Here is a 230686-nt window from a genome sequence, read left to right as displayed (position 1 = left end):
GTGTCTTAATATTCTCGGAAACGACTTTAATCGAAAGTCCGCGATAAGGCTTTGTCGCTTCTGCTAGCCAAACTAATTCGTCGATTTGTTGTTGTTTTGAAAGGGTAGAATGAATGAACTCGTTATCAACCCAAGATTCAATTAATCTGAGTTTGGTGTCATCAGCTTTGCTAGGGTTACTGAGTAGCAGCGCCAAAACCATAGCTGAGTAAGAGAATCTTGTCATTACTGTCCTTCTATATTGATATCCCTTAAATTTAGACCATTTGTGACAATAAATATTAAAACGTTATAAACATTTTGACCTGAAATGGAAATTTCTTGTTAAAAACGTCGCTAGCAAAACGGAAGTAGATCGATTTACTAAATAGTCATCTATCGGCTATATATCATTAGAAACATTATGTTGTTAATTAGTAAATGATTCGAGTATTTATAAACATTTAGTGTCGATGTACATTGTGTAGCATACATTGAACACAAGAGAAATTAATTATGAATATCGAACTACTTAAAAAAATGCTGTCATCAGAATCCGCTTTTTCAGCATTGATCCTACGAGCTCCCCTCGGAGTTATTTTAGCCGCACATGGTTCACAAAAGTTATTTAGTTGGTTTGGAGGCTATGGCCTTGAAGGAACAGGTCAGTGGATGGCAAGCATTGGTTTTGAGCCGGGCTATTTAATGGCGTTATTGGCCGGCAGCGCTGAGTTTTTTGGTGGATTAGCACTGCTTTTGGGTTTGTTGACAAGACCTGCAGCTTTAGCTGTCGCATTTACAATGGCAATGGCAATGACGGTGCATATTGGAAACGGTTTATTTGTTTCTAACAATGGTTATGAGTTTGCTTTGATGCTTACTGTCGCATCCTTGTCATTAGTTTTCCAAGGTGGTGGTCGATATTCAGTTGATCAATTATTGCTGAATAAACTGGATAAATAGTAATTAGCTCAAGAATCGAATGAGTTAACGTAAGGGGTAGGTTATGTTGGTAAACGGTGTATGGACAAAAGATTGGCAACCAGTTCAGTCAAAAGACAAGCAAGGTCGTTTCGTAAGGCAAACTTCAAGCTTCAGAAACTGGATAACACCAGATGGTCAACCTGGTCCGACTGGAAATGGCGGATTTAAGGCTGAAAAAGGCCGTTATCATCTTTACGTTGCCTATATATGTCCTTGGGCCAGTAGGACTTTGATGGCACGCGCGCTAAAAGGTCTAAATGACTATATTACAATCTCTGTAGTTAGCCCCATAATGACGGATCAAGGTTGGAAGTTTGATAGGTTTCCAGATGCGACAACTGACTCGTTAAACGAGCACGAATATCTGCATCAGCTATACACCCAAGCGGATGCGTCTTATTCCGGACGAGCAACGGTACCGGTCCTTTGGGACAAAAAACAGGGTGTTGTTGTCAATAATGAATCTGCCGATATTATTCGTATGCTTAATAGTGCGTTTGACCATCTAACGGGTTCTACGTTGAATCTATACCCAGAACATTTGGCGGAAGCAATTGATACGTTGAATGTAGAAATATATAACGAACTGAATAATGGTGTTTATAAAGCGGGCTTTGCAAGTTCTCAGCTGGCTTATGAAGAAGCATATGAGAGTGTGTTCAGTACTTTAGATAAGCTAGAGATCCTGCTGTCTGACGATAGATCCTTTCTTTTGGGAGAGGAACTTACGGAAACGGATATTAGAACTTTTGTTACCTTAGTACGTTTTGATGCCGCTTATTATGGCCTGTTTAAGACTAACCGTAATCTTATTGCACAAATGCCAAACTTGTCTCGTTATGTGAAGCGAATTTTAGCTATTAAAGGTATATCAGACACGGTAAAAATCGATCATATAAAACAGGGGTACTATTCTCTCAAGGCATTGAATCCAAGTGGTATTGTGCCAGCAGGGCCTAAGGAAATAGCATGACAAACATAACCAAATCGCCTGTGTTGTTTGTGTCTCATGGCTCGCCAATGATGGCGGTAGAAAAAAGCACAACGTCTGAGTTTTTGCAAAAACTGGGTAAAGAACTGCCAATACCCACTGCTATTGTGGTTTTTTCCGCGCATTTAGATAGAGCAAGCGACATCATTATTACGAGTGGGACGAACCCGAAAACGGTACACGATTTTTATGGTTTCCCACCGCAGTTATATGCGGTTAACTATCCTGCTTCGGGTGATCCTACTCTCGCTAAGCAAATAGCCAACAAGTTTGTTAAAGCCGATTTAGTTCCAACACTCAGTGATGATCAGGGATGGGACCACGGTGTTTGGATACCACTTCGTCTGATGTTTCCCAAAGCGAATGTTCCCGTTGTACAAATATCGATAAACAGTGAACTAGGTGCGGAAAAGAATTTTCAATACGGTGAGATTATCTCGGACCTCCGTGATCAGGGTGTGTTGATTGTTGGATCTGGGGGTATTAGCCATAACCTCAGGGAGCTATTTAATCCTCAACCAACCCAAAACCGTACCGAGATGGTAAATGAATTTACCGGATGGGTGCATGACAAATTGCAGGCTCGAGATATAGAGTCATTACTGAATTATGAACATGAAGCGCCACATGCAAGGTTTAACCATCCTACTCAAGAGCATTTTTTACCATTGATTGCCGCGTTAGGTAGCAGTGACCTAATATATGTTGAGCGAGTTCATCAGGATATCGAAAATGATGTATTGGCAATGGATGCTTATTTGTTCAGTTGAACTTAATTGCGGTGATGGACTGCTAGGCTGGTGGTGTTTGTTGTAACTGCTAATATAATGGTGAAGAAAATATTTATGTTGAGGCACCATATGGCGGGAACCACCGGCAAGCAAGGCCAACCAATACCACCACTTTCACCCTGTATCCGTCATTGCTGTCTGGATGATAATGATATCTGTATTGGCTGCTATAGAAGCTTGACTGAGATTTTAAAGTGGTCTGGAGCCTCAGACGAAACTAAATTAAATATCTTAGAGTTGGTTAGCGATAGAAAAGCCGTTCGTAGGCAAATTAAGAAATAACCCAGCATTGCGCCATTAAGGTACAAATAAAAAACGTGTCTTTAAGAGCCGGGTCAACGTGTCATCAGAGAGAATCAATTAATATATTTATTTATAAAACTGTTAATTGATTGAGGTGACCATGGGTCTCATGTTCGAAAGAGAAGAAAACGAAGAAGAGATTATCATCGTACAAAAGCCATATTTTTACTATTTTTTCACAGCTGCATTAGCCACTGCTGTCATCTCAAATTTGTTTTTGGACATCCAAGGATTAAGAACCGTATCAATAGCGCTATGGTTAGGGTTAATGATCTACATGGCCGTCAATTTTAAAATGATCACCAAAACGAGATTAGAGGTCTCTGATGCGATAAAGCAGGGGACGATATTTGTAAAAGGTTCCAAGTTTAGTGTGTCGAACCCTTTTACTTATCGGATTATTAAAAATCTCAAGAATTAGTTTTTAGTGCTCCTTTAGCATTTCGTCAATGACGGAAAGTGCTTGCTCAAAATCATATCTCTCAAGCGCATTTTTGACCTTTTCAGTCTTTTCTGAGTGCGCATTATTTTTTTCAATTGCTTGGTCTAGCATAGTGATAGCCGCGCCGTCATAAGTTTGTACTTTTTCTTTTATCGCTAACAACTCTGCGTTTGATATGGTGTTGGTGTCGCTTTGTGGAGGGACAGCGGTAGTTTCGACATTGGAAATTAGGTTCTCATCTAAGTGTGGCAACAGTTGTGCTAATTGATCTGTGGCGGTCAAAATAGCCTCAGGGAGCTTAGGTGTGTTGACTGAACTTGCACAGAGCGTCTCGATGATCTGCATTGTTGCGCTAAGTTGTTGAGCCCCTATGCTAGCTGCCATGCTCTTTAGCGTATGCGCTGTTAGCTCACCTTCTGATAGTGCGCCTTTAAGGCAACTTTGTTGTATGCTTTCTAGTTGAGTAGGCGCGTTTTTAATGAATTTGGTAATCAATTTATTAAGCAAGGCAGTATCGCCGTTGGTAAAGATATTGGCTGAATGTAATGAGAATACACTTGGTGTTTCTTGTATTGATGGGGGTTGCATTGTGGGGTCTGATTCAGACTCAAAACGTTCAAACTCCAACCAATTGCTAAGGGTTTTCGCTAATATAGTTAACTCTACTGGCTTTTCAATAAAACCGTTCATTCCGGCAAGTGTTGCTCTTTCTTTTACGTCAGATAACACGTTCGCTGACATGGCAAGAATAGGAATTTCTATATCATTTTTTCTAATTTCATTGGTTGCTTGGTAGCCGTCCATAATAGGCATTTGTAAATCCATAAGTACCAATGGATATTCATTTTCACTTGCTAATGTAACCGCTTGTGAGCCATCGCTAGCGATATCAGCATGAAGATTTATCTTGTTTAACATCGCTATGGCTAATTCTTGGTTGAATTCGTTATCCTCGACTAATAAAAGGCGTTGCCCCTTGAATTGGATTGATTTGCTGTTTTCTTTGATCATTTCAGAATGCAAATCAATCTGTTCTTGGTTGGCAAAGGGAAGGGTTAAGCAAAAGGAAAACTGACTGCCTACGCCATGCTCACTTGAGACTTCCATAGTACTACCCATACCATTCAACAGTTTCTGACTGATATTTAAGCCGAGTCCCGTACCGCCATATTTACGTGTCGTGGAAGTGTCAGCTTGTGAAAATGCATCGAAAAGGTGTTCTATATTTTCTTGGGAGATGCCAATACCAGTATCTTGTACTGAAACGGTAATTTCAGCGGTATCTTGTTTGCTCTTTATAACCTTTGCAAATATTTTAACGCTACCTTGGTCAGTAAATTTAACGGCGTTGCTGACCAAGTTGAGAATTACCTGAAACAAGCGTAATGGATCGCCAAGTAATAATTGATTACAGCCTTCATCCTCAAAGGTAGTGAATTCAATACCTTTCTCTTGCGCTTTAATCTGCATAAGCTGATCAACATCCTTTAAAGGCTTGGACAGCTGAAATGGTATTGACTCAAACTCAAGGTGGCCCGATTCAATCTTAGATAGGTCTAAGATGTCGTTGATGATAGTGAGTAACGATTGTGCGGAATAGTGGACTTTTTCGACATAATTTTTTGCGATCTTATTGGTGATTTCTGGAATAGCGAGATAAGACATGCCAATGATAGCGTTCATAGGGGTGCGGATCTCGTGGCTCATGTTTGCAAGAAAGTCCGACTTAGCTTTATTGGCGCTGTCCGCTTCGATTTTGGCTTCTTCGAGTTGATGGTTTAATCGTTTCAGTTCTGAAATATCATAAGCCCAGAACAAGTTCGCTAATTTTCCATTTATATCAAGTTGATAGTAGCTGGTTAACGCTGTAAATATCTGACCATCTGTTTTTTTTAACACGAGTTCAGTACTTTCTATTTTACCATCTGAGGCCATACGTTGGGTCATTTCATGTCGCGCTGTGGGGTCGCTATAGATTGTGTTTACGTCGAAATCGGCGACCAGCTCATCATCTATTTGGAATAATCGTTTTGCGGTTTCGTTAATGTATATAACTTTACCGTCAATAATGACACTAGCGGCAATAGGGGATGTATTGAGGATGGTGTAAAGCTGATTCTGGGCTTGTTCGAGTTTCTTTTTGGCTTCATTTGCGATGTTGATTTGCTTTTTTAGTTGCCTATTCCAAGCAAAAATTAGGAGTAAAATAAAAACTGAGAAGCCAGCAATGGTATAAACAAGCTGATAGTTTATTCGCTCAATCGCCTTTGGCGCGCTCCATTTTGTTTCTATTTTTTTGTGTTCAGAAGCGCTAATGGAGAGAATTGCTTTGTTTAAAATGGTTAATAATATAGGTTTATTTTTTAAGACATGGAAACTCGGTGTGACGTAATAATCGATTCTGTTTACTATTTTCAGATCATTATAGCCAAGTGTATTTATTAAGTAATTGAGCACGTGTAAGGTGTCTATCATACCAACCAACTCACCCGCTTTAATTTTCTCTAGCCCTTCTTCAGTATTAGCGACCAATTTCCAATTAACGTTAGGAAACGCAGTCATGATGGACTGCGTATTTGCTGAACTAGTTAGCAGTCCAATCGCCATCCCATTGGCATTCTTAAGTTCTAAATCAGAATGGTTAAACGTTGAAGCAATCGCAAGGCGGCTTGAAAAAAGAGGTTCAGTATGACGATAATTTTCTGTAAGTGTTTGGTTTTCTACAGCGGCAGAGACTAAATCAACTAAACCATAATCGGCAAGAGCCATCGTACCACTCCAGTTTTTAACTCTAGTGATATCAATGTTGAGACCTGTTTTGGTTTTGATGAGTTGCAAGTAATCATTGATCATTCCGGAGTATTCCCCGTTGGCGTCTAAGCGTTCGTATGGCAGGGCATTAGGGTCAATACCGATATCTACTTGACGGTTATTGGTGAGCCACTCTCTTTCTTGTTTATTTAAGTTGAGTACTTCGCCACTTAGGCCATGACTTTGGTAGAGCTTAGAAATATAGTTATAGGTGTCGCTTTCAAGTTCATCCAGTGCACCTAAAGATGGGAAATATGCGTGATCACTTAGTAATTTATTAACATCAAAATAGACTTTGAGAAAACCTGCTTTTCGATCTCCGTTTGTTGTTCTGTAAAAGATCTGCTGTGTAACCGATGTGTGTTGCCGAGCATCTATTTTGTCTGCGGTCATGACCATTTGATTGTTTTCAACTTGCCAAGAACGTTCGGGAGGAAGCGAGGAGTTGCTATACAATTCTACGTAGTCAGCTTCTGACTGCAGGTCAAACAGATTCAATATACTGGTGAAATCACCTATCTCTTTGTCTACAACGTATAGACCTGCAACATACGCTAGTATTTTTGCTTTTTTGATATGCTCCCGTAAATCTTTATTAAGATTGATAGAAATAAGATCTTCAATTCGAGATGAATCGTTTGCAAGGTATTGAAAAGCAGCGTCAAATTGCTTTCGAATACCATCATCACCAAACTCAATGGGCACTGTAAACCAACTTGATTGGTCTGGATGGTATTGCAAGGTGCTTGGATCTACCGTACCGCTATGTATGACGAACCACTCTAGAACTCTTTTTTCAATCAGCAATACATCTATAGTTTGCGCTTTAAGCTGTTCAATGGCATTGCCAATGTCATGTTCGAACTCTAAAGAAGCGGGTTTCAATTGTTGTGTCATTTTTGTGACCGCATTACGCCCTATTGATTTATCATCATAAAGTACCGCTGAAACATGGAGGCTTTGTCCGTTGCTGTTTAGATTGAGTTGTCGAGCCGCTAAGGTAACGGGAATATAGTTTAGTTTCATGACTGATTGGGTAAATTCCCGTTTTGCCGCTTGCGCGTCATCTAAGTCAATAACAAAGTCTATAGAAGGGTCTTGTTTGATTGCGTTTTGTCTAGCTGCTGTGGGTAGGGTATCGACTTGACCTATTTGATATCCCATTTCCAAAAGTATGTGTTGGATTACTGAGTATTGCAATCCCATGGTCGTACTATCAGAGTAGGCATACGGTGCAAGCCCATAACTAAAGACGCCAGATAGGCTAGGTCGGTATGGAGATGGTGAAATCCATTTTTTGAGTAAACGGTTTTTGTCTGAGTAGTTAAGAGTGTCTACAAAATGGTTAATAATAGAAGTAAGTACAGCATTATTACTATTTATTAGTGCACCAGCGTTGAGTCTATTCCACTTTTGGACTGGTTGCACCGAGACCAACCCTTTTATACCGAGCTTTTGTCCTTGGTCCATCGCACTGATGGGTTCAGTAACAAGTGCATCAATATCCCCTTGGCTTAATGCTCGCAGCGCGTCGATCAAAGTATCATAGCCAACGACATTATATTGAGTTGCAAATTCGGGAGTAGCTAAGATGTCATTGCTGCCAGCAATAATAGCAATCTTTTTATTTTCTAGCTGACGTACTTTACTTATTACACCGTGAGGCCTTGATGAAATAATAGATAATTGAAATGGAACCATCGCTTTTGAAATGGAAAACTCTGGAACAGGCTTGAGAAAGGTACTTGAAAAGAGATAAAAGTCGGCTTTGCCAGCTTTGATTGCATTACGTACTTGTTGTTCATTGTCTACGACTAAGAAATCGATATCGATGTTATAGGCTTGCGCCAGTAAGGCGCTGTAATCTTTAACTAGACCTGATAATTCACCATTATTATCTAGATAAGAATAGGGTGCTCTATTAGACAAAGCGACAACAGTCAGAGACTGTTTTTTATCTAACCAATCTTTCTGTTGGTTAGAAAGCGAATCGAATGGTTCGTTCGCATTTGCTGATAAGGAAATTAATAACAGAGAAACTAATAGTCGGGCTAAATGGCACCACATATATTGAATCACTTTAGTCTTTGAATTGAGATTTAATGTCTAACATTTCATCTAGATTTTCGATAAATAGATCGACAATCTGTGGGTCAAAATGTTTACCTCTCTCTTCAGTTAACAAATTAACCGCTTTTTCAACTGGCCAAGCCTCTTTATATGGTCGTTCAGAAGTAAGCGCATCAAAAACATCCGCGACAGCCGCGATTCTTCCTGTAATTGGAATTTCTTGTTCTTTGATACCTTTAGGGTAACCACTTCCGTCCCATTTTTCATGGTGGTTTTGGGCGACATCTATCGCCATTAACATTAATTTAGAATCACTGTACTGGCCTAAAATACTGACACCTATCTCTACATGTGTTTGCATTGTGGACCATTCCTCGCGGTCAAGTTTACCAGGTTTAAGTAGAACACTGTCTGGAATACCAATTTTACCCACATCATGCATAGGCGCAGCATCGCGTAATGTGTCGGCATCTTCTTGGCTCATCCCTACCGCGAGTGCTAAAACGTGACAGTATCGACTCATGCGCATGACGTGCATACCTGTTTCGTTATCTTTATACTCTGCTGCTCTGCCCAGACTATGGATAGTTTCCAATTTGCTGTGGTTGATCTCTTTCGTCTGTTCCAATACTTTTTCGTATAAGGATCTCTTTTGATCATAAAGAGATAGCTGAGTTTTGATGCGTTGCTGCGCGATGGCGGGGGTTATCGGTTTTGTTAAATAGTCAGCAGCACCAAGTTCTAACCCTTTAATCTCATCTTCTGGTGATATTTTTGCCGTTACGAATATGATGGGAATTTGAGAGGTGGCGGGATTAGATTTAAGGATTTCACAGACTTGATACCCATCCATATCAGGCATCATAATATCGAGCAGAATAATGTCTGGTTGGGGTTGCATTTGAGCTAGCTTTATCGCGAGTGGGCCATTAATTGCAATACGTGTTTGATAGTGGCGATTCAACACACCAATCAGAACATCTAAATTTCCCGGTGTATCGTCCACCAAAAGTACGATAGGTTTATCTGACATAGTCTCTTTCCACGCCTAATTAAGGTGAATCAATAGAGTGTAACTATCGAATCACCTTGGTATATTAATAAAATTAATAACTTAAGAATATAACGTCAAGGAATAATCGCAAGGGCTCGTGATAAATAATTCCTATAGTAATGGACGGTAACCCAGTCTTACAGAGCCCCAATGCCTGCCTTTTACTAGGATAGGTACCGATAAGTCATGCATCACTTCTCCGGTATCTCTTTTATAGGTTTGTAGCAACATGGTTTTGGTGTGCCCACCACAGCGCAATCCAACTCTGTCGTTAAATAACCGTTTTGTGCGGTTTTTTAACATGTCGATTTCAGGATCACCCGTTAACGGTTCACAAAATTGATTATTGTGAGTGGGTACGTAGCCTTTGTTGTCATTGGCGATGGCATAAACTAATTCTTCATGCTCGGCAAGAATAGGTTCTTGAAGTGAAGGAAGTAGCTTGTCACAGTAGGTGTCATATCGGCTGTGATATTTATTGGGGTTTGTTCCGGGTATCAGTTTGTATTGGCGATCAAATAAGTCAGTTTCCGATATAGCTCTTGATTCAATATCCCTTTCAAATGCAGATGAAATTTGCTCTGCAAGTCTTTCGGCGAGTTTATAGACTGGCCAGTGCACACTTTGCTCGTAATGTTGCACCAACACAGCATTACTATGTTCTGCCATTTCCATTAGCTTTTGTGCCTCAGATTGAAGTTTTAATAGTTGTTCGTCACTTTGCGATAGTTCTTCCTGTACAAAGTTGATAGAGGTCGATATTTGTTGGATGCCTTCTTCATTAGACACGACACCGGAGGTTATATCAGAAACTTGGTTTTCAACATTTTGTGCAAGTGAAGCAATGGTAGAGAGCTGTCCTTCCACTTTTTGCAAACTCTGAGAACCACTACTTACCTTAGTCGACAGACTTTGAATGGAATTGGTGACATCTTGAGTTTCAGTCAGAACTTGATTAACGATTTTTGATACTTCATCGGTACTTTGTGACGTGCGCTCTGCAAGCCCTCTGACTTCATCTGCGACAACAGCGAATCCGCGGCCGTATTCACCAGCACGGGCGGCTTCTATAGCGGCATTAAGTGCGAGTAAATTAGTCTGTGATGCAATCTCTTCAATAACCTGAGCGACGTTTTTAATCTGTTTTACTTGGTCGTCTAATTGACTCACTTGGGCAACGGAGGAGGTTGTCTCAATAACGATTTCGCGCATTTCATCAAGTGTAGAGTTGAGTTCAATTAAACCAGAGCTGCTGTGTTGATGCATCTCTTGGGCTGCAAGTAGTGTTTGTTGAGCAGACGATGATGTTGTGCTCAGTGTTGATGCTATAGCACTGGAAGAATGGGTGACTTGCTCAATAGAGGCAACCTGTGAACTGACCTTATCTTTCAACAAATCGATTGCAAATGATACTTCAGCAGCGCCAACAGCCTTATAATTCATTTCAGTGGCGATAAGGGGCGCTATTAAATCTGTGTTTTTTTCTGCTTTAATTAATTCTGGGGCGGGCAGTTTAAATACTCTATTCATTGCCGTTGTAATGACGAGCCCCACTAGGATCAAAATGGCAGAGCCTATGCCATAAAAGTAAAAGCAAATAAAAGCGGTAATGAGCCACAATAGGGTTGATAACCATTTGTGTAACAGTTCGTTTGGCATAGTGTACTCTTAAAAAAATTAATGAATAATTGGCGGGTTCTTAATTACCACCCAGATAGTACAGTCTGGATGGTTTTATCCTGCCCTCAATTATGCTTTGGTCGAGGTGTGAGCTATGCCTATGTATTTTGGGTAAATAATGAGCTTCAGGTATCATTATTGTGGTTTGTTTACTATTTTCAGCATGGTGGGTTTTCACAATAACATCTAGAGTTTTATTGATTAGTTAAAGAGGATTTCAAGTGAGAAGGTTAGTTGTTGGTGTTATATGTCTACTGTTAGTCTCTTGCATTCAAACAACATCGAATGAAGAGCAACAACCGGAATATGGTGTGATAGTGGTTGGACCGCCATCCTATTTTGACAATGTAAAAACGTTTGCCTGGCATCCTGTTGCAGCTAAGGTCTTTCTTGACAGTAAAAATGATGGTCGAAGAGCTATCGACGTGTATAGAGAGTCAATTGAAAGTCGCATGGTAGGTAAGGGATATCAGCATGTTAATAGCACTACAGCGGATGTCATTGTAAGCTTTGGACTGGCTCAAGAATCGGAGTTGAGTGATGAAACGTTATATAAAGGAACCTTATTGTCTACAGGAGTTGAAACGTTTTATCACGATCATAAAAAAGCAGAAAAAGGCTCTGTTTATATCGTGTTTTTTAGACAAAATTTAACTATTCCGGATTGGAAAGTATTGGCTCAAGGGGCCATGTTACCGAAAATGACGTCAGAAGAGATGGAAGTTCGTGCTGATGAAGTCGTATCAATGATGCTACGAAAAGTACCTTCAAAGTAATCTTTTTATCTGTTTTATGTTTTTAGTCGTCAGTAAAAAACCATCTTTTTTGAAGATGGTTTTTTACATTTATGTCAAAGTTTTTTTATCAATTTGTGACTATTGAACATATTGGTTATGAGATTTTTTGAGCTTGTAAAAAGTGGCTTGAACATAATCGTCTGGATCGCCAGATATGTTCTGGTTATATACTCCTGCTTTAAAGTACATATACTTGCCTCCTACGTCATAGCCACTTTCACTCATATCTACAAATTGGGTCACATCAGGTTTTCCATCTCGCTTTATTGTAACGGTCAAGGTGTTTCCTACGACTTCGATTCGGTACGAGAACACTTCACCCAGAGCGATACCATCCTCAGATTCACCCGTCATACCACCGACGAGGTCAAAGTAATTATCTGTCCCTTTTAGCGTATTTTCGTGAGCAAAGTAAACTGTGCCAGTATCTCGGTTCGGTAGTTTACGGTAGTAAAGGCGGATAGGCTCATCGTCTTGGTCATGGATTTGGCCAATAATGAAGCGACCAACTTCTCCTAACTCACCAGTCGTGGTGGTATGGTCAATTTTCAATGTTGCTTCAAGAATGCCATCAACGCCGCCAGCTGCTTTCTGGTCTTCAATTGGAGCAGAACTGAAGACCCAGTTGTTTTTGTTTACACCTTTAGTCGGAATGGATTTATCACCGGCACGGAGCATTTCACGCAGCTCTGTACGTGCAAATTTCGTATTTTTGGAGGTTCGAACGCCCTTTATGTAAGTTTTAAATACCAAACCACCATCGTCTGCCGTGTAGAATATTTCTGGATGCTCATACCCATTGGCGAGATCCCATTCTTGTACGTCATCTGGTTTGCCATTTTTATCATGGTCAAATGGTTGAGACAGATACCATGTAGTTAAGTCGAAATTTTCGCCAGGTTTGTTGTTTGCAAGAGGCGCCAACGGTATTGTCGGTGTTCTCAGTGGGACATCCCAATCGCAGTTAGTAGCACAAGGTAGTGCGACTTTAACTCCAAAATCCCCAGAGCGCAGTTCTTTCATAAGTTGCTCTTGAGATTTCGCGCTGGTGCCACTTTTTTTGTTTTTCTCAATTGCAATTTGCTCTGCTTTGATAACTTCATCCGTTATGATGTGGTTGTCTGGGCAACGGTTAATATCACAGTTAAGTCCTGCGAATTCAGTCACGCTAGACCATGCGTTTTTAGTATTGCCTTGGCCGACATAACGGATGTAACGTGCTTTAACTGGCTCAAATGAGAAGCGTTCATATCCATTTACACCACCGGAACTGGTTTCACCTTCTAGAATTGTTTGCCAATTATTACCGTCAGTACTTACTTGGATATCAAAATTAGATTTACGCTGGTTGCCTTTATGGAATGCTAAACGAACGGCATCAAATTTTTGGACATTCCCGTAATCATACATTGCCCATTCACCTAGACCATTTGCAGACCAGCGCGTTTTGATGTCATTATCAAATAAACGATCAGGCGTATTTCCATCATGCGAACTAGAAGTTATCTTTACGGGAACTAAAATTTCCTTACGTGGAAGCTCTTGGTTAGAGCAGTAATCTACTTTACAGTTGACACCAAGAAATTCAGTCACACTATTCCAGTCGTTTTTACTATTGCCCATCCCGACGTATTTGATAAAGCGCGCCGTCACTTGTGGAAAATCAAAACGCTCAAGGTTTGAAGATTTACCAGTGCTTTCGACATCGCGTAAAACGGTGTTCCAACTAATTCCATCCTGGCTTGCTTCTATGCTAAATCTCGTCTGACGCTGGTCACCTTTATGGAAAGCGACCTTTACCGCATCAAATGAAATATCTTGACCATAATCAAACGTTAATGTTTGATTTTTGCCGTTGGCAGACCAACGCGTCTTGAAATCACCGTCAAGCACTTGTGTTGCAAGATTACCGTCGTGACTTGAAGCAATAACACTTGATGGGGGGCGTGTTTATCGTTTGGCTATCACTAGTTGATGTACAACCTGAAAGTGCGATCAGTATTGAAGTAGTTAAGAAGAGTTTTTGATTCATTTTATAATCCTGTTTTACTTTTCGGTGTTTGCATAAATCATGAGGTTGAAAACGATAACGAATACCATAAGTAAGAGAGTTATAGGTACTCATCGCTTAAGAATTATATAATCTTGTATTACAATTCAGATCAAGATTTTTTCGTAAATGAGAGCATGAGCTAATTATTTATAATTTAATTTTTACTTTCCCTATACGGTTCACAAGTATCTAATAATATTTTATTTAAATAAGATGTTAATGCTTGTTTACAGTTGTCAGGGTAGTGGTTATAGCTATAAGGTTTTTATCTATTGTTTATACTTACCTTGTTTTAATGATGATGCTAGTACTGTAAATAGATTCTATTTTAATATAAAGTAACTTAAAAACAATTGCTTATTAGTTTGGCTGGGTGTCGTTTTTGTTATTTAAATTAAAGTTATATTTATTTTGTGTTTTATTTATACAGCCTATCGTTCTATAAATTGCAATTTTAATTAAATCTAATTTCATGTCTGTTTTTATATTTTAACGATTTTAAATGTGCTTTTAATTCCAGATATTTTATTTAAAAACGATAAGTTGGAATGAATATCATTGTGTCGGTGATATTTTATTGCTGTTCGGGTTGATTGTACTAAAAATATAATACTACAAATTAATCGCGTGGACGTAAAGGAAACTCAAGATATGAAAAGCATGAAGCTAACAGCAGTTGTTCTTTTAACTGGGTTGTTGTTTGGTTGTAATACAGAGTTAAGAGACAAAACTGGAACTGAAACGGAAAAAGAAAGTAAATCTCCATTGCTTGGTGGATATTGGGAATTAGGGAACGGGCAAAGTGCTCTTAGAAGTACCAAGTCTGGCAATCTACCAAATGTTTATGTATTTGAAGGTACAAGCCAAAAGTACTACAACGATGATGAAAATTTTGGCAGTTACACTATTTATCCTTCTAGCATGACTGAAGATATTGACGGTAAAAAACTGAGCTTTAAGTACCACAGTAATGATTCAGATCCCTCTGATACCACTGATGTGACTGGGATTTACAGCGTATCTTCAGGCAACTTAGTCATTTCGGGCACTAACTTAGGAGAGCTTGCAGGAGTAGATCATTCAGATGATACCTTGATATCAGCGGCAATCTTAACAGCCAATAAAGAAGCGGGTGATAATAATGTCGTACACATTCTCGATACAAATAATCTTGGCACGAACGAAGACACGGGTGAATTACGTATTAAGCTCGTAGACTCGACCACGGTGTCTGAAATAACATCGGGTAAATTAACCGTCGACGTTATCTACCAAGAAGATGCTGACACCACACAAGAAGCGGATGGCACTAGTGACAATGCATATATTTCATTGTATGCCTCTGGAACGTCGACATCATATCTTCATGGTGAAGTCGCATTGGAAAAGGGGAGTATCAAGTACCGCGACGCAAGCAAAACGTTAACGGAAACTGGGGGCACTTTTAAATTAGGCGAGACGCTTAATGTTGAAATAACTTGGGAACCTAATTCATTTTCTTTCTCTGTCAACGGTGTTGAATATGTGACTGGTGGGGCTGTTACCGATGGGACAGCTGTTACTACGATTGCTTTAAGGCTCGGTTCTAACGGTGACACAACCAACTATGAACTTATGGCTGATAACTTGGTTGTCTATTCAAATGATTCAGGTAATGAAACAATTGTTCTTGAAGAAAGTTTTGATAGTTATGCGGCAGGTTTAGATCTTTCCACCGTTTATAACTCAAGTACTAATGAGGCAACGATTCTCACGGAAGCGGGTGGCGCAGAAGAGCCCACTGACCCAACTGATCCTTCTATACCTCAAGACGTGGCGGATGATTTTGAGTCTTATACCGTTGGTTCGTTAATCAGTGAGGCCAATAGTGACTGGATTACAGCGAACATAAAAGATAACTCAGACGGTTTGGGAACAACGACGGCAGAAGTGACAGACAGACAAGCAGCAGCCGGAACACAATCTCTGTATCTCGCGGATAACCACACTGGTTCAAAACCATTTGCCATGCGTGCGTTCTCTGCACCTGCTTCGTCAGGTTCGGTTTCTTTAAATGCTTACTTCCCATCAACGAATAGTAAATCTACGTACATCAATATCGGCAACGGTAAAAACAATGCGAACCGTTACTTCGAACTCAATCAATCGGGAACAAACCTTAAATACGAATCAGGTGATAGTGATATTACTCTAGTTTCTAACTTGGCGCTCGACACTTGGCACACGTTAACCTTAACGTGGACAGATGCGGGGTTAGTTACTGTCGCTATCAACGGGGACATTGTTGCCAAAGATATTGAACAATCTACTACTGGTTTAGACTCAACTATCGTGCCTTCTCAACTTACTTTGGTTACTGGAGATAACAGCGGCAATTCGAATATAGCGTATTTTGATAACCTAGATTCAGAGTTGTTCTAAAACCATGGTGTTTTAAATATAAACAAGGGGTTATTGATTAATCCTTAAATCCAACTTTCTAACTTCAGTCCAGACTTTTCTGATCCGATTTTTACTCTTAGTGCTTATGACGTACAAAGTGTAACGGTGTGTGGGTATTAGAACGCCGATATATAGATTGAGTTGGTAGCGAGTCTGGGATAATTCATAAAATACAGAGAGACTATACTATGAAATCAGTTCAAACGGTTACTGTGCTTATTGCCTCTATTTTGGCTATGGGTACTGCGTCAGCGGCAACTCTTGATTACCGAGCAGAGTACAAACATAAGGACGAGAAATATGCACATCGCATTAAAATTGGTGGTGGAAAAACAATAGCAGATAATGTAAAACTAAGTGTTGGGGTGGAACAGAAATTCCACAGCCATGATCAAACCAAGTTATGGGATCAGGTGGTGGCGGGTGACTCTGAGTTTTCTTGGGATGTACGTTATCAAGAAGACGACAACTGGTTTATTCAAACGGGTATGCCTATTACGTTTGCAGATGGTAGCGAGAAAACAACATACAAACCTCAATTGCGAGTGGGGTACAAATCCTCTTTTGGTCTTACTACGACTTTACGTTATCGCCATGAGTTTCAGGTCTATTCTGATAGTGCAGGTAACAAAACATTGACTGATGGGGAGTCGGTCAGTGCCGCTGGGAAAACGATTGAACAGGGTAAATGGACACTGACTGGTTCCTATAGCTTTTCCGACCAAACGTTAAAAAATATTAAGTTAGGCTATGAGTTTAACTACAATAAAAACTATGACGATGTTCGTTTATCAGATGGTAAGAATTCAGAATGGGATGCCGGTGTTAGCGTTGGCTACCAAATGGGTGCTTTTCGTCCATATTTCGAGCTATGGAGCGTGGACTATGGCTCGTCTGCAGAAGACGATCGTCAATTGAGAACTCGCTTGGGATTAAAATACAACTTCTAATAATGAAACTGTTTATAGGAAGCATAGAAGGCTCTTAATAGGAGCCTTCATTTTTACTGGTTAATTTCTAGTTTTCTTATTTGGTAAATGCGCGAACCACAGTCTCCAATAAAACGCACTTCGTCGGTCATTTCCGTACCGACAAACTGAGACTTTAAAGGAATACCGAAGGCGCTGATTTGATCGCCATATAGTTCATAGTTCTCTTTCGTTACCTCATGCATGTAGTGATTAGCCAGTAGACCATGGAGCACACCTCTATCTTTTATAGACACTGGTAATTGCTCGTTAACTAGGTCGCCAAACTGTCGAATATTGACATATTGTGGACGATTCAACACTTGATAATAATCGTTGGCATTGAGCATAGGTAAACGAATAGATTCTAAATTGCTATTACTCTGTTGTTGCTTTTGGTAGTAGCCTAATAGTGCTTCGCTGTTATCATCGTTGATGACCATCCAAAGCATTTGGTTGTTTTCAAATGGTGATTTCAATCGGTAAAACTCGCCATACTGAAGCAGTGATCGATGTTGTTTATAAAAGGCTATCTGTTGCTTCACTGCTTTGCTTTCAAAAGGGGTTAATTGAGTTATGTCTAATTGAAAACCTAAGTTGCCAAATGCCGCCACGTTGAAACGCGTTTCAATCGAGGTGTTGCGGAGTACTTGGTGAGATGGACGGCCGCTAACATGAGCGCTCATGGTTGACAAAGGGTATAATAATGATGTTCCATATTGAATGCTCATGCGCTCTAGAGCATCGGTGTTGTCGCTAGTCCACGTTTGAGGCATGTAAGCCAACATGCCTAAATCGAAACGATTACCGCCACTAGAGCAAGATTCGAATAGGATATTTGGAAATGCGTTAGTGAGTTTTTCTAATAGTAGATAAAGGCCTAAAACGTATCGATGTGAAAAGCTAGCTTGCTGACTTTTGTCTAAAAAAGCAGAGTAAATATCACTAAAGTTACGATTGTGGTCCCATTTGACGTAATCGGTATTCGTACGAGTAAATAGGTTGCTAAGCTGTTCGTATAGATAGTCAATGACCTCTGGATTGCTCATATCCAATAATAATTGTTCACGACCCAACGAAGGAGAGCGGTCACTATGTTGTATGGCCCAATCAGGGTGTTTTTTGTAAAGTTGGCTATCGATTGAGACCATCTCTGGTTCGACCCAAATACCAAATTTTAACCCTAAATCTTTTATTCTTTTACTTAACTTCTCAACGCCACCACGGAGTTTTTTGTTATCAAAGTAGTCGCCTAAGCTGGTGGTTTCATCATCTCTTTTTCCAAACCAGCCATCATCCAGTACAAACATTTCAATACCAAGCTCTTGTGCTTTTTTCGCGATAGAGAGTAGTTTTTTAGCGTCAAAATCGAAATAGGTTGCCTCCCAGTTATTTACCTGAATCGGGCGAGGAGCACCTTGCCATTGTGCTTGTACTAGGTGTCGGTTAACTAAAGTATGAAAATTACGGCTCATACTATTTAATCCCCCAGAACTAAACGTCATCACAACTTCGGGCAAGGAAAATGTTTCTTTTGGTGATAGAACCCAACGAAAATCAAAGCTATTGATCCCTAGCATGACCCGGGTATAGTCATAGGGTGACACTTCTACACTGCATTGGTGGTTACCGCTATAAACAAGGCCAAACCCGTAGCATTCGCCTTTAAATTCATCACAATCGGGCATGGCTAAACAGAGAAAAGGGTTGTGATTGGCACCGCTTACCCCTTTTTTAGAGTCGATCTGAAAGTTACCCTTATTTAAGGCGTGTCTTGTTAACTGAGCTTCCTTTGTCCACTTACCTTCTAAATGTATCAGCTCAAAATCCGAATGTGAAAAGTCAATACAGGCACTCAAGGCCTTTTCAATATTGACGATATCAGAGCTGGTGTTGATGACTTCTGCACTACGGCTAATAATATTTGCACTTTCAAAGATGCTGTAGTGGATATGAAGTTCTAGATTCTTAACTGGCTCGTGCAAGATGATGGTAAGAGAGGTTGGGCCATTTTTGTTGTCTGGCGAATGACAACTTGGTAGTCCATCGATCTTAATTTTTTTACTATTTAGTTTATAGCTCTTATAAATAAAGTCAGATGTACGGCTACCATCAGCGTATTCGAACTGGAACTGAGGGTCACGATAGTCCCCTTTTCCATAGCAAGCGGTTTCAAGTTTAAGAGTTTCTAACGTTAGATTCCCGTGTTCAGGTGCATAATTTGTTGTCGAACCTAATTTCACATTGAAGCGATGATCTAATGTTGAGAAATGTTCACGGTGTTTTAATTTATTGCCATAGTGCAGATTAATAAGGTGTCCAGTTTCGGCCACTTTAATGATGTAGCTAGAGTCGTTTGTTTGTAGATGAAATTCTAATGCATCTTGATTTACCAATATCATGAGGCATCCTGTACGGGTTTAGTTTTGGCAGTGTTTACTTCTTCACCGATAGTGTCCATGATCGACTTTTCATTGTAGTTTCGCATTAACCAAACTCCGATATAGGCGAGTATACCCGCCACTAAAGCCGTGATTTTTACACCAAATTCAGTTGGATCTGGCGAGACACCAGCTTCCTTCAAAGAGCCTATGATGATAAGAGATGGGAAGATAAGAGCGGTTAACGATGTTGCAGCCTTATAAGCGAACATATTCGCACCAAAGAAAAGCGCTTCACGTTTATGGCCAGTCTCTTTGGTATCGGCAAGTGCTAGGTCAGAAACAATAACGTTAGGAATAATGCCCAATATCGCCAAAGGAAATGAAAATAGAATTATAATCCCCCAACCAAAGATATCTGGGCTAGGTACTGTATCGCAAAAGAAGAAGGCGATGAGCAGTGTACCTTGTGCTAGTAACGCCGCTTGAAATAATGATTTTTTGGTATAGTGTTTCGATAGTTTTACAACAACCGGATAGAGCAATAAACTTAACCCAAATAAAGTCATCATCATCATTGATGCATTTTCTTCCGGTAAACCCATTAACATGGTGATGTAATAGATAGCGCCAACTTCAAGAAAAAATCGTGACATAAAAGATAGGCCGTTAGAGGCTGTAAAAATAGCAAAGTTTCGGTTTTGCATCGCACTCTTAAGTGCTTTTATAACACCTTGGTTTTCTGGATGTTCGTGGTCATCGTTTCGATGACAATCTCGTTTTTCGTTTATTGCTAATATAGGGATAAGCATCCCAACAATACCCAATAGTGAGAAAAGTGCGACAGAGAATTGCATCGCTTCGACAGGGGAATAACCAGCGCCCTCTAAGTTTGCTTTTACAACCCAAACCATTTGGCCTGCAGCGAATCCAAGTGCCCACGTTACCGAGCAAAATGTTGAGATCAAAATACGATCTCTATTTGTTTTACCTAGTTCTGGCATTAATGACATATACGGAACAACATACATAGTCAGGCTAATGGTAACGATAGCGCAGCAACCGATCAGCCAGAGTATATTGATACTACTTACACTTTGAACGGGAGGGTAAAATATAGCTGCTGACGCTATGGCCGTCGGGATAAAGCTAAGCATCATAAATACTCGTCTACGACCAAATCGGCTGGTTGAGCGATCGCTTAAGTTAGCAATGATAGGATCGGAAATAGCGTCTAGTATGCGATTAAAAGCGTAAATTAAGCCAACAATAGTTGCACCGAATAACACGGGTGATCGGCTTATAAATTCTGGAATTTCTGAAACACCTTCTACTACAGGTGGATAGTAGAAATAGGTGATAAGAATGGAATAAGAGAAGGTAGCAATACACCACCCAAAGTTGCCCATGGCAAACGCGGCCATTTTCCATTTAGATAAAGGTTGGGGAGTCACAGTATATTCTCACTTATACTATTGCTGATATATTTCAGCTATATAGATAGTCTATTTCATTATGGTAATCGCTAGAAGCATCGAGCAATCAAAGATAATAACCAGTGACAGCATCGTTAATGCCTATCACTGGTTAACGCATTGATTAGTCGATGAACTGAGTTAAATCACCGTTATATTCAACGAAGAAACCAAATCCAAACGCGTTATAATTATCGTCTTTACCAAGTTTTAGTACATAGCTCATACCTTCACCTTGATAACCGTTTTTAGCGTAAATAATATCGAGGTTTACTTCGGTATAGTCTTCATTTGGTGTCGCTATTAAATCTCCAACTCGGAGTGCATCTAGGTCTGTATTGTTGGCATTTGCAACGACTGCCTGCACTCTCCAGTTTGGAAGATTCAAGCTGTCTAAATCAGCACCACCCACGAAGAAATAGGTACGTTGTCCAGCAAGTTTAAAGGTGTTAAGAATAGCAACATCTCCCCAAACTGCGGTACCGCCACCGGCGTTCATGCCATCTTGTGTTTCAAAACCGTAAAAGCTCTCATCGCCGTTTTGTGTCATCCCAATTAAGAAATCTACGCTTCCATGTTGTAGGCCGACAGCGAACTCGTATACATCTGTACTGTGATCATCATTGTCGTCACCAAGCCCTTTTTCAAATCCATATTTCACCATGTACTTGATATAATGATCTTTATCATTTTCAGCGTCACCTAAGCCCATAAATGAGTAAGGAATACCAGAGTATATCTCGATGATGCCATTGCTTAGGTACTCTTTCGCATATGAATAGGATGCGCTGCTGGTGATAAAGTCATTTTCTGTGTGGAAGCCAACGTTGATGATCTCATCAAAACCATTGGTTGTATTACCATAGTCATCAGTATAAACGTCTTCAAGATCATCTTTGAATCTTACAGTATCTGTGTTCCATTCGTTACTGTAACCTGTGATGTAACGGACCCATGGTTCAATCATTCCGCGGGACCATTCATAATGGCCTTCAATATTTACACCTTCATAAACTTGGTGCATACCATAGTAGATTTCATCTGGTCGGTGCAAAAGATCATAGATAGATGGTGTAAATCGACCAAACATGACTTGGGTTTCTGTATCGGCTTCTCCAAGCTTCAAACGCAGATTAGCATTACCAAGTTTACCTACATAAGTTTCATCTGCCTCTTTGCCGTAAAAATAAGGATTATTACTCGAAAGGGGCACAGATGCAGAACCGGCTCCTGGGCCGAAAGCTGGGGTTAAATCAACATCAGCTGCACCATCTATTTTTCCCGATTGGTCAAATATCACGGCACCTTGATACTCTATTTCTACACCAATAGCATCTGCGAGCCATCCTGATTGCCAGTTTAACCATGCGGAGGTACCTTTATCTTTTATGCTCATGTCATATTTAATATCAGCAGTGGTATCAAAACCGGCAAGAGAGGCGGGTACTGGGACATTTTTGGCGTCTACTTCACCTTCAATATCGTAATAGTTTACTTTCCACTTTAAATCGAGAGTTGAATCGGCAAAGAAATCACTTGCTTGGGTTGCACCACTCATGGTGATAGCGATGGCGATTGCGATAGGGCACAGTCTGGTCATCTTATTAGTCCTAAATCATTTTATTATTTTATTTTGTCGCAGAAACACTGCGAATCCGTCGTACTGCTCTCTTATTGTTATCCTAACAGGAAAACAAAAGATAGAATGTGAATCACATTCATATTTAATATGATGCTGTTCTGCTGTAAGATCAAACATAAACCTGAATGCGATTCATGTTTTATGCGCTGAGTCACTTTTCAATCTATTAGCAAGTTAAGATTTCTAGTTTTTGATGGAGAAAAAAGTAGATTTATGAGAACGTATCGAATATGGAGTAAAGTACGTTGAATGAACGACTTTTTTGGACTTTGTCCCAATGCAACGAATCAGTAATTGTAGAAACTATGGCTAATAAGAAACCTAAAATATCTGAAGGCACGACAAATAGAAGAAACCCTACCCAAATACGCAGTAGGGAAAAGGTAGAGAAAATTCTGTTGGCGGTTAAATATCTGATAGAAAAAAATGGTGTCGCGAATCTTACGATTAGTAGTATAGCGAAAAGGGCAGGCGTATCTCCTAGCTCGATGTATCAATACTTTTCGGACAAAGAGACCATCATAATTGCGCTTGCAGAACACTACATGGTGCAGATAAACGATATTATTGAGAACAACCTGAAAGATCTAAATCGTCATGCTCAGATTATCGATGTCATTGGAAATAACTTCATGGACATTTATGACCTCCACGTGAGAGAAATAGCACTAAGAGAAATATGGTTTGGTTCGGTAGACCCGAGGATGAACCAGCTGGCTTTTCAGGATACACAAAAAAATGTTCAATTAATCATGGACAAAATCACCCCATTTATCCCAGAGGATAAATTAGAGCCGTGTAATGAGTTTGTTGAGTTGGTATCACATCAATTTGCTGCAACGTTGCGTTTAGCGATTGCAAGTGGTGAAGAGAAAGGGCGTCATTTTGTTGCCATGCATACTAAAATGGTATCAAACTGTTTATTAGAATATTTAGGTACGGAAAGGGTGTAAAGGTAGAAAAAAGGCGGATGGAAAGTCTAAACCAACGAAAACTCACGTTATCCCCTCGGAACCGTCGTCATTTCTACGAAAGCTACGTCATCTTCACGAAATTGGAGATATAAATCTACCCAAATTCCCGTTTTCACGGGAATGAAAGGCTAACCGAATCAGTATTACGCGAAGACCCTGGGTTATTTTTGCTCTGCAACCGCTAATTTGACTGTGTTGTATGCACCATCATAGATACCGGCTTGCTGAGCCTTTAAGATATTGTGGTTCATCTCGGTTAATAATTCCGGTTCATTTAACATCAACTTGAGCATACGATGTATCTCTGGCGTGGTGACACATTCACTTGTGCCATCGCCCACCTCTGCGGCTCTAATTGCTCCCCATGCTTCATGTCCACCGACGCGTTTAATCATGAGTTTTGGAACAGGATAAAAGGCGAGCTCACTCGGTTTTGTAATCAGTATATCGCTAGAGCGCATCAATAGGTTTGTGGCATAAACTGCTGCGAACAGGTTCTCTTGGCAGAAGATATGGACACCGCTAATGCTGCTGTTAGTGATGGCTGATTCTGCGAAAGTTGAAATTTTTTGCCAATCATTTTCATATAAAGTGATGTCTTTAATTGGTTGCAAATCTTTGCGCAGTTTTCCAAAAGCACTTTTATGGTCCCCTACATTGATATAGATAACCAGTTCACCAGCGTCTATCTGATCTTTGTATCCTAAAACGATATCTCGATAAAGTTCATATTGAGCACCAGCGCCACCTACTGTGAGCAAAAGTCGTTTTGGTTTGTTGTTGGCGATTCTGTCGAGTCGCTTTTGTGTATCGCCTTCAAGATCTTGCAACAACTCGTGATCGATATAATGACCCACGTTATACACGGACTTTTCTGGCATCGGAGTTAGTTCACCTTCTGCCATTCCTTTTAAGGTTTTATAACCAAAATAAGAAGATGGCGTTTGTACGGTATGTATTGAACCTTCAGAAAGATGTAGCCCCATAGGCCAGTTATCGGGTATTACGTTAATGACACGGTTCATCCCTGCGTGAACGGCGGCTTGTGCCGTCCAGGTATGGGTTCCGATAAAGGGAATATCAGTTGGGATAGTTTTGAAAATTGGTGTCATGAGCTCGGCAACTTTTTGGTCTATTGCGTTGTACTCAAGTTTAAGAAAGCCTTTACTATTTAGAGGATCCCAGTAAAACCGATTAAAAAGCGACGACTTTTGAGACAACCGAGAACCCAAAGAATAAAGCTTGTTTAGGTGGGTTATTACCTTAGTACCCGTCGTTTGTTCAAATGAACTCATGTCAAACCAGTAAGGAATATAGCCAAAGTGTTTAGCGGCTGAAGCGATAGCCATCGCAATTCTATAGTGGCCATAACCCATACGGATATTACCAATCAACAATGCTTTACCACTTTCAATAGGTCGAGGAGCGTTGCCTGCTTCTACCATCATTGTATCGAATGCGGGTGTTAATATTGGATCTGGTTGTAAGGTAAGCCCATATTCGTTACCGCTATCATCACCAAACTTGCGTAGGTATTTTTGTTTTTGTTTTTCTGCTTTGTTGATGACTTTAGCAGAAACCGGGTTTCCAAATATAGTGTGAGTACGTGGCATAGTCGGCCTTAAAATTTATGTTCTAATGATAAAATGTGAATCCTATTCATGTTTTACTATGTGTCGTTTACTTTGTCTAATATGAATCTGATTCATATTTATTTTGTGCGGGATTGATCACTGTTTAACGCTTTGTAAGTTGCAGATAGAAGCAATAAGGCTAATCTGAATAACAGATTAACTTGGCGGCGAAATGAAACAATGAAACAGAGAGTGTTAGCGAAAGACGGTAAGAATTTTGATTTGCATGTTTGGTTTCCTGATACTGCGTGCAACAAAGCAATAATATTGAGCCATGGTATGGCGGAACATATTGAAAGGTACGACAGTTTTGCTAAAGCTTGTAATAAGCAAGGGATCGCCGTATTTGGTGCAAATCATCGGGGTCACGGACCCAATGCAGAACGACTCGGGCATTTTGCTGATATAAATGGCTGGCAACTGGTATTAGATGATTTGGATTCAGTTATCGACTTCGTAAATGAAGAATATGAGGTAAAGCCGGTTTTGCTTGGTCACAGTATGGGGTCTTTTGCGGCACGGCATTATGCGGTTCAAAATGGCACTAAGTTGTCTGCGTTAGTGTTATGTGGGTCAAATCACCAAGGGGTGCTTATGTTCCGCTTAGGTTTGATCGCGGCCAAGTTGGTTAAGGTTTTCACTGGTGGCTCTACACCAAGTCCATTTTTAGAAAAGTTATCTTTTGGCAATTATAACAGCAAGATTAAACCACTTCGTACTGAGCAAGATTGGCTGTGTCGGGATGAATCCATCGTTGATGCGTATATCGCAGATCCTTACTGTGGTTTTACACCGACGCCCCAATTTTGGATCGATTTATTGCAAGGATTAACGGACATGAGTTCTGCCGAGGCCTTTGCGCGAATACCAGCAGATTTACCGATCATGATAATTAGTGGTGATAGCGATCCTGTTAACAATTATGGCAAAGGGATTACGGCGCTTGAAAACGCACTGAGAGAAGGGGGAGTTTAAGTGTGCGAACCAATATCTACATTGGAGCGCGCCATGAACTGCTAAATGAAATCAATAAAGATGAAGTGTACCAAGATATTTTCTACTGGTTGGATAAGAATTAGCAGCTTATCAATGTACGGTCGACGTTGTTGATTAACGTGCATGCATCAACGTCGGTTGGTACTTATGCCACTCTAAATTTACCTTTTTAGATGAGTTGATTTCTCATTATTAAATCTAAAATCAATATCTTATAAATTATTGTTGTAGCTTATTGTTGTAGCTTATTGTTGTAGCTTATTGGTAAGCGATATTGTGTCCAACCTAAACCTTTTACGTTTCCTACTTTTACCCATAAAACTAAAGTTTAGCATGTATTTCTAGTTATCTGCTTTCCGATGCCATGTTGGAATAAAGCCATGCGTAGTACCGTAGTTCCTAAACGAATAAAAAAGTGCTATTTAATTATATGCACGCTTCTATTTTGAGTGTTTACGAACTATCAGGGTTATTATGTATGAAAGTTTTTTATATAAATAAAACGATAATTTTTATCTTATTGTGTGGTTTCTTTAACAGTAAAAGTGTCGTTGCGGAATGTTTAACTTTTCACTCATCACTAAATGGTACGCTAACCCCTATCGTGAACGACTTTGCCATGCTAAATACTACCGTTGGAGGAATAAGGCTAAGTAACTGGTCTGCACCAGGTGTTTACGCATTAAGCATTGCTGGGCCGGACGCACCTTGTCCTAACCCCGGCAATATGTCTCTTTGGTCAGTTAGGCCTACTTCGTTGCCTGCAAGCATAGGCTCAATAGTGACGAGTGGCGGAGGTGGTGCGGGAGGTACTCGTACTTATTCTGTGTTCCCAACCGAGTACGACAATATTGGTTATATAGTGCACGCTTACGATATATATACAGGGTCTTTTACAGGCGACAATCAAGTTAAAACGTACCCTAGCGGATATTCGGGCAAAGGGATAAGAAATCAGATTAGGTTTGTATTTTTCGGGCAAATACTGCCAGGAGTATACACCTTAGCAAGGCGACAAGTTTCACGGGCGGCGGTTTCTGAGCAAAAAGATGTTTTTGAAGAGCACAGCGGCATACCAGTGTATTACAATGGTCACACGTTTACGGTAACAGGCAATACCTGCACCATTGATGCTAATGACAAGAACCAAACGGTAACCTTAGCGTCGGCAACAGAAGGTAATTTTAATGGTGTAGGCTCTAAGGTGGGCTCACAACCTTTTTCAATTAAGGTGCAATGCGGAGCCGGGATCACGCTCTCTGCAATCATGACCGATGTAAATTTGCCAACAAATAATACGGATATCCTAACTTTAGATGACAGTTCTACGGCGACAGGGGTAGGCTTGCAAATTTATGCTAATAATAATGCTAATCCAGTCACTTTCAGTATGGGTTTAGATGCGAAAAATGTTTGGTCTATCGGAGGCAGCACTACTGCGCAAGCCACTACGTATAATATTCCTTTTACTGCAAATTATATCCAGACAGAAGCCGACATCACACCAGGGTCTGTGAACGCTATGTCAATGATATCGCTTACTTATAAATGACATGTGTTTTGACACTGCATACTAAAACACTCTATAGCACTCAACATCGCGGGATTTTCGATAAACCCATTATTTGCTTTGGATAAATAGTTTTTTTATAAGCCTAAATTTCAGAAGTTTTCAATATTAAAGGTTAATTTAACGGCAATGCAATATATTCAAATAAAGAAGAACAGCACCTTTGTTATGTTGTGGTGTTTACCACTTAAAAGTCTGGCTATTTTCTTCGTATTATTCTCCGTTGTTAATACGGCGTCCGCGTCGTGTTTAATCGCTTTTCGAGATGGTGCGGTAACGCCTATTGTGCGTGATTTCGCCATGTTAGACACACAAATAGGTGGACAAAAGCTAAGTGATTGGAGTGCAAAAGAGGTGTTTCTTCTTCTTGGTTCTGGTACTGGCTCCTGCCCAGGGGGTTAACAAACTGGAGCACTCGACAGAAACCTGTAGAATATATGGATGTAATAGGGACCACGGGCGGGGGAGAGACGGTGCTCACGGCGCTTACCTTATCTATCCGACGGAGTACGAAAACATCGGTTATATTGTACATACTTATGATGGTTATTCGCACCCTTTAACCGGAGACCATAAAGTGCTTGATGGTTCTCGAGCAGGCTATGGTATAAGGCATCAGGTCAGGTTCGTCTTTATGGGACAAATGTACCCCGGTACCTATAGTTTAAGCCGGCGGCAAATAGCAAGAGCCGGTGTTTCTTCAAATCCGAATGCGTATGTCGAGTATGTTGGTTGGCCAGTCTACTATAATGCTTTTTCCTTTACGGTAACAGGTAATACCTGCATCATTGACGACAAAACCCAAACGGTGCACATGCGATCTGCAATGATAAACAGTTTTACAGGGGTAGGGACAACCGTGGGGGCGGAATCTTTTTCCGTGAATTTGTCTTGTGGTCCTGGTGTTACGGTTTCGGTGGCAATGACAGATGCTAACTCGCCATCAAATATTACTCAAACTCTAACCTTAAATGAAAGCTCTAGCGCGACAGGGGTCGGGGTGCAACTTTTTGCAAATAATAACGTCACTCCGGTTACTTATGGCCCAACTCCTACGACTGATAATATGTGGTTAGTCGGTGGAAGTAATACTGAGGCGGCAAAGGTATACAATATTCCGTTTGTTGCTAAATACATACAAACTAAAGACACTGTCACGGTTGGAACCGTGAATTCAATGGCGACGGTATCGCTCTATTATAAGTAAGTTTAGTGGACTGATAATAAATCAGTTTAGTCGTTGAAATGAAATTAGGATTAATAGTTTGTTTAGGCTTTTTAATTGGCCACTGATAAATGGGCCGTTGATGACTATTACCTTGATGACAAACTATTACCTTGATGACAAACACTTTGATAGCTATTACCTTGATGCTCATCTTCTTGATATCCGTCTTATTGATAACTGGTTTTCTATAACCTTCTGTTGCTAAACGACTTTTAAAATATTGGAAAATACGATAACTTGAAGGCATTGATTTGGTGATGTAGGAAGAGATATGTTTGAGCAGGTTGTAGGGATACTCTTTCCTGTTTTTGCGCTCGTTGCCGTTGGTTTTTCGGTTGGGCGATGGCTTAAGCCGGATTTTCGACCCATTAATCGCATCAATATGGACGCTTTTACGCCTGCTTTGGTGTTTTCTTCGCTTGTCGCTATGCCACTTGATGCGACTCAGGTTCCTCTACTAAGTGCATCATTTATTTCGGTTTTGCTGCCAGGTCTATTGATGTGGCCTATCTGCCGGATCGCAAAATTGAACTATAAAACATGGGCTCCACCGCATATGTTTCGCAATGGTGGGAACTTAGCAATCCCATTATTTGCTTATACCTTTGGTGACATCGCTACCGCTCCTGCGGTGTTGCTTTTTGTCGTGTCAGCGTGCTTACATATCAGCTTAGGATTAACTCTGCTTACAGGTGGTAACCCGTTTAAACAGGTAGTGCGTTTGCCCATATTTCTAGCGTCAATTACCGCTCTTATACTAAATTTGTCAGGCATCGGTGTTTGGGAGCCTATCTTCGATGCGACAACCTTACTAGGTCAAGCTGCCGTTCCAGTGATGTTGTTATCACTTGGGGCTCAAATGTGCCATATGCAGTTGAGCGGGTTGAAGGTGGGGGTGCTTTGTACAATACAGTCGCTTTTCACCGGTGCAGTTTCATTTTCGGTTATCTATTTTTTTATTCCATTGCCAACTATGCAGTTACAAATGATGGTGTTGTTTACCATGTTGCCACCGGCAGTGATGAATTTTTTGTTTGCTGACCGCTTTAATATCGAACCCACAAAAGTGGCATCGATGGTTTTGTTTAGTAATTTTTTCAGTATATTAACATTGCCAGTTTTGCTTACATTTGCATTGTCGCTTTAGTATCTATAGGTCTGAAACACTATTTTTCCAGTCACTCAGCGCTTGAATATGCTGTGGTGAAATCCCACAACAACCACCGATGATAGTCGCTCCTTGTTTGTGCCACTGTTTAGCAAACTGAAGATACGTTTGAGGTGAAAGCTCACGTACGGATGAAATGGTATCGTTAGCAAAATGCACTGTTGAAATAGGTGAAAAATTGTTGGCATAAACGCCAATTTCAATTTTTGCATTGTTGCGATCAATTATCTTTTTCGCGTCTTCAATTGCACCTTCCATCACTTCGGGAATTGAACAGTTAAAGAAGATGCCTTTGGCCTGAAACTGACACGCTTTTTCCACGGCTTCTTTAACCAGTTCACCGGAACGAAGTCGAGCTTCCCCTGGTTCTACATCTTCTAAAGAAAACGCATAATAAATGTCTTTTTCTGTCTCTTTAAGAGCGAGGTAGTTCGCTTCTAGCTCTGCAATACTTGATATGGTTTCTGCAAGCCATACATCGACAAACGGGTTCTGAGCTTCAACGAGTACATTATATATGCTTTTAGCTTGTTCAGGATTGAATAAGTCTGGACGGTAACTACCCAATGCAGGTGGTAGCGCTCCAGCAACGATGACATTGAGACTGCTGTCACAAGATTGGTTGGCGACTTCTCGGGCTATTTTTGCGGCATGGCGAGCCAACTTATGTCCTTCATTTTGAAAACGTTCTTCTCCTAAATGGAAAGGTACGCAGGCATAACTGTTAACGGTAATTATTTGTGCTCCTGCTGTAATAAAATTTTGATGGGCTTGGCGAACAAATTGAGGTGCTTCGATAAGGGCTTGAGCGCTCCAAAGTGGTTGAGAAAAAGGCGCTCCCATACGTTTAAGTTCGCGGCCCATTCCACCATCAAGGATGGTTAATTTTTTCATGTTTAGTTGATTTCGACTGTTGCTGGCAATTTTCCGACATTATAGACAATAAAAATGTTAGTGGTAAAAATTATCCCTAATTCAACTGAAAAGTATATTTTCAGTTTGATATATAGCCACTTTTTCTACTTAACATAAGCACTCTGTAAAATCACGATATATACTAATATATAGTCAGTTGAGAAATTCATAAAACATGTTAAAGCAGAGACATAGAACCAAATAATAGGTTTAACATCTGTTTAGGAGACCGATATGCATCGGTACTGCACAACTTCGTTTGCTGTCGTAATGATAATGTTTATCTCTAGTCATAGTAAATCTGCCTCAATGGCGAGTTTTCCTGTCGATTGGCAGGAGTGGCCTGTTGTCGCTCGCCACAAGGTTTATTCAGCAGATACCGTTCTGCCTGATGATGCTTCTCTTTTCGATCAAGAATCTGTCTATTCGTACACTTGGATTAATGGAGGACAAGGTTCTCCGTTAACGATACGTGTTCATCCTGATAAATTTGAACAATATAGAACACATGGACCATATACCGATGGAATTACGGTTATCGCTGTAGCGGAGTCAGGTAATCTTATATGGGTAACTGAGCATGTAGGAGGGTTCCCCATTTATGGTAGTTATGATTTTAACGGTGAGGATATTAGTGATACACACCTTTCGTTAGACCCCGACTATTGCCACGCATGCCATTATACCTATAAAGATATTTGTATTAACGGAACGTGTTTTACCCCTGAAACAAAAGAAAAGTAATATGAAGAGCACTGGTTTACCAGTATTGACTATTAATCAAACGCTAATTATTTCCCATTTTGTACTGGTCTTGATACTGATAATGGGAATGAGCCTAGCGAGATATAACTATGAGTGGAAGTTACACGTCAATCAGGCATCTTTACGAGCTGAAGATGCGTTGTTATACCACGTTAAAGATTTGTCTATTTTGGTTGCGGGGCGTAATTACTCCAATTTAATGCTTCCGGCTCAAGTCGACGCTTTTTATGCACATGAAAATCTTTTATTTCTAGATATTAAAGGGCTATCAGATTACCAATCTAAGCTAGTGCATGTACGATATTTTCGCGAAAAAAATTATTTGGCGTGAAGATTTGTCATTACAAGAGGTTGAAAATACAAAGGAACTGAATGCAAAGTTCCAACACCTACTTCAAAAAACAGCAGCCTCCGACACTGAGAAACGAGCAAAGCTAGATTACATCATTCAAAAGACGAAGACCGATTATCAAGAAGGCTTAAAAAGTTTAGCGGCTAGTAAGCAATTCAGTGAGTTCGGGTTACAAATTGAAACACCCGAAGTCCCGTTTTATTTTGATTCTGGATCGTACCAAATTCAAATATCAGTTCCGCTTAGAAATCAAAGCAGTGGTAGGTTAACCGGTGTTTTTGATGTGAGTGCATTAGCGGCATTACATAAACAGTTATTGAAAGATATAGTTTTAGAAGCAGCTTTAGCGGTTCTTGTTTCTTTTGTACTTATACTCATTGTGACCCAAAGGCTGGTATCTCCAATTAAACGGCTTTCAAAACACATGAGTGTTGACGTTGAGAGTATAAGAACGGATGAGATACGAGAAAGGTATAGACGCGATGAGATAGGGGACTTAGCGAGGTCTTTTATAGTGTTGATTAGCGAAATTAGATCTCAAGTGAGTGATTTAAGAGAAAAATCCAACACCGACTCTTTGTCTGGCTTAGGTTCTCGTCATAAATACTCTCGTCAGGCAGAGCCGTCACTCGAACATGCCGTACTTACTGGGAGTAACTTTGCGCTTTTGATTTGTGACATAGATAATTTTAAAGCCTTTAATGATAAATATGGACATGCTGCAGGGGATAGTGTCATTAAAGAAGTAGGACAATCGATGCTGAGAGTTCTAGATTATGGGGACAAGTGTTATCGTATCGGCGGAGAAGAGTTTGTCATACTGCTCGAAGATTATATTAATGACGACCACATAATTAAAGCGGATAAGATACGGCAAGCGATTGAAGATTTAGGCATAGAACATCCAGGGAATACGTTACACGGTATAGTGTCTATATCGGTAGGTATGTGCTTTATAGAGCCCGGTGATTTTAATGCTGAAAATATTGTCTTTACACAATTATACAGCGAAATGTTTAACATTGCCGATCAACAACTTTACTTAGCTAAAAGCCTAGGCAGGAATAAGTCATTGTCACTAAAATTTAACCCTGCGAAAAAATAAACTTTTAAATGTATGTTTAACCGTTTTGAATAACTACCACTAGATACTAGCTACCCAATGCAATGGTTTTTAATGCACTTGTTTTTGTGACTAAACCTATAAACGCGCCTTTATCATCTTCAACGACCCACGGAAACGGCTGATCTTGTTCTATGAACTCAAAAAGTTCGGAATGGTTGATTTTGATATTTACTCGAAACAGTAAGGAATCCATTATTTGATGGGTTTTCTTTTGCAGTAACCTTAAGTCTCCCGTCGTTTCTATATTTGTTCCTACACTAGGAGAAACGTGAAGGTTGTAATTAGCTTTATGTATCAAGCCTACACAGCGCTTTCCGTCGATAACCGCCACAAAATTGGATTTATTCGTTTCATAAATTGCCTTCACAACCGATAGGTCATCACTATTTGACACCGTGGGGGCAGGAACAACTAACTTAACGTTTGTCCTAATAGGCGACACTTCGTTAATATTGGCTATTAATTTTTTATAACCAATGGAAGGAATAGTGTGATCGACAGGCATTGGCTTTGAAAATAAGAAGCCCTGAATATAATCGACATTTAGTGTCTTCAGAAGTGTGACTTCAGATATGGTTTCAACACCTTCAGCAATAACGCCCACACCGAGCGTATGTGCTAAAGCAACAATTGTCTTCACTATATAAAAATTTGGTGAATTTTTACTGATGTCTCTTACAAATTCTCTATCAATTTTAAGAAGATCGAAATTACCATCTTTTAAATAAGAGAAGGAAGAATAACCCGTTCCAAAATCATCAATCGCAACTTTGATTCCCTTTTTTCTTAGGGCATATAAGATACCTTCTGCTAACTCTTCACTGTCAAAATACCCGCTTTCGGTTAGTTCAACAGTAATATAAGGCCAGTCACGGGCGTAAGGTCTAAGCATTTTAAAAATTTTACTGAATGTTTTTGTAATTGAGTCTTCAGAGTTCATCGAAAAATTTATGGTAATTTCGACTTGCCTATTGAAGTAACTCGAAAGCCGTTTTCTATCCGCTATAGCTTGTTGAGCAACGCATAAATCTAATTCTGAAATGAGCCCTAAATCTTCTGTAATCGTGATCATTTCTTGAGTGTTAAGAATATCCCCGTTTTTATCTTTAAATCGGCACAGTGCTTCGAATTTTGCGACTTGCCAATCACTCACACTTACGATGGGTTGATAATAAACCATAAATGTTTTGTTCTTTATCGACTCTCTAACGATTTCCTCTAATCCCGCTCTTCTACTTACTTTTTGATGTAAAGCATTGTTATAAAAGTTTATGTTGTTGCCTGACTCGTTATAGTTGTCATACATGGCTTGAAGTGCGTGAGATATCAGTTTAGTTGAAGTGTCCGCATCCGTGCCTAAAACAGAAACACCAATTGAACAGCTAGAAAGTGTAGCGAAAACACTGGAAACTAACTCCTCTCTTAAATAAGCAGCAAGCTCTTTAATGGCTTCGTAAAGAGATTTAAGTTGCACGTCTTCTTCGGTGAGTTTATACGGCAGTGCAATTGCGAAGGTGTTTCCTCCAAGATAACCCGCGATAAGCTTGCCCTTAAAAAAGGATAACGCGCTGGCGATTGATTTTTTTCTTCTATCTCACATCGAGCACTAAATGTTGGTGTGAAAGTAAGTAATTGTAATCCTATGCCTTCATTTAATTCGGCAATAGCATAAACCAATGACCTCTTAAACTCACCCTCACTAGGAAGCTGCGTCAATAACTCAATACCACCATGATCTTTATCTTCGATGCGATAAAGGCGTTTAGACAGATCTAAAGTAATACCTAAGTAAAAAACATGACCGCTAATATCCACTTTCTGAATAGTGAGTTCCTGTGGGATACATTTTCCATCTTTACGTCGGCTAAGAATATGTCCAGACCAATGTTTGTCGTTATTGACTTTGTTCCATAAAGAGGTGAAAAAGGTTGGGCTGTGTTTCCCCGCGTTAAATAGACTCGTTTTTTGACCGATCAATTCTTCTTGTAGGTAGCCTGAACTTTTCTCTACATAACTATTACAGGCGAGTATCCTAGTTTTTGAATCTGTAATAATAATGCCATGGTGGTTGCAATTAACAAGTTGATAAAATAGGGCGCTGATATCAGCTTCTGCGAGATTAAAAATTAATGGTTTAATATAACCAATAATTATCTTGTCTGAAGCCCATCTCGCTTTTACCAGACAGTAGAACGAATGCTTATTTTGAGTTTTCAGGCCTATATTGGCGAAGTGTACACCTTTGTCTTGAATGGTTTGTTTGAGTATATTAACAAACACTTCTTTACTGAGATCCCCCATCAGTAATACCAAGTCTTCAATTTTATTGATCGGGTCATTATGTTGTAGTGTTGAAGCGACTACCATTGGGTCTACAGAAAATACGTCATCCTCAATGTGCCAACTCCATGCAACGGAGCCATCTTGTTGGTGATCCGCATTACCTTTCAGTGCAAGAGATTGAAGCTCTTCTTTGAATACTGTAGACATTTATTCCAACTCCCATAGGCTTTTATGTAAGTATGGACGCAGGAAGGTGTAAAAGGTTAAATTTATTTAATTTTGGGTTCGTAATCATAAAAAATAGGTCACTATAGCTATTATGATGAGATGTGGGGATCTCTAACTATGAATGAGAGAAGTATCTAGATTCGATACTTTGCTTTTCTAATATGGCCAGCTAACGCTCACTTAAATAGTGATTCATACTTATACTGTCAATAATGCCAAGATACTCGCCAGCATCATTTATAACAGCCCAAGGGAAAGGATAGTTATTACGTATCTTCTCGTGAATCTCTCCGTCATTTATTGTCTCATGTACCACTTTCATTTTTGCATTCATCATGGCAGTGGCGGGTTTGGTTAGAGAGCGATAATCTTGCATGGTTTCTCTATCGGTTCCTAGAGAGGGGGTGGCGTGTAAGTTATATTGTTCACGCGTAATTATGCCAACACATTTTTTATCAACTACTACAGGTAAAGCAGAAAATGTGCTGTTTTCAAATAATTCTTTGATTTCTTTTAATGTATGATGAGGTGACAGCATTGGAGGGTAGCTAATAAGCTCGATATCCACGACATCAAGGTCAACTAAATCCTTTAGTTTGCTATTTATATTAATATCCGCCGATAAGTTGTCAATTGGCATCGGTTTTTCAAAATAGAACCCTTGCAAATAATCTACTTTAAGCTCTTTTAAAATATTTACCTCTTGAATGCTTTCAACCCCTTCAGCAACCACTTTCACTTCAAGAGTGTGTGCGAGGTGTGTAATCATTTTAACAATATAGTAGTTATTTGAGCCAACGGTAAGATTGGTAACGAAGTCTCGGTCTATCTTTAGTAGATCAAAATTACCGTCTTTAAGATATGAAAATGAAGAATAGCCAGTTCCAAAATCGTCAATTGCTACATTGAGTCCTTTTTTTCGAAGTTGAAAGAGTAAATTACTGTCTTTTTGTTCGCTATTAAAATAGGCACTCTCAGTTAACTCAACCGTAATATAGGGTAAATGATGTAGATATTTTTTAAATATTGCCATGAGGTCACTGAACAAGTCTTTCATTGGCTTATCAGAGTTTAAAGATACGTTGATCGTGATTTCTACATCATTACCAAACATCTTTGCAAGTTGATTTCTGCTGCTGATTGCTTTATCGGCGATAGCAAGGTCTAACTCTGAGATTAGTGAAAGATCTTCGGCTACTTTGATCATAGATTGAGTATCAAGCAGTTGGCCATCATAATCTCTGAATCGACATAGGGCTTCTAGTTTTTGAACCTTCCAGTTGCGGGTACATATAATTGGCTGGAAAAAACTTCCATTGTTTTCTCATCAACGGCACTTCGAATGATCTCTTCTTCTATTTCCCTCTTTTTGGCTTTTTGGTGCAATGTTCGATTATAAAAACAAATTTTTGTGTTGTTTGAAGAATGTTTTTCATACATCGCTTGGAGCGAATGGGAAAGCATTTTTTGTTCATTATTGGCATCAATGCCAAGAACGGATACCCCGATGCTGCACTCTGTGATTTTTTTGTATACGTCGCTATCTACTCGGTGTTTTATCGCATTAAATCGTTCTCGGATTGCTTCAAATATGGATAATGAATGGGGTTTTTCAGAGGAGCGCTCGTAAGTAATAGCGATTGTAAATACGGTTTTCTTTAAGAAACCGGCTGAAAAGTCATCCTCATAATAGGCTAGTGCACTGGCTAACTGTTTTTTGTGTTCAAATTCAAAGGATGGCTCAAAATTAGGGACAAATGAAATCACCATTAGCCCACGTTTTTCTTCAAGAAAATTGAGAATATCTTGAAGTTTTATGTAGAACTCATCTTCACCTGGTAGCTGGGTTAGCAGTTCAATGCCACCATGCTCTATACCCGCAACACGGTAGAGTTTGTCTGATAGGTCTTGGGTTGTACCTAAATAGTAAACATGGCCATCAGGTGCAGTAATTTTTTGTATTAGGAGTTCTTGAGGTATCGTTTTGCCAGTTTTTGTTTTACTTAGAATAAGTCCTGACCAAAACCCTCTAACATCGATTTTTTCCACATCCCCTCAAAAAATATTTTGCCATGTTTGTCTGCGTTAAAAATCGAGGTCTTTTTTCCTATAATCTCGTCAATGTGATAACCAGTGAATTTTTCAAATAAACTGTTACAACCTAATATCCGTGTTTCTGCATCCGTGACCACCATTCCATGATGGTCATTTTCAAAAAGTTGATAATAAAATGATGATAAATGTTCTTGTGTAGGAGGCAAAAATAACGGCATCAGCATACCTGCGACGAGGTTTTCCGATATTTTTTTCGCTGAGATTACGCTTAAGCTAACATTGTTATTATTGGCGACAATACATACTTTGATTGGAGGGGGTTCTCTCCGATAAGTACCTTTTTGAGCATTTCGACAATTCGTTTTTTATCTTCTGTAGAGAACAGCCCTACAAATTTTTCTATGGAGCTCATATCATTATCAGTACCGACACCAGTCATCAGTGACTTATGTAGCGTGTCTTGATCGATATTGAATTCATTGGAATTAGGGTACCAAGTAAAAGGGATCTCTCTTTTATGATGTGACTCGATGAAATCTTCTTTCACTGTATTAATATCAGACGCCATGAATTGCTCACATTAAGAAAATAAAAAGGTACTATCTACTTATATATTAGGAATTATCTAAATGTGCAAGCTTAAATTAAGTTATGTGCACAAAATTAAGGGTAACAGCATGGTTTAGTTTGAAAGCTGAGCTGGATAATAATATAACTTACTGATAAATATAATGATGTGGTTGTTTTGACATTAGTCCTTTAAATGGTTTTAAACATCAGGTAATGGCTTTTTATGCATAGAATGCTTTGTTGGTATAATTACGGTTACTAAATGATTATTTGGCAGAAAAGATGATATCTCCGTAGTAAGCCGTTGTGCTTTGATGGCTGTCGTCTGTATCAGTCATTATAGCGGTAACATCAATATATCGATACGCGTTTAGGTTTTTTTCTTCACTCCCTTTATCTCCAAACGCTTCAATCAAGCTTTGGTAAACATTCTGTTTTTCGGTATACCATTTTTTTCGCTCAGCTTCTTTACCGCGTATCGCAACCATCTTTGCGTTGTCTCCAGCATAAGCGTTGTTCCAATTTGTTCCCTTGGCTTGATTAGATGACCATACAAAATTTAAAGCTTTCGTGTTCCAAACAGCCCATCCACCATCGATAATTAGGTAAATTCTTGCTGCGTAATCGTCGCCTTCTTTGGTCTGCTCATTCATCTCGGTTAATCGGTTTTCTATACGCCAGGACCAATTGATAAATGGTGTTTTTAATAGATCTATCTTGCGCTCCAATGCAAGCCCTGATGCGCTGTCATTACTATAGGCTTTAAGTACGGAAAGGTTGTCGATATCGATAGTTTGATAGTCGGTATGTCCGTTAAATGATTTGGTTTCCCAGTTTGATAAATCATGCAGAGAGAATTCTGTTAGATTAAATTCTAAGACAGAAGCGTGCGTGAGCGAGACGTTGAAAATAAGACTTGTTAGAAGCAGTCGCCTTATGGAGGTGGCGTTTTCATTTAAAATACACATATTATATTACTCGGTTAATAGACTAAGTAGAGTAGGTGAATGCGAAGACGCTTGTTTAGAAAAAGTAACCTACTATTAGAGTAGTAAGTTAGACGACTTAAAGTACCAGTATAGGGGAACAAGAGTGTTGATAAACAAAATTAATCCTAAAAAGTTACTTAATAGCAAATGGACAGCGGTTAATCCGATAAAGAAAGAAAAGCATTTTTTAGTAACGGAACTTGAACTAGAAGGTAATGATGTCGTTCACTGTTTACTAGAAGCAGTGATGTCTAAACGTGCTCAAGCAATAGATTGGAACGACCTTAAAGACCAAAAGAAATGGCTTCTAGGCTGGAAATAGTAAGTTGTAGCGTTCCCATTTTATCTAGTCAGTTGTTTGTTAGAATTGGTATTAATTGATAGCGTAGGTTTGCAATACTCAGCACATGAAAAATAGGCTACCAAAAACGGCGAAACCCCAGATGTTGGTAGCATCTGGGGTTTCTAATTTTTAGATGTCTCGGATGGTAAGGGCCGATAATCTCTATGCAAAAAGTTGGATTTATCCTTTTCTAATCTGTGGTAGCAGAATTAGATACGGATGAAGTCCATGTGCTCAACTTTTGGCTTGAACGCGTGACGTTGAACGTCTTGCGGCTTAACCTTAACTTCTGCACCGTCGATCACTAGAGTGATGCCTTCGTAGAATTCTGGCTTATCCATTTGGTGGATAACATCAGAGTGTAGAAGTGCGATAGAAACTGGCGCTGCTTCACCACCGTAAACGATTGCTGGGAATTGGCCCGCGTGACGTAGGCGGCGGCTCGCACCCTTACCTAGTTCAGTACGTACTACTGCTTCGAATTTCATAGTATTTACTCTCAAATTAGTAAAAAATTAGTGTTGTTTATCAGCGTAGCGACCTAGCCGATAATGTGTTTCACAAACTCATAACCGTTGGTTAGTTGTTTGCGAGCGCGGATACTACCATTCTTGCCTTTTTCGAGCAATAGAGTTAGGTTGATTTCGCTATTTTTCTCGAATTTCATCCTCGAATATTTTATCTCTCATTTTCCAGAAACGACCTGACTTCCTAGCAATAACAAAAAGGGGTAATCGAAAGCGATGTTGATTGGCAACAACGCGAGTTGGAGAAGATTCATCAAAAGGACGATGTCGGTCAGCTAAATGAGGCCTAACGAAGCGTTTATAAAAATCGTCTTTTTGTCTTTTACTAGTTAAAGACCAAAATTCATGGACTTGCGCGTTGTTGTCGCCAATAAAGGTGACTTTCAATTGATTTTTACCCGAGCTATTTTTTAGAACAGTTAACTGCATATCTTTACACTCAAATACTAACGCGTCTTTGAGGTTTAGTGCTTCTCGTAGCTTTTTATCTGGGTCAACAAGGGTTGCATCGCATTCGTGGCATATGCGCGCGGCAATGTCGTTATCCGCGCCGCATTCATGACAGTATTTAGCTCTAAAACGATAACCGCAATGTTCACGAGTGCCATCTTCTTCTTCAAGGTAACCTTGGCAACGTCGGCCATAATGCTCAAGCAAATAGCCGTTGTTATCTACCTTACCCCAAAAATTGTTATTAAAGCCACATGCAGGGCAGGGTATTGTGACAATGTCACTTTCTGGGTCAGGTTGTGGATTGCCTACCTCCGGTTGATAAAGGTCGTAATTATTACCAGCGTAATCCAAAACAAGGCATTCGGATTTGCCTTCTGACAAGCGTAACCCTCGTCCAACGATTTGTTGGTATAAACTGACGGATTCCGTTGGACGAAGAATGGCAATTAGGTCCACATGTGGCGCGTCGAATCCGGTTGTTAGTACGGAAACATTCACTAGGAATTTAATCTCTTTATTTTTGAAACTTTGAATGATTCGGTCGCGTTCAGGGGTTGGTGTGTCACCGATGACGATATCTGAGCTTTCTTGTGGGAGAAGAGATAATATCTCTTGAGCATGCCTTACTGTTGCTGCAAAAATCATAATGCCTTGGCGATCGGCACTCATCTGGATAATTTGATCAACAATTTGTGGTGTTGCTCTTTTCGAGCTTTTTATCACCAAATCCAGATCAGACTCTTTATAGCGACCAAGATTCGTTGGCGTTAAGGCTGAGAAATCATAACTGAGCACCGGAGCATCAATCATCTTTGCTGGTGTTAGAAATTGTTCATCGAGTAAATATCGTATAGGTAGCTCAAAAATACAGTCTCTAAAGAACCTCGGCTCTTCACTGCGAACTTGTCCTCTAGTGTGGTATTGATAAATCCATCCCATTCCTAATCGATATGGGGTCGCTGTTAAGCCTAAAACCTTAATACCTGGGTTTAATTCTGTTAAATAACTAATGACTTTCTGATAGCTGCTCGTTTTGTTGTCAGGAACACGGTGACATTCATCTATGACCAGCAAAGAGAATTGGTTTGCGAATGCATCCAAATTCCGAACCACGGACTGAACGGAGGCGAAGACGACTTGCTGGTTGGTCTCTTTTCTGCCTAACCCGGCCGAAAATATAGCGCCTGTCTCGCCATAACCTTCATATTTCGCATGATTCTGCTCTACAAGCTCCTTGACGTGCGCAAGTACAAGTACACGCCCTTTAGCGATTCGCGCCAATTCTGCAATGACGAGACTTTTGCCCGCACCAGTCGGTAACACGATGACAGCGGGGGAAGAGTGCTTCCTAAAATAGTGAATGACGGCTTTGACAGAATCCGTTTGGTAAGGGCGAAGTTTATACATAGAGGAAAAGTGTGAAATAGTTCAACTTATTGGATAAAGATCCCTATAATACCCCACTAGCAAAAGAAGAGGTATTCATGCGGTTAGATAAATTTTTGTGTGATGCATTAGGTGCAACACGTAAAGAAGCAACAAAACTCATAAAAAGCGGTGACGTAATGGTTAATGGAACCACATTAAAAAGTGGTGCACATAAATTAACGGACGCCTGCGTTGTTGAATGGCAAAACCGAGAACTAACGCTTCACGGGCCTAAATATATCATGCTGTTCAAGCCAGATGGTTATGTTTGTTCACATGAGGATGGATTTAACCCGACAGCGTTTGTTTTACTCGATGAGGTAAAGATGGAAAGTCTACACTTTGCCGGACGGTTGGATGCTGATACAACGGGACTGGTGCTCATTACTGACGATGGGAAATGGTCTCATAGAATCACGTCACCTAAACATAAGTGTGAAAAAACGTACCGTGTATGGCTTGCCGATCCTATTCAAGACGATTATGTCACTAAATTTAAACAAGGGATTGAATTGAGAAATGAGCGCGACCTGACATTGCCAGCAAAATTAGAAGTCATAACTGAGAATGAAGTCTTATTGACCATAGTTGAAGGTAAATACCATCAAGTAAAAAGAATGTTTGCTGCGCTAGGAAATAAAGTTGAAGGCCTTCACAGAGAGCGTGTTGGTGCTATTGAACTGGATCCTGATTTAGAGTTAGGAGAATACCGCTATTTGACAGAAGAAGAAGTAGACTCGGTCTGGAAATAACAATTGTATGACAATTGTCATTAATCGCTAATCTATAGTACTATCTTTATTTAGTAAATATGTTAATTAATTTTATTCCGGACTCGAATGACAACTAGCAATACAACTCAGCTCAGCCTTTTAATGTTTATCATCCTAGGTGCGATCGGTGCGTTAACGCCTCTAGCCATTGATATGTATTTGCCCGCTATGCCAACGATAGCGAAAGAATTAGGCGTAGAGCCCGGCGCTGTCCAAATAACGTTAACCATGTATACCGCAGGGTTTGCTATTGGTCAGTTGTTACACGGCCCTCTTTCTGACAGCTACGGTCGAAAACCTATTTTGATTATAGGTGTACTCTTATTCGCTATTGGTTCTATTTTTAGTGCAACAACATCGGATATTGAATCTCTTACCTATGTACGAGCCGCACAAGGATTCGCAGGGGCATCTGCTGCGGTTGTTATCCAAGCTTTAGTACGAGACATGTTCGAAAAAGAAGACTTTGCTCGAACCATGTCTTTTATAACTTTAGTTATGATGGTGGCTCCACTTATTGCGCCTATGTTAGGTGGTCATTTAGCCGAATGGTTTGGTTGGCGTTCAATATTTTGGGTACTAACGCTGTTTTCTGGCTTGGTGATCGCTGCGATTATTTGGAAAATTCCAGAAACACTAGCCCCCGAAAATAGGCAGAAATTACGTTTTAAAACAACGATGCAAAACTACTTTCGCTTATTTACAAATCCGGTGGCTTTAGGCTTGATGTTTGCTGGTGCATTCTCTTTTTCGGGTATGTTTGCTTTTTTAACCGCCGGTTCTTTTGTATACATTGATATCTATGGTGTAGGTACTGCTCAATTTGGCTATTTGTTTGGCTTAAATGTGGTTGGCCTAATTATTATGACAACAGTTAATGGTCGAATCGTGAGAAAAGTGAGCTCTAATTGGATGCTTTCTTTTGCTATCAGTATTCAGTTAATTGCTGGCGTTGGGCTGTTTTTTGGGTGGTTAGCGGATATAGGATTGTGGGGTATCGTTCCCTTCGTTATGCTTTATATCAGTATGATGTCAACGGTAGGTAGTAATTCAATGGCCATACTACTATCTGCTTATCCTAGTATGGCTGGTACGGCATCTTCGCTTGCAGGAACTTTAAGGTTTGGTGTCGGGTCTATTATCGGTGTTATCGTTTCTATGCTACCAAGTGATAGTGCTCTACCCATGATATTGATAATGACACTTTGCGCCGTAATGTCTGCGGTTTTTTATTGGTTTTTAGGACGTAAAGCTTAATGGCTATCTATTCAATTGAAATACAAAACGTAGTGAACTTGGCTCTTGAAGAGTTAGAGCAACAACATAAAAAAGGGAAAGTAGCCAACACTCCAGTTAGCAATACTTATTTTTGGTGCGATGGGTCACTCTAAGTTTAAAAACTCAGCGGTTTGATCGCTGTGTACGTGATGATCTCGTACGCTGGCAAAAAATGGGGAGAAGCAAAGGAACTCAATCTGAATTGATGTTCACTTTTAGAAATATTTCAAAATTTTATGGCCAATTACTCCCGATAGATAAAGAGCCAAAAGCAATTTTAGATTCAGATATTGAAGCCTTTTTAGAGGTTCTTGAGAAAGCGAATTGGGGCGTAAGTACCGAGTTCGAACTAACTGAAAAAATCCAAGTGTTTACCGAAGGCGATAACTCTTTCTTGCTCTGTGCAAAGCAGTGTGATGATTGTTTTGAAGGCGGTTCAGAATTAGTAAAACCAATGAGTTTCTTTGTGCGAGGTCATCATGCAGAATTTGTACGACTTGCCAGTGACTTTGGTTTTATGCTGCACAAACGCACCGATTATAAATCGGTCGTTAAATATCATGGGGAATATCTAATTTATCCTAAAAACCAAGGTAATCAGGTTGCTGAGATTCCAATCGGTTTTTAAGCGCGGATGATGTTTTATAAAAGGTTGAACGCTAGATAGAGTTCAACCTTTTGTTTATTTGCTCTGTTTTAATCTTGTTAGGCTTTCTTCACTATCGCTTTTACCATCCCTTTAAAAATGAATAGGTGCGCTGGCATCATTGCAAACCAATAGAGTAGGCCTCTAAACCCTTGAGGGTGCCACCATGCTCTCACATCTAATTCTCGGTAGTCGCCGTGATCTTTGATGGTACATTCTAAACGTCCTAGCCCCGGTGCAGTCATTCCGAAAAGCAGCGATATAAACTGAGTTGGTTCGCAGCGGATTACTTTCCACGAGTCAATATGGTCACCAATTTTAAGTTCAGGCCCTGCAGGGCTGCGTCGTTTGGGTATTCCGCCACCAACAAAAAGATCTAACCATTCTCGTGTTCGCCACAAAATATTGGCAAAAAAGTAGCCTTCTTTGGGGCTGCCTATCTGTTTAACTACTTGCCACAACTCTTCAGCCGTTTTGTCCGTTTTAATTTTAGCGCCAGCATCCTTTGGATAATAACCATACCCTGCTTGCCACCTATTAAGAGCTGCAGGGTCAAACCCCCAAATATTGCTCCGAATAAACTCACCCTCGGCACCAATCGATTGAGCTACCGCATCTTGATAGGATATCAACGGTTGTGGGTACTTTTTACGGATCTCTTGTGAGTCTGCAACATAATCGTGCTCAAGCCCGGCAAGTAAGGCTTTACCGATGTTCGCTGGCACTGAAGTCACTAACCCTAACCAATAGGAAGCCATTTTAGGAGTGAGTAATGACGTAGACCAGAGCCTTAGAGGATGATGAATGGCTTTACATATAACACCAAATTGTTCTCGATAGCTAAGAATGTCGGGACCACCTACTTCATAGTAGTGACTCTGTGTCGGTGACTCTTGAAGCTGAGCCAGTAAATAATGATTGAGGTTTTTAAGCGCAATTGGGTTGGCTTTTGAGTCAACCCATTTAGGAGCAATAAGAATGGGTAGGTTGTAGGTGAAATCTTTCATGATCTCGAATGCTGCTGAACCAGGGCCTATAATCACACCGGCTCTCAACTCTGTTACAGGAACTTCGGCTTGTTTTAATATCTCTCCGGTTTTTTTACGTGCGAGTAGATGCTCTGAATTTCCAGTTTGTGGCTGAATGGCACTTAGGTAGACCACGTGTTTAACGTTGCTATTTAATAAAGCATCTTTAAAATTAATTGCTAAAGATATCTCATACTCTAAAAAGTCGTGTCCATGTGCCATTCCGTGTACGAGGAAATAGACAAGATCATGATTGCTTACCACGTTTTTAGTCGCTTCTTTATCGACCAGATCAAGGTAAACCGTCGTGAGGTTTGTATGAGGTTGAACTCTAGCCTGTAGATACTCTAACTGTCGAGCCGCTGCCGTGACGCAATGACCCTGTTCTAGAAGCAATGGAATGAGTTGTGAGCCGACATAGCCAGAAGCGCCAAGAACTAATATTTTTTCTTTTCCATAGCGATTTAGATCATTCCTTTTCGTGGTGATCCCAAACTAATGGGAGTAGAATGCCCGTGCGATTATTCAGGCCAATCTTTTGCTTAAACTTCTATAATAATCAATGTGCATTCTTTCGTTTTAATGAGGCTATATGACCAACACCTTACCATTAGTTTACAAGTATACAAAAGGCGATTTTTTACGTCGTCTGTTTGCTATTGCACTGCCGATTGCGCTACAGAACATTATGTTTTCTAGTAGAGGGTTGGTTGATGTTTTGATGCTTGGTCAACTTGGGGAGGCAGATATCGCAGCTGTTGGGGTTGCTAGTCGTGCAATGTTTGTAACAACGATTATGTTGGTCGGTGTAAACACAGGTGGTGCGTTACTCACGGCACAGTTTTGGGGGCTGGTAATAAAAATGGTGTTAAAGAGAGTACAGCTCTAACTTGGATTATCGCTAATGCTTTTGCTCTATTAACCGTCATTTTATTTATGATTTTCCCAGAACAGATCATGGGCCTAGCGACGGACTCTGCTCAAGTTATTGCTTTAGGAAGTGAATATATTGTCATTACATCATTAAGTATGTTCGCGGTTGCGTGCGTAAGCAGTATGGCGGTAGGACTTAGAGCAATGCATCGTCCAGGTGTTAGCACCTTCTTTAGCGGTATTGGTATCATTTCAAATGTGTTTCTAAATTGGGTTCTCATATTTGGCCATCTTGGATTGCCAGCTATGGGTATCAAAGGAGCAGCGATTGCGACAGTGCTAAGTGGTGCTATAGAAGTTATTTGCTTATATGCTTTTTTATATAAAACAAAAAATCTCCTTGCCTTCAAGCTACCGGATGTAAAAGTCGCTTTTACAATAGATAAAGTTTCTCGCTTTCTTCGTTTGTCGCTGCCAACAACATTGAATTTTTTACCTGGGCGGCAGGTATCTTTTCCTATCACGCGATTATGGGACAAACAGGCGTGCAAGGATTAGCGGCATTATCGGTAATGACACCTGTGGATTCAATTGGTATTAGTTTGCTTATCGGCACATCGAATGCAGCGGCAGTGCTCACCGGAAATCAAATAGGCGCGAAGAAATATGATGCAGTTTATTACCAGTCTATTGGTTTACTTTTCCTTTCTATATTGCTGGGGTTAACCACGGCGATTGTTCTCTATGCTATCCAAGTTCCAATATTAGATTCGTTTAGTGCATTGACGGTAGAAACTCGTGCGTTGGCAGATAAGTTTATTTTGATTCTTTGTTTTGGGATGGTGGTTAGGTCAATACCTCTAACGCTTGTTGTTGGGGTATTAAGAGCTGGCGGAGATGTTAAGTATTGCCTATACCAAGACGTAATATCTCAATGGTTTATTGGTATCCCGCTTGCTGCTTTTGCTGCAGTTTATCTCGGGTTAAAACCTGAATACGTTTATGCTCTGTTTCTTCTTGAAGAGTGCATTAAGTGCTTTAGCTCTGTCTATCGACTGAAAAGTAGAAAATGGATTCGAAATCTTATAGAAAGATAACACTGTTGACATTTGTCTAAATAATAACCACTTCTGTTGCTGTTTTTTAAGAATTGCAATTTAATTTGAAAGATTTCGGACCTATATCATCTTATTGTTACATTTTGCTTAAAATAATGTGATCACCTAGGTAAAATACTTCCGAAAAGTGAGTAATTAGTGTAACTTCATCTTCCCTAAATCCATTAATACGAGTGTATAGTTAATGCTAGAACTGTCCGACCTATGTAAAGGCTATGTTGATGGTGGAGAATTCCATCCTGTACTACAAGGGGCAGATCTAAAATTAAGACAAGGTGAACAACTCGCATTAATGGGAGAGAGTGGCTCAGGTAAAAGTACGTTGCTCAATCTTATCGCCGGTTTAGATACAACGGATTCAGGTAAAATTTGGTTTTCAAATTTTGCGATGCACGATAGCAACGAAGTACAAAAAACTGCGTATCGAAGACACAATATTGGTCATGTCTTTCAGCAATATAATCTCCTACCGACACTAAATATCGCTGACAATATCCGCTTTTGTAGGCAGCTAAAAGGGCTGCGCGAAGATAAAGGTTTGTGGCGTCAAATATTATCTGCTTTGGATTTAATGCCACTACTGGGACGATACCCAGAAGAAGTCTCTGGTGGGCAACAACAAAGAACAGCGATCGCACGGGCTTTGTATATGGAACCTAAATTGTTGTTGGCAGATGAACCCACAGGCAGTTTAGATGAACGAAATGCAGAGGCAGTAATGCGTTTGTTAACCTCACTAGCCAGGCAGTTAAATTGTACTTTACTGCTGGTTACACATAGTGAAAAGGTTGCGCAACATATGGGTGGGTGCGTTCGTCTTCAAGGAGGACAGTTGCATGTTGTTGCCCGTAGTTAAAGCACTACTAGGGCACTATCGGCGTCATCCTTTACAGTTGCTGCTTGTTTGGTTCGGGCTTACTTTAGGCGTATCTGTTTACGTAGGTGTGGCAGCCGTTAATCAACATGCACAACAGAGTTATATGCACAGTGAAACACTGTTTTCAAACCCTCTTCCATATGCCATTACTCCCAAATACAGTGCGAATAAAATTCCACAAGGTTTTTATATTCAACTTCGGCGTGAAGGTTTCAATCAATGTGTACCTTTTGACAATCTACGAATACAAACCCAAAAAGGCCGAGATCTTTCCATAGTTGGTGTAGACCCTGTTTCTATTTTAGGGCTCTCATCGCTTCATCACGAAAAAGATCTCTCAATATTACGCTTGATGCAGTCATCTAAGCCATTAATTATGGGGGCTGAATTAGCCTCTTATCTAGGGAAAAGTAGTGGCGATTTTATTGAATTAAATAATGGTACCAAGATAGGGCCGCTTCTACTTGACCATAATAAACTTCTAACGGGTACGCGAATTCTTGCTGATATTTCAAAAGTAAGAGAGATTAACAATACAGGTGGGTTTTCGTTGCTTGCATGTGAAGATATGCCAGAAGAAAAACTCGAAAAGCTTAAAAGTATTCTGCCTAATGGGATGGAATTGACTAGAAGTTCTAAAGCCGAGTTAGAGTCTCTTACAAAAGCATTTCATCTAAATTTATCTGCAATGGGGATGCTTGCGTTTGTTGTGGGGATATTTATTTTCTACCAAGCTATGTCGCTCTCTTTTATTCAAAGGCAACCACTTGTAGGTGTTATGCGACAAGCAGGTGTTTCGGGTTGGCATTTAGCTAAAGCACTCGCTATAGAACTGACATTATTCGTATTTGTAGGTTGGTTCTTTGGCAATCTATTTGGCCTGATGCTAGCTAATCAACTGATGCCTTCTGTATCAACTACTTTAGCCGATTTGTATACTGCCAATGTATCTCTAACCGTTGATTGGCACTGGCAATGGAGCAAAAACAGCCTACTAATGGCCGTTTTCGGTGCGTTACTTTCTTGTAGTTGGCCCTTGGTTCGATTAATTAAAACGCCACCAATTAGGCTTTCAGCTAAACTTTCATTAGTTAGATTTGCAGGTAAAGAGTTTGCGTGGCAGGCAATAATAGCCTGTGTTTTTGGGGTAATGGCAATTGGTTTTTTCAGCTTCCCGCTACACCAGAATACGGATTTGTCATTGTCGCGCTGTTGTTACTAAGTGTGGCGTTATTCATGCCATTCGTCATTTTTGAATTATTCACTGCGTTTTCGTTTTCATTGCGTTGGGTTAAAGCTCGCTGGTTTTTTTCAGATGCCGCTTCAAGTATGAGTTTTCGTGGCGTAGCCGTTATGGCATTTGTTCTTGCAATGTCGGCTAATATCACTGTAGAAACCTTAGTTGGGAGTTTCCGAGCAACAACAGAAAGTTGGTTGACACAGCGTTTAGCTGCCGATATGTATGTTTTTCCAACCAATAATTCTGCGGCACGCATGAGCAATTGGCTGACTAAGCAGCCTGAAGTTAAAGATGTATGGTGGCGTTGGGAAATTGATTTGCCCACGAAAACCGGTGTCATTGAGGTAGTGAGCACAGGCGATAGTCTTGATGAAAGGGATTCGGTACCAGTCAAAACAGCCATTTCAAACTATTGGTATCAACTTAATGTTTCTAAAGGGTTGATGGTAAGTGAAGCCATGGCCATTAAAAATAAATTACGCCCTGGCGATAAAATTCAGTTGGGAGGCACGAGTGAAGAAACTTGGCAAGTTGTGGGCATTTATTATGATTACGGAAACCCTTACAACCAAGTATTGATGTCTCATCGAAATTGGATTAGTCGTTATGGCGGTTTAGGTGACGTTGGGCTAGGTGTTATCCTCGAGGATGGAGCGAGTAGTGATACTTTGTTGGATCATTTGCAATCGACCTATGCGCTTACCAAAGATAGAGTATATGACAACAATAGTATCCACAAACAAGTAATGCGCATATTTGACCGCACCTTTATTATTGCCGATACACTTGGTAATTTGACATTATTTATAGCTATCTGTGGCATCTTCTTTGCGACCTTGGCTGGGGAGATATCGAAGCAGAGGAATACAGCCTTGCTAAGGTGTTTTGGCATATCTACTTTTGAGCTAATTGCACTAAGCGGTTTGCAGCTATTTGTGTTTGGACTAATTTCTGCCTTAGTGGCTATGCCACTTGGTTTAGCATTAGCAAAGGTAATGGTAGAAGTGGTATTGAAGGAATCTTTTGGGTGGACCATGCCTTTGTACGTCATTCCTTGGGAATATCTAAATACGTTTGCTTGGGCTATGTTAGCGCTCATCCTTGCAGGTATATTGCCAATTATAGGTATGGTTAGCCGGACACCGATGAAATCACTGAGAGACGCACTATAAATATGAAGAAGCTCGCTGACAAATTGAAATATAGCTATATCACGGCGTTAGGGGTAGCTCTATCTTTCATTACTGTTGCAACTTTGTATTATTTCTCGCTTGATCATTCAACTGAAAAACAGTCAATTGATTATGCGCTTGCTAATGATCAGAAAGCGGTGTTTGAGCCTGTTTTACCTGGAAACTCGCTATCATTACCTCAAGATTTTTCATTTCATAACGAATTCAAACAAGAAGGATGGCATTATTTCGCTAACCTCGTTGGTGGAGACGGAGAAATATACTCGCTCCAATGGGACTATAACCGTGTTGCTAGAAATGAAAGCCAAAAAACCGGTTGGAACAGCGCTCAAGTCTTTTTATCTAACGTAATTATCACCTCAAAAGATAAAGTATGGAAACAACAGCGTATTGCTAGAGGGGGTATAGGTCAGGCGGGGTTCCGTTCAAGGCCCTTTCGGCTATGGATAGATAACTGGAGTTGGAGATCGTTAAGTTTATCACCGCTTCCGGGAATACTGGATGTTGAAACAGATGAGTTTTCCCTTAAATTAAACTCGTCATCTTTTAACCCCTTTATCTTAAATGGTGAAAGTGGATATCAAGCACACCATGACTTAATTCCTATCGCAACGTATGGGTTTAATGCTCCGTTTGTACGTACATCTGGGCAGCTTATATTGGACGGTAAAGTAGTGGATGTTAGTGGGCAAGCCTCGCTTAGCAAGGAGTGGGGAAGCGATTTAGTTGCTGTTGAGGGCCAGCAAAACGTAACTATTAACCTTCACCTATCTGATGGACGAAACCTTCATCTTACTCAAAGTCGCATCCCTAATTATCCAGTTTATAACTATGGATTACTAGTAGGTAGAAATGGCTCAATGGTACGATTGTCTGACGACGACATAATCATGTCTGCAGTCGAATACGTAAAGATGGATAACGGGAAAGAAGTGCCGTTAAAGTGGAAGCTCAGCATTAAAAAGCTGAACTTAGAGTTTTCGGTTAGTCCGTTGCGTAAAGACCTTTGGCATTCATTTTATAACCCATATTGGCAAGGACCCGTGTCTGCAATAGGTACACAAGTGGGGCATGGAATGCTTAAGTTAACTGGTTTTTAAGCTAACACTCGATATTTTGCTATAAAAAACGTTCAAAACTTGCCCATTGCTCGGAAAAACCGAATTTATTCATCCAAACAATCGATTATTCCTTCTTTCGCGTTACGTATAGACTGTGTCTATTCTTATGTAATACTATTCACAAAGTAAATATCACTTAAAATCGATAACAGTGTCGTTAATCAATACGACGATAATAGTGAAGTTTAGTCAGAGGTAAATAAATGAGTGACGCAATCCGCGACTTTTTTAAAATGGAATCAGCTGGTGGAATACTGCTCGTTATAGCAGCAGCTGCAGCGATGATTGTCGCAAATACTGGTTTTGGCGACGCATATAATGGAATACTGCATTCCTACATCTTTGGTATGTCTGTTTCGCATTGGATCAATGATGGCTTGATGGCGATATTCTTTCTCCTTATTGGCCTAGAAGTAAAAAGAGAACTTCTTGAAGGCGCATTAAAATCAAAAGAAACGGCTATCTTTCCTGCAATAGCGGCAGTTGGTGGTATGTTGGCACCTGCACTAATTTATGTCCTATTTAACTACGGCGACCCACAAGCTATGCAAGGGTGGGCGATACCTGCTGCGACAGATATTGCGTTTGCACTTGGTATTATGGCGTTGCTTGGTAAACGAGTTCCGGTAGCCCTGAAGGTTTTCTTACTGGCACTGGCTATTATAGATGATCTAGGTGTTGTTGTTATTATCGCCTTATTCTACAGTGGTGATTTATCTACACTAGCCCTGACTATAGGCTTCATCATGACGGGTGTTTTGTTTATGATGAACTCTAAAAACGTAACAAAACTATCGTATTACATTATCGCTGGGCTAATCCTCTGGATAGCAGTATTAAAATCTGGCGTGCACGCAACCTTGGCAGGCGTAGTAATTGGCTTTTCTATACCTCTTAAAGGTAAAGAGGGCGAGCACTCCCCACTTAAGCATCTTGAACACGCATTGCACCCTTATGTAGCGTTTTTAATCTTGCCTATATTCGCTTTCGCGAATGCGGGTATATCGTTGGCTGGTGTATCATTGTCTGGATTAACGTCAATGCTACCGCTGGGTATTGCTTTCGGTCTTTTGGTTGGTAAACCTTTAGGGATATTTAGCTTTAGCTGGATAGCAGTTAAAACTGGTATAGCCAAGTTGCCAGATGGGGTCAATATGAAGCACATATTTGCCGTATCGGTTTTGTGTGGCATCGGTTTTACAATGTCTATTTTTATCTCTTCATTGGCGTTTGTTGGAGTGAGTGCAGATTTTGATACCTACGCTCGCCTAGGGATTTTATTAGGCTCGACAACAGCAGCAGTTATAGGCTATATCCTACTGAGTATTTCATTACCAAAGAAAGCCTAGAAATAACGATTAAAAAAACCTGAACCATTTTTGGTTCAGGTTTTTTTGCCCTGAATTTGCTACCGATATGGTTTTGACATAACGAATTCAATATAAACCTGGTAATTTGATTGGTTAACACTATGGGTATGTTGGCTTAGACACCAATGGTTAGTATATATACGGAAGTGATAAGAACAGTATCGAATGGACAAAAAAAGCCCAATCCAAATTGGTTGGGCGATACAAATATAGGAGTTAATAAGAAAAAGCAGTATGTGGAGTAAAGCAGTATGAATCCAAGTTTAAACCTTCTTAAACTTAACAATGCTCTGTTTACTACAATTAATATGACCAGCCTTCTTAAATTCAGTTCAATTTAATTTCAATTTATTTACAACAAAGTTTTCTGACAAATTATCATAAATGTGATGTTGCGTACTTGTTAATAGTCTGTGATGAATGTATATTTCAAACAGTTGTTTAATACGGTTGATTGAAATGACTCAGAAGAATAAAACAAAAGACAAAATATTAGACGTAGCAGAGAGTCTATTTGCAGAGCAGGGGTTTAACGATACTTCGTTGCGTGCGATTACCAGTAAGGCCAATGTAAATTTGGCTTCGGTTAACTACCACTTTGGCGATAAAAAAACACTGGTGAGAGCCGTTCTAGACAGATATTTGGAAGCTTTCATGCCTTCGGTTGGCGAAGAGTTACTCACTTTGAGTCAAAAGGATAATTATTCTATGGAAGAGGTGTTTTCTTGTTTAAAGAAACCACTGTTGCAACTTAATGATTTACGGCCGCATGGTGCATCTCGTTTTATGTCTTTGGTCGGCAGAGGCTATACCGATGTACAGGGGCACCTAAGATGGTTTATCACGACACGTTATAACGAAGTGTTAACACAATTTACTGATTTGATAGTTAAAGCTAATCCTAATTTGTCAGCGGAAACTTTGTTTTGGCGATTACATTTTACCTTAGGAACTTGTGTGTTCACTATGGCCTCAAGTCAAGCGTTGAGTGAGATAGCTATCAATGATTATGGTCAATCGGTTGATTCGTCGGTAGTGATAAATCAACTAATCCCTTATTTAGCAGCAGGTGTTGCTGCTGAGTAAAGATTGCTAAAAAAACGGATAGTTAAAAAAACAAGACTTAACCAATAACTAACTACTTATTTTTATAATAAAAGTACCTATAGAACAAAAGGATCGGACTATGTGCTCTCTACGTAGAAAATGGGTAAGCGACCCAGCATTTAAAATGTTTAAGAAAGTATTACCACCATTGTCGGACACTGAAAAAGAAGCGATGGAAGCCGGTAGTGTATGGTGGGATGGTGACCTATTTTCTGGCTCTCCTGATTGGCAGAAGCTTCATCATTATCCAAAGCCATCTTTAACAAAGGAAGAGCAGTCTTTTATAGACAATGAGGTTGAAACCTTGTTGGAGATGCTTGATGACCACCAGATTGTGAAGATAGATCGAGATCTTCCAAAAGAGGTCTGGGACTATATTCTTAAGGAACGTTTTTTCTCACTAATTATTTCTAAAGAGTACGGTGGTAGAGAATTTTCTTCTTATGCTAACTCGACGATAGTAACTAAGATTGCGACGCGTAATAACAGTGCTGGCGTAACTGTAATGGTTCCTAACTCTTTAGGTCCTGGTGAGTTGCTTTCTCATTATGGTACGCAAGAGCAAAAGGATTATTGGTTACCTAGGCTTGCAGATGGTCGCGAGATACCTTGTTTCGCTTTAACTGGTCCGGAAGCCGGTTCAGATGCAGGCAGTATTCCTGATATGGGTACGGTGTGTATGGGCATGCACGAAGGCAAAGAAGTGCTCGGTATGCGCATCAGTTGGAATAAACGTTATATTACTTTAGCGCCTGTAGCCACGGTATTAGGCTTAGCTTACAAACTTCAAGACCCTGAAGGGTTACTAGGCGGCGAAGTTGATTTAGGTATTACTTGTGCTCTGATTCCTGCGGATCACCCAGGCGTTGAAATTGGAGAGCGTCACGATCCACTTGGTCTTGCATTCATGAATGGGCCGACTCGTGGGGAAGATGTATTTATACCTATGGACTGGGTTATTGGTGGGCAGGAATACGTTGGTAAAGGTTGGCGTATGTTGGTCGAGTGTTTGTCTGCGGGCCGTGGTATTTCTTTGCCAGCAATGGGTACAGCGACTGGACATCTGACTTCCCGTACGACAGGTGCGTATGCTTATGTACGTAAGCAGTTTGGCTTATCTATCGGTAAGTTTGAAGGTGTAGCGGAAGCAATGGGGCGTATTGGCGGACTAACATATATGTTGGAAGCGACACGTACATTGACGACTACTTCTCTTGATCTTAAAGAAAAGCCAGGCATCGTTACTGCTATCGCTAAGTATCATATGACCGAGTTGGCTCGTAAGTTACTTGATGACTCGATGGATATTCACGCGGGACGCGGTATCCAACAGGGCCCTATGAACTATCTTGCTAATCAGTATATTGGTGCACCTGTTGCTATTACGGTTGAAGGGGCAAATATACTTACGCGTAATCTTATGATCTTTGGTCAAGGGGCAACACGTTGTCACCCATATGTACTAAAAGAGATGGAGGCGGCAGCAAACCCAGATCAAGAGCAAGGTGCAGAAGAGTTTGATGAGTTGTTATTTAAGCATATCGGACATGGTCTAAAAAATACCTTTGGTGCTTTTTCAGCAGGGCTCACTGGGTCTATGTTTATTAAAGCGCATATGAGTGGCCCTACAAAACGTTACTATAAAGATTTGACACGTATTAGCCGTGCATTAGCTCTAAGTGCGGATGTTGCGATGGCAACTCTGGGTGGTGACCTGAAGCGTAAAGAGATGATCTCAGCAAGATTAGGTGATGGTCTCAGTTTCCTTTATATGGCTTCAGCTGTACTGAAAAAGTACGAAGATGAAGGTCGACAACAAAGTGACTTGGTATACGTCGACTATTCTATTCAGCACTGTCTATATAATGCATCTAAGTCCTTACAAGAGGCGTATACAAACTTTCCTAATCGTATTGCGGGCCGTATGTTAAGTGTCCTAGTTTTCCCACTAGGTAATCACTTTAAAAAACCTGCAGATAAATTGTCGGTTAAGATTGCAGAGTCTCTGATGACTCCTGGTGCGCACCGCGACCGTCTAACTCACTTGTGTTATGTAGGTAAGCAAGAAGACGACGCAGTAGGTCTAATGGAGCGTGCATTTATCAAAATGTACGAGATTCGAGGGTTGGAAAGGAAGCTAATTAAGGGTGTTAAAGATGGCAAGGTTATGAGAAAAGGCCTATTACTTGAGCGCTTACAACAAGCACTTGATACAGGTGTGCTAACTCAGAAAGAAGTGGATCAAATTAACGACGCTGAAGCGTTAAGAATTAAAGCGGTTCAAGTTGACCACTTTAGCCATGACTTTACTGAAGTCAGAACTCATAAGCAGTCAGAACCTAAACTAAATAGCGTTGCTTAATACTGTTTAGCTTGCGCTGAGAGAGAAAAGTAAATCTGTATAAGGAAGGCATCTCAATAGAGGTGCCTTTTGTTGTTTTTAACAGAATCAAAGGGAATTGCAGGTATTTTAGACCTTAACTACTCCAACCACTTATAAATTAACAGTAATTTGTAAGAAAATTGATGCGATCTCTTGATTAACCTTTTATTCTAGCCAGAATATTAAGGGCAAAGTTAATATTATCGCCCAAGCCCTACATTAAAGGACGCTGAAAATGATCATCAAACCTAGAATTCGTGGTTTTATTTGTACTACTACACACCCTGTAGGTTGTGAAGCAAACATTAAAGAACAGATTGCTTACACTAAAGCTCAAGGCCCCATTACCAATGCGCCAAAACGTGTATTGGTAGTTGGCTCTTCTAGTGGCTACGGCATGTCTTCTCGAATTACCGCTGCATTTGGTGGCGCAGCTTCAACGATTGGTGTTTTCTTTGAAAAAGCAGGAACTGAAAAGAAAACGGGTACAGCCGGTTATTATAATTCTGCGGCTTTTGAAAAACTTGCCCATGAAGAAGGGTTGTACGCAAAAAGTTTAAATGGTGATGCGTTTTCTAATGAAGCAAAACAAAAAACCATCGATCTTATTAAAGAAGATCTCGGCCAAATTGATATGGTGGTGTATTCACTTGCTTCACCTGTGCGCAAAATGCCAGAAACAGGCGAACTTATCCGTTCGACCCTTAAACCTATTGGCAATACCTACAGTTCCACAGCTGTTGATACCAATAAAGATGTCATTATTGAAGCGAGTGTTGAGCCTGCTAACGAACAAGAAATTAACGACACCATTACCGTAATGGGTGGGCAAGATTGGGAACTTTGGATTAATGCCTTGTCTGATGCTGGTGTATTGGCCGACGGTTGTAAGACTGTTGCATATAGTTATATTGGGACAGAGCTAACCTGGCCTATCTATTGGGATGGTGCGCTTGGTAAAGCGAAAATGGATTTGGATAGAGCGGCTCAGGCACTCAACGAGAAACTGGCTAAGTCTAATGGTAGCGCGAATGTTGCTGTTCTTAAGTCTGTTGTAACTCAAGCAAGTTCAGCTATTCCTGTTATGCCCCTTTATATTGCGATGGTGTTTAAGAAAATGCGCGCAGAAGGTGTTCATGAAGGGTGTATTGAACAGATTCAACGCATGTTTAGCCAACGCTTGTATAAACAAGATGGTACTGCACCTCAGGTTGATGAAAGTAATCGACTGCGCCTAGATGATTGGGAGCTACGTGATGACATTCAAACTTATTGTAGTGAGCTTTGGCCTCAAATCACCACAGATAACCTGAAAGAACTGACAGATTACGTTGAATATAAAGAAGAGTTCTTGAAACTATTTGGTTTCGGTGTTGATGGCGTGGATTATGAAGCGGATGTTAACCCTGCTGTAGAGTTTGATGTCATCGATATCTGATCAAATATTAATTGAAAAGCAGCAATTAAAAAAGCGCTCATTTGAGCGCTTTTTTATACATTAAAGTATTTCTGAAACACTTTTGTTTAGTGTAGGTAGTTACTCAAGCATTCTGCACACAGAATTAACGCAAATGATATCAGCTTAATATAATCAGTAATGTACCAGCAAGTGTCATTAAAATATTGGCTATAGCATAGGTTCCGGCATAACCAAGAGCTGGGATGGTAGAGCGGGCGTATTCGTTAACAATGTCCATTGCGGGTGCGCAGGTCCTTGCGCCGATAATAGCACCGAATAGTAAGGCTCTATTCATCTTAAAGATATACGCACCAACGAGATACGCGAGCACAACGGGGACAACACTGACAATTAAACTGATCAATATAATTTGTAAACCCGTCTGATTCATAAAGGTAAGAAGATTACCACCAGCACTGAGACCTATTCCTGCCATAAAGAACATCAAGCCCAAATCTTTCACCATGTTCAGCGCGCCTTGAGGAACATAGCCGAAAGTAGGGTGGTTAGCTCTTAAGAACCCAAGAGTGATCCCAGCGAGCAAAAGTCCAACGGCATTACCTAAACCAAACGTCACTTGGCCGAATGTCATGGTAACCAAACCAAATAGGATACCCAAAATGAAAAAGCTACAAAAAGCTAATAAGTCGGCCATTTGACTATGTATTGAAATGAAACCAATGCGCTCTGCTAACCCTAAGACCCGACTTTTTTCGCCACTAACTTGAAGGATGTCACCTTTAGCGAGAACGATAGTAAGATCCATCGGCATCTCTATCTGAGCCCGAATTACTCTATTTAAAAAACAGCCATATTCTGAAAGGTTGAGTTCAGACAATTTTTTGCCAGAGATACTGTCGCTCTTAACTACAATCTCTTCTTCCACGATTCGGAGATCTAATAAATTGCGGTCAAATACTTCTTTTCCGTTTCTGAAACTCGGGTCTAATCGAGCGTGGCTGTCAGGATAGCCAACAAGCGCAATCTCATCACCTTCTTGTAAGATAGCATCGCCATCAGGATGGGCGAGTATGCCGTTTCTTCTAATTCTTTCAATGTAGCAACCTGTTTGGCGATATATACCTAGCTCACGAAGGTTTTTTCCGTCGATCCAGTTTATGAGTTCTTGCCCAACACGATAGGCTCTAATAATGGGTAGATAGACTTTTCTGTGAGCAGCATTGCCGATACCACGCTCTTGTGCGATCTGCTCTGCGCTGTCGTGTAAGTCTTGTTTTTGAAGTTTAGGTAGCAACTTGGCGAAAAGTATCATGCTAATTAAACCAACCAGATACGCAAGTGCATAGCCTACGGATAGATTTTGCAGCACTAAGCCCATATCCATATTGCGAGGTAACGTTGCTAAGCCAGAATTCAGAGCATCTTGAGCGCCAACTAAGACAGGCGTTGCCGTCAATGCTCCTGCCATTAAACCGGCTGAGAGACCGTAATCTAATCCGATAAAACGGCTCATAAAATAGGTAAGAGATATAGCAGAAATGAGCACAATTAAACTGAGAAGGAGATAGTGCTTACCATCTCTAAAAAAGATGCCAAAAAAGTTAGGTCCAGCTTCAATACCTACGCAATAGATAAATAGCATGAAACCAATGGTTAATGCTTCGTTTCCAATTGAAAATCCGAGGCTACCCATGACTAGCGCCGTCATCAATACGCCAATAGAGTTCCCTAACTGAAAACTACCAAACCGTATTTTTCCTATAGCTAAGCCGATAGCAAGAACGAGGAATACAAGTAATATTTGGTTTTGGCTGAGGATTAGAGCAACATCAATATTCACAGTTTTTACTCAAAACGTATGGTTTTAATTAGGGAAGTTATTATCGGATTGTATCTGAATAATTATAAAAGATAAGTGTAAATGATGCTTTTTTTGGTTATTAGAATAAATGGATGCCGTTTATAAAGAAAAGAAACAGATATTAGCAAAAAAGCCCTAAAAAGGGCTCTTATTTGTTGTACAGGAGGAGTAAATTACAATCCTAGGTTAGTTCTTGCATACGCTTCAAATTCAGTACAACCACCAATATGGTCTTGATCAACGAAAATTTGAGGGACAGTCTCTACTGGCTTACCCACGGTTTTTTCTAAATCTGCTTTACTAATACCTTCTGCGTGGATATCTACATAGCGATAATTAAAGTCATCACGACTTTCTTTCAATGATTCAGCAAGATCTTTTGCACGAACACAAAATGGGCAAGCAGGTCGACCAAAAATAACAACAAACATAATCTTTCTCCTAATTTTTTATAGGCTAACTATGCCTGATTAGATGAAGAAAATAAAGATGGAATCCCCTTTGAATCTGATAGGTATAATCTATCACTAAAGATTGATGAACTAATTCACATTTGTTTTTAGAAAGTGTTAATTGTTAAATCTTGCATTAAACAAGACAACACAATGTGAACAAATACATAGTTTTACAATTACAATTTAGAGAGTGCATTCGAATTGTACTAAATCAATAAACTCTTTCTCAAACTCTAGCAACCTAGGTTCAGAATTATTGATGGAGGTTTGCATGTTTCAGTTTATGACATCGGCTAAGGTTGTTTTTGGCGAGGGGGCACTTAATTCTTCGCTATCAATTTTCAATCAGTATGGATATAGCGTTCTTCTTGTTACGGGAAAAAGCATGGTTCGCGCAGCACCTATTGTCGGTTACCTGAAAAACCAAAATATGCGTTACCAACATGTATCGATAATTGGTGAACCCAATATAACGATGGTTGAAGAAACGGCGGCGGTAGGCCGGCGCTTTAAACCTGATATGGTTGTGGCTATAGGTGGCGGCAGTGTTATCGATATGGGAAAAGCGCTTTCTGCGATTATTCCAAATCAGGGCGATGTTTACGATTACGTTGAAGTGGTCGGGCGAAGTGTCCCTCTAAAAAGCAAACCAATTCCATTTATTGCCATTCCAACAACAGCGAGCACGGGATCAGAAGTAACGAATAAAGCAGTTTTGAGATCGGGTCAAGATAAGGTAAAAGTAAGCCTTCGTTCATCTGATATTTTACCTGATGTAGCGATCGTTGACCCAACGTTAACCTATGATACCAATCTTGCTATATCTAGCAGAGGTGCTTTAGAAACATTTACTCACCTAATGGAATCCTATGTATGCGGAGAGCCAAATCCATTAACCGATACTATTTGTGAGGAAGGGCTAAGGCGGCTGACAAAAGCGATTATCCCAGGCTGCAAAAGTAACGATTACAAAGCTCGCTCAGATCTCTCATTTGCAGCTATGTTAGGTGGGATGGCAATAAGTAATTCTAACTTGGGCGCCGCTCATGGTTTAGCTTCGTCTCTAGGCGGAAAGATTGAAGCGCCTCATAGTATCATCACCGCAAGACTGGCTCCTTTTGTCATGGATGAAAATATCAAATTGGCTGTTGAGACTGGACGTAGCGATATCCTTAATCGTTACCGAGAAATAGCAAAAATAGTCACTCAAAACACGAATGCCGATTACCCTGACAGCATTGCTTGGATTCAAATGATGTTGGAAAGACTTGAGTTGCCGAATTTAAGTGAATTTGGAATCTGTAAAACGTCGTTTAGTAAAGTGGCTAAAGACGCAATGCAGTCCTCTTCTATTAAAGGTAACCCTTTACCATTAAATGAAGAGCGATTGATTTTTATTCTGCAACAAGTATGTTCATGCGAAGACTTCGGTAATGTAAATAATGATGTTGTGGTAAGCAGTAGTGTAGAGATTGAAGAGGTTGATTTTCAGTCGAGAGAAGAAGTGTGAGTTTAGATTTAGAAACAAGACAAATAACAAATTCGGAGAGTCTATAAAAAAAGGCAAGCACTTAATGTTATAAACCCCACAACAGTGGGGTTTTTAACAAGGGTGAGTACTAAAACTGCGTTATCTTATCGTAACGAGAGTCTTTCAACGCATCTTTTACTCTGCGTAGGTTATCTCTGAAGCCAGAACCGCGTCGGAGTGTAAAACCGGTTGCTAACACGTCGATAACTGTCATCTGTACAACTCGACTTGCCATTGGCATATAGACATCTGTATCTTCAGGCACATCTAATGTAATAGATAGTGATGCTGCTTTATCAAGTGGTGAATCTTTCGATGTTATCGCTATGACAGTAGCACCATTTTCTCGGCCTAGCTTTGCTACTTCTACCATGCTTTTAGTTCGTCCAGTGTGAGAGATAAGCACGATAACGTCGTTGTCGGTGCAGTTGATACAACTCATGCGTTGCATAACAATATCTTCAAAAGAGGCAATAGGGATATTGAAACGAATAAATTTGTTTTGAGCGTCTTTAGCTACGGCTGAAGAGGCCCCAAGACCAAAGAATGAGATTCGTTTGGCTTGAGTCAGAAGATCAACAGCTCTGTTAATTTGAGTTGCGTCTAAGCTATTTTTAGCCACATCTAAACATGCCATTGTGGACTCAAATATCTTGTGAGTATAGGCATCTGGGCCGTCATCTTCTTCTACGTTTCTGTTAACGTAAGGTGTGCCATTTGCGAGGCTTTGAGCAAGATGAAGTTTAAAGTCTGGGAAACCTTTAGTATCTAATCTGCGACAAAAACGATTGACTGTAGGCTCACTTACATCGGCCATCTTAGCGAGCGTTGCAATGCTAGAATGAATTGCTGTTTGTGGTGACGCCATAATAACCTCAGCAACTTTACGTTCCGACTTGCTAAAGTTTTCTAGGCTTTTTTGAATTTTTTCCAGTGTATTCATAATATTATCTAATAGTTAATGCAGCTAAATAAGTGTGTGGCTCGATGCCAATTCAACGTTACAAATTTAAAATATAAAAATGTAAGTCCATCAATAGGCGAGGACTAAAAGCGGTCGTAGATGTAGTAAGTAAAGTCAATTACCACAAACAATGATTGCAACAAGTATAAACCTAACTGGCGGTGAGCTTGAAACAAAAGCGAGTGAAAAGAGGGACTAAATGGCTAATCTATGACAAAGTTCAAACAAAATTTCAGTTTTGGAACCGATGAGATTAGAAAAAGCGCAAAAATTGGTAAATATTTGCGCCTTCCTGATTCAATAGTTACAGGATGCCGAAAAAAATTACAGTTTTGAAAGCTATTTAAGAATTAAATGCGTCAATTTAGTAATTTCTTTCATCAAGGAGCCACTGTTATTAGAAATTTCTCTTTGTTCGTCTAAAACGGACTGGAGAATCTCTTTTGTGGTAAGCGGATTAGCTAACACGACTCGAAATACAATGGTATTCATTTTATCCCATTTGTGCGGGTTAAGTTGGGTCCGCGATACAAATGATTTACCTTCTTCTCGCTGTCGTTTTTGCACATATTTTGTTAAGCCATTTAATAGACGATGCAGTTTTTTCTTCTGATCATTGTCGGCAACCTGAAGCGCTTTAGCCGTTAGAGCTGGGACATATCGATAGGTCAGCAGGCAAAGTTCCGGTTCTGAAATTAGTTCGAAGTCAGTTTGCTCATTTATCAGTTCAGCAAAGTACTTTGCTTTATCTATACTTTGATCGATGAGAAGTTCATACCCTGGGCGGCTTATAATATGCATACTAGAATAGACAAGCATAGCCATCCCAGAACGAGAACCTTCTAATGTGTGGCTACCTAAGTCTTTAGAACCTTTTCTCAGTATATATTCTGCGTGATGTTCAATTGCAGCCATATCATTAGGATTTTTGAATAAAACCATCCCTGCACCCATTGGGATATAGAGTTGTTTATGTGCATCTATAGTTACTGAGTCAGCGAGTTCAATACCATCGAGAAGGCCTCGGTGATTATTTGACATTAGTGTTGCACCACCCCAAGCAGCATCAACGTGGAAGTGACATCCTTCTCGTTGGCTAATTTCGGCTATTTTACGAATAGGATCGATATTGCCCGTTTCGGTTGTGCCAGCAACGCCAATTATTGCAAATGGCTTAATGTTCTTGTGTTTTAATTGAGATATCTTTTCTTCGAGATCATGGATACAAAGCCGACTGTTCTTATCGGTTTTTACCGAAATAAGCGAATCTTGGCCTATTCCTAAGATGTTTGCTGTTTTCTTGAGAGAGTAGTGGCCTCTATCTGAAACCAAAATAGCCAAGCCTTCATAGCCATAATGTTTCATTGCACTATAAAGCCCTTCATTTTCAACACCGTTAAAAGAGTCAGTAGCTTTGAGGGCATTATTACGAGCAACCCAAAGTGCAGTGATATTGGCGATAGTCCCACCAGAACAAAAAGCACCTAGCGAGTGCTTAGCACTATGCATCCATTTGCTATAGAAAGCTTCGTCTTGTTGGTATATCAGTCGATGTAACATGCCTAAAACTTGTCTTTCAAGTGGAGTGAAAGCTTTCGATGTTTCTATCTTCACCAAGTTTTGGTTTAGAGCGATCATGATTTTTGATAGCGGCATTAAAAAGTATGGTAATGCCGAGGTCATATGACCGATAAAACTTGGTGCAGATGTGTGTACTGAATGTGAGACAAGTGTATCCAGTAAATGCTGAGTATGATCAGACACAAATACGGGTGATTCAGGAATCGCGGCTTCAGAGAAATCTTTTTCAATTTCTCGTAATGGTTTTTCTTCAGCTACAATATGCTCGCGCAAAAATTCATTCAAATTTTGCGAGAGTTTTGCTTCTATTCTGGAGAGTGCAGAGCCAGGGGCTTCTGGGATTGTGAAGATTCGAAGCAAGCTTTCAAAACTTACATCTGCTGTTTTGTTTTCCGTTACCATACAAAAGACGTATTTATTATTGTTGACTATTTTGAGTGGCTCAATCTAAACGAAAACGGGAGCAATGTCCCGTTTTAATTATGAGAACTCAATTGTTAAAGATGATGCATTAAGTTTTAATTGATTATATTACAGGCACTTAATGGCTTCGGCGTCAGTGATGGCTTGATTGTATTTGCTCAGTACAGCATCAATTTTATTTGGATGACTTAGCAAGTCTGCAAACGCTGAGCGTAGTTCATAATTCTTAGCATGAGGTTTTGACTGTCTGTCATTAAAGCTCTCCGCCGCCAATTTACCTAATTCGTCATCGTGACCAGCTAGGTTTTTAATATCAATTTGTTCTAGTTGTAACCATGCTTCTACCGGCTGTTCAGTTGCTACTTTGCTAGTATCTTCTTGAAGATAATAGTGAACCGCACCTCTATTTAATTCGAAGTGATTTTTACGACCATTGTAGAACCAAGCACCAACTTCTTCTAAATCCGGATATTGCTGTGTAGTCAGTTCAATAAGATCTTGATACCAGGTTAAAGATGCGTCGATGTATGCATCATATTTGCCTGAAAGGCATTGTGTATCGGCAGCGTGAGACATTGTTGAGGCGCTACATAATAGGGCTGCGATGAGAAAGCGTTTCATTTACGTTCCTTCGTCATGTTCTTAGGCGATTAAATTACCCGCAAAATTAGCGGGAATAAACGGGTTTAACTTAAGTAATAAAGTTTACACTAATGTAGCAACAAGTAACATCTCATTAACTGCTTAGAAGAGAGCTCGTAATCACATTTTTCGTTTAGCCACTTAGTGAAACGAAAAATAGCATAAAAACGGGTACTAGTAAGCTCAGAATAAAACCGCTGACAATAGCGATAGGCACGCAACGAACACCACCTGATGTTTGAATTACTGGCAGTGTAAAATCCATTGCTGTAGCCCCAGCATAGCCAATAGCCGTACAAGGCCTTCTCTGAATTAACATGGGGATCATAACTAATGCAACGAGTTCTCTTAATAATTCAATCATGAAAGATGCGCCACCATATACCGGGCCAAATGCATCGCCCATCAATATGCCTGACAGTGAATACCATCCAAAACCAGAGGCCATGGCTAATCCACGAGTGAGTGGGATTTCTAACCATAGAGCCGCGAGCAATCCTCCTATCCAAGAAGTAACGACTATAACCACTGCGATGATCATTCCGTGCTTATTGAGTAAAATCTGTTTGAGCGTTAGGCCGCTGTTTCTGAGTTGAACACCTATAAGAAATAATAGAAAGAACAATATCCATTCGCTGGCGCTTTCTACCCAACTTAGGTCGAGGCTTAGCAACAAACCGATAACCAAACCAGAACCTACGACCAAAATAAGCTTCACAGATTCCATAGCCATAGATGACAGTGGTAGCTTTTTTTGACTGTTCAGTTTTGAGCGGAAGTAGTTTGTCTACTAATGGCAGCGCTAATAAATTGCAGATAGCCATCAAAACAAAGAAGGTTGATGTGTACTTTAAAATCGTTTGTAAATTAGAACCAAGATTATCTAATGCCGCTAAACTAAGCCCCATCAGAAAGAGGATTACGTATACCAGCCTCGCGGTATAGACGTTGATTTGGTCTAGTATTTTTATATTGGATATAGAAAATAGGTACCCCACAACGAGTGGAGCAAAGATAAAAATCATCCCTGAAAACATGTTAGAACCTGTGTGAGTTGTGCCTATAGGCCTGTCGCATTCATAACATCCGCAATGCGAGTGTTAAATTCATTAGTAGAGAGGTTACTCAATTCATACATCGCTTGTGCTCCTGCAATGTTAATTTCTACATGATGATCATCAATAGCTTCATCGTGCTTTCTAAACATGAGTAAATGGTGAGCGATTCGAGCAATATCTAAATAGCTGATCTCTTTTTTTCCGTCTGACTTTCTTTGTTGGTTGCGACTTCAAGAAAGTCTTTATCAAACATCCAGTGTTTTAGGACTAACTCGCTAGTGATTGGACATCGAGACTCAAAGATATGCATGGCTAAGTTTTCATCTAAATAATTGCCGTTGTCTAAATAGTAGTGGTATTCACTCACTAGACAAAAAAGTCCAATGTCGGCGAGTAACCCCACTAGCAGAGCTTTATCTGGCTCTAGATAGTCGTAATCATCGGGTTGATAACTCTGGATTTCTTGAGTGACAAGCAGCATTGTTGCAGCAAGTTCTCTCGAGGTCGCAGCGCTGTTAATCAATATTTTTTGGCAATGTTTTGAAAGGTTAGAGCTGTGTTTTAATTGTTCTATTGATTGGGCAGTAACAATATCACGAACTCTGTAGATGCCGAGTCTGGAGACGGCAGTTTGTATATCTGTACAGATAATATTTCGTCTGTTGAAGATAACAGAATTTGCCACGCGTATCACAACCGCAGCCAAACTAGGATCATCGATCAACGATTCTGCGATATCGAATACGCCAGTTTCTTCTTGTGAACTTAATTGTTGAATCTTAAGCACCACCTCGGGAATAGGTGGTAGGGTAATTCTTCCGGTTTGAATCGATTGCTCAACCAATTGAGCAAACTCAGATTCTAATCCGTCTAAAAGGGCCGCCTTATTTTCAGGTAGCCAAAAAAAGATAAATGATTCATGAAGTTCGTCCTGTTTACTTGAGACTAATCTTACATGCGCTTGCACTTCTCTACCAGCCACATATTCAAATAATTGAATCATTATTAAGGACAGCGTTACCGATGTGGGCTTTTAAAAAGAGGAAATGCAGTAAAAGATAAATAGATCTTTAATTGCGTTCAAAAAACCTGACTTTGCGTGAACTTACTCGTAGAACAAGCTTAATCATACTTAGATGACTCTTGAGAATTAAACCAGCAAGAGTTGGACGTAGTATTATGAAGGCGGTACCTATTCTAATAAATACGTTTATACCATTTAAAAATTCACATCGTCTTTGAAGGCCTTGATGTTTGCATACGTAAAATTGTAAATGATGAGGTTAAACATGAATAATTCAGAGTTTTATAGTTACGCAAAAAAATTTGGTGATTATCAAAAACACTCGATGTTTGGAGGGATAGGGTTATTTCTCGAAGATGCGATGTTTGTTCTTATCACTGATGACTCATTATATTTAAGGGGAGGGAAGCTTTTAGATTCGGAACTTAGTTTTTGGGGTGCGAACGATACCGCCATGTTAAAAAACAAACTGTCGTGACAGTTAATTACTACAATATTTCGAAACTATTCAATCAAAACCATACACAGCTAGATAGCCTGATTAACCAGTCTATCCATATATCAATTGAGGATCGGCTATCTCGAAAATCTGCAGATAGTCGACGACTTCGAGATTTACCTAACATGAGATTGACTTTAGAAAGAATGGTAAAAAAATCCGGTATAGTAGATGTACATACGTTTATGGAATGCGGTGCTGTTGAGGTTTATCGGAAAGTTCAGTGCAAATACGGAGATAAGACGGATATTAGTCTGTTATGGAAATTTGCAGGTGCAGTAGAAGGTATCCACTGGAAACTGCTAACGGAAACAACAAAAAACGAGCTGAGGCGTTCATCTAATTTAGCATAATTATACGTTTAAGGCTTTTATTGATTAAAAACCTAGTTATGGCTAGGTTTTTTTCATTCTATTGATAACAAAGAGCACTTTTACTGGAACTAGAGCTAACATTAACTATATGATTAATGGAAGTATGCATAATGAAATAGAAAAATTATAGATTTGCCAATAACCATGGATTGGGAGAACAAGACTTAGTGTTCGATTATTTTTTACGTAGGATGATGTTGGTTATTCCGACCTTTATAGGAATTACTATCCTCATATTTGCTATTACTCGCTTAGTTCCTGGTGGGCCAGTTGAGCGAATTCTTTCTAGTATCCAATTCAATAGTAGTGAAACTGCAGTCAGTAATGACGTAGGCGCTAGCTCGGCACTTTCTGAAGATCAGATCGCACAACTCAACGCTTTTTATGGACTAGATAAACCAGTTGTAGAAGCGTATTGGGAATGGCTCACTAAGATAATGTCTCTCGACTTTGGTGAGTCAACGCGCTATTACGAGCCAGTAACAGACATGATTGCTGAACGATTACCCGTCTCGTTGTTTTATGGTGGAATGACATTTTTTATCGCTTATTTCATATCTATTCCATTGGGGTATTTTAAAGCCCTTAAGCACGGTTCCGTGTTCGACTCTCTCTCTTCGATTGCAATTTTTATCGGTTACGCCTTACCTGGTTATGTCGTCGGTGTGCTTTTGATTACCTGGTTTGCCTACCATTTGGAATGGTTTCCAATGGGTGGGTTTGTTGGTGACGATTTTGATGATTATGAGACGTTTTATGAACAAGCACGAGATGTTTTATGGCATGCAGTTTTACCACTCATCTGTTATCTGATTGGCGATTTCGCAACGCTGACGATGACAATGAAAAATAACCTGATGGAAAATTTGTCAGCGGATTATATTCGAACAGCGATAGCGAAGGGTTTGCCATTTAGGCAAGCCGTTCGTAAACACGCATTGAGAAATAGCCTAATACCAATAGCAAGTCACTTTGGAAATTCGTTGCTATTTTTCATGACAGGGTCTTTCTTGATTGAGGTTATTTTTGATATTAACGGAATAGGACTTCTTGGTTATGAATCTATTGTAGAGAGAGACTATCCCGTCGTTATGGGTATTGTAGCCATAAATGCGACGATGCTTTTGGTCGGTAATATTCTTTCAGATATGTGCGTCGCCCTTGTCGACCCACGAGTGAAGTTTGGGCAATGACATGAAAATTAAAATAGATCCTCTAACTCAAAGAAAGATAAAACGTTTTAAAGAGATCAAACGTGGGTACTGGTCATTTATTATTTTATCTACTCTTTTGTTGCTATCAATAATTGCGGAATTATTTGTCAACAGCAAAGCGCTGGTCGTGAGTTATCAAGGTGAATATTACTTTCCCGTATTGTCAGATGTGATACCCGGTACTGAATACGGTCTCGATTACCTTTCAGAGACGAACTACAGAGAATTAAAACAAAAATTTTCTGAAGAAGAGAGCGGTGATTTCGTCTTTTTACCAATAATACCTTGGAATCCATACGAACAAGATTTTAGTAGTGGCTATCCACCTACAGCACCAGATGCAAAAAACAAACACTACTTGGGCACAGACATTATTGGTCGTGATATTTTGGCTCGCCTAGTGTATGGCTTTCGAATTGCGATGGGGTTTGCTGTAATCACAATGGTCATTTCATACATAATAGGCACTGCGGTTGGTTGTGCGATGGGCTTTTGGGGTGGAAAATTTGACCTCATTTTTCAACGAGTGATCGAAGTTTGGTCTATGGTGCCATTCTTGTACGTTATTATGATATTGGTTTCGATTATTCAACCTACTTTTACTTTGTTTGTGTTTATCAATGTTCTGTTTGGTTGGATGGGCATGACTTGGTACATGAGGACGATGACTTATAAAGAGTCCGCAAGAGAATATGTGCTGGCCGCTAGAGCATTAGGTGCATCAACCGCTCGTATTCTTTTTAAGCATATTTTGCCGAATACAATGGTGATGATAGTTACGTTAGCACCGTTTACTATTGCAGGAAATATTACGGCCCTGACCGCGTTGGACTATTTAGGGCTCGGTTTAATGCCTCCAACCCCCTCATGGGGAGAATTGTTGCAGCAAGGTAAGTCCAATCTGGATTCTCCTTGGATTGTAATGTCTGTCGTCACTTCAATCGTTTTAGTCTTAGTTATGGTGACATTTATCGGCGAAGCAGTTCGCGCAGCTTTTGATCCAAAGAAATTTACACGATACAGCTAAATGTAACGTACACAAGGATGTATATATGAGAATAAATAAAACTCTAACGGCGGTGATTCTGTCGGGTTGTTCTTTTTTTGGTTGGGCAGATCAACCTTTGCCAGCCAACTTAACGTGGGAAACCAACGTAGATGAGCCACTTTTCGCTTCTGATAAGGCAGAGTTTGGCGGTACGTTTCGTACATCTATTTCCAGCTTTCCACAAACGTTTCGAACGGTTGGGCCTGATGCCAACGGTTCTTTTCGAGCTTGGTTGCTCGATGCGCATCCTGCGCTGGTTAGCAAGCATCCAAACACGGATGAATGGATTCCAGATCTTGCTACTGAATGGGCATTTAGCGAAGACCACAAAACGGTATTTTTTAGGTTAAACCCTAAAGCGAAGTGGTCTGATGGTGAGCCTGTAACAGCAGATGATTTTACTTATGTACTGACCCTAATGCGCTCAAAAGATATCGTTGCTCCTTGGTATAACACCTATTACACAACGGTTTTAAAAGATGTAGTTAAATATGATCAATATACTATTTCGGTTACTTTATCCGAAGCTAAAGACAAAAAAGATCTTTTAGAGAGCACCAATATGGCGCCAAGACCAAAACATTTCTACAAGCCAGATACGGATGAAAATAGTGATGGTGTAGATGATAATTTTGTCAAAAAATATAACTTTAAAGCAGAGCCAACTACATGGGCTTATGCAATAGATAAGGTCAAAAAAGGGCGTTCTATAACGTTCAAACATGTCGGCGAAGATTGGTGGGGATATAGTAACCCTTACTATAAAAATCGCTATAACGTTGAAAAAATCAGAGTTCAGGTTATTAGAGACGATGATATTGCGAGAAAACACTTTGAAAAAGGTGACTTAGATTCCTATCACTTGGTTCGTCCTACTCTATGGCATGAAAAATCTAACGGAAAAATTTATCAAAAAGGGTATGTGCAAAAGTTTTGGGGGTTCAATCAAGTACCTCAAGGGGCCGGAGGTATGTGGCTCAATACAGCAAAGCCTAATTTGGATGATATTAATGTTCGTAAAGGTATTGCACATGCTACCGATTTTGACGGTATGATTGAAAATGTACTTCGCGGTGATTATTCACGTCAGCCTAATGGAATGGGGGTTGGCCAAGAAAAATTCACCAATGAGTCGATAACAGCCCCTAAATTTGAGCCTGCACTTGCAGCTGAATATTTTGATAAAGCTGGTTTTAGCCAAATGGGTCCAGATGGTATTAGAGTAAATGATAAAGGCGAAAAACTGACGTTCGCTATTACGTATTCAGCGAGATTTCATACACCTAGACTTGCTTATTTAAAGGAGCAGGCGAAGCTAGCAGGCTTAGAATTTACGTTGAACCTTATAGACGGTTCCTCTGCGTTTAAATACGTTAGTGAGAAAAAACACGAAATTTCTTTCCACGGTATGGGGTCCGGATCTCAGCCGCATTATTGGGAATACTTGCATTCAGCGAACGCAAATAAGCCACAAACAAATAATTTTACCAACTACAGTACCCCTGAGTTAGATAAACTTATCATGGAGTTTCGTTCTGAATTTAGCCGAGAAAAACGCGAAGATCTTTCTCGAACTATTCAGAAAATAGTCGATGATGCGAGTATTATTATTCCGGGTTACATGGTGCCATATACACGTAGTGCACATTGGCGTTGGATGAAATTTCCTGAGCAGCCTATGACGAAAAAAACAGAGAGTCTGTTTAGTACAGGAGCGCCTTCAGATCTAGGAACTTATTGGATTGATCAGGATGCCAAGAAAGAGACATTATCCGAGATGAAGAAAGGCACAGCGTATGAGCCTGTTACCATTATTAACGACACCTACAAGTTTTAACAAACCAGAGCTGCGCTATAAGAGGTTAAATTGATGGCAGAAGCCGAGATAATTTTACAAGTACGAAATTTGGAAACGGAATTTATCACCGACGATGGCACCGTAAAGGTGCTTCATGGTGTGAATTTTGATGTTAGAAAAGGACGTACGCTTGGCCTCGTAGGTGAATCAGGTTGTGGTAAAAGTGTCACCTCGATGTCTATTTTAGGCCTGCTACCAAAACCTTACGGGAACGTTACGCGTGGGGAGATTTTGTATAGAGGTACGGATTTAATAAAACTTCCCCCAGAGCAAATGTATGCGATGCGAGGAAATAACATTTCGATTATTTTTCAAGACCCCATGACCGCTTTAAACCCAGTACAAACCATTAAAGCGCAATTAAATGAAGTTCTTCAGTTGCATAGAAAAGAATTAGACAAAAAACAGAGAATTAAGCTGTCTATCGATATGCTCAACAAAGTAAGAATTCCAGAACCTGAAAAGAGGTTAAATGAATACCCTCATAACCTGTCTGGAGGAATGAGACAGCGTGTGATGATAGCTATGGCACTGGCTTGTAAGCCAGATATTCTGATCTGTGATGAACCTACGACGGCGCTAGATGTCACGGTACAATCGTCAATATTAGAATTAATGTATGAACTCCAAGAAGAGACAGGAATGGCGATGATATTTATCACTCATGATCTTGGGGTAGTTGCCGAGATTTGCGATGATGTCGCAGTGATGTATGAAGGCAAAATAGTTGAACAAGCCGATGTTTTTGATCTGTTTGATTCGCCAAAACACCCATACACAAAGAAGTTACTTAGGTTAATGCCAAATCTTGATAATCCACCTAAACAGATGATCGACGTAGATTTTTTACCCAATAATTAAGAGTGGGATGTATGCAAGAAGTTATTCGGATAGAAAACCTAAAACAGTACTTTACTTCTGGTAGTGGTGTTTTTCGTAAAGGTTACACTGTAAAAGCCGTGGATGGAGTGTCGCTTCATGTTTCGAGAGGAGAGACCTTAGGGCTGGTTGGCGAATCTGGTTGTGGTAAAAGTACCTTAGGTCGTTCAATACTTAAACTATACAAACCGAGTGCGGGTAAGATATTTTTCGAAGGTGAAGAAATTACGAGCTACAGCACAAAACAGATGCGCCCCCTACGCAAGGATATGCAAATTATTTTCCAAGATCCGTTGGAATCATTAAATCAGAGGCATACGGTTGGAATGATTATTGAAGAACCATTTATCATCCACGGAATAGGCTCAAAAGAAGAGCGTCGGCAATGGGTTGAAGAGCTATTAGCAAAAGTCGGTTTATCCAAGGAATCTATTAACCGTTATCCTCATGAGTTCTCGGGAGGGCAGCGTCAAAGAATAGGGATTGCAAGAGCTATTGCGCTTAAACCTAAGTTGTTGATTTGTGATGAGTCAGTATCAGCGCTTGATGTATCCGTTCAAGCTCAGATATTGAATTTGTTACTTCAATTACAACAGGAAATGGACTTAGCCATGATTTTTATTTCGCACGACTTATCCGTAGTAAGGCATGTATCTGATCGCGTAGCGGTGATGTATTTCGGTAAGGTCGTTGAGTATGGGACAGTGTCGGAGATCTTTTCATCACCTAAAGATGAATATACTAAGACCTTACTTGCTGCAATTCCTGTCTCTCATCCTAGCAAGAGAAAACGCAAGCCACATAGAAGGATAGAAGAATAAAAAAACCGAGTTGCCCTATCAGCACCTCGGTTTTATGGTTAACGACTAAAGGGATTATTACATTTTGAAGCGAGTAGTTAACATTAACTGATCGCCGTAAAAGTCATTGATTTTACCTTCAACACCAATGCTAAATAGCTCGGTTGAATGGAAACGAGCGTAAACAGAACCAATGATGTCATTGTCATCATTGATATCGAGGTAACCTATTTTACCGCCAAGCTCTAATTGAGGACCGATCCACTGACGTAAGCCTAGGTTAATTTCCATTCCTAAATCGCTACTAGTTTTCTTTGTATCAACGGCGCGTACAAGCATCTCACCTGTTAAGTCTGCCCAGTTATTAACTGGCGCATGAAAACCAAAACCAGCAGCAAAGTTATAATCACTTTCAAATTCTGAATCAACTCGCACGACAGCGTGTGCATTAGGATGGATCGATGTGCTATAAGCTGCACCAAAAGTTACTGGATCAATGCCGATACGAGCTTCGACATAGTCGTAGTTAAAATTGCTCATTACAGCAGGGCTGTTTGGGTCTGTCGCTGCAAATGCAGAGCTAGAAGCAAGTGTAAGACCTGCTACGATAAGTATTTTACGCATAATTTAAGTAAACCTATGTCCATCAAGTTAATTCGAGATTAGCAAATTACTTTACTATTTTCATAACGATATAGTTTTAAGTCCGTCACGTCATCAAAAAAATGGCGATATCGCTATACTTGCTTGAAAAGCAATCAATTAATATGCCATTTTACATAGCATGATGATTAACCAGTCATAAAACTAATTAAAGTGTGATATCTATTCACCAAATTGACTGCGTTTGTCTGCTATTGCATTAAATATTTTCTCTGTATCGAGTATTCGCCCCCAAGGCATTAGATCTGGCTCGTTTTCGATCATGTATTGGGTTAATTGTTGCGTCAAAGTATCGACAAGTTCGCTTCCATGCCATGGTTTAGCAATGTAAAAATCTAAGCTTGCGCTATTTACCGCTTCTACCGTTGCTTCTAGATCGGCTTGCCCGGTAAGCAAGAGTTTTCTCGCTGCTTTGGTTTCCTTGGCTTCGTTTAATTCGATTAAAAAACTAATACCCGTCTGTTCTGGCATTATGTGGTCACACAGAATTAAAGCCAGTTTAATCTCTTCCTCAGCATGTTCTTGTATTACTTCTTTTGCTTCTGCTACGGACTCCGCCCCTTCAATAATAAAATCATCTTCAAACTGGGATAGGTCCTGTACTACGCTATCTAATACTTCGCGTTCATCATCTACACAGAGAATGAGATATTTATTCATCGTATTTCCTTATCAGTATTCACTACAGTATTTGCAGGTTGAAACGGTAACCATACAATCATTTTAGTGTATTCGTTCGGGCTAGATTCAACCTCTATCCAGCCGCCATGCTGAGCTAAAATCTGATGACAAACAGAAAGCCCAATGCCGAGACCAAAGTTGCCTTCTTTTTTAGTCGTATAATTTAATTCAAATATTTTATCTTGTTGCTCTTTAGGAATACCGTGACCATTATCTTCGAAGGTCAACTTGGCATACAACAAATCGTCTTTGATTTCTTGTTCAGAGGATATCTTAAGGCAACCATTGTCGGGAAAGGCATCAATAGCATTTGATACTAGGTTGGTCCAAACTTGTTGCATCGCATTGGTTAAACAGAGAATGTTAGGTAAGTCCTGATATTCTTTAATAACGGTATGTCGTTTTAATCTATTTTCGAAAATGACTAATGTGTCCTCAATACCTTCATGAATGTCAACCACATGCATGATTTCATTATCTTGTCTTGCATAGCCCTTTAAGCTTTTAACCATATCTGCTATACGTTTCGCGCATACCTGAATGGAACGAAGTGTCGAGCCGGTGACATAATACTTTTCTAACCCTGCAACGGTACCCGCTAAATCTTTGCTCTCTTTACCCAATTGTAATATTTCAGTTAAGTCTTGATGCAAGTTAAGCTGAACAACCTTTTTAGCCAGTTGCTTATCACCGATAGCGCCAAGAATACTTTTGGTTTGTTGTCTTACTTCTGATGTTGACATTGGGCGAGACTGCATGGAGTCGCGCAATATGTTGGCACCAAGCTCCTGATGGGACGTTGGTAGGGGAGAATGTATCAGTTCATCAATCTTAGATGTTAGGGTATCTGCACCGCGAAGTATTGCAGCTATTGGGTTGTTGAGCTCGTGTGCTACGCCTGCAACCAGTTGACCGAGCATCGCCATTTTTTCTCTTTCAATTAACTGTTGATGCGCCGTTTCTAATGACTCGTACGTTCGTTGCAATTCTAGTTTTGTACTGATACTTCTTTGTAATCGCCTGTTGAAATGTCGAAGCAAGATGTTGGTAAATAGAGGCAGTAACTCACTATTAGAATGTAATACTTCAGAAAACACATCTTTGTCTAATTTGATTACTTTTGTGGTCGTTAAAGTGATAGCCGTTGAAAACGATAACTCACCGGTAACAAAGGACATTCCTCCGACTAGGCTGCCTTTAGAATGTCGTACAACCTCTCTTTGTATTGCAAGGTCATCGGCTTTATACAGAGCTACTTCACCTTCGACGATGAACCATAGGAACTTATTTGGTTCTCCTTCTACGGTTAATAAATGGTCTGGAGAATAAGTTCGGCATGCACGAGAATCATCTTTTTCAGCGAATAACTTCAATAGTTCGCCAATAAACTGATCAGCAAGATAAGAGTCACTTAACCGATGGAAATCATGGATGAAACCAGAGCGGTATGAGTCGAGCTTATTCTCTATATGGGCACTTAAGATTCGGGACTGATCCAATACAGTGCTGTAATGAAGCCAGTTTTCTGAAGGGATTCCTAGTATAAAAGTTGTAAGTTCTTTTTGTGCTGTTTCTAGGATGGCATCTTTTTTAAGTGGTTTAGTGAGGCAATGATCTAAGCGTCCTTCATTTACGGCTAAAAGAATGGTTTCAATATCTTCACCATCGCTAACCAGAACCTTACGTGCATCTTGGGTATGTTCTAACCGGTCTAATTGGACGAGAAAATCGGCTGCATCAAAAGATTGACTTGAAGCAGCAATAGCCATTGCAACAAATTGACCTCTTTCTTGGATAAATTCTAATGTTTGTTGTGCTTCTGCAGGGCAGTCTACACAGCAGATATCGAAATGCGTAGAGAGCGAGGCTAATTCAGTTCTCAACATTTCTACAGATATAGGGTCATTATCTAAGTAGAGCAATACGTATGGAGTCACAGTCACCTCATTAACATTTTATTTTCTAATGTAACAACTTTCTACTGTTCGAGATGAGAGGTGAGTAAAATTCTTAGCGAGCAACAATTGAAAACCCTGATTTAACTCAAGGTTTTAACTTATTGTTAAGTAAGTTAGACTAAATGTTTTAAAAACCATTAAAAGTGAAAACATGCAACAGTTGAAGAAATATGGAGCAATAGGTGGCGCATTAGTCTTGGTCGCCTGTTGGCCTCTAGCGGTCGGCCAGATAGCTCAAAATGTATTGAAAGATGCAATTGGTTCACTAAATAGTAGTGAATTGTCAGCAGAGGTGGTCAATTATGATAGAGGTTATCTGTCCGCTGTCGCATCCACTAAGTACATAATCAAAGACCCGGCTCTCAAAGAGCAATTTTTGCTTGATGGCTTACCGACAGAATTCACACTTAAGCATAATATAAAACACGGTCTCATTCGTGTTGCCACGGATACCAATCTGATTGATTTCGACGAATTACCGGCAACGTTAACCACTATCACGCAGCTGAATGGTAATACTGAGTTTGCTTTAAATATTGAGAATGTTAATTATGACGTTCCTGACTCTTCCGGCACTTCTTTGTACTTAGCGGCTTCTCAAATATCAGGGAGTGCGACCGTATTAGGTGAGCTAGATCTTGAGTTTAAATTCCCGGCACTACAGGTGCATTTTGATACTGGCGAAAGTATTAATGTGTCATCGATCACCGGTTACGCTAAAGGAAAAAAAGTAAATGGTTTTTGGCATGGTGAACAGCAGGTAAATATTACGGATTCGGCCATGTTATCTCCTGATGGCAGCGTACATACCAGTGCGACAGATTTTAGTTATAAGTTTAGCTCTTCAACCAATGAAACTGGAGAGAGATTAGATACAAACCATATCGTTAAAGCGGGGAATGTTGTTACCAGTGATGGTGAGTTGAATAACCTAAATGTTGATTTTTCGATAGGTCATTTAGATAAAGTTGCATTTGAGGGATTGGTTGGATTGTATCAATCTAATCCTACTGTAGATGAAACGGTACTTGGTCAATCTCTACCACTAATTGATAAATTATTTAACCAAGGATTCCAAATTGCCTTAAATAATCTAGATTTAACGTTGGGAGCAGGTCAATTTACGTCTAAATGGTTATTGGAAGTCCCACAAGGAACTACCGGTGTGTCTCAAGATTTTAGCAAAGTGATTACAGTTTTAACCGGCAATCTAAATTCCTATGTATCGAATGGCTTAGTAGAAACTTATCCTTATCTTCAAGAAGGAATTGATGAAATGGTGATTATGGAAATCATGCAGCCTACCGACGATGGTTACACAATAGATGCAACAATTTCGGACGGTAACCTAGAGTTTGCAAGCGGACAAAAAATTCCGTTGGTTGCTATGTTTATGTCTATGATGATGTGATGAAACTGCTGAGATTTTAGAAAATCTTTGCTTTGATTTAAAAGAGGTCATTAGACCTCTTTTTTGTGCTTTTTCTGTTGTGTAAAACGTGGTATTACTGGTGCTAGTTCACAAAAATCAGATTATGCAGGAGCAAGAAACATCATGGGAACGATCTACAATTTCAGTGCAGGACCAGCGGCTTTGCCAAAAGCAGTAATGCGTAAAGCGCAATCCGAACTTGTTGACTGGAATGGACTTGGTACATCGGTAATGGAAATCAGTCACCGTAGTAAAGAATTTATCAAGGTAGCGGACGAAGCTGAGCAAGATCTAAGAGATTTGTTGAGTATTCCTGATAATTATAAGGTGTTATTTTGTCAGGGTGGGGCTCGAGCTCAGTTCTCTGCTGTACCAATGAACTTACTTGGAAAATCAAAAGTTGCCACTTACATAGACGGTGGTTATTGGGCAGAAAGTGCAATTAATGAAGCAATTAAATACTGTCAACCCGACGTTTTTGATGCAAAAACCACAGTGGATGGAAAGGTCGCTATCTTACCTGCTAGTGAGTGGATAATGGCAGACGAAGCCGCATATGTTCACTTTTGCCCAAATGAAACCATAGATGGCATAGAAATTAATGAGCTACCTATAACTGACAAGCCTATTGTGGCAGACATGTCGTCTACGATTTTGTCTCGTAATATTGATGTTTCTAAGTACGGTGTTATTTATGCTGGAGCTCAAAAAAACGTTGGGCCTGCAGGTATTTGTATTGCTATTGTCCGTGATGATTTACTTGATTTAGCAATGGATATTTTACCTAGCGTGCTTAACTATAAAGTGCTTGCCGCTAAAGATTCAATGTACAATACACCGCCGACCTATGCCTGGTATTTATCTGGATTAGTATTTAAATGGCTAAAAGAGATGGGGGGTGTAGACGCTATAGAAAAGATCAATCAAGAGAAAGCCGCATTGCTCTATAGCACAATTGATGATTCAGACTTTTACAGTAATTCTGTTCACTCTAATAACCGTTCACTGATGAATGTACCATTTCAACTAGCGAAACCAGAACTGGATGCTAAATTTTTGGAACTTGCTGATGCTGCTGGATTAAAGGCACTTAAAGGACATCGTGCAGTTGGTGGTATGCGAGCGTCAATTTACAATGCAATGCCACTTGAAGGTGTTCAAGCCTTAGTCGATTTTATGAAACAATTTGAAGCAAATTTCGCGTAATTAAACCGATACAAAAAAACCACTTCAAACTATGAAGTGGTTTTTTATTATAAAGCGTAATTATAACGTTTGGTGTAACCGATGATATCGCCCTTTTAAGTCAAGCAGTTCGTCGTGACTACCTTGCTCTGCAATAGAACCATCTTCTATTAAGCAGATTTGGTCCATAGAGTCTAAACCGACCAAGCGGTGGGTGATAAATATTACGGTCTTACCTACAAAGTGTTGACTAAATAGGTCCATTATCTGACGTTCTGTTTTCTTGTCTAAACCTTCAGTAGGCTCGTCTAGAAGTATGATTGGTGCATTATGCAAAATAGCTCTAGCAATACCAACACGGCGTTTTTCTCCGCCTGAAAGTTGACGTCCTCCATCGCCTAACCAAGTGTCGATTCCTTTATCTTCTAGTAATGTTTGTAGACCTACCTTAACTAGTACTGATTTCAGCTCATCATCAGTAGCATCAGGTTTTGCCATCGCTAGGTTATCTTTTAATGTGCCATTTAAGATATCAACGCGTTGGCTTACCACTGAGATAGTATTGCGTAAGTTTTCCTCGCTTATTTGGGTCAGTGCAGTAGAAGCGATAGAAATCGAACCTTTATTTGTATCCCAATAACGGCAAAGAAGTTGTATGAGCGTTGATTTACCTGATCCTGTTTGACCAAGAATAGCGACGCGAGAACCAGCTTCTACATGCAGGTTGAAATCCTTGATTACTGCTGAGTTAGTGTCATCGTAACTAAAACTTACCGAATCAAAGTGTATATTGTAATTTTCGGACTTCAGCGATCCGTGCTCAGGGAAGCAAACTTCGGGTTCTGCAAGAATTATCTCGTTTAATCGTCTAGCAGAAGTGAGAGTTTGGCCTAAATATTGAAACGCTCCCGCTATTGGCATAAGCATTTCGAAGCTAGCCATCGTAGCAAAAGCAAATAGGGCGACCATAGGGTCTGGTGGATTACCGCCAACGCCATCGGCAGCTAGCCATAGAATTAAAGTCAGTGTTAAGCCGTTAGCCAACATCAGTAATCCGTTTGCCATCCCCGTTAAATTGGCATTGACGTATTGATTGGCGAGCAATTTCTTTTGGGTATCAAGAATTGCGTTTCGATAGCGTTCTTCTGCGCCAAATAAAACTAATTCACTGTGTCCTTGAAGCCAGTCTAGCGATGTAACTCGTAGATCAGATTTATGAGTAGTTAGTTGTTGCCCGTTATGTTTACCTAGTTTGTAAAAGACAACAGGCCAGATAATGAGTAACGACAATAATATCGAACCTAAAATGAGACCTAAAGAAAAGTCAAACCAGGCTAGAAAAAGAGTAAGTGTAGCTATACCAAATGCACTAACAACAACCGGACTTAAGAGTCGAAGGTAGACATGATCCATTGCGTCGACATCGGCAACGAGCCTATTTAATAAATCGCCATCACGTAAATTTGCTACTCGGCCGGGAACAAGCGGAGCGAGTTTTTTGAAAAAGAAGACCCTCAATTCAGTGAGAAGCTTGAACGTGGCGTTGTGACTAACTACGCGTTCACCCCAGCGACCCGCCGTTCTACCCATAGCTAAACCGCGGACTCCACCACCCGGTAACATATAGTTAAAGGTTTCTCTTGCTACCGTAAGGCCTGCAACGGCGGAAGCGGAGATAAACCAACCAGACAAAGTAAGCAGACCGACTGAAGCGAATAGAGTAGTAAAAGCAAGTAGCATTCCAGCAGAAAGGCCGAACCAATGTTTCTTGTATAGCTGTAGGTAAGGCAATAACTCACGCATCGAGGTCTCCTTTTTCATTTTCTAGTGAACTGCTTCTCGCATCTAACATGCTAGCAAAGAGGCCTTGGTTCTGTTTTAGCTCCTGGTAGGAGCCCGATTCAGCAATCGTTCCGTTTTGCATCACAAAGATCTGTTCGACGTTTATAAGTTGTGAAAGTTGATGGGTGACAATAAGCGTTGTGCTTTGTTTTATCTGATTATCTAAGCCCTGCATAACGAGTTTTTCACTGCGAGCATCGAGACTGGCGGTTGGTTCGTCTAGGAGCCAAAAATTCCCTTTCTGTAGCATCGCACGAGCAAGGGCTAGTCGCTGAGCTTGACCAACAGACAGACCGCCAGAACGGTCGCTTACTTGATAGTCTAATCCGTGCTCTGAAACAAACTCAGCAGAAAATGACTCTTTAAGAACAGAATCTAGTCGTTCATTGGAAACATCGTGATTTCCTAAGGTTACGTTTTCTCGGATAGTACCGTGTAAGAGCAAAGGGTTTTGGCCAACCCAACTAATTTGTTCTCGCCATTGCAGAAGGTCAACATTTTTAATCTCAACATCATTGATCTTCAAGCTACCTTCATAAGGAAGGAAACCGAGAATCGCGTTGATCAGGCTTGTTTTGCCTGCGCCACTTGGGCCGATTAGCGCGGTCATTTGATTTGGCTTAATGGTAAATGAGATCGGACCGACTAATGTTGTTCCTTCAGGGCTTTTAACAATCAAATCATGCGCTTCAATTTTTATAGAGCTGGTATTTGGAATAGGCTCTAGCCCTGAGGATTGATGAGATACTTCGCTATCCAAAAAATTGACAATACTTTCAGCAGCACCGACAGCTTGAGCTTTGGCGTGGTAAAACGTACCAAGGTCTCGTAGTGGCTGATAGAACTCAGGCGCTAATATTAAGATAAACAACCCAGAAAAGAGCGTTATACCAGTACCGTAAAAACCGAAATTAAGTTCGCCAATATAACTAAAACCAAAATATACAGCGGTGATTGCGATTGAGATAGATGTAAAGAATTCTAAAACAGCCGATGACAAAAAAGCGACTTTTAATACATCCATGGTGCGGATTCTGAAGACTTCTGATGCTCCGTGCAGTGTTTCTTCTTCTGTTTTGGTTCTGTTGAACAAACGAATAGTGGTCATTGACTGCAAGCGATCATAAAAATGACCTGATAAACGCTGTAGCGCTTTGAAGTTTTTTCTGTTTGCTTCTGCTGCCTTCATACCAACCAACGCCATGAAAAAAGGTACGAGTGGGGCAGTTATAAGGAAAATTAGCCCTGCTGCCCAATTGGTAGGGAAGACGACGACAAGTATAACCAAAGGCGTTAAAACAGAAAGAGACATCTGAGGAAGATAACGAGAGAAAAAATCTTGCATGTCTTCTACTTGTTCTAGTAGAAGAGTTGCCCAAGCTCCGGCTGGTTTACCTTTTATGTAGGCTGGTCCAACCGCGCGTAATTTCTCTAAAATGAGCTGTCTGATATAAATTCTTATCTGTTCGCCAGCTCGAAAGCCAGCAATCTCTCTTCCCCAAGTACAAGCTGAGCGAGCAACAACGGTAAGTATTAAACCTACAAAGTACGGAATGAGGTTATGTTTATCTACGTTTTCGATAATAAGTTGGTGCAAAATCGACGCTAGTAAGGCTGCTTGAGCAAGTAAAACAATACTAGATATGACCCCTAGAGAGATACTTATTAGCAACCATCGCTTTGCGATCTTGCTCTGCAGCTTAAGCCACTTATTGAGATTGCGTTGTTTTGTTTTATCCATTTATGTACAGGGCTTCTTTATTAGGAGTGATAGATTAGTGAGTGAAACATCTATAAATTCGATCAACATTTACGATAAGGATGAGAGTATACAAAAAGAAAACCAGCGGGAATACCACTGGTTTATAAGGTTATGATAAAGAACGGTAATTATTACTGGTTATTTCTATGATTGACTATCGTTTAGAGAGTCTAAGTAACGTTCTGCATCAAGTGCTGCCATACAACCAGTACCAGCGGATGTAATTGCTTGTCGGTAGTTTTGGTCCATGACGTCACCTGCCGCAAAAACACCTTCAATACTTGTCTGGGTAGCATTGCCGTTAAGGCCAGAGTTGACCACAAGATAACCATTGTTCATTTCTAATTGCCCGTCAAATATACCTGTATTCGGGTGGTGGCCAATAGCAACAAAAAGCCCCATGACTTGAATTTCTTCTTTTGCATTCGATTGAGTGTCTTGCAAGCGAATAGCGTTAACGCCCATATCATCCCCCAACACTTCATCTATTGTACGATTGGTGTGAAGAACTATATTGCCGTTCTCTACTTTATCCATAAGGCGCTTCATCAGGATTTTTTCAGCACGGAAACCTTCACGACGGTGTATTAGGTGAACCTCTGATGCAATGTTGGCTAGATATAGAGCCTCTTCAACTGCAGTGTTACCACCACCAATAACGGCTACTTTTTGATTTTTGTAAAAAAACCATCACAGGTAGCACATGCTGATACACCTCGGCCCTTGAATGCTTCTTCAGACTCTAATCCAAGGTATTTAGCTGATGAGCCGGTAGATATGATCAATGAATCACAACTAAATTCACCATTGTCACCGATTAAACGAAATGGACGATTCTGTAAGTCGACAGTATGGATATGGTCAAATAGTATTTCGGTTTCAAATTTTTCAGCATGCTCTTTCATACGTTCCATAAGAGAAGGGCCAGTTAACCCTTCAGCATCACCGGGCCAGTTTTCAACTTCCGTTGTTTCCGTAAGTTGCCCACCTTGTTGTATACCAGTAATGAGCACAGGGTTAAGGTTAGCTCTAGCGGCATAAACAGCAGCGGTATAACCTGCTGGTCCGCTCCCTAATATCAATAACTTGCTGTGTTTAACTTCACTCATTGAACTGACTCCGAAAATAGTAATTAATTTTTCTTGTGATTGTAGGGAATATATTAGGGTGATGAAAGCGAATACAAGCAATAATTAGTTATATTTTATAAGATAAAAATGAAGCGAAATCAAAATCGATCTAGTCGTATGATCGATAGGTTACCAAAAAAAGTACGCAATAATGGTCAACACAGTAATGCAAACGATGTTTAAGACCAGCCCAATTCGCATCATATCTTTTTGATTGATATAACCAGAGGCAAATACTAAAGCGTTAGGTGGTGTCGCGACAGGTAGCATGAACGCACACGATGCAGATATTGCAATGATGACAGAAAGAATAATTGGTGATACGCCAAGCACATCGGCAATACTGACAAATATTGGGATTAACAGGGCGGCACTTGCGGTATTACTCGCGAATTCGGTAAGAAACACCACGAAACTAACGATGGCAATAAGTGTAATAAATAGCCCCACTTGGCTAAGAACTTCACTAAGCTCTTTGGCCAGAAAAACGCTTGTTCCCGTTGCTTTGAGTACATTGCTTAAGCAGATCCCGCCACCGAATAGCAGCAATACTCCCCAATCTACGGTTTTCTCAATGTCTTTCCATTCTACAACTCTTGTTATTCCTAGTAATAATATAGCTCCGAGAGCAACCAGAGTATCAAATTGACTGTATCCACCTAAATAGGCATTGATAGGTTTACTGAATATCCAGAAACACACCGTCAAGGCAAAAATCCCAAGAGTGAGCTTTCTGTTGGGTGTCCATTCCAATGTAGTGTGGTGGATTTTGAAAGTATGGTTTAGGTTTGGTTTAGTGAGTATATAAAGAACGAATACGGCGATGGGCAATAACGTTAAAGAGACGGGTAATCCGAGAGCGACCCACTGTGTAAAATTTAACCCAAGTTCAGATGCTGCGATGGCATTAGGTGGTGAACCAACTAACGTCGCTATACCTCCAATAGATGCGCAATAAGCTATGCCTAATAAAACGAATAAATAGGTACTCTTATTATTTTTTTCATCTACATTGCTCATTACACCTAAAACAAGAGGGAGCATCATTGCGATGGTGGCCGTGTTTGATATCCACATAGATAACCCTGCGCTGACGCTAAACAACATTAATACTGCCACCGACATTTTTCCTTTCGCGGCAATTAAAACTTGGTCTGCAATGACTTTATCAATTTCTTGTTTATGTAGTGCGGCCGCTAAGGCGAAACCACCTAAAAATATAAAAATAATAGAGCTAGAAAAGTAGCTAAGCGCTTTAGAAGTATCGAATATATTAAAAATTATCGCCAGCATAGGGACAAGAAGGGCAGTGATACTAACGTGTAACGCTTCGGTCAACCAAAGTATGGCAATAAAGATAAGAATACTTAATCCGTGCACCACCTCTTCATCAAATGGTAGCGTATAGAGTAAGAAGAAAAACAGACAGATATCAGATAAAATGATGATGGTATTCTTGTTAACGTAGCCTTTTAAGGCGCTCGAAGTAACGACCAACATGACGCGTCCCCATCCTCAATAGTTCATTATTCAGTATAGATTGCGAATTATTGATACCTGACGGGCTTTGTGCCTTTTTTTAATTTAATTAACAGATTAATGATCTGGCTTAATTTAGCGTTGGTTTTGTTCTTCAACAACGGGTTCGTTGTCGCTGGAACTGTGTATTATTGGTTCTTTAGGGCCAAGGAATTTTGGTTGAGTTCTGAATACGTAGAGATCTAGTATTGCTTTAACTCGAGCAAATACCTCTCTAAATCTAACTGACATTCCGGAATGTTGTTGTGGGCCAGGAACCGCCAAACAAACGGCTTCAATACCGTAGTACTTAGCGATAAATAGTGCTCGTTCACAGTGAAACTTTTGAGTGACGATAATAAATTCATCGGCATCAAAAATCTTTTTAGCTCGGACGATGGAGTCTAGCGTTCTAAATCCGGCGTAGTCGAGATGAATAACCTCTTCAGGTACTCCAGCCTTAAGCAAGTCGCGTTTCATCGTCCATGGCTCGTTGTAGGAACGATGGGCATTGTCGCCACTTAGTAAAAAAGATTCGACTTTACCGTTCTTGAATAAGGTAATTGCAGAATTTATTCTGTTGGAATAGTAGTCGTTTAATATTTTACCCAAGTATTTACTCGTACCTAATACCAACGCAACATCGTAATTAGGAAGGTTAGAAGCGTCAGTGAAAATGTCATTTTTAGTGGACCAGCTAAAGATACGATCAATCAATACAAGGCTTAAAACAAACGCCATGAAGAGAGCTATAATGCCAAGCAAAATAGCTCTAATTGATGCTTTTCCACGTAATGAGCTCGGTTTTACTGCTCTCTTCCTCGTGGATGCAGGAGAATATCCAAACAAATCCTATCTGTCCTATTAGTTTAGTTAGACGTGACGCTGTCTTTGTGCCCATATACCAATAGCAATAAAGCAAGAGATCACTGCCGCGAATAACAAGCCTGAGTCGAGCGTTTTTAGCCACTTAGTAAGAAAAGGTGAAGCTTTTACTATTAAAAGGCCATAACCAAATGCATTTAGTAGGATAAATGCAAATGTTCTTACAATAAAGTGCTGACGTACCATTAACTTGCGTAATAAACGGTTAATATCTCCACCCAAAATAACCAACATGCAAGCAATAAAAGCGATAGAAATCTCAGGTATATAAGGAATGATATATCTACCTAAAGGAGCGAAAACGTCAAACATGATGTTACTTTATCCGTACTAAAATTTTAATAATGCGATTCTATCAAATATCAATGTGTTGCGTTGAATTGATTTTTCTCATTACCTAAAGTAGGTATAGTAACCCTTCTCGAATTTAACTGCTTTGAACTAAACTATGCTTTCGCTCCCAATCGATAAAATTAAGTCTGAATTCACTCAATTGCTACATAGCAACCATATCGTGGTTGAAGCAGAAACCGGGTCGGGAAAATCAACCAAGCTTCCTTTCTGGGCTGCAGAACACGGCAGAGTATTGGTCATAGAGCCACGAAGAATTGCCTGTACCTCTCTCGCTGGCTATCTTGCAGAGCAAAGTCATACAAAGTTAGGTGAAAAAGTGGGCTATGCGATAAAGCTTAACGCCTGTTTTACCAAAGAGACTGATATTGTTTTTGTTACTCCTGGGGTTGCACTTCGCTGGTTCAGTGAGAGTGGGTTGACTGAGTTTGATATTATTTTAATTGATGAGTTTCACGAAAGGCGCTGGGATAGTGACCTGCTGGTATCATTGTTACTCAAATCTCAACGGCACCGATTAATCATTACTTCAGCGACAATAGAAGGTGAAAAACTAGCACGCTTTACCGGAGCTAAAAGACTGGTAGCGGAAGGCCGCCAATATCAAGTTAGACTCATATATCAAAGCCCAGATCCTCATTATTTACCAGACAATAAGAATATTGTGCAAAAAGTGGTTAGCTGTACAAAAACATATTATCAAGACACCACTGGTGACATTCTGATTTTCCTGCCGGGAAGAAACGAAATTTCGCAATGCGTCCAATCTCTTAGTCATTTAGATAATGTAGATGTAGTTATGTTGCATGCATCGGTTTCAGATGACGAAAGAAAGCGAGCTTTAACCCCGGAAATCGGAAGAAAATTGTTGTAGCGACAAATGTGGCGGAAACATCCTTGACGATACCGAATATCACCTTGGTTATAGATTCTGGATTGGAAAAAAGAACCAGTCAACGCAATGGACGCACTGTACTAAGCCTAAAAACCGTATCAAAAGCGAGTGCTAAACAAAGAGCGGGGAGGGCAGGACGTGTTATGGATGGGGAGTGTATTCGCCTTTATGGTGAACATGCGGTTATGGAACCAGTGACACCACCAGAATTACTTAGAGAAGAGTTAGCTGAAGCGATGTTAGCTTCAGCATGTTGCGGATATAGACTTAAGGACTTGAAATTTTTAAACGATTTACCTGATAAATCACTATTGCAAGCGGAACAGACTCTACTTCAAATGGCGGCTATCGATGAAAGCGGTACAGCAACCAAGCATGGAAAGTTACTTTATCCATTACCAATCGATACCTTGTACGCAGACTTACTTACTCGAATGCCAACTAAGAGTGCAAAGGAAGCAATGATCGACTTATCAGCTGCGCTTTCAGTCCCAGCAGCACTTTACCGTTTGCCTAGTGATGAAATCGGTTTACATAAAGTTTCTCAGTGGGAGCCAAACAGTTGTGACGCTGAATGTTTAATAAAGGTTGTAAGAGGGGACATTCATGAGGCGATACAGATAGATGTTGATGCTGTTAAAGAGGCCAGAGATTTAGCTCAGCAAATGCGACAAGTATTTGAACTTCCCGATCTAGAAGTGGCTTCTCGCTTTAAACGAGTCGAGTTTTTGGAAGCTATCGCGAAGTCACATCCAGAACTGATTTTTATTAGGCGACAAAAAAGACGGGAAGCACTCGGTAACGGAAAATTAGAGATGTTACCAGCAAGGAATAGTCGTTTTTCTAACGGTGATGAAGCCGCGATTATATTAGATCAGTATAGTTTACCGGGTAGAGGTGTTAAACAGACTATAAATTTGGGAACGGTGATGCTTCCTATACCTCTAGATCTTATTACGCGTTTTAATATTGGCGAGTGGAAACAAGGAAAAACGATAATAGAAGATGGAAGGATTTACAGCCAATTATCGCTATTCTATGCTGGCCGAGAAATTACAAATCGATTGGTCGAACCCGAAGGTGACTTACTAATTAAGCCGTTGTTAGACGCCGTACTCAATCAAAAAGTCTTACCTGGTTTTGCAAAAAAACGAAGGAAAGAGATAGACCATTGGTGCCTTTATACTGAATTGGGTTTAGACGAGAATCATGTAACGCCTCAAAGAATGACATTTGAATTGTGGTTTACAGAGTTATTGAACGATTTAGGTATCCAAAAAATAGAAGAACTAACCTTGTTCTCTGAAGATGATCTTCCGTTTACCGGCATCCCGTATTGGGAATATGAAAGTTTTGCTCAAATGTATCCGTTTAGTTTAAATCTAGGGGATCTACAATTAAAAGTAGAATACATGCCTCGAAAAAAGCGTATTTACTTAATTTATGAAAGTGGTTTGCGCAAGGGTGAGCCAAGGAGGTGGGAGCTACCAAATTGGGTTGGGTGGCGTATACAATATAAGAAAAACAGTCGAATAACCGATGTGAAATAAACACTAGTTATCCTTGGTGGTCTGCCTATTTGTTTGTTTTATATAAGTTTAATCGGCTAATTAGTGCGAGTTATTACAAGGCATAATACTATACGTCTCAATACTGTAGTCTTTATGTTAAAGTTTTGCTCTTTATATGCCTTTCATCGCGGATAACCGACTGGTACAGAACATTGTTCTATATCCTATTGCTAACGACCGCAAGGTGATGAATAGTAGTGTAAGTTGTTTTACCGCTATCGCTTGGGGGGCATAATGGAAAAGCAAGAAACGATATCCGTTGTTTTCGATTACACGTCATTTTTAGGGGCAAGTTGTAAAAAGAAATGGACCTTTATTGAAGCGTTTGGTTCATTTGCTCCAATTTTTAGCACAGTATGGAAAAGTAATATCGATGACGCTCGAAAACCTGATGACCGGTTATGGGATAAAGCAATCAATAACCTTTCAGCACAGAGTAGTGACGAATCAAATTTAATTAGTTTGGTAAACCTTGCAAAACGTGAAGGTATAGAAGAGCTAAGGTTAATGATGCCCTATGAGTTGGACGAAACACAAATAGAAACCATTGTTGAGCATACCAACGCACAAATTAGACATAGTGCTCAAGACGAGTTCTTAATTCGAATTTAACAAAAAGGGACACGAGAGTGTCCCTTTTTACGTTTGCATTTTTACATATCAATTAACATAGTGAATGAGCCTGCATAGTTAACTTAACTAGCTATGAGATCATATTCATCCCGCAGTACGTCGATGATCTCTTGTTTTGGATTGTTGCTCAAATGTACTTTATTGCCTGTTATTTTTTCTGCGATACCAACGTAAACTTCTGACACTTTCTTCATCGCTTCGACCGGTAGCTCATTATTTTGGGCTAGTGCGAAACGCTCTTCCATACGTTCTTTGTTAAGCAGTATATCGGGGTCGGGAAAATGGTTAAGTAAGAACTGCCTAAAACCTTCTTTTGAGTTTTCTACAATTTTACCTTTTTGGTATTCGGTTTTATCCCAGATTCTTGACGAGTCAGGAGTTCCGACTTCATCCATGTAGATGAGTTTTTCTACACCATGACTGTCGGTGACATAACCAAACTCGAATTTAGTATCAACAAAAATTTGGTCCACATTATCTAATGCGGAACTGATAACGTTAAAACCTTCTTTCAGTAATCGTTCATAGGCAGCTATATCTTCGGACTTACTGAAATTAAATGCGGCGAAATTATCTTCAATGTTTTTGCGCGAGATATTTACGTCGTCAGCTTCAGGTACATTTGGAATTCCTTTGAGGATACCTTTTGTCGAAGGAGTAATAAGCAGTTCTGGCAATGTTTTATCTTTTTCTAATCCTTCTGGAAGTTGAATACCGCAGAACTCAGTTTCACCTTTGTCATAGGCTCTCCACATAGAGCCAGTGATATATTTTCGACAAATGGCTTCAATCATGACTGGTTTTGCTTTTTGAACTATCCAAACAAATGGATGAGGAATATCCAATATATGACTTTCTGCTAAGCCATTTTCTTTAAATAGCTTAAACCAATGGTTAGATATAGCGTTAAGCGCTGCGCCTTTTCCGGGTACACCTTTTAATCCACCTTCGCCCTGCCAAATACAATCAAACGCTGAGATACGGTCACTGATAACCATTATTGCTAATGGTGCGTCAGGAGCAACGTTGTAATTTTTTTGTTTGATTAGTCGTTGGCTATCTTCTTCAGTTAGCCAATAAACAGAACGAACTTTCCCACTGTGAACGGGTTTATCTGTACGGATTGGAAGATCATCATTAACAGCGAGAACTTGATCAGAGAGGCTCATCGAGACATTCCTTGGTAGATGCTTAAAAATATGGGCGCATAATACCAGAACTAAAAAGGACTTCCACTGAAAAAGCAAACGTTTGCGCTTGTAGGGAGACTTTGTGCTCTATGGCATAGCCTTAATAGAACACATTTTGACATAACCTGAGTCTTTGTATCTTTGAAACGAATGACCAAGCTATTAATGGCATAAGTGATTTGGTTTTAAGTCGTGATCTAAGAAAAATACCGAACAACAGTTCAGTTTTGCAACCATAAAAATTCGAGCTCTGGCGTGCGAATCCAAATGTTGACTTGCCACTACAGCACTTGCGGTGCCAGCTTCAACAGCCTTAATAACAATTTCCTCTTCAGAATACTGATTGGATGGTTTTAAATGAATCACACTCGCACAATTTATATTGTGCTGACCTAACTCCGATTGAACGGGGCGAGGGCAGTGAGAAGTATATAAGATCCACTGTTTTTTATGAGACAACTTAGCCAGTTTAGGGTACAGCTTATTCGATACAAATGAATCTTTAACGATTTGTACCTTGTTTCGCAAAGGGGCTATATTGTTTGTTGTGTTATCGCTGTTTAGTTGAAGCATAATACTGTCTCTCTGTACATACTGTATGTATAGACAGTAGTTCTTATTTGTTCACTATGCAAGCGTTTTTTTGTTGTATTCATACATGTAATTGATGGAATTTGAACGAAAGATATAAATAATAAGGGCTAGAGGCGATTTTCAGATATAAAAAAAACCGCGTTGCGGTTTTTAAAAAAGAGGGCAGCCACTATATTTTAGCTGTGTAGGCTTTCTGCCATTTTATTTCTCAGTGCAATTTCATCTGTATTAAATAATCGGACATCTATTTTTGCTAGATCATTACAGCTTTCGCAAGAGTGGTTATATTTACCATCAATATAGTCATGCCGAATCAGTAAACGATGCCTATTGCACCAATCACAGTTTCCTTCAGTGTTAAACATTACATTCTCTCCAATAGCTTATATGCGTTTGTATCTAATCGAAAAAATCAACTAACCATTTAGTACAACGCTATTTTTGGGCGCTATTATGACATACGTAGAAAATAAATGTTAAATTATTGTTATCTTATTTCCTTTGGGTTTGCTTAAGATAGCTACTAATGACCTTTACTGCGCCATTCAAGCGTTTCATTTCCTCATCAGAACCATTAGCGTCTGGGTGATAAACTCGACATAACTTCTTGTATCTTAATTTGATTTCTTTTTCACTTGGTAAACGACTTGGGTTATAGCCAAGTACTGCACATGCAATAATAATACTTTGGTCTACATTGGCTTTTTGAAGTTGGTCTTGATTTTTTTAAGTTGAAAATGTGCGGCCGCTAAGTGTCTTTGTAACGTTCTTGTTTTTTTTGTTTGATGAGCAAGTTGGCGATTGAGGTCTTCTTTTTGACCAGTTTTTTTATGTGTGACTAGGCGCTTAACTGTAACGTAGAACAGTACGCACATTAGTAGAAAACTGGTGATGATGATATCACTACTGATTCTATTTTGTTTTTGATTAAAAAAATCGGTTTTACTATTGGCAGACTGTTGAATGTCTTCGTCAATTTGGTCATCTAGTACGGTTATGGATGAAACAAGGTTAGCTCTTCGGTTGTTAAACTGAGTTTCTAGCACTCGCTCGTAACCTAATTCAGCATTTTTGTTACCATTATTACTACCTATTAAGTACCAGTTTTCAGCAATGGGAAGGGATTTATATTGTCCACTATCACTAGATTCAAAAAATTCACCTAACAAAAATAACGCTTCGGTGTTTCCTTTGGTCGCAGCAGTTACGAGCCAAAAGTGGCTTGTTTGGTATTTTTTTCTTCTTTGTAGGCAAGTGCTAATTTAATTTGTGCCTTGGCGTTTCCAGACTCGGCTTCTGTTAGAAGCGTTTTGTCTATTTCAGCAGAGGTGTGAAGTGAAATCGTGGTTAGTAGGATACAACAAGCGAGCCATTCAATTCTTATGCGTTTCATGTTGCTATCCTACGTGTTGGTATAACCTTACCTACTTAAGCATTTTGGGTGCTTTAGCTCCGTCGACAGGTCGATTAACGGAAAGCTTACGACCTTTCTTCAATCCGACTTCATAGTCTTTAGTGATATTTTTCATCGCGTCTCTTAACTGTTGTTTAAAAGTTTCGCGGTCGATATTTTTAAATTCGCGGTCGATATAGTTGTTGATTTTATTATTAGAGTCGTCGTCTGGTGCTATCTCGGGCAGTTTTTCGAGCGCACCTTCTACCCAACCAGATACAAATGAGTTTACTCTGCGTGTTACTTCTGTCGTGCTTGTGCCCGAGCCAGAGAAACTATTTCTAAATTGACCGGTATGCTCGTTCATTTCTCGATAGATAATATCGAACGCAAATGCCGCAAAAATGGCGCGATCGGCTTCTCCAATAAATTCTACTCGTTTAAGCCCTTTATGGTTTAACAATACTGCTTCGACTCCAAATTTCGTATTGATACCACGAATAACGCGCAATATAGTTGAACTAATACTGGTTGGCAGCAGATGAGTAGACTGGGTCTTGCCCATCTTAATGAATTCAATATCGTCTTTATCCAGACCATATTTAATCATTAATCTGTGGGCCATCTTAATTGCTTGTGCCGCCTCATTAACATTAGCTGAGTTACCTAACTCAAGGCATTTCGCAATCTTTTTTAGCGCTTTCTGCTTATCCATGAACCTACTTAAAATCGAGTGTCTAGCTTAGAAAAGTCGGCTATTTTACCCACTTTTACGTTGGAGATAAAGGAGAGCTTTGCTTTTTGATCTTAATAAAAAACCGTCTTTCGACGGTTTTAAGCGGATAACTATTTTATATAGTACTTAAGCTATATACCTAGTTCATCTAATAGATCATCAGCAAACTGGTTTGATTCGACTTCTTTCACTTTTGCTTTTTTATTTTGCTCTTGTTCTAGAATCTGGTCGGGGGTCTCGTTTTCTTCTATTTTAAACTCTTCCATTTGAATGAACTCGGTTTTGTCCATCGCTAATTCTAAGTAAAAAATGTTATTACCTTCTGTTGAAAAAGTAACTCGTCTTGCTTGTGGTCTATCTAGGTTAGTATCGACAGAAATTAGAACTTGTTTATTTATAGCGAGCATTTTAGGTTGGTTCTGGGTAATGTTGGTTTTTAATTCATTACGGATTTTGTTGGTAAAGTCTCCAACCAATTGGTTCATTAATTCACCCAAAACATCACCTACTTCATCTGAAGTGTGGTGTATTGCAAGCTCTTCTTCTGGCATGCCCATGTTACGCATGTAGTTGGTATAGACTTCTAATGCCGCTTGCGAGGTGAAGTTAATAACAACCAACCCTGAAAAACCACCATCAAACAATACGAAACATCCAAAATCGGGGCGTAAGCAGGTTTTATTGATTTTTTGAACCATCGCAGAGTATTGAATACTAGTATCGGTAGCAGAGCTCAAGACACCGGATACAGATTGACAAAGCATAAGCAAGATATCTTCGGTAGTGACGACTTTATTTTTTTTCATTGTTTTCATTCTTATATCGTTTAAGCGTTAGTTGCTATTGATTATGGACAAAAATATCGGCTAGGTCATTAGGAATAATGTTTTGTTCAAATGTCAGATGAGGTAAAGTGACCTAAATCATAATTTTACCACTTCAGCATACCCCTGACTGTAGGATACAGTGAACTAAAGGGCAGGAAGCACGATGTCTAGCAATACAAATATGTCTAAAAATTTAAAAATGCCGAACAGATTAACGTTACCTCGATTAGAAAACCAAAACAGCGTTGATCCCGTTGTTTTAAAGTACTTGGAGCAATTAGTTAACCAGGGCTTTACTGGTGATATCGAATCTCAATATTCGAGTCGACTTGCTGTCGCCACTGATAATAGTGTTTATCAACAACTGCCACAGGCGGTGGTGCACCCTAAGACAACGGCTGATGTTATTCTTATCGGTAAGCTAAGTATCCATCCAGATTATGAACGTATTACATTTTCTCCTCGAGGCGGTGGTACGGGAACCAATGGTCAGTCGCTTACAAAGGGAATCGTTGTTGATCTCTCTAGACATATGAACAAAGTACTAGAGATCAACCAAAAAGAGGGTTGGGTAAGAGTTCAAACCGGTATAATTAAAGACCAATTAAATGATGCCGTTCGCCCATTTGGTTATTTTTTCTCCCCTGAGCTTTCTACAAGTAACAGAGCGACGCTTGGCGGCATGATAAATACGGATGCATCCGGTCAAGGTTCACTTAGGTATGGTAAAACCTCCGATCATGTCCTTTCATTGCAAGCTGTATTTGCAGACGGCTCTATATACGAAACCGACGATTCTCATGGTGTACCTGAAGTAGGTGAATACGCTTATGATGCATACCAGATTACCGAAAAAGTGTGTAGAGATAAGAGGGCACAAATCGTTGATAAGTTTCCTCCTTTAAATCGCTTTCTTACCGGTTATGATCTTAAAAACGCACTGAGCGAGCAAGGTGAGTTTGATTTAACTCGTGTGCTTTGTGGTTCAGAAGGATCTTTAGCTTTTATAACGGAAGCCAAATTGAATCTCACCCCTATTCCTAAAGCAAGGACGTTAGTCAACGTAAAGTACAACAGCTTTGACTCTGCGCTAAGAATGGCACCATTTTTAGTAAATGCAGATGCTTTATCTGTTGAAACCATTGACTCTAAAGTTCTCAATCTAGCCAAAGAAGATATTGTCTGGCACTCCGTACGTGACTTACTTCTTGATGTACCAGATAAAGAGATGCTTGGTATCAATATTGTCGAATTTGCAGGTAGTGATGATCAAGAGATAGCCGATCAGGTTAGAGCGTTAACGGCAAAACTAGACCAGATGCTCGCAAATGATGAACAAGGGCTCATTGGCTATCAAGTTTGTGACGATTTGACCAGTATTGGTCGGATATATGGGATGAGAAAAAAGCCGTAGGGTTACTTGGCGCGACAAAAGGTAGAGCCAAGCCCGTACCCTTTACCGAAGATACTTGTGTGCCTCCAGAGCATCTCGCTGATTTTATAGTGGAGTTCCGAGAGTTACTTGATAGCAAAGGACTCTACTATGGAATGTTTGGTCATGTCGATACGGGTGTCCTTCATGTGCGTCCGGCTCTTGATCTATGCGACCCCTTACAAGAGTCTTTAATGCAAGAATTATCTGATCGAGTTGTTGCGTTAGTTGCGAAATATGGCGGATTAATGTGGGGTGAACACGGTAAAGGGTATCGTTCAGAATACGGACCAGAATTCTTTGGTGAAGAACTGTTTGTTGAACTTCGTCGTGTAAAAGCTGCATTTGACCCAATGAACAAAATGAACCCAGGTAAAATTTGTACGCCATTAGATAGCACAGCTAGCTTAGTTAAGGTGAGTGACACGAAACGCGCTTTCTATGACCGCCAAATTAGTGTGACAGTTAGAGATAGCTTTAAGCAAGCCATGGACTGTAATGGTAATGGGCTTTGTTTTAACTATGATACCAGCTCCCCTATGTGTCCTTCGATGAAAGTGACTGCGGATAGAAGACATTCACCGAAAGGTCGAGCAGGACTGGTACGTGAGTGGCTTCGTCAGTTGACAGAGCAGGGTGTTGACATTTTAGACCTTGAAAATAATACGCTTAACACTAATCCAACCATTAAAGTCATGATTGATAGAGTAAGAAACACTCTGAATAAGCGACACGAATATGATTTTTCACATGAAGTCTACGATGCGATGAATGGTTGTTTGGCGTGTAAGGCTTGCGGTACTCAATGTCCTATTAAAGTTGATGTCCCGAGCTTCAGGTCGCGCTTTCTTAATGTTTATTATTCTCGTTACCAACGTCCTGCAAAAGATTACCTTGTCGCAAATATAGAGACCATGTTGCCGTTAATGGCAAAAGCACCATTTGTGGTGAACGCTGTTTTGGCGCAAAAATGGGTACAGAGTTTGACGGCTAAATCAGTCGGATATATTGATGCACCTTTATTATCGCAACCGACGTTAAAACAACGACTGACTAAAAATGACAAGGTTAATTTCGATATTCAAGCGCTTGCTCAGCTTTCAAAAGAAGACAGAGATAAGCATGTACTTATTGTGCAAGACCCATTTACCTCTTTTTATGATGCAGACGTTGTTGCTGATTTTGTTTCTCTTTTGGAGAAGTTGGGTAAACATCCGGTCTTATTGCCGTTCAAACCAAATGGAAAAGCACAACATATCAAAGGGTTTTTAAAGCAGTTTACAGAGACGGCCAAATCAGCGGCAGGTTTTTTGAATATGGTCTCAGACCTTAATATACCGATGGTTGGTGTCGATCCTGCCTTGGTACTTTGTTATCGAGATGAGTATGTTGACATTCTTGGTACGGAAAGAGGGGAGTTTCAAGTTCTTAATTCACATGAGTACCTATTAAATCAACTTGATAGTTTAAAAGTGGGAGAGCCTAGCAACGAAGCTCCTTGGCATCTTTTCGCTCACTGTACCGAGAAAACACGGATGCCAAATGCTGAAAAAGAGTGGCAAACAATTTTTAAGTTTTTTGGTGCGGTTTTAGAGAGTGTATCTGTAGGGTGTTGTGGCATGGCCGGGACATTTGGACATGAGCAGGATAAATATCAAATGTCGAAAGATATCTATGAATTAAGTTGGGGGCCACAGATGCAAAAACTACCAAAAGACCGATGTTTGGTCACGGGTTATTCTTGTCGGAGTCAAGTTAAACGATTAGAACATGAAAAGATGAAGCACCCTGTGCAAGCTCTTTTGTCAATGCTTTAGATGCACTATCCACTGGCGTAACTCTTAAATTAGGAGCCAATATATGAAAGCGTTAGAACTGAAAGTACCGCCTGTATTTGTATTTTTGCTTTGTATTTGCTTTATGTATTGGTTTCATTCATTAGATACGCGGTTTGTTGTGTCACTTCCTTTCTCTAAACTTGTCTTTGCTGCGTGCTTCGTTGCGTCAGGTTATTTTGGTCTTAGTGGTATTTTCGAGTTTAAAAAGGCAAAAACATCAGTACACCCCGTCGATATTCATAAAACTACGACGGTTGTTGATACGGGAGTCTATAGATATAGCCGTAATCCGATGTATTTCGGATTATTACTGTTGTTAGTGGGTTATGGCTATTATTTACAAGACTTGCTAAGTTTGGTGGTCTGCTTAGTTTTTGTCATGTATATGAATAAGTTTCAAATTGGATTGGAAGAGCGGCATCTAAAAGAGAAATTCGGTAAGGACTATACGGATTATAAAAATAGGGTAAGGCGTTGGATATAGCTAGATTACGTAGTAACAAAAAAGCCTCTGCAATTGCAGAGGCTTTTTTGTACAAATTTGGTGCTCGCTACTGGACTCGAACCAGTGACACCTTGCATGTCATGCAAGTACTCTAACCAACTGAGCTAAGCGAGCTTATTGTCTTAAGACGCCGAGAATATTAACCATTCGTTCCAATGAGTTCAAGAAGAATTTTTATATATATGAACTGAGTGTCGTTAATATGACCAGAATGGCGATAACTTGCTCGTTTTTTATATGGAGCTTCTTGATTTCCCTAATAAAAGACTAGCTTTAGTCTTATTAACAAACCAATGCATCCAAGTTTATCTTTGTTAATCTGAGATGACTTCCTTACATGGTTACTCTTTAGCTACACATTAAAACGAAAGAGTACGCCACAATGCGAATAAAGCGATCATTACCCTCCTCAGTTCTTGTATCTTGTATCTCAACCACGATGCTAACAGCTACATCCCTAGCAAATACGTATCCCACTAATTCGCTTGCTCATAGCTATTTGTCGTTTCCACTATTTCAAACAGAAGAATTGATGCTTAGTGAATATTGGGTAAGTGAAAAATTAGACGGTATTAGAGCGTTGTGGACAGGGAAAGTACTTTTGACGAGAAAGGGCACCAAAATAGAAGTGCCAGAATGGTTTACCAAAGGATTCCCCACGTTTAGTGTTGAAGGAGAACTTTGGGCGGGAAGAAAAAATTTCAATGTTGTTCAAAAAACGGTGTTAGATAAAGTTCCAGACAATAAAGCTTGGTCTGAAATTCGATTTATGTTGTTTGACTTACCTAATCACCCTGAAGGTTTTAAACAACGCTATTCGAAACTTACTCAAGTAGTCGATGAGGCTTTATCTGAGTATGTTGGTTTAGTAGAACAAAAAACCTTATCTTCATATGATGAATTATACGCATTAATAAAAAGCACAGAGGAGTCTGGAGCAGAGGGCTTAATGTTAAAAAGAGTCAGTGGCAATAACCATGTAATAAGCAAACCGATAAAAATCAAGAAACACAGTGATGGAGAAGGGAGGCTCATTGACTTTACTGAGGGTAAAGGCAAGTACCAAGGCATGGTAGGGGCACTTGTTTTGCAACTGGATGATGGGAAGATACTTTCTGTAGGATCTGGTCTTTCAGACCAAATGAGAGCGCGTCCGCCAGCATTAGGTGAAATGGTAACGTTTCGTTATAACGGTTATACCAGCACCGGTCTGCCGAAGTTCGCACGCTTTTTGAGAGTGAGAGTACCTGAATAGTGCATGTATTTTTAAAAACAAGGCGAAGAGAAACTCAACGCCTTGTGCGAATATCTTTTATAATACAAATTAGCGAGAGGCAAATTCTAATTGTATATCTGAACTTTGCCTATGCATCCAACGCATTCGAACACTGAGCATGATAGCAGCACTCGTTAAACCAACGATGAATCCAATCCAGTAACCGTAGACGCCCATCATACTTACAATGATGTTTGTTTCCGCTAATACATAACCAGTAGGAAGGCCTAACACCCAGTAAGCGATGAATGTACAGGTAAAGATAGCCTTCATATCTTTGTAGCCCCGAAGGATGCCACCGGCAATGACCTGTACGGAATCGGTAAGTTGATAAATTGCCGCAATAATAAGGAGCTGAGTTGAAATAACAGCCACACTCGGGTCGGAAGTGTATAAGCTGGTTATTTGTTCACGAAACAAAATAGTGAAAATACCGGTGAATACGGCGCAACTAAGACCTAATAATAGGGCGACGTGCGAAGTGACTTTTGCACCATCAATATTTTCTTGGCCTAACCTGTGACCAACCTGAATACTAGCTGCTACACCTATACTCAACGGAAGCATAAATACTAACGATGAAAAGTTAATTGCGACTTGGTGCGCGGCTACTACGGTCGCACCTAAAGGGGCAACCAGTAAAGCGACTATCGCAAACAGGGTAACTTCAAAAAAGAGCGCTAGAGCAACAGGGAGTCCTAGTTTAAATAGTCTAATTTGAGATGCCCATACCGGTTTGTGTGTATGAGCAAAAAGATGAACGTTCTTAAGTTTTGAAGAGACCAAAATATAGACTAACATTGAAATAAACATTAACCAGAATACGATGGCTGTTGCTACACCACAACCAACGCCACCTAATGCAGGCATTCCAAATTTACCGTAAACGAAAGCCCAGTTAAGTGGAATGTTGGCTCCTAAACCTATAAAGCCGATTATCATCGCAGGTTTAGTGACAGCCATACCATCAGTAAAGCTTCGCAACGTTTGGTAAAGTAAGAAAGCAGGGACAGACCAGATGATAGCGTGTATATAGCCAATTGTTTTTTCAGCCATTACAGGGTCAACATCCATCCATGACAAAATAACTTGCGCCTGTAATAACACGATTACGATTGGGATAGTGATAAATAAAGCCAGCCAGAACCCTTGATAAATTTCAAATGGTACTTTGTCGGTTTTACCAGCACCGTTTAGTTGAGCGACGACAGGGACAAGAGCCATTAAAAGTCCAGCACCAAACAATATAGTAGGAAACCATATACTTGAGGCGACCGCGACCGCGGCCATATCGGTAGCACTAACACCGCCTGCCATAATGGTGTCAACGAAGCCCATTCCCGTTTGAGCGACAGAGGCTAGCAAAACAGGTGTTGCTAGTGAAATTAATTTTTTGGCTTCTTTCTTATAACGGTGCAAGTACTTCTCCAAATGACGATTCGATATTAACTGACTGGCTAGCATGATAAAGAAATGTCATCATGTTAACCATGGTAAAATTACCTTTATGTCAATCTAACGAAGATTACATTTATGTCGCTAGGAATACTTTTAGCCAAAATGTTTAAATGCAACTGAATTTTATTGGAAATCCAAATGTTTACAGGAATAGTTTCAGGTACCGCTAAAGTTGTATCAATAGTTAAAAAGCCGTCTTTTCAAACTCACATAATAGAACTAGAAGACTCAATGCTTTTTGGTTTAAAAAGGGGCGCATCAGTTGCGCACAATGGTTGCTGTTTAACCGTTACAGAAATTCAAGGCAACTTAGTTTCATTCGATCTAATGCAAGCAACGTTACAGCATACTAACCTTGGAGTTCTGGACGAAGGCGATTTTGTTAACATAGAGAGAGCCGCAAAATTTGGAGATGAGATTGGTGGGCATAACATGTCTGGTCATATTTCCCTTACTGCAACGATTAGTTGTATTGAAACGAGTGAAAACAATCGCACGATTTGGTTTCGTTTAGAAAAAGATAAAATGAAATATGTGTTAGCAAAAGGCTATATTGGAATAGACGGGTGTTCACTTACCATTGGTGAAGTGAGAGAACACGAATTTTGTGTCCATTTAATACCAGAAACGATGCAAAGAACGTTATTTGGATGTAGAAAGAAGGGTGAAAGAGTCAACATCGAATTCGATCCACAAACTCAAGCGATTGTGGATACAGTAGAGCGAGTGCTAGCCAATCAATTTTCTTGAGTTATTGTGGACAAAACTTGTTCAGCCTCGTCCAAATAATGACCGCCAAATAAGTTGCAATGGTTAAGTATATGGTAAAGGTTGTAAATATTTTTTCTGTCCCGGTATCCCAAGTCTATAGGGGATATGCTGTTGTAACCTTTATAGAACTGAGGGGTTAAACTTCCAAACAGTTCAGTCATTGCGATGTCGCATTCTCTATCTCCCCAATAACAGGCGGGATCGTAACAAATGGGGCCAAAAGGCGAATTGGCTACGTTCCCAGACCATAAATCACCATGTAGCAAAGATGGTTTTGGGTTGTGGCTAATAAGCTGCTCATTTATTTGCGAAACTATATCGCTGATGTTACCGAAGCTGATCCCTTTTTCTGCTAACAATTGTAATTGCCAACCAATCCTTTGTTCAGAGAAAAAGCGAGACCATTTTTTGTTCCAAGAATTGGGTTGTAGGGTTGAACCGATAAAATTATCGGTGTCGAAGCCATATTCTTTCTGTTCGCCCCACAAATGAAGCATCGCCAATTTAACTCCAAATTCATAACTTGATTTCTCATCATCTAATGGTTTAGTCGGAAGATAATTCAGAATAATAAAAGAATTGTGCTTACTTTTACCGATATGGACAAGCTCAGGAACGTAGACAGTGTTGGTTTCTCGTAGTTTCTTGAGGTTGTCTGCTTCTACTTCGAATCTATTGACAAATTCGCGAGTATTGCATTTAACAAAATACCTTTGTTCACCATCACTTATCATGTAGCACTCACTGATATCACCTCCATCTAATTTAGATTTTTCGGCAATTTTGAAATCAAACAGCAGAGTGTCCGACAGTTGTTTTGCGATTGCTTGCCACATAGATGACCTCATAGAGATGATTACCAATATAAATAGTCTAGAACAAATTTAGAATAGCGGAAAAATCTTTTATGATTTAGAGGTTTACTTATTGACTCATCTCAAAAAAACACAACAAGCTTGCGCCATTTATGTTAGAGATAGTGTTTATTAATGTGTTGATTCGTTAACCTGTTCACGTGCATTAGTGACAGTAGTTTAAAGTTGGCAATTTTTAGTTATACTGAATAAGTGGTAACATCGAATTCAATGACTTATTATTAATTTAACAACGTTTTTAAATGAATTTTTCAACCGATATGATGGGGTTAAGAAGTGGTAGTAGACACAGATGGATATTTAGCACTGATAGAACACTTAACTTTTAATTTGGATGTATTTACGTCGAAAGATGGAGATACTGGTGAAGAGACAGTTGAAGATGTTGTTACTGATATGATTGCTTCAAATATTATGGCGATATTCGATCAAAACCCAGAACTTCACTCCAGTGTTAGGTTCAAGCTTCTGAAAGAGGCCGATTTAGTGATGGCTGATTTAGGTGAAGTATTGGCCGGGGCTTGGAGAAAAAAGCGACCAATGAACAGATAGCTTTTCTTGACGAATATATCGCTCTAATGAAAAACTTATTCGATAGTGCGATAGGAAAGTACGATTAATTCACTCGCCTAACCTGCCAAAAAACAGACGCCCAGTACGGATTATTCAATCGAGAAATAATTACTCCTTTCGATGTGGAGGCGTGCATGAAATGCTGGTCATCTAAATAAATACCGACGTGTCTATCTTTATGGGTTGTTTTAAAAAACACTAAATCACCGCTTTTTGCTTGTGATAACTTTATTTTAGTGCCTAACTTACTTTGTTCATATGTTGTTCTTGGTAGATATCTATTTTCTGTTTCTAAATAAATTCTTTGTACGAACGCTGAGCAATCAACGCCATTTTTACTGTCACCCCCATACTTATATGGTGTCCCTTGCCACGTATCGAATGGCTGCTTATATATAGAGTTACTTTCTTTTATAAAAATGGATTGAGCTGAATTAGCAAGTGTTGATGGGGCGTTACTTTGTTTGTGGCTAGAGCATGCGGAAAACAAAAAAGCGGATATTAATATAATTATTGCTCGTGGTTTATAGTACATAAGAACATCCTATAGGGTGATTACTTTTTAGCTAGTTTAGTATTATTAAATCTTACTCGCTTATTTGCCACTCAGCTTGCCGTTATTGTTAGCTTAATCTAAAAAAAGGCTCTAATACAATCATTAGGGCCTCTAAATTAGCTTAATATTAAAATTGAATAACGCCTATCGTTTCTTTCTAGAAAAAATAGTCCACTCTTCAAGAATTTCACTGTTATATCCGACCACTGTGGCAACAACACGACGATTTAAAGCATGTGCCAGTTCAGATTCGCCCGTATCGATTAGATCAGAGTCACCATGTCCAATTATTTTCACTCGATTATAGCTAACACCGGCATCAATCAGGCTTTGTTTTACTTCATTTGCTCTCTTTTTGGAAAGCTCAAGGTTATATTCCGGATTGCCAACTTTACTTGCATACCCTTGCAGCTCTATCGAGGTTTCAGGATATTGATTTAAAAACCCAGACATACTAGCTATCTCATTAACAAACGCAGGGCTAATAGTTGATGAATCATTTTGGAACAACACTTTTAGTTGTAACTCACTGGCTGCTTTGATTTTTGCCCCACAGCCGACATTATCGACTTGAGATAGAGGAACAGTGTCTAAGCATTTATCTCTAGCGTTAATCACGCCATCTTTGTCGTCGTCTTGTAAATCTGCAATTTGGTCAGCGACCGGTGCTTCAATATAGTCAAACTGGTCTTCCGCCTGGGCCGATAGTGTTAAACCAGCTGTGAGCAGAGATAACAGAATTGTAGAACTTTTCATTTATTCTCTCCTCAGTAATCCGCTTCTTGATTCCATTCGTCAGGTGTGTCGACCATCAATGAATCTAATAATATTCCGCAAGCATTAAGCACTCGATATTTAGCATACTGCTCTTCAAAGTGTGCATTCAGGTATTCTTTACGAGCCTCGAACAATTCGTTTTCTGTATTTAAAACATCTAATAACGTTCGTTGACCGATTCTATACTGCTTTTCATAGGCGATCGCGGTATCAGAAGCCGAATCGACGTGGTCGGCTAAAAACTCTTTCTGTTGCAAGGTTAAATCTAGCGCACTCCATGCCAAGTGGAGGCTCTCTTCAAGTTGACGATGAGAGTTATCGCGTAAATCTTTCGCTTTGTTAAGTTGATACGCCATTCTATCTTGATCCGCAGAATCAGAGCCACCGTTGTAGAGGTTATAACGCATACGTAGCATTGCCGATAATTCGTCTCTATTTCCTACTTCACCGGCAGCATCATCGTACCAAGTTTGGGCTGCTTCAATAGAAAATGTTGGGTAGTTAGTACCCTCAGCTTGCTTGTACTGGTATTTTGCCGCTTCTACATCTGAAGCTGCAACCTTAATAACAGGATGGTTTTCATCCGCTATTTTGTTGGCTTGCTCAAGAGATAGTGGTAGTGAATCTTGGTCTGCTCTAGGAAAAACTAAACCCTGGGGGGTTTGTCCTACTATGCGAGTAAATTGGGTGTGTGTATCAAAAATATTGTTTTGAGCAGCAAGCAAATTACTGTGTGCGTTAGCTAAACGTGCTTCTACTTGAGATAGATCGGCTGTAGACCCGATACCCGAATCAACGCGTCGTTTGATATCTTTGTATATACGTTTATGGGTTTTTAAGTTGTCTTCAGAAAGTTTTAGCACTTCTTTTGCTTTAACCGCATCTAAATAGACATCAGACACTTCTAACGCTTTATCTTGTGCGTCTGCAATTAATTGAAAACGCATTGACTCGGCTTCAGCTGCCGTTCTATCCATGTCATTAAGCGTTGAGGAACCATCCCAAAGTAATTGAGTAAGGCTTAAGGTCGCATCTTTTCTCGTTAGTTCAGTGGTATCACCCGTTGCAGGGTTAACCCTCTCGTAACCAACACCTGCGTCAAGATCTACCGTTGGAAGATAGTTACCTCCCGACGATCTGCGTTGCTCTACATAGCTCTTATAATCATTAAATGAACTTTTAATTTCTGGGTTTGAGGCGAGAGTTATTGCTATCGCTTGTTCCAACGATTGGCTATGGGCAGGTAAACTCATTGCGACACAGGCAGCGAGAGTCGCTAAACGAATCCTTTTCAAAATTTGTTCTCCTACATTTTAATAGCGTTATTATATCCACGAAAAGCCGTCTTAAATATGAGAATATCAAGATAAATGAGTAATTTAACGGCCAATATCTCATTAATACAAATTATTAAAAATATTTTAACAGTTAAATGTGGTTTTAGCGGTATTTTTTTGTAAATCGTTAGAATATTTTTGGTTTTTGGTAGAGCGTTGCGTCTCTTTAATTTGCTGATTTTAGTCGATAATGGCGTGATTAATCAAAATTTAGGAAGCTTTTCTATCTCACATTTAATAAATAGATAAAAAAGGTTGCGATGTGTTGCATTTTACCTGTCACTTTGTGGCCTTGGTTCCATTTTACTGCTAAATTTTAATGTTGCAAGATACCAATTTTAGAATTGTCTTATATTCAATCGTTGGCATATATATTGCCAGATTGCTTAGAAAGGAACAACGAATGAACGCACTTATTGGCGCTATCGCAGGTAGCAAATACTTTATTGTTATCGATAAAAACGGAAATCTTAAAACGATTACCGATATTCAAGACGCTAAACCGGGAGAGGTCCTATTGACTAAAGGGGATTCCCCGATGATGTCTGATGCGGTGATCCAAGCGGAACTAGTTGAAGAAGATGGCAACAGAGCGCCAATAGATGCTCAAAACGAAATAGATCAAATTTTCGCGCAGATTGCTGAAGGGCAAGATCCGACCCAGTTGGGCGAAGAGTTTGCAACTGCTGCCGGTTTATCGGAGGGTTCTTCTGCAACTCCGATGGCTGTTGTATCGAGAGATGCGTTAGCAGTAATGGCATCTACCGCTTTTGATACTACAGGTATTGAGTCACAGGGGCTTTCTAGAACACAGTCTCTTCAGTTACTTCAGCAATTTATCAATCAAGCTCCAACAGTCACATTATCGAATTTAGTAGAAAGCCTCGATGAAAATACTTCAACTACAGGAACAATTCGCGTAGCCGATATCGACATAACCGATGACCAACAAGGTACTAATGTATTATCTCTATCAGGTGCGGATGCAGATAATTTCGTTATTGTTGAGGTATCTGACGGTGTCTTTGAATTACATTTAAAAGCAGGTGTAACACTCGACTTTGAAACCCTTTCAAGTATGGACGTGACTGTTGAAGTTAGTGATGCAGGGCTTAGTGATAGCCCGCTTGACAACGACTCGATGACACTTGATGTCAATGACATTAATGAAGCGCCGACGGTTTCACTTTCAAACATTGTCACAAACATAGACGAAAACAGCTCGACAGAGACGAGTATAAAAATCGCCGATATCGAAATATCGGACGATGGTCTTGGTGAAAATGAACTCTCATTATCAGGTGTGGATGCAGACAACTTTATTATTGTTGAGGTATCCGACGGCGTCTTCGAATTACACCTAAAAGCGGGTGTTGAACTTGATTTTGAAACACTGTCAAGTATGGACGTAACGGTAGATATTAAAGACGAAACCATCAGTGATGAGGTTTTAGATTCCGTCGACACGACACTGGATGTGAATGATCTTAATGAAGCGCCGACGGTTTCACTTTCAAACATTGTCACAAACATAGACGAAAACAGCTCGACAGAGACGAGCATAAAAATCGCAGACATCGAAATATCGGACGATGGTCTTGGTGAAAATGAACTCTCATTATCAGGTGCGGATGCAGATAATTTCGTTATTGTTGAGGTATCCGACGGCGTCTTCGAATTGCACCTAAAAGCGGGTGTTGAACTTGATTTTGAAACACTGTCAAGTATGGACGTAACGGTAGATATTAAAGACGAAACCATCAGTGATGAGGTTTTAGATTCCGCCGACACGACACTGGATGTGAATGATCTTAATGAAGCGCCGACGGTTTCACTTTCAAACATTGTCATAAACATAGACGAAAACAGCTCGACAGAGACGAGCATAAAAATCGCCGACATCGAAATATCGGACGATGGTCTTGGTGAAAATGAACTCTCATTATCAGGTGCGGATGCAGATAATTTCGTTATTGTTGAGGTATCCGACGGTGTCTTTGAATTACATTTAAAAGCAGGTGTAACACTCGACTTTGAATCCCTTTCAAGTATGGACGTGACTGTTGAAATTAGTGATGCAGGGCTTAGTGATAGCCCGCTTGACAACGACTCGATGACACTTGATGTCAATGACATTAATGAAGCGCCGACGGTTTCACTTTCAAACATTGTCACAAACATAGACGAAAACAGCTCGACAGAGACGAGTATAAAAATCGCCGACATCGAAATATCGGACGATGGTCTTGGTGAAAATGAACTCTCATTGTCAGGTGTGGATGCAGACAACTTTATTATTGTTGAGGTATCCGACGGCGTCTTCGAATTGCACCTAAAAGCGGGTGTTGAACTTGATTTTGAAACACTGTCAAGTATGGACGTAACGGTAGATATTAAAGACGAAACCATCAGTGATGAGGTTTTAGATTCCGCCGACACGACACTGGATGTGAATGATCTTAATGAAGCGCCGACGGTTTCACTTTCAAACATTGTCACAAACATAGACGAAAACAGCTCGACAGAGACGAGCATAAAAATCGCAGACATCGAAATATCGGACGATGGTCTTGGTGAAAATGAACTCTCATTATCAGGTGCGGATGCAGACAACTTTATTATTGTTGAGGTATCCGACGGCGTCTTCGAATTGCACCTAAAATCGGGTGTTGAACTTGATTTTGAAACACTGTCAAGTATGGACGTAACGGTAGATATTAAAGACGAAACCATCAGTGATGAGGTTTTAGATTCCGCCGACACGACACTGGATGTGAATGATCTTAATGAAGCGCCGACGGTTTCACTTTCAAACATTGTCACAAACATAGACGAAAACAGCTCGACAGAGACGAGCATAAAAATCGCAGACATCGAAATATCGGACGATGGTCTTGGTGAAAATGAACTCTCATTATCAGGCGCGGATGCAGACAACTTTACTATTGTTGAGGTATCCGACGGCGTCTTCGAATTACACCTAAAAGCGGGTGTTGAACTTGATTTTGAAACACTGTCAAGTATGGACGTAACGGTAGATATTAAAGACGAAACCATCAGTGATGAGGTTTTAGATTCTGCAGACACGACATTAAATGTGAATGATCTTAATGAAGCGCCGACTGCATCCGATAATAAATTGGTTGTTGATGAAGATAACGCCTATCAATTTACTGCTGGAGACTTTGGTTTTAGAGATGTAGATGAAGGTGACACACTAAGTTTTATTAAGATCACGGAATTGCCAGAAGAAGGCATCCTTTACTACGATGGTGAGGAAATTACGTCACTACCTAGCGGTGGTTTAGATATTTCAGCTGAAAATATAAGCTTATTAACTTATCAAGGCGGCGAAAACGAAAGCGGTACTGATTACGCCAGTTTTGAGTTTCAAGTGAGTGATGGAGAGTTATTGAGTGACACTCATACTATCCAGTTTGATATTGATCCAGTAGCCGATGCGGTAATACTTTCTCTTGATTCAACACCAAGCATTAGCTCTACAATCGATTTTGAGAAAATCAACTTAAGTGGTAGTTCTTGGACAAGCTCGGGAGAAGCGAGTGCATACAACCCTGAAGGTTCTGCTTTAACGTGGGGAACAGATAATACAGACAGTTTATTCGAAGTAGGTAAAGCGAGCACTTACGGTGCTGGTTCGAATACTGATCAAATTATGGAACTCGAAGGTGATAAAGGTGACCGTACACTAACCGCCACTTTCAACGAATCCGCTGAATTACAGGCGGGAGATACATTCCAAATTGATTTTGATATAGCCGCTCGTCGTATCAACTCAGATACCGATTCTGACGCAACATTAAAACTTGTTTATACCATTGACGGAAAAGAGGTCGAGCAACTTCTTTATGTGTTTGACCCCTCTGAACCAAAAAATTGGGAGACCGGAAAGGTCACTTTTGCCATACCTGAAGGTGAAGGAAGTAACTACAAATTAGTATTTGAAAGCGGCGACGTTAATTCCAATGACACCTATGGGGCGTTACTTGATGATATTAGTGTGACTTCGTTAGTTAACACTGGATATGAAGGGTCTTCAATTAACCTTAACCCAATTAGTGCCTCTGTAACTGACCCGTCAGAACAACTACATGTTGAGCTTTCTGGTCTACCTGCGGGAAGTACTGTAACCGATGGTGACGGAAATACAGCCACTGCAAATAGTGAAGGCAACTACGATATATCAGCATTGAACCTTGATACTTTACGTGTTGAAGTACCAGGTGACAGTGCCGAAACCTATGAAATAACGGTTACTGCCTACTCAGAAGAATCAGATGGTCAATTTGGACCAGAATCTACAACTACCTTCAATTTGACTGTACTGGAAGCAAATAGTGCTCCTGAATTTATAGGCGATTCTCCTGAATATACAGACGAAGGTTACAATTTCGCCTATAACGAGAACAGCCTAGCTGGTGATGTAATTGGTACTGTAGAAGCTCAAGATCTCGATGGTGATTCGGTTGAATACACGATAACGGGTGGCAACACCTATGGTTGGTTTGCAATTAATGCGGCTGGTCAAATTACCTTAACTACGACAGGAGCTGAAGCTGCAGCGAACAACTATGAAGATGCAAGCCAACTGAATGTGCACGAATTAGTCATTATGGCAGAAGATGGTGCTGGTGGCGTTGCTCAGGTTGACGTTGTGTTAAGTGAATTGGATGTTGATGAGATTTACGGTAACGATGGCGACGATCAAGGCAGCGAAATAGCAGGCCCAAGCATCGCATTGACGGACGAGTCGGGCAACGAGCTGATAAGCGGCACTGAAAATGCGAACATCACCTTGACCTTAGGTGAAGGCACCACTAATGGCTTGTCTGGCGTAAGCGGGTTAGAAGTAACGGATTCAAGCACAGGTAAGATAGCGCTGACTTTGGTTGAAGTGAGTGACCAGTGGGTGGCGCGTGTGGACGGCACCGATTACACGGTAACGGACAACGGCAACAACAGTTACACCATCGAAGGTGTGGACGTGAGTGACCTCGCGGACGGTACCTTAACCGCGAACGCTAGCTTTACCGACCAAGATGGCAATGTCGCGCAAGACAGTGAACCATCGGACACGGTGTTCAGCGATACAGTCGAGAAAGACACCGAATACGGCAACGATGGCGACGATCAAGGCAGCGAAATAGCAGGCCCAAGCATCGCATTGACGGACGAGTCGGGCAACGAGCTGATAAGCGGCGCTGAAAATGCGAACATCACCTTGACCTTAGGTGAAGGCACCACTAATGGTTTGTCTGGCGTAAGCGGGTTAGAAGTAACGGATTCAAGTACAGGTAAGATAGCGCTGACTTTGGTTGAAGTGAGTGACCAGTGGGTGGCGCGTGTGGACGGCACCGATTACACGGTAACGGACAACGGCAACAACAGTTACACCATCGAAGGTGTGGACGTGAGTGACCTCGCGGACGGTACCTTAACCGCGAACGCTAGCTTTACCGACCAAGATGGCAATGTCGCGCAAGACAGTGAACCATCGGACACGGTGTTCAGCGATACAGTCGAGAAAGACACCGAATACGGTGATGATGGCGACGATCAAGGCAGCGAAATAGCAGGCCCAAGCATCGCATTGACGGACGAGTCGGGCAACGAGCTGATAAGCGGCACTGAAAATGCGAACATCACCTTGACCTTAGGTGAAGGCACCACGAATGGCTTGTCTGGCGTAAGCGGATTAGAAGTAACGGATTCAAGCACAGGTAAGATAGCGCTGACTTTGGTTGAAGTGAGCGACCAGTGGGTGGCGCGTGTGGACGGCACCGATTACACGGTAACGGACAACGGCAACAACAGTTACACCATCGAAGGTGTGGACGTGAGTGATCTCGCGGACGGTACCTTAACCGCGAACGCTAGCTTTACCGACCAAGATGGTAATGTCGCGCAAGACAGTGAACCATCGGACACGGTGTTCAGCGATACAGTCGAGAAAGACACCGAATACGGTAACGATGGCGACGATCAAGGCAGCGAAATAGCAGGCCCAAGCATCGCATTGACGGACGAGTCGGGCAACGAGCTGATAAGCGGCACTGAAAATGCGAACATCACCTTGACCTTAGGTGAAGGCACCACTAATGGTTTGTCTGGCGTAAGCGGGTTAGAAGTAACGGATTCAAGTACAGGTAAGATAGCGCTGACTTTGGTTGAAGTGAGTGACCAGTGGGTGGCGCGTGTGGACGGCATCGATTACACGGTAACGGACAACGGCAACAACAGTTACACCATCGAAGGTGTGGACGTGAGTGACCTCGCGGACGGTACGTTAACCGCGAACGCTAGCTTTACCGACCAAGATGGTAATGTCGCGCAAGACAGTGAACCATCGGACACGGTGTTCAGCGACACGGTAGAAAAAGACACTGTATCGTCACCCCCACCAGCCATAACAAACATCGCGGACGACTCCGTGGCTAGCGACTATAGCGTGGTAACCATTTCCGGAACAGGTGAGCCTGGGTCAACTATTCTGTTGTTTGACGAAACGGTGGACCGCGGTCAAGAAGCTGGAAAGGAACCAGTCAACGGCAGCACTGCTATTGTTGTAACTGCAGACGGTACTTGGAGTTGGACCTTTAACTCAAGTGATGTCAAGAACTTTGGAACTAACGATAACGATTTGATTCACGCTATTCAGGTAGATGAAGTTGGTAATAGCAGCGATTCTACTGAAAAAGTTCATTACTTCCACGGTAATTGGGTTAACACAGAAACCGAAGCTTCAGATGACTATGCGTTGTTAGGTGAGGGAGATGATACGATTCAAATTAACGATGACGATGCTAATGATCGCGTTGTTATTGATGGAGGTGCAGGGGACGATACAGCGGTATTTAACCTTAATTCTGATGAAGTAACCATAAGTCGAAACGCGCAAGGTGAAGTCGTTGTTACTGAAAATACCGTGAATGGCGTAGTGGGCGATACAAATATACTTCGAGAATTTGAAGAGCTTCAATTCAGAGATGGTGTAACTATTGATCTTGTTAACCCGACAGTAACAGATTTTGAAATTACACCAGAAGGTAACTTCACGTTTGATGATGGGCAGTCAACTACCGATGAATCCTATGTAAAAGACTTTGAAGATGATCTTGATGGCCTACCAGTAAATGTTGAAGTTGTATCTGGCCCTAGATATGGTCAGTTAGAGCAAGTGACGGATCAAGGCAGTAATCCTACCGAGCAAACAGAGTACAACTATGTACAAGATGATGCTGTAACTATCGCTGGTAAATTAAGTTTTTCTGCACAGAATTATGCAGATAGTGTAAGTGGTGACACTCCAGAACTTGTTATACCTAACTCCTTGGTTTCTATTAAAGCTGGTACGTTCTCTGGTCAAGCACCAACTAATGATACAGATTTGAATTATGACGCTGATATTACGTATGACGCGGGTACATCAAGCAAACCAGAACTTGGGTTTGGTGTAAACGGGAACGAGATCAATGTTACTGCTAAGGAATTCATTTCTGTAGATTACACTGCTGCGAATGCATCAATTAATTCCGCTCAATTGCACTTTGGCAGTATATGGAATCATTACGATAAAGATAACAATCAGAAAGACGCGCAGATTGAAGTTATCGCTATTGATACAGAAGGTAACGAACATCGTTATAGTTTTGATGATGATACAAACGATGCCGTTTATGACGGTACGGGTAACTTTAGCCCTACTATAAATGCACCAGAAGGTGTGTCTTTTGTAGAGTTTAGAGTGTTCGTTATACAAGGTAATGAACAAAACGCTGTTGTTGGTGCTGATTCAAATATTGTTTTGATTGGGATAGACGTTATTTCGGCTAATGTATCGGATTCATTTACGTATCGAGCAATAGATAATGATGGAAACGCAAGCGACTCAGTTGCTACTGTTACGGTAGGAGAGTCTCTTGTAAATAAAGACGATATTGCACCAAGCGTTGCAATTACATCGGATTCATCAATAGTTAAACAAGGCGATATTATTGCATTAACACTGACGTTCAGTGAAGCGGTTAGTGGCTTGGAGATAGAAGATATAAATGTTTCTAACAGCGGTGGTGCAGTGAGCAATCTCGTACAAGACGACGCTAATCCAAGCGTTTGGTATGCAGAGTTCAGCCCTGCTAATAATCTAGATGAAACAGTGGAAATATCTGTCGTCGGGCAAGATTATCAAGACCTATCGGGTAACAATGGTACAGATAGCAACACGCTGTCGCTTACTGTCGACACGTTAGCCCCGGATACTCCTACCGTTGATACATTGGACACTTATGATGTGACACCAACGATTACAGGAACATATGACGATTCAGATGCGCAAGGCGGATTAAAAGTCACAGTGAATGGCAAGACTTACGTTCTTGGAACTGACAATGAGTTAACGGTATCTGCAGGTGGTAAATGGTCGTTAGGCGTTAGCGACAACCTTGTTAGCGGAGTGTATGATGTTGAGGTTCAAACGACAGACAAAGTCGGTAATGTTACCTCTGACAGCACGGACAATGAAGTAACGATAAATGATAATATCGCACCAATTATTGACTTGAGTGGACTTGATTATCAACTCGACTTTAATGGTTCTAGTGCAGCGTATCATAACGTGTTTGGTTACTATACTCTCGATAGCGAGGGAAACCCAGTAAACCCACAATTGTTGATTGATGATTCTCGTGGTCCAAATGCTCCTAACGAAGGGGTATTATTGGAGCTACCAAATTCAGATGTTCATTATTTCTTAATTGCTAATGGGGCACTGTCTCTTACGTCTGCAGTAAATGCTAATCCAGGAGATAGCCTTAGCTTCAATGATTCTGGCGACTTGGTCTATGGCAATACGTCATTTGACAATGTCTTTTTATCTCATGACGAAGACAGCGGTTCTGCTAATTTCAGAGTGACAAACATTGATGAAAATGGCTCTATTTTAATTGAAATAGAGGATGGCGGTGGACTAGATTATGATGATTTAGTGGTCACACTACGTCCAAATTACGATAGCGTAAATTCAGGTTACCAAGTTATAAGCAATGAAGGTTCTCTTGTTGGAATCGTTGATAGTGATGTTTCCATTACCGATGATGGGAATATCCGCCGCGTGCAATTTGTCCTTACCAATGGTGAATTTGGAGATGCGCTCTCTATCGATCCTAATGATTTGCCCGAAGGTTTTGTGTTTGAAGAGTCAGGAGCGAACACATGGCTATTGACCAATGAAACGGGAGCATCGCCAGACGACTTCGAATTGGTTTTAAAAGACGTCATGTTTGGTACAATAAGCCCAATATCTTCAGAGCGAAATATTGAGATATCGGTATTTGATATGTCGGACAATGTCTCTAATACGGCGGTAAGTTCGGTTCAAGTTGCACCTGCTAGTAATTACTATAATTATATTGAAGGTACTGAAGCACACGATAACGGAAATGGTCAGGGTCAAGGAGATCCCTCACCACAGTTAGTTGGTGGCAATGGTAACGATTATATTGATGGTAAAGACGGCAATGATGATTTATACGGTGGGTTAGGGAGCGATATTCTTGTTGGCGGTTTAGGTCATGATAGCTTGTATGGTGGAGTAATTCCAAATGGTGAAAAAGGTCAAAAAGATGATGATATCGATGATGGTGTAGATATTTTTGTTTGGGATTCTAAAACAGCGGGTAGTGGAAATGATGAAAAAGATACTATACATGACTTTGAATTTGGGAAAGACAAAATTTATCTCGGTGATCTTATAGACATAAAAGACGATGGTACAATAGACAAACTATTAGACACCGTCAGTGTGTCATCTCATGGTCAAGGCGTAGACATTAACGTAATTCATGCAGGTGGAACACAGACCATTTTCATTGACAATGTGAGATCAGACTTTGATAGTTCTGAGAATCACCTAGACTTTTTAAATACATTGATCAAACCGGTTATCCACGACTAAACAATCAGAAAGGGGCTCTTAAGAGCCCTTTTTTATTGTCAGTCTTAAACTACCTTCTATTAAGATGGTTATCGTTCTTTAGAACTATGCCCGAGGAATGCCCATGTTAAAAATACGTTTGATTTGTGGCTAAATAAACGGAGAAAACTAATAATGTATACAGATGTGAATCTAGTTAGCATGTTTTTTATCGTTGCCAATGCCACATAGTATTGAGGCCTAAATATAGGTTTAAGGCATTAAAAGTTAATGTTGCCAAAGAGATATACCGAAGTGTCAACGTGTTTTCGAGTATGGATAAATGTAAGATAATAGAGCTAAACGTTTAGATAGATCATATACATATAGTCGTCCGCTTATTACCAAATTTGTCGGCATAATAGTACGTAGAATATGTGAAAGGATGGGTAGCAATTAAATTATTTTCTAAATCACGGTACTTAAGAAAGAATAAGTTATGGGAAAACCATTTTTGGCAACAAAGCTATTTTGTTGATTCGATAAGGTCGAATTAAGAATACTGCGCAGGTATGCAATTTGGGTTAGCCGCCTTTTAGGCGACTGTGCCAACTCCACCAAGTATAGCAGGCGGCTTTTTACTACTATTTACTACAAACCTCTATTTCCTACGTTTACTAAAAATCGTCCACTCTTCAATGATATCTTTATCATACCCAACGACACGAGCGACCACTCTTCTGTTTACGGCATGTGACACCGGTGAATCATTTCCATCCACGACTTTTGCTTCACCATAGCCTACAATCCTAACCCTTGACATGCTCACACCAGAGGAGACTAACTCTTTTTGAACTTCTAGTGCACGTGATTCAGAAAGTTTCAGATTATAGTCGGCGTCACCAACAACACTTGTATGCCCTTGCAGTTCTACGGATGTTTCGGGATATTTTTCTAAAAATTCCGCCATGGTACTAATCTCACCCAAAAAGGCAGGGCTAATTTGGGCTGAGTTATGTTCAAACAGAATTTTTAGTTCTAAGTTTTCTTCTTGGTCGAGGTACTCTTCACACCCATCGTTATCAATAAAGGCGTTTTCGGGGGTGTCAGGGCAGATATCTCTCGCATTAATAACGCCATCTCTGTCGTCATCTATCAAATCCGAAATTTGGTTTGCTACAGGCGTCGCTCTGTAAGCAAACTCATCTTCTGCAAGTACCGAAGAAGCAGAAAACAAAGCAATAATTATCGATACACTACAAATTTTTTTATCCATGGTTACCTCTTTGTCATTCTTGTGAAGGACGAATGGCCCTATTTAAATATCCATTGTCTAATCGCTACTTTCGTCATCCCCACGAAAGTGGAGGCCTAGTACCAACGAGATTCCCGTATCCACTGGAATGACGAGGCACCACATCAACAACATGTGACCACAGAAATAATCTATGTATCTGTGCATCACTCGGGTTTGGTACAAACCAAAAAAAACAGGTATTGCCGATAAGGATCTAACTGTGGGGTCTTAATGTAAGCTGTTCGTTAAATAATAGTTTAGAAGAGGAGTGTTGTTATGGCAAAGTTGTTGCGAGAACAGTCAGTAACGTGATTAACCTTTGGTTGAATGACTGATTGAGCGCAGGAGAAAAATCAAAAAGTCTGAAATGATGAGCAATGAGATGTCGTTAATAACGTTCGAAAGGGTGGAAGGCACTTGTACGAAGTGCCTATTTAATTAGAGGACTTTACAAGCGAAGCCTTTTAAGTAAAAACCTTCAGGATAGGCGCTGTCGATAACATGGTCGGCAGCTTGTTCAAAACGTTCAACAAATTTGACACTACGACCAGAATCTACTGCAGCATCAGCTATCACTTTTTGGAATAAGTCTGCGCTCATTAAACCAGAACAAGAATAGGTTAATAACGTACCACCCGGGTTTAGGATCTGCATTGCAAGCATGTTGATGTCTTTGTAACCCTTAGCACCTGAAGTTATGTTTTGACGGCTACTGATAAACTTAGGTGGGTCCATTATTACAACATCAAATTTGGTCCCTTGGTCTCGGTATTCGCGTAATAGTTTAAATACGTCAGCATTAAGGAATACAGCCCGTTTTTTAGAAATGTCGAACTCGTTTAATTCTGCATTTTTTTTGCTGTATCGAGTGCAGGTTGAGATACGTCCGCGTTAATTACACGTTTCGCGCCACCTTTTAAAGCGTAAAGACCAAAACCACCGGTATAGGAGAAACAGTTGAGCACGTCTTTGTTTTTAACATATTTCATTGACCGTTGACGACTATCGCGTTGGTCTAAATAAAATCCTGTTTTATGTCCGTTAGTAATATCAACGCTGATCTTTACGCCGTTTTCTTCTATAACTACCGACTCAGGCGGGACATCACCGTGGAGTACGCCCATTGTTTCTGATAAGCCTTCTTTTTTACGTACAGCCACATCTGAGCGTTCGTAAATACTACAGTCGGGAAAACAGGCTACTAAGGCATCGACTAGATGCTTTTTATTGTATTCAGCACCAGCGCTTAATAACTGACAAACAAGAAAGCTCTGATATTTGTCGATAGTGATTCCAGGTAGGCCATCTGACTCAGAAGCGACGAGGCGATAACCAGTTAGGCCATCTCGTTCGATGATGTCTTCTCTAAGTAATTGAGCCTGTTGTAGACGTTTGATGAAAAACTGAGTGTTAATTTCTTCTTTTTCAAAACTCCAAACACGGGCACGAATTTGTGATTGGGGAGAATAGGCTGCTTTGGCCAAAAATTCGCCATTATGAGCAAGAACATTTATCGTTTCACCGACTTCAGGTTCACCTTCTACTTTATGTACGCCACGGGAAAAAATCCAAGGGTGTTTACGTCGTAAAGATTTGTCTCGGCCTTTTTCAAGGTAGATTGCAGCAGTCATGGTGTTTCCCGAATATTTGTGAAGGAGCGGTATTGTGGTGAATTGTAATTAGAAAATCAACTAAGAAAGAGAGGAAAGCAGAGTAATTACATAGAGCATTATGCTCGATGTCTTAAACATGCAAAGATGCTTCAATTAAATGGGTGTATCTATCGCTATTGAGTGACATAATTTATGCAATTGATATGATATTCTAATAATAGTAACACCTCTTACTTACTCTGTACGGAGATATAGATATGGCTAAGATTTGTATGAAGTTTATTGTTTCTGGCGTTGTCCAAGGCGTTGGGTTTCGGTACTACACTTGCCATGAGGGAAACAAAAGAGGAATAACGGGCTACGCAAAGAACTTAAATAATGGTGATGTTGAAGTGATTGCCTGTGGCGATGAAGTTCTTGTTGAATCGCTGCATGAATGGCTTAAAAAAGGTCCTAGATCATCAGTAGTAAACAACTTGGTGTCCGAGCAAGTTGAATTTAAGGCCCACCAAGGTTTCAGAATAGAGTATTAAGCCAGACGGCAATGTTATGACTTTACAAGCATTTAGCCGGCTTTGGCAAACCAGCCAACTTTGTTGCTTGTTTTGCAGGGCCTTTACGGAAGAGTTTAAATAGGTATTTGCTATTTCCTTTCTCTGGCCCGTGTTCTTTTGCGATGGCTTTTACCAACATCCTAATAGCAGGGGATGTGTTAAATTCTTCATAAAAAGTGCGAACAAAAAATATCACTTCCATATGAGCATTTGTTATCTCAATGCCTTCGTCTTTGGCAAGAATGTCTATCATTCCCGGTTCCCATTCATCAAAGTTAAGCAGGTAGCCTTGTGAGTCAGTTTGGATTTGTTTGCCGTTATATTCGAACATCTGTTTTCCGATGGTATTTATTTCAAGTAAAGATACCGTTTTTTTAAGAAACAAAAAAGCCCAGATTAATCTGGGCTTTTAAAATATTGTCACGATTTGATTAATCGTTGTTCATAAAACCTAAAATGCTAAGTAGGCTAATGAATAGGTTATAGATGGAAACATATAACGTTACTGTTGCTGAGATGTAATTTACTTCACCGCCACGTACAATTTGTTGTGTTGTAAGTAAGATAGCCCCAGTAGAAAACAGGATAAACATACCGCTCATCGCTAGGTATAGAGCTGGCATCTGTAGGAAGATGTTCGCAACAAAACCAACTAGGATAACGACGAAACCAGCCATCATCATACCGTTTAGGAATGAAAGGTCACGTTTCGTTGTAAGTGCATAAGCTGAAGCACCCATAAATGCTAAAGCTGTACCACCAAGCGCTGTTACAACCACATCGCCCATACCAGCGCCGATGTACATGCTGAGAATTGGACCAATGGTATAACCTAAGAAACCCGTGAATAGGAATGTAAATACAAGTCCCATGCTGTTGTTACGGTTTTTTTCCGTAAGGTAGAGTAGGCCGTAGAAGCCAACTAGCATAATGATGATTCCAGGACGCGGTAGTTGAAGCGCCATAGATACAGCGGCGACAATAGCTGACCACACAAGTGTCATGGATAGTAAGAAATAGGTATTACGCAATACTTTGTTTGTTTGAATCACACTCTGTTGCGTTGAAGAACGCGATACCAATGGACTGTTCATAATCTTCCTCTAAAAGGTAACTGACTAATTACTTAGTCTATATTTTGGGACGAAAGTTGCAACTTTCAACCCTTGTTATAAGACAGTATATAAAAAACCGCCATAAATTATAAAGATAGTACCAACTGGAGATGTAACAAACTATTACAGTGTTAGCCCTATATATACAAGAGGCGGCTACTAGCCGCCTCTTAACTCATTGTCGCTTACTTTCTCTAGTGACTCAAGATCTGACTCAAGAAGTTTTGAGTACGATCAGATTGTGGATTCTCAAAGAAATCAATAGGATTGTTTTCCTCGATAATTTCACCAGCATCCATAAATATAACTCTATCAGCAACTTCCTTAGCAAAACCCATCTCGTGCGTTACACAAAGCATCGTCATACCTTCGTCTGCAAGCTCTACCATTACGTCAAGTACTTCACGTACCATTTCAGGGTCGAGTGCTGATGTCGGCTCATCAAACAACATGATTTGAGGGTTCATACATAATGAACGTGCGATAGCAACGCGCTGCTGTTGTCCTCCAGAAAGCTGACCTGGGTATTTGTCTGCTTGATCTGGAATCTTTACACGCTCGAGATATTTCATGGCTATCTCTTCTGCTTCATCTTTAGGCATTTTCTTTACCCAGATTGGCGCTAACGTGCAGTTTTCCAAAACCGTTAAGTGAGGGAACAAGTTGAAGTGCTGGAAACACATGCCAACTTCACGGCGAACCGCCTCAATGTTTTTAAGGTCTTCAGTCAGCTCGTTTCCAGCGACCACTATTTTACCTTTTTGATGTTCTTCTAGGCGGTTGATACAACGAATCATCGTAGATTTACCAGAGCCAGAAGGGCCACAGATAACGATCTTCTCACCTTTTTTAACTTTAAGATTGATGTCTTTAAGTACGTGGAAATCGCCATACCATTTGTTCATTTTCTTTAACTTGATTATATAATCTTCTTGCTGCGTCATAATACGTCCTTGAATCTTTAGCTATCGTTTGTGACCGGTATGTAGCTTGTTCTCTAGGTAGATCGAATATCTCGACATACCGAAACAGAACACCCAGAACACTAACGCGACAAATACATAACTTTCTTTTGAGAAACCCAACCATTCAGGGTCATTGTTGGCCGATTGACCAATACCCAGAACATCAAACATACCGATAATAAGTACCAGACTTGTGTCCTTAAATAGACCGATGAATGTGTTCACGATAGACGGAATAGTAATTTTTAAAGCTTGCGGAAGAATGATTAGTCCAATCTTCTTCCAGTAACCGAGTCCTAATGCATCAGCTGCTTCATATTGGCCTTTTGGTATTGCTTGTAAACCGCCACGAATAACCTCTGCCATATAAGCAGCACTGAACATAACCACGCCAATTAGAGCTCGAATGAGCTTGTCTGTTTCTGAACCTTCTGAAAGGAACAGTGGCAACATGACAGATGCCATAAACAGAACGGTGATCAAAGGAACGCCACGCCATATCTCTATATATACAGTACACATACTTCGTATAATCGGCATTTCGGAACGACGTCCCAGCGCTAAAGCGATACCGATAGGAAGTGATACAACGATACCAACCAGTGCGATGATCAAAGTAACAAGTAGACCACCCCATTTATGCGTATCAACAACCTCTAGCCCGAAAATACCACCGTATAATAAACCCGCAATAATAAATGGATAGATATTAACGAAAAATAGCCATAACCACGTGCGCTTAGGTGTTCTTTCATACATCAGCAAAGCAACAAAAATTGCTAACGTCGCATAAAACAGGCGAGGGCGCCACAGTTCTTCACTTGGGTAAAATCCATACATGAATTGTTCCCAACGTACACTGATAAAGACCCAACAAGCGCCTTCTCGGCTACACGCATCACGTGTAGTACCAATCCAATCTGCATTGATGAAAGCCCATTGAGCTATGCCCCAAATAAGATTAAATGCGATATAGGCAAGAATAAAGGTCAGAACCGTATTGATAGGACCATTGAATAGATTTTTACGTAGCCAGCCGACCAGACCAACGGTATTAGCAGGGGTGGCAGACTCTCTTGAAATTGATGTACTTTCATATTATCTCTCCACCAAGGCAACTTTGCGGTTATAAATGTTCATCAAGGCTGATGTTACGAGACTCAGCGTTAGATAAACCCCCATGGTCATCGCGATAATTTCAATCGCTTGTCCAGTCTGATTGAGCGTTGTACCAGCAAATACTGACACAAGGTCAGGGTAACCAATCGCCATTGCAAGCGATGAGTTTTTAGTTAGGTTCAAATATTGGCTAGTAAGAGGTGGAATAATGATTCTTAGTGCTTGAGGTATTACCACAAGTTTCAATGTACGGTTGCGAGGTAACCCTAGTGACATCGCGGCTTCTGTTTGGCCATGATTCACAGCATTGATACCTGAACGTACAATCTCGGCAATAAACGAAGCTGTATATATGCTTAGAGCAAAAAGTAGTGCACCAAGCTCAGGGATAATACTGATACCACCTTTGAAATTAAACCCTTTAAGTACTGGGTAATCTCCAGAGATAGGTGAGCCAGTCAAAAAGTAGACAATCATCGGCATAACGACACATAAGGCTAAGCCAATGCGTGTTATTGGTGTTTGTTGACCAGTTAGCTTTTGTCTGTTTTTACCCCAAATATTAATAATTATTGTAAATACAACACCAAAAATAAACGATGCAATGACAAAATTACTACCAGTTTCAAATACTGGCGCTGGGAATGATAGACCTCGAACATTTAAGAAAATGGCTTCGCCTAAACTCAAGCTTTGTCTCGGTGAAGGCAATGCTTGTAGTACTGCGAAATACCAAAAAAAGATCTGAAGTAATAGGGGAATATTTCGAAATGTCTCTATGTAAACGGCGGCTAAACGACTTACCAACCAGTTTGAAGATAATCTCGCGATACCAACAGTAAATCCAAGGATAGTGGCGAAAAAAATACCTAAAACAGACACTAAAGCGGTGTTTAACAGCCCGACGATAAAGGTTCTTCCATAAGAAAAGGTTTCATCGTATTCGACAAGAGTAAGACCAATCCCAAAGCCGGCTTCTTGACTTAAAAAATCAAAACCAGTCGCAATGCCACGGGCATCGAGATTAGTTAGTGCGTTGTTGACGATTGTGTAGAAAAAATAAACTAGCGCGATAATCGCGAATACCTGAAAAACGACAGAGCGAAAAGTGGGATTGTACAACAGGTTTGCGCTTTTGGGTTTCGATGTTTCTTCGGAATCCGGCGCTATTGTATTGGTAGGCTTCATACAGCTATAACCTCTAAATCCATATAACAAAGGGCGGCCTAAACCGCCCTAATCCAATAATTAATTCAAGTAAGTGAATTAACGGATTGGTGGAGCATACATAAAGCCGCCTGCATTCCATAGTGCGTTAACACCACGGGAAATTTGTAGCGGAGAGCCAGTACCAACAGTACGCTCGAAGCTTTCGCCGTAGTTACCAACTTGTTTGATAACTTGGTAGCCCCAATCGTCTGCAATACCAAGACCTTTACCTTTAGGTCCATCCACACCAAGGATACGCTTTACGTTTGGATCTGAAGACTTAAGCATTTCATCTGCATTGGTAGAAGTAATACCGTACTCTTCAGCATTTATCATTGCATTTAGAGTCCACTTAGCGATGTTAAGCCACTGGTCATCACCTTGACGTACAACAGGACCAAGAGGTTCTTTTGAAATGATTTCTGGTAAAACCGCTGCAGAGGCAGGATCTTTCAGGTTAAGGCGAAGAGCATAAAGACCAGATTGGTCAGTTGTTAGTACGTCACAACGGCCCGAGTCGAAACCAGACGAAGTTTGCGCTGCTGTATCAAATACAACTGGCTTATAAGACATGCCTTTATTACGGAAGTAGTCTGCTAGGTTAAGTTCTGTTGTTGTACCAGACTGAACACAAACTGAAGCGCCATCTAGTTCTTCAGCACTCGTAAGACCAAGTTCTTTTTTCACCATAAAACCTTGACCGTCGTAATAGTTTACGCCAGCAAAGTTAAGACCTAGTGCAGTATCACGGTGCAATGTCCAAGTTGTATTTCGACTTAGAACATCAATTTCACCAGATTGAAGTGCAGTAAAGCGTTCTTTCGCTGTTAAAGGTACATACTTAACTTTTGTTTTATCACCTAAAACTGCAGCTGCAATAGCTTGGCAATATTCAACGTCAATACCTTCCCACTCACCCTTTGAGTTAGGGTTAGAGAAACCAGGTAGACCTGTTGATACGCCACATGTAACAAAGCCTTGAGCTTTTACTTTTTCAAGAGTACTTTCTGCTGCGGATGCTGTGTTTGCCATCAAAGCAGTAGAAGCAGCTACGACTGAAGCAATAATTGTAAGTTTATTCGCCATTTGTATCCTTCCTGTATAATCCATTTTGAACCAGGTGACACCTGATGCAGTTTCTTTATATGTTGTGTATTGCGTATTGTCTTTTTGCAAAATGCGTATAGAACAATTTGTTTACATCTGTTTGTAAAGTTCGAAATTTTCTTAATTTATGTAGTAAAAAAGTGTAGCTTAGAAAACTTAATTAACTTTACGGTCTCTAGAATGACGAAATGTTGCGTGTTTGTAAATAGTGCAACGGTGCACAGTTTTGGTGATTTAGAGTGATTTGTAGTAAAAAAGACGTGCCACTGGCATTTAATTCTGCACATATAGCTAAAAACAAATGTAAAATCTGGTATGACATGCAAATTTAACAGTAAATAGTTATAATTGTGTGTTATTTGTTACTTGGAAGCACCACTTTGGTGGCTCATGCCACTTTAGTGGTATGTATTAAAATAGGAATCGCATGCAGTATTTTCCACTTTTTTTGGATTTAACCAATAAACCAGTGCTTGTCGTTGGGGGCGGTGAAGTTGCAAGCCGCAAAGTAGATGCATTGTTACGTGCTAATGCAAGCGTAACCGTGGTGTCGCCAGTTCTCAGCAATTATCTCAAGCAATGTGCTGAAAGTAACCAACTTAAATGGATAGAGTCTCATTATCGAGACGATTACATTAAAAATCCAGTACAAGTGTGGGCGACAACAAGTGATGCCAATTTGAACCATCAGGTGCATAACGATGCAAAAAAACGCAACATTTTAGTCAACGTGGTCGATGATAAACCCTATTGCGATTTTATTACGCCTTCAATGATTAATAGAGGGAAAGTGCAGATAGCGATTTCTAGTGGTGGTGCGTCACCTGTTCTGGTCAGAAATATTCGAGAGAAGATAGAAAGAGTACTTGCGCAAAACACAGGTCTATTGGCTGAATTTACAGGTGAAAAAAGAGATCATATAAAATCTATTTATCATTCTGTTGATGATAGACGTCGTTTCTGGGAGCGATTTTTTGCAAGGCCAAATGTAGAACTATCTGATAACAAAGAAAAATTAGAAGTAGAGTATCAATCGTGCTTGTCAGTTGATGCAAAGGTGACCGCGTCACGTATTTGGATGGAGTTTAACAACGATGTCGAAAATATTTCGATCAAAACACTCCGTATGATGCAACAAGCTGAGTGGGTTATTTATCCTCAGGATTGTCCTTTTGATTTTGTTGACCTTTGTCGCAGGGACGCAGAAAGAATCGTCTACAGAGACGTTGCGCACTTAACAGCAATATTAAACCTTGACGCTGATAGCATGCCGCCTAATATTTGCATATTTATACCAAAGGATGCTATTGAATCGGATCAAGAGTTGAAAGGGTTAGTTTTATCAGACAGGATATTAAGAATTGTTGGATAAGCAATGTCAGAACGGTTAATAAAAAATAAGGTCTTAGCAAGATTAATGACTAAGACCTTATTTATTGACTGCGAAAGAGGCTAATTAGTCTCTGAAATTATCAAATTGGAAAGGTTGACCCAATTCTGATTCTCTCATCAATGCCATTGTACTTTGTAAGTCATCTCGCTTTTTGCCAGTCACACGAACCTTGTCACCTTGAATTGAAGCTTGGACCTTCAGTTTTGCATCTTTAATCGCTTTAACGACCTTTTTGGCAACTAAGGTCTCAATGCCTTGCTTGAATTGAACGTCTTGATACCAATTTCTGCCTGAATGAACGGCAGTATTTGTTTCCATTGAGGCGGCGTCAACACCTCTTTTTGCAAGATTACTGCGTAAAATATCCATCATTTGACGAAGTTGGAAATCATCTTGAGCGGTTAGTTTTACTACGTCATCTTTAATCTCGAAACTTGCTTCTACGTTTCGAAAGTCAAAACGTGTAGAAAGCTCGCGATTAGCATTGTCTACAGAGTTACGAAGTTCTACCGTATCTACCTCAGAAATAATATCGAACGAAGGCATCAATTATTCTCCTAAATTTCTATCTTGAATTGCTAATGAAAGCATATCTAACATTTTTTCGGTATCTTCCCAACCTAAACATGGATCGGTGATAGATTTACCATAAGTTAAGTTACTGAGATCGGTCATCGGTTGATTGCCTTCTTCAATAAAACTTTCTGCCATAATACCGGCAATATAAGTACTACCAGCACGTATTTGCTGGCATATATCTTCCGCGACTTCGAGTTGTTTTCGATGCTGTTTTTGACAGTTAGCGTGGCTAAAATCGACGACGAGCCTTTCCGGTAAGCCAACTTCACCCAGTTTACTGCAAGCATCTTCAACAGAAGCGTGATCAAAGTTCGGCCCATTATCACCGCCTCTAAGAATGACATGCCCGAATGGGTTACCACTGGTGCGATAAACCGTCATGCGGCCATTCTTATCGGGTGAGTAAAAGTAGTGCTGCGCTTTGGCTGCTCGTATGGCATCGATTGCTATTCTAACATTTCCATTTGTACCGTTTTTAAAGCCAACAGGGCAGGAAAGTGCAGAAGCCATTTCTCTATGAATTTGAGATTCAGTGGTACGCGCGCCGATGGCTCCCCAAGTGATTAGGTCGGCAATATATTGGCCGGTGATCATGTCTAAAAACTCTGTTGCCGTAGCGAGGCCAAGCTTATTGATATCGAGTAGCAGTTTACGGGCCTTTTCTAAACCAGCTTCTAACGCATATGAGCCATCAAGATTAGGGTCTGTTATTAATCCCTTCCAGCCGACGATAGTACGTGGCTTTTCAAAATAGGTGCGCATAACAATAAATAGGTGGTCTTTATACTTTTCTTGGATACAGCTTAGGCGATTGGCATAGTCGATAGCAGCGTCGGTATCGTGTACTGAGCAAGGGCCAACAATTACCAAAAGGCGATTATCTTCCCCAGTTAAAATATTTTCTATTTGTCTACGAGATTGGGCAATTCTCTTTGCGACATCTTCAGTTAGAGGATGTGAATTTACAAGTTCAGCAGGTGTGGGCATAGGCCCAAGGGCTTGGGTTCTTAATTCATCTGTTTTAAGTAGCATTTTAGAGGCAGTTTTGTAATTGCGAAGCGCTAAAGATAACGGAAATGATGGAAGGAATAAACCGTCAATATGAGGCTTAAACTAAAAACGTCGTGAAAAAGTCATATTTATTCATTTTAATTAGAACTATCCTCACTTTTTTCTTGAGTTAAGCGTAGTTGGCTTGTATTTTCGTTAGCAAAGTAATTGAATATCTAACGGAGTAGTAATGAGTAACGCAACTCAAGGTGTGATTCTTCCAGAAATTGAAGTTGTAAATGCGCTTCCTTCTTATACCGATCAAGTTGAATCTGATCAGTTATATGTGTCATTAGCTGATCTCATCATGGAAAAGGTTTTTTATCATCCTTCAATTGATGAAGCATTGTTGTCCGAAACAGACAAGGCAACCTTACAAGCGATACTTAATGGCCAAACAGTGAAAGAACACTTTGTGTCTACACTATGTTCTGCAATCAAAGCATCGATTACACCTAGCCATAAAACAATCCGTATCTGTTTAAGCAACATAGATAGCTACGCGTTTGGTGCTTTGTTGGGTGGCCAATGTGAAGATAATGAAGTTAACCCTAAAATGGGGCTTCGTGGTGTGGGTCGTTATGCCTCCAACTTATACAGTTCGTCTTTTGCCTTAGAATGCGAAGTCGTGAAACAATTGCGTTCAGAAGGACTAAACATTGAGCTTGTTGTTCCGTTTGTAAGAGCATTAAGTGATGCTGCAACTATTATAGATAAGCTAGCAGAGCAGGGGCTTCCACGTGGTCTAAATGGATTCCGTTTACTCTATTCTTGTGATGTCCCTTCTTCTATTTTACTGGCAGAAAAGTTGCTTCATTATTTTGATGGTGTAGTAATAAACGTTGAGAACCTCGCTCAATTTACACTTGGCATTGACAATAATAATGAAGCGTTACAACAGAGCTTTGATATTCAAAGTGAAGCGGTCTCTTCATTGATTGTTCAAATGGTTAAGCTAGTCAACAAAGCTAAAAAGCCTTATTTAATACTCTGTCCTGCACTGGCGTCAGCGCCTATCTTGCAAGAAACGTTACTTGATCTCAAGAATATGAAAGTGGCAATAACCGGCTAATATCAAATACACTTATCATTTCGTTAACATTTATTTGACATTTCAAAGGGCGCCCGCTTAACTGGTCCAATCAGTTAATAAAAACGGCGCCTTTATGTTATCTCCTCTAGCGAAAGCAAATCTCTATCTCAATATATTCGCCTTCACCAAAGTTCCACTTATTTGGATATGCAGACCGAAAATACTAGAAATGGACAGTGAAAAAGTCATTGTTAAAATCCCCCTAAGACGAAAAACTAAGAATCACTTAAATAGCATGTATTTTGGTGTATTAGCTGTAGGTGCGGATGTGGCTGGTGGCTTCTTGGCAATGAGTAAAGCTCAGGAATGTGGACGAAAAATTTCGCTCGCTTTTAAAGAGGTTGATGGGCAGTTTTTGAAGCGACCTGAATCTGACGTTATATTTACCTGTGAAGATGGAAAACTAATAGACGACATGTTAGATGAGGCAATTAGTACGGGAGAACGTATCAACAAAGCGGTAAAAATTGTTGCCACTTGTCCGTCTAAAATGGGTAATGAGCCAATGGCGAATTTTAATCTTACATTATCCATAAAGGTTGTTGGCTAAGAAATTAATAACATCAGATAGTCAGATAGCGTATAATCCCCGGCTCATTAAGTACGGGAACAGATTCATGATTAAAGTTGGTCAAGTAAACGAGCTAGAAGTAGTAAAAATAGAAGATTTCGGTCTATTTCTTGATGCAGATGATTATGGCACAGTCATGCTGCCAAAACGTCAAGCACCAGAGGGGCTCCAAATTGGCCAACGTGTCGAAGTGTTTTTGTTCTTTGATTCAGAAAGGCAACTCACTGCGACAAGAGAAACGCCAATAGCACAAGTAGGAGAGTTTGGCCTAATGCCGGTTGTTGGTGTTAATAATACCGGTGCATTTGTCGACTGGGGCATAGAGAAAAAGATCTTTTGATCCCATTTAGTGAGCAACGTGCTCGATTTAATGAAGGTCAAAAAATCCTTGTTTATGTATATACTGACAAAGCCTCTGGCCGTATCGTCGGTACTACAAAATTTAATAAAATCTTAGATCAAACACCAGCGAACTATACGCGCAATCAGCAGGTAGAACTTATTATTGCTGAACGCAGTGATTTAGGTTTTAAGGCTATTATCAATGGTGCGCACTGGGGAATGATTTTTCCTTCTGAAGTGTTTGGTAAGCTGTTTATTGGTAAACGCGTTAAAGGCTTTATTAAGAACGTCAGAGATGACGGGAAAATTGATTTATCGCTGCAAAAAATCGGCGTCGCCAAGATGGACGACATGAGCGAAAAAATAGTCGATTTGTTAAAAAAGAAAGAGGGATTCCTGCCTCTAAACGATAAATCAACGCCTGATGCTATTTTCTCTGTTTTTCGTACGAGTAAAGGCACATTTAAGAAGAGCATCGGTGTCCTATACAAGAAGGGTATAATTGTTATCGAGAAAGAGGGAATTCGCTTAGTTGACGAGTAACGTGAATTAAGGATCTTAAGATAAAGGTTATTACAGACCCAAATAAAAAAGCCCAATACTGGGCTTTTTTATGTTGTGTTATTTAAAACAGGTTACCATCTCGAACTAACTCTCTTGGTAAACCATTTTTAATTCTATTTCCTACCCATTTACCTAGACCGATAACATCACCGTTATACTTAACAATGACTTCACCTGAACCACTTATGTTGTTAGGGCGGATATCTCTACCCATATACCATTCTCTCGCCTCTTCGATGGAGAGAGACACGGTTATGGACTCACTCCCTGTTGCTAAAGCCATAACGGCTTCATGCTGCCAGCGATACCCTTTTTTGTGTGCTTCTGCTAGTTTTATCCCCATGCGGTCAAAGCGTAATTTTCCTATCATTGGTTCCAATGCGATTGGGAAAAACCATACTTCTTTGTCACGAGTCCAAATTTGTCCACTAGTAGGCAGCGTAATTTGAAGCGTATTTTTTAATGAATCAGTGACGCTGTCACTTGTCTTTTTGTTCGCTTTAGTAAATGGAAACTTACCCAAGCGTTTTTTAACGACAGGGGCATCAACAGACCCTAGCTTGCGCAATCTCGCAACAAAAAAACCTTCGCTATCAAATATTTGTGGGTAAATATGTAAGAAGCCGTCTTCTGTGATGGCTTTATCTGCATTAGGAAACAAATCATTCAGTGGCTCAAATGCGATTTTCCCTGGGAAGGCTTCAAGTAGGTGGTGGCAGACTTGCTGATTTTCTTCTAGGTTAAGTGTGCAGGTAGAATAAACAAGAACGCCGCCGGGTTTAAGTGCATGAAAAGCACTTTCTATTAGATCTTTTTGAGTAACGGCAATTTCATTTACTGATGCCATACTCCAATTGTTCATCGCATCGGCATCTTTACGAATTGTGCCTTCACCGGAGCAGGGAGCATCTAACAAAATAGCATCAAATTGTTCGGGTAACCACCCACCAAAAACACGACCGTCAAAGTTTGTTAGAGCAACGTTTCTTACGCCACAACGTTGTATGTTTGAGTACAAACCTTTTATGCGGCTGGCTGAGAATTCATTTGCAACTAAAGCACCATCGTTGCACATAGAAGCCGCTATCTGCGTTGTTTTAGAACCGGGCGCAGCAGCAACATCTAACACTGTGGCTAAGGGGCTCTGTTGATCTTTTAGTAATGCGGTGACTGGCATCATTGAACTGGCTTCTTGTATATAAAAAAGCCCAGACATATGCTCAGAGGTATTGCCAAGTGGCATTTTGTCCGTTTCTTCCCTTTCTATCCAAAAACCCGTTTCACACCAAGGTACGGGTATAAGTTTCCATCCTTTACTCTCGGCACGTGACAAAAATGCATCGACAGAAATTTTTAGCGTATTTACGCGTATGCTTCTACGTAAAGGCCGTTTACACGCTGCAACAAAATCGTCCATATTAAGGTGCGAAGGCATGATAGATTCGATTTGAGTTAAAAACTCTTTGGGCAGTTTGACATTGGCGTGCACGGACAATACTCGGTTTAGAAAAAAGGGGGTCAATTCTAACCAAAGTTTTCTGTATATCAAAATAAAAAGCAACCGAAATAGCTGCTTTTTAAGTTGATCGATTGTTGCTAGGTTCACATTAGAGTGAACGTGTAATTAATCTGCTCTGAAAGAACCGTTATTTCTCAGGTTTAGGGATTGCAGTTCGCCACTCGCGCCACTCAGGTTGTGATTCTGAGTGCAGTATAAAAGAGTGTTCAGGTTTCGCAGCAGACAAAATAGTGCTGCTGTCTGGTGTTGCAAACGCGATGCCCCCTTTTAGCAAGCTATCAAATGTACCTGCTTTAATTTGAGCACCTGATAAGCCTATTGATATATCTACACCAGATACATTCCAAAAGACGCTATTCTCTCTAACTAAATAGGCATATTCAGGGTCTATTTCAATGGTAGAGACCACTCGATCTGCAAAAGTACCCAGTTCAATGCTAGTCACTTTACCAACGTCCATATCTCTATAGAGAATAGGGGTGCCAATACTTACCGAGTTGCGATGTTCACTTTGCAGGGTAAAAGTGATACCCGTTGTTTCTGCTGACGTAGAATGCAAAGTAAACTGAGTACTTTTGCTTCCTTTGCCTGGTAAGACGGCAATGTATGCACTAACAAGGCTATCGAGGTTCTCAACACCATTAATTCCGAACTCTGGTGAGACAAGCCAAAAATAACTCCCTTTTAATGCGATTTTTTCTGCATATTCTGGGTAAATTCGTGTTCGTATTTCGGTTTGTTTTTTATCGAAATCAGGGCTTAATAACTCAACTTCTCCAACGGTTACACCCTGAAATTTAATTTTGGAACCCTTACTTACAGTGACTTTATCGCTGGTTATTAATGAAACTGTTTTTCCAAACCGGCGAGCATGGGTAAAGTCGTCGTAAAGATGCCAGTATTTACCTAATTTGTTTTCAACACCAACTAAATTATCAAATGCGATACCGCCTTTTAGTAATGTTATCAACGGTGATGCTTTAATAGTAACCCCGCTTAAACTCGCATCAACCTCTACACCTGATCGGTTCCAAAACACGGTGCTTTTTGTTAATAAGTGTTTATAGCGGTTTTCAATTTCTATCGCTATCTTAACGCCACCATCGGTTAGGGAATAGTCGTTTACTTTGCCGACCTGTAAATTTCGATAAAGTAACGGGCTACCTTTTGATATAGAGGGGAGCTCATTAGCAAACAGAGTTAATTTTAATGTTCCAGATTGGTTATAACTGGCGAGTTCGGCTAAGGATTGATTGGCAAATAAGCGATAATCACTATTAACGGTATCGCTTCCTTCACTTACAAAACTAATTGAACCGGTTAGAAGTTGTTTCGCGGGAGGAACGGTAACATTTAGTCCTGATTCGGTTAGCTCGGCAGTTGCGCTTCCAGTAACGAAAAATCGATTTTTAGACCTGATTAAATCGCGATATTGACTATCGATTAATGCATTAAATATAACCTGATCGTTGACTAACTTAGTTTCAATAATAGATCCAACAGCAAAGCCTCTGTAAAGAATCGCTGTCCCAGGGTCAAGGCCAAAGGAGTTATCGGCAGTTAATGAAATAGCGATTGAGTGCTGTTTCTCTTTTAGTAAATCATCTTTGCGTACGGCGGTAAAATTACGCGTGCTTTCACCTTCTCCAGGAATGAGAGTTAAGTAATTGCCAGTGACTAAATTGGATAAGTTTTCCACGCCAGCTAACGAAACTTTGGCTTCCTCTAATAAAAAACGCGTCCCACCGTTTAATGTGTCGCTGAAAGCCGGTTGGATTGCAGCTGATGCTATAATGCTAGAACGTCCTTCACTGAGAGATAGATCAGTAATTTGGCCGATCTCTAATCCTTGGTACATGATAGGCGCACCACCGGCACCGATTTTGTTTTCGTCGGGCAGTGTTATCTTTATCGGAATACCACGGCCAGCGGTTTTTAAGTCTGGGTATAGCTTAAATTGTGACTTTTCATTTACTGGTTCACCACCGTCAGGTGAGTCTACAGCAATAGCACCTGTTAATAGGGCACTCAAACTTTCAAACTGTACATCAACACCGTGAAATCCGATCTGAGCACCGGCACCACTTACATTCCAAAATCGACTCTTATTGGTAACTAGATTGGCGAACTCATTTTTAATATAAGCTTTTATTAATACATTTTTGGCCTCGTCATCAAGTTTATAGCTATACACTTCACCAATTGGAATTTTTTTGTAGACAATTTGAGAACCAATAGAAATAGAACCTAAATCTTGTGAACGAAGTGTAATGTTAAGCCCTTGAGCTGCTTGGAAATCAGCTGGTCGTTCATTCAACGCGGTGTACTTTTTGGGAAATTCTTGATCGTCATCTTTATTGAGCTCTTCCCCAGGTTGGATGGCAATATAATTGCCTGATACTAATGCATCTAACCCTGAAATTCCGGAGATACTGGCAGTGGGTTTCACTAACCAAAATCGAGTGTTTTCACCCAAGAGTTTGGTTGCCTGAGGATAGATGTCAGCATCAACATAAATGTTGTCAAGTTTTGAAGAAAGTGAGATATCACGGACCATACCCACTTCAAGGCCTTGGTATTGAATAGTAGTACGGCCTGCAATTAATCCTTGAGCGTCAGAAAAATAGATTTGGATTCGTTGGCCAGCGTCATTGATAGCGTTTATTACTAACCAACTAGCTAACGCTAAAGTGACAATAGGTAAGATCCAAAGCGGTGATATACCAAAGTCTCTTTTAACATTCGGTTTGTACGTTGTTGGCGTGGAATCTGAATTACTCATTTATGGCTTAATCATCCTTGCTGGTGACGTTGGAATAGGGTTGAGTTTTGTTTTCGAGTTGATTGGACGCGACTTTGTTGTTCTTGTCCTTAGAAGTTGCTGGTTCATCCCAAATTAACCTAGGGTCAAAACTATCGGTTGCCAACATAGTTAATACGACGACAACACCAAACGCGACAGCGCCAAACCCAGGGGTGAAGTTAAGTATTTGTCCTCTATCAACTAATGTCATCATAATCGAAATGACGAAGAGATCCATGACAGACCACTTCCCAATCCATTTGACTACGAAATATATGAACATCCTCTGTTTTTTTAGCATTTTTTGTTTAAATTGTATGCTAAATAGTATGTAGCCCAAACCAACAATCTTGGCTACTGGAACGACAATACTGGCGACAAAAATAACGAGTGCAATGCCATGCATGTCTTTTACAATAAGGTAGGCTACGCCAGAAAAAATAGTATCTTCTATTCTCTGCCCATTGTTAAAGAGGATTGATATTGGAAGTATATTAGCGGGAAATACAAATGCGGCGGCGGCGATGAGTAGGGCCCATGTTTTTTGTATAGAATAGGGTTTTCTATGATCTAGTTTAGTGTGACAACGAAAACATTTTTTCGAAGAAGGTTGAGACAAATGGCAGTGTGTACAGTGAACCTGTTTATTAAGGAAGTTAAAAGCTGCTTCTTTGTGCCAAGCTTCCCAGTAGTGCCTAATACTCACCCTAGAGATTAACATTAAGCAAAATAACTGAAGTAATATAATGCCATATAATCCTATACCGACGTAAATATCAGAATAATCTTGTAGTTTAACGCACGAAATGGCTACGCTAACCAAAAAAACATCTAACATCATCCAATGCTTAAGAAATTGCATTAAAACCAATGAATTTTTAAACGGGGTGAACCACCTCTTTTTGAGCGCTATGTGTGTAAGTATGACACTTAAGCTAACTAATAATGGTGCAATGGAACTACAAAATAGTATAAGTAGACCTAAGCCAATAAACCCTTCTTGCATTAGCGTGAACGTCCCAGAAGGCAGTGTGGCGGGGATCATTACACCGATTAATCGGATACTTATAAAAGGAAAAAATGCGATGGGATAAATAATAAAAGGCAGGTAACAGCTATCGCTAGGTTGCCACCAAGGAGTTGTTTTCCGCCTTTATAAAGTTTCATATTGCATCTAGGGCAATAAGCGCTTTTTCCAACAGCCACATTTTCTAGGGCGACAGGTAATTCACAGCCTTTACATATGCGAATTTTTGATGAACGTTGTTCAGTCGTGCTAAGGCCTTCAGATTTCATCTTCTCGTTGTCTCTATTTCCCTAAAAGCGAGCTTCTGTATTACTGTCGATTACGACATTACCAATATGAACCATAACTAATTGTTATTTGTCAGCATAACTAACTCTCTGTATCGTAGCAGGATTATTGAGTATCTGGAATAACGCTATTAGCACTCAAGAGTAACATTACATAGTAATTTGCTACGATACGAGTAATCATAGTAGAAAGAACAGAACAGCATTTCGCAAAGTGGTAAATATATGGATCTAAAGAACTACCAAACGCTAACCAAACAGGCAATAGCTATAATTGAGTCAGAAAAAAACCTCGTTGCTAATCTCTCTAATATTAGTGCATTGCTGAATATGGAGCTAGCGGATCTGAATTGGGTAGGTTTTTATTTGATGGACAACACCGAATTAGTGTTGGGTCCATTCCAAGGAAAACCGGCTTGTGTACGCATTCCTGTGGGTAAAGGAGTGTGTGGTACCGCTGTAGCAACTAATAGCGTACAAAGAGTTCAAAATGTACATAATTTCGAAGGACACATTGCTTGCGATTCCGAAAGTATGTCCGAATTAGTTATCCCTTTTTCTATTTCAGGCAAAATTGCGGGTGTTCTTGATATCGATAGCCCTAAAATCTCGCGTTTTAGCGAAATTGATCAGCAAGGAATGACGAATTTGATGTCAGAAGTAGAAAAGGTGCTCAATTCACAGGCTATCGAGGCATAAAAAGTTAATTGCCTGTGGTTTTTCATAAGCATCTCTCTATAATAGCGCAAATATTTGTCAGATTTAGTTCGCGGGAAGGCCGCTCCAACCAGGAAACCTCATGGAAAACACTGAAAAGTTAAAAAACAGCAAAGAAGTTATCGCACACATTGCTGAATGTTTCCCTAAATGCTTTACTCTAGAAGGTGAAGCTAAACCACTTAAGATCGGTATCTTTCAAGACCTTGCTGAGCGTCTGTCTGAAGATCCTAAAGTGAGTAAAACTCAATTACGTGCAGCATTAAGACAGTACACTTCATCATGGCGTTACCTCCACGGTATTAAACCAGGAGCGACTCGTGTTGATTTAGATGGCAATGCATGTGGTGAGTTAGAAGAAGAACATGTAGAGCACGCGAAGAAAGCTTTAGCGGAGAGCAAAGCTAAAGTTCAAGCTCGTCGCAAAGAGCAAGCAATTAAAGCTCGCGAAGAAGGCAAAGCCAATCCAAAGGCTGCTAAACCTGCACAGCAACGTCGTGCTAAACCAGCTAAGCCTCAGCAGAAACAAAATAATAAGCCTGCAGTTCCAGAAACACGTGCACTGAACTCTGACGACATGGTCGTTGGCAAAGAAGTAAATGTGAATATGGGTAAAGGAAACATGGCTGCAACGATAGTTGAACTTAATAAGGACGATGTGCGTGTTCGCCTAACCAATGGACTTCAAATGGTTGTTAAAGCGGAGCACTTACGCGCATAAAGGAGAATATCCTACGCATGAATTGCCGTTTAAAACTGACTATAGTCGCCGCATGCATTAGCATTGCGGCTTCTGCACAAGCTTTAGAATCTAAAATATCTAAAGACCAACTTCCAACACTTGAACCAGAAGTTCAACATCAAACCGCGAGTAAGAGAGTTACATCTCGGTTTACTCGATCTCATTATAAGCATTTTAGTCTAGATGATGATTTTTCTAAGGCCATGTTTGAGCGCTACTTAGAAATGCTTGATTATAATAGAAACATATTTACGCAAGCGGATATTGACTCGTTTTCAGATTGGTCTATAGAGTTAGATGATCAGCTTAAAATTGGTAATAATCAGATTGCTTTTGATGTTTATAATCTTGCAATGGAAAGACGATTTGAGCGTTATGTCTATGCGTTGTCTGCTTTAGATAAAGAGATAAAATTTGATGTTGATGAGTCTATTGATTTAGACCGTTCTGAAGCTTCTTGGGCTAAAAGCTCCAAAGAACTCGATGAATTGTGGCGTAAACGTGTTAAATATGATGCGTTAAGTCTCAAGTTAACCGATAAAGAGTGGCCAGAGATTAAAGAGATGCTTGAAAAGCGTTACAACAACGCGATCAAGCGTATTACTCAAGCCAAAAGTGAAGACGCATTTCAAATTTATATGAATGCCTTTGCTAGACAAGTCGATCCTCACACCAGTTATCTTTCTCCACGTAATGCTGAACAGTTCCAATCAGAGATGAGCTTGTCTCTAGAAGGAATTGGTGCTGTATTGCAAATGACCGATGACTATACTGTGATTCGTTCACTTGTTGCTGGTGGTCCAGCGTCAAAAAGCAAAGAACTTACTGATGGTGACAGAATCATTGGTGTTGGCCAAGAAAACGCCGAGATAGTTGATGTTATTGGTTGGCGTTTAGACGACGTAGTTCAATTAATTAAAGGTCCGAAAGGTACTAAGGTTACATTGAATATTTTACCTGAAGGTAAAAGTGCAAAAAGTCACAACGTAACAATTGTGCGAGATAAAGTCCGCCTTGAAGACAGAGCCGTTAAATCAGAAATTATCGAAAGAGACGGTAAAAAAATAGGTGTTCTTGAAGTCCCTAGCTTTTATGTTGGGCTTTCAAAAGATACAGATAAACTAATCGCTGAACTTCTTGAAAAGTCTATCGATGGAATTATCGTTGACCTAAGGAATAACGGTGGTGGTGCTTTAACTGAAGCTACAGCGTTGTCTGGCCTATTTATCAAAAAAGGTCCTGTCGTTCAGGTACGTGATAGCTATGGTCGTGTTAACGTAAATAGTGATACAGATGATATCTCAAGTTACGATGGGCCGTTAACAGTACTAACTAACCGTTATAGTGCTTCTGCTTCTGAAATATTTGCCGCTGCCATGCAAGATTATGGACGAGCAATTATTTTAGGTGAGCAGACCTTTGGTAAAGGTACCGTACAGCAACATCGTTCATTGAATCACATCTATGATCTGTTCGATAAAGAGTTAGGCTATGTTCAATACACAATTCAAAAATTCTACCGGATAGATGGTGGTAGTACCCAGAATAAAGGTGTTGTACCTGATATCTCATATCCTACGGCGATTGACCCAGAAGAGACTGGCGAAAGCGTAGAGGATAATGCCTTGCCGTGGGACAGTATTGACAGAGCAGCTTATGATGTATTGAAAGTGCGTGATGAACAAATTAACAAACTAGAACTACTTCATACACAGCGTATAAGTACGGATAGAGAGTTTGGTTTTATCGCAGAAGATATTGAGCAATATAAGCAAGAAAAAGACGACAACTCATTGTCATTAAATGAAAAAACTAGACAAGCAAAAATTGAAGATAGAGAAGCTAAAAGGCTAGCTCGTATCAACCAACGTCAAAAAGCGTTAGGCGAAAAAGAATTTGCCTCGCTGGATGACGTTGATAAAGATTATGAAGCACCAGACGCCTATTTAGATGAATCCGTCGCCATTATGGTTGATATGATTAAGGCTAAGTCATCTAGTTGATAACATTGTAAATAAATAAAAAGGCGAGCTTGATGCTCGCCTTTTTATTTTTATAAATTACTGTGATTCACATCAAATATTTCGCTTTATGTAGAATCTGATTCTACGCTTAAAGAAAGTGAGGTGAATTTGTGATGAAAATAATCATATTAATTCTTACTTGTTGCAGTTTGTTTTTTTCGACGCTAGCGACCGCAACAAGTGCAGAAACAGACAGAAAAAATAATGACCTAACCCAGTTTGATTTTCCTTTAATGCTAGGGGACTGGTATCTAATTAATCCTGCCCCTGAAGAAGGCGATGCTGATTTTTTAGCTATAAGATTACATATCTCATCAAATTACCAATTTGCTATTGAGATCCAAAACAAAGATGAAAGTGTAAATTACTGGAAAGGTGACTATTCGCTTAGTAGCGACACTTTAGTTTTGGGTTTGAAAAGTGACACTCCACAAACGTATAGTTATCTAGCTAATCATAATCAGCTGATGCTTAATGGCATACAGTTTATGAAAGGCTATCCACCGGCTTTAGTAGGGCGATGGAGAAGTGAAGAAATTAAAGGAGATGATATTCTTGCTAGCAATGTCAGCAGTGTAAGTTTAACGCTTCAACCAGATTTTATGTTTTTATTTATGTCAGAGTCAGCGAGCGGCGCTCTTGCTGCTTATCAAGGTATCTACTATTTTGAAGGTGATAATTTAGTACTTATGTATGAAAAGGGTGAACACAACTCTCGTTATACAGTAACCAATAATACGCTCATACTCGAAGGAACCGATGTCGATATGTACGCAGTAATGAATAGAGTTGAGTAGATAAATCTAGAAACTGGTTAAATATTGACTGATTGATAAGGCACTTTGTTAGAAGTGCCTTATTTATGTCTGTGATACCTTGTTTTTTACTTGAAACACCCCTACATATAGAGATATACATTATCTGGCTGGATATTAAAAATCCGGTTTGTTTGATGATCGAATCTATTTTCTGGAACTACTCTTCACTAAGTAAGAGCAAAAGGAAGAACAATGTCTCAACAACCCCAAGAAGCACCAACCGCAAAGTATCGCAAAGATTACCAATCACCGTCACATTCTATTACTCATATCGATTTAGAATTTGACCTTTATGATAAAGAAACAATCATCACAGCGGTCTCTAAAATTAAGCAACTGAAGGGAAGTGATTCACTTACATTAGAAGGTGAACAGTTAAAGCTGTTAGGCGTTTATGTTGATGGTAAGCAGTGGTCAGATTATAAAGAAACAAATGGTAGTCTAATCATAAATGGGCTTCCAAAGGAATTTGAATTAACAGTTAAAACAGAAGTAAACCCAGAAGAAAACAGCAGCTTAGAGGGTTTATATAAGTCTGGTGGTGCATTCTGTACTCAGTGCGAAGCAGAAGGTTTTCGTAGGATCACCTATTATATGGACCGTCCAGATGTACTTGCAGTATTTACGTCAAAAGTTATTGCAGAAAAATCACTGTACCCATATTTGCTGAGTAACGGCAATAAAATTGGGTCTGGAGAATTAGAAAATGGGCGTCATTGGGTACAATGGCAAGACCCACATCCAAAACCAGCTTATTTATTTGCTCTTGTTGCTGGTGACTTTGACCTACTATCAGATAGTTATAAAACGGTTTCTGGTAGAGACGTTGCTTTAGAGATTTATGTTGATAAAGGAAATCTCGATAGAGCTAATCATGCGATGTTATCTTTACAGAACTCGATGAAATGGGATGAGCAACGGTTTGGCTTGGAGTACGATCTTGATAACTATATGATCGTGGCTGTAGATTTTTTCAATATGGGAGCCATGGAGAACAAGGGTCTCAATGTCTTTAATTCAAAATTTGTATTAGCAAATGAAAAGACAGCAACCGATACAGATTACCTCGGTATTGAAGCGGTAATAGGGCACGAATATTTCCATAACTGGACTGGCAACAGAGTAACTTGCCGTGATTGGTTCCAACTGAGTTTAAAGGAAGGATTAACCGTATTTAGAGATCAAGAGTTTTCATCTGATCTTGGTTCGCGTGCTGTCAATCGAATTAATAATGTCAGAATTATTCGCGGCCCACAGTTTGCGGAAGATGCTAGCCCAATGTCCCATCCGATTCGCCCGGACAAAGTTATAGAAATGAATAATTTCTATACGCTTACCGTATACGAAAAGGGCAGTGAGGTCATTCGTATGATGCATACGCTTTTAGGTGAGTTAAGCTTCCAAAAAGGTATGAAGTTATATTTTGAACGTCATGATGGTACTGCGGCTACTTGTGATGATTTTGTTGCAGCTATGCAAGATGCGTCTGGTGTAGACTTAACACAGTTTAAGCGTTGGTATAGTCAATCTGGAACGCCGACGATCAATGTTATAACTTCATATAACAGTGACCAGAAAACGTATAACCTCATAGTTGAACAGTCTACAAAACCAACTCAGGAGCAACAAGAAAAACTGCCTCTACATATACCATTAGATATTGAGTTATATGACGTCGATGGAAATGTTATTCCGTTACAATGTAACGGTAAGTCCGTCAGTAATGTATTAAATATTACCGATGAAAAACAAGAGTTTACATTCGACAGTGTTGACGAAAAACCAATTGTTTCATTGTTGCGCGAGTTTTCAGCGCCAGTAAAACTTGTCTATGACTATAGTGATCAAGAGCTTATGTTTTTGATGGTACATGCGACTAACGAGTTTGCTCGATGGGATGCAGGTCAAATGCTGTTGGCCAAACATATCAAGATAAATGTAGACAATGTACAAAAAGGCGAAGCCTTTGAACTATCCGAAAGTGTACTAGATGCATTCAGAGGCGTTTTACTTAGTAGAGAATTAGATCCTGCCTTTATCGCAGAGATGTTATCTTTGCCAAGCCAGAATGAAGTTGCAGGGTGGTTTAAACCTGTAGATGTCGATGCTATTTATTCGGTATTGAAATCAATTAAAGTTGCTATCGCAACTGGTTTGGAAGATGAACTATCAGCAGTATATGGGTCTTTATCTCAAGACAGTTACAGTATCGAGCATGACGCAATTGGTAAACGAGCGCTAAGAAATACAGCGTTAGGCTATCTTTGCTACTTAGCACAAGGTAACGAACTCGTTAAACTTCAGTACCAAAATGCGAATAACATGACTGATACTATGGCTGCACTGTCATCCGCTAACCAAGCTCAGCTTCAATGTCGTGAGGATCTTATGAATGATTTTAGCGAAAAATGGACTCATGATGGTTTAGTGATGGATAAATGGTTTGCTATGCAAGGTACAAATCCATCTGAAGATGCGCTTGGGGTCGTGAAGAAAACGATGAATCATGCAGCATTTACTATGAAGAATCCAAATAGGATCCGTAGTTTAGTTGGCTCATTCCTAACCGCAAATCCAGTTCATTTCCACGCAAAAGACGGTTCAGGTTACCTTTTCGTTGGCGAGATTTTGACAGAATTAAATCAAAGCAACCCTCAAGTTGCCTCTAGACTCATTGATCCTCTGTTAAAATATCGTAATTACGATGAATCTAGACAGATATTAATGCGTGCAGAGTTGGAAAAATTGTCTAAATTGGAAAACCTAGCAAAAGACTTGTTTGAAAAAGTGACTAAAGCACTTGATTCGTAGTTGAAAAAGAAAAGAAGATAGCCAACTGGTTATCTTCTTTTCTAAACTAATTAAACGTCAAAATGAATCAGTATACTTTCCGCCTTGATATTCCATACCATGTATTCCTGCAGCATTATTCTGGTGCAGCGAGTAGCGTACTTGTTTACACCGAACAAGGCTTAAAACTACAAGTACCAGCAATGCGTTTAAGGCCATTTTTAACTCAAATTGGTGTTAAAGGTCGCTTTCGTTTAACGACCAATGAACTCAATAAATTTGTTAAGTTAGAAGCTATTTAGATTTGTTAAAATTCAGTGAGTTAAATATAGCCTTTACTCACAAAATTAGATATTTACCTCTCTTTTTCCCATCAAATTATTAACTTAAATTCAATATATCTCTTACAATAACCAAGTACCCTAGAACTTTGTGTTCTTGTTCCCACTAAATAATAATTTGGAGCGCACTATGACCGCACGCGAGCCTGTTGTGCCGGTTCTACTTGAAAAAGTGTATCAACTTATTCAAGACAAACTTGAACTTGCTCAAAAACCTTTAGTTACTCAACTAGCGAAACACCTTTTTAACAATATTTCTCAGGATGACCTAGCAAATAGAAATGATGCCGATCTCTATGGAGCTGTTGTTAGTTTGTGGCACCATATTACCGAAACAAACTTTAAGAACATTTCTGTTAGGGTATTCAATCCTAGTTTGAGCCGCCACGGTTGGCAGTCAACTCATACGATAATTGAAATAGTCGTTCCAGATAGTCCGTTTCTCGTGGACTCTACTAAGATGGCGTTGTCAAGACTTGGACTCACTTGTCATTTCATGCTGAATGGACCCACACAGTTCAAGCGAAATAAAGAAAGTGAAATTTCAGCGCTCAATAGCGGTGAAGGGGATTACCAGTCGCTTTTCCATATTGAAGTGGATCGGCTGAATAACAAAGACGAAATGAGTACGCTGAAGACTGAACTAATAGAAGTCTTAACAGATACCGGATTGGTCGTTAATGACTGGCAGGTAATGTCAGATAAACTTCAAGACGTTATAAATAAAACTGAAAAAAATCTCAAAGCTATCCCGTTAGAGCAAAGTAGGTTAGATGAAAGCCTGCAATTTATGAAATGGCTTGGCAAGCATAATTTTACCTTTATGGGCTACAAAGAATATGACTTGGTAGAAAGTACCAATGGCATGCAACTTGAACCGACTAAAGAAAAGGGCTTGGGTTTATTTCGAGTATCAAGACGAATTAGAACGGTAGAACTTTCTAAGTTTGCAGAGTCTGCTCAAGCAGAAGCGACAAAACCTTATTTGTTGATATTGACCAAAGGACATGCACCTTCACGAATTCATCGACCTGCGTATACGGATTATGTAGGTATTAAAAAGTTCGACGCGAAAGGAAATGTAATTGGAGAACATAGATTTACAGGTTTATACACGTCAGCGGTATATAACCAAAGCGTGTTTAATATCCCTCTTATAGGGCAAAAGGTCGAACGAATTCTGGTTTCTAGTGGTTACAGAGTAGGTTCGTATTCTTACAAAGCACTGCATAATATACTAGAAAACTATCCAAGAGATGAGCTACTCCAAGCGAAAGAAGAAGAGTTGTTAAAAATTGGACTGGGTGTTGTTCAGATGCAAGACCGTGATCTTGTTAGGCTGTTTGTTCGTAAAGACCCGTTCGGTCGTTTTTTCAGTTGCATGGTTTATGTGTCTAAAGAGCGTTACAACACGGAAGTTAGAAAATTAACTCAACGGATCTTGCGTCAACATCTTAATTCAGATCAAGAAGTGGATTTCACAACCTATTTCTCAGAAAGTCCGTTAGCAAGAACCCATTACATTGTTCGTGTGGACAACAACAATTTCAATACTGATGTAAAAGCAATAGAGCATAATTTAATGGAAGCTTCTTCTACTTGGGTCGATAGGTTAGAGCACGCAATCGTAGCAAACTTGGGCGAAAACAAAGGTCTGTCATTTGCGAAGCAATACAAAAATGCGTTTCCAAGTTCCTATAAATCGGACGTTATGCCAGGAACCGCCGTATCAGACATTGAACGATTAGAAAATCTGAGTGATGACCATAAACTTGGTATGCTGTTTTATCGTCCTCAAGAAGAAGGGATCAACTCAAAAGTTGTCCATTTAAAACTGTACCATCGTGATGAACCCATTCACCTTTCTGATGTAATGCCAATGTTGGAAAATCTGGGACTTCGTGTTGTTGGTGAGTCGCCTTATGAAGTTAGAAAGGCGAACGGCACCGTGTATTGGATCCTTGATTTTTCCATGCTTCACAAAAGCGATGAAAACATTGATCTTCGCGAAGCTCAAGATCGTTTTCAACAAGCATTTGCGGCAATTTGGGCTGGTGAATTAGAAAGTGATGGCTTTAATAGATTATTGCTTGGCGCTGGGTTAACAGGACGAGAAATAACTATCCTACGAAGTTATGCTCGATATATGAGACAAGTAGGTTTCCCATTCAGTCAAAGTTATATAGAGAATACCTTATCTGATCATGCTGAACTTGCTAAAAGCTTAGTAAAACTATTCGAACGACGGTTTGATCCAAAATGTAAAGGAGCGAAAAAAGGACAATCGGATCTTATTCAGTACATTACCGAGCAGTTAGATCATGTTGAAAGTTTGGATGATGACAGGATCATACGACGTTATATGGAAATGATCTCAGCAACGTTGAGAACTAACTATTATCAACTGGACCAAAATAAAAAGCACAAACCATGGTTATCGTTAAAACTTAGGCCAAGTGAAATTTCAGAGATACCTAAACCGGTTCCTGAATTCGAAATATTCGTATATGCACCGGATATAGAAGGTGTTCATTTACGTGGGGGTAAAGTAGCTCGTGGTGGATTGCGTTGGTCAGATAGGCAAGAAGATTTCCGAACTGAGATTCTCGGGCTAGTAAAAGCGCAACAAGTCAAGAACACAGTCATTGTTCCTGTAGGAGCCAAAGGTGGTTTTGTTTGTAAAAAGCAGCCGACACTATCTTCACGGGATGAAATTTTTGAAGAGGGCAAACGCTGTTACAAAAAGTTCATTCGGGCATTATTAGATGTTTCTGACAATATTGTTGAAGGGCAGCTTGTTCACCCTGTGAACGTTGTTCGCCATGATGAAGATGATCCATACCTTGTTGTCGCGGCGGATAAGGGGACAGCAACATTTTCCGATTTAGCTAACTCAGTGTCTGAAGAATATAATTTCTGGCTTGGTGATGCTTTTGCATCTGGCGGATCTAATGGCTATGACCACAAAGCGATGGGTATTACAGCCAAAGGGGGATGGGAATCGGTTAAACGTCACTTTAGAGAAATGGGGATTAACTGCCAGACAACCGATTTTACCTGTATAGGTATAGGGGATATGGCTGGTGATGTATTTGGCAATGGGATGCTGCTTTCTAAACATATAAAACTGCAAGCCGCATTTAACCATATGCACATATTTATTGATCCTAACCCTGATTCTGCTAAAACTTGGAAAGAGAGGGATCGTTTATTTAAACTTCCAAGATCAAGCTGGGAAGATTATGATCAAAAACTGATCTCAAAAGGCGGTGGTCTATTTTCTAGGCGATCCAAATCGATCAAACTTACTCCCGAAATTCAAAAAATGATCGGAACACGTAAAGTAGCTGTCGCTCCTAACGAGCTTATAAAAATGCTGCTGCAAATGGAAGTTGATCTATTATGGAATGGCGGGATCGGTACGTATGTTAAAGCATCCATTGAAACTCACACAGATGTTGGCGATCGTGCTAACGACGTGTTAAGAATCGATGGACGAGATCTAAAAGCAAAAGTTGTTGGCGAAGGTGGTAACTTAGGTATGACCCAGCAGGGTCGTATAGAGTATGCCCTGACAGGTGGACGTGTTAATACCGATTTTGTCGATAACGTTGGTGGAGTTGATTGCTCTGATAATGAAGTCAATATTAAAATCTTCCTCAATGGTTTAGTCGCGCTCGGCGACATGACAACAAAACAGCGCAATGAAATTTTAGATAAAATGGAAGATGAAGTAGGCGAGATAGTATTAGATGACGCTTACTGTCAGTCTGAATCTATATCGGTAACGGAACAACAAGGCATTTCACTTGTTAAGGAACAAATACGCTTTATTCATACTCTTGAAAAAGCAGGTCATCTGGATAGGGTATTAGAATATATTCCCGATGATGAAACCCTGTTAGAACGAGAAAAGCAAGGAATGGCATTTACTCGCCCTGAATTATCGGTACTTGTCGCGTACGGTAAGATGATTTTAAAAGAAGAGTTAGTGAGTGATGAAATTGCCTCTGATGCCTATCACAAGCAATTATTGGTTAAATATTTCCCTGAAGAGTTACGCCGTAACTATATCGCCCATGCTGAAAATCATCCTCTTAAACGAGAAATCATAGCTACAGCCCTTGCGAATCAAATGGTTAATGAAATGGGGTGCAATTTTGTCACTCGTCTTCAAGAAGAGACAGGTGCGAATATAGTCAAAGTTGCCAATGCTTATTCTGCAGCTCGTGACATATTTGATTTTGAGAAAACTTTAAAAGATATTCGCAGACTTGATAATGTCACTACTGCAAAAGCTCAATATGAATTAATTTTCCATGTACGACGTACTTTACGACGTTTATCACGTTGGATGATCAGGAATAATTCTGGCAGCTTTAGCGTTAATGATCTGATTAAAACGTATAAGAGTGATGTAATCGCTGTAGCAAAAACACTCGATAATTGTTTGGTCTCAGATGAAGTCAAGGAACATGATGATTTAGCTCAAGCATGGATAGAACAGGGGGTGGAGAAAGGTCTAGCGCATCACGTATCTCGTCTTTCAAGCCTCAATTCTGCGCTTGATATCTCATCGGTAGCGAAAGAAAATGGCAGCACTGTCGAAGATGCAGCCAAGTTGTACTTTAACTTAGGTGATCGGATATCGTTACATTGGTTCTTGAAACAGATAAATACCCAAGGGGTGGATAACAACTGGCAGGCGTTAGCTAGAGCTGCGTTTCGAGAGGATCTGGATTGGCAACAGAGGCAGTTGACCGCTTTAGTTCTTAGTTGTAACTGTAGCAGTGATAAGTTTGAACCTATTTCGGCTCTAGAATCTTGGATAAAGACAAACCATTCATCCTTAGAACGTTGGGAAAATATACTTAATGAATTTAAGGTTGGAACCGTGCATGAATTTGCGAAATTCTCCGTTGCCTTACGAGAATTAATGTTATTAAATTTGAATTGTTCCAAAAATAAGTAAATAATACAGCCCCGTTTATACGGGGCTTTTTTTATCGGAGGCATACATGCTCTACCGTCTTGCTAGGACAGGCTTTTTTCAACTCGATGCCGAAAGGGCACACGATCTCGCTATTCAAAATTTTAAACGTTTTCAGGGTACACCTGCCGATCTATTTTACCGTCAGCATCTACCAGAAAGGCCGGTAGAATGTATGGGGCTTAAATTCAAGAACCCTGTGGGTCTTGCTGCAGGTTTAGACAAAAATGCGGAGTGTATTGACGCATTTGGTGCGATGGGTTTTGGTTTTATTGAAGTAGGTACGGTAACGCCAAAGGCTCAACCAGGAAATGATAAACCAAGACTGTTTCGCTTAACACAGGCTGAAGGGTTAATTAACCGCATGGGTTTTAATAATGCCGGTGTTGATAACTTAGTCGCCAACGTGCAGAAAGCGTCTTACGACGGTATCCTTGGTATTAATATAGGTAAAAATAAAGACACACCTTTAGAGAAAGGCAGTGATGATTATTTAATCTGTATGGAAAAAACCTACCAACATGCTGGTTATATTGCGGTTAATATTTCTTCTCCAAACACTCCAGGGCTGAGAACACTGCAATATGGAGAAGCACTTGATCAGCTTCTTTCCGATCTCAAGCTCAAGCAATCAGAATTAGAAAAGAAGCATGGTAAATATGTGCCAATTGCTCTAAAGATTGCACCAGATTTAAGTGATGAAGAAATTATTCAAATCTGTGACTCATTAGTTCGGCATAATATTGATGGGGTTATCGCTACCAATACAACATTAGACCGAAGCATTGTGAAAGGAATGAAGTATGCGGATGAAGCGGGCGGACTAAGTGGGCGTCCTGTTCAACAGCGCAGCACCGAAGTGGTTCGAAGTTTACACGCAGAACTTGGTGATAAATTACCAATCATCGGTGTTGGCGGTATTGACTCATTTGTTTCGGCAAAAGAAAAAATGATGGCTGGAGCCAAACTGGTTCAAGTCTATTCTGGATTTATTTATAAAGGGCCTGGTTTAGTACGAGATATCGTCAAAAACATTTAGGTTTTTACAAAGAAAGTCAAAATTTGAAATTTTAAATAAGAAAGAGGAATTTGATTTCCTCTTTTTTTTGCTCCGCACTTGTAAAATTATTTCGTTAGTTGGAATAGGTAACACTAGATTACCTACAAAACGGAATTTATAATAATCAAGAGACGGAACGATGCTAAAACCTCGCGATACATGGAATTGGTTTTATGATGAGCAACAAAATGCTCTGATGCTTGACCTCGGAAGTGACATGCTGTTTAAAGTTAATCTTCCCAAAAAACACCTCGTAGATTGTGCCTATACTGACACCGATTTTACGGTAGATGATGCGTCAGCTTTCATGGCTTTCAAAGAGAGCGTGACTAATCTAAACCTATCAGAACCACGACAAGCCGAACTAGTATTGAATTGCGTCGCTTCAAAGCGGTTCCATAAACCTGTACAACCTAAGAGTTGGTTCTTTGATGAACAAGCAAATGATTACCTTCCGAATGAAGGAGATATAGTTCATCTTAAGAATAGCCATGGGGAAGGGTACTTCATGGTTATTGATGTATGTGAAAATGCCAGTCTATGTGCTTATATAGAAAATGACGAATTTCCTTTAGACGGGCGTAAAGTGCTTAAATTTAGCGAATCTATTAAGGTTATGCACAACCGCATGGTGTGTGTAAACCACTTATTTGAAGTATTACCAGTCGCTTTGGTAGGCTAAAACCGCATTCGTTCCCTTGTTTTATTTTCCCCATCGACCCTTAGTGGTCGATTTTTTTACCTATCATTCGGCTACCCAGCGTATTTCTAGCAAAATAAAAGCAAACCATACCTAGTTCATATCAATTTCCCTAAATATCCTGCTCTCACCAATGAGACATCGATGCCAAAGATAAATTTTTTTTATTTTTGGTCATCTAAATTAACGAATAAACTGTCCTGTTTGTAATCAAAAGTTCCCGTTTTATCGGGGAATGTAATTAATTTACCAGCAAAAATATAAACTGGTATAGTCCAAAATGATGATGAATAAGTATTCACTACGAGCAAAAGCTAATAAAATGGTATTCCAAATAAGAAAAGTAAATGCTTACTTCATTTTTGTTGTAAAAATAGTTTATGCAGGAACAATGAAGATTATGTGCTGCTAAATTGACCACCTGAACGATGTAAAGGATATTTTTCGGTGTTTTGTGCTTAATTGAATTATTAATCAGGTATAATCAAGGCCATTTTTTTGCTGACTAAGATAGATATGAACCAATATTTAGCGATTACTTCAAATGGCTTAGAAAACTTGCTTGTTGAAGAGTTAAAAACGCTCGGAATAGCTGATTTAAAACCCGTACAAGCAGGGGTGAAATTTAAAGCCACCAACGAACAGATATACCGTTGCTGTTTATGGAGCCGTATTGCTTCAAGATTTGTACGCGTACTGTCGGAATTTAATTGCCAAGACGATATGGATCTCTATCTATCTGCTTCTGCAGTGAATTGGTCGTCACATTTTACAAGTTCGAAAAATCTCGTGGTTGATTTTAATGGCACGAACCGAGAAATTCGAAACAGCCAATATGGTGCAATGAAGGTTAAAGACGCCATAGTTGATAGTTTTACGAAAAAGAATTTAGAACGCCCATCAATTAGTAAAGAACAGCCGGATATTAGAATCCATGTCCGTTTGCATCGAGAAAAAGCTATTTTAGGTATAGATTTGGTGGGCTTAGGCCTTCACCAAAGGGGATATAGAACCGAGGCTGGAAAGGCCCCACTGAGAGAAACGTTAGCGGCAGCTATTGTAATGCGTAGTGGTTGGAAAAAAGGCATATCCCTGTTAGATCCTATGTGTGGTTCAGGTACATTATTAATTGAAGCGGCGCTGATGGCTGCAAATATGGCACCTGGTGTTTTACGTAGCAAATGGTCTTTCGAAGAACTCAATGACTTCGAACCTGAACTATGGGCCGAGATAAAGGCAGAAGCAAATGTCCAAGGACGAAAGGGTGTCAAAAATATTGACACTAAATTCTATGGTATAGATAACGATAAACGTATGTTAACTATTGCTAAACAGAATGCTAAGCGTGCTGGATTAGAAGGTGTTATAGAGTTCTCCTTAGGCGATGCTGCAACTCTAGCTCGCCCAGAAGGATACGAGTCAGGTGTTATACTTTCCAATCCACCTTATGGTGAAAGATTGGGAACTGAGCCGGGTTTAATCGCCCTTTATACTTCCTTTGGTGCACAGCTTAAGGAACACTTCGCAGGTAGTAAGGCTTCGATATTTTCAAGTTCTGATGAGTTACTAAGCTGTCTAAGGATGCGGGCAGACAAGCAGTACAAGCTACAGAATGGTGCGTTACCTTGTCACCAAAAAAACTATTCAATTAGTGAAAAACGAGCTGAAGGGAGCGTAAATACAAGTAATAACGTACAAATTGCTCCCGATTTTTCAAATAGATTAAAGAAAAACATCGCTAAGATAGGAAAGTGGGCAAAACGAGAGCATTTAGACTGCTACCGTATTTACGATGCCGATTTACCAGAATATAACGTCGCGATTGATGTTTATCTTGATAATCTCGTTATTCAAGAATATGCCGCGCCTAAAGATATCCCTGAAGAAAAATCTAAAAGACGCCTAACAGATGTGATACGTGCAGCGATACAAGTGACTGGCGTAGATGCAAACAAAGTGGTTCTTAAAACTAGAGAGAAGAAAAAAGGGACGTCTCAATATCAAAAGCTAGGCGAAGGCTCTAGGACATTTGAAGTAAATGAATACGGTGTTAAGTTGCTGGTCAATCTTCACGATTACTTAGATACGGGCTTATTCCTTGATCATAAATTAACTCGTCGTATGCTTGGTGAACTGGCAGCTGGCAAAGATTTCCTAAATCTTTTTGCTTATACAGGTTCAGCAACGGCTCACGCGGCGTGTGGTGGCGCTAAATCAACAACAACGGTTGATATGTCTAAAACCTATATTGAATGGGCTAAAGAAAACTTAAAGCTTAATTCGAAGGTAGGCCGCCAGCATAAATTTGAACAAGCTGATTGCTTACAATGGTTACAAAAAGCGCAAGACAGTTACGACCTTATTTTTATTGACCCACCTACCTTTTCTAATTCGAAAAGAATGGATCAGACATTCGATGTTCAACGAGACCATATCGAATTAATGAAAGATCTAAAACGCTTGCTACGTGCAGATGGCACGATTGTATTTTCTAACAACAAGCGTCATTTTAAAATGGATTTAGACGGTCTAAAAAGTCTCGGTTTAAACGCAACCAATATTTCGTCTAAGACATTACCAATGGATTATGTGAGAAATAAACAAATTCATAACTGCTGGCTAATAACGCATGCTGAAGCATCGTAATTTAAAACTTTACAGTACAGAAGGGTGCCATCTTTGTGAGCAAGCGTTGGATATGTTGCTCGCACTTAAGGTTTCACCTCAAGTCATTGATATTGCATACAATGATATGTTATTTGAGCGTTACGGGGTCACTATTCCAGTGTTAAATTATGCTGATAATGAGATTAATTGGCCCTTTGATAATGAAAAACTTAAATTTTGGTTAGAAGAAAATGGCATTACTTACCATACATAATGGTCAACTGGCTTTTGGCGATGTACCGCTACTCGATGGTTCAGATTTCGCTTTACAAGAAAATGAAAGGGTTTGTTTAGTAGGCAGAAATGGCGCCGGTAAATCGACGTTAATGAAGATACTTTCTGGTGAAGTCATAATGGATGACGGCAAGTATCAAATCACACAAGATGTTGTGGTTTCCCGTCTAGAGCAAGATCCCCCTAGAAATATAGAAGGAACCGTACTCGATTACGTTTCAAGTGGTTTAGCGGAAGTAGGCAAACTACTGACGATCTATCAAGATCAACTTGATCTTGTCGCTAGCGATCCGACAGAGAAGCACATTAATCGCTTAGCTAAGATTCAAGACGAACTAGAACATGTCGGTGCCTGGCGTTTTGAAGACCGTATAAAGAATGTATTGGCGGCATTAAAATTGGACGGACATACGAAATTAACGGATTTATCTGGTGGCTGGCAAAGAAAAGCCGCATTGGCAAAAGCACTAGTGTGTGACCCAGATGTTTTATTGCTAGATGAACCAACAAACCACCTGGACGTTACCACAATTGAATGGTTAGAAGGGTTTCTAAAGGACTTTAGAGGCTCAATTATTTTTATTTCTCACGATAGAACCTTTATTAAATCAATGGCGACTCGGATCGTTGATCTTGATCGAGGAAAGTTAAGCTCTTTTCCTGGCAACTACGATCAATTTCTAATTGATAAAGAAGAAGCTCTAAGAGTTGAAGAGATGCAAAATGCCGAGTTTGATAAAAAACTAGCTCAAGAAGAAGTTTGGATACGACAGGGTATAAAGGCCCGAAGAACTCGTAACGAAGGCCGTGTTCGGGCGCTTAAGAAGCTACGACAAGAACGAAGCGATAGATTAGAAGTACAAGGTAAAGCGAATATTCAGATAGATACTTCTAACCGTTCAGGAAAAATTGTGTTTGAAGCTGAGAATCTTAATTTCAGTTACGAAGGCAAGCCAATTGTATCGGATTTCAGCTTTAATATTATGCGTGGCGATCGAATAGCGTTAATAGGGCCAAATGGTTGTGGTAAAAGCACGGTCTTAAAACTGCTTCTCGATCAATTAGAACCACAATCAGGCTCATTACGATGCGGAACCAAACTCGAAGTTGCGTATTTTGATCAGTACCGAGAAACACTGGATCCGGAAAAAACCGTAATAGATAACCTTGCGGATGGCAAGCAAGAGGTCACTATCGGTGGTCGTGAAAGGCATGCTTTAAGTTACCTTCAGGATTTTTTGTTCTCACCTAAAAGGGCAAGAACGCCGGTAAAAGCGTTATCTGGTGGTGAAAAAAACCGTCTACTATTGGCCCGATTATTTACTAAATCAAATAATTTATTGGTGCTCGATGAGCCAACCAACGATTTAGATATAGAAACTTTGGAACTTTTAGAAGATTTGCTTGCCAATTATGAAGGTACGCTTTTACTTGTAAGCCATGATCGACAGTTTGTTGATAACACGGTAATGACGAGTTGGATTTTTGAAGGTAATGGCGTGATAGAAGAGTTCGTTGGCGGTTACCATGACGCACAACAGCAACGTACACAAGCCATACAGTCTCGTAAAATTGAGCCGGTTGTTACGAATAAAGTGGTTGAGCAAGCTCCCAAAAACACTCAGTCACGCAGTAAACGTAATAAATTATCGTATAAGCTACAACGTGAATTAGAAGAGCTACCAGCGAAACTAGAACAGTTTGAAGAAGCGATTGAATTGCTACAACAGACTGTAAATACTCCAGAATTTTTTGCTCAATCCGTTGAGCAGACACAACGCGTATTAGACGAACTAAGTGCTCAAGAAAAGCAGTTAGAAGTAGCGTTCGAAAGATGGGAAGAATTAGAAGCTATGCAACAGGAAATAGAGAATTAAATGAGTAGTAAGACATTTAAGCTATCCACTTTAGCGATATTAATATTGGGTGCAACGCAAGCCAACGCCGCTCTTTATAGAGTGGTTGAGGTATCCTCTAGTGGTTCTGAAAGTTACTCGGCTGCTATAGAGTCTGGTGAGGTATCAGGGACAGAACTTGGCTGTTTTGGCTCGACAAGTTGTGGTGTTGATGACTATAAATTAGCTGGGGACACTCGAGAAGGGTTCGCTGGTTTTTCCTATAAGCAGGAAGTCCCATTTGGAATTGACAATCGTTTTTATTATTTAGACCGAGATGACATAGATAGCTATTGTGACAATGAGCTAGGTTACTCAACATGTGAGAGTTGGTCTTACAACCGTTGGTTCGGTTACGAAAATATTGCGGGCCTTTACCGTGAACGTCAAGCATGGAATTTAGGAACATATACGTCAAATGCGTCTGGGTTTTTGCAATCTACAGTCGTAGAATCGCCATCAACCACTGCGCCTACAGGGACGTCGTTAATTTCTAATAGCAAGAACGTTGTTATTAACGCTATTGAGGGTACCGGAACAAATACTAAAGTTATCGGAAACACCAATAGTGGCTATTTCTCGAATGGCAGCAATGCGATTTTAAAATATCGTGACCGTGGTTTTTATGATACGACGTTGTTACTACCACAATCTACAACTGATGGCGCTCATAAGATAGTAGAAGAAATGGGCCGAACGATGGCGTTCGACTCATTTGAATTTGGTGGGGAGACATATGTAGTCGGTTCTGGCTCTGTTGCGCCATTTAACTATACTGATGACGATAAAAACTATTTAGGGGCCGTTAGCAATTGCGTCGGTTACAGCGAAGCCGCTTTGTATTCTGAATGTCAAAACTTCGCCTTCGCTATGAAGCCGTTCGTGTGGCAGGTGAGTAACTTAACTGACAGTAGTTCTGCTACTGGTTTTGCAGCCGCGCTATGGAATGGCATAGGTAACAGCACCGGTATCGATACTTATTCTACGGCAAACAAAGACGATTATTCAGCTCAAGGAACTGTTCGTTCTGCTACATTGAACTCTGACGGCAACCCAGTATTAGTCGGTTATAATACGACAGAATACAATAGTCGCTTGTTGATGCAAGCTGCGGTATTTTATCCGAAATCAGGTTTTTCGGCAGTGGAAGAAAACGCTTGGGAAACGACATTTATTACCAATGCTACCGTTCGCATCGATGATGACTACATCTACAGCAATTCTGTCGCGAAAGACATCAACGATAATCTATTAGTTGTTGGCGAAGCTAAACGTGACGGTAATAAACCAGAAGCCGGCGCAGCCAATAATCGATTGTTTATTGCTGATGCAAGTTCTGGCAGTCCTTCTGCAGAATATTTTAGTGGTGGAATCTTCTTTTCTGGCGCAGGTGGTGAAGCAAACGCTATAAACAACCTGAATGAGGTGGTGGGTCAGATAGATGCAGAAACGAACCGAGAAATTAACGGTAAAAAGCGTAGAAGACGGGCGTTTATTTATCCTTATGAAGGAACCAATTCAGACGTAGAAAGAATGGCCATATTTGCTGATCAGGCTTGGTGGTTAGATGACCTGACTAATGGTGGTGATTACAGTTCGGCTAACAACCATTTTAGGATTGTTAATGCAACGGATATAAACGACGCAGGTGTTATTTCTGCAACTGCATTGAAATGTAGTATAGGTGAGTACGACTCTACAGCACATAACGCTTATTGTGGCAGTGGTTCATCAGAAGAGAAAATCGTAGCCGTTAAACTGATACCTATTTCTGGTGCTACGAGTGCTCAGATTGAATCACGTTCTCTAGATTCAGAAACGGTTTCTAGGTCGGGTGGTGGTTTTGGTATTTTTGCTTTGACACTACTTGGTTTAATTAGTTTCAGAAGAAATAAATAATTATTGTCAGCTACCGACACGGGTTCAAATTTTTTGAGCCCGTGTTTTTTTATGCTTGAGAATCGGTTAAGAATGAACCAATATTAGTAGTGGAGTTGAAAAACTCTATGTAAACACTAATACATTAGGAACCATCTAAAGGTATAAGGATTGACAATATGAAGAGACAAAAGCGTGACCGCCTTGATAGAGCACAATCACAAGGTTATAAAGCAGGACTTAACGGAAGGTCAATGGAAGAGTGTCCATATCAACAAACAGATGCAAAATCGTTTTGGTTAGGCGGATGGCGTGATGCTAGAGATGATAAAAACTCTGGTTTATACAAATAACAACTAATTAATTTTATTATGGCCCCTTAACTGGGGTCATAATAAAATGCATAACGCACTATAACTAAATGCATTAAAGTAAAAAAGACAGCCCCAAAGGGCTGTAGCTTTGAATATTTGTACCTAAAAACTTGATGTATCTTTGAAGAGACCCACTTTAAGATCTTTCGCTACATAAATTTCTTTTCCATCAACGAGAACACGGGCATCGGCTAATCCCATCACTAATTTCCTATTAATGACACGTTTCATGTTGATTTGGTACGTAACTTTTTTAGCGGTAGGTAATATTTGTCCCGTAAATTTCACTTCACCTACACCAAGCGCGCGGCCTTTACCTTCACCACCAACCCAGCCAAGAAAGAAGCCAACTAATTGCCACATAGCATCAAGACCTAAACAACCTGGCATTACAGGGTCACCTGGAAAGTGACAATCGAAAAACCAAAGATCAGGAGTAATGTCTAATTCAGCTTCTACATAACCTTTACCAAATTCACCGCCGTCTTCTGTCATTAGATTGACACGGTCCATCATTAACATGTTCGGCGCAGGTAGTTGTGGGTACCCCTCACCAAACAATTCACCACGGCTCGAGGCTAAAAGGTCTTCGCGATTATATGAGCTACGTCTGTTCTGCATTTTTTATCTACTCCAAATTATGGTACGTGCATATTAGTGAACACGTGTAAGCTAATCAAGTCCGATCAGTTGCTTAACCATCGACTTTTTAATCTTTGTAACAATGATTCGTGGTTGTCTCGACGATTAAAATAGGCAATACGATCTGATATTCTATTCAAGATTGCGTCGTCATCTTCGCCACGAAATTGTTTCCCTGTAATTAATACTATCGCCTCATCAACATTCTCTATAGACCATATGTTAAATTGATCGTTACGTATGCTGGCAATGACGTCCTTATGTAAGGATAGATGTTTTAGGTTTGATTTGGGTAATATTACACCTTGATTACCAGTAAAACCCTGGTATTCACAGACGCGATAAAAACCTTCAATTTTTTCGTTAAGACCACCGACCGCTTGAACCCGACCGAACTGATCAACAGCACCAGTAACAGCGAGCTGTTGGTTAATTGGTGTATCTGATAGGGCACTTACTAAAGAGCAAAACTCGGCTAATGATGCACTGTCGCCATCCACTTCACAGTAGGATTGTTCAAATACAATAGAAGCAGAATAAGGTAGTGGTTCATCAAGATCTAGTGCTGTACTAACCAACGCTTGCATAATCATCATGCCCTTAGCGTGTAGATTGCCTCCTAGTTCAGCCTTACGTTCTACATCTGCGATATCACCGTCACCAAAATGGATGACACAAGATATCCGAGCAGGCTCACCATAGGAAATAGGGTGACCGGGTATATCAATAACCGTTAAACCATTAACTTGCCCAACTTGCTCACCACTTGTCTCGATAATTACTTGGCCTTCTAAGATATCGTCTAATGCACGTTTAGGTAGGTAAGATTCTCGATAGTATTTATCATCAATCGCTTTATCTAAGTCAGCCTCCGATATATCACGATTAACAGAGTAAATAGCAGCTTCACTTAGTAATGAGTTATGCCATTGAAGACACAATGGGATAGCATGTTGATCTTCGCATTCCCTTGTCCCTGCTGTTAACAAACGACGTATAGCTGACCCATCTAACATCGGTGTTCCAAACTTTCCTATAAGCCCTTTCAGATAAGATAAATAAGCTGGTAGTGATTCCTGAGAAAGTTTGAATTCCAATTCAACTTCGCTGAACATACAGAATCCAGACTGTATATCTGAGTCAAAATAGTCTAATTCACACATCTGTTCCCGATCACCAATGACTATCAGTTTTACATCAACCTGATGAGCAGGTGGCTCCATGGCAATATGCTTAGGATCAACACTTACCGGAGAAACATATTCTCCTAATAAAGCTGATTTCAAAACCATCCAAGCCGAAGGGTTAGCCATTATCAAATTTGCTGAAACAACAAGATATCCACCGTCAGCTTTTTTTAATAGTCCTTGTGAAAGCGAATCAACAAGACCATTTTTAGCTTTGTATTCGCCAAGTATTGCTCGCATCTCAAGTGTTTCTGCTTTAATAACAACACGTTCATCAGGGACTAAGTGTTCATCGCGTATAGCATCTAAAATGGCATTACGATAGATCGCATTATCCGGTGAATTTATCAGTAGAACTTTAGTCCAGTTTCGCAATTGTTCGAATCGAAGCATTGCGGCTCTTAACCTAGGCTGAAGGTCAAAAAAGGATAGGGGGACAAAGATGAAAATTCTTGGACAATATTTTCATACTCATCAAACTGTGGTGTGACGGAGCGCCAGTCTTCTTGATTCATTTCGACTTAATATGGTGAAAAGGGCGTTGATTATATATAAAAAGCGTTGCGCCTAATAGTTATAATCCTAGTTAACAGTTTTTAAGCTAAAAATACCTTAGAGGCTTGTCACTATAGGGGGTTATGGGTTACGCTGTAACCACTAAGGGATCTGGATAATACTCATGAAATACCAACAACTTGAAAATCTTGAATGCGGCTGGAAATGGCAATATTTGAGTAACAAATGGAAAGATGGTACGCAAATCACAAGGCATATTGACACAAGTGAAGTGGATAGGGCTGTCCAGATGCTAAGGGATATTGAGCATGAACCTATTCTAGTTCTGGATTGGATAGATCACCACATGTCTTTTGAATTAGAAAACAAACTTAAGCAAGCAATTCGAGCGAAAAGAAAGAGACATTTTAATGCTGAGCAGGTGCATACTAAGAAAAAGTCTATTGATCTAGACTATCGCGTATGGGAAAAGCTTTCTGGTAGAGCAAATGAACTCGGATGTACATTGTCAGATGCTATTGAATATTTGCTTAGCGAAGCGTCACGCACAGAGAAAGCGAGTAGAACGGTTAGCAGTTTAAAAGAAGATCTAAGCAAGTTGCTTGGTGACTAACTAAGGGGACGAGTATGTTGTATGTTGTTTTAATTGGTGCTTTGCTTATTTTTTGGTTAGTCGGTGTTGACAGGCCTAAATTGAAGCTCGAATTTAAAGATGGTGAACTTATAAAACACAAAGGCAATTTACCGCCAGCATTTGGTCATAGCTGCAAAGAAATAGCACACAAAAATCCGTTTAGTGGCACAGTAAAAGTTTATATGACACGAGCTGGCGCTAAATTGAAATTTTCAAAAGGCATTCCCAACAAAATTCAACAACGAATTAGGAACGTATTTCCTCATCAAGGGTTTAAGTCGCATGGTAAAAAGAAAGCCTAGTTAATCTTTGATTGGCAGGCCTAGCCATATGTGTAGAAAAGGCCCTCGGTGATAAGTAAGTATTGATTGCATTTCATATTTTTATTCCATTCTTCTCAATAGAATAGCTATTGACGACTTCGTTAATAGCGCCAATACTGTATTAATAATCCCAAGGATTAAAGGGAATCATTCAATGTTTTGTTTACCAAAATACGGTTTAGCACCTAATTATAGTTTTAAATGGCTGGCGCTTATCGCTCTATTTACCACTTCTAACTCTTTCGCTGAAAACAAAATTTTGGTTGCGGCTACATTAGAATATCCTCCCTATGAATATACCGAAAATGGAGTGGCTCGTGGTATAGCTATAGACATAATCAAAGAGGCCGCACTCAGAACGAAAACCTATGATATCGAGTTTGATTTTTTACCATGGAAGAGAGCTGTTTACACGGTAAAATCTGGACATAATGACGTTCTTTTCAATGCAGGAAAAAATGAAGAACGCCAACAATGGGGAAAATATGTCGAGAATATCCTCATTTTACAAGAATACGTACTGTTCAAAAAAGAAGTTCAAGCATTAACGTTAATTCGAACTTTGACAACGTGAAAAATCATTCAATAGCTGTTCGACTAGGCTATTTGTATGGCAGCGGTAATTTCAGAAATGCGATTGACCAAAATAAATTTTCTCGGGTGACTTTTTCAAAATCAACACAACAGAGTGTAGATATGCTCTTGAGCGATCGAATTGATTTATTTGTTGGAGATTATCTGCCGGTAATGCATTACATTAAAAAGAATGGGCTTGAAGATAGAATCGACATTGTTAAAAATTCAATTGATAAAACAAATGACCTAATAGTACTCACATGGCCAACATATATCTTGTTTAACAAAGAAAGTGTTACGGATCGATACGTTGACGATTTTAATAACGCTATGACTGAAATGAAACTTGATGGCTTTATCGACAACGTGTTTAAACGTTACAACTAGAGGTAGTACATGCAAGAAAGTGTGTACGAGCTTCAGAAAATCTAAGATGTCACATAGAACAACTTAAAACTTTTTAATACCATATTTTAATTACTATATAAGTGCGTATTACGTACATTATGTTAAATGAACTGTAGTCACTGAACTGTCTACTTGTCATTTTATTCTCCAAATCATATGAAAAACAACATTCGAAAGCGTTCGCTGCTTACACTATCTACCTAGTCATGTAATACTAATATTAGTTTACTGAATAGTTAATTAGGAAATACAGATATGCTAGAGAATTTTAAAAAGAATTTAAGAGGACACCTTACCGGAATAACAGTTGGGTTTTGGATTACCACTACATTGGTTGGAATGAATAATCCAATAAATTTCTATGGTACATGGATTTGTGTTGCCATTGCGATCAGTTTAACTTCTGCTTTGGTTATAACGCACAAGAAACCAAGTGTCGATTAATATAGGGAATACCAAAGGGGGCATGTTAACGGTCCCCTTCTTATGTACGTTAAGACTCGCAGGCTTATTCATCACGACAAGGGTAAAAGTGGCGTTACATCTTCGATAGTTTTATTTTCCTGTCCTTATTGACCACACAGAAATTACCGCGTTTTGTACGGCACTTGGAGCAACGTTCACATAAAACGGGTGACTTATCCCCTCTTCTCCAACGCTTAATTAAGTTGGGCTCTGACAGCAATGGTCTCGAAAGTGCAAAATATTCTATATTTGTATTGTTAGAAATAGCTTTAATAGCATCAATACAAGTCAATCCACCAACCGTTATTACAGGTACATTAACTTCCTGGCTAATCGCGTTGCCGTACTCATGAAAATAGCCTTCTTCTTGGATAGTATAGCCATCGAAAGACTGGCCGATCATAGCACTGGCTTTACCATGAATGTTGCCAGAAATGATTATTGCGTCTACTCCAACCTGTTCTAAAGCCATACAAATTTTACGAGTTTCATCAAAAGTTAAACCTCCTTCGAAAAACTCCGTTGCCGTAAGTTTTACAAAAATCGGAAATTCATCTCCTACTAATTTACGGCACTCTCGGTAGATTTCGAGTAAAAATCTCATACGGTTTTCTAAATTACCACCATATTCATCTTCGCGTCGATTGTAATATGGACTTAAAAATTGATTAATGAGATAGGTGTGGGCTGCGTGGATCTCTACACCATCAAAACCGGAATTTTTTGCTCTAAGCGTTGCCTTAGCAAAGGCATTAACGATGTAGTCTATCTCAGACTTAGTCATCGCTTTGCCTTGAGTTTGTGTTCCTATTTCTGGAACGTCACTAGGGGAAAAAATGGTTCTTTCACCAACATTATATGTGGTTTTAGTTCCGCCATAAGCAAGCTGCATAACAATCTTAGAGTCGTTGTCATGAACTAAGTCGGTTAGTTTTACGTACTCTTCGATAAAAGAATCGTTGTACATTCCCATCATACCAGCATTGGGTTTTTCTTCTTCAACGATATTTGCATAGCCAGTTACAATAAGCCCGACTTCACCTTTGGCTAGCTCTTCATAAATAGCATAGAGCTTGTCCGTCATATGGCCTTCTTCTGTGGCCATATTTTCCCAGGTAGCACTTCTCATGAAGCGATTTTTTAGTTCCAATGTACCTATGCGGCTTTGTGTAAACAAATTGCTCAAGTCTTATCCTCTATATTGTTAGTTTGGCTTATTGTAGGCGTGACAAATGAGCCGTGATAATACAGCCAATATTGATAGTAATTCTTAATCTAGATTAACTTTATAGTAGTGGGATGTTCCCAAAGCAGAGCTTAAATGCAGGAACCCTATTCTAATTTTAGAAATTGATTTTCACATGTTCTTTAGAAACAATGTGAAAATCAATAAGGTATGATTGTCGATATGTTAGAGATGTTAGAGATGTTAGAGATGTTAATTAAGCCAATTTGAATTCTGAAACTTTCACTTTTTGTTGATCTGATTGTTCTTTTAATTTTTGGCTTGCTTGTTGATTTTTTAATGCTTCATTACTGGTTGCTTCGCCTAGATCTACGATATTGTGCATGCTTGAGTTAACTAAAGCCGCTACTTGTAGTTTATCTTGCGCTGTATTTGCTATCTGCTGGCTACTGTCTTGTATCTGACCTAAGACTTCATCAATTTGCCTTAGTTGTTGCTCGTTTTTTTCAGTCTGAGTAAAGCAAGTCGAAGCCATCCCCTCGCCTTTAGTCAAAATAGTCACTGTTTCATCTGAGGCCGCTTGTAACATGTGAATGACTTCGCGGATTTTAATTGTTGAATCTTGTGTACTACTAGCTAATGCACCGACCTCGTCTGCCACTACAGCAAATCCTCGTCCCTGATCTCCGGCACGTGCCGCTTCTATAGCAGCATTAAGTGCCAGTAATTTAGTTTGCTCAGCTATTCCTTTTATTACATCTAGAATAGAGCCTATATCATCAGACTGTTGTTTTAATTGTATTCCCTTTGCAACAGAGTCTTTCATTGCATGTTGAAGTGATAACACAATATCGTGGGTGATTTTAACATCGGCACGCCCAGAGCTGACTAAAGCCGACATCCCTACTATTTCGTCTCTCGTGCGATTAGCAAGTACAGATACTTCCTGAATGCCGATTTCCATTTCTTCAACCGAATTAGCGACCGAATCAATTTGAGATTTTTGATCCTTTATTAAAGAACGAGTATTTTCGCTAGAAGACAAACCAACATCAGATCCTGTTGCCAACTGCATAGCATTGTTGACTACCTCACCTATGATTGAATTTAGCTGAACGGTTAATGCGTTGATTTGTTGGGCTAATTGCCCAAATTCATCATCAGATTTCACATCAATGTTTTTAGAGAAGTCTCCACCAACTAATCTCTTTAAATGTGTGAGTGTACGTTTTAATGGTCCATTGATGCTTCTTATAACACTCCATACTACAAGGACTGAAATGAAAATAGAAATCGTCAAGACTAATACCATTTGTAGTGACGCTTCTTGACTACTTTCTTGGGCGACTGCTTTTGCGCTAGCTATTTTCATTCCTACTAGTGAGCTGGCTTCGTCTAATAACAAAAGTACATCATCTGTTCGCTGATTTATTATCGATAATTGCTCATTTTGTTTCTCTAGTAGAGAGATACTGGTTGATAATGTGTCGAATAATCCTTTAGGTTCAAACGCGTTAACGATCAATTCGTAATACCCATCTAGTGGGAAGTCGCTTTCTGAAATGATTGACGTAATTTGCTCTCGTTTTGAGGTCATAGATTGATGATGAATTTCTACTTCTGCAAGATAACCAGCTTGTTGATCTTGTGATTTTGCAAAGAAAGCTTTTTCGAGTGACCGGCCTAGTAAATTGCCATCATTTTGTAAGCCTTCAGCTAACCAACCGATGTCAGGACTGACCGAATCGATAAACATTTTACTGTCATCAGAGAAAAACTCCCATTCATTTACGAAGTTATCTACTTTTTCTTTTTGTAAAAGGTCTGATTCTATCCATTGTTCCCGAATTTGAAATTGTTCATTAGCCGCTTGAATCAATAGCTCGGATGCAATACTTACTTTTGCCAACACCTGTTCAATATCGTGATAACCTTTAATATTTTCATTTAGTGATAATGTTGTTTGGTTATAGGTATCAAAAAGTTGCATTGTTTTTTGATGTAAATTGCTTCTATTTTCATTATCCAAAGAAGCACTATGTAAACTAACAAGCCGAGAAATATTAAGAACAAGACCAGACAATCTATTTGATTTCTCTGCCATAGGTGCGAGTTGATCGACGGTCTCGTTTAAGTGAGCTTCAAGCCCCTTTATATTACTTTGGCCAATTAAAGCCGTTGTAACAATCAACATAAAAAGAACAATGAAGCCAATTAGAATTCGTTTAATCACAGATAAATGCATAATTAGTTAGACTCGAAAATTAATGAACGCGGGGTATCAAAATTGTTAATAATTAGTATAGCGACAGGGTAAAGAGTAAAATGAGTTTTAATTGCAAATACACCCTTGAAACGTGATCAAGGCAACATTCATCATACAAATAAAGTTTTTATGATGTTACACCGAAGGAATGTTTTCGATAGTATTGAAAGGAGCGAATTTCTCTATCTTTTTATAGGGCGCCGGAAATAAGGACTTAACATAGAACAAAGTTTTTCTTTTGATATTTGCTATATTGATACAAATAACCAATCGCATTGTTAAAATAAATATGTTCACACTGGCATTCCGTTGTTTTTTTATTATGCTGTTTCTTTCTTGCTCCAGATTCGCTCAATGCGAATCGTTACGTATATTTACTGAAAATTACCCCCCATACAACTATGTAGAAAACCGTGAGCTTAAAGGTGTATCTGCCGATATTGTTCGAGAAGCGTTAGATCGAGCCCATATTGATTACACTATCGAAACTACCCCTTGGGCTAGAGCGATAGAATTTGTAAATAACACACCTAATGCGTTTATTTTTTCGATTCAAAGAGTCCCACGTAGGGAAAATCAATTTGTTTGGGTAGCTCCACTGGTTTCATCGTCACTATCTGCATTTATAAAAAGTAATCAGACAGAAATAATCATCAGGAATATTAAAGATTTCGAAAACTATATCGTTGGAACGACACTATCAAGTGCAGTCGAAGAGTTGTATATAGAAAACGGCGTATCGTTAAAAAACATGGCGCGTATTGGCGGAGAAGAAGCCTACATCCGAAACTTTAAAAAGCTTAAATTTGATCGAATAGATATCTGGCCTACTGACGATAACGTTGCATATTACACCGCCAATAAATTTGGTAGCGATAATAAAGAAAATGAATTAGTAAAAGTATTCTCTTTTAATGAAGGTCGGCGAATTCCTTACTACCTTGCAACTAATTCTTTAACAAATTCTGGTACAGTAAACAAAGTGGCTGCGGCTATTAAGTCATTTAAAGAAACCGATGAATACAGGCTGTTGCTAAAATCATGGTCCGATTCCTTGAATATCGTTCGTAGCCCTTAATTGTAAAGGCGACAAACGATATACGTTTAAACTAAGCACTAATTCACGAGATAACTCGCTTCAAGATAACATTCCTTAACGCGCTCTTTTTTTACATAAACACTCGTTACGCTGAGAAGCTTGGCGTTAATGCTTTCAATGTAGTGGTATATCGAATAATGCGGCTTGAAGCACTTTGTTAGAAGGTGCTCTAAAAAAACCAACGCTGATATAAGTCGAAAAACTTGACTAGGTAGCTGATATTTTAGGCTACTCATCGAATCAAAATACTCTGGATAACAAAAGGTTAACTCTTGAGCTGCCATTTTGTCCATACCTACCGAGTGAAGAATATTACTGACATCTTCCTGATATTTACTGTTATCAATACGTTTATACATACACTAACCCCCCAGTTAAAGTATAACGTTGGGGAAAATAATACTCTTTTACGTATAACAGGGTGTAAGTGTTCTGTCAGAACGGTATCAAAGTTGTAAACAAATATTTCTTTTTTCTATCGAAATTATCTACCGCAACATTTTTTGTATTTTTTATTACTTCCGCACGAACAAGGGTCATTTCGTTCTGGTGTTTTTTCAACACGTTGAGGCTTTGGTTTGTTTAGAACGGTGTCTAACTGTTTAATATCTTCATCTACATCGCCGTTAACTTTAATTACAGCAAATAGCCCATGCTGGTGAACGAGATCTTGTAGTTCATTTTTACGCTGCTCATTGTTTACGATTAGTGACAACGGTGAATTTTCTGTGCCGGGTTTTAGCGAAGCATTTGTGTTGTAACCATCTTTACCGTAGTTAGACATAATATCGGGTGTACCGCGATAGAAAAACTTAGACATAATGTACCTTACAGGTTAAAAAGCGGCATCTTAACAACTAAATCAAGGATAAGCGAAATAAGTTTACGTTATCCTGTCACTTAATAACGTTAACCAATGTAATGGCGCTTTTTCAGGCCATGCTATTAGCATAAAAGTATCAAAACGACGCTTTATTAGCGGAAGTTGATATAGCCCACTATTTTTTGATTTTGGTCGGATTTTGATAGTTTTATTCGAGCAGGTAAAGATTCGATTCTAAATAACCAGTCACCTTCATTTGCATACAGTTTCGCGTCAGAATTTAACAATTCTAAGGTTAATTCATCCTCATTAGGCATCATCGTAATTCGAAAGGCTTTAGCTTCCTCTTGCCAATATAGTGTGATTTCCATTGCCTCTATTTTCACGGTGCAGTCTTGTTCAAGATGACATAAAACGTCATTATTTGAGTGGGTTAGACTACGCCAAGTAAACGCACTGATGAGTATAGTCATCATGAATAAAATTTGAGCTAAACGCCCTTTTGTTAACTTTTCTGCCGCCATTTTTTATATTCTCATGTAACAAGCTTCAAACTTTTAGTAATAAATGATCTTGCAATGTGAAAATTGCAGGTTAAATCGTTGTCATTAAAATGTTAATTACATTATCATGTCGTGTGAAAAATCCATTCCAAACAGTGTTTTGATAGAACAGTAAGATAGATTGCGGGTTTTTTCATCACTTTTAGGAATGTATTACGACACAAAGTCGATAAAAAGCAAATAGTCACTTTAAAATTGGAAGAAATATAATGAGCCAAGTACAACAACTTGAGCACAACTATAACTATACAGTCGTACGTCAATTCACCCTAGTTACCATACTATGGGGAATCGTCGGTATGTCTGTCGGTGTGTTGATTGCTGCTCAGTTAGTTTGGCCACAGCTAAACTTTGATACGCCGTGGTTAACCTACAGTCGTTTACGCCCGCTACATACTAACGCTGTAATTTTTGCGTTTGGTACCAGCGCCTTGTTTGCAACTTCATATTATGTAGTTCAACGTACATGCCAAACACGTTTGTTTGGCGGAATTCTCGTACCCTTCACTTTCTGGGGATGGCAAACTGTTATATTACTCGCTGCCATCACACTCCCTCTTGGGTATACAACTAGTAAAGAATATGCGGAACTTGAATGGCCAATCGATATCCTGATTGCTGTCGTTTGGGTCGCTTACGCTATCGTGTTTTTTGGCACTTTGGTCAAACGAAAGACATCGCATATATACGTTGCTAACTGGTTTTTCGGTGCGTTTATTTTAACTGTCGCCGTTTTGCATATTGTTAATAGTTTAGCTATCCCAGTATCGATGGGTAAATCTTACTCATTATATTCTGGAGCGACAGATGCGATGATACAGTGGTGGTATGGTCATAACGCAGTAGGTTTTCTACTAACCGCTGGTTTCTTAGGAATGATGTATTACTTTGTACCTAAGCAAGCTGGACGTCCGGTTTATTCATATCGTTTATCTATTGTTCACTTCTGGGCTTTAGTGTCTTTGTACATTTGGGCTGGTCCACACCATTTACACTACACAGCATTACCTGACTGGACTCAATCTCTTGGAATGGTGATGTCGCTGGTTCTATTTGCTCCTTCTTGGGGTGGTATGATCAACGGTATTATGACGCTATCAGGTGCATGGCATAAATTGCGTTATGACCCTATTTTACGTTTCATGGTTGTCTCTCTTTCATTCTATGGCATGTCAACGTTTGAAGGCCCAATGATGGCCATTAAGACGGTTAACGCCCTATCCCACTACACAGATTGGACAGTCGGTCACGTACACTCTGGTGCGCTCGGTTGGGTAGCGATGGTGTCTATCGGTGCTGTCTATCACTTGATACCAAAACTATTTGGTCAAGAAAGAATGTATTCTGTTAGCTTAATCAACGTTCATTTCTGGTTAGCTACCATAGGTACTGTACTTTATATTGTTGCTATGTGGATTTCAGGCGTAATGCAAGGCTTAATGTGGCGTGCAGTCAACGCAGACGGTACGTTAACGTATAGTTTCGTTGAGTCAGTACAGGCATCTTATCCGTTCTATACAGTACGTTTCATTGGTGGCTTTATTTTCCTATCAGGTATGTTCTTGCTAGCTTATAACGCTTATAAAACCATTACTGCACCTGAAGATAGTTTAAAAGCTATCGAGCAACCGGCATAAGGAGATTGATTAATGAGTTCAAACTCAAATAATCGCCATGATCTAGTCGAACGGAACGTCGGTTTGCTAGCGATTTTAATTATAATAGCGATCAGCTTCGGTGCTTTAGTGGAAATTGTGCCACTGTTTTTTCAAAAGCAAGTTAACGAACCTGTGGATAATCTAAAGCCCTATACAGCACTGCAAATGGAAGGTCGTGACCTCTACATCCGAGAAGGTTGTAGCGTTTGCCATAGCCAAATGATTCGTCCATTCCGCTCAGAGACAGAACGCTACGGTCACTACTCTGTTGCTGGCGAAAGTGTTTGGGAACATCCTTTCTTGTGGGGCTCTAAGCGTACTGGACCAGATTTGGCTCGTGTAGGTGGACGTTATTCTGATGAATGGCACCGAGTGCATTTGTTGGATCCAAGAGCTTTGGTGCCAGAATCCAACATGCCAGGGTTTCCTTGGTTAGCTGAAAACGTGTTAGATGGCGAGTTAATTCAAGCTAAGCTAACCTTGTTCCGCGATCAATTTGGTGTGCCATATACTGATGACCAAATTGCAAACGCTAAATCTGAAGTCGTTGGTAAAACCGAGATGGATGCGCTTATTGCCTATCTTCAATCTCTCGGCCACGCGATGAAATAAGGAGGAATGCATATGAGTATAGCTACTTTCCATTCCATCTGGACCGTTGTGCTATTTGTTAGCTTTTTTGGGGTCGTTTGGTGGGCTTTCGGTAAAAATCGTAAAGCTCGCTTTGAAGAGGATGCAAACTTGGTGTTTGCTGATGAACAAACGACGACAACCAAAAATAATAAAGGAGTAAGCAAATAATGACGTCATTTTGGAGTGCGTGGATTATCATTCTCACAGTAGTCACGTTAGTTTTTTGCGCTGTGATTTTGGCTTGGGCCTTAAAGAACAACACTGGTGTCGAAGAAGGCGCCGAGATGGATCACGAGTATGACGGTATTAGAGAGCTAAACAACCCACTACCAAAATGGTGGAGCTTTCTATTTATTGGCACGTTCATTTTTACCATTATTTATTTGGCATTATTCCCAGGTTTGGGTAGCTTTAAAGGCCTTCTTGGTTGGACTAGTTCTAATCAAGAGGTGAAAAACATAGAAGAGTCTCGTGCGCATATTGCGCAAGCACATGCGAACCAAACACTAGATGAATATGCTAGAGCATTGGACGAAGCAAATACATTCTATGGTGAAGCTTTCAACAAACTTGCCTATAACTCAAATGGTGAATTACGTTCTATCCCTGAAATAGCGACAGATTCTGAAGCGCTTAAAGTTGGTCAACGTTTGTTCCTACAAAACTGTTCTCAATGTCATGGTTCAGATGCAAGGGGACAAATTGGATTCCCTAACCTAACGGATAAAGCTTGGCTGTATGGCGGTGAACCTGAAGCTATCCTAACGACTATCATGAATGGTCGAATTGGTGCTATGCCAGCTTGGGGAGATGCATTAGGTGAACAAGGCGTTAAAGAAGTCGTCACTTATACGTTGGGGCTTGCTGGTCGTAAAGTCAATGCACGTGAGGCCGCTGCTGGTAAACAACGCTTTGTTGTTTGTGCAGCTTGTCACGGGACTGACGGTAAGGGTAATCCTGCATTAGGTGCACCTGACTTAACTGATAATGACTGGTTATTTGGTGATTCTCGAGCAGAAGTAACTGCAACAGTAGCCAATGGCCGTCAAGGTGTTATGCCAGCTTGGAAAGACATACTAGGAGAAGAGAAAGTACAACTTGTCGCCTCTTATGTTTGGAGCTTAAGCAACACGGATAAATAATCCACTTCTAAGATATAGCCCCTGCTTTTGGGGCTATTCTTTTTTATAATAACCTCTTTCTGTCTTACAGACATTGCCCATTGAGATTCACATGATAAAACCTTGGTATAAACAATTCTGGCCGTGGTTTCTAATTACATTGCCTTTATGTGTAGTGATAGCCGGCATTACAACCCTAATCATTGCCTCCCAGAACTCAGTTTCTCTCGTTGCCGAAGACTATTACAAAAAAGGCAAAGGAATAAATATAGACCTTTCTAAAATTAAACAAGCTAGCTCTATTGGTCTATCTGCTAGCGTCTCATCCAACTCGGATATGGTTACTATAAAATTTGATAAAGGTGAACTTGAGGTCTATCCAGCGCTCACCGTAATATTCACTCATAGAACGCTTGCAGACAGAGATTTCCAAAAAGTTGCCAGCTCCGATGCCTATGGGTATTACCGAATCAACTTAGATCGTGAACTTAGCGGCCCATGGTTTATAGAAGTACAACCACATACACAAGAATGGTTATTACAAGGGAAAATATCCTTCCCTGCTGCTAGTCCAGTCCTTCTTGCTAACTAACAACTGAGAATCACTATGAAACACTCGTGTTATCACTGCGGTGAAGATGTACCAGCGAACACGGATTTTATTGTAGAAATACTAGATGAACCTCGAAAAATGTGTTGCCCTGGCTGCCAAGCAGTGGCTCAAACAATTATTGATAGTGGCTTAGTGAGTTATTATCAATATCGAACTGAAATGGCAGAAAAAGCGGATCTTGTACCAGAACAACTAAAAGCGCTTATAAACTATGACAATGAAGACGTTCAGTCTGAATTTGTACGAAAAAATGATAATGCATCCGAAGTGACGCTCTCTTTAGAGGGGGTCACTTGTGCTGCTTGTGCTTGGCTAATTGAAAAACAGATAAACGATAAAACCGGGGTTAATTCAATTCGAGTTAATACCACCACTAATAGAGCGATATTAAGCTGGGATAATACTGAAACAAAACTGAGTGACCTGCTCTCGTACATCCATAATCTCGGCTATAAAGCGGCTCCATTCGAAGCGGATGCACATGAAGCTAACTACCACCAATCGATGAAACAATATTTATATCGTTTAGGTGTAGCTGGTCTTGCCTCCATGCAAGTAATGATGCTTGCAGTCGCTCTATATTTTGAAGTCTTTAGTGATCTTGATTCTGAATTCAAGCAATATTTGCGTATCGTAAGTTTGCTATTTGCCACCCCAGTACTAGTTTATTCTGCGTTACCATTCTATTTAAACGCATGGCGTAGCATAAAGGGTCGCACATTAGGGATGGATGTCCCTGTTTCTATCGCTTTGATCTTTGCCTATGTGGCCAGTGTCGTTGCAACAGTGCAGGAAAAAGGTGAAGTATTCTTTGAATCTGTTTCAATGTTTACATTTTTCTTGTTACTTGGTCGCTTTTTAGAAATGAGAGCAAGAAGAAAAGCAGCGGCTGCAAGTGCCAACCTTCTTAAATTGATTCCCGCTATGGCAACCAAAATAGATGGAACTCAAGTGCCTGTGCGAGTTCTCCAACCTGGAGACAAAATTCGAGTCTTACCTGGTGAGCACATACCGGCAGATGGAATTATAATTAGTGGTCGTATTCATGTTGATGAATCTATGCTTACTGGCGAAGCCATTCCGGTTGTTAAATCTGTTGGCGACCTCGTTTACGCTGGTAGTATCAACACTGACGAGGTATTTGAGCTAAATGTGACGGCGACCAAAGCTGAATCGATGTTGGCCAGTATCGTACGTCTTCAAGATGAAGCGCAGATGTCAAAACCGAAAATAGCTCAAATAGCTGACGTTATTGCGAGATATTTTGTGGGGGCCATTTTAACCATCGCTTTCGCAACTTGGTTATATTGGCAGCAGCATCAACCAGAAGATGCATTTTGGATAATGCTCTCTGTTTTAGTAGCCACCTGCCCTTGTGCATTGTCACTCGCTACACCAACCGCTATCACATGCGCAACATCAAGGATGGGTGATTTAGGCTTATTGCTTCGTAAAGCGCATGTAATAGAAACTTTTTGTAAAATTAACCACTTGGTGATCGACAAAACAGGCACATTAACCAAGGGCGAAATTCGAATCGATGATGTTTCCCTCTATTCTGTTTACGATAAAGAAACTTGCTTATCAATCGCTGCTGCATTAGAAGAGCACGCCAATCATCCTATAGCAAAAGCTTTTAAACAGGTCAGTACAAATAACGCGATTATTACTGAGGTAAAAAACGTTATCGGCTTTGGTATCCAAGGAGTATGGCAAGAAAAGACATGCAAAATAGGTAACGCTAAGTTTGTACTTGGCAACGAGAATCTGTCGGTTCCCTCTTCCATTTTTCTTTCAGTAGACGATGTGCATGTCGCGACATTCAGTTACAGTGATCCCATAAGAGATGAGAGTAAAACTTTTATTGCTCAACTTCATACTCTTGGTGTTAAGACGACACTTTTAACCGGAGACTCATTGATAAACGCGAATAAAGTAGCAACAAAAATCAACATGGATACCGTTGTTGCGGATGCGACTCCAGAAGACAAACTCGCTTATTTACGAACCTTAGGAAAAGACGATATTACACTCATGGTAGGTGATGGAATAAATGACGCACCAACGTTATCTGGCGCTCATTTATCAATTGCAATGGGTGGCGGAACAGATGTCGCAAAGGCTTCAGCTGACGTTGTATTGCTTGGTGATAAATTGAGCAAAATTATAAGCGCTCGAAATCTTGCCTTGAACACTCGAAAAATAATTAGGCAAAACCTTGCCTGGTCATTAGGTTATAATCTATTAATACTCCCACTTGCTGTAACCGGGTATGTGGCCCCCTATATTGCGGTTGTAGGCATGTCTGCAAGTTCAATTATTGTCGTTACAAATTCACTAAGGTTGTTAAAAAAAGATGGGTAGTTTGTATATATTGATACCAATAGCCGTTGTCTTCGTGTGTATCGCCGTAGGTATTTTTTTATGGGCGGTAAAAAGTGAACAATTTGAAGATCTTGAACGCCAAGGTCAAAATGTCTTGTTTGATGATGACGAATTAGATAAGAAAAAAATGCTCACAAGTGATTGGATAGGAGCGTTGATAGTTGGAGTTTTAGGTTCTGCACACTGTATCGGTATGTGTGGCGGAATTGCTTCGGCTATGAGCATTAACACTGTGACTAAGTCCAACCGCGCACTGACCACTATCCTTTATAATATGGGGCGTTTAATCAGCTATGTCGTTGCTGGTGCCTTTGTCGGTGGCACCGTTTCCAACGCTGCAGCACTCGTATCGGACTACGCCATTTTAAATTGGTTAAGAGTGTTGTCGGCTATAGTCATGATTATTCTTGCTCTTTACATTGGTAAATGGTGGCATGGTTTAGTTTATGTAGAAAAACTCGGTCAGCATTTATGGCAGTATCTCGCTCCTATCAGTCGGAGCTTGCTGCCACTACCCACACCTTTTCACGCCTTACCATTAGGCCTGCTATGGGGGTGGCTACCCTGTGGATTAGTATACTCTGCGTTAACTTGGTCAGCAGTTTCCGGTAGCGCCCTAAATGGAGCAATGTTAATGCTAGCATTTGGCATCGGTACGTTACCATCTATGCTTCTTGTTGGCGTAGGAGCCTCTTACATAAACAGGCTGAAAAATTCCGTCTATTTTCGTCAAACTGGCGCTGTTTTACTTTTATCGTACGGCATCTATATTTTAACCGGAACGGTTAGTTTATTAGTTTAAGTTGATTAATTTACTGATTTATATGTTAATTATTTAACTATCCTTTCAGCGATAGCAATGCTAAAATATTGATGTATATCAAATAGTGACTTGGAAGTTATGATTTCAGAAAAACCAGCAACTAAAAGAATTCAGTCCGGTGGATGTGCCATTCACTGCCAAGATTGTAGTATTTCTCAACTCTGCATACCATTTACCTTAAATGAAGCAGAGCTCGATCAGCTGGATCAGATCATCGAGCGTAAAAAGCCTATCCAAAAAGGACAGGAGCTTTTTAAAGCCGGAGACGACCTAAAGTCTCTCTATGCGATTCGTTCTGGTACCATAAAAAGTTATACGATAACCGAACAAGGTGACGAACAAATTACGGCATTCCATTTAGCAGGCGATTTAGTCGGCTTTGATGCCATAAACGGTAATGCTCACCCTTCATTTGCCCAGGCACTTGAAACATCAATGGTTTGTGAGATCCCTTATGAGATCTTAGATGATTTATCAGGGAAGATGCCTAAACTTCGTCAACAAATCATGCGTTTGATGAGTAGCGAAATCAAGGGCGACCAAGATATGATTTTGCTTCTATCTAAAAAGAACGCGGAAGAACGTTTGGCTGCATTCTTATTTAACTTATCGACTCGATTCTCGCAACGAGGCTTCAGCCCAAGAGAGTTTCGCTTAACCATGACTCGTGGTGATATCGGTAATTATCTGGGATTAACGGTTGAAACTATTAGCCGCTTACTTGGACGTTTTCAGAAGTCTGATATTTTAAGTGTTAAAGGGAAATACATTACAATCCTAGACCACGATGAATTAAAAGTTTTAGCTGGTATCTCTACCGAAGAGTAGCTATAAAAATTGCAAGCAAATCAAATACAAGTGGCTCTCTAATGAGCCACTTCATGTTTCTACCGTACTTTCATTTCTTTTCTTAAATTATTCTTCTCAAATAGGCTACAGTTAAAGTATATTGAATAACTCTTTGGTTCCATTCTATAAAAGGGAATTGTTATGAGTATATATAACAAAATTTTAGTCGTCGCGAATGTAAACAACGAACCTCAACCAGCATTAGCGAGAGCAATGCAACTTGCGCGTAAGAGTGTCTCAAAAAGTAACATTACCTTTTTCTTGTCCATCTACGATTTCTCGTATGAGATGACATCTATGTTATCGATAGATGAACGGGATGCTATGCGCAAAGGCGTTATACAACAACGCTGTGCTTGGATGAATGAAGTAGCGAAACCCTATATCGATGATAGTGTTAACTTTGAAGTTAAGGTTGTATGGCATAACCGTCCTTATGAGGCCATAGTTAGTGAAGTGTTCGCAGGTGAACACGATATTCTTATCAAGGCGACAAGAAAACATGACATCCTAGAATCTGTCATTTTCACACCAACCGATTGGCATCTGCTTCGCAAGGCTCCCTGCCCTGTTTTACTTGTTAAAGAACACGAATGGCCTGAGAATGGGCATGTTGTTGCGTCAGTACACGTTGGCTCTGAAAATCCCGTTCATATAGAGTTAAACGACTGCATTGTTGAGCAAGTAAAAAATCTTTGTGGCCGTTTAGACGCGAAACCATATCTTGTTAATTCTTACCCTGTTACACCTGCCAATATCACTATTGAGCTTCCAGAGTTTGATCCAACTACGTATACAGATGCGGTAAGAGGTCATCACCTCAAAGCAATGAAAGCGCTAAGACAAAAACACAGTATTGATGAAGAGTTCACAAGAGTAGAACAAGGTTTACCTGAAGACGTTATACCATCAATTGTACAAGAATTAAGTGCAGGTCTAGTTATATTAGGAACGACTGGACGAACTGGCATTTCAGCTGTATTTATAGGTAACACAGCAGAACATGTGATTGATAAAATCAATTGCGATGTGTTAGCTTTGAAACCCAAAGGATTTATCAGCCCTCTCGATCCAAATCAAACAGCATAAAACTATTAATCACAGCCACTTATATTCTGTGTGGCTGTGAATTTTGCCTAAGACCTACTTCTTTATAACTAAACTGCAAGTCTTCTAGATTTGTTGGCTCTTTACTAAGTAAATTACCTATTGTTAGATGTTTGAAACGTCAATGAACATTGACTCATCAATATTAGAAGAAGATACCTGCGCTTCATCAAAAGCATATTCCTTTCTTTTCCCTTCTCTGTCTAAAGGAAGGTTCTCGAAATCAAATAGTGATTTGTCAGCCAATTGACTAGGGCTAACGTTCTGAATAGATTTGAATATCTTTTCAACGCGCCCTGGTGTTTTTCTATCCCAATCTATCAGCATTGCTTTGATACTCTGACGTTGCAGGTTTTCCTGTGAACCACATAAGTTACATGGAATAATAGGGAACTGTTTATGGTCAGCATATTGAATTAAATCTTTTTCTCTACAGTAGGTTAATGGGCGTATAACAACATTCCTACCATCATCAGAGCGTAGTTTTGGTGGCATCGCTTTTAGACGCGCGCCATGAAACATATTCAAAAACATGGTTTCAACGATATCGTCTAAATGGTGGCCAAGTGCAATCTTTGTCGCTCCAATTTTTTCTGCAAATGAATACAGAGTACCTCTGCGTAAACGAGAGCATAAACCACACGTGGTTTTACCTTCTTCAATCTTCTCTTGAACAACAGAATAGGTATCTTTGTCTACGATATAGTAAGGTATCTCGAGGTTTTTAAAGTACTCAGGCAAAATATGATCAGGGAATCCTGGTTGTTTTTGATCAAGGTTTACTGCAACGACATCAAATTTAATTGGAGCTGCTTTTTTGAGTTTCAGCAAGATATCTAACATTGCAAATGAATCTTTTCCCCCGCTAATGCAAGCCATCACAACATCGTTTTCTTCGATCATGTTGTAGTCGATAATGGCATTGCCAACATTACGTCTCAAACGTTTTTGGAGTTTGTTGAATTCTAACGTTTGTTTTCTGGTATCAATTTGATTCATTACAAATTTCTCATGCTATCGCTCTAAGCGACGGTTATTCTCTACTGAAATTATTTTTGATCACCACTAAAATAGTAAACACGTTTCCCTAATAAAAGAAAACGTTCTTATTTGGTGGCATGTCTTTCAAAAATATAGTTGGGCGCGGATTATACTGTGTTTTGAAGAGAGTGAAAACACGCAATTTATAAGAGCTATTAACAACCAAGCCTTACATAGAATAAGTTGCTATCAATAACTTCACATTTTATAAGATAACAGTTCGTTTCAAGCCCATGTGACGTGTTGTTATACTTAGTTGGCTGAAGGTAACCAAGGTAGAACTCTCGTTGTCGGCTCAGGTAGTTCTATATAATCACCAGGTTTCAAGTCTGACAATCTAATTCTAGCCTTACCGTCTACAATATCTACCGATAAACCATTTGAAAAATTCACCATGCCAGCACTTTGATCACTAAATTCTAGTGTTAAACCTTCAACATCTGGAGTAAACCAACTTGCAAACATCCCGCCTAGGTCAGCCAACATGCTTTGCATTTGAGGTAATAGTTTCTCAATATCTTTATAATAAACTTTGTTTGAAAGTGGTTCTTTAGTCATTACAACCATAGAAAAATCGCATCGCTTATCCATGGGGGTTTTGGCAAAGACTAAAGGGTTAGCTGATTTAAGATTACTGTCCAATGGCACTAATAGTTCTTTGCCATTAACGGGGGTCAGTTCTTCGTACTTTGATTGTTTTTCCATCCAAGCTTTTTCAATAGTACAGAGCTTTTTGGTATCTGCATTAGTAAAGAAAAACCCCACTTTCACATCTTCATGCCCTTCTTTCGCGTTATTCTTTAGCTGAGAGTATAACTTTGAATAGGTAAACATATATTCTTGTGCCGCGAGAGACGGTGCAAAACTAGCTACACCCATTGTACAAAGTAATGCCAAGATAGTTTTATTTTTCATATTATTATTTTTATCCAATTATTGGTTTTCAAGTCGACCGAGCGACAAAATTTGTTCAACAATCAATCTATCCAGAACTTATTGTTAGCGCGAATCATCGTCTGAAGGTCATTAATATAATCCTGACCTCGTTCTGAGTAACTAAGCAACCCCTGGGTCAATGCCATAGCAGTATCGACGCTCGTTAGGTCTTTTCCGTTTGTGGCTAAATCTGATCGGATGCTACGTAATGCGGCATATGCTCGATTGCGGTTAACATTCATAAAGTAGCCATGCACAGATTTGGTTACTGAATCGAACTTAGCCACTTCGTGAGTCGCTCCTTCCTGTCGCTTAAGAGGTACTAGACCACATCCCGCTTTGTAACACCACTGACCAAAATAATTATTGGCTTGAATTGCAAAGCGAGACGTCCCCCATGCCGATTCATTTGCCGCTTGGGTAAGAACAAGAGCTTTTGGCAAAACATTCACTTTTATTAGCATTTCATTTAGCCAATCTTGTGTCACGCCTTCGGTTGGTATGCTCGAGTAATATCGCTCCCCAAGTTTACGTATATATTCGACATCGTTGGACGAAAGGGACTCAGTTCGAAATGACTTTTCAATACTTATTAAGCGCTCTCGTTCTTTCAATATTAATTGGTTTTGTAACTGAATTTGAGGGCCTAAAAAATCAAAGAACGCCTGTTTTTTTTCATTAACATCAGAAATGGATGCAAAATCAGGCGTGCTAGTAGGTAGGACCACCGTTTCAAAATCAGGATCTAGTCCTAATTTTTGCTGTCGTGCTATTAAAACTGTTACTGCTACTAAAACAATAGTGAGTATAAACAGCCATCTAGATGAGTTACGCATCAAAAGTGTCGGAACCTTTCTTGTGACCAGAAGTCTCGTTGTCTGAATCCGGCTTATTTTGGCCGCCCTCATAGGGTTCATCATTGTTATCAATATTGCTGTTTTCGCCGATAGTCTCTTTATCTTGGTTACGATTGAGCTCTTGTTGGTCTTCATCGGTAGCAATGATTTTCAATGAAACACCAAACATATTGCGATAAATGATGCCTTTTGCGTGGAAGAAAAACGGCAAGGTAAAAATAAGGAAAAATCCATAAAATATCGCTGACAAAAACATTAACGTAGTTAGAAATAAATAAATGCCGCCGAGCGGAATAAGTTTCTTATTGACTGCACGAATTGACAGAAAGAGAGCCTGCATTGGAGGTATACGTTTTTCGCATATCAATAGTATCGCATTGCTAAATGCCACCGAAAAATACATTGAAAGCATTGGCAATAGCATGCCTGCTACACCTTGTATGATAAGGCTCATCAGTGTTGCGAGGATAACCGGAACCGTAAAAGCTAATCCTTTAAGGATATGATTTGGTTTGGTGAACAATCCCGCCGTATGGCTCATTGCCATCAGTGATACGCCTGCATAAATAGGCGCCGAGATGACTTCGTAACTAAAGTTTGCGATGAAAATCGCTTCTATTATGCTTTGATCAAATGTTTCAGGATTTTGAAACATTTGTAAAATAATAGATGGATCGCCAAGTTGTAATTTTAACGCGATATAGAAGATAGCAACCTGAACAATTAAAAGAGCAATAATTGCAGGAGAGAACGAAACAAAGTTCTTTACTGTGTACTTCCAAGCTTCTTGAAGCACTGCGCCCGCTTTTAGCTCATACTTACCTGTTAAAGCCGTTTCAATAGAACCGCCCAAGTTAAAGTTTTTCTCTATGTTTTTAGTCATTTTTCATTCCGAGCGCGGTATTAAACTAACGACGGCGCTCTTGGTTAATGCAAATATGCCGGTTAGTATACTGAAATAGTTTACATTCTTGAAACACTAACTTGTTTATGTTTATTAACGTGAAGATCGTACGCAAAAATAGACAGAAATGAACAAAATAATATTAGTAATTAAATTGTCATTTTTCGAGCTAAAAAGCCTTTGAAATTTTAAGATAGAAGACTATTATTCGCTCAACATTTATGCTGAACACTTCTAAACTATTTTTTCTATTAGAGGTATGACAGATAGAGTACCGTTTTTCAATGTTACGGAGCAAATTAGGCGTTGAATCAAATAATATCCCCCTCTACACCAGTTGTAAGCTTAACCGGAATTTCTAAAAGTTTTGACGGGAAGCAAATCATAAATAATCTTGATTTAAAGGTGAATCACGGTGAGTTTCTTACTATTTTGGGCCCTTCCGGCTGCGGTAAGACAACCGTTCTCAGACTTATCGCGGGTTTTGAACAAGTAGATGTTGGCACCATCTCCATTGAACGTGACATTGTAACCGAAATACCTTCAGAAAAGCGCCCGGTCAATACAGTTTTTCAAAGTTACGCGCTATTTCCGCACATGACGGTGTTTGAAAATGTTGCGTTTGGACTTCGAATGCAAAAAGTGTCGGCCTCAGAAATAGAACCACGGGTCTTAGAATCCTTAAGAATGGTTAGGCTAGAGGAATTTGCTTATAGAGAACCTCAGCAATTATCCGGAGGACAACAGCAGAGAGTCGCTATTGCACGCGCTGTTGTAAACAAACCTAAGGTGCTTTTACTAGATGAATCGCTATCAGCACTCGATTATAAACTGCGTAAGCAGATGCAAATCGAGTTAAAGCAACTACAACGCAAACTTGGAATCACCTTTATTTTTGTCACCCATGACCAAGAAGAAGCTCTTTCCATGTCAGACCGAATAATCGTAATGCGTGACGGGATGATCGAACAAGATGGGACTCCTAAAGAGATTTACGAAGAACCTAAAAACCTTTTTGTTGCCCGTTTTATTGGCGAAATAAACGTATTTAAGTCTAAAGCAGTAAAACGTATCGATAAAAAACGAGTTCTAGTAACTATAGATGGCATTGAATCCATTATTTATTACGAACAGGAGTTTTCGCCTAACGAAGAACTACAAATCCTGTTGCGCCCGGAAGATTTAAGACTAGAAGAAATTAAAGAAACAGAGTCTAAGGGGATTGTTGGTTATGTACGCGAAAGAACATATAAAGGCATGACATTAGATTCTGTAGTCGAACTAGTAAACGGCGAACGAGTTATGGTTAGCGAGTTTTTTAATGAAGATGACCCTGATGTTGATCACTCTCTTGGTCAAAAAGTGGCTGTTACATGGGTAGAAAGTTGGGAAGTGGTATTAAAAGATGAACAGCAAGATTAGCCTTCAAAAAGCGATTATTTCGTTAATCGTAATTTGGTTAACGCTATTTGTAATGTTACCTAACGTTATGATTATCGTTACCAGTTTTCTTACAAGAGATGAAGCGAATCTTATTGAGATGACTTTTACTCTCGATAATTATGCTCGTTTATTCGACCCGTTGTATTTGAAAGTATTGAGCCACTCTTTTTATATGGCCATTATTGCAACGGCTCTGTGTCTCGTTATCGGTTACCCATTTGCCTATATCGTTGCGAAAATGCCAATTAAAGCGCGCCCTTTAATGTTGTTTTTAGTTATCGTTCCATTTTGGACTAACTCTTTGATACGAACCTACGGCTTAAAAATTGTGCTTGGGACACAAGGAATACTAAACAAAAGTTTGCTCGCTCTAGAAATCATCGAAAAACCGATCCGGTTGATGTATACGGAGACAGCCGTGATGATAGGTCTAGTTTACGTCCTTTTACCATTTATAATCTTGCCTTTGTACTCAGCCATTGAGAAATTGGATGACACCTATGTTGAAGCGGCAAGAGATCTTGGTGCAAATAAGTTGCAGACCTTTCTCCGGGTAACGCTACCTCTTACCATGCCGGGTATTATTGGTGGCTGCTTGTTGGTTCTTTTACCCGCACTTGGGATGTTTTACGTTTCCGACCTACTAGGCGGAGCTAAAAATCTGTTGATCGGCAACGTTATAAAAAGCCAAGTACTGAATAGCCGAGATTGGCCGTTTGGTGCCGCTACTAGTATTGCGTTAACAGCGGCTATGGCAATAATGTTGTACGTTTACTATAGCGTTGGAAAAATGATCAACCGCAAAGGAACAATGTAAAGATGAAACGCATTATTAACTTCAGTTTTGTTAGCTTAGTGTACTTGTTCTTATACCTGCCTATTATTGTTCTTATTTTAAATTCATTTAATGCCAGTAAATTTGGTATGAAATGGGGTGGATGGACACTAAAATGGTATGAATCATTGTTGAACAATGACAGTTTAATGCAAGCAGCTTGGCACTCAATAAATATAGCTGTGTATTCCGCCACCGTCGCCACGATAATAGGAAGTTTAACTGCTGTTGCTTTGTTTCGTTACCGCTTTAAAGGCAAGCGCATGGTAAATGGTTTGCTTTTCATCGTAATGATGTCGCCAGACATTGTAATGGCTATCTCTTTATTAGCGTTGTTTTTAGTTATTGGTGCTCAACTTGGCTTTGTTACCTTGTTTATCGCGCATATAACGTTTTGCCTGCCGTTTGTCGTTGTCACGGTCTATAGCCGTTTAAAAGGTTTCGATGTTAAAATGTTGGAAGCTGCAAAAGATCTTGGTGCCGGTGAATGGGTCATCTTAAAACAGATACTACTGCCTTTAGCAATGCCTGCTGTCGTAGGTGGTTGGCTACTTAGTTTTACACTATCTTTAGATGACGTGATTATAAGTTCGTTTGTTACCGGCCCTGCTTACGAAATATTACCGCTTAAGATATATTCAATGGTCAAGGTTGGTATCTCTCCGGAGGTGAACGCTCTAGCCACATTGATGCTTGTGGTGTCACTCGTTATGGTGATACTTTCGCAAGCCATCGCTAGAGAAAAATTAAGTAGATCTAATTCGATTGCAAAGTTATAAACTTCGTTTAATATTCAGCGCGAACGATCTACTAGATAAACCACTATTCAAAGAGTATTGCTCTTTGAATAGTACAATCAACATAGTTGGAAAAATGATGAATAACTGGTCTAAAATTTTTTCGAGCGCCCTTTGCGCCGCTACACTATCTGTAAGTGCTTATGCCGCAGATAATGAACTCTATTTTTATAACTGGTCTGAATACATTCCCAATTCCGTCTTAGAAGACTTCACAAAAGAGACTGGAATAAAGGTTATTTACTCAACATACGAGTCAAATGAAACTATGTATGCCAAGTTAAAGACACAAGGTAAAGGCTATGACTTAGTTGTGCCCTCAACTTATTTCGTGTCTAAAATGCGTAAAGAAAATATGTTGACTGAGATAGACAAATCCAAGCTAGCTCACTTTAAAGATCTTGACGAAAATTATCTTAACAAGTCGTTTGACCCTGATAACTCTTATTCTATTCCTTACATTTGGGGTGCAACCGGTATTGGTATAAACACCGATATGATGGATGAAGATTCAATTAAAAGCTGGGATGACTTCTGGGATCCTAAATGGGAAGGCCAACTAATGATGATGGACGACTCTCGTGAGTTTTTCCATATTGCATTGGTACGGTTGGGTTATTCTACTAACACAACCAATCCCGATGAAATTAAAGCCGCGTATAACGAACTCAAAAAGTTAATGCCAAATGTACTTGTGTTTAATTCCGACTTCCCTGCTAACCCATATTTAGCCGGCGAAACAGCGGTAGGTATGCTTTGGAACGGCTCCGCTTATATGGCACGCGAGGAAGGTGCAAATATCGATATTATCTGGCCAGAAAAAGGAACGATTTTCTGGATGGATAGCTTGGCAATACCAGCAGGCGCTCAAAACGTAGACGCAGCACATAAGATGATCGACTTTCTACTTCGCCCGGAAAATGCCGCAAAAATAGCTTTAGAAATCGGTTACCCTACTCCGGTTAAATCGGCTTATGACTTATTACCTAAAGAGTTTGCACAAGACACTAATATCTTCCCACCTCAAAAAGTGATGGATTCTGGTTTTTGGCAGGATGAAGTGGGTGAAGCAAGCGTACTTTATGAAGAATACTTCCAAAAGCTTAAAGTTGAACAGTAATAAGGTTTTGTGAACCAAATTAAAGCGGCGAAAGCCGCTTTTCTAATAGTTAAAATATACTAAGCTCTTTTGGCTTCAATATGAGTAAGTAGCTCATCTACTAGTTTCGGTACTTCGACACTCGCATTCCCGTATCTTTTTTCCTCAAATTCGCTCTCGACAGCCGATGGCTCTAGATTAATCTCAATTGTGTGAGCACCATGCATACGTGCATCATGAACAAAACCAGCAGCAGGATAAACTACACCTGAGGTTCCTATCGAAATAAACAAATCAACTTCTTCTAAAGCCGAATAAATATCCCCCATACGAAGCGGCATTTCCCCAAACCAAACAATATGTGGTCTCATTTGTACTGGTATTTGACAACAGTGGCAGAGTTCACCGGTTTCTATATCACCTTTGTGTTCTACGACCTGACCAGACTCTGAGCATCGTGCTTTAAGAAGCTCACCATGCATATGAATGATATTTTTGGTTCCCCCTCGCTCATGTAGATTGTCAATATTCTGAGTGATAACCGTTACCTTACCATCGATTTCTGCCTCTAAACGCCCCAAAGCGATATGAGCCAAATTTGGCCTAATATCTTCACTTTGAAGTTTTTGACGTCGTTTATTATAAAAATCTTGGACCAAATCAGGATTTGCATGAAAGCCCTCAGGCGTTGCAACATCTTCAATCCTATGATTTTCCCAAAGACCATCCTGTGCACGGAATGTTTTGATACCAGATTCAGCGGAGATACCAGCACCTGTTAAAATAACGATATTTTTATATGGAAATGACATGAGCTTCCCTTCACTTTACTATTTACCTATAAGTAAAGTTTAGCACTTAGGAAATACCACTAATAGAGATAGGGTTTTAGACTATAGTCGAAAAAAACGGCGAAATCGCCGTTTTTTATGAGAAATGAGATCTCGTAGCCTAATCTTCGTTGATAGAGCTAATCTTGTGTATCGCCAAATCTGCGCCTTTAAACTCATCTTCTTCGGATAAGCGGATCCCAACAAACTGGTTAAGTATACCGTAAACCAGCCCTGCCCCGATTAATGCAACAACAATACCCATTACTGTTCCTAGGATTTGTACTGTAAGGCTAATGCCACCTAAGCCACCTAGAGCAGATTGGCCAAAGATACCGGCAGCAATACCACCCCAAGCGCCACAAACACCATGAAGAGGCCACACACCTAACACGTCATCAAATTTAGTTTTATTTTGCATAAACGTAAACAACCATACAAAAAGCCCACCCGCAATAGCTCCAGTGATCAAAGCGCCGATTGGGTGCATTAAATCCGATCCTGCACAAACCGCAACTAAACCAGCTAAAGGGCCATTATGAATGAATCCAGGGTCATTTTTACCTACAACAAGTGCAGCAAGAATACCGCCTACCATTGCCATTAATGAATTCATCGCAACAAGACCACTAATGCCGTTAAGAGATTGTGCAGACATGACATTGAATCCAAACCAGCCAACAGACAGAATCCAAGCACCTAGTGCTAGAAACGGTATGTTAGATGGGGCAAAGTTTGTGTGTTTCCCTGCACGGATGCGACCCTTTCGCATTCCCAAAAAGATAACCGCAACAAGTGCTATCCATCCACCTACACCATGTACGACTACCGAGCCTGCAAAATCATGAAAACCTGCGCCAAATGTCGATTCAAACCACGACTGAACACCATAATTACCGTTCCAGATGATGCCTTCGAAAAATGGGTAAACAAAGCCGACAGTAAAAAAGGTTGCTATTAGAATCGGATAAAATCGAGCACGTTCAGCAATACCACCAGAAACTATCGCTGGAATAGCGGCTGCAAAGGTTAATAGAAAGAAAAATTTAACTAATTCATATCCATTTCCCGCAGACAATGTTTCCGCACTCGAGAAAAAATTAGCATCATATGCAACCCAATAGCCTATAAAGAAATAAGCGACAGCAGATACACCAAAATCTGCAAGAATTTTCACCAATGCATTGACTTGGTTTTTCTTTCTTACGGTACCCACTTCCAAGAAGGCGAAACCAGCGTGCATCAAAAACACCATAATCGCACCTAATAGCAAAAAAAGCGTGTCTGAACTTTGCGTTAATATTTGTACTGCACCATGAACTTCGTTAGCAGAAATACTCATTATAAATACTACTCCGTGTATACCGCACTATAGTTGTGCGTCGTATCTAATTTCTAACCAAAAATGGTCACTTCATTATTCTGGTAAATGTCTAAGCAATTAATGTTCCATAAATAATGTAACTACCAAATTGCGATATAGAAATTTATCTTATTGATAAATAGAAATATTTAATAATTGGCGCCATTTCCCCGGGTCGTCCTCATGTACTGAGTGCACTATAATGGTGCTTATCGCACTTTTATTGCACTCAATCGAAACGAGCAAGATGCGCAAAAATGGGTATATTTAGGAAGTGAAGTTTTTGTGGGCTCTTTTTTGTTAAGGTTTTTGCAATTACTAAACATGAGCGTTGATAATTCGCTATTGGTATTTTCATGCTACGCAAAAGCGACATCAGCAATCTGGACAGGCAGTTTATTTATGTGGTTCTGATACCACATGTTTTTTGAGGAATATACTGAAGGTTGAACCAACACCTACTTGTGATTTTACCTTTATTTTTCCACCAATTTGGTTAATTAAATTTTGAGATAACGCCAATCCCAATCCAGTACCATCTGATTTGGTCGTGTAGAATGGTTCAAAGATTTGACCAATATCATCAGAGCTAATTCCGCAGCCTTTATCTTGAACATGTATAATAACGCCTTCAACCTTTGCGTCTATTATCCAGTCTTCAGTAAAGACACTTAAAAATCCCCTTCCTAGCATAGCCTGCGTAGCATTCATGAGTATATTAATAAGAATTTGTAATAGCTGATTTCGTTTACACTGGACTAACTGACTATCTGAGAAGTGCGTTACGTAGTTTATAGTCGTTTTATGGGTACCCGTTCTAACCAGTATTATAGCTTCTTTCACAACATCCGAAACTTTTTCATCAGAGAGTGCTTCTGCCTCATTTCCAGCGCGACTATATTGAAGAAGGCTAGAGGTAATATAGGTAATACGATTTATCTGATTAACGATGTTATCAAGTTCTTTACGAATAGAAGGATCGACATTGGCAAAATCCATTTGCAAAAGTTGTACATTGCCCAATATTACTGTGATGGGGTTATTTATCTCATGGGCTATACCCGCGGTTAGCTTTCCGAGTGCGGCAAGTTTCTCATTGTTAATCAGTTTGTCTCTAGTTTCATTTAGTAACTCTATGTGCCCTTCTAATTCTCTGGTTTTATGATTTAATCTTTCAGTTCTAGAAACCACCTTGTACTCAAGTTGATCAGCTGCATTTTGTAGTTCTTTTTTTCTTGCCTCTAATTGATCTAACATGCTGTCAAATTGGATACTCAATTCCGTTAATTCGTGTTCATGGTCAAGTTCAAGATCGCCGATACGTTCATTTTTTCCATTTTTTACCAACCTTACTGTACGTGAAATCCGTTGAATTGGATAAAACAGGTCATTTGCATTTTTATATACCAGCCCGCCTGACACTAACAATACGATTAAAATAGTTCCGAAGATTTCGATAAGGTTTATGACATAGGTTTCAACAAACGGCCAAATCTCATAGCCAGTATATAGAATACCCACTATTATATTTTTATGGTCGTATATCGGTTGATAACCCGATATATACCAGTCATCGAATACAAAGGCTTTATCTATAAAGTCTTCTCCTTTGGTTAAAACCGCCTCTTTAACCACATTGGAGACTCTCGTTCCAAGAGCACGTCCACCATTGGTTTGGGAGAGAACATTCGTACTCACCCTAAGGTCACCCAAAAAATAGTTACCGTGCCGTGTTCAGAAGACTTATCATGAATATAGGGATAAATCAGGTCTCTATATTCATCCACAACGGAATGGTTATTATTGAACAATATTCCGCCGTCAAGATAGCCCATTAGCCTCCCATTCTCATCTCGCACTGGATAAACAGCTCGACTGACTAATCCCTCAGTAAGGAAAGTCTTGTCTTGTTGAATCAATACCTGTGCTTTGCCCGACAACTCAGGGGAAAATTGATCAAGCTTTTCCGAGGTCAGTACATCAAAAAAAGCGGGAGTTTGTGTATAACTAATATATAAAAACTCATTGTCTATTTTTTCTAACGGCACCCAGTTTACGAAATCAAACTGCTGAAATGGCTCTTGTGATTGAATCCAGTAATTGATCTCTTCAGAAGTGCTATTTTTGTCAAAAAGTTGTTTCTTAAAAGGGTATGAATTGGCGTAGCTACGAATCAAATCGTGCTGTCTTTCTTGCATTATCGTTATGCTATTCTGAACAATATTGAGTTTTTCAGACACATCATTTAAAGCACTTTGCCAAGTGTAATTAACGGTCCAGTAGAAAGACACTGCGACTAACGAGATCAAAGTGGTGATGATAGGAAGTGAAATCAGAAAAAATAGCCGGTATCTAAGAGTGGTTCTAATCTTTTTCTTTAGATTGCTATACATGATATCACCTGTTTATGAACTCCATTCCTTGAACTTTCTATCTAATGTTTTTCTAGATATTTTTAATTTTTTAGACGCGGCGGTTTTATTCCCGTCACAAACATCGACAACCTTAATTATGTGCGCTTTTTCGACGGCTTTTATTTCCCAGTCATCTGGATAACCATTCGTATCATGCTCAGTCAACATAGGCAGCGAAATACTGCCCGTGTTACTGCTAATTTTCATCATCTGTTGACGAGGAATAACGTCCTTTGAAATCTCTTGCCAATGATAAGAGAGCGGCTTGCCAGTCAGTATCGAGCGTTCTATCAAGTTACGGAGTTCTCTTATGTTTCCTGGCCAATGATATCCGTTCAGGGAATCTATCTCATAAGCATGCCATTCTGGAGCCGTTACCCCCTGCTCTCTTGCTAAAGTCTTTGCAAAATATGGAATTAATTGAATGAGATCGCTAGTTCTTTCTCTTAATGGTGTTACATAGATACTTAGAACGTTGAGCCGAAAGTATAAATCTTGACGAAACTCACCGTTTTCCACTTGTTTTTTTAGATCTTTGTTGGTCGCTGAAATGATTCTAACATCAGTAGTGAAAACTCTATTTGCACCTAATGGTCTAACTACTTGCTCTTCTAAAACTCTCAATAGAGCTGATTGGATACTTGCAGGAAGCTCGCTTACTTCATCTAAAAACAGCGTTCCACCATTTGCTAATCGCAACAAACCCTCACGACATTCTCCTGCGCCCATAGGGTTACAATATCCAAATAGTTCATTCGCTAGATTTGTTGCATCCATCCCACCGCAATTCAATGGCGCAAATGCCCCGTTACGCTCGCTTCTTAAATGAAGCTCTCGTGCAACGAGTTCTTTTCCTGTGCCTGACTCTCCCTGAATTAAGACGGCAGCTTTAGAGGGCGCATATTGGTTTATCTGTTTATTTAATGTACGGCTTTGTTTTGAATTACCTATGAGCGTATCGGATTGATATCTCAAGGCATCCCGCTTGAGTGCGGTATTAATCCGTTTTTGAACTCGATTGTCTACACATCGCTTAACCGCTGTATAGATCTGATCTAAATTAAATGGTTTAAGTATAAAATCACTTGCACCAAGTTTTAATGCTTTGATAGCCGTTTGTAAATTTGCATAACCAGTAATAAAAATAACATCTGTGCTATCAGCACTATCTTCAAATACTTCATACCAATCAATTCCAGACCGGTCAGGTAAATTGATATCGAGCATGATCACATCGTATTGATTTTTCAGCCGCAGTTGTTCAGCCTGCGAAACGCTTAAAGCTGTATCTATTTGCTGAAACAATTTCCTTAGTGCCTTCTGAAGCAGCTCGCAAATACCCGGATCATCATCAACGACTAATATTGAAATTCCTTGATACTGAATATCAATAGGCGTGGTATGGTCTGTGGTATACTTAGAGGTTGTTGGCATATAGGACAGCTAATTAAAAGGTTTAGAAAGATAAGAACATAGATATGCATTGCATAGGCAGAATTATATATAATCAGCTTCACTCATGCTAGCAGCTATTCAATTAATTGAATAAAATATAATCGAGTTCTTTATTAGTGATTGTTTAACAACGATTTTTAATTACATATTATTTTAAGAAAACAAATGAACAACAATTCAATAAGTTGGGTAATATTAGCCGGTGGGAAAGCTTCTAGAATGGGCGGAAGCGACAAAGGACTTTTAATGCTCAATGGCAAGACCCTTATAGAAACCGTGCATTCTCGGCTGTTTGACCAAGTTGACCAGATTCGAATTAACGCCAATCGGAATCAAGATCGCTATGGCAATTTTGCAAAGGTACACGGTGACGAGATTGGTGGATTTCAAGGTCCATTAGCTGGTATTCACGCATCATTAATCAGTGCAAATACTGACTGGGTAGGATTTACTCCTTGTGACACTCCAAATATTCCAAGAGATCTTGTACAGCGTCTAAGCCAGAACTTAGACTCCAAGGTAGATGTATACGTTGCTCATGATGGAAAATACGCGCAACCGGTATTCAGTATTTGGAATGTGCGTTCACTTCCCAAATTAGAAGATTTTCTGCACGCGGGTGATCGTAAAATAAAGCTATTATTAGAACAGTGCAACACTCAATATGTCGACTTTTCCGATAAACCAGAAACTTTCATCAACCTTAATACACCAGAAGAACTCACTCAATTCGGTAATAAAATGCAGATACCTGATTTACCTCTGCTCGGATTCGCAGCATACAGTGGAACCGGCAAGACGACGCTACTGGAAGCCATGCTTCCAAAAATTAAAGATCGTGGAGTGCGAGTTGCCGTGCTTAAACATGCCCATCACGATTTTGATTTAGATACACCGGGCAAAGACAGCTACAGACTTCGTAAAGCAGGAGCCAACCAGATGCTTGTTGCGTCAGGTAAAAGGCATGTATTGTTTACTGAAACGCCCGATGAAGAAGAGAATTTTGAATATCTATTGAATATGTTCGATCATACTAAATTGGACCTTATTCTGGTTGAGGGTTGTAAGACCCTCTCTTTTCCTAAGATAGAACTTCATCGAAATGCCGTTGGCAAACCTTGGTTGTATGACCAAGACGACTCAATAATTGCAATTGCTGCTGACGTTAAAGTTGAAAGCGCTTTACCACAACTAGATATCAATGATATTGACGGAATTACTGAGTTCGTAATTTCTTATGTAAACCAGTTTAACAAGGGTTAAAAATGGCCAGAACCATTCTTTATTTATACAAAAAACAAGAAAAAACACTTACATTTTCTTATGAGAAACATAGAACTATTCAAGAAGCAGTTGCAGAAGCGGAAGGGATAGATATTTCGGATTTTCTAAAAATGGAACAGCAAATAGAAGCGGTTTCTTCTACTAAAGCGGTTAGAGATTATCGAGACAATTACTTTAAAAAGCTGGGGTTTGGAAAAATAACGTTGGCTAAAAAAGAGAATCGTGGTGTAGGCGAAAAGTAACAACGATGGGGCATTACACCGCCTCACACCCGCGAAAGTAGGTATCTAAAATCAGCAAGATTCTCATTTATATTGGAATCTTGCTGATATTTAGGCATTCAGAGGACAGGATTATAATTTGCCCGGAATGTTTCAATTCTACTGTTTGATGTTTAGGAACGCAGCTCCGCGAACACCGCCAGAGTCACCATGTTTCGCTTTCATGATTTTAGGACACTTAGCAACAGACATAAGATATTTAGGAATTCGCTTTGGTAACTCTTGGTACAGAAGATCGTAGTTAGACAAACCACCGCCAAGCACAACCACATCAGGATCAAGACCTGTAAACAGGTTTGCAAAACAGATAGCAACAAGCTCCATAAAACGCTCTACATGCTCGACTGCATTAGCATCGCCCTCTGCTTGCGCTTTTATAATATCAATCGCTTTCTTTTTCTCGCCATAATAATGAGCATAAAGAAGTTCAAAGCCTCGGCCTGAAAGATAGTTATCTAAACACCCTTTTTTGTCGCAACCACAATCCAATAATGGTGCGGTACCAGTATCACCCAAATGGAACCATGCATCGATTGGTAGACGCATATGCCCTACTTCACCGGCAACGTTATTGTGGCCAGAAAAAATCTTACCATCGAAAACAAAACCACCGCCAAAACCAGTTCCAAGGATCAAGCCAGCTACCGATTTTTCGTTTTGTAGTTCTTCATCCCACGCTTCTGACAGTGCAAAACAGTTAGCATCATTCTCTATGAGAACTTTACGTCCAATTGCCTTTTCTAAATCAAAACGTAATGGTTTACCTTTCGCTGCTTTGATATTGACCGTTAATACGGTTCCATCGTCAGCACTTTCCATTCCAGGAAGACCCAGCCCGACTGTTCCTTCCGTTTCAAACTGCAGATCGTATTTCTTTACCATACCCGAAATAGTGTCTACCAGTAGTTGGTAATCATCACTGGGCGTTGGTACGCGTTCTGTCGCTACACGTTCTAATTTATCGTTAAAAGCACCAAATTCTATTTTTGTGCCGCCAACGTCAAAGCCGTAGTACATGGTTCTCTCCTAATTGCAGATTCCAAATAGGGAATCAAAAAATAAATGATAAAACCTTAGCATTATCCACAACACTACTCCTACATACCGTGACCTGAGCCTAGTTTTGCTGGGCAAAAATACTTAGTTGGTCAGTGAGTAAGCACTTAAAATGACACTTTGGAAGATAAGTAATTTGCAAGTGCTGGTCTCGTCAAATCAGAACGCATTCTGGTTTTACTTAATAAGTAACTTTCCTTAAACAACTCAAACCATAAACGTAGACCGTCCGCGGCACGCTCTTCTTTAACTAGGTCTAAAACAAAACTGGCGACTTCCGCTGTAGATAAATGATTTTCATTTTCAGATTTTCGCATTACATACTGTGATATGGTCTCTGGTTTGATCGATATTACGGGTAAGAGCTCTAAATAAGAGGACTTCCGAAAGATTTTTTTGCCTCTCGCCAACTGCTATCAATAAAAATCAAGAGTAACTTCTTGTCACCGTTGTGTACGTTAAATTCTGTAATATTGTTTTTATTTAAAATAAGTCTATTGTCGGTTATGTATTCTTCAGGAAAAACCACAACTGGTTGGTATTTCGGCGAATTAAGTAAGGTTAGCAGTTCTTCTTCTGGTTCCGTCCTGTTCCACTGAAAAGTGTATGTATCCTTTATGACATCAGCAATTAGTCGTCCTGTGTTGCTCGGTTTTAGTACCTCATTTTTTGACATTAAGATTAAGGCTGACACACCACAACTGATATTCGGTTGATATGAGCATATACAATATTGACGTTCAATTTGGCAGTACTTACAGCGTACAACTTTTGAACCTCGTGCATTAAACGCTTTTGTTGATATTGAATGTCGGTGTTCAATGAGTTTATGAACAGAATGTATGCGCATGTTTAATTGTCGGTGATTTTTTAGTAGAAAGTTGCGCCGATTGTACTTAGAGTAACGGTAATTTCAAATACATTAGGAATAGCTCATGGAAGATCCTTCGATTATACGGCTAACTTTTTTTATTGGAGCATTTTTACTGTTTGCAGTATGGGAGTGGCGTAAACCTAGAAAGCAACTCACTCAAAAAAAATGGATACGTTGGGTTAATAATTTGGGTTTAATTTTTTCCAACAGTGCAATGATAGCAGTTGTTATGCCAATACTTGCCTTCCAAGCCGCCCAAATAGCCGATGCACGGTCACTAGGTTTTTTCAATGTTGTTGACTTACCCTTCTGGATTACGGTGTTAATTTCAGTGTTACTATTGGATATGGCTATCTATATTCAACACTTAGTTTTCCATCGAGTTCCCCTGCTGTGGAGGCTTCATAGGGTTCATCATGCTGACCAAGATATTGACTTAACAACCGGTTCTCGATTCCACCCTATCGAAATCATACTCTCTGTTTGGATTAAGATCGGTGTGGTCATGTTGCTCGGTGCACCTGCATTAGCAGTGGTTATTTTTGAAGTTGTATTGAACGTTAGTGCCATGTTCAACCATAGCAATGCAAGAATGCCGTTAACATTAGATAAGTACTTAAGAAAAGTCATCGTCACGCCTGATATGCACCGTGTGCATCACTCAATTGTTATTCGTGAAACCCACTCTAATTTTGGTTTTTTCCTTTCAATTTGGGATAGGTTATTTAAGACCTATATAAGCCAACCAACTGGTGGACATGATGGCTGTGTAATAGGTGTCCCGCAGTTTAGAGAGGGGAGAGAACAGATTCTTGATAAGATGTTGACACAACCATTTAGGAATTAACGCGAAAAGGCTCTTGCAAGAGCCCTTTTTTATAAAAAATTAGCCAAAATTTCTATTTTTAATCTTTAAATACGTGGTCTTGGAGCATCGCTGAGAGTACGTCAGTTGCGCTAGAATAAAGTTCACCCATCCCTTCTAAAAGTATATTTTGCGGAGAATTTAGTCCATCCACTTGGATCTCAAGGTTCACATCTTTACCGTCGCCCACAGTATCATGGTCAACAATGGTTGCAGTTACATGATCTTGAAGAAACGCTTCTAATGTTTCTCCCGTGTCTAAAAGGTCCAAGAGATTTATCGTGTCATTATCAGCGGTGCTGAAATCTAAAATAGTATCTACATTGTTATTTAGATTCGTTTCTGTCCAAACAAATTCATCTGCCCCTGCTCCTCCAGTAAATGTATCTTCACCTGTTCCACCGACAAGAATATCTGCACTACTTGTGCCAATTAATGTCGTATCGTCATTGGAAGCAACAATAAGTAGTGGATCGCTCTCGTTTGTATTTTCATCGCCAATGATTGAATCACCATCAACCACAATATTAACAGTCGTCACCGAACTTTCGACGGAAGTAGCATTCGGTTCTTCAGCGATGGCAACAATGGAAAGTACTGCAGAAGTTGTCAAACCATGAATTTCAGCAGAATCCAAATTAGCGGCATCAATAATCCATGATCCATCACTTAAGGTAGCCCCAGTCACTGTCGCGGTGTCTGGTAAATCAGATATTCGAATGATGACACTTTCTTGAGTATCTTGAGTATCAGCAGAGGCAGATACTAAGCTCGCATTTAACCCAATAAGGGGAATGCCTACTCCTGCGAGAGTACTTGAAACATTGGTCCTAATCTGTTGGGTCTGCAATGCTAATTCAAGTTGAGGAACACCAGAAACAACTGGTGCAATGGTGATACCTGCGGTATCCGTGTCTTCTAAGATAGTGGTGCCTACAGAATCATAATTCCCACCATCATTGGTCACCATGGTAAAGGTATCTGTCGTTTCTGTGTTGCTACTACTAACGGAATAAAAGATACCTTCATTTCCTTCTTTAGCACTTAGCAGTTGGTTCACTTCTGAAATTGGACCTTTAATAATGATCTGATTAGGATTAGAACTGTCTACCGTCGTATTTAATAACGAGTTCGGTATCTGTGCCGTCAGTTCACCATGTAAAGTACTGAGTGTTACTGTTATTGGGGTTGTGTCAGGGCGCGATGCGTAATCGCTATCATCCACGCTTAATCCAACTAACTTAGTGATACTACCCTCTGTAACAGAAAGACTATCAAACAACGTGTTTTCTGGTGCGTCATTAACGGCATTAACAGTCACATTAAATTGCGATTCAAACTTACTTGCTGCAGTTCCAGTGCCATTATTACCGTTATCATCGACGGATACCGTAATACTGGTATCACCATTAAAGTCACTATTTGGCGTAAAAATAACCCCTTCAGAACCGGAGGTCGCGCCAGTATAATTACCAGCCAGAAGATCGTTTATATCCGTGATGTTTCCTGACAAGGTCAGCTCACCAGACAGCGTGCTAACTACTATATTAGGGAATGCCGATTGCGCTTGGTCACTAATCGAAAGTACACCGTCAGTATTAGTAAGAATAACCGTGTATTCTCCGTTTTGATCATACGTATCATCGAGTTGGTCTACATCTCCAATAACTAAACTAGTAATGTTAACCGTTGTGTCCTCGTCAACTTCAACATTGGTTGGTAACGTTAGCGTTGGCGTATCGTTTATTGGTGTAACCGACACTTCGAATTGACTATCGAATGTGTGGTCGGCATCACCAGTGCCATTGTTGCCGTTATCATCCACTGACACTGCAATGTTCGTATTTCCGTTAAAATTACTATTTGGTGTAAAAATAATCCCTTCTGAGCCAGCGGTCGCGCCAGTGTAATTACCACTCAGTAGATCGTTTATATCAGCGATGTTTCCTGACAAAGTCAGTTCACCTGAAACGGTTGTAATAACAACATTAGGGAAAGCTGATTTTGCTTCATCACTGATTGACAAAACACCGTCAGAATTGCTGAGAGTCACCGTATAAGTGCCGTCTTGATGGCCGTCCACATCTGGGTCTGAATCATCAAACTGATCCGGATCGGCTATAACTATGCTAGTAATATTTATCGCTGTGTCTTCATCACCTACAACATCCGATGGTAAGGTGAGTGTAGGTGCATCATTTATTGGGGTAATATCTAGAGAAACCACACCTGTACTAACTTGCCCACGGCTACCGTTATCATCTGCATACACATTAACGGTAATCTCTGCACTATCACTAGACCAATAGTCATTGTTGTAATCTGTATTGGCGAGATCCAACGCGATAGAGGTCACTTCTTGGAGTGTTGTTGTGATAATCCAACTGCCTGTATAAACGCCATTAACAACCTCAGCGATTGCTGTGTAGTCATCGGTTGAGATACCAGGAAGGGTTACCTGTACCAATTCAGGCACGTTATCGATTTTAATATAAACGGTTTCCGGGCTATTTTCGTTGTAGTTGCTACCCGGGTCTATCGAGTTTTCATTGTCAATTACGCTGGCATCGATTTGTATAATAACTTGTCCGCCTTCTATTCCTGAGGGCGAACTATCAATACGAGTGTCAATATCATCACCGACCGCAGCAATATTCACTTCAAACGTGCCCGAGGTTTCTCTCGGTACTTCTGTGTCCTTTTCTTGAACGTAAACCGAGTAACCTAGATTTACCGTACCACTGAAATCTTCTGCTGGTACAATCACTACATTATCTAGCGTCGCTTCAATTCCCAAATCAGCTCTGATCTGAATACTCCATTCACCATCGCCATTATTCTTAACCGAGAAATTATTACCTAGTGATTTTATTTGAAAGTCATCAGGTACATCTGTAATTTTGAATGAAACGAACTCTTCTGATTGATCTACGTCGCCTAACGTGAACTTAAGATTGTCTAACCTAATGACATTATCTTCAGTGCCTTTAATATTGTTCGCCTTAACAGCAACGTCATCTACTACTGAGACAACATCAAATGAGATTGTTGCTGAGTACGAATTATCAACTGCAGTATCGTCCGGTAAAGGCGTAAACGCACCGTCATTCGCACTGACAAAACTGGTGCTATCAACAATCGTACCGGTTAAGGTCAGTTCAACAGAACCGGAAAAATCCGTTTTTGGAGTGAAAATGATATTTTCTAAAACTGTCTCTATCGTTATACCATTGCTTGCGATTATCGTTATCGCGCCGGTATTAGCATCAATTGTGACATTGTCACTATAGGCGCTATTGTCTACCGACAAAGAACCACTTCCTAATGGCGGTGTAAGAGTAATACTCTGAAACGATTCAATACCGCGAGATTGGTCGGTATCATTATCTTCCCAATTAAGATGGTTCAAATTAAGCTTAATCGCACTGTCTTCATATGCGGTATTGTCTGCAATCACCGTTGGTTTAGATTCTTGAGCGTTGGTGAAATCTGCATCGGTTACTGTTTGAACGATAGCGTATTCACCGCTTTCATCGCCATCAACAAAGTTTGTTTCATCCAGGCCATCCACTACAGGTGAGATTCTAACTGGGATATTAAGGGTTGATTGGGTTTCGTCACCTGAATCAAGATCGGTGACAACAATTGCTACGGGTAAGGTAAATTCTCCAGCATAATCTTCTGGCAGATTTAACATTAACCCAGTTAAAGCTTCATCGCTTAATAAACCCGTTGTTAGGTCTATGTCGCCTACGTTTATAACTGCTGTGTATAAACCGTTATCAAAATTATCTTCACCACCACTAGTACCAAAGCTAATACCAGTACCTGCAGGGGCGCTAGAAAAATCGAAAACGAGAGCGATTTCATCATTGATGCCGCTATTACCATCGCTTAATAGGCCCAAATCTGTAAATACAACCTTGCCCGACAGAAAATCTTTTAATTCGATTTGTGTATCTTCAGCACCCGTCACCACAGTTGATGGTTCTATACTCCCAGAAGCCGCCTTTGTCTCGAATCCTGTAGCAGGTTTAGTAAATTGCAGAGTTATCGTAGTGTCTTTTTGAACTGGACTACTATTCTCCGTTTCATAACTTGTCACATAGTCCACAACTTCTGTATGAATGATGACGTCAACAACAACTGGGTCTCCATTTGAGTCAAGTAAACCATCTGGTGCGTGAATAGAAAATAAATCTTCGTCGGTAATAGTCCATGTTCCATCCCCATTATTTATTGCACCAGTAACGTAAAGTTGGTCTATGAGGTATTCAAAATCAGCTAGTACAGCTGCATGGTCCGGGTGATTTGGATCGTTAAGTGCGTCTTTATCCAATCCAAAATCAAACTCTACAACGATCTGGTCGACTTTTTCATCGGAGTCGGCGTCTAAATCCTGTTTAACTCCAACTCCAACATCTGCACTAGTGTCTTCACTATTTCTAGAAAAACTAATACTGCCATCTGTAATCGTATAAACTGACTCGCCATTGACATCACTTGGCGTCAGACTTGTGTTCAGATCTAGCTCTGTATTTGCCTCAACCACAGGAGCAACCGAAACATTAACGGCACCGTTGTACGTTGCTTCTGAGACGATTGGTTCGCCGTTAACATCCAACGTATCAACGTCCGTCTCAGCAATTGTGACTTTGGTTTCCAAAGTGAAATCTTCTGTCGAATCTTCTGGTAGGTTTGCTGTGATTTTTAAGTTGGCTGCGGTTAACGCACCACCATCTTTGGCCTCTATAATAATGCTACTATCCGCTGTAAACGAATAATATGATTGGTTGCCTATACTGACTGTTTGCACAGGAGAACCATCTAGATAAGTGACTAAATAGTCGCCACTTACCAATATAGTCATATCTATATCGCTGCGATCAGTAATACTTTCTAGTTCTAATTTGGTGACATACTCATTATCTTCAACATCTAATTCGTCGTTATCGGCTAATTGTTGTTGATCACTGCGTGGATACCAACGAACGTTAATATCACTGTCTTCAGAAACTGAGACTTGATTTATAAATGAATTATCTCCAGTCAACGGATTTTCAAACCCTGAAATAACTGGTGTTACCTCAATAACGATATTTTTTTCTACTACCGTCTGATCACCATCATTTTCTGTCACGATGATTTTGGCGGTTAAATGAATATCATCAGTATTATTTTCAGCAGGAACAATCATAACATCGGCGTTATCGATATTTGCTTCGTATTTTGGCTTGCCATTTTCAGTGCCGATATAGGTTAAACTAATCTCATTACCGGTATTGATGTCGATAATTTTATAGTCTCCATTAGAACCGTCATCTGAAATCACCACGGAAATCGTTTCAGATCGACCAAGCAACCCTTCATGGTCTCCTAATTCACCACTGACAACAGAGAAATCAAGTTTTGCACCTTGATATTCGCCATCAGCGTCGCCAATGGACTGCCCCGTATATTCATCAATCGGTGTAGACGTTCTAATTTCACCCGTAGCTTGATCTATTATCCATTGGTTAGTTGATTCCGTACCGATGGCAGGAAGGTCCGCAACACCTTTTATATCAACGTGAATCGTTTTCTCAGCAATAGTGTTGTTGGTATCAGTGGCATCGGGGTCACTCTGTAGATTAGCTTCATCCACTATGGTGAGTTTTACGTTGAAATCAAAATCTACGTTGCTGTCTAAAGGAGGAGTAATAGTTGTGTATTCATCTTGGATAACATCGTAGCTAAAAATAAGATCGATCGGAGCCGCGGTAGGATCAATAACATTACCGTCTGAATCGACCTTTACCCCTTTTCCATTGTCATCCACAATTAGCGTTATTTGTGTTGAGTCTGTATCTTTATAACTAAAGTAACTTCCCTCTGGCAAATCTATTAATTCAATATAAGCTTGCTCTGAACTGTCGGTAAGATCGTCTAGTTCTACAACCGTAATATGATCTTTAAGTTGAAAAGCGTTGTCTTCGATAACGTTGACACGTTCGACTTCAAGGGTTGCATCGTCTGCTACTGGCTTTATATCAACTATTATCGTATTAGTCGATTCTGCGGTAGGGATTACCGCGTTACTTTCAGGCTCATTTGATATAGCTTTGACCGTTAGCTCTATTTGCCCACTAAAGTTATCCGCAGAATTAATATAGACGTTATCAATTTCATCTGAGGTAAATCGATATATTCCATCTGGGTCTGGACTGATCTCTGTACCATCAACGGTTTCTAGAACATGCAAGTTTGGAATAGTAGTAAATTCCAACTCATAATTGATCGTTTCTGGTGTGTTTCCAGTGACTTGATCTTGTGTAAATGCGCCAAAATCCAGTTTAACACTTGAACTATCTTCTACCCCGATTGGGTTTTCTTCAAAACTATCAAGCCACTCTGGGGTGTCGGCGATGCCTTGAACCACAACATTGATCTCACTAGAAACCGATTCGTAAATAGTAGACGTTGTTCCATCGGCATTGATTAATTGTCTCGAAATCGTGACCGTGACGTCAGCCTGAATACCACTAGCGTCCGTTGAAAAGTGTCTATCTGGAATAAAGAAAATATTTGTTATCGATAACTGGTCTACGTTATTGCTCGACGTAGTTAATTGGGTTCCACTGATCTCGTTGCCATCAATTTTAATATAATTTGAACCATCATAATAATAGAAAGCACCACCTTCAGGATCGACAATAGTTATAGATGAAACACTTTCATTTGCATCAATATCGCCTACATTCACTGTCAATAGAACACCAATAGGAGGGTTATCACTGCTCCCATAATTGTCGTTAGGTACTATTAATTGACCAGAATCTTCTTTACCGACAATATTGGTTTCTAATAGAGATGACACCTGATCCTTTATCACCAAAGTTAAATCACTTTGGTCTTGATCCCCATCGCTATCAGTTGCTGTAACAATCAATTTGGCGACAACATCACCCACAAGGTTTTCAACCGAGCTATTTGCAGAAAAACTAACCTTTCCATTAGACTTAACCGTTAACGTACCTATCTCTTGCCATTGACCGTCACTCTCTTTCATCGACACAATGATGGATTGAGTCGTACCTGAAACCGAGATGCTTTCTTGTCCATCAAGTTTTAACGTAGCCGCATCTGACGATGTAATGTCTGTTATCGAAGCACCATCCATTCCTTTATCAATAAACATCTGTATGTTGTCTATCGAATCACCCTCGTCAACCGTTAATGTTCTATCTCGTAAAGTGGGCACTTGGTCGACAATATCTATAAGTAAGCCTATCTGTTCACTCGTATCAGAATCAAAGTCAGTTGCAGAAACAGGAACCGTAAGCGTAATTTTGTCTGTGTTGTCACCAGGATGATCTATAGGAGCAACAATACTGAAGGTTACCTTGCCAAAATTAGGGTCTGTGTAATCTGAAATGACGGTAAGCTCAATGACATTTTGATAGTCCGGATTGTTTGCGTCATCGTTAAGGTCTATCACACCAACAAAACCATCAGCAATTTGTTGGAAGGTAATTTCTCTTCCACCTGACGTTAAGCCCGTTATCAAATCGCCGTTCTCTGCAACAAACGATACATTATCAATATCAATATCAAACGACTTAATATTATCCGAACTCGCTTCAAGTATTATTGTGGTACTGTCTGACCTCGAATTTGAACCAATTTCACTTACCGTTAATTTAGAAATTGAATTGATTTCAGGATCTTGTCCATCCAACAGTGTAAGACCAAACCTTGCAGAGTCACTATCTCCATCTGTGTCGGTTGCAGTCACTTTGAAGTTTAAAGCAATCTTATTGTTCGCTGGGTTATCCAGCGGCAGATACTGGTCTACTTTCAAGTCGCCAGTGATTTCATCTAATGTGGCTTCAAGGACTTTTGTCGTTGTTCCATCTAGATATAACGTAAAGGTTGACCCAACTGTCGAAGAGGTCAGAAGTTCCCCGCTGCTTGTTAAGCTTGAAATATCCGTCGTTAATTCAATCGCTACCATGTCGATCGCGTCAACGCCTTTGTCAAATGTGACAAGCTCATCTATCGTGACCTTTGCTGGTGTCGACTGTGACATGTTAGTGCTTTCGGTTAATGATGCATCTTGGTTAACGATGACTTCAGGATTTTCACCATCTTTTATTTTTATATTAATTGTCGCTGATTTGTCGGCATCGTCGGTTGAATCAGCGGTTACAGTGAATTTTAAATTACTGCCCTTACCGTCCTCTTGGTCGATAGCTTGGTATTGAGTAACTTCATACCCACCGGTTTCGTTATTAAATTTCAAAACGAGAACAGGATTAGAAGTATTGTTTGCTGTGACAAATGTAAAAGTATTTCCGTTGTCCGTTGTCGGCAACAATGTCAACGCATCACCGTTTGAAGTCCAGCCCGATACATCAGTACTAAGCACAATCGAAATTTCTGAGCCATCAACTCCCTGAATGATATTGGTGGTGCCTGAAGTAGTGCCATTTGTGCTATCGAAATTACCGGCACTGTCCAGTTGTTCCGTCAGTGTGACACGGCTGTTGGTCAGTTGAGTATCAACACCGTCTTTGATATTGACTACAATATTAGCGGTTTTATCGTTGTCGTCCGTAGAGTCGGCCGTCACTTTAAAGGTAAGTTTACTGCCACTACCAGAGACCTGATCTATCGGTAAACTTTGAGTAACGTCATAGCCACCGGTTACTGGGTTAAATACCAAATTCAATACAGGCGTTTGTCCATCTTGTGTTACCAGTGTGATGGTATTTCCATCGGCACTCGTGATCTCTTGCAGCGCTTTACCTTGAGATGTCCAATTAGATACGTCAGTAATCAGGTCAATCGAGATTTCTGAGCCATCAACCCCCTGTACGATATTTGTTGTGCCTGCGGTAGTGCCATTTGCGCTATCAAAATTACCGGCACTGTCCAGTTGTTCCGTCAGTGTGACACTGCTGTTGGTCAGTTGAGTATCAACACCGTCTTTGATATTGACCACTATATTAGCGGTTTTATCGTTGTCGTCCGTGGAGTCGGCCGTCACTTTAAAGGTAAGTTTGCTGCCACTACCAGAGACCTGATCTATCGGTAAACTCTGAGTAACATCATAACCACCGGTTACTGGGTTAAATACCAAGCTCAATACAGGCGTCTGTCCATCTTGTGTTACCAGTGTGATGGTATTTCCATCGGCACTCGTGATCTCTTGCAGCGCTTTACCTTGAGATGTCCAGTTAGATACGTCAGTAATCAGGTCAATCGAGATTTCTGAGCCATCAACTCCCTGAATGATATTGGTTGTGCCTGAAGTAGTGCCATTTGCGCTATCAAAATTACCGGCACTGTCCAGTTGTTCCGTCAGTGTGACACTGCTGTTGGTCAGTTGAGTATCAACACCGTCTTTGATATTGACCACTATATTAGCGGTTTTATCGTTGTCGTCCGTGGAGTCGGCCGTCACTTTAAAGGTAAGTTTGCTGCCACTACCAGAGACCTGATCTATCGGTAAACTCTGAGTAACATCATAACCACCGGTTACTGGGTTAAATACCAAGCTCAATACAGGCGTCTGTCCATCTTGTGTTACCAGTGTGATGGTATTTCCATCGGCACTCGTGATCTCTTGCAGCGCTTTACCTTGAGATGTCCAGTTAGATACGTCAGTAATCAGGTCAATCGAGATTTCTGAGCCATCAACCCCCTGTACGATATTTGTTGTGCCTGCGGTAGTGCCATTTGCGCTATCAAAATTACCGGCACTGTCCAGTTGTTCCGTCAGCGTGACACGGCTGTTGGTCAGTTGAGTATCAACACCGTCTTTGATATTGACTACAATATTAGCGGTTTTATCGTTGTCGTCCGTAGAGTCGGCCGTCACTTTAAAGGTAAGTTTGCTGCCACTACCAGAGACCTGATCTATCGGTAAACTCTGAGTAACATCATAACCACCGGTTACTGGGTTAAATACCAAGCTCAATACAGGCGTCTGTCCATCTTGTGTTACCAGTGTGATGGTATTTCCATCGGCACTCGTGATCTCTTGCAGCGCTTTACCTTGAGATGTCCAGTTAGATACGTCAGTAATCAGGTCAATCGAGATTTCTGAGCCATCAACCCCCTGTACGATATTTGTTGTGCCTGCGATAGTGCCATTTGCGCTATCAAAATTACCGGCACTGTCCAGTTGTTCCGTCAGTGTGACACTGCTGTTGGTCAGTTGAGTATCAACACCGTCTTTGATATTGACCACTATATTAGCGGTTTTATCGTTGTCGTCCGTGGAGTCAGCCGTCACTTTAAAGGTAAGTTTGCTGCCACTACCAGAGACCTGATCTATCGGTAAACTCTGAGTAACATCATAACCACCGGTTACTGGGTTAAATACCAAGCTCAATACAGGCGTCTGTCCATCTTGCGCCACCAGTGTGATGGTATTTCCATCGGCACTCGTGATCTCTTGCAGCGCTTTACCTTGAGATGTCCAGTTAGATACGTCAGTAATCAGGTCAATCGAAATTTCTGAGCCATCAACTCCCTGAATGATATTGGTTGTGCCTGAAGTAGTGCCATTTGCGCTATCGAAATTACCGGCACTGTCCAATTGTTCCGTCAGCGTGACACGGCTGTTGGTCAGTTGAGTATCTACACCGTCTTTGATATTGACCACTATATTAGCGGTTTTATCGTTGTCGTCCGTGGAGTCGGCCGTCACTTTAAAGGTAAGTTTGCTGCCACTACCAGAGACCTGATCTATCGGTAAACTTTGAGTAACGTCATAGCCACCGGTTACTGGGTTAAATACCAAGCTCAATACAGGCGTCTGTCCATCTTGCGTCACCAGTGTGATGGTATTTCCATCGGCACTCGTGATCTCTTGCAGCGCTTTACCTTGAGATGTCCAGTTAGATACGTCAGTAATCAGGTCAATCGAGATTTCTGAGCCATCAACTCCCTGAATGATATTGGTTGTGCCTGAAGTAGTACCATTTGCGCTATCGAAATTACCGGCACTGTCCAATTGTTCCGTCAGCGTGACACGGCTGTTGGTCAGTTGAGTATCAACACCGTCTTTTATATTGACCACTATATTAGCGGTTTTATCGTTGTCGTCCGTGGAGTCAGCCGTCACTTTAAAGGTAAGTTTGCTGCCACTACCAGAGACCTGATCTATCGGTAAACTCTGAGTAACATCATAACCACCGGTTACTGGGTTAAATACCAAGCTCAATACAGGCGTCTGTCCATCTTGCGTCACCAGTGTGATGGTATTTCCATCGGCACTCGTGATCTCTTGCAGCGCTTTACCTTGAGATGTCCAGTTAGATACGTCAGTAATCAGGTCAATCGAGATTTCTGAGCCATCAACTCCCTGAATGATATTGGTTGTGCCTGAAGTAGTACCATTTGCGCTATCGAAATTACCGGCACTGTCCAATTGTTCCGTCAGCGTGACACGGCTGTTGGTCAGTTGAGTATCAACACCGTCATTTAGCGCAACTGTAACATCACTAGACACTTGACTACCGTCTGTATCGGTTGCCATAGCCGTTAAAACAAACTGATTTATATTACTTTGCAAGTTTTGGTCAATTGGTAAAAATTGAGTTACTTGATATGAACCACTATTATCATCTGAAAGGCTAATAACTAATACATCAAGCTCGACACCATTCTCAGTTACAAAAACTCTAATCGTTCTATCTTCATCGATGAGTTCCCATGACGTGTCGTTGCCTTTTGACGTTAGCGCTTCAAACATTTGAGATGCAGCATCGCTAATGGCCCACTCAACACGTTCTATAGCGTCGGTGCCTTGACTGAATTCTAGGCTATCACTGCTAGATATTGCGTTTGTCTCACTGCCATCTAAGCCAATAATTTCTGTTAATGATATGGAACTTGAATCGTTACCAATAGTAATAGATTGACCATCTAGTATTGTGATATTTGCTTTTGCAAAAGTTTTATCTCCATCGGCATCAGTTGCTAGCAATGTCAGATCTAACTGGCTGCCACTGTTAGAAATATCATCTCCATCGTTTTGGCTTATATCCTGATCAATTGACAAAAACTGGCGTACTGTGTAATTCCCTTCGAGATCTTCAATTTTCAGTTCGAGTACATCAGCGCCATCGACTTCTCTTTGAACTAATATTGTTTTGCCGTCAGGAGATAACGTCCAACTTGTCTTACCATCGTTTGTTGTCATGTTGTCGAGAAAAAGAATTGTCTCTTGAGAGATATCCCAAACGACAGATTCAATACTATCTGTACCTGCCACAAAACCAGCGCTTCCAGATTCGCTGATCGCATTATTAACAGAGCCGTCTAGTGTGGTCAATTCTGTAAAAATGACTTGTGAATCAGGATTTAAAGCGACAGCGTCACTACCATCAACTATTTGATAATTAATAGTATTAGTAACCGTATCCCCATCAAAATCTACAGAAGTAATAGGCAGAGGTAGGCTTAATATATCGTCAAGATCATTCAGTTGCTCAAGCACCTGATATTGAGTAATGGTATAACTACCATCAAGGGATATCGTCGCGTCTAAAACTCGATTTTCTGGTTCACCAACAACAAACACTGAAAGTGTTCTACCATCATCAGACAAAACAGCTTCTAATGATTGATTGTTCGTCAATACGCTATCAAACAGCGCAGTGATCTCGTCATCAAAGCGGATATCCTGAAGGTAATCAGAACCGATATTAATAGCAGTACCTTCAAAGTTGACTGGATTTTCTGGGTTAAGCTCTTTTGTCTCAGTGTAAACAATATCCACGTTTTCTGCGGTTTGGGCCTGTCCATCTATAATAGTTGGCGTTAGCACTACAGGAGAAAGAAGGCCGTTACTATTGGTATCCTGTCCTTGAATAGCAAAGTCTATGGAAAGATTATTATCAGTAAACCGAACTAAACCCGCGTTACCAAGTGGGGTATTGTGATCGATAGGTTGTTCTAGTGTCGTCGTCAGTGATAATTCAACGTTTGCACCAACAGAATTACTCACCAAAGAGAAAGTGATAATGGTTACATCACCCTGAACACCAATAATACTATTGCTCGCTTCATCAAAACTGAATACAACAGGTTCTCCAGATGATGTTACTTCACTGTTTAGTTCAGCAAGCAGTGCTTCTAATGACACAGTCTCAAAGGTAAAAGAAGATGGATCAAGTGGCCTATTCCCAGCGTTGACTGTAGTGACGATCGTGGACGATTGTAGTGCACTCGCTGTGTTTAAAGTGCCTTCGGTAATAGAACTAGTGCCTTGCTCACCGCCCTCACCTGGACGCACGATTGGCGTGTCTTCGTCTTCTTCGATCTGCTCGGCTTGTTGGCCTTGTGTCTGAAAAAAGGTAGACGCGAGTGATTCGACATAAGTGTAATCAATTGTAACAAAGCCACCATTAGCGCTGGTTGCAGCTTGTCCACCTGCGGCTGCGGCTTCTAATTCGAGTGTTGGGTCAATACCATCTAATATAGCTGCTTGTATGTTGGCAATTTCATCGCCCTCTAGTATCGCAAGCTCGTTTGCTACCGCAGACGGGTCAACCGTGACATCACCTGAGATTGGTGCGATAGCGATATTTTGGCCATTATTTAATGCTTGTGGCGTTAAACAAGAAACACAGTTTTTATCAATGAGAACCTGTTGACCATTTATCTGAACAATAACTTCGGCATTCTTCGGTGTAATTAAAATATCTTGTGGTATCAACTGCATACCAGCTTCTGCTAATTTGGCTGCCTCTCCGGGTCTAACCAAAATAGCGCTTCCAGTAGAGGATTCAATAACGGCACTTACAGCTAAAATTTGTTCATTCATTCTTATACTTCCCAACACGTTTTTATGTGACAAACTTTATCGCTAACGAACTTGGTTGCAGACTAAGCAGATATACATACGCGTTTAATAAACAGCTAGATCACCAATAAATGCTAATAGCATGTTAAATCAGTGAGTAATATGTAACAGTATACCATTTCATAAGATATATTGAACAATAAAGTATTATTAATAAAGCGTAATAATGGTAGTCTTAGCGTCTATCGAATACAGAGAACCAAACAATGACAAAGCTAACATCAGACATAGAAGCAAACTTGCAGTTATTCGTAACTGAGACTAAACAGAATCAAGTAGTTTGGGGGCTAAGAAATAACGACGAAGATTGGCTAGCCTGTGATTCATCTGAGTTTGAAAATAGTGAAGTAATGCCGTTTTGGTCTAACAAAGAAGACGCGGCTATACATAATGTTGAAGAGTGGGCAGAATTCGAAATCTACGAAATACCACTGGATGTGTTTGTTGAAGATTGGCTAATTACGCTAGCAGAAGACGGAGTACTTGCTGGTGTTAACTGGAACGAATCATTGGAAGGTAAAGAGATGGAACCTTCAGATTTAGCCAAGCTATATCTGTAATTTATTATCTAATTGATGACTCGTTAGATTAAGCCCAGTTTAGATAGAAAAGCTCAGCGTTGTCGTTGGGCTTTTTTTGTTATAAAAAATGGAGAATATTCTGATTCCTTTATACACTAGATATAGGCTTAACCTATTCATTTAACGTGATTTATTTAACAAGGCTCGGTAATGAAAAAATTATTCTCAAACATATTTACTTTGCTGCTTACTATCACTCTATTTTCCCTGTCTATGAGCACACAGGCAAACGAATTGATAGACCGTCAACAAAGCTTGCAATCCGATTTAGCAAAGCTTGTCACCGCGCACAATAGCGACAAACCCTTTCTCGAAGATATTTTACGACGTAAAAACAACCATTTTCGCGATGACCTGCTGCTCAATATTAAAACAATGTCTGACAAAGAACAGATCAACGCCATTGTTATAGGTCAAATAGAATTACTTCGAGGACTATTGAAATATAGCGATGAAGACATTGCCTCTCTCGCTAAACAACTTAGAGCACATGAATACAAAGACAACGTTGATCTTCGACTCAAGGTTCAACGTCGAATCACCAAAATGGATACGTACTATCAACAACTTTTTGCCACACTAAATACAGCCGAACAATACAGTCTAGATATCGAACAATACACAACCGATTTCAAGTCCTCGCTAAGCAGGCGTGCTGAGTTTTTGTCTAACGCGATGCTATATTTAGACACTCAGAAAAGAGAAACTGAAGCTCGATTGGCTTATGTTAGTGACGAAGAAAAGGCATCGCTGACTCAACAGATCGTCAGGTACAATGAACAGATCGCCGTATCGGTTATTAGCCTAGAAGTTGCTACTTCCATCATGGGTAAAATAGGCATAGATGTCACCCAAACCAAACAATTATTATTGACAATTACCGGCGACATCAACGCGGATGTTTTAGATGTAAACGTAGCATTTGGTCTGTTTGAAAAGTGGCTAGCATCATTAAAGGATTGGGCGTTCGACAACACGCCATCTCTAATTGTTAAAGTATTGCTGTTTTTGTTCATATTGTATGTGACGCGAAGTATATCCCGTATCGTAAGTTCCACGGTTAAAAAAAGCGTAAAACATTCGAAAATGGATTTCAGTGTATTGATGCAAGACTTCTTTGTTTCTATTGCCTCTAAAACCGTTATTTTTATCGGTATCCTATTTGCTGCTTCGCAAATCGGCATTGAACTCGCGCCGCTATTAACTGGTTTCGGTGTTGCTGGTGTGATTATCGGTTTCGCGCTGCAAGATACTCTTTCCAATTTTGCTTCAGGGTTAATGATCCTTATATACCGCCCCTATGATGTAGGTGACATGGTTAAAGTTGCCGGTATCCAAGGAACAGTAAAAAACATGAGCTTAGTTTCAACTAGCGTGCAAACCATCGATAACCAACGATTAGTAATCCCTAACAATAAAATATGGGGTGATGTTATTAATAATATTACCGCGGAAACAATTCGGCGTGTCGATATGGTCTTTGGTATTGGTTATGCGGACGACATTGACGCGGCAAGAGAAGTATTTACTAATATTTTGCTCAACGACCCACGAGTACTAAAAACACCTGAAATAACGGTGAAGCTCCATACGCTTAACGAGTCATCAGTTGATTTTATCGTACGACCCTGGGTAAAAACAGAGGATTATTGGGACGTTTATTGGGATGTAACTGAGCAGGTCAAAAAACAACTCGACAACGCAAATATCAGTATTCCGTTCCCTCAACGTGACGTTCATATCTACAAACATGAAGCCGAATCTTAAGTTCTACCATCTCGGTCATCCTCGATGGCTGAGATGGCCGCTATACACCTTTTAAAACGAACAGATAACTGGGTTCAATCCTTTAATAGACTAGCGATGAATCAATTCGTTATTAGATAAAATCAAAAGCCTCTCTGTTTCCAAAACTGCCCTTCATCTTTTGCAAACACATCAAAGGTTTTATCTGCAATTGTTTTACTGTCTAACTCAATGGTCATCCGCCATGGGCCTAACTTATTTTCGATTGGAAGCCAGATTGTGTCACCAAGATAAAAGTGCCAATCATTGCTATTGATATGTTCTTCACCATCAAATGGTTCAAGTATCTCACCATCATCGCTAGTTATATTAGGGTGATAGATACAAAAACGGATTTTCTTACCTTTTGCTTTTTTAATATTGACAGTAAAACCAAACTCTATATCCAGTTCAGCAGGTACCTGTGTAGTAAATTCTAGTATTTTGGGTAACTGTTTGGATTTTGAATCCCATGTTGAATAAATCCCATAAGAAACAATATCAACAATAACGGAGCGTTTAGCCATATAAATGCGTTTTATTTAGTAAATTATCGACCTCTCACTATATCATTTTTCGTTTTCGAAAACCTTTGCTACTAGCCAATTATATTTTTGAAATCTCCCTTCCACTGCCTTCTTCGGTGACCAAAGCCGGCCAAATACTGATATCAAGTGCCATATTTGCTACATAAATCATTCATCAAACTTAAATTTTAGCGAAACATATTTGTCATGGTTTCATTTGAATATAGACACCAAACGAAATACCAAACGAACCACAATATGTTCGCTCGAAACTACTTTTAAATTTAGCTTCCAGGATTTTTAAAAACTACTTTTAATAAGAATGGTACTTAATTGAATAAAGGAATTCACGGACGCTTTTTCATACACAAGGGAAATAACAATGAAAAAACTATGGCTAGCCGGATTACTGTCTGCAACCGTATCTGGTAGTGCATTTGCTGCAACTGAAGTAACTTGGTGGCATGCAATGGGAGGTCAACTAGGCGACACCGTAAATAAAATCGCAACAGATTTTAATGCGTCACAAAGCGAATATAAATTAGTTCCAGTTTACAAAGGAACATATACAGAGGCGCTAACAGCTGGGATAGCGGCTTTTCGTGCAAACGAGTCTCCTAATATTCTTCAGGTATTTGATGCTGGTGCCGCAACGATAATGAATGCGCCTGGTGTAGCAAAACCAGTTCAGGATATTATGGTTGAGTCTGGCTATGATTTCGATTCTTCAAACTATCTATCTGGTGTGCGTAACTTTTACGCTGATAGTAATGGCAAAATGGTTGGTATGCCGTTCAACAGCTCAACGCCCGTTCTTTATTATAACGCTGATATGTTAGAACAAGCGGGTGTAGAGCCACCAAAAACATATGAAGAGATGGAATTGGTCGCACAAAAGCTCAAGGCCCAAGGCCATGCAGCATTTTCACAATCACATACGCCTTGGATATTCTTTGAGAACTTTAAGTCTCGCCACAATCAACAACTATCAGACAAAAACAATGGCTTTGACGCACCAGCTACCGAAATAATGTACAACACGCCAAACCTTCAAATGCACTTTACTAAAATGAAAGAGTGGTCCGATAAAGGTTACTACAAATATTACGGCAAAGATTGGGCTGCAAATCAGACCCCTTTTGAGCGTAAAGACGTAGCAATGTGGATAGGATCATCAGGGTCTTTTGGTGGGTTAAAAGAACGTATTGATTTTAAAATGGGAACGACATTTCTACCTTACTGGAAATCTATTAACGATAACCCCGGTGTTACCTTCATCGGTGGAGCGGCACTTTTCGCACTGTCAGGTCATGATAAAGCGCAGGACAAAGGGGTTGCCGCTTTCTTTAACTACCTAACCAGCTCAGAAGTACAGATGTATTGGCATAAAACCACTGGTTATGTGCCAGTAACAAATGCGGCGTATGAGCTCACTAAAAAGTCAGGTTATTACAACGAAAGTCCCGCAGCAGAAGTTGGAGTTAAACAACTTAGCTTACCCGGTGGAGAGTGGACTAAAGGTTATCGTTTAGGTTTCTACCCTCAAATCCGTGAAGTAATGTATCGCGAAACAGACAAAATGTTCTCTGGCGATTCACAAGTAGCAGAAAGCCTAGAGCAAATCGATGTTGAAGCTCAGCAACTTCTAAAACGTTTCGCTCGCACTGTTAAGTAGCACTTTATTTGCCCCAGTTACATTGGGGCATTTTTCAACTTTACATCACAGTTATAACAGCAGGTATTCTCTTGGAACGTCGACAAAATTTCCGACATTCTCCTCTGCCATATCTTTTTCTGGCACCGCAGATCGTCATTATCGCCATCTTTTTTATGTATCCAGCGGCCAAAGCTATTTATCTATCCTTTTTACTTGAAGATCCCTGGGGCATGTCATCCACCTTTGTTTGGTTCGAAAACTATCAGATGATATTCGAATCTGGCGAATACTTAAAATCCGTCGGATTTACGATATTTTTCTCGATCGTTGTTTCAATACTCTCACTCGCTCTTGCACTTCTTCTTGCCGTTAAAGCGGATAAGATCATCCACGGACAGAGTGTATATCGCGTCACCCTCACATGGGTATACGCTGTGGCACCAGCGGTAGCGGGCATTATGGGTTATTTTATATTTAACCCTCACATTGGACTTTTCGTTGGCTTTTTTAAGAGCATAGGCTACGACTTCCATTACCAAACTCATTCCACACAAGCAATTAGCGTATTAATAATTACTTCCGTATGGAAGCAAATATCCGTGAATTTTGTTTATTTTTTAGCGGGTTTGCAGTCTATTTCTTATGCCGTTCGAGAAGCTGCCATGCTCGATTGCGAAAGCGATATAAGACGATTTTGGACAATCACTTTCCCCTACTCGCTCCAACTGGCTTCTTCTTGTTAGTCATTAACATGACTTACGCTTTTTTCGATACTTTTGGTGTTATTGACACGATGACCGCTGGCGGACCCGGTGGTTCTACTACTTCGTTAGTTTACAAGGTTTACTCCGATGGTTTTGTCGGGGCAGATTTGGGTGGTAGCTCCGCTCAGTCCGTTGTTTTATTACTTCTGGTACTGTTTATTACTTATTTACAGTTTCGATTCGTTGAAAAACGTGTGCACTATTAAAGGACGCAACTATGAAAACTAATCACTGGTGCGACCATCTCGTTCTTATCCTTGGTGCACTCTTTATGCTTTTCCCGATCTGGTTGATCTTTGCCAGCTCTACTCATGACTCAGCGACAATATTGAAAGAAGGCTTACAATTATTGCCCGGCGAAAAGATGTTTGAGATTTATGAGAAAGCATGGACACAAAGCCAAGGTTTTTCGAATAACGTTACCGCAAAAACGATGATAATTAACTCAATGATTATGGGAGTAGGTTTTGCCGCTGGTAAAATCGTTATTTCCTTATGTGCAGCTTATGCCCTTGTCTATTTTAGACTGCCGTATGCATCGGCATGGTTTTGGTTAATTTTTATTACTTTATTACTTCCGCTAGAAGTACGGATTATTCCGTCTTACGAGGTGGTTTCAAGCCTTGGTATGCTTAATAGCTTTTCGGGGCTGATTATTCCTCTTATTGCATCGGCAACGGCTACATTCTTTTTCCGCCAATTTTTCAAAACAATACCCGATGAATTATTAGAGGCGGCGCAACTCGACAACGCTGGTCCTGTGCGTTTTCTTTTCGATATATTACTACCTCTATCTAAAACCATGATGGCGGCTATTTTTATCATTATGTTTGTGGTGGGTTGGAATCAATATCTCTGGCCGATCATGATGACGACAGACGAGAGCTACAACACCATGGTAATGGGTATCAAACAGATACTCAGCAACATAAATGAAACCCCAAAACCTCAATACAACTATGCTTTTGCCATGGTCATACTCGCTATGCTACCTCCGGTTCTTGTCGTTATTATTTTTCAGCGTTGGTTCGTAAAAGGTTTAGTGGAAAGCGAGAAATAGTGAAATTTTATGTTGCGATAGGCAACAACAAGGAATAAAAACATGTTAGAAATGCAACACCTCGTTAAAACATACGAAAATGGTCACCAAGCCGTTAAAGGTATTGATCTAAACATCGCAAAAGGCGAGTTCATCGTGTTGGTTGGCCCGTCAGGATGCGGTAAATCATCAATCCTACGTTCTATTGCTGGCCTAGAGAATATAACTGATGGAGAAATTCATCTAAATGGGCGACGTGTGGATACAGTTAAACCTGCAGAGCGAGACATTGCGATGGTGTTTCAAAATTACGCACTTTATCCTCATATGTCGGTGTATAACAACTTAGCTTACGGACTCAAAAACCGTGGTGTAAGCAAAGTAGAAATTGAAAATAAGATACAAAGCGTCGCAAAAACGTTAAAAATTGAAGATTATTTAGATAGAAAGCCAGCAAAGCTTTCTGGTGGTCAACGTCAAAGAGTCGCGATGGGTCGAGCAATAGTAAGAGACCCTCAATTATTTTTATTCGATGAGCCACTATCTAATTTAGATGCGGCCCTACGCGCTCACATGAGACTTCAAATTAAAAAATTACAACGCGAACTCGCTGTTACAAGTGTTTATGTTACTCACGATCAAGTAGAAGCCATGACATTGGCCGATAGGATTGTGGTATTAAATCTAGGGGAAATAGAACAAATAGGCACGCCTTCCGAAGTCTATCATCAACCCGCCAGCAAATTCGTAGCCAGTTTTATGGGTAGCCCAGCAATGAACTTTCTAAACGCGAAAATCAACAAGGGCCTACTGACTGTCGGAAACCAAACGTTAATGCTAGAAGAATACTCCGAGATTGCTGACCAAGAAATAACACTAGGAGTAAGACCTGAACATGTCGAGAGTAAACCGCTTGATAATGGATTAAGATTTGGTATGAAGATTAGTGCAATTGAACCCTTAGGCCCTAATCAACTCGTACATGGCAAATGTGATTCGCAACATATTATTGCGGTTACACCGGAGCGCCCCTTTGATATAAACCAGGAACTACCTCTGTGGGTAGACCAAAAAAATCTTCACTTATTTGACAATCTAGGTAAGCGAATTAAACCAATCTATTCATTGCCACTTGCTGTTTAGAACCTGACGTATCGCTTATCTATAAAAAATGTTTATTAAGATTACCTTTATCACTCTGGCATCCGCGTTTTAAAGGTAATCGAAACAAACATAGCATCGATTTGAAGGCGTTTTTCTATTTACTATGTTTACGTCGTTTGGTCTTCGCATTTTTTGTAACAACTCGGTATTCTTGGACACTCTCCACCACGGGAGCATATCAACCGTGCTTGAGTCTCAATACCTCTCTCTACCCAGTTAATATTTAATATTCTGGAAACCGTCGATAAACTTTTTTAATGTGCCGAGGGATAACTGCCGAGCCGCCATTTTCTACACACAGTGCCTTTAACTCACTGGCGATTTCTATTGCGTCCCCACCCTGCGCTTCTATGGCTGGGTTAAGATCCAATCCAGCGCACAACACTCGATTATTCATTGCAGGGTCGTTCACATTCACCGACTCACAGCAATATAGCCTTGGCTCATCATTTACATTTAAAATAGAAATCTGCGCAGACGTCCCCGTTTTAGGTTCTGATAACATTCTAAATACGGCCCAATGTTGGCAAGGATCATTGACCATCCTCATATTGCCCCAAGGCAGTGGAATACCATTGCCCCGGTAAACCGCCTTGAGCTTACCCGGAGCGTACGCATCAAAATAATGCCAGTGTGGGTAAGGTGAAACGACCGTCATTCTTCGCATCGCGACAGATGGAGACACTTCGATAGCCTTGTGTACATCGATTTCATAACCATACCTATCTAACAACTGTCGATATGGCACTTTAGGGCACAGCAACGCACCAGCGAAAAAACTGGATTCGAAGTCACGCCAAGCATGTAAAATATCTTGAGGGTTAATTGGTGAACCATTGGTCACGCTATCATCGGCTCTCCATGAATGGTTTCCCACCGTAAGAACACTTTTTAAGCCCTCTTTATTGTGAAGAACACAATTACCGATATACACGGCAAGATCATACTTCAAGCGTGTTGGGTGCTTCTTTAATAGTTTATTAATGTAAATCTTGCCCGGTGGTTCAAAATAAGAAGTGACAAGCTGTTTACTAACTAAACCTAATTCGTCCATGGTTTCAGTCGGCATCGAGTCTATCCAATGCACCTTAAGTCCCTGTGCTTTGACCAGATCCAACATATCGTCAACCGTTAAACCTAACCGCTTTAAGCCAACCTCTTCTGCGGCTCTTTCGAGATCAGGAAAGTGGTTTTGGTGATGCTCTTGATAAGCACGTATGAGAAGCTGAGCGAACTGACGACCATTTACTCCCGTCTGTGACAGAAGTTCTGGAATGGCTATTTGCAACATATCATTAGAAAATAAAAAACTCGGCTCTAATGCCATGCCGCTAATGCCCCCTTTACGACCTTTGTTAGGGGTAATGGCTTCTGATTCTGGTTCATCGTCTAAAAACCATCGTGGTTGCTTTTGAAAAACCTTTGCAATCACCTCCAACATATCGGCACTTGGCACTCTTTTTCCACGTTCGATCATTGATAGGTATGAGACAGAAGGTGAGTGTTCAGCATCAATTCTTACGCAGCGAGCAGATAAGTCTTCCATGGTTAAGTGATTGCGTTTTCTAAGATTTCGTATCTTTGTCCCTAGAAAATGTGACTTACGAATCAAGCTCTGTGACTGTCTCATTTCACACTATCCTTTTGTAAAATTCACACTGTAAAATTTTTGTTGTGAAATTGTAGCGAAAAATAACGTAGTCTACAAACTAAGCAAGGCAGTAATTGGACCAGTTGGTAGCTAACGCACAAAACTAACCTAGCCTTGTAGGCAGATTAAAGGACTAACTAAGAGGGCGAGACTATGAATATGCCAGCATACAGCAGCACAACTAATGATCATCAAAACAGAACATTTATTGCTGAAGCGGTCTTCGCCGTGGAAACAATAAAGAGTCAACAAACTAAAGAAAAACAGATAAAGGCTAAACTTCTTTTAGACGCTATTTTCCCGCTTGATCAAGGCGCCCATGCAGAAGCAACAAGCTATATGTTGAATGGACGGCACCTAATTATTTATTTCAAAGATGGCCGACATACCGGATTAAAAACAGCAGGAACCTTTGTCGCTTTTACAGGACATCGCACCCACCCTGATTCGATTCTACTGCGTGACAAAGAAGGTTGTTACATCGAAGTAAGCTTTAAGAAAGGCACCAACGAAGGGATGCAAAGCTCGGTTGAAATATCTGATATCCAATTAGAAACTTGTGCCACATTCAGCCGCAGCTATGGAGAACAGTCAACACATGGTATTCGTCACTGGGTGAGTCTTCTAAAAACCGATGATCAGGGCCAACCAAAAGCCAGTTTAGATGATAAAGATTTTACAGAGAAAAACGGGGATGATTACGTACTAACCTGCTGTTTCATTAAATAACGATAACAATACACTGCTAATTTCTACCATCCTCAATCATTTACCGTTTGATTGAGGATTTTCTTTTTCTAACTGTTTTTTTATTTATCTCTTTATACTCTTTGTAGATAAACCAAATAACTATCAAAACCACCGCCATTAAACCTACAGAAAATAACAGCAATAATCCGTCACAGACGATATCGGGTCGACAAGGTAAATAAATTTCGATTTCCATAACACAAACTCATAGTAGCAACAGAAGATAAGACCCGTTTAGAAACGATTTACTTTCCCTAGCCCCACAAACGTAATTGCCTGTTGATTTACTTTTCGTGTTATAGCTCTTTAGAAATCATAAACAATCTAGCATCAAACTCTAGCTGGTGATAATCAGGTTCCATATGACAGCAGAGAGCGTAAAATGCCTTATTGTGATCTTTTTCTTTTAAGTGTGCTAACTCATGAACGACTAACATACGAAGTAAAGGTTCTGGTGCTTGTTTGAAGACACTAGCAATACGAATCTCATTCTTTGCTTTTAGTTTGCCACCGTGTGACCGAGATATAAAAGAGTGCAATCCTAGAGCGTTATTGATTAGGTGTATTTTTCCATCATAAATCACCTTACTAATCGGTGAACCTTTCTTCATATATTGATTTTTAATTACCATCGCGTAGTTAAAAAGTGCTTGTTCACTTTTTATCTGATGGTTATTTGGATAGCGTTTAGAAAACCAAGAATTAAAATTTCCTGAGGAGACAAGTTGTTCAACCTGTCCAACGATATGCTCTGGATAGCCCTGAATATAGCGAAGAGATGGATTCATGATAGAAATTCGAATAACAAAAGCGTTACTATACGACAGTCTTGGCAAACAAGCCTCTATTTTTGTCTACAAGGCAAATAAATTAGGAACGATGGAGATAGCAAAGTGAAAAGATTAGTATTGTACGTGTCTGACAAATGCCCACACTGCAAAGAGGCCCAAAAATACTTAGACTCTAAAGGATTAAAGTACCGGCTCACGAACGCAAAAATGCAAAGAGGACGCAAGGAACTTCAAGCGATGGGTGCTCGTTCAGTTCCTGTACTTAAGATAGGAGATCAAATAATGATCGGTTGGAATGCAAAGAACTTTGAACGCATGTACGGATCCAATAACTGATAGACAGTAACCACTTCTTTGCATTTATAAACCATCTACTTCATTTTGCAGTTTCTTAGTCAACGACGATTTAACCAATAGGTATGAATCGTCGGCTAACCCTTTCAGCATTCCGTCGTTTTCACTATGGCCGATTTCTACAGACACCCAATGTTTTTTGTTCATGTGATAACCTGGGGTAATAGACTCGTATTGCTCGGTTAAAAACAAAACGTTATCAGGTATCGCTTTTAAGTTCATAAAGTCTTTGTCGTTCCGGTGGCCAATCAAGGCAAACATCTTTCCCTTCACCTTAAAAACTAGGGTGTCAGGCCCAAAAGGATAACTCAAATCAGAACCGGGTAAAGAAAGTAGGTATTTGCTCCACTGTTTAATATCGTCCATTTCTGTATTTCCCTTTCATATACTATTCCTAACAAAAATCTATGATATCCCGACTTTAATCACGTTTAAACAATCTTAATTAATAGCAGTAAAATTGGGGTATTTTGCTGTCCAAGTTACTAAATAAAATGTGTTATTATCCGGTCAACTTATTTAATATGGATGCGAAAAATGAAACTAACCAAGCTAACTCAACCTATCTTTGACCATATCTACCGTGATATTAATGAGTTTCGCTCGACATTCGATCTTCCTGTTAACGATAAAACATCAATGAACGACGCTATGGATACACTTCATTCTTCCTTAATAATTGAAGAACTGACAGAACTAGCCGAAGCCGACAGTAAAATTGAGCAAGCGGATGCTATCGTTGACAGTATTTATGTTTTGATGGGCCGTTTAGTACATCTTGGAGACAGTAAAGTTGAAGATAACGTCGCCATTAGCTATTTCATTGACGTACTACTTAACGCAGCAACGAACCTAGATATTGATTTCTTACCTTGTTGGGATGAAGTACATTCAAGCAATATGAGTAAAGTGTGCAAAGACCATTCTGAATACCTAGAAACAGAAGCATTTTATGCAAAACAAGGGATTACTTTAATGGCGGTTGCAAAAGGTAACTACGTAATAGCTAAATGTGCTGAAGACTTTGTTTCTGAGTCAAAAACAATCCGAAAAGGAAAGGTATTAAAATCCATTAACTATCGCCCTGCCGACCTTTCCTCTTTAGTCTAAACATATTGATTTTACTTTAGGTAAAAAAATGCGCCCTCTCCAATGCCTGAAGAAGGCGCCAATGCCTAACGAAAGTAGAACGAGAATGTATCGCTATTAGTATTGCCAATTGTGTGCCAACAATTAAATAATTTTAAACTATTGTTTTTATTGAATATTAAAAATATATAACAAATCTAGTTTTTTAAATATGCACTACTTCGGTGCTTTTTGCTCCATTCTGTTCATTGCTAGTCAACTAAAAGTGTCCTTTGCGAATCTAGATTATATTGGAAACGGATATCATAGTGCTTGCAAAAACATAGGCGTTTTTACGGATAACTTGTTCAGGAAGAAAAACAGTGTGGGTTGTAAGATTGGATTTGATTTAGGTAAAAAAATGCGCCTTCTGCAATGCCAGTAGAAGGCGCTAATGCCTAACGAAAGTAGAACGAGAATGTATCAATAGTATTAATGCCAATTGTATGCCAAAATTTTTATTTTATTATCGTATTGTTTTTATTGGATATTTTTAATCTCTGTCTGGTTTAAAACAGTATGAATGCACTAGAACGGTGCTAAACGCGCCAATATTGACTGTAAAGTTATGGAAAAAATGCTCGTTAATGGCTATAAATCAATCAATTACCTTAGCAATAAGCAAAAAAAACGCCGACCTAATTAGTCAGCGTTTTAAACTCTATGCGAGTATGACTTAATCGTAGACAAGTTGGTCGTCTTGATACCAAGTTTCTACAGGGCTCACCATTAATGCTGCCCTTTGGCCAAGTGCAACGTTTTTATTTGGAAATACAATCGCTTCTTGTTCGACTTTAGCGAACAAAAGCTTTTCACCATCATGTCCAAGAACTTGACCATGCTCAAACTGAGTGAAATTTTCTACATCATCACTAAAATTAAAGTCAAAATCGTCGGTTAACCGCTTAATGGTTTGTGTTACTCGATAGGTAACTAATGGTACAGCATCGACTCTATCTAACTCATCTGATAATAAAGCTCTCAAAGCATCATCAAAACCAGAAATTAAACTGAGATCGTTCTCCCCTAATGGCGATACTTTTCCAAGCTCCATCGTAAGTGCTTGAGCGCAAAAGCACTCTGCGCTATACCAACTAAATGTTGCCGCGGGGGCATTTGATAGTAAAACAGCTTCTACTTTCGCCTTCTCAATAAACTCTATCAGTTCACGGCTGCGGCTTTGCGCTTTAGCCACTTTAGGGCTCACAGCAAATGTATAGTGTTTAGAGCCTCTAATCGCACAATGTAAATCAAGATGCCAACGTTGTTTTTCTTGAGTACCTTCGAAGAATTTCGTTAACGTTTCTTTCAGTCCATCCGCGATTTTAGTTTCTAAAGACTCTTTCGAGTGCGGCTTGTTATCAAAAAGTCGATTCAAATTTTCATCTATAAAACGGGTATGTTGATTCGTTGCTTGGAGGTGCGCGTACAGAAACAAACACCTATGATTAACTGTTACTCTTTTCTCAATGATATCGCCAACCAATTTATCTAATAACTCCATCGGTGCAGTTTCATCGCCATGAATACCTGCAGAGAGCACAATAGATTTTGTATCATTTGTGACTTGATAAGGAATAACTTCAACTACGCCCCGCTTCAGCACACGGATTGTTGGGCCAGATGGTAATTGAACTTGTTTTTCTGGCATTTCGTTATCTAGATTTAAGCTGTCATATAAAAAAGATTGACGAAACAGCGTTTGTGCCATGAGTAACTCCTTCAATACATCAGGTCTTGTTATAATTGGTTGTACTAATAATTTTTGTAAAAAGATGACTAACAAGTCCCTATGTTTATTAACTTAAAATCGTTAATTACGCAAAGTTACCCTAGCCATTGTTCTATCTAGCCATCAGGGTAACTTTCTCGACTTTATGAATCAATCTCTAATCATTAAAATTCATATTTTCGAGACATACCTCAATGACTTAAGCTAAATCAAACCGTAACGCCAGCACTCTCAAAACTCGCCATATTATTATAGAACTCTGCTGAAGCTCGTATTAATGGTAATGCTAACGCTGCACCGGTACCCTCACCTAACCGCAGTCCTAGATCTAATAACGGTTCGGCATCTAACTCGGACAACAGTATTTGGTGACCTTGTTCTTCGGATTTATGGGCAAAGATCATCCAATCGCGGCATTCAGGGTTTATCCGCGTTGCCGCATAGGCAGCAGCACTAACAATAAAGCCATCAACAAGCACAGGTACATTCTGTTTAGCCGCCTCTATAAAGCCACCAACCATTTGTACTATTTCATAACCACCAACTTCCGCGAGAATTTGTTTAATAGATTTACCCTCGCACCTATCGACACCTTTACCTACAAGTTTCACTTTTAGGTTTCGCTGTTCTTCACTGATTCCCGTACCAAATCCAACACATTCTTCAGAACTTCGATTAGAAATGGCACTTAACAGGGCAGAGGCACTGCTCGTATTGCCTATCCCCATTTCTCCGAACATAATGATATTCGAACCTTGGTTAATCGTTTCTTTTACGATTTTAGCGCCAAACTCCAACCCCTTATCTACTGCTGCGATATTCATTGCCGGTTGATCCGCAAAATTATTAGTCCTCTGCCCTAACCTTTGCAACACTAGCTGTTCAGACTTAAATTCAACTGGGCAAAGAATACCGCAATCTATCACTTTAAATGCGATATCATTTGCTTTGCAAAAGCAATTAATTGCCGCTCCACCCGCTAAGAAGTTCAACACCATCTGGGCAGTAACTTCACTTGGCGCAATACTTATTTTTTCTTCCGCAATTCCATGATCACCTGCAAAAACAAGCATAGTGGGCTTGGTTATTTTTATCTCAGTGGCCGCTACTTCTTTACCTTGGCTTTGAATCAGGGCGAGTTGCAGAGCAATGTCTTCAAGCACTCCAAGTGAACCTAAAGGTTTTGTCTTTTGATCAATTCTATTTTGTATTATTGTTGTAAAATTTCTATTTAACATTCGGATTTCTTCTATTTTGGTCTGACGACAGAAATGATTTTATCGAGTGTGACAAACTCATTCCCACCAAGTCTTGCTAACGGGTCCAATTTTAACGCATCAATCTTGAGCCGTTCATCAATTTCACTGACAACAGAATCATCTATATAGATTTTCTCGATCTCTACAAACAGAAGCGATTGCGGAGTGTCGCCAATTTCATGAGTTTGGAAAAGTGTACAGCCAAAGGCCACAGCGCAAGAAGCTATTCGCGGTAGTGTAAAACCCGAAAACTCCGTGAGCGCTATATTGTTGATATCCACTTCTGATTGGCCATAATCTAAACTCGCAGCCGTTTTAGTCATCACCTTTTCTGTACCTACACTACCAATATGAATCACTACTTTTCCAGTTTCCAAAAGATTACGAGTCGTATCTTTAATTTCACCGGTCGATTTTTTTCCAACAGATAGCATGAGTAAAGGGGGTTGACTAGAGACGGCCATAAAATATGAAAAAGGCGCTAGGTTGAAGGTGTTATTTTCTGATTCTGTTAGTGCCCATGCTATTGGCCTTGGTACGACAGTTTGAGTCATCAATTGATAAACTTGGCTTGGAGGAATAGTACTAAGGTCAATGTTCATAGCGGGTCCTTGCTAATTCAATATTGCCAAACAATACATTATTACGTCTATGCCATTATAGTATTCGACAAAATCATTGATGGAAATATTTGACAAAAAAAGAGTGTACCTTCTGGCACACTCTAACGCACTAAAACAATACAAGTTTTCTTTATTTCATTAAGCCAGTTTTACCTGCCACATCAATTATTAAGGCTTTAAGTTCTGACGCAATATAATCTAACTGCTTTTTTTCATGGGATTCAAATGGGTGGATGAGTATTTTCTCCGCTCCCTTTCGAGATATAATAGTAGGCAAACTCAATACAACATCATGTAGACCATATTGACCTTGTATTAGTGTGCCAACAGGAAGTACCGATTTTTCATCAATCATAATCGCTTGGACAATTCTAAATACGCTAGCCGCAATTCCATGTGTGGTGTTCTGTTTTTTGGTGAAAATCTCAAATCCCACCTGCCTTACTTCATCGAGTAACTTATCGGCATCAATTTTATCAACCCCGTTAGTTTCACAGTAGTAATCTGCAGGTTGTCCAGCAATACTAATCAAGCTCTTGGGTGTGAAGCAGTGGCTACCATGCTCGCCGAGAACGTAGCCGAATACATTTTTAGGATCAATGTCCGCTTTTTTAGCGACAATGGTCATTAACCTTGCGGTATCAATCAGACAGCCTGCGCTGATTACTTGTGACGCTGTGTAGCTCGTATTTGCCGCGATAAAATAAGTGACAATGTCACATGGGTTAGTAACAATAATAAGAATAGCATCCGGTGCGACTTTCTCGACCTGTTTTGCAATATCAACGCAGATTTTGCTATTGATTTCTGCAAGATCAAGTCGATTCTGCCCTTCTTTTATTTGCGCACCGGCTGTGATCACAACAATATCTGACGCCTTTAATATTTCATAATCGTCGCTGGCTTTTAAACGCGTGTTTTTACTGAAAGTTAATGCGTTTGTATGACTAAAATCTAAAATCTCACCTTCAGCTCTCTCTTTATTAAGATCGAGCAACGAGAGCTCACTGACGCTGCCTAATGTAAGGAGGTAATTACAAATACCAACACCAACAGAACCTGCTCCAATAACACCAATTTTCATATTTTCTCTCCGTGAAAATAACTAAATTCCTAGCAAATAGACGATAACCTAGTTTCGCAACGATTATCAAACAATAAAACTGCCTAAAGTGAGATTTAGAAGAATGTTCTGCTAAATGGCATAATCATTAAATACACAACAACCCCTTATAATGTGACACTACAAATAAGGGCTATACTTATAAGTCAGCACAATCATTAATAGGAGGTATTGTATGCTGTTAAATCAAACCTCTCGGAAATCGAAAAAATCAAAGACCGCTAATAAAAACAAAAACAAGTCAAAAACGGCAATTCCAATTTCCCTAACATAAACCTCATCGCTTAGTATTGCCCTGCAATACTAAGCGACCATCAGAGCTTGGTAAGCCGAGTCAAACATCAAAAGTATCAAATTGACTAATAGTTTTAATAAGATATTGTTACTACACGCGAGTAAGTTATTGAAAGTGAGTATCAATGGACAATTTTGGCGATGGAGCAAACGCGATTATAGCGGGAGCATCCGGTTTGGTTGGTAAGCAGGTGTTATCCCAATTATTAGAACTTTCGTCTATATCTAACGTAACCGCGCTAGTAAGAAGCCCGCTCTCAATACAAAATAATAAATTTGATCAGATCCAGAACTCTGAGCTAACTGTGACTCATTGGAGCAACCAATCACCTTCACCTGATTTTGGATTTATTTGCCTCGGTACCACAATTAAACAAGCAGGAAGCAAGCTCGCTCTTGAACAAGTAGATGTTGAGCTAGTCACTCAAGTAGCACAAACAATGAAAATTCTTGGTGTTAAAAGAATCGCGGTTGTATCGAGTTACGGCGCCAATACCCATTCGTTTTCACACTACCTAAAATGCAAAGGGAGAATGGAGCAAAATTTACTCAAGTTACAATTTGAGCGCGTGGTATTTATGCGACCAGGCCCATTAGCTGGAATTCGTCAAAACCCGAGGTCCGATGAAAAAATATTGCAGAAGCTACTCTGGATAGTGAAACCTCTCCTAATCGGGCCGTTGGCCAATTTTAAACCAATTCAAGCCAGTACGGTTGCACAGGCGATGATTTTCTCACTTGTTAAACCGACTCACCACCCAGCGGATAACTATTGCACATTAAATTCAAACGAAATTCATGCGCTGTTAACAAGGTATCAAGTCCCAAATTGAACGCTTAATTGAATAACATTAAATAAACTGAAAAATACTATTCAAAATGAAATATAATCGCCGCAAGTACGTGACACAACGCGGTTAATTAGAGTCTATGACAAATTATAAAAACAACGAACAACCAACCTTTTTTTGGTTCGATTACGAAACATGGGGAATAAGTCCCTCTAAAGATAGGCCAAGCCAATTTGCAGGTGTTCGTACAGATATGGATTTTAATATAATTGGCGAACCTCTGGTCATTTATTGCCAACCACCTCGTGATTACTTACCTTCACCAGAAGCTGCGCTTATTACTCGTATCATTCCTCAAAAAGCACTTCAACAAGGGTTACCTGAGCCAGAATTCATTAGACGTATCCACGATGAGCTTTCCACACCAAACACGACGAGCTTAGGCTACAACAGTATTCGCTTTGATGACGAAGTTACTCGCTACACTCTTTATCGTAACTTTTTCGACCCGTACGCTTGGAGTTGGAAAAATGGTAATTCTCGCTGGGATCTACTTGATGTGATGCGAACTTGCTACGCTCTTCGCCCAGAAGGCATAAACTGGCCAACTGATGAAGAAGGCAAGCCTAGTTTTAAATTAGAAAAATTATCTGTCGAAAATGGCATTGAGCACGAAAATGCCCACGATGCGATGGCAGATGTGATTGCTACGATAGAACTAGCCAAAAAGCTGAAACAAGCACAACCGAAGTTATTTGATTATCTATATAGTATGCGCCACAAACGCAAATTAAATGAACTGATTGATATCGTTAATTTAACACCACTAGTGCATGTTTCTGGTATGTTTGGTGTCGACTGCTCAAATACGAGTTGGGTCGTGCCGATGGCTTGGCATCCAAAAAATCAGAACGCTATCATTATGGTTAATTTAGCGATGGACCCAACACCTCTTTTAGAGTTAGATGCTGATCAAATACGTGAACGAATGTATACAAAACGTAACGAACTTGAGCAGGGAGAGCAACCTATCCCTGTAAAATTGGTACACCTCAATAAGTGTCCAGTATTGGCACCTGCTAAAACGCTTACAGCCGAAAATGCACAACGAATTGGTATAAACAGAGAACAATGTCTTCAAAACCTTGCTCGACTAAAGCAGCATCCCGAAATTAGAGAAAAACTGATAAATTTGTTTTCTGTTGATAAAGAATACGACAATAGCAGTGACGTGGACAGTCAGCTTTACGACGGGTTTTTTACACCATCAGATAGAGCCGCTATGGACATTATCCTAGAAGCGAAGCCTGAAAACTTAGCTGCATTAGATATAGAGTTCGTTGATAAGCGAATTGCGCCACTTCTGTTTAAATACAGAGCTCGTCATTTTGCCGAAACGTTGAGTGACGAAGAGCAACAGCGCTGGGCTAATCACTGTAGAGATTATTTTGAGTCGTCTCTCCCTAATTACATGCTCAACCTAGAAA

The 230686-nt window shown here is 40.0% G+C and carries 167 protein-coding genes, 1 tRNA gene and 21 pseudogenes (2 of these 189 cut by a window edge); 99 read left to right on the top strand and 90 right to left on the bottom strand.

Going from position 1 to position 230686, the window contains the following annotated elements:
• A protein-coding gene (locus PGX00_RS10285) for an ABC transporter substrate-binding protein (RefSeq protein ID WP_272135884.1) crosses the window boundary here: on the bottom strand, positions 1-226 show its start. It extends 1493 nt beyond the left edge of the window; the window shows 226 of its 1719 coding nt (coding positions 1-226); it begins with the start codon at positions 224-226; the stop codon falls past the left edge of the window.
• A gap of 269 nt (positions 227-495) precedes the next feature.
• Here PGX00_RS10285 and PGX00_RS10280 point away from each other — a divergent pair, with 269 nt between their 5' ends.
• The 5 genes from PGX00_RS10280 to PGX00_RS10260 all read left to right on the top strand — a co-directional run bounded on the left by PGX00_RS10280 (position 496) and on the right by PGX00_RS10260 (position 3469).
• Complete coding sequence (locus PGX00_RS10280) at positions 496-942, top strand: DoxX family protein (RefSeq protein ID WP_272135881.1); 447 nt, start codon at positions 496-498, stop codon at positions 940-942.
• Between the two features lie 43 nt (positions 943-985).
• A complete protein-coding gene (locus tag PGX00_RS10275; protein WP_272135878.1) occupies positions 986-1936 on the top strand; it encodes a glutathione S-transferase family protein in 951 nt (316 codons plus the stop codon).
• Positions 1933-2724 (top strand): DODA-type extradiol aromatic ring-opening family dioxygenase, encoded by a 792-nt coding sequence (locus PGX00_RS10270; protein ID WP_272135876.1) that lies wholly within the window; start codon positions 1933-1935, stop codon positions 2722-2724. The genes PGX00_RS10275 and PGX00_RS10270 overlap by 4 nt, the downstream gene beginning before the upstream one ends.
• A 75-nt stretch (positions 2725-2799) precedes the next feature.
• Positions 2800-3027, top strand: coding sequence for a DUF1289 domain-containing protein (locus tag PGX00_RS10265; protein WP_272135873.1), 228 nt, complete (start codon positions 2800-2802; stop codon positions 3025-3027).
• A gap of 130 nt (positions 3028-3157) precedes the next feature.
• Complete coding sequence (locus tag PGX00_RS10260; protein WP_272135870.1) at positions 3158-3469, top strand: hypothetical protein; 312 nt, start codon at positions 3158-3160, stop codon at positions 3467-3469.
• A 3-nt stretch (positions 3470-3472) separates the two neighbouring features.
• Here PGX00_RS10260 and PGX00_RS10255 read toward each other — a convergent pair whose 3' ends face one another.
• From PGX00_RS10255 to PGX00_RS10245, 3 genes are all read right to left on the bottom strand, one after another.
• Positions 3473-8368, bottom strand: coding sequence for an ATP-binding protein (locus PGX00_RS10255; RefSeq protein WP_272135867.1), 4896 nt, complete (start codon positions 8366-8368; stop codon positions 3473-3475).
• A gap of 13 nt (positions 8369-8381) precedes the next feature.
• On the bottom strand, positions 8382-9404 hold the full coding sequence (locus tag PGX00_RS10250; protein WP_272135865.1) for an HD domain-containing phosphohydrolase: 1023 nt from the start codon (positions 9402-9404) through the stop codon (positions 8382-8384).
• Between the two features lie 132 nt (positions 9405-9536).
• Positions 9537-11084 (bottom strand): methyl-accepting chemotaxis protein, encoded by a 1548-nt coding sequence (locus PGX00_RS10245; RefSeq protein WP_272135863.1) that lies wholly within the window; start codon positions 11082-11084, stop codon positions 9537-9539.
• A gap of 242 nt (positions 11085-11326) precedes the next feature.
• On the opposite strand from PGX00_RS10245, the gene PGX00_RS10240 reads away from it, so the two are divergent.
• Positions 11327-11881, top strand: coding sequence for a DUF4136 domain-containing protein (locus tag PGX00_RS10240; RefSeq protein WP_272135861.1), 555 nt, complete (start codon positions 11327-11329; stop codon positions 11879-11881).
• A 99-nt stretch (positions 11882-11980) separates the two neighbouring features.
• On the opposite strand, the gene PGX00_RS10235 is transcribed toward PGX00_RS10240, so the two are convergent.
• The gene (locus PGX00_RS10235; RefSeq protein WP_272138027.1) at positions 11981-13831 is read right to left on the bottom strand and encodes a polysaccharide lyase family 7 protein; all 1851 of its coding nucleotides are present in this window, start codon (positions 13829-13831) and stop codon (positions 11981-11983) included.
• A 775-nt stretch (positions 13832-14606) separates the two neighbouring features.
• Here PGX00_RS10235 and PGX00_RS10230 point away from each other — a divergent pair.
• A complete protein-coding gene (locus PGX00_RS10230; RefSeq protein WP_272135859.1) occupies positions 14607-16376 on the top strand; it encodes a hypothetical protein in 1770 nt (589 codons plus the stop codon).
• A 209-nt stretch (positions 16377-16585) separates the two neighbouring features.
• Entirely contained in the window at positions 16586-17347 is a 762-nt protein-coding gene (locus tag PGX00_RS10225) for an oligogalacturonate-specific porin KdgM family protein (protein WP_272135857.1), read from the top strand.
• 53 nt (positions 17348-17400) lie between these two features.
• Here the strand turns inward: PGX00_RS10225 and PGX00_RS10220 are convergent, their stop codons facing one another.
• From PGX00_RS10220 to PGX00_RS10210, 3 genes are all read right to left on the bottom strand, one after another.
• Positions 17401-19767, bottom strand: a complete 2367-nt coding sequence (locus PGX00_RS10220; RefSeq protein ID WP_272135854.1) for an alpha-galactosidase — start codon at positions 19765-19767, stop codon at positions 17401-17403.
• Positions 19764-21200: an MFS transporter gene (locus PGX00_RS10215; protein WP_272135852.1), complete on the bottom strand. Its 1437-nt coding sequence runs from the start codon at positions 21198-21200 to the stop codon at positions 19764-19766. The genes PGX00_RS10220 and PGX00_RS10215 overlap by 4 nt, the downstream gene beginning before the upstream one ends.
• 145 nt (positions 21201-21345) lie before the next feature.
• A complete protein-coding gene (locus PGX00_RS10210; protein ID WP_272135850.1) occupies positions 21346-22821 on the bottom strand; it encodes a hypothetical protein in 1476 nt (491 codons plus the stop codon).
• A gap of 347 nt (positions 22822-23168) precedes the next feature.
• Here PGX00_RS10210 and PGX00_RS10205 point away from each other — a divergent pair, with 347 nt between their 5' ends.
• Complete coding sequence (locus PGX00_RS10205) at positions 23169-23816, top strand: TetR family transcriptional regulator (RefSeq protein ID WP_272135848.1); 648 nt, start codon at positions 23169-23171, stop codon at positions 23814-23816.
• Positions 23817-23998: 182 nt separating this feature from the next.
• Here PGX00_RS10205 and PGX00_RS10200 read toward each other — a convergent pair whose 3' ends face one another.
• The gene (locus tag PGX00_RS10200; protein ID WP_272135846.1) at positions 23999-25450 is read right to left on the bottom strand and encodes a DUF6937 domain-containing protein; all 1452 of its coding nucleotides are present in this window, start codon (positions 25448-25450) and stop codon (positions 23999-24001) included.
• A 201-nt stretch (positions 25451-25651) separates the two neighbouring features.
• Between PGX00_RS10200 and PGX00_RS10195 the strand changes: the two genes are divergently transcribed.
• From PGX00_RS10195 to PGX00_RS10175, 5 genes are all read left to right on the top strand, one after another.
• Positions 25652-26446: an alpha/beta fold hydrolase gene (locus tag PGX00_RS10195; RefSeq protein ID WP_272135844.1), complete on the top strand. Its 795-nt coding sequence runs from the start codon at positions 25652-25654 to the stop codon at positions 26444-26446.
• 499 nt (positions 26447-26945) lie between these two features.
• Positions 26946-28019, top strand: coding sequence for a fimbrial protein (locus PGX00_RS10190; protein WP_272135841.1), 1074 nt, complete (start codon positions 26946-26948; stop codon positions 28017-28019).
• 147 nt (positions 28020-28166) lie between these two features.
• Complete coding sequence (locus PGX00_RS10185) at positions 28167-28439, top strand: hypothetical protein (protein WP_272135839.1); 273 nt, start codon at positions 28167-28169, stop codon at positions 28437-28439.
• Complete coding sequence (locus tag PGX00_RS10180; RefSeq protein ID WP_272135837.1) at positions 28405-29244, top strand: fimbrial protein; 840 nt, start codon at positions 28405-28407, stop codon at positions 29242-29244. Before PGX00_RS10185 ends, PGX00_RS10180 begins: the two co-directional genes overlap by 35 nt.
• Positions 29245-29536: 292 nt before the next feature.
• On the top strand, positions 29537-30412 hold the full coding sequence (locus PGX00_RS10175) for an AEC family transporter (RefSeq protein WP_272135835.1): 876 nt from the start codon (positions 29537-29539) through the stop codon (positions 30410-30412).
• 3 nt (positions 30413-30415) lie between these two features.
• On the opposite strand, the gene PGX00_RS10170 is transcribed toward PGX00_RS10175, so the two are convergent.
• The gene (locus tag PGX00_RS10170; protein ID WP_272135832.1) at positions 30416-31327 is read right to left on the bottom strand and encodes a homocysteine S-methyltransferase family protein; all 912 of its coding nucleotides are present in this window, start codon (positions 31325-31327) and stop codon (positions 30416-30418) included.
• 291 nt (positions 31328-31618) lie between these two features.
• Between PGX00_RS10170 and PGX00_RS10165 the strand changes: the two genes are divergently transcribed.
• The 3 genes from PGX00_RS10165 to PGX00_RS10155 are packed head-to-tail and all read left to right on the top strand — an operon-like array spanning position 31619 to position 33570.
• The gene (locus tag PGX00_RS10165) at positions 31619-32092 is read left to right on the top strand and encodes a hypothetical protein (RefSeq protein ID WP_272138025.1); all 474 of its coding nucleotides are present in this window, start codon (positions 31619-31621) and stop codon (positions 32090-32092) included.
• A 1-nt stretch (position 32093) separates the two neighbouring features.
• A complete protein-coding gene (locus PGX00_RS10160) occupies positions 32094-32444 on the top strand; it encodes a hypothetical protein (protein ID WP_272135830.1) in 351 nt (116 codons plus the stop codon).
• A complete protein-coding gene (locus PGX00_RS10155) occupies positions 32407-33570 on the top strand; it encodes a sensor domain-containing diguanylate cyclase (RefSeq protein WP_272135828.1) in 1164 nt (387 codons plus the stop codon). The genes PGX00_RS10160 and PGX00_RS10155 overlap by 38 nt, the downstream gene beginning before the upstream one ends.
• Positions 33571-33616: 46 nt before the next feature.
• Here PGX00_RS10155 and PGX00_RS10150 read toward each other — a convergent pair whose 3' ends face one another.
• From PGX00_RS10150 to PGX00_RS10120, 7 genes are all read right to left on the bottom strand, one after another.
• Positions 33617-35065 carry an EAL domain-containing protein gene (locus tag PGX00_RS10150; RefSeq protein WP_272135826.1) on the bottom strand — a complete coding sequence of 483 codons (1449 nt, stop codon included), beginning with the start codon at positions 35063-35065 and terminating at the stop codon, positions 33617-33619.
• Positions 35014-36081 carry a PAS domain-containing protein gene (locus PGX00_RS10145; protein ID WP_272135824.1) on the bottom strand — a complete coding sequence of 356 codons (1068 nt, stop codon included), beginning with the start codon at positions 36079-36081 and terminating at the stop codon, positions 35014-35016. The genes PGX00_RS10150 and PGX00_RS10145 overlap by 52 nt, the downstream gene beginning before the upstream one ends.
• Positions 36082-36271: 190 nt before the next feature.
• A complete protein-coding gene (locus PGX00_RS10140; RefSeq protein ID WP_272138023.1) occupies positions 36272-37396 on the bottom strand; it encodes an EAL domain-containing protein in 1125 nt (374 codons plus the stop codon).
• The gene (locus PGX00_RS10135; RefSeq protein WP_272135821.1) at positions 37363-38151 is read right to left on the bottom strand and encodes a hypothetical protein; all 789 of its coding nucleotides are present in this window, start codon (positions 38149-38151) and stop codon (positions 37363-37365) included. The genes PGX00_RS10140 and PGX00_RS10135 overlap by 34 nt, the downstream gene beginning before the upstream one ends.
• Positions 38106-38375, bottom strand: a complete 270-nt coding sequence (locus tag PGX00_RS10130) for a PAS domain S-box protein (protein ID WP_272135819.1) — start codon at positions 38373-38375, stop codon at positions 38106-38108. The genes PGX00_RS10135 and PGX00_RS10130 overlap by 46 nt, the downstream gene beginning before the upstream one ends.
• A gap of 50 nt (positions 38376-38425) precedes the next feature.
• A complete protein-coding gene (locus tag PGX00_RS10125) occupies positions 38426-38725 on the bottom strand; it encodes a hypothetical protein (protein ID WP_272135817.1) in 300 nt (99 codons plus the stop codon).
• A gap of 268 nt (positions 38726-38993) precedes the next feature.
• Positions 38994-39695, bottom strand: a complete 702-nt coding sequence (locus PGX00_RS10120) for a DUF3047 domain-containing protein (protein ID WP_272135816.1) — start codon at positions 39693-39695, stop codon at positions 38994-38996.
• A gap of 130 nt (positions 39696-39825) precedes the next feature.
• On the opposite strand from PGX00_RS10120, the gene PGX00_RS10115 reads away from it, so the two are divergent.
• Positions 39826-40038, top strand: a complete 213-nt coding sequence (locus tag PGX00_RS10115) for a TIGR02450 family Trp-rich protein (protein ID WP_272138022.1) — start codon at positions 39826-39828, stop codon at positions 40036-40038.
• A 230-nt stretch (positions 40039-40268) separates the two neighbouring features.
• Here the strand turns inward: PGX00_RS10115 and rplY are convergent, their stop codons facing one another.
• Positions 40269-40547 carry a 50S ribosomal protein L25 gene (gene rplY / locus PGX00_RS10110; RefSeq protein ID WP_272135814.1) on the bottom strand — a complete coding sequence of 93 codons (279 nt, stop codon included), beginning with the start codon at positions 40545-40547 and terminating at the stop codon, positions 40269-40271.
• 159 nt (positions 40548-40706) lie between these two features.
• Positions 40707-42446, bottom strand: a complete 1740-nt coding sequence (locus PGX00_RS10105) for a DEAD/DEAH box helicase (protein ID WP_272135812.1) — start codon at positions 42444-42446, stop codon at positions 40707-40709.
• 77 nt (positions 42447-42523) lie between these two features.
• On the opposite strand from PGX00_RS10105, the gene rsuA reads away from it, so the two are divergent.
• The 3 genes and pseudogenes from rsuA to PGX00_RS10090 all read left to right on the top strand — a co-directional run bounded on the left by rsuA (position 42524) and on the right by PGX00_RS10090 (position 45146).
• Positions 42524-43219: a 16S rRNA pseudouridine(516) synthase RsuA gene (gene rsuA / locus PGX00_RS10100; protein ID WP_272135810.1), complete on the top strand. Its 696-nt coding sequence runs from the start codon at positions 42524-42526 to the stop codon at positions 43217-43219.
• An 87-nt stretch (positions 43220-43306) separates the two neighbouring features.
• On the top strand, positions 43307-44497 hold the full coding sequence (locus PGX00_RS10095; protein WP_272135807.1) for a Bcr/CflA family multidrug efflux MFS transporter: 1191 nt from the start codon (positions 43307-43309) through the stop codon (positions 44495-44497).
• A pseudogene (locus tag PGX00_RS10090) lies at positions 44497-45146 on the top strand (DUF2913 family protein). Before PGX00_RS10095 ends, PGX00_RS10090 begins: the two are co-directional and overlap by 1 nt.
• Before the next feature lie 77 nt (positions 45147-45223).
• Here the strand turns inward: PGX00_RS10090 and PGX00_RS10085 are convergent.
• Complete coding sequence (locus PGX00_RS10085) at positions 45224-46681, bottom strand: DUF2867 domain-containing protein (RefSeq protein ID WP_272138020.1); 1458 nt, start codon at positions 46679-46681, stop codon at positions 45224-45226.
• Between the two features lie 103 nt (positions 46682-46784).
• Between PGX00_RS10085 and PGX00_RS10080 the strand changes: the two are divergent.
• From PGX00_RS10080 to fabV, 8 genes and pseudogenes are all read left to right on the top strand, one after another.
• Positions 46785-48162, top strand: a pseudogene (locus PGX00_RS10080) (MATE family efflux transporter).
• Between the two features lie 205 nt (positions 48163-48367).
• Positions 48368-49039: an ABC transporter ATP-binding protein gene (locus tag PGX00_RS10075; protein ID WP_272135805.1), complete on the top strand. Its 672-nt coding sequence runs from the start codon at positions 48368-48370 to the stop codon at positions 49037-49039.
• A pseudogene (locus tag PGX00_RS10070) lies at positions 49020-51472 on the top strand (ABC transporter permease). The gene PGX00_RS10075 and the pseudogene PGX00_RS10070 overlap by 20 nt, the downstream one beginning before the upstream one ends.
• Before the next feature lie 2 nt (positions 51473-51474).
• The gene (locus tag PGX00_RS10065) at positions 51475-52593 is read left to right on the top strand and encodes a lipocalin-like domain-containing protein (RefSeq protein WP_272135803.1); all 1119 of its coding nucleotides are present in this window, start codon (positions 51475-51477) and stop codon (positions 52591-52593) included.
• A gap of 224 nt (positions 52594-52817) precedes the next feature.
• The gene (nhaA, locus tag PGX00_RS10060; RefSeq protein ID WP_272135801.1) at positions 52818-53963 is read left to right on the top strand and encodes a Na+/H+ antiporter NhaA; all 1146 of its coding nucleotides are present in this window, start codon (positions 52818-52820) and stop codon (positions 53961-53963) included.
• A gap of 471 nt (positions 53964-54434) precedes the next feature.
• Positions 54435-55070, top strand: coding sequence for a TetR/AcrR family transcriptional regulator (locus PGX00_RS10055; RefSeq protein ID WP_272138019.1), 636 nt, complete (start codon positions 54435-54437; stop codon positions 55068-55070).
• Between the two features lie 100 nt (positions 55071-55170).
• The gene (locus PGX00_RS10050) at positions 55171-57453 is read left to right on the top strand and encodes an acyl-CoA dehydrogenase (RefSeq protein ID WP_272135798.1); all 2283 of its coding nucleotides are present in this window, start codon (positions 55171-55173) and stop codon (positions 57451-57453) included.
• Positions 57454-57709: 256 nt separating this feature from the next.
• The gene (fabV, locus tag PGX00_RS10045; protein ID WP_272135795.1) at positions 57710-58912 is read left to right on the top strand and encodes an enoyl-ACP reductase FabV; all 1203 of its coding nucleotides are present in this window, start codon (positions 57710-57712) and stop codon (positions 58910-58912) included.
• Between the two features lie 139 nt (positions 58913-59051).
• On the opposite strand, the gene PGX00_RS10040 is transcribed toward fabV, so the two are convergent.
• Entirely contained in the window at positions 59052-60734 is a 1683-nt protein-coding gene (locus PGX00_RS10040; RefSeq protein ID WP_272135793.1) for an aspartate:alanine antiporter, read from the bottom strand.
• Positions 60735-60928: 194 nt separating this feature from the next.
• On the bottom strand, positions 60929-61186 hold the full coding sequence (locus PGX00_RS10035; protein ID WP_272135791.1) for a GrxA family glutaredoxin: 258 nt from the start codon (positions 61184-61186) through the stop codon (positions 60929-60931).
• Positions 61187-61481: 295 nt separating this feature from the next.
• Here PGX00_RS10035 and PGX00_RS10030 point away from each other — a divergent pair, with 295 nt between their 5' ends.
• Positions 61482-62720, top strand: coding sequence for an iron-containing alcohol dehydrogenase (locus tag PGX00_RS10030; RefSeq protein ID WP_272135789.1), 1239 nt, complete (start codon positions 61482-61484; stop codon positions 62718-62720).
• A gap of 109 nt (positions 62721-62829) precedes the next feature.
• Here PGX00_RS10030 and PGX00_RS10025 read toward each other — a convergent pair whose 3' ends face one another.
• From PGX00_RS10025 to PGX00_RS10005, 5 genes and pseudogenes are all read right to left on the bottom strand, one after another.
• Positions 62830-63684: a MurR/RpiR family transcriptional regulator gene (locus PGX00_RS10025; RefSeq protein ID WP_272135787.1), complete on the bottom strand. Its 855-nt coding sequence runs from the start codon at positions 63682-63684 to the stop codon at positions 62830-62832.
• A gap of 360 nt (positions 63685-64044) precedes the next feature.
• On the bottom strand, positions 64045-65688 hold the full coding sequence (panP, locus tag PGX00_RS10020; protein WP_272135785.1) for a pyridoxal-dependent aspartate 1-decarboxylase PanP: 1644 nt from the start codon (positions 65686-65688) through the stop codon (positions 64045-64047).
• A gap of 129 nt (positions 65689-65817) precedes the next feature.
• Positions 65818-66330: a hypothetical protein gene (locus tag PGX00_RS10015; RefSeq protein ID WP_272135783.1), complete on the bottom strand. Its 513-nt coding sequence runs from the start codon at positions 66328-66330 to the stop codon at positions 65818-65820.
• Between the two features lie 154 nt (positions 66331-66484).
• Positions 66485-67388: pseudogene (locus PGX00_RS10010) on the bottom strand (lysine exporter LysO family protein).
• A gap of 23 nt (positions 67389-67411) precedes the next feature.
• A pseudogene (locus PGX00_RS10005) lies at positions 67412-68330 on the bottom strand (HDOD domain-containing protein).
• A 368-nt stretch (positions 68331-68698) separates the two neighbouring features.
• Here PGX00_RS10005 and PGX00_RS10000 point away from each other — a divergent pair.
• The 6 genes and pseudogenes from PGX00_RS10000 (at position 68699) to PGX00_RS09975 (ending at position 75126) form a co-directional block, all read left to right on the top strand.
• Positions 68699-69285: pseudogene (locus PGX00_RS10000) on the top strand (TfoX/Sxy family DNA transformation protein).
• Between the two features lie 188 nt (positions 69286-69473).
• Positions 69474-70499, top strand: coding sequence for an ABC transporter permease subunit (locus PGX00_RS09995; protein WP_272135781.1), 1026 nt, complete (start codon positions 69474-69476; stop codon positions 70497-70499).
• A gap of 1 nt (position 70500) precedes the next feature.
• Positions 70501-71547: an ABC transporter permease gene (locus PGX00_RS09990; protein ID WP_272135779.1), complete on the top strand. Its 1047-nt coding sequence runs from the start codon at positions 70501-70503 to the stop codon at positions 71545-71547.
• A 25-nt stretch (positions 71548-71572) separates the two neighbouring features.
• Complete coding sequence (locus PGX00_RS09985; RefSeq protein WP_272135777.1) at positions 71573-73405, top strand: extracellular solute-binding protein; 1833 nt, start codon at positions 71573-71575, stop codon at positions 73403-73405.
• 33 nt (positions 73406-73438) lie between these two features.
• Positions 73439-74287, top strand: a complete 849-nt coding sequence (locus PGX00_RS09980; protein ID WP_272135775.1) for an ABC transporter ATP-binding protein — start codon at positions 73439-73441, stop codon at positions 74285-74287.
• Between the two features lie 11 nt (positions 74288-74298).
• The gene (locus tag PGX00_RS09975; RefSeq protein ID WP_272135773.1) at positions 74299-75126 is read left to right on the top strand and encodes an ABC transporter ATP-binding protein; all 828 of its coding nucleotides are present in this window, start codon (positions 74299-74301) and stop codon (positions 75124-75126) included.
• A 57-nt stretch (positions 75127-75183) separates the two neighbouring features.
• Here the strand turns inward: PGX00_RS09975 and PGX00_RS09970 are convergent, their stop codons facing one another.
• From PGX00_RS09970 to PGX00_RS09960, 3 genes are all read right to left on the bottom strand, one after another.
• Positions 75184-75729 (bottom strand): hypothetical protein, encoded by a 546-nt coding sequence (locus PGX00_RS09970; protein WP_272135771.1) that lies wholly within the window; start codon positions 75727-75729, stop codon positions 75184-75186.
• Between the two features lie 201 nt (positions 75730-75930).
• Positions 75931-76428 carry a response regulator gene (locus PGX00_RS09965; RefSeq protein ID WP_272135769.1) on the bottom strand — a complete coding sequence of 166 codons (498 nt, stop codon included), beginning with the start codon at positions 76426-76428 and terminating at the stop codon, positions 75931-75933.
• Positions 76425-78386, bottom strand: coding sequence for an ATP-binding protein (locus PGX00_RS09960; protein WP_272135766.1), 1962 nt, complete (start codon positions 78384-78386; stop codon positions 76425-76427). The genes PGX00_RS09965 and PGX00_RS09960 overlap by 4 nt, the downstream gene beginning before the upstream one ends.
• A 172-nt stretch (positions 78387-78558) precedes the next feature.
• Between PGX00_RS09960 and PGX00_RS09955 the strand changes: the two genes are divergently transcribed.
• Both PGX00_RS09955 and serC read left to right on the top strand, forming a co-directional pair.
• Positions 78559-79818, top strand: coding sequence for a DUF945 family protein (locus tag PGX00_RS09955; RefSeq protein WP_272135763.1), 1260 nt, complete (start codon positions 78559-78561; stop codon positions 79816-79818).
• Positions 79819-79962: 144 nt separating this feature from the next.
• Positions 79963-81045, top strand: a complete 1083-nt coding sequence (gene serC / locus PGX00_RS09950) for a 3-phosphoserine/phosphohydroxythreonine transaminase (RefSeq protein ID WP_272135761.1) — start codon at positions 79963-79965, stop codon at positions 81043-81045.
• Positions 81046-81105: 60 nt separating this feature from the next.
• On the opposite strand, the gene cydC is transcribed toward serC, so the two are convergent.
• From cydC to PGX00_RS09920, 6 genes and pseudogenes are all read right to left on the bottom strand, one after another.
• Complete coding sequence (cydC, locus tag PGX00_RS09945) at positions 81106-82827, bottom strand: heme ABC transporter ATP-binding protein/permease CydC (protein ID WP_272135759.1); 1722 nt, start codon at positions 82825-82827, stop codon at positions 81106-81108.
• Positions 82820-84607, bottom strand: a complete 1788-nt coding sequence (gene cydD, locus PGX00_RS09940; protein ID WP_272135757.1) for a heme ABC transporter permease/ATP-binding protein CydD — start codon at positions 84605-84607, stop codon at positions 82820-82822. The genes cydC and cydD overlap by 8 nt, the downstream gene beginning before the upstream one ends.
• 165 nt (positions 84608-84772) lie before the next feature.
• Positions 84773-85737 (bottom strand): annotated as a pseudogene (gene trxB / locus PGX00_RS09935) (thioredoxin-disulfide reductase).
• A 150-nt stretch (positions 85738-85887) separates the two neighbouring features.
• Positions 85888-87258 carry an SLC13 family permease gene (locus tag PGX00_RS09930; protein ID WP_272135755.1) on the bottom strand — a complete coding sequence of 457 codons (1371 nt, stop codon included), beginning with the start codon at positions 87256-87258 and terminating at the stop codon, positions 85888-85890.
• A 114-nt stretch (positions 87259-87372) separates the two neighbouring features.
• A complete protein-coding gene (locus tag PGX00_RS09925; RefSeq protein ID WP_272138017.1) occupies positions 87373-88017 on the bottom strand; it encodes a SanA/YdcF family protein in 645 nt (214 codons plus the stop codon).
• Between the two features lie 132 nt (positions 88018-88149).
• On the bottom strand, positions 88150-88473 hold the full coding sequence (locus tag PGX00_RS09920; protein WP_272135752.1) for a DUF3392 domain-containing protein: 324 nt from the start codon (positions 88471-88473) through the stop codon (positions 88150-88152).
• Between the two features lie 136 nt (positions 88474-88609).
• On the opposite strand from PGX00_RS09920, the pseudogene PGX00_RS09915 reads away from it, so the two are divergent.
• Together PGX00_RS09915 and PGX00_RS09910 are read left to right on the top strand one after the other, a co-directional pair.
• Positions 88610-90957, top strand: a pseudogene (locus PGX00_RS09915) (helicase-related protein).
• 255 nt (positions 90958-91212) lie between these two features.
• Positions 91213-91590 (top strand): transporter, encoded by a 378-nt coding sequence (locus PGX00_RS09910; protein WP_272135750.1) that lies wholly within the window; start codon positions 91213-91215, stop codon positions 91588-91590.
• 83 nt (positions 91591-91673) lie between these two features.
• On the opposite strand, the gene PGX00_RS09905 is transcribed toward PGX00_RS09910, so the two are convergent.
• The 8 genes from PGX00_RS09905 to PGX00_RS09875 form a co-directional block, all read right to left on the bottom strand.
• Positions 91674-92780 carry a phosphoribosylaminoimidazolesuccinocarboxamide synthase gene (locus PGX00_RS09905; RefSeq protein ID WP_272135748.1) on the bottom strand — a complete coding sequence of 369 codons (1107 nt, stop codon included), beginning with the start codon at positions 92778-92780 and terminating at the stop codon, positions 91674-91676.
• A 183-nt stretch (positions 92781-92963) separates the two neighbouring features.
• Entirely contained in the window at positions 92964-93374 is a 411-nt protein-coding gene (locus PGX00_RS09900) for a hypothetical protein (protein WP_272135746.1), read from the bottom strand.
• 197 nt (positions 93375-93571) lie between these two features.
• Positions 93572-93760 carry a hypothetical protein gene (locus PGX00_RS09895; protein WP_272135744.1) on the bottom strand — a complete coding sequence of 63 codons (189 nt, stop codon included), beginning with the start codon at positions 93758-93760 and terminating at the stop codon, positions 93572-93574.
• 127 nt (positions 93761-93887) lie between these two features.
• Complete coding sequence (locus PGX00_RS22915; RefSeq protein WP_407702388.1) at positions 93888-94073, bottom strand: DnaJ domain-containing protein; 186 nt, start codon at positions 94071-94073, stop codon at positions 93888-93890.
• Between the two features lie 14 nt (positions 94074-94087).
• Positions 94088-94564 (bottom strand): hypothetical protein, encoded by a 477-nt coding sequence (locus PGX00_RS09890; RefSeq protein WP_272135742.1) that lies wholly within the window; start codon positions 94562-94564, stop codon positions 94088-94090.
• Positions 94565-94599: 35 nt separating this feature from the next.
• A complete protein-coding gene (locus tag PGX00_RS09885) occupies positions 94600-94788 on the bottom strand; it encodes a hypothetical protein (RefSeq protein ID WP_272135740.1) in 189 nt (62 codons plus the stop codon).
• Positions 94789-94819: 31 nt separating this feature from the next.
• Positions 94820-95503, bottom strand: coding sequence for a DUF2786 domain-containing protein (locus PGX00_RS09880; RefSeq protein ID WP_272135738.1), 684 nt, complete (start codon positions 95501-95503; stop codon positions 94820-94822).
• Between the two features lie 152 nt (positions 95504-95655).
• Positions 95656-96330, bottom strand: coding sequence for a DUF3334 family protein (locus PGX00_RS09875; protein WP_272135736.1), 675 nt, complete (start codon positions 96328-96330; stop codon positions 95656-95658).
• Positions 96331-96550: 220 nt separating this feature from the next.
• On the opposite strand from PGX00_RS09875, the pseudogene ydiJ reads away from it, so the two are divergent.
• Positions 96551-99600 (top strand): annotated as a pseudogene (ydiJ, locus tag PGX00_RS09870) (D-2-hydroxyglutarate dehydrogenase YdiJ).
• A gap of 43 nt (positions 99601-99643) precedes the next feature.
• Positions 99644-100105 (top strand): methyltransferase family protein, encoded by a 462-nt coding sequence (locus PGX00_RS09865; RefSeq protein WP_272135734.1) that lies wholly within the window; start codon positions 99644-99646, stop codon positions 100103-100105.
• Between the two features lie 58 nt (positions 100106-100163).
• Here the strand turns inward: PGX00_RS09865 and PGX00_RS09860 are convergent.
• Positions 100164-100240: transfer RNA gene (locus PGX00_RS09860), tRNA-Val, on the bottom strand.
• Positions 100241-100508: 268 nt separating this feature from the next.
• Here PGX00_RS09860 and PGX00_RS09855 point away from each other — a divergent pair.
• Entirely contained in the window at positions 100509-101381 is an 873-nt protein-coding gene (locus PGX00_RS09855) for a DNA ligase (RefSeq protein ID WP_272135732.1), read from the top strand.
• A 69-nt stretch (positions 101382-101450) separates the two neighbouring features.
• On the opposite strand, the gene PGX00_RS09850 is transcribed toward PGX00_RS09855, so the two are convergent.
• Positions 101451-102821 carry an MATE family efflux transporter gene (locus tag PGX00_RS09850; RefSeq protein WP_272135730.1) on the bottom strand — a complete coding sequence of 457 codons (1371 nt, stop codon included), beginning with the start codon at positions 102819-102821 and terminating at the stop codon, positions 101451-101453.
• 177 nt (positions 102822-102998) lie between these two features.
• On the opposite strand from PGX00_RS09850, the gene PGX00_RS09845 reads away from it, so the two are divergent.
• On the top strand, positions 102999-103610 hold the full coding sequence (locus PGX00_RS09845; RefSeq protein WP_272135728.1) for a riboflavin synthase subunit alpha: 612 nt from the start codon (positions 102999-103001) through the stop codon (positions 103608-103610).
• Here PGX00_RS09845 and PGX00_RS09840 read toward each other — a convergent pair.
• Positions 103598-104467: a fructosamine kinase family protein gene (locus PGX00_RS09840; RefSeq protein ID WP_272135726.1), complete on the bottom strand. Its 870-nt coding sequence runs from the start codon at positions 104465-104467 to the stop codon at positions 103598-103600. The genes PGX00_RS09845 and PGX00_RS09840 overlap by 13 nt on opposite strands.
• A gap of 315 nt (positions 104468-104782) precedes the next feature.
• On the opposite strand from PGX00_RS09840, the pseudogene PGX00_RS09835 reads away from it, so the two are divergent.
• Positions 104783-105126, top strand: a pseudogene (locus PGX00_RS09835) (DUF3802 family protein).
• On the opposite strand, the gene PGX00_RS09830 reads toward PGX00_RS09835, so the two are convergent.
• The 3 genes from PGX00_RS09830 to PGX00_RS09820 all read right to left on the bottom strand — a co-directional run bounded on the left by PGX00_RS09830 (position 105123) and on the right by PGX00_RS09820 (position 107665).
• Positions 105123-105614, bottom strand: coding sequence for a C40 family peptidase (locus PGX00_RS09830; protein WP_272135724.1), 492 nt, complete (start codon positions 105612-105614; stop codon positions 105123-105125). The pseudogene PGX00_RS09835 and the gene PGX00_RS09830 sit on opposite strands and share 4 nt — an antisense overlap.
• A gap of 165 nt (positions 105615-105779) precedes the next feature.
• Positions 105780-106391: an OmpA family protein gene (locus PGX00_RS09825; RefSeq protein WP_272135721.1), complete on the bottom strand. Its 612-nt coding sequence runs from the start codon at positions 106389-106391 to the stop codon at positions 105780-105782.
• 11 nt (positions 106392-106402) lie between these two features.
• Positions 106403-107665, bottom strand: a complete 1263-nt coding sequence (locus PGX00_RS09820) for a TolC family outer membrane protein (protein WP_272138015.1) — start codon at positions 107663-107665, stop codon at positions 106403-106405.
• Positions 107666-108152: 487 nt separating this feature from the next.
• Here PGX00_RS09820 and PGX00_RS09815 point away from each other — a divergent pair, with 487 nt between their 5' ends.
• On the top strand, positions 108153-117722 hold the full coding sequence (locus PGX00_RS09815; RefSeq protein WP_272135719.1) for an Ig-like domain-containing protein: 9570 nt from the start codon (positions 108153-108155) through the stop codon (positions 117720-117722).
• A gap of 197 nt (positions 117723-117919) precedes the next feature.
• Positions 117920-118237: pseudogene (gene tnpA, locus PGX00_RS22910) on the top strand (IS200/IS605 family transposase); the annotation flags it as partial.
• A gap of 104 nt (positions 118238-118341) precedes the next feature.
• Here the strand turns inward: tnpA and PGX00_RS09810 are convergent.
• Both PGX00_RS09810 and PGX00_RS09805 read right to left on the bottom strand, forming a co-directional pair.
• The gene (locus PGX00_RS09810) at positions 118342-118956 is read right to left on the bottom strand and encodes an OmpA family protein (RefSeq protein ID WP_272135717.1); all 615 of its coding nucleotides are present in this window, start codon (positions 118954-118956) and stop codon (positions 118342-118344) included.
• Between the two features lie 459 nt (positions 118957-119415).
• Positions 119416-120608: pseudogene (locus PGX00_RS09805) on the bottom strand (class I SAM-dependent methyltransferase).
• A gap of 239 nt (positions 120609-120847) precedes the next feature.
• Between PGX00_RS09805 and yccX the strand changes: the two are divergent.
• Positions 120848-121123, top strand: a complete 276-nt coding sequence (gene yccX / locus PGX00_RS09800) for an acylphosphatase (protein ID WP_272135715.1) — start codon at positions 120848-120850, stop codon at positions 121121-121123.
• 22 nt (positions 121124-121145) lie between these two features.
• Here yccX and PGX00_RS09795 read toward each other — a convergent pair whose 3' ends face one another.
• The 6 genes and pseudogenes from PGX00_RS09795 to PGX00_RS09770 form a co-directional block, all read right to left on the bottom strand.
• Positions 121146-121475, bottom strand: a complete 330-nt coding sequence (locus tag PGX00_RS09795) for a TusE/DsrC/DsvC family sulfur relay protein (RefSeq protein ID WP_272135713.1) — start codon at positions 121473-121475, stop codon at positions 121146-121148.
• A gap of 100 nt (positions 121476-121575) precedes the next feature.
• The gene (locus PGX00_RS09790; protein WP_272135710.1) at positions 121576-122238 is read right to left on the bottom strand and encodes a Bax inhibitor-1 family protein; all 663 of its coding nucleotides are present in this window, start codon (positions 122236-122238) and stop codon (positions 121576-121578) included.
• 215 nt (positions 122239-122453) lie between these two features.
• Positions 122454-123203: an amino acid ABC transporter ATP-binding protein gene (locus tag PGX00_RS09785; protein ID WP_272135707.1), complete on the bottom strand. Its 750-nt coding sequence runs from the start codon at positions 123201-123203 to the stop codon at positions 122454-122456.
• A gap of 21 nt (positions 123204-123224) precedes the next feature.
• Positions 123225-124321, bottom strand: a pseudogene (locus tag PGX00_RS09780) (amino acid ABC transporter permease).
• Position 124322: 1 nt separating this feature from the next.
• Positions 124323-125531, bottom strand: a complete 1209-nt coding sequence (locus PGX00_RS09775) for an amino acid ABC transporter permease (RefSeq protein ID WP_272135705.1) — start codon at positions 125529-125531, stop codon at positions 124323-124325.
• 78 nt (positions 125532-125609) lie between these two features.
• Positions 125610-126638 carry an amino acid ABC transporter substrate-binding protein gene (locus PGX00_RS09770; RefSeq protein ID WP_272135703.1) on the bottom strand — a complete coding sequence of 343 codons (1029 nt, stop codon included), beginning with the start codon at positions 126636-126638 and terminating at the stop codon, positions 125610-125612.
• A 448-nt stretch (positions 126639-127086) separates the two neighbouring features.
• Here PGX00_RS09770 and PGX00_RS09765 point away from each other — a divergent pair, with 448 nt between their 5' ends.
• On the top strand, positions 127087-128031 hold the full coding sequence (locus tag PGX00_RS09765) for a precorrin-2 dehydrogenase/sirohydrochlorin ferrochelatase family protein (protein WP_272135701.1): 945 nt from the start codon (positions 127087-127089) through the stop codon (positions 128029-128031).
• Positions 128032-128115: 84 nt separating this feature from the next.
• Here PGX00_RS09765 and PGX00_RS09760 read toward each other — a convergent pair whose 3' ends face one another.
• Together PGX00_RS09760 and PGX00_RS09755 are read right to left on the bottom strand one after the other, a co-directional pair.
• Positions 128116-128598, bottom strand: a complete 483-nt coding sequence (locus PGX00_RS09760; protein ID WP_272135698.1) for a YajQ family cyclic di-GMP-binding protein — start codon at positions 128596-128598, stop codon at positions 128116-128118.
• A gap of 3 nt (positions 128599-128601) precedes the next feature.
• Positions 128602-129663: a 3-deoxy-7-phosphoheptulonate synthase gene (locus PGX00_RS09755; protein WP_272135696.1), complete on the bottom strand. Its 1062-nt coding sequence runs from the start codon at positions 129661-129663 to the stop codon at positions 128602-128604.
• Between the two features lie 208 nt (positions 129664-129871).
• On the opposite strand from PGX00_RS09755, the gene PGX00_RS09750 reads away from it, so the two are divergent.
• The 3 genes and pseudogenes from PGX00_RS09750 to PGX00_RS09740 all read left to right on the top strand — a co-directional run bounded on the left by PGX00_RS09750 (position 129872) and on the right by PGX00_RS09740 (position 132230).
• On the top strand, positions 129872-130753 hold the full coding sequence (locus PGX00_RS09750; RefSeq protein WP_272135694.1) for a putative PEP-binding protein: 882 nt from the start codon (positions 129872-129874) through the stop codon (positions 130751-130753).
• Between the two features lie 94 nt (positions 130754-130847).
• Positions 130848-131324 carry a PaaI family thioesterase gene (locus PGX00_RS09745; protein WP_272135692.1) on the top strand — a complete coding sequence of 159 codons (477 nt, stop codon included), beginning with the start codon at positions 130848-130850 and terminating at the stop codon, positions 131322-131324.
• Between the two features lie 67 nt (positions 131325-131391).
• Positions 131392-132230 (top strand): annotated as a pseudogene (locus PGX00_RS09740) (CvfB family protein).
• An 82-nt stretch (positions 132231-132312) separates the two neighbouring features.
• Here the strand turns inward: PGX00_RS09740 and rsmF are convergent.
• The 3 genes and pseudogenes from rsmF to PGX00_RS09725 all read right to left on the bottom strand — a co-directional run bounded on the left by rsmF (position 132313) and on the right by PGX00_RS09725 (position 137869).
• Complete coding sequence (gene rsmF / locus PGX00_RS09735; RefSeq protein ID WP_272135690.1) at positions 132313-133740, bottom strand: 16S rRNA (cytosine(1407)-C(5))-methyltransferase RsmF; 1428 nt, start codon at positions 133738-133740, stop codon at positions 132313-132315.
• A 157-nt stretch (positions 133741-133897) separates the two neighbouring features.
• Positions 133898-136552, bottom strand: a complete 2655-nt coding sequence (locus tag PGX00_RS09730) for an MlaD family protein (RefSeq protein WP_272135688.1) — start codon at positions 136550-136552, stop codon at positions 133898-133900.
• A 7-nt stretch (positions 136553-136559) separates the two neighbouring features.
• Positions 136560-137869, bottom strand: a pseudogene (locus PGX00_RS09725) (PqiA/YebS family transporter subunit).
• Between the two features lie 243 nt (positions 137870-138112).
• Here PGX00_RS09725 and PGX00_RS09720 point away from each other — a divergent pair.
• From PGX00_RS09720 to rmf, 14 genes are all read left to right on the top strand, one after another.
• A complete protein-coding gene (locus PGX00_RS09720; RefSeq protein ID WP_272135686.1) occupies positions 138113-138586 on the top strand; it encodes a GAF domain-containing protein in 474 nt (157 codons plus the stop codon).
• 100 nt (positions 138587-138686) lie between these two features.
• Entirely contained in the window at positions 138687-139325 is a 639-nt protein-coding gene (gene proQ, locus PGX00_RS09715) for an RNA chaperone ProQ (RefSeq protein WP_272135684.1), read from the top strand.
• 17 nt (positions 139326-139342) lie between these two features.
• On the top strand, positions 139343-141349 hold the full coding sequence (gene prc / locus PGX00_RS09710) for a carboxy terminal-processing peptidase (protein WP_272135682.1): 2007 nt from the start codon (positions 139343-139345) through the stop codon (positions 141347-141349).
• 134 nt (positions 141350-141483) lie between these two features.
• The gene (locus PGX00_RS09705; protein WP_272135680.1) at positions 141484-142167 is read left to right on the top strand and encodes a hypothetical protein; all 684 of its coding nucleotides are present in this window, start codon (positions 141484-141486) and stop codon (positions 142165-142167) included.
• 213 nt (positions 142168-142380) lie between these two features.
• A complete protein-coding gene (gene pepN / locus PGX00_RS09700) occupies positions 142381-144999 on the top strand; it encodes an aminopeptidase N (protein ID WP_272135677.1) in 2619 nt (872 codons plus the stop codon).
• A gap of 62 nt (positions 145000-145061) precedes the next feature.
• On the top strand, positions 145062-145280 hold the full coding sequence (locus tag PGX00_RS09695; protein WP_272135675.1) for a DUF2835 domain-containing protein: 219 nt from the start codon (positions 145062-145064) through the stop codon (positions 145278-145280).
• Between the two features lie 169 nt (positions 145281-145449).
• Positions 145450-150291, top strand: coding sequence for an NAD-glutamate dehydrogenase (locus PGX00_RS09690; protein WP_272135672.1), 4842 nt, complete (start codon positions 145450-145452; stop codon positions 150289-150291).
• A gap of 46 nt (positions 150292-150337) precedes the next feature.
• Positions 150338-151348, top strand: coding sequence for a quinone-dependent dihydroorotate dehydrogenase (pyrD, locus tag PGX00_RS09685; RefSeq protein WP_272135670.1), 1011 nt, complete (start codon positions 150338-150340; stop codon positions 151346-151348).
• 160 nt (positions 151349-151508) lie between these two features.
• Positions 151509-152051 carry a cell division protein ZapC gene (locus PGX00_RS09680; RefSeq protein WP_272135667.1) on the top strand — a complete coding sequence of 181 codons (543 nt, stop codon included), beginning with the start codon at positions 151509-151511 and terminating at the stop codon, positions 152049-152051.
• 534 nt (positions 152052-152585) lie between these two features.
• Complete coding sequence (gene rlmKL / locus PGX00_RS09675) at positions 152586-154715, top strand: bifunctional 23S rRNA (guanine(2069)-N(7))-methyltransferase RlmK/23S rRNA (guanine(2445)-N(2))-methyltransferase RlmL (protein WP_272135664.1); 2130 nt, start codon at positions 152586-152588, stop codon at positions 154713-154715.
• Positions 154699-154950: a glutaredoxin family protein gene (locus PGX00_RS09670; protein WP_272135661.1), complete on the top strand. Its 252-nt coding sequence runs from the start codon at positions 154699-154701 to the stop codon at positions 154948-154950. Before rlmKL ends, PGX00_RS09670 begins: the two co-directional genes overlap by 17 nt.
• Positions 154928-156847, top strand: coding sequence for an ABC transporter ATP-binding protein (locus PGX00_RS09665; protein WP_272135658.1), 1920 nt, complete (start codon positions 154928-154930; stop codon positions 156845-156847). The genes PGX00_RS09670 and PGX00_RS09665 overlap by 23 nt, the downstream gene beginning before the upstream one ends.
• Positions 156848-158764, top strand: coding sequence for a DUF3466 family protein (locus PGX00_RS09660; protein WP_272135655.1), 1917 nt, complete (start codon positions 156848-156850; stop codon positions 158762-158764).
• Positions 158765-158922: 158 nt separating this feature from the next.
• Entirely contained in the window at positions 158923-159096 is a 174-nt protein-coding gene (gene rmf, locus PGX00_RS09655) for a ribosome modulation factor (protein ID WP_272135653.1), read from the top strand.
• 123 nt (positions 159097-159219) lie between these two features.
• On the opposite strand, the gene fabA is transcribed toward rmf, so the two are convergent.
• Positions 159220-159738, bottom strand: a complete 519-nt coding sequence (gene fabA / locus PGX00_RS09650; RefSeq protein WP_272135651.1) for a bifunctional 3-hydroxydecanoyl-ACP dehydratase/trans-2-decenoyl-ACP isomerase — start codon at positions 159736-159738, stop codon at positions 159220-159222.
• Between the two features lie 65 nt (positions 159739-159803).
• Positions 159804-161461: pseudogene (locus PGX00_RS09645) on the bottom strand (AAA family ATPase).
• A gap of 164 nt (positions 161462-161625) precedes the next feature.
• On the opposite strand from PGX00_RS09645, the gene matP reads away from it, so the two are divergent.
• The 4 genes from matP (at position 161626) to PGX00_RS22905 (ending at position 163382) form a co-directional block, all read left to right on the top strand.
• Positions 161626-162075, top strand: coding sequence for a macrodomain Ter protein MatP (gene matP, locus PGX00_RS09640; protein ID WP_272135648.1), 450 nt, complete (start codon positions 161626-161628; stop codon positions 162073-162075).
• Between the two features lie 14 nt (positions 162076-162089).
• Positions 162090-162398, top strand: coding sequence for a DUF3634 family protein (locus PGX00_RS09635; protein WP_272135646.1), 309 nt, complete (start codon positions 162090-162092; stop codon positions 162396-162398).
• A gap of 175 nt (positions 162399-162573) precedes the next feature.
• Positions 162574-162993 (top strand): substrate-binding periplasmic protein, encoded by a 420-nt coding sequence (locus PGX00_RS22805; RefSeq protein ID WP_323131690.1) that lies wholly within the window; start codon positions 162574-162576, stop codon positions 162991-162993.
• Positions 162994-163121: 128 nt separating this feature from the next.
• Entirely contained in the window at positions 163122-163382 is a 261-nt protein-coding gene (locus tag PGX00_RS22905; RefSeq protein WP_407702350.1) for a hypothetical protein, read from the top strand.
• Between the two features lie 559 nt (positions 163383-163941).
• Here the strand turns inward: PGX00_RS22905 and PGX00_RS09625 are convergent.
• Positions 163942-165054, bottom strand: coding sequence for an NADH:flavin oxidoreductase (locus PGX00_RS09625; protein WP_272135643.1), 1113 nt, complete (start codon positions 165052-165054; stop codon positions 163942-163944).
• 256 nt (positions 165055-165310) lie between these two features.
• A complete protein-coding gene (locus PGX00_RS09620) occupies positions 165311-167287 on the bottom strand; it encodes a methyl-accepting chemotaxis protein (RefSeq protein WP_272135641.1) in 1977 nt (658 codons plus the stop codon).
• 355 nt (positions 167288-167642) lie between these two features.
• On the opposite strand from PGX00_RS09620, the gene PGX00_RS09615 reads away from it, so the two are divergent.
• Positions 167643-168398, top strand: a complete 756-nt coding sequence (locus tag PGX00_RS09615; protein ID WP_272135639.1) for a substrate-binding periplasmic protein — start codon at positions 167643-167645, stop codon at positions 168396-168398.
• Positions 168399-168436: 38 nt separating this feature from the next.
• Here PGX00_RS09615 and PGX00_RS09610 read toward each other — a convergent pair whose 3' ends face one another.
• From PGX00_RS09610 to PGX00_RS09600, 3 genes are all read right to left on the bottom strand, one after another.
• Positions 168437-168778: a hypothetical protein gene (locus PGX00_RS09610; RefSeq protein WP_272135637.1), complete on the bottom strand. Its 342-nt coding sequence runs from the start codon at positions 168776-168778 to the stop codon at positions 168437-168439.
• Between the two features lie 125 nt (positions 168779-168903).
• Positions 168904-169239, bottom strand: a complete 336-nt coding sequence (locus PGX00_RS09605; protein WP_272135635.1) for a PBPRA1643 family SWIM/SEC-C metal-binding motif protein — start codon at positions 169237-169239, stop codon at positions 168904-168906.
• Positions 169240-169394: 155 nt separating this feature from the next.
• Entirely contained in the window at positions 169395-169766 is a 372-nt protein-coding gene (locus tag PGX00_RS09600) for a hypothetical protein (protein ID WP_272135632.1), read from the bottom strand.
• Positions 169767-170014: 248 nt separating this feature from the next.
• Here PGX00_RS09600 and ccoN point away from each other — a divergent pair, with 248 nt between their 5' ends.
• The 9 genes from ccoN to uspE all read left to right on the top strand — a co-directional run bounded on the left by ccoN (position 170015) and on the right by uspE (position 178976).
• Positions 170015-171442 (top strand): cytochrome-c oxidase, cbb3-type subunit I, encoded by a 1428-nt coding sequence (ccoN, locus tag PGX00_RS09595; RefSeq protein WP_272135630.1) that lies wholly within the window; start codon positions 170015-170017, stop codon positions 171440-171442.
• 12 nt (positions 171443-171454) lie between these two features.
• The gene (gene ccoO / locus PGX00_RS09590; RefSeq protein WP_272135628.1) at positions 171455-172075 is read left to right on the top strand and encodes a cytochrome-c oxidase, cbb3-type subunit II; all 621 of its coding nucleotides are present in this window, start codon (positions 171455-171457) and stop codon (positions 172073-172075) included.
• A gap of 12 nt (positions 172076-172087) precedes the next feature.
• Positions 172088-172264, top strand: a complete 177-nt coding sequence (locus PGX00_RS09585) for a cbb3-type cytochrome oxidase subunit 3 (RefSeq protein WP_272135625.1) — start codon at positions 172088-172090, stop codon at positions 172262-172264.
• The gene (gene ccoP, locus PGX00_RS09580) at positions 172264-173238 is read left to right on the top strand and encodes a cytochrome-c oxidase, cbb3-type subunit III (RefSeq protein WP_272135623.1); all 975 of its coding nucleotides are present in this window, start codon (positions 172264-172266) and stop codon (positions 173236-173238) included. The genes PGX00_RS09585 and ccoP overlap by 1 nt, the downstream gene beginning before the upstream one ends.
• Before the next feature lie 91 nt (positions 173239-173329).
• On the top strand, positions 173330-173809 hold the full coding sequence (locus PGX00_RS09575; protein WP_272135621.1) for a FixH family protein: 480 nt from the start codon (positions 173330-173332) through the stop codon (positions 173807-173809).
• A gap of 15 nt (positions 173810-173824) precedes the next feature.
• Complete coding sequence (locus PGX00_RS09570) at positions 173825-176194, top strand: heavy metal translocating P-type ATPase (protein ID WP_272135620.1); 2370 nt, start codon at positions 173825-173827, stop codon at positions 176192-176194.
• Positions 176187-177017 (top strand): cbb3-type cytochrome oxidase assembly protein CcoS, encoded by an 831-nt coding sequence (gene ccoS / locus PGX00_RS09565; protein WP_272135618.1) that lies wholly within the window; start codon positions 176187-176189, stop codon positions 177015-177017. The genes PGX00_RS09570 and ccoS overlap by 8 nt, the downstream gene beginning before the upstream one ends.
• A 99-nt stretch (positions 177018-177116) precedes the next feature.
• Positions 177117-177866 (top strand): FNR family transcription factor, encoded by a 750-nt coding sequence (locus PGX00_RS09560; protein ID WP_272135616.1) that lies wholly within the window; start codon positions 177117-177119, stop codon positions 177864-177866.
• 162 nt (positions 177867-178028) lie between these two features.
• Positions 178029-178976 carry a universal stress protein UspE gene (gene uspE / locus PGX00_RS09555; protein ID WP_272135613.1) on the top strand — a complete coding sequence of 316 codons (948 nt, stop codon included), beginning with the start codon at positions 178029-178031 and terminating at the stop codon, positions 178974-178976.
• A 123-nt stretch (positions 178977-179099) separates the two neighbouring features.
• On the opposite strand, the gene ttcA is transcribed toward uspE, so the two are convergent.
• From ttcA to PGX00_RS09535, 4 genes are all read right to left on the bottom strand, one after another.
• A complete protein-coding gene (gene ttcA / locus PGX00_RS09550) occupies positions 179100-179993 on the bottom strand; it encodes a tRNA 2-thiocytidine(32) synthetase TtcA (RefSeq protein WP_272135611.1) in 894 nt (297 codons plus the stop codon).
• Between the two features lie 294 nt (positions 179994-180287).
• Entirely contained in the window at positions 180288-180950 is a 663-nt protein-coding gene (locus PGX00_RS09545) for a DUF2987 domain-containing protein (RefSeq protein WP_407702349.1), read from the bottom strand.
• A 62-nt stretch (positions 180951-181012) separates the two neighbouring features.
• Positions 181013-181807, bottom strand: coding sequence for a glucosaminidase domain-containing protein (locus PGX00_RS09540; protein ID WP_272135608.1), 795 nt, complete (start codon positions 181805-181807; stop codon positions 181013-181015).
• The gene (locus PGX00_RS09535) at positions 181800-182711 is read right to left on the bottom strand and encodes a DUF2189 domain-containing protein (RefSeq protein WP_272135606.1); all 912 of its coding nucleotides are present in this window, start codon (positions 182709-182711) and stop codon (positions 181800-181802) included. The genes PGX00_RS09540 and PGX00_RS09535 overlap by 8 nt, the downstream gene beginning before the upstream one ends.
• Positions 182712-183038: 327 nt before the next feature.
• Between PGX00_RS09535 and potA the strand changes: the two genes are divergently transcribed.
• The 4 genes from potA (at position 183039) to PGX00_RS09515 (ending at position 186927) form a co-directional block, all read left to right on the top strand.
• Positions 183039-184154 carry a spermidine/putrescine ABC transporter ATP-binding protein PotA gene (gene potA, locus PGX00_RS09530; protein ID WP_272135604.1) on the top strand — a complete coding sequence of 372 codons (1116 nt, stop codon included), beginning with the start codon at positions 183039-183041 and terminating at the stop codon, positions 184152-184154.
• Entirely contained in the window at positions 184138-184992 is an 855-nt protein-coding gene (potB, locus tag PGX00_RS09525; protein WP_272135602.1) for a spermidine/putrescine ABC transporter permease PotB, read from the top strand. Before potA ends, potB begins: the two co-directional genes overlap by 17 nt.
• Before the next feature lie 2 nt (positions 184993-184994).
• Positions 184995-185789, top strand: coding sequence for a spermidine/putrescine ABC transporter permease PotC (gene potC, locus PGX00_RS09520; protein ID WP_272135600.1), 795 nt, complete (start codon positions 184995-184997; stop codon positions 185787-185789).
• Between the two features lie 97 nt (positions 185790-185886).
• Entirely contained in the window at positions 185887-186927 is a 1041-nt protein-coding gene (locus tag PGX00_RS09515; RefSeq protein ID WP_272135598.1) for an extracellular solute-binding protein, read from the top strand.
• Positions 186928-186986: 59 nt separating this feature from the next.
• Here PGX00_RS09515 and cobB read toward each other — a convergent pair whose 3' ends face one another.
• From cobB to PGX00_RS09490, 5 genes are all read right to left on the bottom strand, one after another.
• Positions 186987-187718, bottom strand: a complete 732-nt coding sequence (gene cobB / locus PGX00_RS09510; protein ID WP_272135597.1) for a Sir2 family NAD+-dependent deacetylase — start codon at positions 187716-187718, stop codon at positions 186987-186989.
• A gap of 139 nt (positions 187719-187857) precedes the next feature.
• Entirely contained in the window at positions 187858-189078 is a 1221-nt protein-coding gene (locus PGX00_RS09505) for an ammonium transporter (protein WP_272135595.1), read from the bottom strand.
• A gap of 417 nt (positions 189079-189495) precedes the next feature.
• Positions 189496-190797, bottom strand: coding sequence for a sensor histidine kinase (locus PGX00_RS09500; protein WP_272135594.1), 1302 nt, complete (start codon positions 190795-190797; stop codon positions 189496-189498).
• Complete coding sequence (locus PGX00_RS09495; protein WP_272135592.1) at positions 190794-191492, bottom strand: hypothetical protein; 699 nt, start codon at positions 191490-191492, stop codon at positions 190794-190796. Before PGX00_RS09495 ends, PGX00_RS09500 begins: the two co-directional genes overlap by 4 nt.
• 12 nt (positions 191493-191504) lie before the next feature.
• Positions 191505-192947, bottom strand: coding sequence for a sigma-54-dependent transcriptional regulator (locus PGX00_RS09490; RefSeq protein ID WP_272135590.1), 1443 nt, complete (start codon positions 192945-192947; stop codon positions 191505-191507).
• Positions 192948-193133: 186 nt separating this feature from the next.
• Between PGX00_RS09490 and mobA the strand changes: the two are divergent.
• From mobA to PGX00_RS09475, 3 genes and pseudogenes are all read left to right on the top strand, one after another.
• Positions 193134-193703: pseudogene (gene mobA, locus PGX00_RS09485) on the top strand (molybdenum cofactor guanylyltransferase MobA); the annotation flags it as partial.
• Positions 193704-193709: 6 nt separating this feature from the next.
• Positions 193710-194225, top strand: a pseudogene (gene mobB / locus PGX00_RS09480) (molybdopterin-guanine dinucleotide biosynthesis protein B); the annotation flags it as partial.
• Positions 194226-194233: 8 nt separating this feature from the next.
• Entirely contained in the window at positions 194234-194494 is a 261-nt protein-coding gene (locus PGX00_RS09475; protein ID WP_272135588.1) for a DUF2960 family protein, read from the top strand.
• 138 nt (positions 194495-194632) lie between these two features.
• On the opposite strand, the gene nagK is transcribed toward PGX00_RS09475, so the two are convergent.
• On the bottom strand, positions 194633-195550 hold the full coding sequence (gene nagK, locus PGX00_RS09470) for an N-acetylglucosamine kinase (RefSeq protein ID WP_272135586.1): 918 nt from the start codon (positions 195548-195550) through the stop codon (positions 194633-194635).
• Between the two features lie 146 nt (positions 195551-195696).
• Positions 195697-196439 (bottom strand): annotated as a pseudogene (locus PGX00_RS09465) (tRNA-uridine aminocarboxypropyltransferase).
• An 85-nt stretch (positions 196440-196524) separates the two neighbouring features.
• Between PGX00_RS09465 and PGX00_RS09460 the strand changes: the two are divergent.
• A complete protein-coding gene (locus tag PGX00_RS09460; RefSeq protein ID WP_272135584.1) occupies positions 196525-197310 on the top strand; it encodes a sterol desaturase family protein in 786 nt (261 codons plus the stop codon).
• A gap of 58 nt (positions 197311-197368) precedes the next feature.
• Here the strand turns inward: PGX00_RS09460 and PGX00_RS09455 are convergent, their stop codons facing one another.
• On the bottom strand, positions 197369-211147 hold the full coding sequence (locus tag PGX00_RS09455) for a retention module-containing protein (RefSeq protein ID WP_272135582.1): 13779 nt from the start codon (positions 211145-211147) through the stop codon (positions 197369-197371).
• Between the two features lie 245 nt (positions 211148-211392).
• On the opposite strand from PGX00_RS09455, the gene PGX00_RS09450 reads away from it, so the two are divergent.
• Together PGX00_RS09450 and PGX00_RS09445 are read left to right on the top strand one after the other, a co-directional pair.
• Positions 211393-211746 carry a DUF2750 domain-containing protein gene (locus tag PGX00_RS09450; RefSeq protein ID WP_272135580.1) on the top strand — a complete coding sequence of 118 codons (354 nt, stop codon included), beginning with the start codon at positions 211393-211395 and terminating at the stop codon, positions 211744-211746.
• 171 nt (positions 211747-211917) lie between these two features.
• Entirely contained in the window at positions 211918-213534 is a 1617-nt protein-coding gene (locus PGX00_RS09445; protein ID WP_407702348.1) for a mechanosensitive ion channel family protein, read from the top strand.
• 122 nt (positions 213535-213656) lie between these two features.
• Here PGX00_RS09445 and PGX00_RS09440 read toward each other — a convergent pair whose 3' ends face one another.
• On the bottom strand, positions 213657-214079 hold the full coding sequence (locus PGX00_RS09440) for a DUF3859 domain-containing protein (RefSeq protein WP_272135578.1): 423 nt from the start codon (positions 214077-214079) through the stop codon (positions 213657-213659).
• A 382-nt stretch (positions 214080-214461) separates the two neighbouring features.
• Between PGX00_RS09440 and PGX00_RS09435 the strand changes: the two genes are divergently transcribed.
• The 4 genes and pseudogenes from PGX00_RS09435 (at position 214462) to ugpC (ending at position 218682) form a co-directional block, all read left to right on the top strand.
• Complete coding sequence (locus tag PGX00_RS09435; RefSeq protein WP_272135575.1) at positions 214462-215754, top strand: extracellular solute-binding protein; 1293 nt, start codon at positions 214462-214464, stop codon at positions 215752-215754.
• Between the two features lie 71 nt (positions 215755-215825).
• Positions 215826-216706 (top strand): annotated as a pseudogene (locus tag PGX00_RS09430) (ABC transporter permease subunit).
• Between the two features lie 11 nt (positions 216707-216717).
• On the top strand, positions 216718-217560 hold the full coding sequence (gene ugpE, locus PGX00_RS09425) for a sn-glycerol-3-phosphate ABC transporter permease UgpE (protein WP_272135573.1): 843 nt from the start codon (positions 216718-216720) through the stop codon (positions 217558-217560).
• A 42-nt stretch (positions 217561-217602) separates the two neighbouring features.
• On the top strand, positions 217603-218682 hold the full coding sequence (gene ugpC / locus PGX00_RS09420; protein ID WP_272135571.1) for a sn-glycerol-3-phosphate ABC transporter ATP-binding protein UgpC: 1080 nt from the start codon (positions 217603-217605) through the stop codon (positions 218680-218682).
• Positions 218683-218810: 128 nt separating this feature from the next.
• On the opposite strand, the pseudogene PGX00_RS09415 reads toward ugpC, so the two are convergent.
• A pseudogene (locus tag PGX00_RS09415) lies at positions 218811-220249 on the bottom strand (DUF3612 domain-containing protein).
• Between the two features lie 258 nt (positions 220250-220507).
• Between PGX00_RS09415 and PGX00_RS09410 the strand changes: the two are divergent.
• Positions 220508-221083, top strand: coding sequence for an aldolase/citrate lyase/malate synthase family protein (locus PGX00_RS09410; protein WP_272135569.1), 576 nt, complete (start codon positions 220508-220510; stop codon positions 221081-221083).
• A 317-nt stretch (positions 221084-221400) separates the two neighbouring features.
• Here the strand turns inward: PGX00_RS09410 and PGX00_RS09405 are convergent, their stop codons facing one another.
• Positions 221401-221892 carry a YgjP-like metallopeptidase domain-containing protein gene (locus PGX00_RS09405; RefSeq protein WP_272138008.1) on the bottom strand — a complete coding sequence of 164 codons (492 nt, stop codon included), beginning with the start codon at positions 221890-221892 and terminating at the stop codon, positions 221401-221403.
• Positions 221893-221997: 105 nt separating this feature from the next.
• Between PGX00_RS09405 and PGX00_RS09400 the strand changes: the two genes are divergently transcribed.
• Positions 221998-222231 (top strand): glutaredoxin family protein, encoded by a 234-nt coding sequence (locus PGX00_RS09400; RefSeq protein WP_272135567.1) that lies wholly within the window; start codon positions 221998-222000, stop codon positions 222229-222231.
• 24 nt (positions 222232-222255) lie between these two features.
• On the opposite strand, the gene PGX00_RS09395 is transcribed toward PGX00_RS09400, so the two are convergent.
• Positions 222256-222615, bottom strand: coding sequence for an MmcQ/YjbR family DNA-binding protein (locus PGX00_RS09395; RefSeq protein WP_272135565.1), 360 nt, complete (start codon positions 222613-222615; stop codon positions 222256-222258).
• 171 nt (positions 222616-222786) lie between these two features.
• Here PGX00_RS09395 and PGX00_RS09390 point away from each other — a divergent pair, with 171 nt between their 5' ends.
• Positions 222787-223359, top strand: a complete 573-nt coding sequence (locus PGX00_RS09390) for a nucleoside triphosphate pyrophosphohydrolase family protein (RefSeq protein ID WP_272135563.1) — start codon at positions 222787-222789, stop codon at positions 223357-223359.
• Positions 223360-224053: 694 nt separating this feature from the next.
• Here the strand turns inward: PGX00_RS09390 and PGX00_RS09385 are convergent.
• From PGX00_RS09385 to PGX00_RS09370, 4 genes are all read right to left on the bottom strand, one after another.
• The gene (locus PGX00_RS09385) at positions 224054-225088 is read right to left on the bottom strand and encodes a succinylglutamate desuccinylase (RefSeq protein WP_272135561.1); all 1035 of its coding nucleotides are present in this window, start codon (positions 225086-225088) and stop codon (positions 224054-224056) included.
• 230 nt (positions 225089-225318) lie between these two features.
• Positions 225319-226347, bottom strand: a complete 1029-nt coding sequence (gene cobT / locus PGX00_RS09380; protein ID WP_272135559.1) for a nicotinate-nucleotide--dimethylbenzimidazole phosphoribosyltransferase — start codon at positions 226345-226347, stop codon at positions 225319-225321.
• Between the two features lie 11 nt (positions 226348-226358).
• Entirely contained in the window at positions 226359-226970 is a 612-nt protein-coding gene (locus PGX00_RS09375) for a flavin reductase family protein (RefSeq protein ID WP_272135557.1), read from the bottom strand.
• Positions 226971-227121: 151 nt separating this feature from the next.
• Positions 227122-228075: a lactate/malate family dehydrogenase gene (locus PGX00_RS09370; protein ID WP_272135554.1), complete on the bottom strand. Its 954-nt coding sequence runs from the start codon at positions 228073-228075 to the stop codon at positions 227122-227124.
• 458 nt (positions 228076-228533) lie between these two features.
• On the opposite strand from PGX00_RS09370, the gene PGX00_RS09365 reads away from it, so the two are divergent.
• Together PGX00_RS09365 and sbcB are read left to right on the top strand one after the other, a co-directional pair.
• Positions 228534-229241: an NAD(P)H-binding protein gene (locus tag PGX00_RS09365; RefSeq protein ID WP_272135552.1), complete on the top strand. Its 708-nt coding sequence runs from the start codon at positions 228534-228536 to the stop codon at positions 229239-229241.
• A gap of 97 nt (positions 229242-229338) precedes the next feature.
• Positions 229339-230686, top strand: partial view of an exodeoxyribonuclease I gene (gene sbcB, locus PGX00_RS09360; RefSeq protein WP_272135550.1) — the 5' portion only. The gene runs 86 nt beyond the window's last position; only the first 1348 of its 1434 coding nucleotides appear in the window; its start codon is at positions 229339-229341; its stop codon lies off the right edge, out of view.

Origin of the sequence: Vibrio algarum (assembly GCF_028204155.1) — a bacterium.
Classification (GTDB): domain Bacteria; phylum Pseudomonadota; class Gammaproteobacteria; order Enterobacterales; family Vibrionaceae; genus Vibrio; species Vibrio algarum.
This window is presented reverse-complemented; position numbering and strand designations above follow the sequence as displayed.

Excerpts from the sequence above, each read along its gene's own strand:
- PGX00_RS09990 (WP_272135779.1), top strand. The coding sequence starts at position 70,501 with ATGAAAATTAAAATAGATCCTCTAACTCAAAGAAAGATAAAACGTTTT.
- PGX00_RS09885 (WP_272135740.1), bottom strand. The coding sequence starts at position 94,788 with ATGAAACGCATAAGAATTGAATGGCTCGCTTGTTGTATCCTACTAACC.
- PGX00_RS09495 (WP_272135592.1), bottom strand. The coding sequence starts at position 191,492 with ATGTATAGCAATCTAAAGAAAAAGATTAGAACCACTCTTAGATACCGG.
- PGX00_RS09905 (WP_272135748.1), bottom strand. The coding sequence starts at position 92,780 with ATGAGCCTCTCTGATCAAGTTCTCGCTGTTAATGATGATCTTCCAATC.
- PGX00_RS09930 (WP_272135755.1), bottom strand. The coding sequence starts at position 87,258 with ATGTTGGTCGTTACTTCGAGCGCCTTAAAAGGCTACGTTAACAAGAAT.
- PGX00_RS10260 (WP_272135870.1), top strand. The coding sequence starts at position 3,158 with ATGTTCGAAAGAGAAGAAAACGAAGAAGAGATTATCATCGTACAAAAG.
- PGX00_RS10265 (WP_272135873.1), top strand. The coding sequence starts at position 2,800 with ATGTTGAGGCACCATATGGCGGGAACCACCGGCAAGCAAGGCCAACCA.
- PGX00_RS09875 (WP_272135736.1), bottom strand. The coding sequence starts at position 96,330 with ATGAAAAAAAATAAAGTCGTCACTACCGAAGATATCTTGCTTATGCTT.
- prc (WP_272135682.1), top strand. The coding sequence starts at position 139,343 with ATGAATTGCCGTTTAAAACTGACTATAGTCGCCGCATGCATTAGCATT.
- PGX00_RS09370 (WP_272135554.1), bottom strand. The coding sequence starts at position 228,075 with ATGAAAATTGGTGTTATTGGAGCAGGTTCTGTTGGTGTTGGTATTTGT.
- ccoS (WP_272135618.1), top strand. The coding sequence starts at position 176,187 with ATGGGTAGTTTGTATATATTGATACCAATAGCCGTTGTCTTCGTGTGT.
- PGX00_RS10105 (WP_272135812.1), bottom strand. The coding sequence starts at position 42,446 with ATGTATAAACTTCGCCCTTACCAAACGGATTCTGTCAAAGCCGTCATT.
- PGX00_RS10225 (WP_272135857.1), top strand. The coding sequence starts at position 16,586 with ATGAAATCAGTTCAAACGGTTACTGTGCTTATTGCCTCTATTTTGGCT.
- proQ (WP_272135684.1), top strand. The coding sequence starts at position 138,687 with ATGGAAAACACTGAAAAGTTAAAAAACAGCAAAGAAGTTATCGCACAC.
- PGX00_RS09395 (WP_272135565.1), bottom strand. The coding sequence starts at position 222,615 with ATGGACGATATTAAACAGTGGAGCAAATACCTACTTTCTTTACCCGGT.
- PGX00_RS09840 (WP_272135726.1), bottom strand. The coding sequence starts at position 104,467 with ATGTGGCAAGCAATCGCAAAACAACTGTCGGACACTCTGCTGTTTGAT.
- panP (WP_272135785.1), bottom strand. The coding sequence starts at position 65,688 with ATGGTAACGGAAAACAAAACAGCAGATGTAAGTTTTGAAAGCTTGCTT.
- PGX00_RS09680 (WP_272135667.1), top strand. The coding sequence starts at position 151,509 with ATGCTAAAACCTCGCGATACATGGAATTGGTTTTATGATGAGCAACAA.
- PGX00_RS09490 (WP_272135590.1), bottom strand. The coding sequence starts at position 192,947 with ATGCCAACAACCTCTAAGTATACCACAGACCATACCACGCCTATTGAT.
- PGX00_RS09440 (WP_272135578.1), bottom strand. The coding sequence starts at position 214,079 with ATGGCTAAACGCTCCGTTATTGTTGATATTGTTTCTTATGGGATTTAT.
- PGX00_RS09545 (WP_407702349.1), bottom strand. The coding sequence starts at position 180,950 with ATGAAAAATAAAACTATCTTGGCATTACTTTGTACAATGGGTGTAGCT.
- PGX00_RS09390 (WP_272135563.1), top strand. The coding sequence starts at position 222,787 with ATGAAACTAACCAAGCTAACTCAACCTATCTTTGACCATATCTACCGT.
- PGX00_RS09730 (WP_272135688.1), bottom strand. The coding sequence starts at position 136,552 with ATGAGTAATTCAGATTCCACGCCAACAACGTACAAACCGAATGTTAAA.
- cobB (WP_272135597.1), bottom strand. The coding sequence starts at position 187,718 with ATGTCATTTCCATATAAAAATATCGTTATTTTAACAGGTGCTGGTATC.
- nagK (WP_272135586.1), bottom strand. The coding sequence starts at position 195,550 with ATGTACTACGGCTTTGACGTTGGCGGCACAAAAATAGAATTTGGTGCT.
- PGX00_RS09790 (WP_272135710.1), bottom strand. The coding sequence starts at position 122,238 with ATGAACAGTCCATTGGTATCGCGTTCTTCAACGCAACAGAGTGTGATT.
- PGX00_RS10255 (WP_272135867.1), bottom strand. The coding sequence starts at position 8,368 with ATGTGGTGCCATTTAGCCCGACTATTAGTTTCTCTGTTATTAATTTCC.
- PGX00_RS09880 (WP_272135738.1), bottom strand. The coding sequence starts at position 95,503 with ATGGATAAGCAGAAAGCGCTAAAAAAGATTGCGAAATGCCTTGAGTTA.
- yccX (WP_272135715.1), top strand. The coding sequence starts at position 120,848 with ATGGCTAAGATTTGTATGAAGTTTATTGTTTCTGGCGTTGTCCAAGGC.
- PGX00_RS09375 (WP_272135557.1), bottom strand. The coding sequence starts at position 226,970 with ATGAACATTGACCTTAGTACTATTCCTCCAAGCCAAGTTTATCAATTG.
- PGX00_RS10185 (WP_272135839.1), top strand. The coding sequence starts at position 28,167 with ATGCAATATATTCAAATAAAGAAGAACAGCACCTTTGTTATGTTGTGG.
- matP (WP_272135648.1), top strand. The coding sequence starts at position 161,626 with ATGAAATACCAACAACTTGAAAATCTTGAATGCGGCTGGAAATGGCAA.
- cobT (WP_272135559.1), bottom strand. The coding sequence starts at position 226,347 with ATGTTAAATAGAAATTTTACAACAATAATACAAAATAGAATTGATCAA.
- cydC (WP_272135759.1), bottom strand. The coding sequence starts at position 82,827 with ATGCGTGAGTTATTGCCTTACCTACAGCTATACAAGAAACATTGGTTC.
- ugpE (WP_272135573.1), top strand. The coding sequence starts at position 216,718 with ATGAAAACTAATCACTGGTGCGACCATCTCGTTCTTATCCTTGGTGCA.
- PGX00_RS10200 (WP_272135846.1), bottom strand. The coding sequence starts at position 25,450 with ATGCCACGTACTCACACTATATTTGGAAACCCGGTTTCTGCTAAAGTC.
- PGX00_RS09475 (WP_272135588.1), top strand. The coding sequence starts at position 194,234 with ATGGCCAGAACCATTCTTTATTTATACAAAAAACAAGAAAAAACACTT.
- PGX00_RS10250 (WP_272135865.1), bottom strand. The coding sequence starts at position 9,404 with ATGTCAGATAAACCTATCGTACTTTTGGTGGACGATACACCGGGAAAT.
- PGX00_RS09770 (WP_272135703.1), bottom strand. The coding sequence starts at position 126,638 with ATGGCGAATAAACTTACAATTATTGCTTCAGTCGTAGCTGCTTCTACT.
- PGX00_RS09365 (WP_272135552.1), top strand. The coding sequence starts at position 228,534 with ATGGACAATTTTGGCGATGGAGCAAACGCGATTATAGCGGGAGCATCC.
- ugpC (WP_272135571.1), top strand. The coding sequence starts at position 217,603 with ATGTTAGAAATGCAACACCTCGTTAAAACATACGAAAATGGTCACCAA.
- PGX00_RS09690 (WP_272135672.1), top strand. The coding sequence starts at position 145,450 with ATGACCGCACGCGAGCCTGTTGTGCCGGTTCTACTTGAAAAAGTGTAT.
- PGX00_RS09535 (WP_272135606.1), bottom strand. The coding sequence starts at position 182,711 with ATGACTAAAAACATAGAGAAAAACTTTAACTTGGGCGGTTCTATTGAA.
- PGX00_RS10210 (WP_272135850.1), bottom strand. The coding sequence starts at position 22,821 with ATGACCAGACTGTGCCCTATCGCAATCGCCATCGCTATCACCATGAGT.
- PGX00_RS09845 (WP_272135728.1), top strand. The coding sequence starts at position 102,999 with ATGTTTACAGGAATAGTTTCAGGTACCGCTAAAGTTGTATCAATAGTT.
- PGX00_RS09760 (WP_272135698.1), bottom strand. The coding sequence starts at position 128,598 with ATGCCTTCGTTCGATATTATTTCTGAGGTAGATACGGTAGAACTTCGT.
- PGX00_RS09585 (WP_272135625.1), top strand. The coding sequence starts at position 172,088 with ATGAGTATAGCTACTTTCCATTCCATCTGGACCGTTGTGCTATTTGTT.
- PGX00_RS09385 (WP_272135561.1), bottom strand. The coding sequence starts at position 225,088 with ATGGCACAAACGCTGTTTCGTCAATCTTTTTTATATGACAGCTTAAAT.
- PGX00_RS10145 (WP_272135824.1), bottom strand. The coding sequence starts at position 36,081 with ATGTCTACAGTATTCAAAGAAGAGCTTCAATCTCTTGCACTGAAAGGT.
- PGX00_RS10190 (WP_272135841.1), top strand. The coding sequence starts at position 26,946 with ATGAAAGTTTTTTATATAAATAAAACGATAATTTTTATCTTATTGTGT.
- serC (WP_272135761.1), top strand. The coding sequence starts at position 79,963 with ATGGGAACGATCTACAATTTCAGTGCAGGACCAGCGGCTTTGCCAAAA.
- fabA (WP_272135651.1), bottom strand. The coding sequence starts at position 159,738 with ATGCAGAACAGACGTAGCTCATATAATCGCGAAGACCTTTTAGCCTCG.
- PGX00_RS10195 (WP_272135844.1), top strand. The coding sequence starts at position 25,652 with ATGAAACAGAGAGTGTTAGCGAAAGACGGTAAGAATTTTGATTTGCAT.
- PGX00_RS09830 (WP_272135724.1), bottom strand. The coding sequence starts at position 105,614 with ATGTACTATAAACCACGAGCAATAATTATATTAATATCCGCTTTTTTG.
- PGX00_RS09695 (WP_272135675.1), top strand. The coding sequence starts at position 145,062 with ATGAATCAGTATACTTTCCGCCTTGATATTCCATACCATGTATTCCTG.
- rsuA (WP_272135810.1), top strand. The coding sequence starts at position 42,524 with ATGCGGTTAGATAAATTTTTGTGTGATGCATTAGGTGCAACACGTAAA.
- PGX00_RS09435 (WP_272135575.1), top strand. The coding sequence starts at position 214,462 with ATGAAAAAACTATGGCTAGCCGGATTACTGTCTGCAACCGTATCTGGT.
- PGX00_RS09795 (WP_272135713.1), bottom strand. The coding sequence starts at position 121,475 with ATGTTCGAATATAACGGCAAACAAATCCAAACTGACTCACAAGGCTAC.
- PGX00_RS10125 (WP_272135817.1), bottom strand. The coding sequence starts at position 38,725 with ATGGCGTCTGATATTAATACAGTGAAAGAAGATTTCATCGAGTCACAT.
- cydD (WP_272135757.1), bottom strand. The coding sequence starts at position 84,607 with ATGGATAAAACAAAACAACGCAATCTCAATAAGTGGCTTAAGCTGCAG.
- PGX00_RS10095 (WP_272135807.1), top strand. The coding sequence starts at position 43,307 with ATGACAACTAGCAATACAACTCAGCTCAGCCTTTTAATGTTTATCATC.
- PGX00_RS09785 (WP_272135707.1), bottom strand. The coding sequence starts at position 123,203 with ATGACGCAGCAAGAAGATTATATAATCAAGTTAAAGAAAATGAACAAA.
- PGX00_RS10280 (WP_272135881.1), top strand. The coding sequence starts at position 496 with ATGAATATCGAACTACTTAAAAAAATGCTGTCATCAGAATCCGCTTTT.
- PGX00_RS10160 (WP_272135830.1), top strand. The coding sequence starts at position 32,094 with ATGAAGAGCACTGGTTTACCAGTATTGACTATTAATCAAACGCTAATT.
- PGX00_RS09665 (WP_272135658.1), top strand. The coding sequence starts at position 154,928 with ATGGCATTACTTACCATACATAATGGTCAACTGGCTTTTGGCGATGTA.
- PGX00_RS09925 (WP_272138017.1), bottom strand. The coding sequence starts at position 88,017 with ATGGCGTTTGTTTTAAGCCTTGTATTGATTGATCGTATCTTTAGCTGG.
- PGX00_RS10155 (WP_272135828.1), top strand. The coding sequence starts at position 32,407 with ATGTACGATATTTTCGCGAAAAAAATTATTTGGCGTGAAGATTTGTCA.
- PGX00_RS09660 (WP_272135655.1), top strand. The coding sequence starts at position 156,848 with ATGAGTAGTAAGACATTTAAGCTATCCACTTTAGCGATATTAATATTG.
- ccoO (WP_272135628.1), top strand. The coding sequence starts at position 171,455 with ATGAGTTCAAACTCAAATAATCGCCATGATCTAGTCGAACGGAACGTC.
- PGX00_RS10120 (WP_272135816.1), bottom strand. The coding sequence starts at position 39,695 with ATGTGTATTTTAAATGAAAACGCCACCTCCATAAGGCGACTGCTTCTA.
- PGX00_RS10275 (WP_272135878.1), top strand. The coding sequence starts at position 986 with ATGTTGGTAAACGGTGTATGGACAAAAGATTGGCAACCAGTTCAGTCA.
- PGX00_RS09965 (WP_272135769.1), bottom strand. The coding sequence starts at position 76,428 with ATGAATAAATATCTCATTCTCTGTGTAGATGATGAACGCGAAGTATTA.
- PGX00_RS09985 (WP_272135777.1), top strand. The coding sequence starts at position 71,573 with ATGAGAATAAATAAAACTCTAACGGCGGTGATTCTGTCGGGTTGTTCT.
- PGX00_RS09775 (WP_272135705.1), bottom strand. The coding sequence starts at position 125,531 with ATGAAGCCTACCAATACAATAGCGCCGGATTCCGAAGAAACATCGAAA.
- PGX00_RS09460 (WP_272135584.1), top strand. The coding sequence starts at position 196,525 with ATGGAAGATCCTTCGATTATACGGCTAACTTTTTTTATTGGAGCATTT.
- PGX00_RS09610 (WP_272135637.1), bottom strand. The coding sequence starts at position 168,778 with ATGTATAAACGTATTGATAACAGTAAATATCAGGAAGATGTCAGTAAT.
- PGX00_RS09445 (WP_407702348.1), top strand. The coding sequence starts at position 211,918 with ATGAAAAAATTATTCTCAAACATATTTACTTTGCTGCTTACTATCACT.
- PGX00_RS09745 (WP_272135692.1), top strand. The coding sequence starts at position 130,848 with ATGTTATCTCCTCTAGCGAAAGCAAATCTCTATCTCAATATATTCGCC.
- nhaA (WP_272135801.1), top strand. The coding sequence starts at position 52,818 with ATGAGTGACGCAATCCGCGACTTTTTTAAAATGGAATCAGCTGGTGGA.
- PGX00_RS10205 (WP_272135848.1), top strand. The coding sequence starts at position 23,169 with ATGGCTAATAAGAAACCTAAAATATCTGAAGGCACGACAAATAGAAGA.
- PGX00_RS09900 (WP_272135746.1), bottom strand. The coding sequence starts at position 93,374 with ATGCTTCAACTAAACAGCGATAACACAACAAACAATATAGCCCCTTTG.
- PGX00_RS09635 (WP_272135646.1), top strand. The coding sequence starts at position 162,090 with ATGTTGTATGTTGTTTTAATTGGTGCTTTGCTTATTTTTTGGTTAGTC.
- PGX00_RS10065 (WP_272135803.1), top strand. The coding sequence starts at position 51,475 with ATGAAGAAGCTCGCTGACAAATTGAAATATAGCTATATCACGGCGTTA.
- PGX00_RS09855 (WP_272135732.1), top strand. The coding sequence starts at position 100,509 with ATGCGAATAAAGCGATCATTACCCTCCTCAGTTCTTGTATCTTGTATC.
- PGX00_RS10245 (WP_272135863.1), bottom strand. The coding sequence starts at position 11,084 with ATGCCAAACGAACTGTTACACAAATGGTTATCAACCCTATTGTGGCTC.
- PGX00_RS10175 (WP_272135835.1), top strand. The coding sequence starts at position 29,537 with ATGTTTGAGCAGGTTGTAGGGATACTCTTTCCTGTTTTTGCGCTCGTT.
- PGX00_RS09865 (WP_272135734.1), top strand. The coding sequence starts at position 99,644 with ATGAAAGCGTTAGAACTGAAAGTACCGCCTGTATTTGTATTTTTGCTT.
- PGX00_RS09410 (WP_272135569.1), top strand. The coding sequence starts at position 220,508 with ATGAATATGCCAGCATACAGCAGCACAACTAATGATCATCAAAACAGA.
- PGX00_RS09825 (WP_272135721.1), bottom strand. The coding sequence starts at position 106,391 with ATGAAAAGTTCTACAATTCTGTTATCTCTGCTCACAGCTGGTTTAACA.
- PGX00_RS09605 (WP_272135635.1), bottom strand. The coding sequence starts at position 169,239 with ATGTCTAAGTTTTTCTATCGCGGTACACCCGATATTATGTCTAACTAC.
- PGX00_RS10230 (WP_272135859.1), top strand. The coding sequence starts at position 14,607 with ATGAAAAGCATGAAGCTAACAGCAGTTGTTCTTTTAACTGGGTTGTTG.
- PGX00_RS09575 (WP_272135621.1), top strand. The coding sequence starts at position 173,330 with ATGATAAAACCTTGGTATAAACAATTCTGGCCGTGGTTTCTAATTACA.
- PGX00_RS09815 (WP_272135719.1), top strand. The coding sequence starts at position 108,153 with ATGAACGCACTTATTGGCGCTATCGCAGGTAGCAAATACTTTATTGTT.
- PGX00_RS09560 (WP_272135616.1), top strand. The coding sequence starts at position 177,117 with ATGATTTCAGAAAAACCAGCAACTAAAAGAATTCAGTCCGGTGGATGT.
- PGX00_RS10165 (WP_272138025.1), top strand. The coding sequence starts at position 31,619 with ATGATAATGTTTATCTCTAGTCATAGTAAATCTGCCTCAATGGCGAGT.
- PGX00_RS09810 (WP_272135717.1), bottom strand. The coding sequence starts at position 118,956 with ATGGATAAAAAAATTTGTAGTGTATCGATAATTATTGCTTTGTTTTCT.
- PGX00_RS09765 (WP_272135701.1), top strand. The coding sequence starts at position 127,087 with ATGCAGTATTTTCCACTTTTTTTGGATTTAACCAATAAACCAGTGCTT.
- PGX00_RS09505 (WP_272135595.1), bottom strand. The coding sequence starts at position 189,078 with ATGAGTATTTCTGCTAACGAAGTTCATGGTGCAGTACAAATATTAACG.
- PGX00_RS09405 (WP_272138008.1), bottom strand. The coding sequence starts at position 221,892 with ATGAATCCATCTCTTCGCTATATTCAGGGCTATCCAGAGCATATCGTT.
- PGX00_RS09670 (WP_272135661.1), top strand. The coding sequence starts at position 154,699 with ATGCTGAAGCATCGTAATTTAAAACTTTACAGTACAGAAGGGTGCCAT.
- PGX00_RS10270 (WP_272135876.1), top strand. The coding sequence starts at position 1,933 with ATGACAAACATAACCAAATCGCCTGTGTTGTTTGTGTCTCATGGCTCG.
- PGX00_RS09450 (WP_272135580.1), top strand. The coding sequence starts at position 211,393 with ATGACAAAGCTAACATCAGACATAGAAGCAAACTTGCAGTTATTCGTA.
- PGX00_RS10035 (WP_272135791.1), bottom strand. The coding sequence starts at position 61,186 with ATGTTTGTTGTTATTTTTGGTCGACCTGCTTGCCCATTTTGTGTTCGT.
- uspE (WP_272135613.1), top strand. The coding sequence starts at position 178,029 with ATGAGTATATATAACAAAATTTTAGTCGTCGCGAATGTAAACAACGAA.
- PGX00_RS09455 (WP_272135582.1), bottom strand. The coding sequence starts at position 211,147 with ATGAATGAACAAATTTTAGCTGTAAGTGCCGTTATTGAATCCTCTACT.
- rplY (WP_272135814.1), bottom strand. The coding sequence starts at position 40,547 with ATGAAATTCGAAGCAGTAGTACGTACTGAACTAGGTAAGGGTGCGAGC.
- PGX00_RS10015 (WP_272135783.1), bottom strand. The coding sequence starts at position 66,330 with ATGAAACGCTTTCTCATCGCAGCCCTATTATGTAGCGCCTCAACAATG.
- fabV (WP_272135795.1), top strand. The coding sequence starts at position 57,710 with ATGATCATCAAACCTAGAATTCGTGGTTTTATTTGTACTACTACACAC.
- PGX00_RS10130 (WP_272135819.1), bottom strand. The coding sequence starts at position 38,375 with ATGCCGTTATTTTTGCCTCCTACACAAGAACATTTATCATCATTTTAT.
- pepN (WP_272135677.1), top strand. The coding sequence starts at position 142,381 with ATGTCTCAACAACCCCAAGAAGCACCAACCGCAAAGTATCGCAAAGAT.
- PGX00_RS09600 (WP_272135632.1), bottom strand. The coding sequence starts at position 169,766 with ATGGCGGCAGAAAAGTTAACAAAAGGGCGTTTAGCTCAAATTTTATTC.
- ccoN (WP_272135630.1), top strand. The coding sequence starts at position 170,015 with ATGAGCCAAGTACAACAACTTGAGCACAACTATAACTATACAGTCGTA.
- PGX00_RS09515 (WP_272135598.1), top strand. The coding sequence starts at position 185,887 with ATGAATAACTGGTCTAAAATTTTTTCGAGCGCCCTTTGCGCCGCTACA.
- PGX00_RS09820 (WP_272138015.1), bottom strand. The coding sequence starts at position 107,665 with ATGAGTTTACCTGCCCATAGCCAATCGTTGGAACAAGCGATAGCAATA.
- PGX00_RS09540 (WP_272135608.1), bottom strand. The coding sequence starts at position 181,807 with ATGCGTAACTCATCTAGATGGCTGTTTATACTCACTATTGTTTTAGTA.
- ccoP (WP_272135623.1), top strand. The coding sequence starts at position 172,264 with ATGACGTCATTTTGGAGTGCGTGGATTATCATTCTCACAGTAGTCACG.
- PGX00_RS09705 (WP_272135680.1), top strand. The coding sequence starts at position 141,484 with ATGAAAATAATCATATTAATTCTTACTTGTTGCAGTTTGTTTTTTTCG.
- PGX00_RS10025 (WP_272135787.1), bottom strand. The coding sequence starts at position 63,684 with ATGAATACACTGGAAAAAATTCAAAAAAGCCTAGAAAACTTTAGCAAG.
- PGX00_RS10030 (WP_272135789.1), top strand. The coding sequence starts at position 61,482 with ATGTTTCAGTTTATGACATCGGCTAAGGTTGTTTTTGGCGAGGGGGCA.
- PGX00_RS09980 (WP_272135775.1), top strand. The coding sequence starts at position 73,439 with ATGGCAGAAGCCGAGATAATTTTACAAGTACGAAATTTGGAAACGGAA.
- PGX00_RS09920 (WP_272135752.1), bottom strand. The coding sequence starts at position 88,473 with ATGTTTGACGTTTTCGCTCCTTTAGGTAGATATATCATTCCTTATATA.
- PGX00_RS09975 (WP_272135773.1), top strand. The coding sequence starts at position 74,299 with ATGCAAGAAGTTATTCGGATAGAAAACCTAAAACAGTACTTTACTTCT.
- PGX00_RS10050 (WP_272135798.1), top strand. The coding sequence starts at position 55,171 with ATGTGCTCTCTACGTAGAAAATGGGTAAGCGACCCAGCATTTAAAATG.
- PGX00_RS09955 (WP_272135763.1), top strand. The coding sequence starts at position 78,559 with ATGCAACAGTTGAAGAAATATGGAGCAATAGGTGGCGCATTAGTCTTG.
- PGX00_RS10170 (WP_272135832.1), bottom strand. The coding sequence starts at position 31,327 with ATGAAAAAATTAACCATCCTTGATGGTGGAATGGGCCGCGAACTTAAA.
- PGX00_RS10075 (WP_272135805.1), top strand. The coding sequence starts at position 48,368 with ATGCTAGAACTGTCCGACCTATGTAAAGGCTATGTTGATGGTGGAGAA.
- PGX00_RS10220 (WP_272135854.1), bottom strand. The coding sequence starts at position 19,767 with ATGATATTGGTAAATCAAGATGCATTAGAATTTCATCTACAAACAAAC.
- PGX00_RS09910 (WP_272135750.1), top strand. The coding sequence starts at position 91,213 with ATGGAAAAGCAAGAAACGATATCCGTTGTTTTCGATTACACGTCATTT.
- PGX00_RS09755 (WP_272135696.1), bottom strand. The coding sequence starts at position 129,663 with ATGCTACTTAAAACAGATGAATTAAGAACCCAAGCCCTTGGGCCTATG.
- PGX00_RS09615 (WP_272135639.1), top strand. The coding sequence starts at position 167,643 with ATGCTGTTTCTTTCTTGCTCCAGATTCGCTCAATGCGAATCGTTACGT.
- PGX00_RS09570 (WP_272135620.1), top strand. The coding sequence starts at position 173,825 with ATGAAACACTCGTGTTATCACTGCGGTGAAGATGTACCAGCGAACACG.
- rlmKL (WP_272135664.1), top strand. The coding sequence starts at position 152,586 with ATGAACCAATATTTAGCGATTACTTCAAATGGCTTAGAAAACTTGCTT.
- pyrD (WP_272135670.1), top strand. The coding sequence starts at position 150,338 with ATGCTCTACCGTCTTGCTAGGACAGGCTTTTTTCAACTCGATGCCGAA.
- PGX00_RS09720 (WP_272135686.1), top strand. The coding sequence starts at position 138,113 with ATGGATCTAAAGAACTACCAAACGCTAACCAAACAGGCAATAGCTATA.
- PGX00_RS22805 (WP_323131690.1), top strand. The coding sequence starts at position 162,574 with ATGTTTTGTTTACCAAAATACGGTTTAGCACCTAATTATAGTTTTAAA.
- ttcA (WP_272135611.1), bottom strand. The coding sequence starts at position 179,993 with ATGAATCAAATTGATACCAGAAAACAAACGTTAGAATTCAACAAACTC.
- PGX00_RS09970 (WP_272135771.1), bottom strand. The coding sequence starts at position 75,729 with ATGCGTAAAATACTTATCGTAGCAGGTCTTACACTTGCTTCTAGCTCT.
- potB (WP_272135602.1), top strand. The coding sequence starts at position 184,138 with ATGAACAGCAAGATTAGCCTTCAAAAAGCGATTATTTCGTTAATCGTA.
- PGX00_RS09895 (WP_272135744.1), bottom strand. The coding sequence starts at position 93,760 with ATGTTTAACACTGAAGGAAACTGTGATTGGTGCAATAGGCATCGTTTA.
- PGX00_RS09750 (WP_272135694.1), top strand. The coding sequence starts at position 129,872 with ATGAGTAACGCAACTCAAGGTGTGATTCTTCCAGAAATTGAAGTTGTA.
- rmf (WP_272135653.1), top strand. The coding sequence starts at position 158,923 with ATGAAGAGACAAAAGCGTGACCGCCTTGATAGAGCACAATCACAAGGT.
- potC (WP_272135600.1), top strand. The coding sequence starts at position 184,995 with ATGAAACGCATTATTAACTTCAGTTTTGTTAGCTTAGTGTACTTGTTC.